The organism is Lysinibacillus sp. FSL P2-0066 (assembly GCF_037969495.1).
In the GTDB taxonomy this organism is placed as follows: domain Bacteria; phylum Bacillota; class Bacilli; order Bacillales_A; family Planococcaceae; genus Lysinibacillus; species Lysinibacillus boronitolerans.
The window spans coordinates 4384830-4608729 of sequence record NZ_CP150202.1; the positions used below are offsets into that span (position 1 = coordinate 4384830).

At 36.9% G+C, this 223900-nt stretch carries 229 protein-coding genes, 1 rRNA gene, 4 pseudogenes, 1 riboswitch and 2 other annotated features (1 of these 237 running past the window's edge); of the genes and pseudogenes, 47 read left to right on the top strand and 187 right to left on the bottom strand.

The genetic code is table 11. The features are described 5' to 3' along the window. Nucleotides 1–792 (bottom strand): 16S ribosomal RNA (locus tag MKZ14_RS21785) (it extends 760 nt beyond the left edge of the window). 271 nt (nucleotides 793–1063) lie between these two features. On the opposite strand from MKZ14_RS21785, the gene MKZ14_RS21790 reads away from it, so the two are divergent. Next, on the top strand, nucleotides 1064–1720 hold the full coding sequence (locus tag MKZ14_RS21790; protein WP_339280499.1) for a hypothetical protein: 657 nt from the start codon (nucleotides 1064–1066) through the stop codon (nucleotides 1718–1720). Nucleotides 1721–1756: 36 nt separating this feature from the next. Here MKZ14_RS21790 and MKZ14_RS21795 read toward each other — a convergent pair whose 3' ends face one another. Continuing rightward, nucleotides 1757–2431, bottom strand: coding sequence for a KinB-signaling pathway activation protein (locus MKZ14_RS21795; RefSeq protein WP_009374014.1), 675 nt, complete (start codon nucleotides 2429–2431; stop codon nucleotides 1757–1759). Nucleotides 2432–2582: 151 nt separating this feature from the next. On the opposite strand from MKZ14_RS21795, the gene gerD reads away from it, so the two are divergent. Next, nucleotides 2583–3191, top strand: a complete 609-nt coding sequence (gene gerD, locus MKZ14_RS21800) for a spore germination lipoprotein GerD (RefSeq protein WP_016994497.1) — start codon at nucleotides 2583–2585, stop codon at nucleotides 3189–3191. Nucleotides 3192–3246: 55 nt separating this feature from the next. Here the strand turns inward: gerD and MKZ14_RS21805 are convergent, their stop codons facing one another. The 3 genes and pseudogenes from MKZ14_RS21805 to MKZ14_RS21815 form a co-directional block, all read right to left on the bottom strand. Next, nucleotides 3247–4302 carry a P-loop NTPase gene (locus tag MKZ14_RS21805; protein ID WP_016994496.1) on the bottom strand — a complete coding sequence of 352 codons (1056 nt, stop codon included), beginning with the start codon at nucleotides 4300–4302 and terminating at the stop codon, nucleotides 3247–3249. Nucleotides 4303–4374: 72 nt separating this feature from the next. After that, on the bottom strand, nucleotides 4375–5088 hold the full coding sequence (locus MKZ14_RS21810; protein ID WP_036077736.1) for an N-acetylmuramoyl-L-alanine amidase: 714 nt from the start codon (nucleotides 5086–5088) through the stop codon (nucleotides 4375–4377). Nucleotides 5089–5212: 124 nt separating this feature from the next. Then, nucleotides 5213–6094 (bottom strand): annotated as a pseudogene (locus MKZ14_RS21815) (DUF4822 domain-containing protein); the annotation flags it as partial. A 520-nt stretch (nucleotides 6095–6614) separates the two neighbouring features. Between MKZ14_RS21815 and MKZ14_RS21820 the strand changes: the two are divergent. After that, nucleotides 6615–7220 carry an ankyrin repeat domain-containing protein gene (locus MKZ14_RS21820; RefSeq protein ID WP_312124170.1) on the top strand — a complete coding sequence of 202 codons (606 nt, stop codon included), beginning with the start codon at nucleotides 6615–6617 and terminating at the stop codon, nucleotides 7218–7220. Nucleotides 7221–7239: 19 nt separating this feature from the next. Then, a complete protein-coding gene (locus tag MKZ14_RS21825) occupies nucleotides 7240–7719 on the top strand; it encodes a nucleoside deaminase (RefSeq protein WP_339280500.1) in 480 nt (159 codons plus the stop codon). A 104-nt stretch (nucleotides 7720–7823) separates the two neighbouring features. Here MKZ14_RS21825 and rpsI read toward each other — a convergent pair whose 3' ends face one another. The 72 genes and pseudogenes from rpsI to MKZ14_RS22185 all read right to left on the bottom strand — a co-directional run bounded on the left by rpsI (nucleotide 7824) and on the right by MKZ14_RS22185 (nucleotide 66826). After that, the gene (rpsI, locus tag MKZ14_RS21830; protein ID WP_004233744.1) at nucleotides 7824–8216 is read right to left on the bottom strand and encodes a 30S ribosomal protein S9; all 393 of its coding nucleotides are present in this window, start codon (nucleotides 8214–8216) and stop codon (nucleotides 7824–7826) included. 25 nt (nucleotides 8217–8241) lie between these two features. Continuing rightward, a complete protein-coding gene (gene rplM, locus MKZ14_RS21835) occupies nucleotides 8242–8679 on the bottom strand; it encodes a 50S ribosomal protein L13 (RefSeq protein ID WP_004233742.1) in 438 nt (145 codons plus the stop codon). A 178-nt stretch (nucleotides 8680–8857) separates the two neighbouring features. Beyond that, nucleotides 8858–9598: a tRNA pseudouridine(38-40) synthase TruA gene (gene truA / locus MKZ14_RS21840; protein ID WP_016994491.1), complete on the bottom strand. Its 741-nt coding sequence runs from the start codon at nucleotides 9596–9598 to the stop codon at nucleotides 8858–8860. A 13-nt stretch (nucleotides 9599–9611) separates the two neighbouring features. Beyond that, the gene (locus MKZ14_RS21845) at nucleotides 9612–10409 is read right to left on the bottom strand and encodes an energy-coupling factor transporter transmembrane protein EcfT (protein ID WP_016994490.1); all 798 of its coding nucleotides are present in this window, start codon (nucleotides 10407–10409) and stop codon (nucleotides 9612–9614) included. Further along, a complete protein-coding gene (locus MKZ14_RS21850) occupies nucleotides 10406–11278 on the bottom strand; it encodes an energy-coupling factor ABC transporter ATP-binding protein (protein WP_016994489.1) in 873 nt (290 codons plus the stop codon). The genes MKZ14_RS21845 and MKZ14_RS21850 overlap by 4 nt, the downstream gene beginning before the upstream one ends. Next, nucleotides 11254–12099 carry an energy-coupling factor ABC transporter ATP-binding protein gene (locus tag MKZ14_RS21855; RefSeq protein WP_016994488.1) on the bottom strand — a complete coding sequence of 282 codons (846 nt, stop codon included), beginning with the start codon at nucleotides 12097–12099 and terminating at the stop codon, nucleotides 11254–11256. The genes MKZ14_RS21850 and MKZ14_RS21855 overlap by 25 nt, the downstream gene beginning before the upstream one ends. 427 nt (nucleotides 12100–12526) lie before the next feature. Then, nucleotides 12527–12907: a 50S ribosomal protein L17 gene (gene rplQ, locus MKZ14_RS21860; RefSeq protein WP_008181938.1), complete on the bottom strand. Its 381-nt coding sequence runs from the start codon at nucleotides 12905–12907 to the stop codon at nucleotides 12527–12529. A gap of 57 nt (nucleotides 12908–12964) precedes the next feature. After that, on the bottom strand, nucleotides 12965–13909 hold the full coding sequence (locus MKZ14_RS21865; RefSeq protein WP_004233733.1) for a DNA-directed RNA polymerase subunit alpha: 945 nt from the start codon (nucleotides 13907–13909) through the stop codon (nucleotides 12965–12967). A 139-nt stretch (nucleotides 13910–14048) separates the two neighbouring features. Then, a complete protein-coding gene (rpsK, locus tag MKZ14_RS21870; protein WP_004233731.1) occupies nucleotides 14049–14438 on the bottom strand; it encodes a 30S ribosomal protein S11 in 390 nt (129 codons plus the stop codon). 25 nt (nucleotides 14439–14463) lie between these two features. Continuing rightward, nucleotides 14464–14829 carry a 30S ribosomal protein S13 gene (rpsM, locus tag MKZ14_RS21875; RefSeq protein ID WP_004233729.1) on the bottom strand — a complete coding sequence of 122 codons (366 nt, stop codon included), beginning with the start codon at nucleotides 14827–14829 and terminating at the stop codon, nucleotides 14464–14466. Nucleotides 14830–14853: 24 nt separating this feature from the next. Further along, nucleotides 14854–14967 (bottom strand): 50S ribosomal protein L36, encoded by a 114-nt coding sequence (gene rpmJ / locus MKZ14_RS21880; RefSeq protein WP_000868344.1) that lies wholly within the window; start codon nucleotides 14965–14967, stop codon nucleotides 14854–14856. A 37-nt stretch (nucleotides 14968–15004) separates the two neighbouring features. Continuing rightward, on the bottom strand, nucleotides 15005–15223 hold the full coding sequence (infA, locus tag MKZ14_RS21885; protein WP_004233690.1) for a translation initiation factor IF-1: 219 nt from the start codon (nucleotides 15221–15223) through the stop codon (nucleotides 15005–15007). An 86-nt stretch (nucleotides 15224–15309) separates the two neighbouring features. Next, a pseudogene (locus MKZ14_RS21890) lies at nucleotides 15310–15387 on the bottom strand (type I methionyl aminopeptidase); the annotation flags it as partial. A gap of 249 nt (nucleotides 15388–15636) precedes the next feature. Continuing rightward, entirely contained in the window at nucleotides 15637–16290 is a 654-nt protein-coding gene (locus MKZ14_RS21895) for an adenylate kinase (protein ID WP_016992655.1), read from the bottom strand. 70 nt (nucleotides 16291–16360) lie between these two features. Further along, nucleotides 16361–17656 carry a preprotein translocase subunit SecY gene (gene secY / locus MKZ14_RS21900; protein ID WP_004233672.1) on the bottom strand — a complete coding sequence of 432 codons (1296 nt, stop codon included), beginning with the start codon at nucleotides 17654–17656 and terminating at the stop codon, nucleotides 16361–16363. After that, complete coding sequence (rplO, locus tag MKZ14_RS21905) at nucleotides 17656–18096, bottom strand: 50S ribosomal protein L15 (protein WP_004233670.1); 441 nt, start codon at nucleotides 18094–18096, stop codon at nucleotides 17656–17658. Before rplO ends, secY begins: the two co-directional genes overlap by 1 nt. Before the next feature lie 34 nt (nucleotides 18097–18130). Further along, a complete protein-coding gene (rpmD, locus tag MKZ14_RS21910) occupies nucleotides 18131–18313 on the bottom strand; it encodes a 50S ribosomal protein L30 (protein WP_004233668.1) in 183 nt (60 codons plus the stop codon). A gap of 13 nt (nucleotides 18314–18326) precedes the next feature. Next, the gene (gene rpsE / locus MKZ14_RS21915) at nucleotides 18327–18830 is read right to left on the bottom strand and encodes a 30S ribosomal protein S5 (RefSeq protein ID WP_016992656.1); all 504 of its coding nucleotides are present in this window, start codon (nucleotides 18828–18830) and stop codon (nucleotides 18327–18329) included. A 21-nt stretch (nucleotides 18831–18851) separates the two neighbouring features. Then, complete coding sequence (gene rplR, locus MKZ14_RS21920) at nucleotides 18852–19211, bottom strand: 50S ribosomal protein L18 (RefSeq protein ID WP_004233662.1); 360 nt, start codon at nucleotides 19209–19211, stop codon at nucleotides 18852–18854. 32 nt (nucleotides 19212–19243) lie between these two features. Continuing rightward, the gene (gene rplF / locus MKZ14_RS21925; protein ID WP_016992658.1) at nucleotides 19244–19783 is read right to left on the bottom strand and encodes a 50S ribosomal protein L6; all 540 of its coding nucleotides are present in this window, start codon (nucleotides 19781–19783) and stop codon (nucleotides 19244–19246) included. A 30-nt stretch (nucleotides 19784–19813) separates the two neighbouring features. After that, on the bottom strand, nucleotides 19814–20212 hold the full coding sequence (rpsH, locus tag MKZ14_RS21930) for a 30S ribosomal protein S8 (protein WP_008181717.1): 399 nt from the start codon (nucleotides 20210–20212) through the stop codon (nucleotides 19814–19816). 29 nt (nucleotides 20213–20241) lie between these two features. After that, on the bottom strand, nucleotides 20242–20427 hold the full coding sequence (locus MKZ14_RS21935) for a type Z 30S ribosomal protein S14 (protein WP_004233656.1): 186 nt from the start codon (nucleotides 20425–20427) through the stop codon (nucleotides 20242–20244). Between the two features lie 21 nt (nucleotides 20428–20448). Further along, nucleotides 20449–20988: a 50S ribosomal protein L5 gene (rplE, locus tag MKZ14_RS21940; protein WP_004233654.1), complete on the bottom strand. Its 540-nt coding sequence runs from the start codon at nucleotides 20986–20988 to the stop codon at nucleotides 20449–20451. A gap of 28 nt (nucleotides 20989–21016) precedes the next feature. Next, on the bottom strand, nucleotides 21017–21325 hold the full coding sequence (rplX, locus tag MKZ14_RS21945) for a 50S ribosomal protein L24 (protein ID WP_004233652.1): 309 nt from the start codon (nucleotides 21323–21325) through the stop codon (nucleotides 21017–21019). Nucleotides 21326–21360: 35 nt separating this feature from the next. Next, nucleotides 21361–21729, bottom strand: a complete 369-nt coding sequence (gene rplN / locus MKZ14_RS21950) for a 50S ribosomal protein L14 (protein WP_004233650.1) — start codon at nucleotides 21727–21729, stop codon at nucleotides 21361–21363. 43 nt (nucleotides 21730–21772) lie between these two features. Further along, a complete protein-coding gene (gene rpsQ / locus MKZ14_RS21955; RefSeq protein WP_004233648.1) occupies nucleotides 21773–22036 on the bottom strand; it encodes a 30S ribosomal protein S17 in 264 nt (87 codons plus the stop codon). Nucleotides 22037–22054: 18 nt separating this feature from the next. Beyond that, nucleotides 22055–22255, bottom strand: coding sequence for a 50S ribosomal protein L29 (gene rpmC, locus MKZ14_RS21960; RefSeq protein ID WP_004233646.1), 201 nt, complete (start codon nucleotides 22253–22255; stop codon nucleotides 22055–22057). Next, nucleotides 22245–22679, bottom strand: coding sequence for a 50S ribosomal protein L16 (gene rplP, locus MKZ14_RS21965; protein WP_004233644.1), 435 nt, complete (start codon nucleotides 22677–22679; stop codon nucleotides 22245–22247). Before rplP ends, rpmC begins: the two co-directional genes overlap by 11 nt. 1 nt (nucleotide 22680) lies before the next feature. Further along, entirely contained in the window at nucleotides 22681–23334 is a 654-nt protein-coding gene (rpsC, locus tag MKZ14_RS21970; protein ID WP_004233642.1) for a 30S ribosomal protein S3, read from the bottom strand. 3 nt (nucleotides 23335–23337) lie between these two features. Further along, entirely contained in the window at nucleotides 23338–23682 is a 345-nt protein-coding gene (gene rplV, locus MKZ14_RS21975) for a 50S ribosomal protein L22 (protein ID WP_004233639.1), read from the bottom strand. Between the two features lie 22 nt (nucleotides 23683–23704). Then, nucleotides 23705–23983: a 30S ribosomal protein S19 gene (gene rpsS, locus MKZ14_RS21980; RefSeq protein ID WP_004233637.1), complete on the bottom strand. Its 279-nt coding sequence runs from the start codon at nucleotides 23981–23983 to the stop codon at nucleotides 23705–23707. A gap of 60 nt (nucleotides 23984–24043) precedes the next feature. Then, a complete protein-coding gene (rplB, locus tag MKZ14_RS21985) occupies nucleotides 24044–24874 on the bottom strand; it encodes a 50S ribosomal protein L2 (protein WP_009373990.1) in 831 nt (276 codons plus the stop codon). A 47-nt stretch (nucleotides 24875–24921) separates the two neighbouring features. Continuing rightward, on the bottom strand, nucleotides 24922–25206 hold the full coding sequence (rplW, locus tag MKZ14_RS21990; RefSeq protein ID WP_004233628.1) for a 50S ribosomal protein L23: 285 nt from the start codon (nucleotides 25204–25206) through the stop codon (nucleotides 24922–24924). Further along, nucleotides 25206–25829 (bottom strand): 50S ribosomal protein L4, encoded by a 624-nt coding sequence (gene rplD / locus MKZ14_RS21995; RefSeq protein ID WP_004233626.1) that lies wholly within the window; start codon nucleotides 25827–25829, stop codon nucleotides 25206–25208. Before rplD ends, rplW begins: the two co-directional genes overlap by 1 nt. 26 nt (nucleotides 25830–25855) lie before the next feature. Continuing rightward, nucleotides 25856–26485 carry a 50S ribosomal protein L3 gene (rplC, locus tag MKZ14_RS22000; RefSeq protein WP_004233625.1) on the bottom strand — a complete coding sequence of 210 codons (630 nt, stop codon included), beginning with the start codon at nucleotides 26483–26485 and terminating at the stop codon, nucleotides 25856–25858. A gap of 45 nt (nucleotides 26486–26530) precedes the next feature. Next, complete coding sequence (gene rpsJ / locus MKZ14_RS22005) at nucleotides 26531–26839, bottom strand: 30S ribosomal protein S10 (protein ID WP_004233624.1); 309 nt, start codon at nucleotides 26837–26839, stop codon at nucleotides 26531–26533. Between the two features lie 354 nt (nucleotides 26840–27193). Next, nucleotides 27194–28504, bottom strand: a complete 1311-nt coding sequence (locus MKZ14_RS22010; protein WP_258859979.1) for a Na+/H+ antiporter NhaC family protein — start codon at nucleotides 28502–28504, stop codon at nucleotides 27194–27196. Nucleotides 28505–28661: 157 nt separating this feature from the next. Next, complete coding sequence (locus MKZ14_RS22015) at nucleotides 28662–30641, bottom strand: ABC transporter permease (RefSeq protein ID WP_274770952.1); 1980 nt, start codon at nucleotides 30639–30641, stop codon at nucleotides 28662–28664. Then, nucleotides 30631–31392, bottom strand: coding sequence for an ABC transporter ATP-binding protein (locus tag MKZ14_RS22020; protein WP_016995265.1), 762 nt, complete (start codon nucleotides 31390–31392; stop codon nucleotides 30631–30633). The genes MKZ14_RS22015 and MKZ14_RS22020 overlap by 11 nt, the downstream gene beginning before the upstream one ends. 96 nt (nucleotides 31393–31488) lie before the next feature. Further along, on the bottom strand, nucleotides 31489–32505 hold the full coding sequence (locus tag MKZ14_RS22025) for a sensor histidine kinase (RefSeq protein ID WP_339280501.1): 1017 nt from the start codon (nucleotides 32503–32505) through the stop codon (nucleotides 31489–31491). A 15-nt stretch (nucleotides 32506–32520) separates the two neighbouring features. Further along, on the bottom strand, nucleotides 32521–33201 hold the full coding sequence (locus MKZ14_RS22030) for a response regulator transcription factor (RefSeq protein WP_339280502.1): 681 nt from the start codon (nucleotides 33199–33201) through the stop codon (nucleotides 32521–32523). 158 nt (nucleotides 33202–33359) lie between these two features. Further along, the gene (tuf, locus tag MKZ14_RS22035; protein WP_004233614.1) at nucleotides 33360–34547 is read right to left on the bottom strand and encodes an elongation factor Tu; all 1188 of its coding nucleotides are present in this window, start codon (nucleotides 34545–34547) and stop codon (nucleotides 33360–33362) included. A 136-nt stretch (nucleotides 34548–34683) separates the two neighbouring features. Next, entirely contained in the window at nucleotides 34684–36762 is a 2079-nt protein-coding gene (fusA, locus tag MKZ14_RS22040) for an elongation factor G (RefSeq protein ID WP_016993310.1), read from the bottom strand. Nucleotides 36763–36804: 42 nt separating this feature from the next. Then, nucleotides 36805–37275: a 30S ribosomal protein S7 gene (gene rpsG, locus MKZ14_RS22045; RefSeq protein ID WP_004233610.1), complete on the bottom strand. Its 471-nt coding sequence runs from the start codon at nucleotides 37273–37275 to the stop codon at nucleotides 36805–36807. 44 nt (nucleotides 37276–37319) lie between these two features. Further along, the gene (gene rpsL, locus MKZ14_RS22050; protein WP_004233609.1) at nucleotides 37320–37739 is read right to left on the bottom strand and encodes a 30S ribosomal protein S12; all 420 of its coding nucleotides are present in this window, start codon (nucleotides 37737–37739) and stop codon (nucleotides 37320–37322) included. Nucleotides 37740–37837: 98 nt separating this feature from the next. Next, nucleotides 37838–38086: a ribosomal L7Ae/L30e/S12e/Gadd45 family protein gene (locus MKZ14_RS22055; RefSeq protein WP_004233607.1), complete on the bottom strand. Its 249-nt coding sequence runs from the start codon at nucleotides 38084–38086 to the stop codon at nucleotides 37838–37840. Between the two features lie 139 nt (nucleotides 38087–38225). Continuing rightward, nucleotides 38226–41909: a DNA-directed RNA polymerase subunit beta' gene (gene rpoC / locus MKZ14_RS22060; RefSeq protein ID WP_036077765.1), complete on the bottom strand. Its 3684-nt coding sequence runs from the start codon at nucleotides 41907–41909 to the stop codon at nucleotides 38226–38228. Between the two features lie 202 nt (nucleotides 41910–42111). Next, nucleotides 42112–45687, bottom strand: coding sequence for a DNA-directed RNA polymerase subunit beta (rpoB, locus tag MKZ14_RS22065; protein ID WP_176408505.1), 3576 nt, complete (start codon nucleotides 45685–45687; stop codon nucleotides 42112–42114). A gap of 242 nt (nucleotides 45688–45929) precedes the next feature. Beyond that, entirely contained in the window at nucleotides 45930–46532 is a 603-nt protein-coding gene (locus MKZ14_RS22070; protein WP_036077767.1) for a class I SAM-dependent methyltransferase, read from the bottom strand. Between the two features lie 76 nt (nucleotides 46533–46608). After that, the gene (rplL, locus tag MKZ14_RS22075) at nucleotides 46609–46968 is read right to left on the bottom strand and encodes a 50S ribosomal protein L7/L12 (protein ID WP_004233598.1); all 360 of its coding nucleotides are present in this window, start codon (nucleotides 46966–46968) and stop codon (nucleotides 46609–46611) included. Nucleotides 46969–47042: 74 nt separating this feature from the next. After that, nucleotides 47043–47543 carry a 50S ribosomal protein L10 gene (rplJ, locus tag MKZ14_RS22080; protein ID WP_004233596.1) on the bottom strand — a complete coding sequence of 167 codons (501 nt, stop codon included), beginning with the start codon at nucleotides 47541–47543 and terminating at the stop codon, nucleotides 47043–47045. Nucleotides 47544–47575: 32 nt separating this feature from the next. Further along, nucleotides 47576–47721 (bottom strand) — a sequence feature (ribosomal protein L10 leader region). A 53-nt stretch (nucleotides 47722–47774) separates the two neighbouring features. Then, nucleotides 47775–48473 (bottom strand): 50S ribosomal protein L1, encoded by a 699-nt coding sequence (gene rplA / locus MKZ14_RS22085; RefSeq protein ID WP_004233594.1) that lies wholly within the window; start codon nucleotides 48471–48473, stop codon nucleotides 47775–47777. 116 nt (nucleotides 48474–48589) lie between these two features. After that, on the bottom strand, nucleotides 48590–49015 hold the full coding sequence (gene rplK, locus MKZ14_RS22090; RefSeq protein WP_004233593.1) for a 50S ribosomal protein L11: 426 nt from the start codon (nucleotides 49013–49015) through the stop codon (nucleotides 48590–48592). 229 nt (nucleotides 49016–49244) lie between these two features. After that, complete coding sequence (gene nusG / locus MKZ14_RS22095) at nucleotides 49245–49778, bottom strand: transcription termination/antitermination protein NusG (protein ID WP_004233590.1); 534 nt, start codon at nucleotides 49776–49778, stop codon at nucleotides 49245–49247. A gap of 354 nt (nucleotides 49779–50132) precedes the next feature. Beyond that, on the bottom strand, nucleotides 50133–50318 hold the full coding sequence (secE, locus tag MKZ14_RS22100) for a preprotein translocase subunit SecE (protein WP_004233589.1): 186 nt from the start codon (nucleotides 50316–50318) through the stop codon (nucleotides 50133–50135). Between the two features lie 48 nt (nucleotides 50319–50366). Further along, nucleotides 50367–50513, bottom strand: coding sequence for a 50S ribosomal protein L33 (rpmG, locus tag MKZ14_RS22105; RefSeq protein WP_004233588.1), 147 nt, complete (start codon nucleotides 50511–50513; stop codon nucleotides 50367–50369). Between the two features lie 77 nt (nucleotides 50514–50590). Then, nucleotides 50591–51238 (bottom strand): RNA polymerase sporulation sigma factor SigH, encoded by a 648-nt coding sequence (gene sigH / locus MKZ14_RS22110; RefSeq protein WP_004233587.1) that lies wholly within the window; start codon nucleotides 51236–51238, stop codon nucleotides 50591–50593. A gap of 68 nt (nucleotides 51239–51306) precedes the next feature. Further along, nucleotides 51307–51819 carry an NYN domain-containing protein gene (locus MKZ14_RS22115; RefSeq protein ID WP_016992137.1) on the bottom strand — a complete coding sequence of 171 codons (513 nt, stop codon included), beginning with the start codon at nucleotides 51817–51819 and terminating at the stop codon, nucleotides 51307–51309. A gap of 2 nt (nucleotides 51820–51821) precedes the next feature. After that, nucleotides 51822–52574 (bottom strand): 23S rRNA (guanosine(2251)-2'-O)-methyltransferase RlmB, encoded by a 753-nt coding sequence (gene rlmB / locus MKZ14_RS22120; protein WP_016992138.1) that lies wholly within the window; start codon nucleotides 52572–52574, stop codon nucleotides 51822–51824. Beyond that, a complete protein-coding gene (locus MKZ14_RS22125) occupies nucleotides 52574–52993 on the bottom strand; it encodes a Mini-ribonuclease 3 (protein ID WP_016992139.1) in 420 nt (139 codons plus the stop codon). The genes rlmB and MKZ14_RS22125 overlap by 1 nt, the downstream gene beginning before the upstream one ends. 5 nt (nucleotides 52994–52998) lie before the next feature. Further along, the gene (cysS, locus tag MKZ14_RS22130; protein WP_016992140.1) at nucleotides 52999–54399 is read right to left on the bottom strand and encodes a cysteine--tRNA ligase; all 1401 of its coding nucleotides are present in this window, start codon (nucleotides 54397–54399) and stop codon (nucleotides 52999–53001) included. Between the two features lie 60 nt (nucleotides 54400–54459). Beyond that, nucleotides 54460–54678 (bottom strand) — a binding site (T-box leader). Between the two features lie 50 nt (nucleotides 54679–54728). After that, entirely contained in the window at nucleotides 54729–56189 is a 1461-nt protein-coding gene (gene gltX, locus MKZ14_RS22135; protein WP_016992141.1) for a glutamate--tRNA ligase, read from the bottom strand. A gap of 90 nt (nucleotides 56190–56279) precedes the next feature. Beyond that, a complete protein-coding gene (gene ispF, locus MKZ14_RS22140; protein WP_004233581.1) occupies nucleotides 56280–56756 on the bottom strand; it encodes a 2-C-methyl-D-erythritol 2,4-cyclodiphosphate synthase in 477 nt (158 codons plus the stop codon). Nucleotides 56757–56897: 141 nt separating this feature from the next. After that, complete coding sequence (gene epsC, locus MKZ14_RS22145; RefSeq protein ID WP_004233580.1) at nucleotides 56898–57839, bottom strand: serine O-acetyltransferase EpsC; 942 nt, start codon at nucleotides 57837–57839, stop codon at nucleotides 56898–56900. Between the two features lie 303 nt (nucleotides 57840–58142). Further along, nucleotides 58143–58838, bottom strand: coding sequence for a 2-C-methyl-D-erythritol 4-phosphate cytidylyltransferase (ispD, locus tag MKZ14_RS22150; RefSeq protein WP_036077773.1), 696 nt, complete (start codon nucleotides 58836–58838; stop codon nucleotides 58143–58145). A gap of 11 nt (nucleotides 58839–58849) precedes the next feature. Further along, complete coding sequence (locus MKZ14_RS22155) at nucleotides 58850–59935, bottom strand: PIN/TRAM domain-containing protein (RefSeq protein ID WP_312124192.1); 1086 nt, start codon at nucleotides 59933–59935, stop codon at nucleotides 58850–58852. Nucleotides 59936–60219: 284 nt separating this feature from the next. After that, a complete protein-coding gene (gene radA, locus MKZ14_RS22160; RefSeq protein ID WP_016992143.1) occupies nucleotides 60220–61596 on the bottom strand; it encodes a DNA repair protein RadA in 1377 nt (458 codons plus the stop codon). 91 nt (nucleotides 61597–61687) lie between these two features. Further along, a complete protein-coding gene (locus MKZ14_RS22165) occupies nucleotides 61688–64132 on the bottom strand; it encodes an ATP-dependent Clp protease ATP-binding subunit (protein ID WP_016992144.1) in 2445 nt (814 codons plus the stop codon). Continuing rightward, complete coding sequence (locus MKZ14_RS22170; RefSeq protein WP_036077777.1) at nucleotides 64122–65231, bottom strand: protein arginine kinase; 1110 nt, start codon at nucleotides 65229–65231, stop codon at nucleotides 64122–64124. Before MKZ14_RS22170 ends, MKZ14_RS22165 begins: the two co-directional genes overlap by 11 nt. After that, the gene (locus MKZ14_RS22175) at nucleotides 65228–65770 is read right to left on the bottom strand and encodes a UvrB/UvrC motif-containing protein (RefSeq protein ID WP_016992146.1); all 543 of its coding nucleotides are present in this window, start codon (nucleotides 65768–65770) and stop codon (nucleotides 65228–65230) included. The genes MKZ14_RS22170 and MKZ14_RS22175 overlap by 4 nt, the downstream gene beginning before the upstream one ends. Nucleotides 65771–65783: 13 nt before the next feature. Beyond that, complete coding sequence (locus tag MKZ14_RS22180) at nucleotides 65784–66254, bottom strand: CtsR family transcriptional regulator (protein WP_004233573.1); 471 nt, start codon at nucleotides 66252–66254, stop codon at nucleotides 65784–65786. A gap of 266 nt (nucleotides 66255–66520) precedes the next feature. Further along, nucleotides 66521–66826, bottom strand: a complete 306-nt coding sequence (locus MKZ14_RS22185; protein WP_016992147.1) for a DUF4870 domain-containing protein — start codon at nucleotides 66824–66826, stop codon at nucleotides 66521–66523. Nucleotides 66827–66950: 124 nt separating this feature from the next. Here MKZ14_RS22185 and MKZ14_RS22190 point away from each other — a divergent pair, with 124 nt between their 5' ends. Together MKZ14_RS22190 and corA are read left to right on the top strand one after the other, a co-directional pair. Then, a complete protein-coding gene (locus MKZ14_RS22190; RefSeq protein WP_333005977.1) occupies nucleotides 66951–67631 on the top strand; it encodes a class I SAM-dependent methyltransferase in 681 nt (226 codons plus the stop codon). A 33-nt stretch (nucleotides 67632–67664) separates the two neighbouring features. Then, nucleotides 67665–68627 carry a magnesium/cobalt transporter CorA gene (gene corA, locus MKZ14_RS22195; protein ID WP_016992149.1) on the top strand — a complete coding sequence of 321 codons (963 nt, stop codon included), beginning with the start codon at nucleotides 67665–67667 and terminating at the stop codon, nucleotides 68625–68627. A 47-nt stretch (nucleotides 68628–68674) separates the two neighbouring features. Here the strand turns inward: corA and MKZ14_RS22200 are convergent, their stop codons facing one another. Continuing rightward, nucleotides 68675–68884, bottom strand: coding sequence for a hypothetical protein (locus tag MKZ14_RS22200; RefSeq protein ID WP_036077781.1), 210 nt, complete (start codon nucleotides 68882–68884; stop codon nucleotides 68675–68677). A gap of 284 nt (nucleotides 68885–69168) precedes the next feature. Here MKZ14_RS22200 and MKZ14_RS22205 point away from each other — a divergent pair, with 284 nt between their 5' ends. Beyond that, the gene (locus tag MKZ14_RS22205; protein ID WP_309484754.1) at nucleotides 69169–70479 is read left to right on the top strand and encodes a globin-coupled sensor protein; all 1311 of its coding nucleotides are present in this window, start codon (nucleotides 69169–69171) and stop codon (nucleotides 70477–70479) included. Nucleotides 70480–70512: 33 nt separating this feature from the next. Here MKZ14_RS22205 and MKZ14_RS22210 read toward each other — a convergent pair whose 3' ends face one another. The 3 genes from MKZ14_RS22210 to MKZ14_RS22220 form a co-directional block, all read right to left on the bottom strand. Beyond that, entirely contained in the window at nucleotides 70513–70992 is a 480-nt protein-coding gene (locus MKZ14_RS22210) for an acyl-CoA thioesterase (RefSeq protein ID WP_016992152.1), read from the bottom strand. Between the two features lie 69 nt (nucleotides 70993–71061). Continuing rightward, complete coding sequence (locus MKZ14_RS22215; RefSeq protein ID WP_258859983.1) at nucleotides 71062–72489, bottom strand: aldehyde dehydrogenase family protein; 1428 nt, start codon at nucleotides 72487–72489, stop codon at nucleotides 71062–71064. A gap of 43 nt (nucleotides 72490–72532) precedes the next feature. Next, the gene (locus MKZ14_RS22220; protein ID WP_258859984.1) at nucleotides 72533–73501 is read right to left on the bottom strand and encodes a DUF4003 domain-containing protein; all 969 of its coding nucleotides are present in this window, start codon (nucleotides 73499–73501) and stop codon (nucleotides 72533–72535) included. 160 nt (nucleotides 73502–73661) lie between these two features. Between MKZ14_RS22220 and MKZ14_RS22225 the strand changes: the two genes are divergently transcribed. Further along, nucleotides 73662–73787: a hypothetical protein gene (locus MKZ14_RS22225; RefSeq protein WP_016992155.1), complete on the top strand. Its 126-nt coding sequence runs from the start codon at nucleotides 73662–73664 to the stop codon at nucleotides 73785–73787. A gap of 125 nt (nucleotides 73788–73912) precedes the next feature. Here MKZ14_RS22225 and MKZ14_RS22230 read toward each other — a convergent pair whose 3' ends face one another. Both MKZ14_RS22230 and adh read right to left on the bottom strand, forming a co-directional pair. Then, nucleotides 73913–74272 carry a DUF779 domain-containing protein gene (locus MKZ14_RS22230; RefSeq protein WP_016992156.1) on the bottom strand — a complete coding sequence of 120 codons (360 nt, stop codon included), beginning with the start codon at nucleotides 74270–74272 and terminating at the stop codon, nucleotides 73913–73915. Nucleotides 74273–74293: 21 nt separating this feature from the next. Continuing rightward, on the bottom strand, nucleotides 74294–75814 hold the full coding sequence (adh, locus tag MKZ14_RS22235) for an aldehyde dehydrogenase (protein ID WP_333005971.1): 1521 nt from the start codon (nucleotides 75812–75814) through the stop codon (nucleotides 74294–74296). Nucleotides 75815–76055: 241 nt separating this feature from the next. Here adh and rluF point away from each other — a divergent pair, with 241 nt between their 5' ends. Continuing rightward, nucleotides 76056–76757 carry a 23S rRNA pseudouridine(2604) synthase RluF gene (rluF, locus tag MKZ14_RS22240; protein WP_312124196.1) on the top strand — a complete coding sequence of 234 codons (702 nt, stop codon included), beginning with the start codon at nucleotides 76056–76058 and terminating at the stop codon, nucleotides 76755–76757. 27 nt (nucleotides 76758–76784) lie between these two features. Next, complete coding sequence (locus MKZ14_RS22245) at nucleotides 76785–77504, top strand: hypothetical protein (RefSeq protein WP_258859985.1); 720 nt, start codon at nucleotides 76785–76787, stop codon at nucleotides 77502–77504. A gap of 42 nt (nucleotides 77505–77546) precedes the next feature. Here MKZ14_RS22245 and MKZ14_RS22250 read toward each other — a convergent pair whose 3' ends face one another. The 13 genes from MKZ14_RS22250 to MKZ14_RS22310 form a co-directional block, all read right to left on the bottom strand. Further along, nucleotides 77547–78044, bottom strand: coding sequence for a cupin domain-containing protein (locus tag MKZ14_RS22250; RefSeq protein ID WP_036077792.1), 498 nt, complete (start codon nucleotides 78042–78044; stop codon nucleotides 77547–77549). A 113-nt stretch (nucleotides 78045–78157) separates the two neighbouring features. Then, a complete protein-coding gene (locus MKZ14_RS22255; RefSeq protein ID WP_004233555.1) occupies nucleotides 78158–78865 on the bottom strand; it encodes an ABC transporter ATP-binding protein in 708 nt (235 codons plus the stop codon). Then, nucleotides 78865–79644 (bottom strand): ABC transporter ATP-binding protein, encoded by a 780-nt coding sequence (locus MKZ14_RS22260; RefSeq protein WP_016992162.1) that lies wholly within the window; start codon nucleotides 79642–79644, stop codon nucleotides 78865–78867. Before MKZ14_RS22260 ends, MKZ14_RS22255 begins: the two co-directional genes overlap by 1 nt. Next, nucleotides 79644–80579 carry a branched-chain amino acid ABC transporter permease gene (locus tag MKZ14_RS22265; RefSeq protein ID WP_016992163.1) on the bottom strand — a complete coding sequence of 312 codons (936 nt, stop codon included), beginning with the start codon at nucleotides 80577–80579 and terminating at the stop codon, nucleotides 79644–79646. The genes MKZ14_RS22260 and MKZ14_RS22265 overlap by 1 nt, the downstream gene beginning before the upstream one ends. A 12-nt stretch (nucleotides 80580–80591) precedes the next feature. Continuing rightward, nucleotides 80592–81467, bottom strand: a complete 876-nt coding sequence (locus tag MKZ14_RS22270; RefSeq protein ID WP_016992164.1) for a branched-chain amino acid ABC transporter permease — start codon at nucleotides 81465–81467, stop codon at nucleotides 80592–80594. 146 nt (nucleotides 81468–81613) lie between these two features. Further along, entirely contained in the window at nucleotides 81614–82834 is a 1221-nt protein-coding gene (locus tag MKZ14_RS22275; RefSeq protein WP_004233542.1) for an ABC transporter substrate-binding protein, read from the bottom strand. 398 nt (nucleotides 82835–83232) lie between these two features. After that, the gene (locus MKZ14_RS22280; RefSeq protein WP_258859986.1) at nucleotides 83233–83835 is read right to left on the bottom strand and encodes a class I SAM-dependent methyltransferase; all 603 of its coding nucleotides are present in this window, start codon (nucleotides 83833–83835) and stop codon (nucleotides 83233–83235) included. An 88-nt stretch (nucleotides 83836–83923) separates the two neighbouring features. Then, the gene (locus tag MKZ14_RS22285; protein ID WP_339281027.1) at nucleotides 83924–85537 is read right to left on the bottom strand and encodes a CotH kinase family protein; all 1614 of its coding nucleotides are present in this window, start codon (nucleotides 85535–85537) and stop codon (nucleotides 83924–83926) included. After that, nucleotides 85482–85694, bottom strand: coding sequence for a hypothetical protein (locus tag MKZ14_RS22290; RefSeq protein ID WP_333005961.1), 213 nt, complete (start codon nucleotides 85692–85694; stop codon nucleotides 85482–85484). Before MKZ14_RS22290 ends, MKZ14_RS22285 begins: the two co-directional genes overlap by 56 nt. Before the next feature lie 42 nt (nucleotides 85695–85736). After that, entirely contained in the window at nucleotides 85737–86420 is a 684-nt protein-coding gene (locus tag MKZ14_RS22295) for a DUF4956 domain-containing protein (RefSeq protein ID WP_258859988.1), read from the bottom strand. Nucleotides 86421–86439: 19 nt separating this feature from the next. Next, nucleotides 86440–87141, bottom strand: a complete 702-nt coding sequence (locus tag MKZ14_RS22300; protein ID WP_258859989.1) for a polyphosphate polymerase domain-containing protein — start codon at nucleotides 87139–87141, stop codon at nucleotides 86440–86442. 208 nt (nucleotides 87142–87349) lie between these two features. Continuing rightward, nucleotides 87350–88765, bottom strand: a complete 1416-nt coding sequence (locus MKZ14_RS22305) for a HAMP domain-containing sensor histidine kinase (protein WP_333005958.1) — start codon at nucleotides 88763–88765, stop codon at nucleotides 87350–87352. Next, a complete protein-coding gene (locus MKZ14_RS22310) occupies nucleotides 88749–89435 on the bottom strand; it encodes a response regulator transcription factor (protein WP_333005957.1) in 687 nt (228 codons plus the stop codon). Before MKZ14_RS22310 ends, MKZ14_RS22305 begins: the two co-directional genes overlap by 17 nt. Before the next feature lie 219 nt (nucleotides 89436–89654). Here MKZ14_RS22310 and MKZ14_RS22315 point away from each other — a divergent pair, with 219 nt between their 5' ends. Next, nucleotides 89655–89987, top strand: coding sequence for a heme oxygenase (locus MKZ14_RS22315; protein ID WP_016992083.1), 333 nt, complete (start codon nucleotides 89655–89657; stop codon nucleotides 89985–89987). Between the two features lie 112 nt (nucleotides 89988–90099). Here MKZ14_RS22315 and MKZ14_RS22320 read toward each other — a convergent pair whose 3' ends face one another. Then, on the bottom strand, nucleotides 90100–91119 hold the full coding sequence (locus tag MKZ14_RS22320; protein ID WP_333005955.1) for a YeiH family protein: 1020 nt from the start codon (nucleotides 91117–91119) through the stop codon (nucleotides 90100–90102). Between the two features lie 113 nt (nucleotides 91120–91232). Here MKZ14_RS22320 and MKZ14_RS22325 point away from each other — a divergent pair, with 113 nt between their 5' ends. Next, on the top strand, nucleotides 91233–92114 hold the full coding sequence (locus tag MKZ14_RS22325; RefSeq protein WP_016992082.1) for a LysR family transcriptional regulator: 882 nt from the start codon (nucleotides 91233–91235) through the stop codon (nucleotides 92112–92114). 17 nt (nucleotides 92115–92131) lie between these two features. On the opposite strand, the gene MKZ14_RS22330 is transcribed toward MKZ14_RS22325, so the two are convergent. Further along, nucleotides 92132–93049, bottom strand: coding sequence for a LysR family transcriptional regulator (locus tag MKZ14_RS22330; RefSeq protein ID WP_016992081.1), 918 nt, complete (start codon nucleotides 93047–93049; stop codon nucleotides 92132–92134). Between the two features lie 122 nt (nucleotides 93050–93171). Between MKZ14_RS22330 and MKZ14_RS22335 the strand changes: the two genes are divergently transcribed. Then, nucleotides 93172–94362: a coenzyme F420-0:L-glutamate ligase gene (locus MKZ14_RS22335; RefSeq protein ID WP_016992080.1), complete on the top strand. Its 1191-nt coding sequence runs from the start codon at nucleotides 93172–93174 to the stop codon at nucleotides 94360–94362. A 185-nt stretch (nucleotides 94363–94547) separates the two neighbouring features. Here the strand turns inward: MKZ14_RS22335 and MKZ14_RS22340 are convergent, their stop codons facing one another. Further along, the gene (locus MKZ14_RS22340) at nucleotides 94548–95186 is read right to left on the bottom strand and encodes an RNA ligase family protein (protein WP_016992079.1); all 639 of its coding nucleotides are present in this window, start codon (nucleotides 95184–95186) and stop codon (nucleotides 94548–94550) included. A 24-nt stretch (nucleotides 95187–95210) separates the two neighbouring features. Then, a complete protein-coding gene (locus tag MKZ14_RS22345) occupies nucleotides 95211–96167 on the bottom strand; it encodes an AAA family ATPase (RefSeq protein ID WP_339280503.1) in 957 nt (318 codons plus the stop codon). 439 nt (nucleotides 96168–96606) lie between these two features. Between MKZ14_RS22345 and helD the strand changes: the two genes are divergently transcribed. Then, the gene (helD, locus tag MKZ14_RS22350; protein ID WP_339280504.1) at nucleotides 96607–98910 is read left to right on the top strand and encodes an RNA polymerase recycling motor HelD; all 2304 of its coding nucleotides are present in this window, start codon (nucleotides 96607–96609) and stop codon (nucleotides 98908–98910) included. 51 nt (nucleotides 98911–98961) lie between these two features. Here the strand turns inward: helD and MKZ14_RS22355 are convergent, their stop codons facing one another. The 5 genes from MKZ14_RS22355 to MKZ14_RS22375 all read right to left on the bottom strand — a co-directional run bounded on the left by MKZ14_RS22355 (nucleotide 98962) and on the right by MKZ14_RS22375 (nucleotide 103291). Continuing rightward, entirely contained in the window at nucleotides 98962–99717 is a 756-nt protein-coding gene (locus MKZ14_RS22355) for an amino acid ABC transporter ATP-binding protein (protein ID WP_048395482.1), read from the bottom strand. 13 nt (nucleotides 99718–99730) lie between these two features. Then, nucleotides 99731–100432 (bottom strand): amino acid ABC transporter permease, encoded by a 702-nt coding sequence (locus tag MKZ14_RS22360; RefSeq protein WP_004233514.1) that lies wholly within the window; start codon nucleotides 100430–100432, stop codon nucleotides 99731–99733. 12 nt (nucleotides 100433–100444) lie between these two features. Further along, nucleotides 100445–101152, bottom strand: a complete 708-nt coding sequence (locus MKZ14_RS22365; protein ID WP_036077828.1) for an amino acid ABC transporter permease — start codon at nucleotides 101150–101152, stop codon at nucleotides 100445–100447. Between the two features lie 82 nt (nucleotides 101153–101234). After that, the gene (locus MKZ14_RS22370) at nucleotides 101235–102098 is read right to left on the bottom strand and encodes a transporter substrate-binding domain-containing protein (protein WP_016992241.1); all 864 of its coding nucleotides are present in this window, start codon (nucleotides 102096–102098) and stop codon (nucleotides 101235–101237) included. A 29-nt stretch (nucleotides 102099–102127) separates the two neighbouring features. Next, nucleotides 102128–103291, bottom strand: a complete 1164-nt coding sequence (locus MKZ14_RS22375) for an acyl-CoA dehydrogenase family protein (protein WP_258859997.1) — start codon at nucleotides 103289–103291, stop codon at nucleotides 102128–102130. 282 nt (nucleotides 103292–103573) lie between these two features. Here MKZ14_RS22375 and MKZ14_RS22380 point away from each other — a divergent pair, with 282 nt between their 5' ends. Further along, nucleotides 103574–104320 (top strand): hypothetical protein, encoded by a 747-nt coding sequence (locus tag MKZ14_RS22380; protein ID WP_339280505.1) that lies wholly within the window; start codon nucleotides 103574–103576, stop codon nucleotides 104318–104320. An 85-nt stretch (nucleotides 104321–104405) separates the two neighbouring features. Here the strand turns inward: MKZ14_RS22380 and MKZ14_RS22385 are convergent, their stop codons facing one another. After that, the gene (locus tag MKZ14_RS22385) at nucleotides 104406–104786 is read right to left on the bottom strand and encodes a VOC family protein (protein ID WP_036077832.1); all 381 of its coding nucleotides are present in this window, start codon (nucleotides 104784–104786) and stop codon (nucleotides 104406–104408) included. A gap of 224 nt (nucleotides 104787–105010) precedes the next feature. Between MKZ14_RS22385 and MKZ14_RS22390 the strand changes: the two genes are divergently transcribed. Further along, nucleotides 105011–106960, top strand: coding sequence for a methyl-accepting chemotaxis protein (locus MKZ14_RS22390; RefSeq protein WP_333005288.1), 1950 nt, complete (start codon nucleotides 105011–105013; stop codon nucleotides 106958–106960). A gap of 279 nt (nucleotides 106961–107239) precedes the next feature. After that, nucleotides 107240–109189 (top strand): methyl-accepting chemotaxis protein, encoded by a 1950-nt coding sequence (locus MKZ14_RS22395; RefSeq protein WP_333005290.1) that lies wholly within the window; start codon nucleotides 107240–107242, stop codon nucleotides 109187–109189. Nucleotides 109190–109251: 62 nt separating this feature from the next. Here MKZ14_RS22395 and MKZ14_RS22400 read toward each other — a convergent pair whose 3' ends face one another. Next, complete coding sequence (locus tag MKZ14_RS22400; protein ID WP_016992246.1) at nucleotides 109252–109671, bottom strand: VOC family protein; 420 nt, start codon at nucleotides 109669–109671, stop codon at nucleotides 109252–109254. A gap of 235 nt (nucleotides 109672–109906) precedes the next feature. On the opposite strand from MKZ14_RS22400, the gene guaC reads away from it, so the two are divergent. Together guaC and MKZ14_RS22410 are read left to right on the top strand one after the other, a co-directional pair. Beyond that, entirely contained in the window at nucleotides 109907–110890 is a 984-nt protein-coding gene (gene guaC / locus MKZ14_RS22405) for a GMP reductase (RefSeq protein ID WP_004233490.1), read from the top strand. Nucleotides 110891–111113: 223 nt separating this feature from the next. Next, nucleotides 111114–112844 (top strand): cache domain-containing protein, encoded by a 1731-nt coding sequence (locus tag MKZ14_RS22410; RefSeq protein WP_333005293.1) that lies wholly within the window; start codon nucleotides 111114–111116, stop codon nucleotides 112842–112844. Between the two features lie 55 nt (nucleotides 112845–112899). Here MKZ14_RS22410 and MKZ14_RS22415 read toward each other — a convergent pair whose 3' ends face one another. Further along, nucleotides 112900–113124, bottom strand: coding sequence for a hypothetical protein (locus MKZ14_RS22415; RefSeq protein WP_016992248.1), 225 nt, complete (start codon nucleotides 113122–113124; stop codon nucleotides 112900–112902). Nucleotides 113125–113330: 206 nt separating this feature from the next. Here MKZ14_RS22415 and psiE point away from each other — a divergent pair, with 206 nt between their 5' ends. Then, on the top strand, nucleotides 113331–113783 hold the full coding sequence (psiE, locus tag MKZ14_RS22420; protein ID WP_054548510.1) for a phosphate-starvation-inducible protein PsiE: 453 nt from the start codon (nucleotides 113331–113333) through the stop codon (nucleotides 113781–113783). 17 nt (nucleotides 113784–113800) lie between these two features. Here psiE and MKZ14_RS22425 read toward each other — a convergent pair whose 3' ends face one another. After that, a complete protein-coding gene (locus MKZ14_RS22425; protein ID WP_333005296.1) occupies nucleotides 113801–115057 on the bottom strand; it encodes a GNAT family N-acetyltransferase in 1257 nt (418 codons plus the stop codon). A 130-nt stretch (nucleotides 115058–115187) separates the two neighbouring features. On the opposite strand from MKZ14_RS22425, the gene MKZ14_RS22430 reads away from it, so the two are divergent. Together MKZ14_RS22430 and MKZ14_RS22435 are read left to right on the top strand one after the other, a co-directional pair. Then, complete coding sequence (locus tag MKZ14_RS22430; protein WP_048395465.1) at nucleotides 115188–116195, top strand: hypothetical protein; 1008 nt, start codon at nucleotides 115188–115190, stop codon at nucleotides 116193–116195. 151 nt (nucleotides 116196–116346) lie between these two features. Continuing rightward, nucleotides 116347–117495: a fused response regulator/phosphatase gene (locus tag MKZ14_RS22435; RefSeq protein WP_333005299.1), complete on the top strand. Its 1149-nt coding sequence runs from the start codon at nucleotides 116347–116349 to the stop codon at nucleotides 117493–117495. 39 nt (nucleotides 117496–117534) lie between these two features. Here MKZ14_RS22435 and MKZ14_RS22440 read toward each other — a convergent pair whose 3' ends face one another. Both MKZ14_RS22440 and MKZ14_RS22445 read right to left on the bottom strand, forming a co-directional pair. Further along, entirely contained in the window at nucleotides 117535–118389 is an 855-nt protein-coding gene (locus tag MKZ14_RS22440; RefSeq protein ID WP_036077852.1) for a protein-glutamate O-methyltransferase CheR, read from the bottom strand. A 5-nt stretch (nucleotides 118390–118394) separates the two neighbouring features. Continuing rightward, the gene (locus MKZ14_RS22445) at nucleotides 118395–121136 is read right to left on the bottom strand and encodes an ATP-binding protein (protein ID WP_333005302.1); all 2742 of its coding nucleotides are present in this window, start codon (nucleotides 121134–121136) and stop codon (nucleotides 118395–118397) included. A 184-nt stretch (nucleotides 121137–121320) separates the two neighbouring features. Here MKZ14_RS22445 and MKZ14_RS22450 point away from each other — a divergent pair, with 184 nt between their 5' ends. The 5 genes from MKZ14_RS22450 to MKZ14_RS22470 all read left to right on the top strand — a co-directional run bounded on the left by MKZ14_RS22450 (nucleotide 121321) and on the right by MKZ14_RS22470 (nucleotide 124499). Further along, nucleotides 121321–122511: a M14 family metallopeptidase gene (locus tag MKZ14_RS22450; RefSeq protein ID WP_016992254.1), complete on the top strand. Its 1191-nt coding sequence runs from the start codon at nucleotides 121321–121323 to the stop codon at nucleotides 122509–122511. A gap of 184 nt (nucleotides 122512–122695) precedes the next feature. Then, nucleotides 122696–123025 (top strand): PadR family transcriptional regulator, encoded by a 330-nt coding sequence (locus tag MKZ14_RS22455; protein WP_004233468.1) that lies wholly within the window; start codon nucleotides 122696–122698, stop codon nucleotides 123023–123025. Further along, nucleotides 123022–123429, top strand: a complete 408-nt coding sequence (locus MKZ14_RS22460; RefSeq protein WP_036077859.1) for a permease prefix domain 1-containing protein — start codon at nucleotides 123022–123024, stop codon at nucleotides 123427–123429. Before MKZ14_RS22455 ends, MKZ14_RS22460 begins: the two co-directional genes overlap by 4 nt. 41 nt (nucleotides 123430–123470) lie before the next feature. Next, nucleotides 123471–124088: a hypothetical protein gene (locus MKZ14_RS22465; protein ID WP_339280506.1), complete on the top strand. Its 618-nt coding sequence runs from the start codon at nucleotides 123471–123473 to the stop codon at nucleotides 124086–124088. 117 nt (nucleotides 124089–124205) lie between these two features. Continuing rightward, complete coding sequence (locus MKZ14_RS22470; RefSeq protein ID WP_333005307.1) at nucleotides 124206–124499, top strand: hypothetical protein; 294 nt, start codon at nucleotides 124206–124208, stop codon at nucleotides 124497–124499. Nucleotides 124500–124592: 93 nt separating this feature from the next. On the opposite strand, the gene MKZ14_RS22475 is transcribed toward MKZ14_RS22470, so the two are convergent. The 6 genes from MKZ14_RS22475 to MKZ14_RS22500 form a co-directional block, all read right to left on the bottom strand. Continuing rightward, nucleotides 124593–125672 (bottom strand): ankyrin repeat domain-containing protein, encoded by a 1080-nt coding sequence (locus MKZ14_RS22475; protein ID WP_312125018.1) that lies wholly within the window; start codon nucleotides 125670–125672, stop codon nucleotides 124593–124595. Nucleotides 125673–125918: 246 nt separating this feature from the next. Then, on the bottom strand, nucleotides 125919–127400 hold the full coding sequence (locus tag MKZ14_RS22480) for a malate:quinone oxidoreductase (protein WP_258860007.1): 1482 nt from the start codon (nucleotides 127398–127400) through the stop codon (nucleotides 125919–125921). Between the two features lie 389 nt (nucleotides 127401–127789). After that, nucleotides 127790–128557, bottom strand: coding sequence for a nucleotidyltransferase domain-containing protein (locus tag MKZ14_RS22485; RefSeq protein ID WP_258860008.1), 768 nt, complete (start codon nucleotides 128555–128557; stop codon nucleotides 127790–127792). A gap of 93 nt (nucleotides 128558–128650) precedes the next feature. Further along, entirely contained in the window at nucleotides 128651–129586 is a 936-nt protein-coding gene (locus MKZ14_RS22490; RefSeq protein WP_339280507.1) for a hypothetical protein, read from the bottom strand. Then, nucleotides 129583–130140 (bottom strand): sigma-70 family RNA polymerase sigma factor, encoded by a 558-nt coding sequence (locus MKZ14_RS22495; protein ID WP_339280508.1) that lies wholly within the window; start codon nucleotides 130138–130140, stop codon nucleotides 129583–129585. The genes MKZ14_RS22490 and MKZ14_RS22495 overlap by 4 nt, the downstream gene beginning before the upstream one ends. A 123-nt stretch (nucleotides 130141–130263) precedes the next feature. After that, entirely contained in the window at nucleotides 130264–130413 is a 150-nt protein-coding gene (locus tag MKZ14_RS22500) for a hypothetical protein (protein WP_339280509.1), read from the bottom strand. 155 nt (nucleotides 130414–130568) lie between these two features. Here MKZ14_RS22500 and MKZ14_RS22505 point away from each other — a divergent pair, with 155 nt between their 5' ends. Beyond that, the gene (locus tag MKZ14_RS22505; protein WP_339280510.1) at nucleotides 130569–131060 is read left to right on the top strand and encodes a hypothetical protein; all 492 of its coding nucleotides are present in this window, start codon (nucleotides 130569–130571) and stop codon (nucleotides 131058–131060) included. A 59-nt stretch (nucleotides 131061–131119) separates the two neighbouring features. Here the strand turns inward: MKZ14_RS22505 and MKZ14_RS22510 are convergent, their stop codons facing one another. Together MKZ14_RS22510 and MKZ14_RS22515 are read right to left on the bottom strand one after the other, a co-directional pair. After that, complete coding sequence (locus MKZ14_RS22510) at nucleotides 131120–131395, bottom strand: hypothetical protein (protein ID WP_016992268.1); 276 nt, start codon at nucleotides 131393–131395, stop codon at nucleotides 131120–131122. A 188-nt stretch (nucleotides 131396–131583) separates the two neighbouring features. Then, nucleotides 131584–131790, bottom strand: a complete 207-nt coding sequence (locus tag MKZ14_RS22515; RefSeq protein WP_016992269.1) for a hypothetical protein — start codon at nucleotides 131788–131790, stop codon at nucleotides 131584–131586. A 235-nt stretch (nucleotides 131791–132025) separates the two neighbouring features. On the opposite strand from MKZ14_RS22515, the gene MKZ14_RS22520 reads away from it, so the two are divergent. From MKZ14_RS22520 to gnd, 4 genes are read left to right on the top strand one after another with little or no spacing between them, the layout of a single operon-like run. Continuing rightward, nucleotides 132026–132757, top strand: a complete 732-nt coding sequence (locus MKZ14_RS22520) for a GntR family transcriptional regulator (protein WP_339280511.1) — start codon at nucleotides 132026–132028, stop codon at nucleotides 132755–132757. After that, complete coding sequence (gntK, locus tag MKZ14_RS22525) at nucleotides 132750–134291, top strand: gluconokinase (RefSeq protein WP_258860012.1); 1542 nt, start codon at nucleotides 132750–132752, stop codon at nucleotides 134289–134291. The genes MKZ14_RS22520 and gntK overlap by 8 nt, the downstream gene beginning before the upstream one ends. A 15-nt stretch (nucleotides 134292–134306) precedes the next feature. After that, nucleotides 134307–135653 carry a GntP family permease gene (locus tag MKZ14_RS22530; protein ID WP_339280512.1) on the top strand — a complete coding sequence of 449 codons (1347 nt, stop codon included), beginning with the start codon at nucleotides 134307–134309 and terminating at the stop codon, nucleotides 135651–135653. A gap of 24 nt (nucleotides 135654–135677) precedes the next feature. After that, entirely contained in the window at nucleotides 135678–137078 is a 1401-nt protein-coding gene (gene gnd / locus MKZ14_RS22535) for a decarboxylating NADP(+)-dependent phosphogluconate dehydrogenase (RefSeq protein ID WP_339280513.1), read from the top strand. Between the two features lie 53 nt (nucleotides 137079–137131). Here the strand turns inward: gnd and MKZ14_RS22540 are convergent, their stop codons facing one another. Further along, complete coding sequence (locus MKZ14_RS22540) at nucleotides 137132–138670, bottom strand: histidine kinase N-terminal 7TM domain-containing protein (RefSeq protein ID WP_339280514.1); 1539 nt, start codon at nucleotides 138668–138670, stop codon at nucleotides 137132–137134. Nucleotides 138671–138781: 111 nt separating this feature from the next. On the opposite strand from MKZ14_RS22540, the gene MKZ14_RS22545 reads away from it, so the two are divergent. Further along, entirely contained in the window at nucleotides 138782–139114 is a 333-nt protein-coding gene (locus MKZ14_RS22545; RefSeq protein WP_036077896.1) for a BRCT domain-containing protein, read from the top strand. Between the two features lie 68 nt (nucleotides 139115–139182). Here MKZ14_RS22545 and MKZ14_RS22550 read toward each other — a convergent pair whose 3' ends face one another. The 3 genes from MKZ14_RS22550 to MKZ14_RS22560 form a co-directional block, all read right to left on the bottom strand. Then, entirely contained in the window at nucleotides 139183–139857 is a 675-nt protein-coding gene (locus MKZ14_RS22550) for a peptidylprolyl isomerase (protein ID WP_016992275.1), read from the bottom strand. Nucleotides 139858–140058: 201 nt separating this feature from the next. After that, entirely contained in the window at nucleotides 140059–141927 is a 1869-nt protein-coding gene (locus MKZ14_RS22555; RefSeq protein WP_339280515.1) for a leucine-rich repeat domain-containing protein, read from the bottom strand. A 130-nt stretch (nucleotides 141928–142057) separates the two neighbouring features. Further along, complete coding sequence (locus MKZ14_RS22560; RefSeq protein ID WP_016992278.1) at nucleotides 142058–143068, bottom strand: GNAT family N-acetyltransferase; 1011 nt, start codon at nucleotides 143066–143068, stop codon at nucleotides 142058–142060. A 172-nt stretch (nucleotides 143069–143240) separates the two neighbouring features. Between MKZ14_RS22560 and MKZ14_RS22565 the strand changes: the two genes are divergently transcribed. Continuing rightward, nucleotides 143241–144218 carry a tRNA-dihydrouridine synthase gene (locus MKZ14_RS22565; protein WP_339280516.1) on the top strand — a complete coding sequence of 326 codons (978 nt, stop codon included), beginning with the start codon at nucleotides 143241–143243 and terminating at the stop codon, nucleotides 144216–144218. 316 nt (nucleotides 144219–144534) lie between these two features. Next, complete coding sequence (locus MKZ14_RS22570) at nucleotides 144535–145725, top strand: MFS transporter (RefSeq protein WP_258860020.1); 1191 nt, start codon at nucleotides 144535–144537, stop codon at nucleotides 145723–145725. A 115-nt stretch (nucleotides 145726–145840) separates the two neighbouring features. On the opposite strand, the gene MKZ14_RS22575 is transcribed toward MKZ14_RS22570, so the two are convergent. The 5 genes from MKZ14_RS22575 to queF form a co-directional block, all read right to left on the bottom strand. Continuing rightward, the gene (locus tag MKZ14_RS22575) at nucleotides 145841–146380 is read right to left on the bottom strand and encodes a VUT family protein (RefSeq protein WP_016992281.1); all 540 of its coding nucleotides are present in this window, start codon (nucleotides 146378–146380) and stop codon (nucleotides 145841–145843) included. Between the two features lie 46 nt (nucleotides 146381–146426). Next, nucleotides 146427–147155, bottom strand: coding sequence for a 7-carboxy-7-deazaguanine synthase QueE (gene queE / locus MKZ14_RS22580; RefSeq protein WP_036077901.1), 729 nt, complete (start codon nucleotides 147153–147155; stop codon nucleotides 146427–146429). Then, nucleotides 147148–147618: a 6-carboxytetrahydropterin synthase QueD gene (gene queD / locus MKZ14_RS22585; protein ID WP_339280517.1), complete on the bottom strand. Its 471-nt coding sequence runs from the start codon at nucleotides 147616–147618 to the stop codon at nucleotides 147148–147150. Before queD ends, queE begins: the two co-directional genes overlap by 8 nt. Before the next feature lie 3 nt (nucleotides 147619–147621). Next, nucleotides 147622–148281 carry a 7-cyano-7-deazaguanine synthase QueC gene (queC, locus tag MKZ14_RS22590; protein ID WP_036077903.1) on the bottom strand — a complete coding sequence of 220 codons (660 nt, stop codon included), beginning with the start codon at nucleotides 148279–148281 and terminating at the stop codon, nucleotides 147622–147624. Nucleotides 148282–148385: 104 nt separating this feature from the next. After that, nucleotides 148386–148886, bottom strand: coding sequence for a preQ(1) synthase (gene queF / locus MKZ14_RS22595; RefSeq protein WP_036077904.1), 501 nt, complete (start codon nucleotides 148884–148886; stop codon nucleotides 148386–148388). Between the two features lie 127 nt (nucleotides 148887–149013). Then, nucleotides 149014–149060, bottom strand: a riboswitch (PreQ1 riboswitch). A 308-nt stretch (nucleotides 149061–149368) separates the two neighbouring features. On the opposite strand from queF, the gene MKZ14_RS22600 reads away from it, so the two are divergent. Beyond that, the gene (locus tag MKZ14_RS22600) at nucleotides 149369–153136 is read left to right on the top strand and encodes a S8 family serine peptidase (protein ID WP_339280518.1); all 3768 of its coding nucleotides are present in this window, start codon (nucleotides 149369–149371) and stop codon (nucleotides 153134–153136) included. A gap of 166 nt (nucleotides 153137–153302) precedes the next feature. On the opposite strand, the gene MKZ14_RS22605 is transcribed toward MKZ14_RS22600, so the two are convergent. The 3 genes from MKZ14_RS22605 to MKZ14_RS22615 are packed head-to-tail and all read right to left on the bottom strand — an operon-like array spanning nucleotide 153303 to nucleotide 155538. Beyond that, nucleotides 153303–154046 (bottom strand): amino acid ABC transporter ATP-binding protein, encoded by a 744-nt coding sequence (locus MKZ14_RS22605; protein WP_036077907.1) that lies wholly within the window; start codon nucleotides 154044–154046, stop codon nucleotides 153303–153305. A 12-nt stretch (nucleotides 154047–154058) separates the two neighbouring features. Beyond that, nucleotides 154059–154724 carry an amino acid ABC transporter permease gene (locus MKZ14_RS22610; protein WP_004233396.1) on the bottom strand — a complete coding sequence of 222 codons (666 nt, stop codon included), beginning with the start codon at nucleotides 154722–154724 and terminating at the stop codon, nucleotides 154059–154061. 31 nt (nucleotides 154725–154755) lie between these two features. Then, a complete protein-coding gene (locus MKZ14_RS22615; RefSeq protein ID WP_054548827.1) occupies nucleotides 154756–155538 on the bottom strand; it encodes a transporter substrate-binding domain-containing protein in 783 nt (260 codons plus the stop codon). A gap of 390 nt (nucleotides 155539–155928) precedes the next feature. Here MKZ14_RS22615 and MKZ14_RS22620 point away from each other — a divergent pair, with 390 nt between their 5' ends. Beyond that, complete coding sequence (locus MKZ14_RS22620; protein ID WP_339280519.1) at nucleotides 155929–157278, top strand: IS1182 family transposase; 1350 nt, start codon at nucleotides 155929–155931, stop codon at nucleotides 157276–157278. A 298-nt stretch (nucleotides 157279–157576) separates the two neighbouring features. Here MKZ14_RS22620 and MKZ14_RS22625 read toward each other — a convergent pair whose 3' ends face one another. The 3 genes from MKZ14_RS22625 to MKZ14_RS22635 form a co-directional block, all read right to left on the bottom strand. Beyond that, nucleotides 157577–158758, bottom strand: coding sequence for a hypothetical protein (locus MKZ14_RS22625; RefSeq protein WP_339280520.1), 1182 nt, complete (start codon nucleotides 158756–158758; stop codon nucleotides 157577–157579). Nucleotides 158759–158932: 174 nt separating this feature from the next. Continuing rightward, on the bottom strand, nucleotides 158933–160225 hold the full coding sequence (locus tag MKZ14_RS22630) for a reverse transcriptase/maturase family protein (protein ID WP_339280521.1): 1293 nt from the start codon (nucleotides 160223–160225) through the stop codon (nucleotides 158933–158935). Between the two features lie 430 nt (nucleotides 160226–160655). After that, entirely contained in the window at nucleotides 160656–161090 is a 435-nt protein-coding gene (locus MKZ14_RS22635; RefSeq protein WP_339280522.1) for a hypothetical protein, read from the bottom strand. 71 nt (nucleotides 161091–161161) lie between these two features. Here MKZ14_RS22635 and MKZ14_RS22640 point away from each other — a divergent pair, with 71 nt between their 5' ends. Further along, complete coding sequence (locus MKZ14_RS22640) at nucleotides 161162–162199, top strand: hypothetical protein (protein ID WP_339280523.1); 1038 nt, start codon at nucleotides 161162–161164, stop codon at nucleotides 162197–162199. Nucleotides 162200–162358: 159 nt separating this feature from the next. Here MKZ14_RS22640 and MKZ14_RS22645 read toward each other — a convergent pair whose 3' ends face one another. The 4 genes from MKZ14_RS22645 to MKZ14_RS22660 form a co-directional block, all read right to left on the bottom strand. Beyond that, nucleotides 162359–163282 carry a hypothetical protein gene (locus MKZ14_RS22645; RefSeq protein ID WP_339280524.1) on the bottom strand — a complete coding sequence of 308 codons (924 nt, stop codon included), beginning with the start codon at nucleotides 163280–163282 and terminating at the stop codon, nucleotides 162359–162361. A 33-nt stretch (nucleotides 163283–163315) separates the two neighbouring features. Next, nucleotides 163316–163585 carry a Mor transcription activator family protein gene (locus MKZ14_RS22650; RefSeq protein WP_339280525.1) on the bottom strand — a complete coding sequence of 90 codons (270 nt, stop codon included), beginning with the start codon at nucleotides 163583–163585 and terminating at the stop codon, nucleotides 163316–163318. Nucleotides 163586–163798: 213 nt separating this feature from the next. Further along, nucleotides 163799–164650 carry a DUF6612 family protein gene (locus tag MKZ14_RS22655; RefSeq protein ID WP_339280526.1) on the bottom strand — a complete coding sequence of 284 codons (852 nt, stop codon included), beginning with the start codon at nucleotides 164648–164650 and terminating at the stop codon, nucleotides 163799–163801. 157 nt (nucleotides 164651–164807) lie between these two features. Further along, nucleotides 164808–165617, bottom strand: a complete 810-nt coding sequence (locus tag MKZ14_RS22660) for a recombinase zinc beta ribbon domain-containing protein (protein ID WP_339281028.1) — start codon at nucleotides 165615–165617, stop codon at nucleotides 164808–164810. A gap of 322 nt (nucleotides 165618–165939) precedes the next feature. Here MKZ14_RS22660 and MKZ14_RS22665 point away from each other — a divergent pair, with 322 nt between their 5' ends. Next, nucleotides 165940–166713 carry a class I SAM-dependent methyltransferase gene (locus MKZ14_RS22665; protein ID WP_339280527.1) on the top strand — a complete coding sequence of 258 codons (774 nt, stop codon included), beginning with the start codon at nucleotides 165940–165942 and terminating at the stop codon, nucleotides 166711–166713. Nucleotides 166714–166902: 189 nt separating this feature from the next. On the opposite strand, the gene MKZ14_RS22670 is transcribed toward MKZ14_RS22665, so the two are convergent. Beyond that, nucleotides 166903–167637: a S24 family peptidase gene (locus MKZ14_RS22670; RefSeq protein WP_339280528.1), complete on the bottom strand. Its 735-nt coding sequence runs from the start codon at nucleotides 167635–167637 to the stop codon at nucleotides 166903–166905. 166 nt (nucleotides 167638–167803) lie between these two features. Between MKZ14_RS22670 and MKZ14_RS22675 the strand changes: the two genes are divergently transcribed. Further along, the gene (locus tag MKZ14_RS22675; protein WP_339280529.1) at nucleotides 167804–168022 is read left to right on the top strand and encodes a hypothetical protein; all 219 of its coding nucleotides are present in this window, start codon (nucleotides 167804–167806) and stop codon (nucleotides 168020–168022) included. Here MKZ14_RS22675 and MKZ14_RS22680 read toward each other — a convergent pair. The 16 genes from MKZ14_RS22680 to MKZ14_RS22755 form a co-directional block, all read right to left on the bottom strand. Beyond that, nucleotides 168011–169699 carry a recombinase family protein gene (locus tag MKZ14_RS22680; protein WP_339280530.1) on the bottom strand — a complete coding sequence of 563 codons (1689 nt, stop codon included), beginning with the start codon at nucleotides 169697–169699 and terminating at the stop codon, nucleotides 168011–168013. The two genes, MKZ14_RS22675 and MKZ14_RS22680, sit on opposite strands and share 12 nt — an antisense overlap. Beyond that, a complete protein-coding gene (locus MKZ14_RS22685; protein ID WP_339280531.1) occupies nucleotides 169653–169793 on the bottom strand; it encodes a hypothetical protein in 141 nt (46 codons plus the stop codon). Before MKZ14_RS22685 ends, MKZ14_RS22680 begins: the two co-directional genes overlap by 47 nt. Nucleotides 169794–169802: 9 nt before the next feature. Further along, nucleotides 169803–170324, bottom strand: a complete 522-nt coding sequence (locus MKZ14_RS22690) for a DUF1643 domain-containing protein (RefSeq protein WP_339280532.1) — start codon at nucleotides 170322–170324, stop codon at nucleotides 169803–169805. A gap of 177 nt (nucleotides 170325–170501) precedes the next feature. After that, nucleotides 170502–171467 carry a hypothetical protein gene (locus tag MKZ14_RS22695; RefSeq protein ID WP_339280533.1) on the bottom strand — a complete coding sequence of 322 codons (966 nt, stop codon included), beginning with the start codon at nucleotides 171465–171467 and terminating at the stop codon, nucleotides 170502–170504. A 191-nt stretch (nucleotides 171468–171658) separates the two neighbouring features. After that, a complete protein-coding gene (locus MKZ14_RS22700; RefSeq protein ID WP_339280534.1) occupies nucleotides 171659–171877 on the bottom strand; it encodes a hypothetical protein in 219 nt (72 codons plus the stop codon). A gap of 120 nt (nucleotides 171878–171997) precedes the next feature. Next, complete coding sequence (locus MKZ14_RS22705; RefSeq protein ID WP_339280535.1) at nucleotides 171998–172543, bottom strand: restriction endonuclease; 546 nt, start codon at nucleotides 172541–172543, stop codon at nucleotides 171998–172000. Between the two features lie 7 nt (nucleotides 172544–172550). After that, nucleotides 172551–173099 carry a restriction endonuclease gene (locus MKZ14_RS22710; RefSeq protein WP_339280536.1) on the bottom strand — a complete coding sequence of 183 codons (549 nt, stop codon included), beginning with the start codon at nucleotides 173097–173099 and terminating at the stop codon, nucleotides 172551–172553. A gap of 308 nt (nucleotides 173100–173407) precedes the next feature. Beyond that, nucleotides 173408–173887, bottom strand: a complete 480-nt coding sequence (rlmH, locus tag MKZ14_RS22715) for a 23S rRNA (pseudouridine(1915)-N(3))-methyltransferase RlmH (RefSeq protein WP_339280537.1) — start codon at nucleotides 173885–173887, stop codon at nucleotides 173408–173410. Nucleotides 173888–173977: 90 nt separating this feature from the next. Beyond that, on the bottom strand, nucleotides 173978–174142 hold the full coding sequence (locus MKZ14_RS22720; protein ID WP_016992306.1) for a CxxH/CxxC protein: 165 nt from the start codon (nucleotides 174140–174142) through the stop codon (nucleotides 173978–173980). Between the two features lie 245 nt (nucleotides 174143–174387). After that, entirely contained in the window at nucleotides 174388–175683 is a 1296-nt protein-coding gene (locus tag MKZ14_RS22725) for a trypsin-like peptidase domain-containing protein (RefSeq protein ID WP_312125063.1), read from the bottom strand. 167 nt (nucleotides 175684–175850) lie between these two features. Next, complete coding sequence (locus tag MKZ14_RS22730) at nucleotides 175851–176639, bottom strand: MBL fold metallo-hydrolase (protein WP_016992308.1); 789 nt, start codon at nucleotides 176637–176639, stop codon at nucleotides 175851–175853. Beyond that, complete coding sequence (gene yycI, locus MKZ14_RS22735) at nucleotides 176639–177463, bottom strand: two-component system regulatory protein YycI (protein WP_258860327.1); 825 nt, start codon at nucleotides 177461–177463, stop codon at nucleotides 176639–176641. Before yycI ends, MKZ14_RS22730 begins: the two co-directional genes overlap by 1 nt. Beyond that, a complete protein-coding gene (yycH, locus tag MKZ14_RS22740; RefSeq protein ID WP_339280538.1) occupies nucleotides 177450–178775 on the bottom strand; it encodes a two-component system activity regulator YycH in 1326 nt (441 codons plus the stop codon). Before yycH ends, yycI begins: the two co-directional genes overlap by 14 nt. Then, nucleotides 178772–180637, bottom strand: coding sequence for a cell wall metabolism sensor histidine kinase WalK (walK, locus tag MKZ14_RS22745; RefSeq protein WP_036077920.1), 1866 nt, complete (start codon nucleotides 180635–180637; stop codon nucleotides 178772–178774). The genes yycH and walK overlap by 4 nt, the downstream gene beginning before the upstream one ends. Nucleotides 180638–180642: 5 nt before the next feature. After that, complete coding sequence (gene yycF / locus MKZ14_RS22750; protein ID WP_036077923.1) at nucleotides 180643–181356, bottom strand: response regulator YycF; 714 nt, start codon at nucleotides 181354–181356, stop codon at nucleotides 180643–180645. A gap of 213 nt (nucleotides 181357–181569) precedes the next feature. Beyond that, complete coding sequence (locus MKZ14_RS22755) at nucleotides 181570–183033, bottom strand: M23 family metallopeptidase (RefSeq protein WP_339280539.1); 1464 nt, start codon at nucleotides 183031–183033, stop codon at nucleotides 181570–181572. Nucleotides 183034–183438: 405 nt separating this feature from the next. Between MKZ14_RS22755 and MKZ14_RS22760 the strand changes: the two genes are divergently transcribed. Beyond that, nucleotides 183439–184278 (top strand): YitT family protein, encoded by an 840-nt coding sequence (locus MKZ14_RS22760; protein WP_244905047.1) that lies wholly within the window; start codon nucleotides 183439–183441, stop codon nucleotides 184276–184278. Between the two features lie 44 nt (nucleotides 184279–184322). Here MKZ14_RS22760 and MKZ14_RS22765 read toward each other — a convergent pair whose 3' ends face one another. The 12 genes from MKZ14_RS22765 to MKZ14_RS22820 form a co-directional block, all read right to left on the bottom strand. Next, the gene (locus MKZ14_RS22765; protein WP_036077927.1) at nucleotides 184323–185612 is read right to left on the bottom strand and encodes an adenylosuccinate synthase; all 1290 of its coding nucleotides are present in this window, start codon (nucleotides 185610–185612) and stop codon (nucleotides 184323–184325) included. Between the two features lie 244 nt (nucleotides 185613–185856). After that, nucleotides 185857–187218, bottom strand: coding sequence for a replicative DNA helicase (gene dnaB / locus MKZ14_RS22770; protein ID WP_004233370.1), 1362 nt, complete (start codon nucleotides 187216–187218; stop codon nucleotides 185857–185859). A gap of 13 nt (nucleotides 187219–187231) precedes the next feature. Further along, nucleotides 187232–187678, bottom strand: a complete 447-nt coding sequence (rplI, locus tag MKZ14_RS22775; RefSeq protein ID WP_016992313.1) for a 50S ribosomal protein L9 — start codon at nucleotides 187676–187678, stop codon at nucleotides 187232–187234. Further along, entirely contained in the window at nucleotides 187675–189648 is a 1974-nt protein-coding gene (locus MKZ14_RS22780; RefSeq protein WP_016992314.1) for a DHH family phosphoesterase, read from the bottom strand. The genes rplI and MKZ14_RS22780 overlap by 4 nt, the downstream gene beginning before the upstream one ends. Nucleotides 189649–189661: 13 nt before the next feature. Beyond that, entirely contained in the window at nucleotides 189662–190603 is a 942-nt protein-coding gene (locus MKZ14_RS22785; protein ID WP_016992315.1) for a YybS family protein, read from the bottom strand. Nucleotides 190604–191079: 476 nt separating this feature from the next. Next, a complete protein-coding gene (locus MKZ14_RS22790) occupies nucleotides 191080–191832 on the bottom strand; it encodes a hypothetical protein (protein WP_333005349.1) in 753 nt (250 codons plus the stop codon). After that, the gene (locus tag MKZ14_RS22795) at nucleotides 191832–192323 is read right to left on the bottom strand and encodes an RNA polymerase sigma factor (RefSeq protein WP_016992318.1); all 492 of its coding nucleotides are present in this window, start codon (nucleotides 192321–192323) and stop codon (nucleotides 191832–191834) included. The genes MKZ14_RS22790 and MKZ14_RS22795 overlap by 1 nt, the downstream gene beginning before the upstream one ends. Nucleotides 192324–192721: 398 nt before the next feature. Further along, on the bottom strand, nucleotides 192722–192958 hold the full coding sequence (gene rpsR / locus MKZ14_RS22800; protein WP_004233359.1) for a 30S ribosomal protein S18: 237 nt from the start codon (nucleotides 192956–192958) through the stop codon (nucleotides 192722–192724). A gap of 165 nt (nucleotides 192959–193123) precedes the next feature. Then, on the bottom strand, nucleotides 193124–193579 hold the full coding sequence (locus MKZ14_RS22805; protein WP_333005357.1) for a DUF6262 family protein: 456 nt from the start codon (nucleotides 193577–193579) through the stop codon (nucleotides 193124–193126). Further along, entirely contained in the window at nucleotides 193572–195203 is a 1632-nt protein-coding gene (locus MKZ14_RS22810; RefSeq protein ID WP_333005358.1) for a site-specific integrase, read from the bottom strand. Before MKZ14_RS22810 ends, MKZ14_RS22805 begins: the two co-directional genes overlap by 8 nt. Continuing rightward, on the bottom strand, nucleotides 195196–196605 hold the full coding sequence (locus tag MKZ14_RS22815) for a tyrosine-type recombinase/integrase (protein ID WP_333005360.1): 1410 nt from the start codon (nucleotides 196603–196605) through the stop codon (nucleotides 195196–195198). Before MKZ14_RS22815 ends, MKZ14_RS22810 begins: the two co-directional genes overlap by 8 nt. A 1-nt stretch (nucleotide 196606) precedes the next feature. Further along, complete coding sequence (locus MKZ14_RS22820) at nucleotides 196607–197698, bottom strand: tyrosine-type recombinase/integrase (protein ID WP_333005361.1); 1092 nt, start codon at nucleotides 197696–197698, stop codon at nucleotides 196607–196609. 415 nt (nucleotides 197699–198113) lie between these two features. Here MKZ14_RS22820 and MKZ14_RS22825 point away from each other — a divergent pair, with 415 nt between their 5' ends. The 4 genes from MKZ14_RS22825 (at nucleotide 198114) to MKZ14_RS22840 (ending at nucleotide 203595) form a co-directional block, all read left to right on the top strand. Continuing rightward, a complete protein-coding gene (locus MKZ14_RS22825) occupies nucleotides 198114–199589 on the top strand; it encodes a spore germination protein (RefSeq protein ID WP_333005362.1) in 1476 nt (491 codons plus the stop codon). A gap of 4 nt (nucleotides 199590–199593) precedes the next feature. Beyond that, entirely contained in the window at nucleotides 199594–200724 is a 1131-nt protein-coding gene (locus MKZ14_RS22830; protein WP_333005363.1) for a GerAB/ArcD/ProY family transporter, read from the top strand. Beyond that, a complete protein-coding gene (locus MKZ14_RS22835; RefSeq protein WP_333005364.1) occupies nucleotides 200711–201799 on the top strand; it encodes a Ger(x)C family spore germination protein in 1089 nt (362 codons plus the stop codon). The genes MKZ14_RS22830 and MKZ14_RS22835 overlap by 14 nt, the downstream gene beginning before the upstream one ends. Before the next feature lie 557 nt (nucleotides 201800–202356). Next, nucleotides 202357–203595 (top strand): IS110 family transposase, encoded by a 1239-nt coding sequence (locus MKZ14_RS22840; RefSeq protein ID WP_333005365.1) that lies wholly within the window; start codon nucleotides 202357–202359, stop codon nucleotides 203593–203595. Nucleotides 203596–203835: 240 nt separating this feature from the next. Here MKZ14_RS22840 and rpsR (MKZ14_RS22845) read toward each other — a convergent pair whose 3' ends face one another. From rpsR (MKZ14_RS22845) to rpsF, 5 genes and pseudogenes are all read right to left on the bottom strand, one after another. Beyond that, entirely contained in the window at nucleotides 203836–204075 is a 240-nt protein-coding gene (gene rpsR / locus MKZ14_RS22845) for a 30S ribosomal protein S18 (RefSeq protein WP_188227411.1), read from the bottom strand. A gap of 298 nt (nucleotides 204076–204373) precedes the next feature. Then, nucleotides 204374–204673, bottom strand: a pseudogene (locus MKZ14_RS22850) (single-stranded DNA-binding protein); the annotation flags it as partial. Nucleotides 204674–204869: 196 nt separating this feature from the next. Then, the gene (locus MKZ14_RS22855) at nucleotides 204870–206681 is read right to left on the bottom strand and encodes a reverse transcriptase domain-containing protein (protein WP_258860847.1); all 1812 of its coding nucleotides are present in this window, start codon (nucleotides 206679–206681) and stop codon (nucleotides 204870–204872) included. Nucleotides 206682–207265: 584 nt separating this feature from the next. Further along, a pseudogene (gene ssb, locus MKZ14_RS22860) lies at nucleotides 207266–207535 on the bottom strand (single-stranded DNA-binding protein); the annotation flags it as partial. Nucleotides 207536–207578: 43 nt separating this feature from the next. Beyond that, nucleotides 207579–207866 (bottom strand): 30S ribosomal protein S6, encoded by a 288-nt coding sequence (gene rpsF / locus MKZ14_RS22865; RefSeq protein WP_016992320.1) that lies wholly within the window; start codon nucleotides 207864–207866, stop codon nucleotides 207579–207581. A 176-nt stretch (nucleotides 207867–208042) separates the two neighbouring features. Here rpsF and MKZ14_RS22870 point away from each other — a divergent pair, with 176 nt between their 5' ends. Then, a complete protein-coding gene (locus MKZ14_RS22870; RefSeq protein WP_333005366.1) occupies nucleotides 208043–208612 on the top strand; it encodes a DUF3267 domain-containing protein in 570 nt (189 codons plus the stop codon). A gap of 64 nt (nucleotides 208613–208676) precedes the next feature. Here the strand turns inward: MKZ14_RS22870 and MKZ14_RS22875 are convergent, their stop codons facing one another. From MKZ14_RS22875 to MKZ14_RS22890, 4 genes are all read right to left on the bottom strand, one after another. Next, a complete protein-coding gene (locus tag MKZ14_RS22875) occupies nucleotides 208677–209717 on the bottom strand; it encodes an acyl-CoA dehydrogenase (RefSeq protein WP_333005367.1) in 1041 nt (346 codons plus the stop codon). Nucleotides 209718–209801: 84 nt separating this feature from the next. After that, nucleotides 209802–210902 (bottom strand): redox-regulated ATPase YchF, encoded by a 1101-nt coding sequence (gene ychF / locus MKZ14_RS22880; RefSeq protein WP_016994923.1) that lies wholly within the window; start codon nucleotides 210900–210902, stop codon nucleotides 209802–209804. 96 nt (nucleotides 210903–210998) lie between these two features. Next, nucleotides 210999–211199, bottom strand: a complete 201-nt coding sequence (locus MKZ14_RS22885) for a DUF951 domain-containing protein (protein WP_004233342.1) — start codon at nucleotides 211197–211199, stop codon at nucleotides 210999–211001. Nucleotide 211200: 1 nt separating this feature from the next. Further along, nucleotides 211201–212073 carry a mechanosensitive ion channel family protein gene (locus MKZ14_RS22890; protein WP_016994925.1) on the bottom strand — a complete coding sequence of 291 codons (873 nt, stop codon included), beginning with the start codon at nucleotides 212071–212073 and terminating at the stop codon, nucleotides 211201–211203. A gap of 91 nt (nucleotides 212074–212164) precedes the next feature. On the opposite strand from MKZ14_RS22890, the gene yyaC reads away from it, so the two are divergent. Then, nucleotides 212165–212797 carry a spore protease YyaC gene (gene yyaC, locus MKZ14_RS22895; RefSeq protein WP_016994926.1) on the top strand — a complete coding sequence of 211 codons (633 nt, stop codon included), beginning with the start codon at nucleotides 212165–212167 and terminating at the stop codon, nucleotides 212795–212797. Here yyaC and MKZ14_RS22900 read toward each other — a convergent pair. The 11 genes from MKZ14_RS22900 to rpmH all read right to left on the bottom strand — a co-directional run bounded on the left by MKZ14_RS22900 (nucleotide 212717) and on the right by rpmH (nucleotide 223320). Continuing rightward, nucleotides 212717–213430: a DUF554 domain-containing protein gene (locus MKZ14_RS22900; protein ID WP_036077938.1), complete on the bottom strand. Its 714-nt coding sequence runs from the start codon at nucleotides 213428–213430 to the stop codon at nucleotides 212717–212719. The genes yyaC and MKZ14_RS22900 overlap by 81 nt on opposite strands. Before the next feature lie 78 nt (nucleotides 213431–213508). After that, nucleotides 213509–214357, bottom strand: coding sequence for a ParB/RepB/Spo0J family partition protein (locus MKZ14_RS22905; protein ID WP_036077940.1), 849 nt, complete (start codon nucleotides 214355–214357; stop codon nucleotides 213509–213511). Next, entirely contained in the window at nucleotides 214350–215111 is a 762-nt protein-coding gene (locus tag MKZ14_RS22910) for an AAA family ATPase (RefSeq protein WP_016994928.1), read from the bottom strand. Before MKZ14_RS22910 ends, MKZ14_RS22905 begins: the two co-directional genes overlap by 8 nt. A gap of 224 nt (nucleotides 215112–215335) precedes the next feature. After that, entirely contained in the window at nucleotides 215336–216235 is a 900-nt protein-coding gene (noc, locus tag MKZ14_RS22915; RefSeq protein ID WP_016994929.1) for a nucleoid occlusion protein, read from the bottom strand. 179 nt (nucleotides 216236–216414) lie between these two features. Beyond that, a complete protein-coding gene (rsmG, locus tag MKZ14_RS22920) occupies nucleotides 216415–217131 on the bottom strand; it encodes a 16S rRNA (guanine(527)-N(7))-methyltransferase RsmG (protein WP_016994930.1) in 717 nt (238 codons plus the stop codon). A gap of 114 nt (nucleotides 217132–217245) precedes the next feature. Beyond that, nucleotides 217246–219138 carry a tRNA uridine-5-carboxymethylaminomethyl(34) synthesis enzyme MnmG gene (mnmG, locus tag MKZ14_RS22925; protein ID WP_036077942.1) on the bottom strand — a complete coding sequence of 631 codons (1893 nt, stop codon included), beginning with the start codon at nucleotides 219136–219138 and terminating at the stop codon, nucleotides 217246–217248. Nucleotides 219139–219165: 27 nt separating this feature from the next. Then, nucleotides 219166–220551, bottom strand: coding sequence for a tRNA uridine-5-carboxymethylaminomethyl(34) synthesis GTPase MnmE (gene mnmE, locus MKZ14_RS22930; RefSeq protein ID WP_016994932.1), 1386 nt, complete (start codon nucleotides 220549–220551; stop codon nucleotides 219166–219168). Between the two features lie 245 nt (nucleotides 220552–220796). Beyond that, nucleotides 220797–221600, bottom strand: a complete 804-nt coding sequence (gene jag, locus MKZ14_RS22935) for an RNA-binding cell elongation regulator Jag/EloR (protein WP_016994933.1) — start codon at nucleotides 221598–221600, stop codon at nucleotides 220797–220799. After that, nucleotides 221597–222367, bottom strand: a complete 771-nt coding sequence (gene yidC, locus MKZ14_RS22940) for a membrane protein insertase YidC (RefSeq protein WP_016994934.1) — start codon at nucleotides 222365–222367, stop codon at nucleotides 221597–221599. The genes jag and yidC overlap by 4 nt, the downstream gene beginning before the upstream one ends. Before the next feature lie 373 nt (nucleotides 222368–222740). Further along, nucleotides 222741–223085, bottom strand: coding sequence for a ribonuclease P protein component (rnpA, locus tag MKZ14_RS22945; protein WP_004233316.1), 345 nt, complete (start codon nucleotides 223083–223085; stop codon nucleotides 222741–222743). Nucleotides 223086–223185: 100 nt separating this feature from the next. Further along, entirely contained in the window at nucleotides 223186–223320 is a 135-nt protein-coding gene (rpmH, locus tag MKZ14_RS22950) for a 50S ribosomal protein L34 (protein WP_004233310.1), read from the bottom strand. Nucleotides 223321–223900: the final 580 nt, after the last annotated feature.

The window sequence follows — 223900 nt, forward strand, 5'->3', positions numbered from 1 at the left end:
TGTTTGCTCCCCACGCTTTCGCGCCTCAGCGTCAGTTACAGACCAGAAAGTCGCCTTCGCCACTGGTGTTCCTCCAAATCTCTACGCATTTCACCGCTACACTTGGAATTCCACTTTCCTCTTCTGCACTCAAGTCCCCCAGTTTCCAATGACCCTCCACGGTTGAGCCGTGGGCTTTCACATCAGACTTAAAGGACCGCCTGCGCGCGCTTTACGCCCAATAATTCCGGACAACGCTTGCCACCTACGTATTACCGCGGCTGCTGGCACGTAGTTAGCCGTGGCTTTCTAATAAGGTACCGTCAAGGTACAGCCAGTTACTACTGTACTTGTTCTTCCCTTACAACAGAGTTTTACGATCCGAAAACCTTCTTCACTCACGCGGCGTTGCTCCATCAGGCTTTCGCCCATTGTGGAAGATTCCCTACTGCTGCCTCCCGTAGGAGTCTGGGCCGTGTCTCAGTCCCAGTGTGGCCGATCACCCTCTCAGGTCGGCTACGCATCGTCGCCTTGGTGAGCCGTTACCTCACCAACTAGCTAATGCGCCGCGGGCCCATCCTATAGCGACAGCCGAAACCGTCTTTCAGTCTCTTGCCATGAAGCAAAAGAGATTATTCGGTATTAGCCCCGGTTTCCCGGAGTTATCCCAAACTATAGGGTAGGTTGCCCACGTGTTACTCACCCGTCCGCCGCTAACGTCAAAGGAGCAAGCTCCTTTTCTGTTCGCTCGACTTGCATGTATTAGGCACGCCGCCAGCGTTCGTCCTGAGCCAGGATCAAACTCTCCATAAAAGAAATTTGATTAGCTCAAATTGTTTTGCTGGCATCATGTTTGATGTCCAAAATTTTGTTTCGTTTACTAACTCAAGGTTAGCTACTAAAAACTTTATTGATTACGTTTTGCTTGTTCAGTTTTCAAGGTTCATGTTTTCTTTATTTCGTTGTCACCTCTTGGCGACTTATACATAATAACATCGATTATTCATGAAAGTCAACACTAAATCATAAGTTTTTTTAAGGAGATTCATTTTTTATTTAATATTTTAGAAACGAGGTTATCATTATGGTCCGTAAAACGTTGATTTCACTGCTTTTAATCGTAACGCTCTTTGCCTTTCTAAAGCCTATAAATTCAACGATGATTTCTGTATTCAATATTGCGAATGCACCAGTAGTGGTCACGAAAGGACATTATGGCATATCTCTGATTGTAGAGATTTCTTTCTCTGATGACTCTCTATTAGAATGGCTACAAACGGTGAAGGAGCCTTACCCACTTCTACTTTTAGATGCCGACTGGATTAAACGGTCACCCGATCATTTAAAAATTATCCAACAACGAAAATTGCCTACAGGATTACTTGGGCCGGATGATTCAGTAGAAGAACCCGTTGATATTGCGCTCATCCAAAAGGATATTGATACTTACGAAAAATATTTAAAAGAAAAACCTTTATGGTTTGCTACCCGAAATCATCAATATTCACAGGATATACAGAAAGCTTTATTCCAACAACAAATGAATTTACTATCTCCTTCTCTTATTTGGCAAGGTGAGAAAACTCCGAAATTACAAAAAGGGGATTTTGTCTTTTTCCCACTACACCAAAAAAATCAAATATCCTTTAAAGAGTTTAACACGCTAATACAACAACATAAGTTTATGTCGATTGAAGAAAATATATTTGGTTATAAAGTTCAAACTAAAAAAGCCCCATAAAAAAATTGCCTCCACTATAGTGGGGCAATTTTTTCCTTATGCGTTTTTAGCCTGTTCACGACGAGCTTTACGGCGTGCTTCTAATTTTTGACGATCCTCATCGGATTTTGCATTATATTTAGGTAATACTAATAATTGATACGCATTAACCGCCAATAACGGGAATAATAAAAGCGCAACATACTCATTAATATTTTCATCTCGACCCATCAATGCAATTGTCCATTCCAACGTTGTAATGACAATCATAAAGAATAGTGCAGAAATCATTACATGTTTTTTCCCTGTTAATTTTACTTTTTGAACAGCTGTTGCTATGGCCCCAAAGATGAGCACAATTAATAGTCCTACATAGAACAACCAGCTTTGCCCATCCTTAACTCCAGGAATAAAGCGGAAGAAAATAATATCGAAAATCGTAATGGCAATTAATAATAGTTGTACCCAATTCCATAATGTCAGTGTTCTAAAAATATTAACACCTACTTGATGAAGTGTTAAATAAGCGAAAAAGCCAGCTTGTGCAATAACACTCATTGTAAACCCTAAGAAAACCATCCATAAAAGTCCTGCGAAAAACTCACCCCATTGACCGTTTGCTATGTATGGTTGGAAGAATTCCCAGCGAATAAATAAACTAAAAACTCCGTTGACTGCACCACCAACGAGCATTGCAAAGAAGAAAAACTTTGCCCAATTTCGTATCGTCACAACTAAAAGTCCCCCAATTTCTCAATATATCTGTCCTTATTTTATCAATGCCTTGTTAAAAAAGCTATTTCTCATCCTAACCAATACATAAAGTCCTCAGAAATGTGAACAATAATTGAAAGAGTCTCTCTAGAGAAAGGACTGATTGCCGATGCGAAAATTCACCTTATTACTGATTCTAATGCTTTTTCTTTCTGCCTGTTCACAAGATAAAACCTCTACCATGTCCTATGATGAAATAAAAAAAATCATGATTGACTCTTTGCAAACAGAGGATGGTAAAAAGGCATTGCGACAGCTTTTGGAGGAGCCAAGTTTCCGTGAGCTCTTGATTTTAGAGCATGATGAAGTGAAAAAGGCTACCGAGGAAACTTTACTTTCCAAGGAAGCAGAAGACTTTTGGAAAAAAACCTTTGAAGATCCAAAGTTTAAAGAAACTGTTGCGAAAAGTATGCAAAAACAGCAACAGGATATTATGAAGAACTTAATAAAAGATCCGACTTTCCAAAAGGATATGGAGGCATTTTTCGGGCAGCCCGATATGCAAAAGCAGTTGGAGACTATCCTTAAATCTTCCAATATGCGCAAGCAAATGGAGGAAGTCGTAAAGGAAACGATCGAAAGCCCTTTAATGCAATCTAAATGGCAGGAACTTATTAAAAAGAGTGGCGAAACAAGTTCATCAGGAAGTGGCAATAAGAAAGAAGCAAGTGGCGATAGCGGTGGTGGATCGGGTAAGGAACAAAAAGGTACCGAGTAACCTTGGTAATGTAAAAACGGATTTCCCCATAAAAGTGGTGGAAATCCGTTTTTTATTATTTATTTAATTTACCGATGATTTTGGTAGCAATATCTAAATAAATTTGTCCTGTTGTATGTTTTTCAGCATATACAGAAGGAGCAAAATCTTCATCTGTCCAATCTGGTTGCCCAAGCGGGATTTGTCCAAGTAGCTCTGTACGTAATTCATCAGCTAGCTTTGGACCTCCTCCTTGCCCAAAGACAAATTCTCGGTCACCTGATTTAGATTCAAACCATGCCATGTTTTCGATAACACCTAAAATTTCATGGTCTGTTTGAAGCGCCATTGCCCCTGCACGTGCCGCAACAAATGCTGCTGTTGGGTGTGGTGTTGTTACAACAATTTCTTTTGATGAAGGTAACATTTGATGGATATCTAATGCAACGTCACCTGTGCCAGGAGGTAAATCTAATAATAGATAATCTAATTCACCCCACTCCACATCACGGAAGAACTGATCTAATACTTTACCCAGCATTGGACCACGCCATACGATCGGTGCGTTATTTTCCACAAAGAACCCCATTGAAATCATTTTTACCCCAAAGCGATCTACTGGGAAAATACGATTATCGACTACTTTAGGCATATCCGTCACACCCATCATATCAGGCACACTAAATCCATAAATATCTGCGTCAATTAAGCCGACTTTCTTTCCTAGTCGAGCTAAAGCAACAGCTAAGTTAACTGATACCGTCGATTTACCTACTCCACCTTTACCAGAAGCAATTGAAATTACTTGTACTGTGCTTAGCGGTGATAAAATATCCTGTGCTTCTGACTCTGTTGCTGTACCACGGAAGCTTTGTAATTTTTCTGTTGAAAGTTCTTCAAAGCGGATACCAACCGTGTTTGCACCCGCTTCTTTCAACACCTCAACAACTTTCATTTGTAGTTGTAATTGTTCAGGTGTATTCAGTTTAGCAATGGCAATTTTTACACTGACATGATTTTTTTCTTCTTTTATTGCTACGTTCGTTATACCATCTGTTTCTGCAAGCGATTTATGTAAAAATGGATCTTGTAGTTGTCCTAGTATTTCTCGTACTTGTTGTTCAGTAATCACGACGAACACTCCCCTTATATTGTCTCAATATTAGTATATCATAATGATTTGATTTACGTTGTAGATGTTGCTCTACTCAATTTTAGCTAATAAATAGTCTTCTATACCTTCAACTATGGCATCTGCCATTTTTTCTTGATACTTTTTATCAACTAATAATGCTCGTTCCTCATCATTACTAATAAAACCAGTCTCTACTAAAGCTGCAGGTACTTCCGCTTTCTTCAATAAATAGATTTGCTTAATAGACAATGCTTCACGGTCTGTATTTTTTAAATTAGTGCGAATGGATTGTTGAATACTCTTGGCAAGAATCTCTCCATCAGCATGTCCTTCCTTATGGTAAAATACCTGTGCGCCACGCCATTTTGTTTCAGGTATGGCATTTGCATGAATAGTTATAAATACATCAGGCTTTTCCTTTTCCACGATATCCTTTCTTAAGAAAATATCTTGCTTTTTCCGTTCTCTCATTGTTCCATATTTTTCTGATGGCGCATGCTCATCTATTACATCCCCATTTTTTGTTCGTGTCATTATAACCGTTGCGCCTTTTTTCTTTAATTGCTTCTCTACATGCTGAGCAATTGCAAGTGTAATATCCTTTTCAATCACTTCGCCCTTTGAAGCTCCTCCATCCTCACCACCATGCCCTGCATCAATGACAATTTTTATGCCACCAAGTGGGTCCGGTAAGAAGAAGTTACGGTCCGAAGCATTTGTTTCATATGCCACGACCACTATACTCATAAGCATAATTACTCCTAGTGCAAGCCAGCGCTTCACCCATATCCACCACCCTTTTACATTTAGTGTACGAAATTAATGGATAAACTATGCCAGAAAGTAAAAAAAACTCCCAAGTCGCAAACTTGAGAGTTTTCTTCTATATTAAGGGAGGAAGAACAACTTATTGTATTGTAAAGGTAGGGTTAAATTCACCTGTATATGGTTCATGCTCTACAAATACAGTTATTTCATTACCCTCTTTGTCTTTACCTGTTCGTTTATACGTGAACTTCTTATCGTTGATTTCTGTAATTTCAAGGGCGACACCATACTTATTATCACCGATAGAAACATGCGCTCTTATTTTATTATCATGAATGACATCAAAGTAACCATAGTCTCCACGACTTTCACCTGTTTCAGGATTGAAGAACTCATATCTATTTGTATTTGCATCATACTTTGCAATGCTAATGAAATTTGAATTGAATTCTGTTACATCATTACCCGCTTCATCTAACACAACAGTTCCATGCCATAATGTATCAGCTAAAATTTTGTCTCCGTCCACGTCTGTAACAATATCACCTGTTGAAGCATCTAACGTTTTATCGGAATCTGTAAATGCCAGTTCCTTTTCTTTATAAGGTATATGTTCCACGAATACTTCCACATCATTTCCTGTAGCATCTTTACCCATTCTTTTATAGGTAAAGATACTATCGTTTAGCTCAGTGATCTCGACAACCGCTTGGTATTTTTTCGATTCTGAAATTAATATTCTTTGTTTCCCATCATTTGTGATAAAGAATGTCCCTTTATCGTCACGGCTTTCACCTGTAGCAGCGTCAAAGAATTCATAATGACCTGTCTGAGCATCATATTTTGCTAACCCAATGAAATTTGCGTTCTCAGCTGTTAAGTCATTATTATCTTTGTCGTAAACTTTTGTACCTTGCCAATTTGTACCACTTAGAATATTAGCCATTTCTTGTCCCTTTGTTAATTGCTCTTTGGCAGTATTTTCTGTTGAAGCGCTTTCTGTTTTGACTTCCTCACTATTCGTTGTATTGCCTTTTGTAGGCGCCTTATCTTGACATGCTGCCAGTAATGCTATTGCTGCAACAGATACTATTAATAATTTTTTCATAACTACTTACCTCCATCGGTTAGTTTATATTTTGAGTTACATCAAACCTATAACGATAATTTTTTAAAATGAAAGGTTTGTTGTACCTTCTGAAACTATATTAAAGTGGAATGTTAAACCCCCCCTAAATAATTTCTTAAAAAAACATAAACTTATACGAAAATATTTTTAATATATATTAAATCTGCACAGAAATAGTGTTGTCTATGTAAAAAGCTAATGATTATTTTCTAGATCTTCTTAATCTCCAGCAAATACCTTCCTATTATTTATTATATGAAAAAACTAAGCACAGCATATTTTTTTCATATTACTCGTACAATTCGTAACGTGTTACCATATTTTTATAAACGAAAAAGTAGGATACAGTTATATACACTAGTCATTTGGCTGTTATATTGCTGGACACCTCCAAAGAAAAGAAGGTGGAAAAATGAATGATCAATTAATACTTTCAGCAGCGAACGGTGATACTGACAAAGTATTAGCACTTCTGCAAAATGGCATCAATATTAATGTAACGGATCAGAATGGAAGAACGGCTGTTTTAGCTGCCACTTATAATAATCAGGTGGATACTGTGAAGGTGCTCATTGAACATGGTGCAGATATTAATATTCGAGATAATAACCTTGAGAACGTACTTTTACATGCAGGTGCATCAGGCTATTTAGAAATCGTTAAACTTGCCATAGTGGCAGGGGCAGATACAAAGCTGACTAATCGCTTTGGTGGAATTGCCATCATCCCTGCAGCAGAACGTGGGCATGTTGAGGTAGTTCGAGAGCTACTTAATCACTCAGACATTGATGTCAATCACATTAATAATTTGCATTGGACTGCTCTATTGGAGGCAGTCATATTAGGCAGTGGCGGGGAAAAGCATCAAGAAATTGTGCAACTATTAGTAGATTATGGTGCTGATATGTCTATCGGAGATCGAGATGGTGTCACGCCATTGCAGCATGCAAAAAAACTAGGCTTTTATGACATTGAGCAAATTTTAAAAGAAGCTGCAGCAAAGCGAAATAATAGTTAACACATAAGGAGGTTTTTTCATGATCCAGGACGTAGATCTAAAGCATCTAGAGAGATGCATCGAGCTTGCCAAAAATGCGCTGGAAGCAGGAGATGAGCCCTTTGGTTCGATACTTGTAAATTCAAATGGCGAGATACTGGCAGAAGAACAAAATCGTGTATCGGGCGGGGATCATACACAGCACCCAGAGTTTGCATTAGCACGCTGGGCAGCACAAAATATGAGTCTCGAGGAAAGAGGCTCAGCAACCGTTTACACTTCTGGAGAACATTGTCCAATGTGTGCTGCAGCCCATGGATGGGTTGGGCTTGGAAGAATTGTTTACGCTAGCTCATCTAAACAGTTAGCGCAATGGCTAAATGAGATGGGTATCATTTCTACATCACGAGTTCGTAATTTATCCATTCATGAAGTCATTCAAGATACTATTATAGATGGCCCCGTTCCTGCATTAGCCGAGCAGGTGCATCAACTTCATCTTCAGTTTCATAAGAAATAGTGTTAAGCAATCTTTGAAGTAACTTCAAAGATTGCTTTTTATGATGGAATGACAAAAGACTCCTTCCACGAAAGTAGAAAGAGTCTTTGTATAGAAAGCAGATATTAACGTTTTGAGAACTGAGGTGCACGACGAGCGCCGCGTAGACCTGGTTTTTTACGTTCTTTCATGCGTGAATCACGAGTAAGTAATCCAGCTGATTTTAATGCAGCACGGAAATCTGGGTCTACTTGAAGTAGAGCACGAGCGATACCGTGACGAACAGCACCAGCTTGACCAGTGTATCCACCACCGTTAACGTTTACGTGGATATCATAGCTTCCTGTAGTTTCAGTAGCTACTAATGGTTGTTTAATTACTTCGCGTAATGCAGCGAATGGTACGTATTCTTCGATTTCACGTTTGTTGATAACAATTTTACCTGTACCTGGTACTAAACGTACGCGAGCTACAGAGCTTTTACGGCGACCAGTGCCGATGTATTGAACTTGTGCCAAAGTAATATCCTCCTCTTAATTTATATTATCCGCGAAGCTCGTATGCTTCTGGTTTTTGTGCAGCATGTGGATGCTCTGTTCCAGTGTAAACATTAAGTTTAGTGAACATTTTACGACCTAAAGAGTTTTTAGGAAGCATTCCTTTAACTGCTAATTCGATCATTCTTGTTGGGTATTTATCTAACATTTCACCAGCAGTACGTGTTTTTAAACCACCCGCAAATTGAGTATGGTGACGGTATAGTTTACCCTCTAATTTGTTACCAGTTAAATGGATTTTGTCAGCGTTGATGATGATTACGTGATCACCTGTATCAACGTTTGGTGTGAATGTTGGTTTATGTTTACCACGTAAGATTGCAGCTACTTCAGAAGCTAAACGTCCAAGAGTTTGGCCTTCTGCATCAACTACTAACCATTTACGGTCTACTTCGTGACCTTTAGCCATGAATGTTGTACGCATGTATATATCCTCCTAATCGATTCGATTACCGTTATTTTTCATTAGACTACACTATAAGTTTCGGGGCTTATTTGTGGTGGTAATGAAAATACCATCTGTTATCATATAATGAATGACTTTTAAAGTCAAGCAATTTCATTAAACACCTGGTGAAGTTGTTCAGAATTGTAGAACGCCACTAATAGAACACTTTTTCTAAGTACAGCCCTTGTGGTGGTGCGGTTTTTCCCGCCTTATCACGATTACCTGAAGCAACTACCTCGGACACATTTTCAATCATACGTCGACCTATGCCAACCTCCCAAAGAGTACCTGCAATAATACGCACCATATTATATAAGAAGCCATTCCCTTCAATCACCATATGTAGCTCTTCACCATGCCATTCAAATTGCAATAATGTTACTGTGCGTACTTTATCTTTCACACTTGTATTCGCCGCGCAAAAACAAGAAAAGTCATGTGTACCAATAATAGCCTTAGCTGCCTCTTGCATCGCCTCTACGTTAGGTTTGACTCCATTTGTCTCTACAGTATAATATCTGCGGAATGGACTTTGGATAGGCTCACAAGACCAAATATAGCGATATCTTTTTCCAGCCACGTCATAACGCGCATGAAAGTCATGAGCCACTTCCTCTACCGATAATACACGAATATCTCGTGGCAGTTGCACATTCAAAGCCTTACTATACTTTTCTACAGGTATGCCAAGTGGTGTGTCGAAATGCAATGTTTGCCCTGTCGCATGTACTTTAGCATCTGTACGACCACTTGCAGTTACCTTAACCGATTCTCCCTTATGCATAATGGCTAGAACACGCTCAAGCTCAGCCTGCACTGTACGTTCCCCTGGCTGTATCTGATAGCCTGAAAAAAGTGTTCCATCATAGCTAATAATTACTTTTAATCGTCGCATATAGCCTACTCCTTTAACTTCTATAGAAGAATAGCAATACGCCTATTGCTACTAATAACACAAGCGCAAATGTGTCCCCCATATCCCATTTTAACCTGCGGTACCTAGTGCGCCCTTCACCACCGCGATAGCCTCTTACTTCCATCGCTGTTGCTAAATCCTCAGCCCGTTTAAATGCACTGACAAAGAGAGGCACAAGCAATGGTACTACTGCCTTTATACGGTCCTTAATTGGCCCAGATGATAAATCAGAGCCCCTTGCCATCTGTGCCTTCATAATTTTATCCGTCTCATCCATTAAGGTTGGAATGAAGCGTAATGAGATGGACATCATTAAAGCCAATTCATGGACGGGTACTTTTATTGCTTTTAAGGGATTCAGCAGAACCTCGATACCGTCTGTTATGGAAATTGGTGATGTTGTAAGGGTTAAGATTGACGTCATAAATACTAATACTAGAAAACGAATTGAGATAAATATCCCCCGCCTAATCCCTTCATCATAAATCGTAATGAATTTTGATTCAAACACAGGGACGCCTTCCTTCGTCATAAAAATATGGAGAAGGAATGTAAAGGCCATTAAAAAGAGCACTGGTTTGAGTCCATTAATTAAAAAATAAAGGCGAATGCGCGATATTAATACAATCAGTAGCGTGAATGCGAGTAACATCGCATACGTCACGGTATTATTGGCTAAAAACACAATAATAATAAAGGCGAACACAAAGATCAGCTTTGACCGTGGATCAAGCTTGTGTACGGGTGAGTCACCAGGTAAGAAGCGACCAAAGATCATTTTTTCCATCATGACTCTGCACGCTCCTCTCTAAGTGCTTGAGCAATTTCAGCAGCAAGCTCTTCCTCTGTTAAGCAAACCTTAGACAAGGAATGACCCATCATGTGTTCAATCTTTTGCTGAAAGCGGACAATACGTGGAGGCTCTAGACGGAATTTCTTTAATGTTTCAACATCTTTAAAAATAATTCGTGGTGTTCCACTTAAGACATTCTTTCCTTCATGCATGATCACAATATTATCTGCGTACCGAGCTGCATCCTCCATACTATGGGTTACTAGAATGGTTGTAAGATGACGTTCTTGATGGAGCTGATAAAACATATCCATAATTTCCTTTTGACCTCGTGGATCAAGACCTGCTGTTGGTTCATCTAAGACAATAACCTCAGGATCCATCGCCAAAACACCTGCAATCGCTACACGACGCATTTGACCACCTGATAAATCGAAAGGTGATTTATCCAAAACACTATCAGGCAAACCGACTAAGCTGACAAGTTCTCTTGCACGAGCTTCCGCCTCCTCCTCTGATATACCAAAGTTCATTGGGCCAAACATAATATCCTTTAACACTGTTTCTTCAAAAAGTTGATGCTCTGGAAATTGAAAGACAATGCCCACCTTTTGTCTTACAGCTTTTAAATCCTTTGCTTTTTTCCCAGCTATAATAAGTCGATCTCCTATATGTACTTCTCCTGAAGTAGGTCTTAGAAGCGCGTTAAAATGCTGCAGAATCGTTGATTTTCCAGAACCCGTATGGCCAATTATCGCTTGATACGTATGAGATGGAATGTCAAAATCTACATCGAATAATGCCCGTTTTTCAAAGGGGGTTCCTTGTGCATAGGCATAGCTTACTTGTTGAAGTTTGATGTCCATAAATCATTCACCAACTCTTCTTCTGTCATATGTTGCCCCATTAATGGAACACCTTCCTTTTGCAATAGCTTTGATAACTTCAAGGCAAATGGCAAATCTAGTCCAAATTCAACTAGCTTGTCTCCAAGTGCAAAGATTTCAGCAGGTGTACCTTCTGCAAATTTCTTACCATCATTCATAAAAAGAACACGATCTGCTAACATTGCCTCTTCTAAATCATGGGTAATAGATAAAACTGTTAATCCTGTTTCTGCACGTAATGTTTGCACCGTTTGTAACACCTCTGCACGACCCTGAGGATCTAACATGGATGTAGCCTCATCTAAAATTAAAAGCTTCGGCTTTAAAGCAAGTGCCCCAGCAATGGCTACACGCTGTTTTTGTCCACCAGATAAATGATGTGGCTCATGGTCTAAAAACTGACTCATTTTTACCTGTTCGAGTGCCGCATGTACACGTTTCACCATTTCTTCAAAAGGGATACCGTTGTTTTCCAAAGCAAATGCTACATCATCCTGTACCGTTGCCCCAACGAATTGATTGTCAGGGTTTTGAAAAACCATTCCCATCAAGGAGCGAGATTCCCAAAGATTTTCTTCATTTAAAGGTTCTCGTAATATTCGTACATCCCCCTGTTGAGGAAACAATAAACCATTCATCAGCTTGGCAATGGTGGACTTACCAGAACCATTATGTCCTACAATAGCAATCCACTCACCTTCATCAACAGCAAAACTAACATTTTCTACAGCATTACGACTGTTTTGAATTTCTGGTGTATATGAAAAAGTCACATTATTTAAAGATAAAATTTCAGGCATATCTAGAACTCCTCTCTCTAAGCTCAGCTCTACTAACTAACTTACACTTTTTTATGTATGAATTCTACTACAATCCGTATGTCGATAAAAGAAAAATACTACAATAGCAACTCAAATTGATAATGGACTAATGGAATTACAAAATAACGCCCATATATTAAAAAAAGCACCACAAATTGGCGCCATCTAATCTAATAAAAAAGCGCGCACCTCATTCGATAGAAATGCGCTAGTCGTTACATTTACAAGAAATATGGGTGCTCAAGCCCTTATTTCTCCTGAATGAGGTGCGGAGAGCTAAACGAGACGCCACACTAATAAGTGTCCGCTCATCATAACGCTCAGCTTAATTATTTGTCGTATAAATCATTTATAAAGAAAGAGGGTGGTGATTCCCACCCTCTTCACCACAAGTTTTCTCTTATGATTAAACTAGTTCAATCACAACAACAGGTGCACCGTCGCCACGACGAGGACCTACTTTAAGAATACGAGTGTAACCACCTTGACGCTCAGCATAACGTGGTGCAACATCATCAAATAACTTTTGAAGTGCAAATGATGTTGATTCGTTACCTTCTGCATCAGTCGTTGTTACTAGTTCACGACGGATGAATGCAGCAGCTTGACGGCGTGCATGTAAATCTCCGCGTTTACCTAAAGTAATCATTTTTTCAACAGCTTTACGTACTTCTTTAGCGCGAGCCTCAGTAGTTTCGATACGCTCGTTGATGATTAAATCAGTAGCTAAGTCACGTAACATCGCTTTACGTTGAGAACTTGTACGACCAAGTTTTCTGTAACCCATGGATGTTTCCCTCCTTTATAGAAAAAAATCTGATCTTGTTAGTTGTGTTTAAATCGCTTAGTCTTCTTTGCGTAATCCTAAACCAAGCTCTTCTAACTTCGCTTTTACTTCTTCTAATGACTTACGTCCAAGGTTACGAACTTTCATCATGTCGTCTTCTGATTTATTCGCAAGTTCTAGTACTGTATTAATACCAGCGCGTTTTAAACAGTTATAAGAACGAACAGAAAGATCAAGTTCTTCAATAGTCATCTCTAAAACTTTTTCTTTTTGATCTTCTTCTTTTTCGACCATGATTTCAGCAGTTTGTGCCTCATCTGTCATGCCAACGAAGATGTTAAGATGCTCGGTTAAAATTTTTGCTCCGAGCGAAATCGCCTCTTTCGGACCGATGCTGCCATCTGTCCACACATCAAGAGAAAGTTTGTCGTAGTCAGAAGACTGACCAACACGAGTATTTTCCACTTGGAAATTGACGCGTGATACTGGAGTGTAAATAGAGTCGATCGGGATCACGCCGATAGGAAGATCCTCACGTTTGTTTTGATCAGCAGGAGTGTAACCACGGCCGCGTTGTGCATACATACGCATACGTAAATGACCGTTTTTAGCGATTGTTGCAATATATAGATCTGGGTTTAAAATTTCTACGTCACTGTCATGTGTAATGTCAGCAGCCGTAACTGTACCATCGCCTTTAACATCAATCTCAATAACTTTTTCTTCGTCAGAGTAGATTTTAAGAGCTAGTTTTTTCACGTTCAAAATGATTGAAGCTACATCTTCTACTACGCCTTCTACAGTTGAGAATTCGTGAAGAACACCATCAATTTGAATTGAAGTGACAGCAGCTCCTGGTAATGAAGACAGAAGGATACGACGTAAAGAATTACCCAAAGTGTTTCCATATCCGCGTTCAAGCGGTTCTACAACAAACTTTCCATATTTGGAATCTTCGCTGATCTCCACCGTTTCAATCTTTGGTTTTTCAATTTCGATCATTTTATTTACCCTCCTTCAAAACATCGAATGTATAGGTTCTTTCCATCATAGATTCGATCGTCAATGACGTATCGTTTATTATCTGCACAAGACAGTCTGTACAAAAAATGATGTTCTCATACAATATGAGACGCACCCATTACACGCGACGACGTTTTGGCGGACGGCAACCATTGTGAGGAACTGGAGTAACGTCTTTAATAGCAGTTACTTCTAAACCAGCAGCTTGAAGTGCACGAATAGCAGCTTCACGACCAGCACCAGGACCTTTAACAGTTACTTCCAACGTTTTCAGACCATGTTCAAGGGATGTTTTAGCAGCAGTTTCTGCAGCCATTTGAGCAGCGAATGGTGTAGATTTACGTGAACCACGGAAACCAAGAGCACCAGCACTTGACCAAGATACAGCGTTACCTTGCATATCTGTAATCGTTACGATTGTATTGTTAAATGTAGAACGAATGTGTGCAATACCAGATTCGATATTCTTTTTCACACGACGTTTACGAGTTTGTTGTTTACGAGCCATGTTAAGAAGGAACCTCCTTTACCAATTATTTTTTCTTGTTCGCAACTGTTTTACGAGGACCTTTACGCGTACGCGCATTGTTCTTCGTATTTTGACCACGAACAGGTAAGCCACGACGGTGACGGATACCACGGAATGAACCGATTTCCATCAGACGTTTAATATTTAATGAAGTTTCGCGACGTAAGTCACCTTCAAGTTTGTAAGAATCTAATTGTTCACGGATTTTGTTTAACTCATCTTCAGTTAAGTCGCGTACGCGTGTATCTTCTGAAATACCTGCATCAGCTAGTACTTTCTGAGCTGTAGTTTTACCAATACCGAAAATGTACGTTAATGAAATTACCACGCGTTTGTCGCGAGGAATATCAACACCAGCAATACGTGCCATGTACGTTGTGCACCTCCTTTAGAATTAACCTTGTTTTTGTTTATGTTTAGGATTTTCACAGATTACCATTACTTTACCGCGTCGGCGAATTACTTTACATTTTTCGCAGATCGGTTTCACAGATGGTCTCACTTTCATCTAACCTAACCTCCTTAGTAGTCCGGAGCGCAAAAGATTATTTAAAACGGTATGTGATACGACCGCGAGTTAAATCATAAGGAGATAACTCAATAGTAACCTTATCTCCAGGTAGAATACGGATAAAGTGCATACGAATCTTACCAGATACGTGTGCTAGAATCACATGTCCATTTTCTAATTCTACCTTAAACATCGCGTTTGGCAAAGTCTCAACAACTGTCCCTTCGACTTCAATTACATCATCTTTCGCCATCTACTCTGTCTCCTCTCTATATGCAAATTAAAGTTCTCATCGTTACATCAAACGGATATCTGCTGCAACTTTAGAAGCAACCTCGTTTCAACATATGTTTGGATTGTATGAGAGATGTTTGAAAGACGCTCGTCTGGTTTCGCTTCACACAATCCACGGAATATACAGAACCAGTAAGGGCACTGAATCTCCCATGTTTACACGAATACCGGAATGTCTTGGATGAGATATTCATACCCGTTACACAGATGCTTCCACGAAACCCATTATACTCCTCCAAAAGGTATGTTGCACTTTTTAGAAGAAATATATACCGGGCACAATATGCTTTTGCAACTCTCAAAAAAATTATGTTTCGTTGTTGCTCCCGCATGCCTCCCGCGGAAGCAGTACTCTGCGCCCGGAGCCGGGTATCAGCTGCGGCTGCCCTGTAATAGAGCATCAAGATCAGCAAACACTTTGTTAATATCTTGCTGTCCATCTATATTAGTTAACACGCCTTTAGCTTGATAGAAATCAAGTAGAGGTTGTGCTTGTTTCATATTTACTTCCAGACGGTTCGCAACCGTTTCAGGATTATCATCTGCACGTGTATAAAGCTCGCCACCATCTTTATCACATTTCCCTTCCTCGGCAGGAGGATTGAAAATTAAATGATAAGATGTCCCACAAGTTTTACAAATACGTCTACCTGAAAGACGAGCAATTAGCTCATCCTTTTCAACTTGAATGTTTAATGTATGCTCAATAGCTTTACCTAGATCAGCAAGAATGCTATCTAAAGCTTCAGCTTGAGGAACAGTACGTGGGAAACCATCTAATAAGAATCCTTTTTCACAATCAGGTTTAGCCAGTCGCTCACGAACAATACCAATCGTTACTTCATCAGGTACAAGTGCACCTTGATCCATAAACGACTTAGCTTGTAAGCCTAGTTCAGTACCTTCTTTAATTGCAGCACGGAACATATCGCCTGTAGAAATATGAGGAATTGCGTACTTCTCAACAATTTTATCTGCCTGAGTACCTTTACCAGCACCTGGCAGACCCATTAAAACGATATTCATTAGGAAATATTCCTCCCACAAAAGGTTTGCTGATTAAAGGAAACGATGGAACGTTCCCTAAAAACCAACATTATTTCATAAAGCCTTTGTAGTGACGTTTAACAAGTTGAGATTCTAGCTGCTTCATCGTTTCGAGCGCTACGCCGACTACGATAATAATACTAGTACCACCGATCTGCACTGAGGCAGGTAGATTCATAAAGTTTATGAATATAACCGGCATTACTGAAATAACAGTTAAGAAAATCGCGCCGACAAATGTCAGACGATATAACACGCTTGTTAAATACGTTTGAGTGTTTTCACCAGGACGAATACCTGGAATATAAGCACCTTGCTTTTTCAAGTTATCTGCCACATTTTCTGGATTCACTTGTACGAATGCATAGAAATATGTGAATGCGATGATTAATGCCACATAAATAATCATTCCAACAGGTTTTGTATGATCAAACGTGTTATTAATGAAGGTTGTAACATTATTTTCACCGAAGAACGGAACTAACGTACGAGGTGTCATCAGAAACGCTGAAGCAAAGATTACTGGAATAACCCCTGCAGCATTTACTTTTAACGGTAAATGAGTTTGTTGACCACCAGTTTGTTGATTTCGCCCAGTAACTCGTTTTGCATATTGAATTGGAATTTTACGTAGTGCTTGTTGCACGTAGATAACTCCAATAACAACAGCAAGCAAGATTAAAACAAGTAGACCAAGGATAATTAGGTTGATAAATAGCTTATCACCAGCACCCTCGATTTGTTGTGCATAGATTTGGTTGATACCTGTAGGTAATGCCGCAACGATACCTGCGAAAATTACAACAGAAATACCATTACCAACGCCATGCGCAGTAATTTGATCAGCAAGCCATACTAGGAATGCTGTACCCGCTGTTAATACAATAGAGATTATAACATATGTTAAAACTCCTTCTTCCTTAATCAAAGAACCGCCGTACATTCTATTAAAACCGAATGACATCGCGAATGATTGAATAAAAGCAAGAATAATAGTAAAGTAGCGTGTAAATTGTGCAAGTTTACGTCTTCCGACTTCACCTTGCTTTGCCCATTCAGCAAACTTCGGTACTACGTCCATTTGCAATAACTGAACAATAATTGAGGCTGTGATGTAAGGCATAATCCCCATCGCAAAGATCGAGAAGTTCTTTAAAGCACCACCGCCAAAAGTATTGAGGAAACCAACGAGGTTAAACTCATCAGTTGCCTTTAATACATTAGCGTCAACGTTAGGTACTGGAATGAAAGTTCCAATACGGAAAACGATTAACATTAAAAGTGTGAAAATGATTTTATTTCTTATATCTCGAACACGCATAAAGTTAGAGATTGTCTGAAACATTAAATCACCTCAGTAGTTCCGCCGGCATTCTCGATTGCTTCTTTCGCTGAAGCTGAGAATTTATGAGCTTTGACAGTAAGCTTTTTATTAAGTGTTCCATTGCCTAGAACTTTAATTCCAGCTTTTTCATTGCTCACTAGACCAGTTTCAAGTAATAATGCAGCAGTTACCTCTGCACCGTCTTCGAAACGGTTTAAAGCATCAAGGTTAACGATAGCGTATTCTTTACGGTTAATGTTCGTAAAGCCACGTTTTGGTAAACGACGGAATAATGGGTTCTGACCGCCTTCAAAGCCTGGGCGTACACCGCCACCAGAACGAGCGTTTTGACCTTTATGACCTTTACCTGCTGTTTTACCGTTACCAGAACCGATACCACGACCAACGCGGTTGCGTTGCTTACGAGAACCTTCTGCTGGTTTTAACTCATGCAGTTTCATAGTGGGTGGCACCTCCTTGTTCAATAATTAGAAATTAAATTTCTTTTACAGTAACTAAGTGAGCTACTTTATCAAGCATACCGCGAGTAGCTGCGTTATCAGCTTTCTCTACAGTTTGGTGTAATTTACGTAAACCTAAAGCTTCAACAGTTTTGCGTTGTGCAGGTTTAGTACCAATCACAGATTTAGTAAGGGTGATTTCTAATTTGTTAGCCATTATCTTTCCCCCCTTATCCTAATATTTCTTCCACTGATTTACCACGTAATTTAGCTACGTCCTCTACGCGTTTTAATTCAGTTAAACCTTGAATTGTTGCACGCACCATGTTAATTGGTGTGTTAGATCCAAGTGATTTTGAAAGAATATCAGTAATACCAGCAAGTTCTAGTACAGCACGTACTGGACCACCAGCGATAACCCCTGTACCAGGAGCAGCAGGTTTGATTAGGATTTCTCCTGCACCAAAGCGACCTTGCACTAAGTGTGGAGTTGTTCCACCTACGCGTGGCACTTCGATTAAGTTTTTCTTCGCGTCTTCAACAGCTTTGCGGATAGCATCTGGCACCTCTTGAGCTTTACCAGTACCGAAACCTACATGACCGTTTCTATCGCCAACTACAACTAATGCTGTGAAGCGGAAGCGACGTCCACCTTTAACAACTTTAGCAACGCGGTTAATAGTAACTACGCGTTCTTCAAGTTCTCCAAGTTTGTTTGCGTCAATACGACTCATGAAATGTGTCCCTCCTTCTTATTAAAATTCTAAACCGTTCTCACGTGCAGCTTCAGCTAAAGCTTTCACACGTCCATGATATAAGTAACCACCACGGTCAAATACTACAGCAGTAATATTTTTTTCCGCAGCGCGTTTTGCGATTGTTTCACCGACTTTAGTTGCTGCGTCAACATTGCTACCTGCACCTTCGAAACCATTTTCTTGAGAAGATGCACTAACAATTGTTACGCCTGCTACGTCATCGATAAGTTGCGCGTAAATGTTCTTGTTAGAACGGAATACGTTTAAGCGTGGACGCTGAGCAGTACCCGAAATTTTAGAACGAACGCGAGCATGACGTTTTTTACGAACCTGATTTTTATCTTGTTTCGTAATCACAAGGGTCACTCCTTTCTAATGCTTAAGCTGCATTATTTACCTGTTTTACCTTCTTTACGACGAACATATTCGCCTTCATAACGAATACCTTTACCTTTATAAGGCTCTGGTGGACGAACGTCACGGATGTTAGATGCAAGAGCACCAACGCGTTCTTTACTAATACCTTTAACGATGATCTTAGTGTTTGAAGGAACTTCAATTTGTAGACCATCTTCAGGTGTGAACTCTACTGGATGAGAGTAACCTACGTTAAGTACAAGTTTATTACCTTGTAATTGCGCACGGTAACCTACACCGATAAGTTCTAAAGCTTTTTCGAAACCTGCAGAAACACCAGTAACCATGTTCGCAAGAAGCGCACGAGTAGTACCGTGGTTTGTGCGGTGTTCTTTTGATTCAGAAGGACGTACTACAGTGATTACGTTACCCTCTTGCTCAATTTTCATATCTTGGTGGAAAGAACGAACAAGTTCGCCTTTAGGACCTTTAACAGTAACAGTGTTGTCAGCTGCAACAGTAACAGTTACGTTAGCTGGTACCTCGATAATTTTTTTACCTACACGAGACATTTAGTTGCACCTCCATTCATTTATTGCTAATTACCAAACGTATGCTAGAACTTCGCCGCCAACTTGTTTAGCGCGAGCTTCTTTATCTGTTAATAAACCTTGTGAAGTTGACACTAAAGCGATACCAAGACCGTTCAATACTTTAGGTACTTCATTTGTTTTAGCATATACACGTAAACCAGGTTTAGAAATACGTTTTAAGCCAGTGATAACGCGCTCGTTATCTTTTCCATATTTTAAGAAAATACGGATGATACCTTGTTTGTTGTCTTCCACGTATTCTACGTCACGTACGAAACCTTCACGCTTTAAAATTTCAGCGATTTCTTTTTTCACGTTGGAAGCTGGTACTTCTAACTTCTCGTGACGAACCATGTTCGCATTACGAATGCGAGTAAGCATATCTGCAATCGGATCAGTCATTGTCATTACATTTACCTCCTTCCCAAATTAGGGGATTACCAGCTGGCTTTTTTAACGCCAGGAATTTGTCCCTTATATGCAAGCTCTCGGAAACAAATACGGCAAAGTTTGAATTTGCGATATACTGAATGTGGACGACCACAGCGTTCACAACGTGTATACTCTTGCACTTTAAACTTTTGCTTACGTTGTTGTTTAACGATCATAGATTTTTTAGCCACGTTTTCGCCCTCCTTGTTTGATTACTTTTGGAACGGCATACCGAATTGTGTCAATAACTCGCGAGCTTCTTCGTCAGAGTTCGCTGTCGTTACGATCACGATGTCCATACCGCGTACTTTTGAAACTTTATCGTAATCGATTTCTGGGAAAATTAATTGTTCTTTAACACCTAAAGTGTAGTTACCGCGACCATCGAATGCTTTTTTAGAAACACCACGGAAGTCACGTACACGAGGTAGTGAGATAGAAATTAATTTGTCCAAGAATTCATACATACGCTCACCGCGTAATGTAACTTTAGCACCGATAGGCATACCTTCACGAAGACGGAAACCTGCGATCGATTTTTTAGCTTTAGTTACTACTGGTTTTTGACCAGTGATAATTGTTAATTCTTCAACAGCTGCATCTAACGCTTTAGAGTTTTGAACTGCATCACCAACACCCATGTTGATAACGATTTTCTCAACTTTCGGTAGTTGCATAACTGATTTATATCCAAATTTGCTCATAAGAGCTGGAGAAACTTCATTTAAATATTTTTCTTTTAGGCGGCTCATGTGTGTACCTCCCTTCTATTTATACTAATTAGTCGATTACTGCACCTGATTTTTTTGCTACACGAACTTTTTTACCGTTTTCGATTTTATAACCTACACGAGTCGGCTCGCCAGATTTAGGATCGATTAGCATTACGTTCGAAACGTGAATTGCAGCCTCTTGGCTAACAATACCACCTTGTGGATTCAATTGGTTAGGTTTAACGTGTTTTTTCACGATGTTCACACCTTCAACAAGAACGCGATCTTGTTTTGGGAAAGCAGCAAGGATTACGCCTTCTTTGCCTTTATCCTTACCAGTGATTACCTTAACCTTGTCACCTTTTTTTACATGCATGCTGTCGCACCTCCTTGATTGGCACTGTCATGAAATTAAAGAACTTCTGGAGCTAGAGAAACGATTTTCATGAAGTTGCTGTCACGTAGTTCACGTGCAACAGGTCCGAAAATACGAGTTCCGCGTGGTGATTTATCATCACGAATAATTACACAAGCATTTTCATCAAATTTGATGTACGTGCCGTCTTTACGACGAACGCCTGATTTAGTACGAACGATAACAGCTTTAACAACGTCACCCTTCTTGACAACGCCACCTGGTGTTGCTTTCTTAACTGTACAAACAACGATATCACCGATGTTAGCAGTTTTACGGCCAGAGCCACCAAGCACTTTAATTGTAAGAACTTCACGTGCACCTGAGTTGTCAGCAACTTTCATACGACTTTCTTGTTGGATCACTTAGGTTACCTCCCTTCGGAAATTGGTTGTTCCGAAATAGTTATTAAATAATAACCGCTTTTTCTACAACTTCTACTAGACGGAAACGTTTAGTAGCTGATAGCGGGCGAGTTTCCATGATACGTACGATATCACCGATTTTCGCTGTGTTTAACTCATCATGAGCTTTAAACTTTTTAGAGTATTTTACACGCTTACCATAAAGCTTGTGCTTTTTGTAAGTTTCAACTAAAACAGTAACAGTTTTGTCCATTTTATCTGAAACAACGCGGCCCGTGTAAACTTTGCGTTGATTGCGCTCAGTCATACTTGAAAACCTCCTTTATCAGTTATTTGCACTGATTTCTCTTTCACGAATAACAGTTTTCATACGCGCGATTGCTTTACGCACTTCACGAATACGAGCTGTGTTTTCTAATTGACCAGTCGCCAATTGGAAGCGAAGGTTGAAAAGCTCTTCTTTCAGTGATTTCACTTTTAATTCTATTTCAGAAGTAGCAAGGTCACGGATTTCATTAGCTTTCATTAGATTCACCACCAGTTTCTTGACGTTTTACGATCTTACATTTAACAGGAAGTTTGTGTGATGCTAAACGAAGTGCTTCACGTGCAACTTCTTCAGATACGCCAGCAATTTCGAACATTACTTTTCCTGGTTTAACTACTGCTACCCAACCTTCAGGAGAACCTTTACCAGAACCCATGCGGACTTCTAGAGGTTTTTTAGTGTAAGGTTTATGTGGGAAGATTTTAATCCAAACTTTACCGCCACGTTTCATGTAACGAGTCATCGCGATACGAGCAGATTCGATTTGACGGTTAGTAATCCAGCTAGCAGTTTGAGCTTGTAAGCCCCATTCGCCGAAAGTTACTTCTTTACCGCCTTTCGCTTCGCCACGCATGTTGCCGCGGTGTTCACGACGGTATTTAACGCGTTTAGGCAATAACATATTATTTGCCTCCTTCCACAGATTTCTTCGTAGGAAGAACTTCACCACGGTAGATCCATACTTTAACGCCTAATTTACCGTAAGTAGTATCAGCTTCTGCGTGTGCATAATCGATGTCAGCACGTAGAGTATGAAGTGGAACAGTTCCTTCACTATAGTGTTCAGCACGCGCGATATCAGCGCCACCTAAACGACCAGATACTTGTGTTTTAATTCCTTTTGCACCAGCGCGGATTGTGCGTTGGATCGCTTGCTTTTGCGCACGACGGAATGATACACGATTTTCTAATTGACGAGCGATGTTTTCAGCTACTAGACGAGCGTCAAGATCTGCACGTTTGATTTCAATGATGTTGATGTGTACACGTTTACCAGTTAAATCGCTAAGGTATTTACGAAGATTTTCAACTTCAGTACCACCTTTACCGATTACCATACCTGGTTTCGCAGTGTGAATTGTAATGTTTACACGGTTTGCAGCACGTTCGATTTCTACTTTAGAAACTGAAGCGTCTTTAAGAGCCGTTTCAATATATTTACGCACTTTGATGTCTTCGTGAAGTAGAGTTGCATAGTCTTTTTCAGCGTACCATTTTGACTCCCAGTCACGAATAATACCAACGCGTAGTCCTATTGGATGTACTTTTTGACCCACGGATTAACCCTCCTTCTTCTCAGATACCACTAGAGTAATGTGGCTTGTGCGTTTGTTAATTGCGCTTGCACGTCCTTGTGCACGTGGACGGAAACGTTTTAAAGTTGGACCTTCGTCAACGAATACTTCAGAAACTACTAAAGAGTTGATGTCAAGATCGTAGTTGTGCTCAGCGTTAGCAACTGCAGATTTTAATACTTTCTCAACGACTGGAGACGCCGCTTTTGGAGTATGACGTAAAATTGCAACTGCTTCACCAACTTGCTTACCTCGGATTAAGTCTACAACTAGACGTACTTTGCGAGGAGCAATGCGTACTGTACGAGCGATAGCTTTAGCTTGTGTCATTAGGATTTACCTCCTCTCAAAATTAGCGTCTTGTTTTCTTGTCGTCTGCACCGTGACCTTTATAAGTACGTGTCGGTGCGAACTCACCAAGTTTATGGCCTACCATATCTTCTGTTACGTATACAGGAACATGTTTACGTCCATCATATACAGCAATCGTTAAACCGATGAAGTTCGGGAAGATTGTAGAACGGCGTGACCAAGTTTTGATAACTTGTTTTTTCTCAGAAGCCTCTTGCGCTTCCACTTTTTTCATTAAGTGGTCATCGACAAAAGGTCCTTTTTTCAAGCTGCGACCCATGTAGGAACCTCCCTCCGTGATTCCACCACGGCTCTCACATAGAACCGTAGTTTAACCACTTTATTTTTTACGACTACGGATGATAAATTTATCCGATTTGTTTTTCTTCTTGCGAGTTTTGTAACCAAGTGCTGGTTTACCCCAAGGAGTCATTGGTGATTTACGTCCGATTGGAGAACGTCCTTCACCACCACCGTGTGGGTGATCGTTAGGGTTCATTACAGAACCACGAACTTCTGGGCGTTTACCTAACCAACGGCTACGACCTGCTTTACCGATGTGTACAAGTTCGTGTTGTTCGTTACCAACTTGACCGATTGTAGCGCGGCAAGTAGCTAAAACTAAACGTACTTCACCAGATTGTAAACGAACGATAACGTACTTATCTTCACGACCAAGTACTTGCGCAGAAGTACCAGCTGAACGTACTAATTGTCCGCCTTTACCAGGTTTTAACTCGATGTTATGGATTGTAGTACCCATTGGAATGTTTGCTAATGGTAAAGTGTTACCTACTTTAATATCAGCATCTGGACCAGAAACGATTGTTTGACCAACCTCTAGACCTTTTGGTGCTAAGATGTAAGCTTTTGCTCCATCAGCGTAGTTGATTAATGCGATATTCGCAGAACGGTTTGGATCATATTCAATAGTAGCAACTTTTGCCGGAATGCCATCTTTAACACGTTTGAAATCGATAACACGGTATTGCTTCTTATGACCACCACCATGATGACGAACAGTGATTTTACCTTGGTTGTTACGACCAGCTTTGCGTTTAGTTGGTTCAAGCAATGATTTCTCAGGCTTGTTAGTTGTAATTTCCGCAAAGTCTAATGACGTCATGTTACGACGACCATTAGAGGTAGGTTTATACTTTTTAATCGCCATTGTGTTTTCCCTCCTTCTTGAGTGTTCAAATCATAAATCCGTTAGGATTACATTTCGAATAATTCAATTTCTTTGCTATCAGCAGTTAGTTTAACGATCGCTTTACGACGTTTGTTAGTGTAACCACCGTAACGGCCTACGCGTTTGAATTTACCTTTGTAGTTAAGAACGTTTACTTTCTCAACTTTTACGCCAAAGATTTCTTCTACAGCGTCTTTTACTTGAGTTTTGTTAGCGCGAGTGTCTACTTCGAAAGTATACTTTTTCTCTGCCATAAGTTCTGAAGAACGCTCAGTAATGACCGGACGTTTTAAAATATCACGTGCTTCCATTATCCAAGCACCTCCTCAACTTTTTCTACTGCAGACTTAGTGAATACAACTTTATCATGACCTAATAGATCAAGAACGTTGATTCCGTTTGCAGTTAAAACTGTTACACCTGGGATGTTACGAGCAGATAATGCTACGTTTTCATCTAGGTCAGCAGTTACGAATAAAGATTTTTTCTCTAAAGAAAGATCTTTAAGGATTTTTGTGAATTCTTTTGTTTTTGGTGCTGCTAGAGTTAGAGCATCAAGAACTAAGAAGTTTTGTTCTACTACTTTAGCTGATAAAGCAGATTTAAGAGCTAAACGACGAACTTTTTTAGGTAATTTATAAGAATAGCTACGTGGAGTAGGACCAAATACGATACCACCGCCGCGCCATTGTGGAGAACGGATAGAACCTTGACGAGCACGACCAGTTCCTTTTTGACGCCATGGTTTACGACCACCACCAGCAACTTCAGAACGGTTTTTAACCTTGTGATTACCTTGACGAAGAGAAGCGCGTTGAGCAACTACTGCGTCGAATAATACTGCTTCATTTGGCTCGATTCCGAAGATCGCATCGTTTAATTCGATTTCACCAACTGAAGCACCTGTTTGACTAAGTACAGATACTTTTGTCATTCCTGTTTCCTCCTTTCCTTAAGTGATTACTTAGCTTTAATTGCAGTTTTTACTGTAACTAGAGCTTTTTTAGAACCAGGAACATTACCTTTAACAAGTAGTAAGTTACGATCTGTGTCAACTTTCACGATTTCTAAGTTTTGGATTGTAACTACATTGCCACCCATTTGACCAGGTAATTTCTTTTGTTTGAATACGCGGTTCGGAGCAACTGGACCCATTGAACCAGGACGACGGTGGTAACGAGAACCGTGGGCCATAGGACCACGAGATTGTCCGTGGCGTTTGATAACACCTTGGAAACCTTTACCTTTAGTAACTCCTGTTACATCGATTACATCGCCTTCTGCGAAAATTTCTACTTTGACTTCTTGACCAACTTCGTATTCTTCCACGTTCACGTTGCGGAATTCACGAATGAAGCGCTTAGGAGCAGTGTTCGCTTTTGCTACGTGACCTTGTTCTGGTTTGTTAGAAAGCTTAACGCGCTTGTCTTCGAAACCAACTTGAATTGCTTCGTAGCCGTCTGTTTCAACAGTTTTCTTTTGAAGAACTACGTTTGGAGTAGCCTCGATAACTGTTACCGGGATTAAATCGCCGTTTTCAGCGAAAACTTGTGTCATACCAATTTTTCTACCTAAGATTCCTTTAGCCATTTGTCACACCTCCTGTAAGTTTTAAAAGTTATATTGTTTTTACCATTAAAGTTTGATTTCGATATCAACGCCAGATGGTAAATCAAGTTTCATTAACGCATCAACAGTTTGTGGTGTTGGGTTAACGATATCGATCAGACGTTTATGCGTACGCATTTCGAATTGTTCACGAGAATCTTTGTACTTGTGAACCGCACGAAGAATTGTGTACACAGACTTCTCAGTTGGAAGTGGAATCGGACCTGATACACTTGCACCTGAACGTTTTGCAGTTTCCACAATTTTCTCAGCAGATTGATCTAAAATACGGTGATCATACGCTTTTAAACGAATACGAATCTTTTGTTTTGCCATTATTTTCCCTCCTTCTCGCCTATTTTCTAGACATTCTCCACGAAAATTTTCCCACACACCGCCATGGCAAAGCGGCCGGGTGTGTCGGCAACCTCTCGCTTCATCGCAGTCAAAGACCAACATTCAACATTATATACAATAAAAAAAGAATAAGCAAGTCTTTTCGCTAAATTCTTTTAAATGTTGCAGATATTCTTAGTACTACTATTTCTACGCTTTATTAAGCCGTTTATTAGTATATAAAATTTCTATTCATATTGCAACACTTAAGGTTGTCATATCAACATTTTCGCACATTTCAAATAACTCTAAAATGAAAAGTAGTTTCTATTTTATATAGAAACTACTTTCTTGTTATAGAAAGAACACACAGGCAATCCAACCAAATAGGATTAGTGGTATGTTAATGAAAATAAATGTCGGAACACAGGTATCCCAAATATGATGATGCTGACCGTCTACATTTAGGCCAGCAGTTGGCCCTAATGTAGAATCAGATGCTGGAGAACCTGCATCTCCTAAAGCGCCAGCTGTACCAACTAAACAAAGTATCGCTAATGGACTCATATCTAAGCCTTGTGCAAGCGGAACAAAGAGTGTAGCAATAATTGGCACCGTTGCGAAGGATGAGCCAATTCCCATCGTCACAACTAATCCTATGACTAACATGATGAAAACAGCAAGACTTCTATTTCCTTCTAATACGGTGAGTGAATTTGCAATTAAGCTGTCCACATCACCTGTTGCATTGATAACCGCCGCGAAACCATTTGCTGCGATCATAACAAAGCCAATAAAGGCCATCATCTTCATTCCTTCAGAAAGAATATCATCGGCTTCTTTCCATTTAAGGGCACCTGTAAAATACATAATCATAATACCTGCAAACGAGCCTACAATCATTGAATCTGTTAATACTTGAGCGCATAGTGCTATCACTAATGCCAGCGCTGTAGAAAACATAATAAACTTGCTGACGTTTACATTTAAAGATTCAGTCTCCACTTCACTATGTTTATAATGCCTTGGCTTGCGGTATACAACAAAGGCGATTACCAATCCAATTAGCATTCCTAATACGGGAATCCCCATTGCTGCAGAGACATCACGTGAAGATACAGCCATTCCTGCCTCTGACACTTGTGTAGCAACGATATCTTGAAAGATTGCTCCAAAACCAGCAGGTACAAAACTATAAGTACCAATTAAGCCTACTGCAATCAACGTTGCAATTATACGTCGGTCGACTTCTAGCATATTTAAAATCTTTAAAATAGGAGGAATTAATAATGGAATGAAGGCAATATGAATAGGAATGACATTTTGAGATAAAATTGACATCACAAAGATAAGGAAGAAAATTAATACCTTGATAAGACCTTTTCTATTACTTTTACCCTTTAATATTTTTAACATCCCAGCTATCATTAATTCGGGTATTCCTGTCTTGGCAATGGCGATTGCAAAACCACCAAGTAAGCCATAACTCAATGCAATGGTTGCTCCTGCTCCTAATCCTTCCGTAAATGATCGGACTGTTGACTCGATGCCCATCCCACTAGTTAGACCACCTACAAATGCTCCTAGAACTAACGAGAGAACGACATTGATGCGAAGCAAGCTTAATATTAACATAACGGCAACAGCCGCAATTACTGCATTCATTGTTACACTCTACTTTCATACACTAAATTACTAACATGTTAAACTTTATTATTCTGATAATTGAAAGTCAAGGGTTTTTGTAATTTCTATATTTCAGCACTAAAAAACAGTGTAATGATAAACACCACACTGTTTCCGAGTTTCTTCTTATTTAATATTACAACGACTGACGTACAACCTTTTTATAATAGCCTACTGACAGAATGGCAAAAACCGTATATAAGGCTATATAACAGCACATTGCAATCCACAAGGGAGCTGTTAACTCTGTTCCGAATAAAAACCACCCTGACTTAACAGCAAAGTAGCTATGCAATAACCCAATAACTAATGGAACACCGAAATTAAAGGCCTGTTTCATATAAATACCCTTCATGATATCTTTTTCAGCAAAGCCAATCTTTCGTAGGATTGTATAGGAATCACGTTCTTCCTCTGCCTCAGACATTTGTTTAAAGTATAGAATACTACCTGTTGTCATTAAGAATGCTAAACCTAAAAATGCTGTTGTAAATATTGTCAGACCTAATGATTCAATATTGTCTTTACGTTTGCCTTCATAGGATGATTGTGTATATTGCTTTGTTTTCCCTTTATCATCAACAGCCGTAATAATGCCTGCATTTGATTGAATATATAATTTTTCTGCTGTCGCGATATCTTCGTTCGACTTTAAAGTAATTGTTGTTTGATGATGCCAAGGATAAAGAGCTGCCTGTGTAGTTAAACTTTTAAACATATCATCTGTCACCACAAAGACAGGTCCACCACCCCCAGCCGTTACAATACCACTTATCACACTTTTATCGTGAACATCAACGACATGAAAAGTTTCTTCCAGTTTTCCTGCAGATACTACTAAATCATGATCTTTCTCTAACGGGAACATCTCAGCCATATAACCACCATAGTTTGTTAAGATAACCTCGTTCCCAGATAGCTTGGCTTCTGGAACACTCTGTTGATAATCTGAAAGCGGAATGGTATAAATTGTACCTTCCATCGTATATAAAGGGTTATCCTGCTGTTTTTTAGACATCAGCTGACCTACAGCAGCGGTTACCCCCTGCAAACGGTAGTCAATTTTATCATAAGCAATGTTATTTTCCTCTAACTTCTCTAAGAAGGCTTTCCCTTGCTCTTCAAGCAATATGAAATCACCTGGTACTTGGCTATATGCAGATGCTGCTGAGGAGTAATAGGCAATATAGGAAAGCGTCGTCACGCCTAGAGAAACGCCTGTTAACACGGTGATTAGCGTTAATGACTTTGCATTGCTTTTCATGCGATGCATTATGGGTGTTAATGCCAATACATCCTTTATGGATAAATGCCCTTTTTTCTTTAGGCGAATCGTATTCATAATAAATGCTACAGAGAAACGGAAAACAAGGAATGTTCCACCAATTGTAGTAGCTAAAATAATGATCATATTAATAAATAAATTACCTGCAGATTCGATATCGAACAGCTTTGTTGATGCATAGTAGCCATATACAATCAGTATAAGACCCAAAAAGCCAATAACCATCTGCAACGCACTAAAACGTCTTACGCGCTCATCTGCTTGTTTTGCTGCACTAAATAATGATAACAATGAAACATGATGAATCATCCAGGCCATCTGTATAAGAACAATGATCAATAAGATGGTAAATACAATCATCGACTGCTGTAAAGCTTGTGTACTAAAAGTCATGGTTACGAGAGCTTCTTTTTCAAGCACACGAAGCAAAATCATTGCAAACACACGAGAGCTAAAGAAGCCTGCCAACATACCTATAATAACGGCTCCAACGAATAAGAGGATGTTTTCAATCGCTAATAAACGCACGATTAGACCCTTAGTCATGCCAATCAGTTGATACAAGCCTATTTCCTTACTACGACGCTTCATAAATAAATGGTTTGCATATAAAACGAAAAACAAAACGATAAAATATAGAATATAAGTTGCTGCCTTAAATCCTGCCGCAGCCGTCCCACTCATTTGAACAGCAGCCCACACTTCCGTATTATTTTGCAAGGTGACAAAAGAAAAATACAATGTAACACTAAAAATAAGTGCAAAAAAATATAAATAGTAGTGTCTCATATTTTTCTTCATACTTCGAAGTACTAGCTTACTAAGACTCATACCCATCACCGCCTAGCACACTTTGTGTATGCATGATTTCTTGGAAAAAGGCCTGCCTTGTTTTATCGCCCTTATAAAGCTCACTATAGATAAGGCCATCCTTTAGAAATAACACACGTGTACAGAAGCTTGCAGCTACTGCGTCGTGTGTAACCATCATGATTGTAGCTTCTTTTGTCTCATTAATATTTTGTAGATTTTGAAGCAAGGCTGTGGCAGATTTAGAATCTAATGCACCAGTGGGCTCGTCTGCAAATACCAATGACGGATTGGTAATAAGTGCGCGTGCAGCAGAGGTACGCTGCTTTTGTCCACCCGATATTTCGTTGGGGTATTTATTTAAAATTTCTGTGATTCCCAGCAAAGAAGTGAGTTCCTTCACTCGACTTTCTGCAACGGCTTTTGGTAACTTACTGATGGCTAATGGTAGAAGAATATTTTCTTTTACTGTCAAGGTATCTAATAAATTATAGTCTTGAAATATAAATCCCAGCTGCTCTCGTCGGAAGTTTGCTAAAGCCTTTTCTTTCATACCACGTAAACTATGACCGTTTATCTCAATAACACCTTCCGTCGCAAAGTCAATTGAGCATAAGACATTTAAAAGCGTTGTTTTACCAGAGCCAGAAGGTCCCATAATACCTACAAATTCACCTTTATTCACTTCTAAATCAATACCCTTTAATACTTCTTGAGCTGTTGATTTTTTTCCATACACTTTCTTTATTTTACGACCGATTAAAACTGTCACTTCATAACGCCCCTTTCTATAGTCCAAGTGTACCCTGACAAACCTAATCATTCGTGCGTTTTACATGACAATATAAAAAGGTAGGTGACATTTTCGTCATCTACCTTTTAGTTTCGCATATTCATTTTGTAAGGGGAAACGTAGTGTAAATAGTGAGCCTTCACCAACTTTAGATTGAACATTAATACGAATACCAATTTTATGGGCTACATTAGATGCTAAATAAAGACCCATACCTGTAGACTGAGAGGATTCCCTTCCCGCTGTTCCTGTATAAGATTTTTGAAAAATCCTAGGTAAATCCTCTAAAGGTATACCCCTACCTATATCTTTAATATGTAGTAATGTAGCACCTGTAGAATCATGTTCTGCAAAGATTGTTATCTCAGAATTCGCTGGGCTATACTTGATGGCATTTGAAAGAATTTGTCGAATAATAAATGCTAGCCACTTGCCATCTGTCAAAACTGTCTCAGTAAGTTCAGCAATTTCAAAGCCAATGCCTCTCTCAAGACACCAGGCTTGCATAGCTCTGATTTCTTTATAAACAATGGGCTTTAGTTCAATCTCATTTAAATAATTATCCTTTTCAATAGAAGATAATCTTGTTTGATGCAGTTGTTGATCAACCAAAAGATGCAGTCTTAGCCATTCATTCTCTAATTTTCGACGTAGCTGTAAATCCTCAATATGTTCAAACATTAAATTAATAGCAGTTAAAGGAGCTTTTACTTCATGAACCCAAGCTAATAGCTCATCTGAATATTCCTGTAGCTGCACTTTGGCTAGATTTAACTCCATATTCTTTTCAAAAAGGATATCTTCCATTTTTCGAAAGTATACTTCTTGAAAAGGAGATAAAGCTAAACTATTTCTATGTGCATCATCAAGATAGCTATCCATATTTCCCAGGAAATCTTTTAATTTCCCAACTTCGATGACATAGCGATACCCCAAAAAGAGTATAAAACTAATAAGCAAACTAATATTCACATACCAAATAGACACTCCATTTAAACCAACGTCAAGAGAGAATAGTACATTTAGTATTATCAAAGTAAAAATAAAAAAAACTATCCAAGCAAAGCGTTCTCTAATAAATAATAATAACAACTTCCCTCACGTCCCTCAGCTTACTGCCATATAACCAAGTCCCTTTTTTGTCAGTATTACTTCATGTAAACCAATATCCTCTAGCTTTGTACGTAACCGATTAACATTGACCGACAAAGTATTATCGTTTACAAAACGTTCGTCATCCCATAGTTTTCTCATTAACTCATCTCTTGAAACTATTTGATTAGCCTGTTCCACTAATATTCTTAAAATGAAAAGTTCATTTTTTGTTAAGGAAGCAATGACACCATTATACATAATTTCACTTCTTGCATAATCGATGATGGCATCGTTAAAACGTGTAACATTCATTTTCTCTTCAACGTAATCATAGGTTCTACGTAAAATAGCCTGTGCTTTTGCGAGTAAAACTTCCATATGAAAAGGCTTTTGAATAAAATCATCTGCTCCCATTTGCATAGCCATTACCATATCCATCGGGTGATCTCGGGAAGAAAGAAATAGGATTGGCACTTTGGATAAATGACGAATTTCACGACACCAATGAAAGCCGTCATAGGCAGGCAATTGAATATCAATTAACACGAGATGTGGCTTCTCCTCTATAAAGTCATCCATCACCTTTTGAAAATTTTTAGGTCCAACAACGTGTAATGACCACTGTTCAAATCGTTCTTGAATCATACTAAAAATAGAAGGATCATCTTCAATCAGCAAAATTTTCATGTCCATAGTCAATTCCCCTTTCCCTTTAATTATTTACCCTAGATGACATGCTTACCGTTATGTACACATACACTAATTAAAACTCTAATTTTTCTTTATTTTAACACAAAAAACCAATCTGTAGGCGTCCCTACAGATTGGTTTAAAATTAACGAGAGTTAAAATTATTTTTGGATAGAAGCAACTACGCCAGCGCCTACAGTACGGCCACCCTCACGGATAGAGAATTTAGTACCTTCTTCAAGAGCGATTGGAGCGATAAGTTCAACTGTCATTTCGATGTTATCACCAGGCATTACCATTTCAACGCCTTCTGGTAAGTTACAGATACCTGTTACGTCAGTTGTACGGAAGTAGAACTGAGGACGGTAGTTAGAGAAGAATGGAGTATGACGGCCACCCTCTTCTTTTGATAAAACGTAAACTTCAGCTTTGAAGTTAGTGTGTGGAGTAATTGAACCTGGTTTAGCTAATACTTGACCACGTTGGATTTCTTCACGAGCAACACCACGTAGTAAAGCACCGATGTTGTCACCAGCTTCAGCATAGTCTAATAATTTACGGAACATTTCTACACCAGTTACAGTAGTAGATTTAGCTTCTTCAGCGATACCGATGATTTCAACTACGTCACCAACTTTAACTTGACCACGTTCAACACGGCCAGTTGCAACTGTACCACGACCAGTAATAGAGAATACGTCCTCTACTGGCATCATGAATGGTTTGTCAGTTTGACGTTCTGGAGTTGGGATGTAAGAATCTACAGCGTCCATTAATTCAACGATTTTTTCTTCCCATTCTGGTTCACCTTCAAGAGCTTTAAGAGCAGAACCTTTAATTACAGGAATATCGTCACCTGGGAAGTCATATTCAGATAGTAGATCACGGATTTCCATTTCTACTAATTCTAATAATTCTTCGTCGTCAACCATATCACATTTGTTCATGAATACTACTAAGTAAGGAACACCTACTTGACGTGATAAAAGGATGTGCTCACGAGTTTGTGGCATTGGGCCGTCAGCAGCAGATACTACTAAGATACCGCCGTCCATTTGAGCAGCACCAGTGATCATGTTTTTAACATAGTCAGCGTGTCCTGGGCAGTCAACGTGTGCATAGTGACGAGTTTCTGTTTCGTATTCTACGTGAGAAGTATTGATTGTGATACCACGTTCTTTTTCTTCTGGAGCGTTATCGATATCAGCGTAAGATTTAGCTGTACCACCCATTTTTTTAGAAAGAACTGTAGCGATTGCAGCAGTTAAAGTAGTTTTACCATGGTCAACGTGTCCGATTGTACCAATGTTAGCATGCGTTTTAGAACGGTCAAATTTTTCTTTAGCCATTAGAGATTGCCTCCTCAAAATTGTATGTTTTAGATTTAAAATTTATAGAATGAATGCTGATAGAGAACGGGCCCATCCCCTATCCTGCAATCATAGCTTACAAATTAGTTATACTTTATGCAAGATGAAATTTCAATTATTCACCTTTATTTTTTTTGATGATATCTTCAGAGATTGATTTTGGTACTTCTTCATAATGATCGAATACCATTGAGAATACACCACGACCTTGCGTTGCAGAACGTAAAGTTGTTGCATATCCAAACATTTCTGAAAGTGGAACCATCGCACGAACAACTTGAGCGTTACCGCGAGCTTCCATACCTTCTACGCGACCACGGCGAGAAGTGATGTTACCCATGATATCACCAAGATATTCTTCAGGGATTACAACTTCAACTTTCATCATAGGCTCTAAAAGAACTGGACTACATTTTGATGCAGCAGCTTTAAGTGCCATAGATGCAGCGATTTTAAATGCCATTTCGTTTGAGTCAACATCATGGTATGAACCATCGAATAATTTCGCTTTGATGTCGATTAATGGGTAACCAGCGATTACACCGCGGTCAAGCGAGTCACGAAGACCTGCTTCTACAGCTGGAATATATTCACGTGGTACTACACCACCAACGATAGCATTTTCGAATTCAAAGCCTTTACCCTCTTCATTTGGAGAGAACTCGATCCATACGTCACCGTATTGACCACGACCACCAGATTGACGAGTGAATTTACCTTGAACTTGAGCAGAGCCACGGAATGTTTCACGGTAAGATACCATTGGAGCACCTACGTTAGCTTCTACTTTAAATTCACGGCGCATACGATCAACTAAGATATCAAGGTGAAGCTCACCCATACCTGAGATAATTGTTTGACCAGTTTCTTGGTCTGTATGTGCACGGAATGTTGGATCTTCTTCTTGTAGTTTTTGTAAAGCTTGACCCATTTTATCTTGGTCAGCTTTTGATTTTGGTTCTACAGAAAGAGAGATAACTGGTTCTGGGAACTCCATAGACTCAAGGATAACAAGGTTTTTCTCTTCACAAAGAGTGTCACCAGTTGTTGTATCTTTAAGACCTACAGCAGCTGCGATATCACCAGCAAATACTTTTGAAATCTCTTCACGGCTGTTTGCGTGCATTTGTAGGATACGACCTACGCGCTCACGTTTACCTTTTGAAGAGTTTTGTACGTATGAACCTGATTCAAGAACACCAGAGTACACACGGAAGAACGTTAATTTACCTACGAATGGGTCAGTCATAACTTTAAATGCTAAAGCTGAGAATGGCGCATCGTCTGATGATGGACGTTCAGTTTCTTCACCATCTGGAGTTGTACCTTTAATAGCAGGTACATCAACTGGAGATGGTAAGTAGTCGATAACCGCGTCAAGCATTTTACGAACACCTTTGTGTTTGAATGCTGTACCGCAGATTACTGGGTAGAATTCTACAGCGATTGTCGCTTTACGGATAGCCGCTTTAAGCTCTTCTTTTGTAATTTCTTCACCAGCAAAGTATTTTTCCATGATTTCTTCGTTAACTTCAGCGATTGCTTCGATTAACTTCTCACGGTATTCTTCAGCTTGCGCTTGGAATTCTTCAGGAATTGGTTGACCTTCACGTAATGCTGTACCTTCTTCGTTATCGTAGTAAGTTACATCCATTTCAACTAGGTCAATAATAGCTTTGAACTCATCTTCCGCACCAATTGGTAATTGGATTGGATGAGCATTTGCTTGTAAACGCTCGTGTAAAGTACCTACAGAATATAGGAAATCTGCACCCATTTTATCCATTTTGTTAATGAATACGATACGTGGTACACCGTAAGTTGTAGCTTGACGCCATACAGTTTCTGTTTGAGGTTCAACACCAGATTGAGCATCAAGTACAGTTACTGCGCCGTCAAGTACACGTAAAGAACGTTCTACTTCTACAGTGAAGTCTACGTGTCCAGGAGTATCGATGATGTTTACGCGGTTGCCTTTCCATTGAGCTGTTGTCGCAGCAGAAGTGATTGTGATACCACGTTCTTGCTCTTGCTCCATCCAGTCCATTTGAGAAGCGCCTTCATGAGTTTCACCGATTTTGTGAATCTTACCTGTGTAATAAAGGATACGCTCAGTTGTTGTTGTTTTACCAGCATCAATGTGAGCCATGATCCCAATATTACGAGTATTCTCTAGTGAGAATTCGCGTTTCATTAGGTATTTCTCCTTCCATATTGGGCTTATGCTATGTTTAGATTACCAACGGTAGTGAGCGAATGCTTTGTTCGCTTCTGCCATTTTGTGCATATCTTCACGTTTCTTAACTGATGCACCAGTGTTGTTAGAAGCATCAAGGATTTCGTTAGCTAAACGCTCTTCCATAGTTTTTTCACCACGAAGACGAGAATAGTTAACTAGGTAACGAAGACCTAAAGTTGTACGACGTTCTGGGCGTACTTCAACTGGTACTTGGTAGTTAGAACCACCAACACGGCGAGCACGTACTTCAAGAACTGGCATTACGTTATTTAGAGCAGCTTCGAATACTTCGATTGGATCTTGACCAGAACGTTCTTTAACTAGTTCGAACGCACCGTATAAAATCTTTTGAGAAGTACCTCTTTTACCATCAATCATCATTTTATTGATTAAACGAGTTACTAGTTTTGAATTATAAATTGGATCTGGTAACACGTCACGTTTGGAAACAGGACCTTTACGAGGCATGTGTTTTCCTCCTTTCATTGAGTAAATATATTGTAGGATTTAAATTATTTTTTTTCTTTAGGGCGTTTTGTACCGTATAAAGAACGTGATTGCATACGACCGTTTACACCAGCAGTATCAAGAGCACCACGAACGATATGGTAACGAACACCCGGTAAGTCTTTTACACGACCGCCACGGATAAGAACAACACTGTGCTCTTGTAAGTTGTGGCCTTCACCAGGAATGTACGCTGTAACCTCGATTTGGTTAGTTAAACGTACACGAGCGTATTTACGTAACGCTGAGTTTGGTTTTTTAGGCGTCATTGTACCTACACGAGTACAAACACCACGTTTTTGTGGAGATTTAACATCAGTTAAAGATTTTTTAAATGAGTTATATCCTTTGTTTAACGCTGGTGAATTTGATTTCGTGATTTTAGATTTACGAGGCTTACGTACCAATTGGTTAATTGTAGGCATCGATTTTTCCTCCCTTCATTCCTTCTTTTTTAATACCACACATCCAGGTGGTTCATTTTTTGGGTAAAAACAAAGTCTTTGTGCATTTTACACAAAAACTACTCTACAGTAATCGCAACTACCGCAGCTCCAACATGGATTCCACAGGCTTTGCCCAGTTCCTTTTTGGACTCGACAAGAATAACTGGTATACCGATTTCTCTCGCGAAAGATATGGCCGAATCGGTTACCCAATTGTCTGCATCAAGTGCCACAAAAAGTTCTTTCACTGAACCAGCTCGCATTGCTTTTACTGCTTGCTTTGTACCTATGATTGTTTGACTAGCCCTTACTTTATCATAAGACATTTGCATATCCTCCGAAGTACAGACAGTTAACTATCAACCTTCAATATATTATCATTACTCATTTACACTGTCAACTAATATCTTGAAAAAGTCCGAAGAGATGATGAAAATATGCATCTCTTCGGCCTAATTTTAATGTTTATTCAGCAGAAACGACTTCTGTGTCAAGCTCATCTTTTTCGATGCGGATTTGACGATAACGTTGCATACCAGTACCTGCAGGAACAAGTTTACCAATAATTACGTTTTCTTTTAATCCAAGAAGCTCGTCACGTTTACCCTTAATTGCTGCATCTGTTAACACACGTGTTGTTTCTTGGAACGATGCTGCAGATAAGAATGATTCTGTTTCAAGAGAAGCTTTTGTAATACCAAGGATAACAGGTCGACAAGTTGCAGGGTTTTTGCCATTCATAACAGCGTCTACGTTTGCCTCTGTGAATTGGTGGATATCTAGTAATGAGCCAGGCAGTAATTCTGTATCTCCAGCTTCAATTACACGAACTTTACGAAGCATTTGGCGAACCATTACCTCGATATGTTTATCCCCAATTTCTACCCCTTGCATACGGTATACTTTTTGAACTTCTTTTAATAAATATTCTTGAACAGTTGAGACGTCTTTGACTTTTAGCAATTGTTTTGGATCGATAGAACCTTCTGTTAAAACTTGACCACGTTCTACATTATCACCTTCGATAACTTTCAAACGTGCGTTATAAGGTGCTTGATACTTACGAGTTTCTACGTCACCTTGAATTGTAATTTCTTTTAAGCCTTCACGAATTTCTGTGATATCTGAAACCGTACCAGCGATTTCTGAAATAACAGATTGACCTTTTGGATTACGTGCTTCAAAGATCTCTTGGATACGTGGAAGACCTTGTGTAATATCATCTCCGGCAACCCCACCTGTATGGAATGTACGCATTGTTAACTGTGTACCTGGTTCACCGATTGATTGAGCAGCAATAATACCAACTGCTTCCCCAACTTCAACCTTCTCACCTGTCGCCAAGTTCATGCCGTAACATTTTTTACAAACGCCGTGTTTTGTATTACATGTAAATGCTGAACGGATTGTCACTTCTTCAATACCAGCATCGATAATTGCACGAGCGATATCTTGATCGATTAAACCGTCTTTTGCAAGAATAACTTCACCAGTTTCAGGGTGGAAGATTGTTTTCTTCGTATGACGACCAACAATACGTTCATCTAGAGCCTCGATTAATTCAGTGCCTTCCATTAATGCACCGATCGTTAAGCCACGGTCAGTACCACAGTCATCTTCACGGACGATAACATCTTGCGCAACGTCAACAAGACGACGCGTTAAGTAACCTGAATCGGCAGTTTTTAGGGCTGTATCGGCAAGACCTTTACGAGCACCGTGTGTCGAGATGAAGTACTCTAATACTGTTAAACCTTCACGGAAGGAAGATTTGATTGGAAGTTCGATAATACGACCAGCCGGGTTGGCCATCAGACCACGCATACCAGCTAACTGAGTAAAGTTAGATGCGTTACCACGGGCACCTGAATCAGACATCATGAAAATTGGGTTTGTTTTCTCAAGTGACTTCATCAGTTTCGCTTGAATTTCATCTTTTGCAGCACTCCAGCTTGAGATTACACGATCATAACGCTCATCCTCAGTAATGAAACCACGACGGAATTGCGCTTGAACTTTATCTACTTTCTCTTGAGCTTCTGCTAAAATTTCACCTTTATCAGGTAATACCACGATATCAGATACACCTACTGTAATACCTGCACGTGTTGAATATTTGAAACCTAGGTTTTTCATACGGTCAAGCATTTTAGATGTTTCAGTAATGTGGAAACGTTTAAATACTTCAGCAATGATATTTCCTAAGAATTTCTTACGGAATGGATTTACAACTGGTACTGATGCAAAGTATTTACGCAATACAGCTGTACGTTGTGCATCAATTTTCCCTTTTTCATCTAAGTTATTATAAGCACTATCTGATTCAAGCTCTTTAAGCGTTTCTTCATCAATTGTTAATTTAGCGAAGTATTTTTCTGGTGTTACTTGCTCTAAGTTGAAATCAGTTGGCTCATTAATATAAGGGAATGATTTTGGCAAGATTTCATTAAAGATTACTTTACCAACAGTTGTTAATAAGAACATATTATTTTGTTCTTCAGTGAATGTTGGATTATTTAATGAGCTTGCTTTAATCGCGATACGTGTATGCAAGTGTACATGTCCAGTATCATATGCAATTAAAACTTCATTTGGACCATAGAAAACAGTACCTTCACCGCGTGCGCCTTCACGTTCAAGTGTTAAGTAGTAGTTTCCTAATACCATATCTTGAGAAGGTGTTACAACAGGTTTACCGTCTTTTGGATTCAGAATGTTTTGTGCAGCAAGCATTAAAAGTCGAGCTTCAGCTTGAGCTTCTGCTGATAATGGTACGTGAACCGCCATTTGGTCACCATCGAAGTCAGCGTTGTAGGCTGTACATACTAATGGGTGAAGACGAATAGCACGACCCTCAACTAGTGTTGGTTCAAATGCTTGAATACCAAGACGGTGAAGCGTTGGTGCACGGTTTAGTAATACTGGATGCTCACGGATAACATCTTCTAAAACGTCCCATACGTCGTTATTTAAACGTTCAATTTTACGTTTAGCAGATTTAATGTTATGAGCAAGGCCGCGCTCTACCAATTCTTTCATAACGAATGGCTTGAATAATTCGATAGCCATTTCTTTTGGTAAACCACATTGGTACATTTTTAAGTTTGGACCTACTACGATAACGGAACGACCAGAATAGTCAACACGTTTACCAAGTAGATTTTGACGGAAACGACCTTGTTTACCTTTCAACATATGTGAAAGTGATTTTAACGGGCGGTTACCAGGACCAGTTACAGGACGTCCGCGACGACCATTATCGATTAATGCGTCAACAGCTTCTTGTAACATACGTTTTTCATTTTGTACGATGATGCTTGGAGCACCTAAGTCTAATAAACGTTTTAAACGGTTATTACGATTAATTACACGACGGTATAAATCGTTTAAATCTGAAGTCGCGAAACGACCACCATCTAATTGCACCATTGGACGAAGCTCTGGTGGAATAACAGGTAGTACATCTAGAATCATCCATTCAGGTGAGTTGCCTGAGTTACGGAAAGATTCAACAACTTCTAGACGTTTAATGGCACGAGTACGTCTTTGACCTTGAGCAGACTTTAACTCTTCTTTTAAAGATTGTGTTTCATCTTCTAGGTCAATTTTACCTAATAATTTTTTGATTGCTTCTGCACCCATTGATGCTTCGAATGTGTTACCGAATTTTTCACGGTATGCACGATACTCTTTTTCAGAAAGTAATTGTTTACTTTCTAAATTAGTAGCACCTGCATCGATCACAACGTATGAAGCGAAATAGATAACTTCTTCAAGGGCACGAGGTGACATATCTAAAATTAGACCCATACGGCTAGGAATACCTTTGAAGTACCAGATATGAGAAACTGGTGCTGCTAATTCGATATGTCCCATACGTTCACGACGAACTTTAGCACGCGTTACTTCAACACCACAGCGATCACAAACTACGCCTTTATAGCGCACGCGTTTATATTTCCCACAATGACACTCCCAGTCCTTAGTTGGACCAAAAATACGCTCACAGAATAAACCATCTTTTTCTGGTTTTAGTGTACGGTAGTTAATTGTTTCAGGTTTTTTAACCTCTCCATATGACCAAGAACGAATCTTGTCAGGTGATGCTAAACCAATTTTCATATATTCAAATTCATTAACGTCTATCAAGGAGCCTACCTCCCTCTAGTATAGGTCTTTATAAAGACTCTTTTACGCAGCTCGATAATCGTTTGCAAAGATTGCCTCTTTGGCAAAGGATTAAAAATAGAATGATTTATTAAAAGAAAAAGCCAGGCAGGGCGTTAAATCCTGCCCGGCTAATTTGAAAAATAAGTTTGACCTTATTCACATTTGTGAATTTGGTTTTCCATTATTCAAAAGACTCTACTGGCTCTTCTTCTGTATCTGGCTGTGGTGCAATGTTAAGTGCATCAGCTGGCTGAAGATCGTCTTCTTCGTCTAAATCGCGAAGCTCTACTTCTTCATCATTAACTGTTAACATCTTAACATCCATACCAAGAGATTGAAGTTCTTTAATCAATACTTTGAATGACTCAGGAACACCTGGCTCTGGTACACTTTCACCTTTAACGATGGCTTCATATGTTTTCACACGACCAACAACGTCATCGGATTTAACCGTTAAGATTTCTTGAAGTGTATACGCAGCACCATATGCTTCAAGTGCCCATACCTCCATCTCACCAAAACGTTGTCCACCAAATTGCGCTTTACCACCAAGTGGTTGTTGCGTAACAAGTGAGTAAGGACCAGTTGAACGTGCATGAAGTTTATCATCAACCATGTGAGCAAGTTTAATCATATACATGATACCAACTGATACACGGTTATCGAATGGTTCACCAGAACGGCCATCATACAGGATTGTTTTACCATCACGGTTCATTCCAGCTTCTTCCATAGTTTCCCAAACGTCTTCTTCATTAGCACCATCAAATACTGGTGTTGCCATGTGAACGCCTAGGTAACGAGAAGCCATACCTAAGTGTAACTCTAAAACTTGTCCGATATTCATACGAGAAGGTACACCAAGTGGATTTAACATGATATCAACAGGCGTGCCATCTGGCATGAATGGCATATCTTCTTCTGGTAAGATACGAGAGATAACCCCTTTGTTACCATGACGTCCGGCCATTTTGTCCCCAACACGAATTTTACGTTTTTGAACAATGTAAGCACGAACTAATTGGTTAACACCTGGTGGTAATTCATCGCCATCTTCACGGTTAAATACTTTAACATCAAGAATGATACCGCCAGCACCGTGTGGTACACGTAATGAAGTATCACGAACCTCACGAGCCTTTTCACCGAAGATTGCATGTAATAAACGCTCTTCAGCAGTTAATTCTGTAACCCCTTTAGGCGTTACTTTCCCTACAAGAATATCACCGTCACGTACTTCCGCACCAATACGGATAATACCACGTTCGTCTAGGTTACGAAGTGCATCTTCTCCGACGTTTGGAATATCACGAGTGATTTCTTCTGGTCCAAGCTTTGTATCACGAGATTCTGATTCATATTCTTCAATATGAACAGATGTATAGACATCGTCTTTTACAAGGCGCTCACTCATAATAACAGCATCCTCATAGTTAAAGCCGTTCCAAGTCATGAATGCAACCAGTACGTTACGTCCAAGAGCTAGTTCGCCTTTTTCCATTGATGGACCATCTGCTAAAATATCACGAGGTTTCACACGTTCGCCTACTTTTACAAGTGGACGTTGGTTATAAGAAGTACCTTGGTTAGAACGAATGAACTTTTGTAATTTATATTTCGTTAAATCGCCTTTAACCTCTTTGCCGTCTACAACTTCAATGCGGCGAACATGGATAGAGCGAGCTTCAACGTGCTCAACAATACCATCATACTTCGCTACTACAGCTGCACCAGAATCACGCGCATCAACATGTTCCATACCAGTACCAACGAATGGTGCTTCTGGGTTAAGAAGTGGAACTGCTTGACGTTGCATGTTGGCACCCATAAGTGCACGGTTCGAGTCATCGTTTTCTAAGAACGGGATACACGCAGTCGCTGCAGAGACAACTTGTTTAGGAGATACGTCCATGTAGTCCATTTGCGCTTTATTGAATACCGTGTTATCCCCACGGAAACGACCTACTACTTCATCATTAGCAAAAGTACCATCTGGATTTAACGGTGAATTTGCTTGTGCTACATAGTAGTTATCTTCTTCATCAGCTGTTAAATAATCAATTTGCTCCGTTACTCGACCTGTTTCGTGGTCAATACGACGATAAGGTGTCTCAATGAAACCAAATTTATTTACTTTGGCAAATGAAGATAATGAGTTGATTAACCCAATGTTTGGACCCTCTGGTGTCTCGATTGGACACATACGACCATAGTGAGAATAGTGAACGTCACGTACTTCGAAACCAGCGCGCTCACGCGTTAAACCACCAGGACCTAATGCAGATAGACGACGTTTATGCGTTAACTCTGCTAATGGGTTTGTTTGGTCCATGAATTGTGATAATTGAGAGCTTCCGAAGAACTCTTTAATTGACGCAATCACTGGACGGATATTGATTAATTGCTGTGGTACGATCGCAGCTGTGTCGTTAATTGACATACGCTCACGTACTACACGTTCCATACGAGACAAACCGATACGGAATTGGTTTTGTAGTAACTCACCAACAGAACGTAGGCGACGGTTACCTAAATGGTCAATATCATCCGTTGCTCCTACTTGGTAAAGTAAGTTGAAGAAATAGCTTACTGAAGATAAAACATCAGCAGGAGTAATATTCTTCACTTCTTCATCAATGTACGCATTACCAATGATATTAATTTCTTTTTGCGCTTCATCTTTTGGAGCATAAATCTTAATAGATTGGATAGTTACATCATCTTCAAGCACTCCACCGACTTGTGATAAAGTGCGATAACCAATACCTTTTGATGAATCTTCTAGGTAAGGTAGAATTTTATCTAAAGTACGACGATCTAGTACTGTACCTTTTTCTACTAAAATTTCGCCTGTTTCTGGATCTACAAGCGTTTCAGCAATCGTTTGGTTGAATAAACGATTTTTAATGTGAAGCTTTTTATTCATTTTGTAGCGACCAACATTCGCTAAATCATAACGTTTAGCATCGAAGAAACGAGAGTATAATAAACTCTTCGCACTTTCTACTGTTGGTGGCTCACCTGGACGTAAACGTTCGTAGATTTCTAAAAGTGCTTTTTCTGTACTTTCAGAGTTATCTTTTTCTAACGTATTACGTAGATACTCGTTATCACCGATAATATCGATAATTTCTTGATCTGAACCGAAACCTAATGCACGCAGTAACACTGTTACTGGTAGCTTACGAGTACGATCAATTCGCACATAAACTACGTCTTTTGCATCAGTTTCATACTCTAACCAAGCACCGCGGTTTGGAATAACTGTAGCTCCAAAACCTTTTTTACCGTTTTTATCAGTTTTATCATGGAAATACACACTTGGTGAACGAACTAATTGTGAAACGATAACACGTTCAGCACCGTTGATAATGAACGTACCTGTTTCTGTCATTAACGGGAAATCACCCATGAAGACATCTTGTTCTTTCACTTCGTCTGTTTCTTTGTTGTAAAGACGTACTTTCACACGTAATGGAGCTGCGTAAGTAACATCTCGCTCTTTACACTCATCAACATCATATTTAGGCTCACCTAATGAATAATCGATGAATTCTAATGAAAGATTACCTGTAAAGTCCTCGATCGGCGAAATGTCACGGAACATTTCACGTAAACCTTCTTCAAGGAACCACTCGTAAGACGCCGTTTGAATCTCAATCAGATTTGGAAGCTCAAGCACCTCTTTAATACGCGCAAAGCTTCTACGCTGGCGGTGTTGTCCGTACTGAACTAGTTGACCTGTCAACTCATTCACCCCTCAATAAAGCGATATTAGGTCTTTGCAAAATCATACAAATAGTGTATGATTTCGAAAGACAAAAAGAAAACGAGTCTTCAAAAAGATCTCATTTTCGGTTAACTAAACTTATCTTGGCAAGTATACCCATATTAAAACATTTCTATACAAAAAGGGCATACGACCTCAAAATAATATTTTTGCATTGTATCATATTATCATAGCCGATTTGTCAAGTCAATAAATTATACATATTTCATTTATTTTTTTGCGCGTACTATCCAGTACCCTTTTTTCTTTTCTACTACATCGACTTCTGAAAACTTTTCTTCTAAGTAACTTACTGTCGATGGCGCTCCTTGTTTCTTCTGAATGACTACCCAGAGTTCACCCGAAGACACTAGCCGATCGTAAGCTCCATCGTAAAAGCGGAAAATCGTTTCCTTCCCCGCACGAATTGGTGGATTCGTTAAGATAGCTGCTGCATCTACATCTTTATCAACCATCGATAGGCCGTCACTCACAAATATTCGCACATTTTGAACACCGTTCACTTGCGCATTTTTTTGCGAAAGCGCAACTGCACGTTCATTTATATCCATCATAAAAACGGTACGGTCTGGATTAGTTTTGGCAATTGATAACCCTATCGGACCATATCCACAACCTACATCAAAAATCGCACCATCAATATCAGGCATTTGAAAAGCGTCTATTAAAACACGGGATCCAAAATCTACTTCGCTTTTACTAAATACACCTGCATCCGTTTCAAATGAAAACGTATGCCCTAGTAACTTGAATGTCCAGTGACGTGGTTTACTTTCAGTTTGAGGCTTACTTGTATAATAGTGATCTGACATTTTCACGCCTCCTCAGAATGAAGAAAAAAGCTCGCCAAAATGACGAGCTTTCCTTTTGTTAAAAAGTAACGCGAGATTACTTAACTTCTACAGATGCGCCAACTTCTTCAAGTTTAGCTTTGATTTCTTCAGCTTCATCTTTAGAAACGCCTTCTTTAAGAGCTTTAGGAGCGTTATCTACTACTTCTTTAGCTTCTTTAAGACCTAAACCAGTGATTTCACGAACCACTTTGATTACTTTGATTTTTTCTGCACCAGCAGATGCTAATACTACGTCAAATTCAGTTTTTTCTTCAGCTGCAGCAGCACCACCAGCAACTACTGCTACTGGAGCAGCAGCTGTTACACCGAATTCTTCTTCGATAGCTTTTACTAAATCGTTTAATTCAAGAACTGTCATAGCTTTGATAGCTTCTAAGATTTGCTCTTTATTCATTATAATTTCCTCCTAATTGGATAATGTTTTATTTTTTTTGCGATCAGGCCGCAGAAGTTTCAGTGCGTACTAAATTACGCGCCTTGTTCTTCTTTTTGTTCTGCAACAGCTTTTGTTGCAAGTGCGAAGTTACGCACTGGAGCTTGAAGTACAGATAAAAGCATAGAAAGTAGACCTTCGCGTGATGGAAGTTCTGCAAGTGCTTTAACATCTTCAACAGAAGAAATAGTACCTTCAATAATACCAGCTTTAATTTCTAAAGCTTCGTTTTTCTTAGCGAACTCGTTGATGATTTTAGCAGGCGCTACAACATCTTCATTTGAGAACGCAATTGCGTTAGGACCAACTAATACGTCGTTGATTCCTTCAAGGCCAGCAGCTTCAGCAGCACGACGAGTTAAAGTGTTTTTGTAAACTTTGAACTCAACGCCAGCTTCACGAAGTTGTTTACGAAGCTCTGTTACTTGTGCAACATTAAGACCACGGTAATCCACAACTACTACAGAAGCAGCGCCTTGGAATTTTTCAGTAATCTCTTGAACTTGTACTTGTTTGTTTTCGATTGCTTTGCTCATGATGACACCTCCTATTAGAATGGGTCATTTATACCGACAAAAGAAAAGCCTCCGAGTCAAATAGACACAGAGGCTGAAAGTCATCATCTTTAAATAAGAATCTGAATTCCGATGTCCTCGGTAGGAACATTAAGTGACAAGTCACTCCTACTGTCTACGGTACAAATGGATAATTCACAACAGCAACTATAGTATCACGTATAGCTGCTATCGTCAATACATATATATAAATTATTTTACTACTACGTTAGAAGCGTCAATTTTAACCGCTGGACCCATTGTAGTTGTAACATTTACAGATTTCATGTAAGTACCTTTAGCTGCAGCAGGTTTTGCTTTTTGAACTACATCAAAAACAGCTAAGAAGTTTTCTACTAATTTTTCTGCTGAGAAAGAAACTTTACCGATAGGAGCGTGGATAATACCAGCTTTATCAGCACGGTATTCTACTTTACCAGCTTTGATTTCTTCAATTGCTTTTGTTACATCAAAAGTAACTGTACCAGTTTTAGGGTTTGGCATTAAACCTTTAGGTCCTAATACACGACCAAGTTTACCAACTTCGCCCATCATGTCAGGAGTTGCTACGATTACATCGAAGTCAAACCAACCTTGTTGGATTTTTTGGATGTATTCTGCATCGCCTACATAGTCAGCACCAGCTGCTTCAGCTTCTTTAAGTTTTTCACCTTTTGCAAATACTAATACGCGTTGAGTTTTACCAGTACCGTTTGGTAGCACTACTGCACCACGGATTTGTTGGTCGTTTTTACGAGTATCAATACCTAAGCGGAAAGCAACTTCTACAGTAGCGTCGAAGTTTACTGTGCTAGTTTTTTGAGCAAGTTCGATTGCTTCTTGTGCAGTGTATAGTGCGTTACGATCAATTAATTTCGCTGCATCTTGCAGTTTTTTACCTTTTTTAGCCATTATATATTTCCTCCTTGATTGTGGTTATAGCGGATTTTACCTCCCACGAATAAAGGTTGCGTGTTCACAAAGAAACTTCGCAACCTTCCAAAAAACAAAACATCAAGTAAATGGGATTAGTCTTCGATAACAATACCCATGCTTCGTGCAGTACCTTCAACCATTAACATAGCAGCTTCTACTGAAGCAGCGTTAAGGTCTGGCATTTTAGTTTCAGCGATTTCGCGAACTTTATCACGTTTAACCGTTGCCACTTTTTTACGGTTTGGTTCACCAGATCCAGATTGGATACCAGCTGCTACTTTAAGTAGAACTGCTGCAGGTGGAGTTTTTGTAATGAAAGTGAAAGAACGATCCTCGAATACTGAAATTTCAACCGGAATAATAAGACCAGCTTGATCAGCAGTACGCGCATTGAATTCTTTACAGAATCCCATGATGTTCACACCCGCTTGACCTAATGCAGGACCAACCGGTGGAGCTGGGTTAGCTTTACCAGCAGGGATTTGAAGTTTTACAACTTTAATAACTTTTTTAGCCACGAGACACACCTCCTTAAGTCCGTGATGTGGTAATTGGGTTGCCCCTCCCACTCAATATCTGTCTGTCAGCTAAGTGCCGATAACATTAAAATTATCATTACAGACGTCAAACAAAAGTATGACAGTCTGACCTATGAAATGATACCACTTTTAATTTTTTTAAGCAAGTAGTAATTAACAAAATCTGCGAAACATCTACCAATTAGCATGTAATATTCTATTGGTAGAACTATAATTTTTGAACTTGTTCGAAATCTAGCTCCATAATTGTTTCGCGACCAAACATATCAACCGTCACTTTAATTTTACCTTTTTCCGTGTCAATTTCTTCAACACGCCCTTGGAAATGAGCAAACGGCCCTTCTAATACTTCTACTGCTTCACCAACAGTAATGTCCACTTCTACAACTTTATCAGTCATACCCATTTGTTGCAGTAAACGATCTGCTTCTTCTGGTAATAACGGTGTTGGTTTTGCTCCTCCACCTGATGAACCGATAAAGCCTGTAACACCAGGCGTATTTCGAACTACATACCAAGAGTCATCTGTCATGATTAACTCTACTAACACATAACCAGGGAAAACTTTACGCATCATTGTACGTTTTTTTCCATCTTTCATTTCTGTTTCTTCATGCTCAGGAACAATCACACGGAAGATTTTATCTTGCATTCCCATTGTTTCTACACGTTTCTCTAGGTTTGCTTTTACACGGTTTTCATACCCTGAATACGTATGAACAACATACCAATTTTTCTCCATAACTACTAGGACTCCTCGTCCGTCCCTCCCTTACAAATAAAAGTGAAAATGAATCGCGATACGCTCAATGCATTTTTACTCTTTTCACAAACATCTCATTAGAAAAATATAGCTTTCGCTAATTGCTTGCGAAAGCTCGATGATATATACCGAAACTAGCATAGTCATCTATCGCTACTATCATACTCTCCTAGTAGTATTTATCATAATGAGGAGATTTTACTGCTTTGCGCTTCACTTCACCCATCTCATCAATCCAACTAGATGGAGTTTTCTGCTGAATGAAGATAAAACAAACGAAAAAACCCGTTATTGCAATGGACGGGCTATTTCAAAAATATGCTATTTACTAAATTATAAATCTAAGTACCAGCGGAATAATGATGAAATACCTAAGTCAACTAACACAAAAAATAAAGCCATAATGACAACAGTTGAAATTACAACGACTGTATATTTCGTCAGTTCTTTACTTTTCGGCCAGCTTGTTTTGCGCATTTCTGACATTACATCGCTGAAAAAGCTTTTGATCTTGCCCATTCTAGCTTAACCTCCGAATCAATCAAATCTGTCTATTTACATATCATTTTATAGCGTTTGTTTATGCATTGTATGTTCATTGCAATGCGAGCAAAATTTCTTTAATTCGAGACGTACAGTTGAACCTTCTTTAGCTGGGAACGTGTAATTTCTCGAACCACATTTCTCACAATTTAGCACGACTTTTTTTGCCATATAATCACCTTTTTCGGCACTTTGTCTTTTTAAGACTAACACCTATATTTGTCAATGTCAATAAAGGCCTATATGGACTAAGACATTTCCTCAAGGACTAAATGACGTTCTAATTTGCGCTTTACCCGCTGCAATGCATTATCGATAGATTTCACATGACGATTTAATTTAGCGGAAATTTCATGATAAGATTGACCGTCTAGATATAAGGCTAAAACTTGAAGCTCTAACTCACTTAAAATCTCACTCATCTTTTCTTCTAAATATCCAAACTCTTCTCTATGAATCATCAATTCTTCTGGATCATCCATAATAGCACCCGTTAGTACATCCATAAGCGTTCGGTCTGACTCTTCGTCGAATATAGGCTTGTCCAAAGAGATATAGGAATTTAGAGGTATATGCTTTTGCCTAGTTGCTGTTTTAATAGCCGTAATAATCTGTCTTGTTATACATAACTCTGCAAAAGCCCTGAATGATGCAAGCTTATCTCCTTTAAAATCACGAATCGCTTTATATAAGCCTATCATGCCCTCCTGTACAATGTCTTCCTTATCTGCTCCGATTAAGAAATAGGATCTTGCCTTCGCTCTTACTAACAAACGGTATTTCGTAATTAAATAATCCAACGCATCTGTATTACCTTGATGCACCATTTCAATAAGCTCTTCATCATTGAATCGTTCAAAATCTTGTGTCACTTGTACAATGCTATTTTTAAACATGGTATCACCTCAGCCACAACAGATAATTAGAAACAGTATAACGGAATTGGAAAATATGCGTCAATCAATCATTTCAACCCACGTCGCCATTTTTCAAAGGCGAGCGCAACATCTGGCTTTAATTCTATACGAGAAGGCGGCTTACTTTCTTGCTTCCGCTTCACATCGTGGGTAATTTTATGTTGGATAATACCAGTATCAATTTCTAGCTCTCTAGCCGATTTCCTTAGGGCGCCATTCCCAAATATAACACTTTGCTCTGCCATATCAGAAGTTGCTACATGAATTTGTACATTTCTAGCCTTTAATTCGTGTGTCATTTTTTCAATGCGTTCATCTGCTGTTTCATTTTTTCGTGTATAAATGACTTCTACATCATTTTCTATATAAGATTGCTCTACTCCTGGTACAAGATGTGCGTCAAAAACAATAATTACGCGCCAACCCATTGCTGCTTTATATTCAGCCATGAGTTCTATCAACCTTCTTCGCGCATCCTCAAAATTCGTATCACGCAATGGCCGCAGCTCTTTCCAAGATCCAATCATATTATAGCCATCAACAAGCAAAATGTTTTTCATTGTTATTCAATCGCTTCTTGACGTTTACGATACACTTCGTACATTAATAAAGCTGCTGCTACTGATGCGTTCAGTGATGTGACATGACCAACCATCGGTAAGTGATATAAAAAATCGCATTTTTCTTTTAATAAACGCCCCATCCCTTTACCCTCACTGCCAATAATGATGGCTAATGGTAATGTTGCATCCATTTTTCGATAATCTGCAGATCCCTTTGCATCTGTACCTGCAATCCATATACCGCGTTCTTTTAATTCATCTATTGTTTGAGCAAGATTGTTTACACGTACAACTGGAACGTGTTCAATCGCTCCTGTAGATGCCTTTGCCACCACTGCTGTTAAACTCACTGATCGGCGCTTAGGGATAATAATACCATGTGCTCCTATAGCATCAGCCGTTCTCATAATAGACCCTAAATTATGAGGATCCTCTAACTCATCTAAGATTAAGAAAAAAGGATCTTCCTGTTTATGAGCTGCAGCTGCAAATAAATCCTCAAGTTCAGCATACTTATAAGCGGCAACAGAAGCAACAATTCCTTGATGATTGGCGCTTGATAATTGATCAACTTTCTTTTTTGGAACAAATTGAACTATGACACCACGTTCACGGGCTAAATCTAGCAATTCATTGACACCAGATTTCTTTACACCTTCTGCAATCCATACTTTATTCATATCGCGGCCTGAACGAAGTGCTTCTAACACTGGGTTTTTACCGGCAATAATTTCACCATTCTGTTCTGCCATTATTTAGACACTCCTTTTGATTCCTCGATTATTTGAATAGCATATGCAATGATTTCGTAGACGCGTTCTAGTTCATTCAATAAATATAAACTACCAAGCACCGCCTCAAAGCCTGAGCTATTACGATAGGTTTGGACATCCGTATTTTTTGGTACAGAGCCGGATTTGGCATTGCGTCCACGGCGGAACACTGCCAATTCCTCCTCTGTTAAATAATTTTCATCCATCATGCGATGAACGATCATAGATTGTGCTTTTGCTGAAACGTAGCGAGTTGCCTCTCGATGCAGTGTGTTTGGTTTAACACGACCAGAGCGTAGCAAATATTCTCGGACCTTTTGTTCCAATACGGCATCACCCATATAGGCTAACGCCAGCGCATTTAATTGTTTAACATCTTCATTGCGAAGTTTATCCAACTTAATTACCCTCGTTTCCATCTAGTTCCTTGTCGTGTATCTTCTAAAATGATACCTTGGGCTTGCAAATGGTCACGGATCTCATCAGAACGAGCAAAATCACGATTTTTACGTGCCTCGACGCGCTCTTGTAGTAATGCTTCAATTTCTTCGTCTAATAGTTCTTCTTCTTTTGCAAATTCAATACCTAAGACGTCACCTAGTACTTCAAAGGTTTCAATAAAGGTTTCTAATACCTTCTTGCAAGTATTGGTTTCATTTAAGTAAATATTAGCAATGCGAGCTATTTCAAATAACACAGAAATAGCGTTGGCTGTATTAAAATCATCATCCATCGCCTCTTCAAAATGCGCTTTTTGTTCCGCAATTTTGTTCAGCCATTCTTCAGAATGATCACCTAAGCTTACTGTAGTAGTAAGGCGATGCTTCACATTGTTGTAAGCTGTACGTATACGCTCTAAACCTGATGCAGCAGCTTCTACTAGGTCCTTCGCAAAGTTAATTGGATGACGATAGTGGACAGATAACATGAAGAAACGTAGTATCTGCGGGTCAATTTGTTTACGGATATCATTCACAAGAATGAAATTCCCAAGTGATTTGGACATCTTTTCATTATCAATATTAATATACCCGTTATGCATCCAATAACGCGCAAATGTTTTATCATTGTGTGCCTCTGATTGAGCAATTTCATTTTCGTGGTGAGGGAAAGTTAAATCCTGCCCACCAGCATGAATATCAATAGTATCTCCTAAATGTTCACGAGCCATTACAGAACACTCAATATGCCACCCTGGACGGCCATCTCCCCATGGGCTTTCCCAGAAAATCTCACCTGGCTTAGCTGCTTTCCATAAAGCGAAATCTAGCGCATCATCTTTTTTCTCGCCTGCTTCAATACGAGCACCGATTTTTAAATCGTCAACGGATTGGTGTGATAATTTACCGTAGCCATCAAATTTACGAGTACGGTAATACACATCTCCAGCAGACTCATAAGCGTAGCCCTTTTCCATTAACACTTGAATAAATTGAATGATATCGTCCATATGCTCTGTCACACGTGGATGAACATCTGCTTTTTTGCATCCTAGTGCCATAACATCCTCAAAATAAGCTGCAATAAAGCGCTCTGTTAATTCATGCACTTCTTCGCCTAGCTCATTTGCCGCTTTTATAATTTTATCGTCTACATCCGTAAAATTGGAAACAAACTTTACATCATAGCCTTTATACTGAAAATAACGACGTACTGTATCATAAACAATTACAGGACGTGAATTCCCAATATGGATATAGTTATAAACTGTAGGACCGCAGACATACATTTTTACCTTGCCTTCTTCTAGCGGTACAAAGGTTTCCTTTTGTCGTGTTAATGAGTTAAAAATTTGAATACCCATTGTATTTCACTCTCCTTTTCTATTGAATAAAAAAGCGCCCCTATCACTCCTAAAAGGAATGACAGAGACGCTCGATTTGCGTGGTTCCACTCTGATTGAAGACAAAAAGCCTTCCACTTTGGACATCCATTAACGGGGATGACTCGATAAAGCCTACTATCGTTCAGCTTTATGCTCAAAGGTGCATTTCAGTTTTGCCTAGGCTCAGACCACTTTCAGCCGGTGATGGTCCTCTCTTAAGAGCATGCGCCACTTACTTCTCCTTATCAACGCTTTTTCAATGTAAATACATTTTACAACGAAAGAATGAATTGTCAATAAATTTATCTTTATTGTGCAAATTTTTCTACACGGTCAATTGCTTTCTCTTTACCAATTAAACAAATGGCGTTCGGCAACTCTGGTCCATGTGTTTCACCTGTTGTCACAACACGGATTGGCATAAACAGATTTTTGCCTTTATGACCAGTTGTCTTTTGTACAGCTTTAATCGCAGCTTTTACCGCATCTGGTGTAAATTCTTCTAGCTCTTCCAATTGTGCTTTAAATGCTGCCATTACTTCAGGTACTTGCTCTCCTGCTAAAACCTCTTTTGCTTCTTCATCATATTCAATATGGTCGTTAAAGAATAGGCTAGATAATTCGACAATTTCTGCGCCAAAACTCATTTGGTCATGATAAAGTGCGATTAAATCCGTCGCCCAAGCACGTTGCTCCGCAGTAAGCTCTTCAGGTAACAAGCCTGCTTTTTGTAGGTGAGGTAAAGATAATGCTACAACTTCTTCTAAAGACAGTTTTTTAATATATTGATTATTCATCCATGTTAGTTTTTGCTTATCAAACATAGATGGTGATTTTGAAAGACGTTTTTCATCAAAAATTTTGATAAATTCTTCTTTTGAGAAAATCTCTTCCTCTCCCTCTGGAGACCAACCAAGTAGGGCAAAGAAGTTAAACATTGCTTCAGGAAGATAACCTAAATCTTTATATTGCGTAACAAATTGAATAATCGATTCATCACGCTTAGATAGTTTTTTACGGTTTTCGTTAATAATTAATGTCATATGACCAAAGCGAGGATATTCCCAACCAAATGCATCAAAAATCATCATTTGCTTTGGTGTATTTGATAAATGCTCCTCACCACGGAATACGTGAGAGATTTCCATAAAGTGATCGTCTAAAACAACTGCATAGTTATATGTTGGAATACCATTTGCTTTTACAAGTACCCAATCACCAATATCTTTAGACTCAAATGTAACTTGTCCACGAACTAAATCTTCAAATTCGTATGTTACATTTTCAGGTACACGCATACGGATTGTGTATGGCTCACCTGCAGCTTCTTTAGCAGCGACTTCATCTGCTGATAAGTGGCGACATGTACCATCATAAGTAGGCGCAGCTACACCTCTTGCTTTTTGTTCTTCTCGAGAAGCTTCAAGCTTTTCAGAAGAACAGAAACACTTGTAGGCTACACCTTGCTCTAATAGTTTTTCAGCATGCTCTTTATAAATATCAAGACGTTCCATTTGACGATAAGGCGCATAAGGTCCACCAATATCAATGGACTCATCATATTCAATACCTAACCATTTTAGGTTATCTAGCTGAGATGCTTCTCCGCCCTCTACATTACGTTCAATATCCGTATCTTCAATACGTACAATGAATTTACCGTTATGATGTTTTGCATATAAATAATTGAATAATGCTGTACGCGCTCCACCGATATGTAAATAACCTGTTGGAGATGGCGCGTAACGAACGCGAACTTCTTTCGTCATAATTAAAAGCCTCCTAAATTTTCGATCAAAAATTGACTTTGTTCATTTTACCACTCTGTTACAGGAAATAAAAGCGGGGTTCATCCACATTTATTTCTTAATCAAAAGAATTGTTGCCATTGCCGCAATACCTTCCTCACGACCTGTAAAACCTAATCGTTCCGTTGTCGTTGCTTTAACATTTACCTGTGAAGGCTCTGCGTGTAATAATTCAGCGATACGCTGTTGCATCTGTCCAATATAGGGTGCCATTTTAGGGCGCTGTGCCATAATGGTACAATCCACATTACCTAGAGAATAGCCCTTATCCTCAACAATTTTCCAAATGTACTCTAATAATTTTGCAGAATCCGCGTCCTTAAATGCAGGGTCTGTATCTGGAAAATGACGGCCAATATCCCCTTCTCCAATTGCTCCTAGAGCTGCATCTGTGACAGTGTGTAAAAGAACATCCGCATCTGAATGTCCTACTAGTCCTTTTTCATGCGGAATGGTAATGCCTCCAATAATTAATGGACGACCTTCTTCAAATGCATGTACGTCAAAACCTTGTCCAATTCGAAACATATTCATCTTCCTTTAATTAATATTTATCATTATCATATCAAAATTTGCCATAGGTTGTTTGAAAAGCGCCTTAATAATTATCCTCCTATAGCAGTAATGGGCAGTTTAGAAAGCTACACTCTCTAGACTGCCCTACATTCATTAAATATGATACTCTATATTTTTCATTTGACTGTTGCTAATATTCGGAGATGGCTGTGAATTATAGACACGTGAATAAGGAGGAACAGAGTGTGTTAGCCAAATATTACTTCCTAAAACGGAATCGTGCCCAATCGTCGTCTCGCCCCCTAAAATAGTGGCACCAGCATAAATGACAACATTGTCAGCAATATTCGGATGACGTTTAATGCCCTTAATTGGATTACCATTTTCATCTAACGGGAAGCTTAGTGCACCTAATGTTACACCTTGATAAATTTTTACATTCTTTCCGATTGTACAAGTTTCACCGATAACGACACCTGTTCCGTGGTCAATAAAGAATGATTCTCCTATTGTAGCCCCTGGATGAATATCGATACCCGTTAATCGGTGCGCATATTCTGACATAATTCGAGGCACAATTTGTACGCCCATTTCGTATAACTCATGTGCAATGCGGTGAATATAAACAGCCACAATAGATGGATAGCTTAGTAAAATTTCTTCTGTGGAGAGAGCTGCTGGGTCACCATTATATGCCGCTTGAATATCTGTTTGTAGCACTTGGCGAATGGCAGGAAATCGATTAATCAAATTCATAACAATTTTGTCTGCTTGTTCACGGCAATACTTCTCGCAATTGGCAGGGTCACTGTCCTCCATATTATAAAATAATACTTTTTCGATAATATCCCGCAAATCTAATGCCGTTTCACGCAGCTTATTACTGCAAACTACGTTCACCCTTGTTTCATCAATCGGTCTTGTCATATAAATGCCAGGAAACAGCACCTCATGGAAATTATCTATTATTTTTATAACCCGATCCCGTCCATCAAAGCCTATTGAGTTGTCAACGTCGATGTACTGTTTATTTATACTAGTTAATGAACCTGTAATTTCTGGAACCTTTTGATTTAACCAATCATTTAATGACACAATAAACACCCCTCACATCTTTTCATCTATTCTATTACCTTATTAATCATATATCCACTATTTCATTTTACACGTAAAACGATCATACACGGATAAAACCACTTTATGTGAGCTTATTCTAACTTTTTATCCTTTTCCTAGCCTTCGTTTCTCATTCGGCTATAAGGATGTCATTATCATACATATATAATGGACATAATTCGCAACCAAGAGGTATTCCTGCACCATGGACTTTTACCCAACCAAAACAAATAAAAAAGACTATCCATCCTCAACAAACTACGAATGAATAGCCTATATTTCTTAATGATTGAATGATCCACGCTTACGCAAGATTGCCTCACCAAATACTAAGTCTTCTTGTGTTGTCATTTTTACATTTTCATAACTACTTTCTACGATGTGTACCTGATGTCCGAGACGCTCCATTAGCATCGCCTCATCTGTCCCAAGAAAACCTACTTTTTCAGCTACGTCCTCTGCTTCCATAATTAATTCAAAACGGAATGCTTGTGGAGTTTGCACCATCCAAAGGCTTTCTCGATCAACCGTTTCCTCTATAATGCCATTCATTGATACTTTTTTCATCGTATCTTTCGCACGAACCCCTGCAATTGCTGCACCGTGATTATGGGCGTTCTGTACAAGCTTTGCAATAATATCATGCGTAATAAACGGGCGTGCTGCGTCATGAACAAGCACAATATCTACCTGTTGCATCTCTTTCATGCACGAATGAACCGAATGCTGTCGCTCAGCACCTCCATCAGGTAAGCCCTTCACTTTGGTAATCTGATAATCCTCTAGCATTTTTTGAATATATGCACGTTCTTCTGGTTTAACGGCCAGCCAAATACCTGTGCAAGAGGGATCTTGTTGAAACACTTCTAGCGTGTGTACCAGAATAGGCTTCTCCAAAAGCTTTAAAAATAATTTATTTTGCCCTGCACCCATACGCTTCCCACTTCCAGCAGCAGGTAGAACCACTTCATATTGCATTTTCCCACATCCTAATCGTCCTTCGGCTTAGCAAAGATCATACGACCTGCTGACGTTTGCAGCACACTAGTAACTGTAACTGTAATTGCCTGTCCAATATAACTACGACCACCTTCAACCACAATCATCGTACCATCATCTAAATAGGCAACTCCTTGGTTATGCTCTTTACCATCTTTTATAACCACAACCTGCATGTCCTCACCTGGTATGACCACAGGCTTCACTGCATTCGCTAAATCATTAATATTTAATACTTTTACATGATGGAGTTCACAGACTTTATTCAGGTTAAAATCATTCGTAACAATTTGTGTGTCGTTACCCATTTTTTTTGCAAGACGTACAAGCTTTAAATCTACCTCTTGTACATCTTCAAAATCCTCGTCTGTAATTTCAACTTTTGTCTTACGTTCATCTTGTAGTTTTTTTAATATATCTAAACCACGCCGACCTCTTGTGCGCTTTAAGGTGTCGGAAGAATCAGCTATATGCTGAAGCTCTGTGAGCACAAATTGAGGTACAACTAAGATACCCTCAATGAAGCCTGTTTCAGAAATATCAGCAATACGACCATCGATAATCACACTTGTATCTAGCAGTTTGTAGCTTCCTCGAACCTCTTGAACTTCAGCACCTTCACTAGCTTTTTTCTTCGTATTGCCACTTCGTAATGTAAAAAGCTGTATGAGCTCATCTCTTTTTCTAAAACCTAGACGGAAACCTAAATACCCTAATACAAATGACAGGATAATAGGGAGTACTTCCGTAATAACAGGGAATTTTACACTATCAATGGCAAAGCCTAAAAAGTAAGCGACAATCAACCCAATTATTAAACCAAACGTACCAAATAATAAATCTCCGATAGGAACCTTAAACAGAACTTCTTCCATCCAGCTAATGAGCCTTACAAAGTAATCGGAAAATGCAAAAGATAGTGTAAACAGTAAAAGTGCGCCTAGAGCTACTGATACATAAGGATTATCTAGCCAAGGATTAGATGATAAATGAAGCAATTCGTATAATGGCGGTAAGAAAACAAGGCCCAATGCTCCTCCAATCAGTAAAAACGCAATTTGAACAAATTTTTTCACAAGCTGTCACCTCCTAATTGTTAGTTAAGATTATACATAGTTTACGGCAGAAAATCTTTCATGAGCTCAATCAAATTCTCATTATTTTTGATGTTGTGAAACAAGGATAAGTTAGTTAGACATAATTTTACAAATTTCTATTTTTGCATCTAATAGATGACAATCCTTTATTCCTACATCAGCTATTATTTAGGACGATGATTCCTTTATTTGAGTTTCCGATATTAGCATTAAAAATGAAGGAAAATGCATGTCAGCATAATATCCAACATGCACAATCTCCTCTATAGCTCTCTAAAGCATGCATTTAAAGCATCCTTTATCGTTTCTACACCAACAATTTCAATTCCCTGTGGAAATTCCCAACCACCGATATTCGAAGCTGGAATGAAAGCTCTTTTGAATCCAAGCTTCGCCGCTTCAATGACTCGCTGTTCTATACGTGACACCCGACGGACCTCACCTGTCAGTCCTACCTCACCAATAAAGCAATCCGTTGCACGCACTGCCTGATCCTTAAAACTAGATACAATGCTTGTCAACACTGCTAAATCTATAGCTGGCTCATCCAGCTTGACACCACCAGCAACTTTAATATATGCATCCTGAGCTTGTAGCATGAGACCCATACGCTTTTCTAGTACAGCCATTAGCAATTGTACTCGGTTTTGATCGACACCTGTGGCCATACGTTTAGGATAGTTAAAGCTTGTAGGTGTAACTAAGGATTGAATTTCAACAAGGATAGGCCTTGTCCCTTCCATTGATGCAACAATAGTTGACCCCGCCGCACCTTGTGAACGCTCCTGTAAAAATAACTCAGAAGGGTTTAGAACTTCCTTTAACCCACCCTGAAGCATTTCAAATATGGCAATTTCATTTGTAGAACCAAAGCGATTTTTTTGGCTTCGTAAAATACGATGATTATGATGTCTTTCCCCTTCAAAATACAGTACAGTATCAACCATGTGTTCTAAAATACGTGGCCCAGCTATTTGCCCCTCTTTTGTTACATGCCCTACTAGAAAAATAGCAATACCTTTAGTTTTAGCGATTCGCATAAGCTCAGCTGTACATTCACGAACCTGTGATACACTACCTGGGGCGCTTGTTACTTCTGGATGAAAGACCGTTTGTATAGAATCCACAATGACAAATTTAGGTTGGACTTCATCAATGGTTTGATTTAAAAACTCTAGGTTTGTTTCGGAATATATGTAAAGCTCTTGAGAAATCACTCCTAAACGCTCTGCTCGTAATTTCGTTTGACGAATGGATTCCTCTCCAGAAATATAAAGTACGCGATGCCCTTTATTTGAGAGTAATGCGGAAACCTGTAATAGTAATGTTGATTTCCCTATTCCGGGATCGCCCCCAATTAATACTAGAGAACCAGGTACAATGCCGCCGCCTAATACACGATTGAGCTCGCCCATTTCTGTTGCTACACGCGATTCCTCAGTTGCTTCCACCTGGATAATCGGGATTGCCTTTTGGGTAACTGTAGCAGAATGTTGAAATGCTCCACGTGGACCTTTAGCAACCATCTCCACTTCTTCGACCATTTTATTCCATTCACCACACCCTGGACATCTTCCCATCCATTTAGCAGATTCATAGCCACAGCCTGAACATACAAATTTCGTTTTTTTCTTTGCCAAAATGCTTTCACCTCGAATATTTGTTCTTATCCTTAATTGTACAGAAAAAAAGACAGCTTGGCACTTAAAGCCTTACTGTCTTTCCTTGAAATTATTTAGAGATGGATACTCCCTCTTTTTTCTTTACAACAAACTCATCGTTTACATAATCAATGACAACCTGATTACCCTTTTCTACATTACCTTTTAGTAATTCTTCCGATAATCGATCCTCTACTTGTTTTTGTAATGCACGACGTAGTGGACGAGCACCATATTGAGGGTCATAGCCTTCTTCAGCAATTTTTTCAAGTGCCGCATCAGTCAGCTCTAACGAAATGTCTTGCTCTTTCAAGCGTTTTGTTAAAGCATTGCCCATCATCGCAATGATTTCTTTTAAGTGCTCTTTTTCTAATGCGTGGAAGACAATCATTTCATCGATACGGTTTAAGAATTCCGGACGGAATGCTTTTTTCAATTCTTCTAACATCGTACCCTTCATGTCTTTATGCTTAGACTCTGCACCACCTACATTGAAACCAAGGCTCTTTTGGTATTTTAATGCATCCGCACCAACGTTTGAAGTCATAATGACCACTGTATTGCGGAAGTCTACTACACGTCCCTTAGAGTCTGTTAAACGACCATCTTCAAGCACTTGCAATAGAATATTGAATACATCAGGATGTGCCTTTTCAATTTCATCTAATAAAACGACTGAATATGGCTTACGGCGAACTTTCTCTGTCAGTTGGCCACCATCATCGAAGCCTACATAGCCTGGAGGTGAACCTACTAAACGAGAAGTCGAATGTTTCTCCATATACTCGGACATATCAACACGAATCATCGCATCCTCATCGCCAAACATTACTTCAGCCAGTGCTCTTGCAAGCTCTGTTTTACCAACACCTGTAGGTCCTAAGAAGATAAATGAACCAATTGGTCGTTTTGGATCTTTTAAGCCTGCTCTTGCACGACGTATTGCACGAGAAATCGCTTCTACCGCTTCACCTTGCCCTACTACACGTTTGTGTAATTCTTCTTCAAGCTGCAGTAACTTCGAAGATTCTTCGGAAGCAATTTTAGCAACTGGGATTCCTGTCCACATTGATACAACTGCTGCTACATCATCCACAGTCACCTTAGATTCGGCTTTACCTTGCTCTTCTTTCCAATTTTTTCGAGTGGCTTCAATTTCATCCTTCAGCTTTTGCTCCGTATCTCTTAGCGCTGCTGCCTTTTCAAATTCTTGACCTGATACGGCTGCATTTTTTTCAGAACGAACATTTTCAAGCTTATCCTCGAGCGCCTTTAAGTTTGGTGGCACTGCGAATGAGCGTAAGCGTACTTTAGAACCTGCTTCATCGATTAAGTCAATCGCTTTATCTGGTAAGAAGCGGTCAGAAATATATCTATCACTCATTTTTGCGGCTGCTTCAATCGCTTCATCTGTAATTTTTACACGGTGATGCGCTTCATAACGATCACGTAAGCCTTGAATAATTAGAATAGCCTCTTCCACTGTCGGCTCATCCACTTGGATTGGTTGGAAACGGCGCTCTAAAGCTGCATCCTTTTCAATGTACTTACGGTACTCATCAAGTGTTGTGGCACCAATACATTGCAGCTCACCACGTGCTAAAGATGGTTTTAAGATATTTGATGCATCAATCGCACCTTCAGCACCACCCGCACCGATTAATGTATGCAATTCGTCAATAAATAAAATGATGTTGCCTGCTTGGCGAATTTCATCCATCACTTTTTTCAAACGATCTTCAAATTCTCCACGATATTTTGTACCTGCAACAACTGTCCCCATATCTAGTGTCATTACACGTTTGTCACGAAGGATTTCTGGCACTTCGTTATTAATAATTTGCTGTGCCAATCCTTCAGCAATCGCTGTTTTACCAACACCTGGCTCACCAATCAATACAGGGTTATTTTTCGTACGACGCGATAAAACTTCAATAACTCGTGTAATTTCCTTGCTTCGGCCAATAACAGGGTCTAATGTACCTTCACGTGCAATTTGTGTTAAATCACGTGCTAGACTATCTAATGTTGGTGTATTGGCAGCTTGAGCTGCTTGTTGGCCAGATTGGGCATTATCATTATTACCTAATAGCAATAATACTTGCTGGCGAGCCTTATTTAAACCAACTCCCGCATTGTTTAAAACGCGAGCTGCCACGCCCTCACCCTCACGTATAAGCGCCAGTAATAAATGCTCTGTGCCAATATAGGAGTGACCTAATTTACGTGACTCATCAACAGATAATTCAATTACTTTCTTAGCTCTTGGCGTATAATGAACGATTGGACCGACATCTTCTTTGCCCTTACCAACTAATTCTTCAATGCCAGCTTCAATCATTTGAGGACTAATATCAATGGCTTCTAACGCTTTCGCAGCAATACCGCCGCCTTCACGTATAAGCCCTAATAGAATATGCTCTGTACCGATAGATTCGTGCTTCCAACGAATAGCCTCTTCCTGAGCAAGCTGTAATACTTTTTGCGCGCGTTGTGTAAAACGATTAAACATCATATAAATCCTCTCCTTTTTCCCCATTTATAGGCTTATTCGCATGTTCTTGAGATAATGTCTCACGAAGCATCTCCGCTCGAACACGATCCCGCTCAGCAGGTGGTAATGCCTCACCTGCATAGTGCTGTAAAAAACCTGGTTGCATACTAACAACACATTCATTTAAGGTCGTTGCTTGTATACCATCAATCAATTGTAAATCTACTCCTAAACGAACATTAGATAGGCAAGTCGCGGCTTCCTCACTTGTTAAAATTCTCGCATGTGTAAGGGTGCCTAAAGCCCGATATACTCGATCTTCTAGCGCAAGCTCTGCCTTTTCCATTAATTTACCTCTTGCATGTCGTTCTTTTTGAATAATCTTTTCAGCGACACTTTGTATGTCTGCTAAAATATCTTCCTCTGTCTTTCCAAGTGTAATTTGGTTAGACACTTGATAAACATTCCCTAAATTTTCGCTTCCTTCACCATATATACCTCTTACAGTCATTCCTAAGCGTGTCATGGCGTTTATAATCTGATTCATTTGCCCTGTTAATGTAAGAGCGGGTAAATGCATCATGACGGACGCTCGTAGACCCGTACCAATATTCGTTGGACAACTTGTTAAATAACCAAAAGTATCTCGAAAAGCATACGGTAATACTTTCTCTAGGATACGATCAATCTTATTTGCTTGTTCATAGGCACTTTGAAGTTGAAAACTTGCTGTCATACATTGAATGCGTAAATGATCCTCTTCATTCACCATAATGCTCACGGATTCATCTTCAGAAAGTAGTATAGAGCCCACTTGCTCTTTTTTAGCCAGTTGTGGGCTAATCAAATGCTTTTCTACAAGAATTTGACGCTGTAAAGGCGATAAATCCTTTATAGCAAAATAAGCATAATCATTTTGAAGCATTGGGCTATCACTTACAGCATGTGTAACAGCCTGTTCTACCTGCAGGGCCTCATTCTCTGAAAACGCTAAAGGAAAACGGTACCCATCTAAATTTCGTGCGAGGCGTATCCGTGTACTAATGACGATATCTGAGTAATCATCTTTGATATGCATCCAAGTTGGTGTCGCACGCTCTAAAAATGATTCAATCATCATGACACATCACCACCTTCAAATTGTAGATGCTTCTCTAGCTCTTTGACTTCATCCCGTAGCTTCGCCGCTTCTTCAAACTGTTCTTCATCTACGGCGGATTTCATACGCTTGCGGATATCTTCTATTTGCTTTTTAATAACATACACATTACTGCGAGCACCAGGCATTTTACCAATGTGTTGTGGACCTGCCTGAATGCGATTAAATAGCTTTGGCAAATGATCACCAAATGTGTCATAACAGCTTGGGCACCCGAATTTTCCTTCTTTTAAAAATTGCTTATACGAAAATCCACATTGTGGGCATGTTTGCTGTTGTGGTTGTACCTGTTGTTTTTCCCCCACCTTTTGCCATGTAGGAGAGCCAAACCAGTTAGACAATAACTGTTGAATAGATACTGGCTCTTGTTTAAACTCTGCATGAAATGGATGGAATTGTGAGGCGCAGACGTCACAATAATGATGCTCTACTTTTTGCCCACTTTGAACTTGTGTTACTGTAACTGTCGCATTACGTTGTTTACAATGTTCGCATATCATTTCCATCACCTCACTATTTTTGTTGTTCATATTTAATTGTTGTCAGCATTGCTCGCAATATTTTTGATCGAATGACATCTCTTAATGGGAGATGCAAGTCGATCGTGGAGCGATCAATTGCTGCTAACATTAATTTCGCTTCTCGCTTGGAAATTACCTGCTCATCAATGAGTCGATAAACCAAATCTTCCGCCATCGTTTGAGATGCTCCACCTTCAATTTGCCGGAGAACATCGTCGATTAAATCAATCTGTGAATTCGCGCGGACACGTAAAATTCGAATGTATCCACCACCACCACGTTTGCTCTCAACAAGGTAACCCCGCTCGGCAGTAAATCTTGTATTAATGACATAATTTATTTGTGATGGTACACATTGAAATTTATCAGCGATTTCACTACGTTTAATTTCAATATGCCCTTCTCCACCTAATTCAAGTACTTGCTTTAAGTAACCCTCTATGATGTCTGATATATTACGCATTTTAGGAATACACCTCGCTTGCTTCACTGACTTTGACTATCTTTGACTTTCTTTGAGTATATTATACAAAACGCCTGAAAAAAATTGCAATGATTTCGCCCATAGAAAAGTGGAAAGTCTTGAAAATGCCCTTTAAGGCAACAAAAAGAGCACTTTTTTAATTATTTGTGTACGGTTAATAATTTCCTCATACATTTAATGTACCCTAGTTAGTCATAGAAAAAACGCAAGCATATGCAACTAGCATATACTTGCGTCTATGAAAATTATACCCAGCGACCAACAATTGGATAGCGCCAAGGTTCATCCGACAATGCTTTTACGATACCAATAATCGGTACCACAAATAGCATAATGCCGAAAATGATTAAAAATGGTAAGCCAATAAGGACAAAGCTTAAAACAACAGAGATAGCAATTAAAACACCCATGACAATTTGGAATAGCAATGCTTGAATAGAAATTGCCTTTACTTCCTCATCAGAACTAATTAAAAAGAAAATAATGGGCACTAACCATGGCGCAAAAAATGCACTTGCGTGTATGATTACTTTAGACCATTTAGTCTCCATATATATCAACCCTTTCTTTGAACTTTATCTATGTTTTATGTACTACTATTTACGGAACTATACCCACAATAGTTTCACATTTAAAAGGATTTTTTAAAATTTTTTTGAAAGGCTGTGAGGAGAGTTGGAATTTAACAACACATTAGCAAATGAATATGAAAAGGGTATTCGCCGTACATTGCCTAGTTATGATGCCATGCTACGTTTAATACAAACTTTTTATCACTCTAGACTACCAGAAAATGCTAACATGTTAATCGTGGGAGCAGGGAGCGGCAATGAAATTATACAGCTGGCAGAAGGAAGGCCACATTGGTCATTCACTGGCATTGATCCATCTGCATCCATGCTTAGCATAGCTAAAGAGCGTTTACTCGCTCTACCAAATAATATGTCATTCCATCAGGCTACAATACTAGATGCTTCGCTGCCCTTCTCACAGTATGATGCAGCAAGCTGTGTTCTCGTCTTGCATTTTATTCAGGAATATAAAGAAAAGCTAGACACAATAAAAGAAATAGCAAAACATTTAAAACCTGGAGCACCATTTGTCCTTGTTTCAAAATATGGTCAGCTAGGCTCTTTAGAAACAGAACTACAATTTGATTTATGGCGTTCCTATTGGCAACAGCATACTAGACTTTCTTTGTCTGAATTAGCAGAGATGGAAAAATCCATTCGTTCTCTTTCTTTTATGAGTGAAGAGGAAATTGTAACACTTTTACAAAGGGCAGGCTTTACTAAACCTTCTAGATTTTTTGCCACTACTTTGTTCGGTGGATGGGTATGCTTTAAAGAGGACTAACTATTTTGTAGTAAATAATTTGAGGTGAAAACCGTGATAAGCACCATTGGCATTACAAAACAACAACATCTGTTAAAAGATTTTCCATTAGAGGAGATCCATCAGCAAGAATTTGAATGGTATTGGGTTGATTTTAATTGTCCTACAGCCGAGGAAGAATCATTGTTGGATACATTTTTTCATTTTCACCCTCTTGCTATTGAAGATTGCTTAATGAGATTACAGCGTCCAAAGCTAGACTTTTATGATGATTTTCATTTCTTTGTCATTCATCGAGTGAATGAAGAGACGTTAGCTGCGGAGGAGGTTAATATATTTGCCTCCAATAAATTTATCGTAACCTTCCATAAAAATCCTGTCCCTGAAATAGATAAGGTGCAGAAGATGCTGGAAAACCAACCGAAGAATTGGGAGCGCGGTACTGTATACTTAACGTATCAAACCATTGATAAAATCGTTGATAGTTATTTTCCACTCGTTTACAAAATTGAAGATCATCTAAATGCTTTAGAAGGTGAACTTACATACCAAAGCAATGTAAATGCCATGAAAATTGTCTTCGAGTTCCGTAGTGACTTACTTGATTTAAGACGTACTATTTTACCAATGCGTGATCTTTTATATCGCGTTCTTAATTCTTACCGTTTCTCATTAAAGAAATCAGAAAGAGCTTATTTTGGAGATATCTACGACCATCTACTTAAGCTAACAGAGATGGTTGAATCCAATCGAGAGCTTACCGCGGATATGCGAGATAGTTATATGGCTATGAGTTCGAGTCGCATGAATGGCATTATGATGACTCTAACAATTGTCTCAACAATCTTTATCCCACTTACCTTCATTGCTGGTGTATATGGAATGAATTTCGATAATATGCCGGAGCTTCATGGACAATATAGCTATTTTATTGTACTTGGAATTATGATAATTATCGTTATCTTTATGCTGGCCATCTTTAAACATAAGGGATGGTTTAAACTATTTAAACCATAAAAAAAGACTGCTCGTTTTGTTGTGAAACGAGCAGTTTTTTTAATTTATTAATACGGTCCTCTATCATCAATTTTATTATCGCCCTGCTGTGGAAATAAAAAATAGGCTAATACCCCTGATCCTAAAGCTGCACATATTGTAATTAATAATTGCTCAACATCTGGTACCTCAGCATAATAGTTTCGTAGCATATAAACAGAACCAATTGCAACAATCACCATGACAGGAATAACAAATTTAAAGCGTTTTTTCTCCATACTATCCCTCCTCCCATTCTTTTTTTCGTACGATTTTTATATTGCTAAACAGTTCGTATTTTACAGGTTTCCTATTTTAAATTCAAATTTACATCGCTTCACCATTTGGACTAACAATAAAGTAAAAAAATAAAGAAATAACCAATTTTTTAACCAAATATTCAGCAAATAATAGTAAAATAGATTTAAGCCCATTTATTTATTAAATTTACAAACCTAACAAATTTCAAAAGTGCTTATTTACTTACAATTTACAATGGATATTAAGAATGGAGCAAATAATAATGAGTTGGTTTTCAAAAAATAGTAGTTCTAGCTACTCAATTACATTAACACCAGAAAATTTTAAGAGCAGTGTACAACTAGATGTATTGAACCACCCCAATCTTCAAAAACAATTACAACTTTTAAATTTAACACTTGAGGATTTAGCTATTATTAAGCAACTACAGCCCTTAGCTAAAGACTTAATTCCTGAAATGGTGGAGAAATTTTATGCAGCCATTAGTTTGAGCCAAGATTTACTTGATATTATTAATAGAACATCACATATTGATCGTTTGAAAATCACGTTACATAAACATTTAAGCGACATTTTTGAAAGTCATATTAATGATGCCTACATTGCTGAACGAAAAGCCATTGCTGAGGCTCACGTTCGAATTGGCTTGCAGTCAAAGTGGTATATTGCCTCATTCCAATCACTCACTACTACTTTTGCAAACTTTGTGAACGAAGTGGATATTTCTAAAACAGATGCTATTCGTGCTATAAACGCTTTTTGTAAAATCATTAATTTTGAGCAACAGCTGGTGATTGAGGCCTATGAAAAAGAGGAAGAGCGTATTCGCTCAGCAGCAGATGCAACAAAAAATTCCCTTGTCACGACGATCCAAAGTACTGCTGAGGAGCTTAATGCCATTAGTGAAGAAACAGCCGCATCATTATTAGTGATCTCCTCACAAACAGATGATATTGCTGTAGCGACTAAGCAAGGATTGAGCTTCGTAGCAGATACACAAGAAAAATCAAGACGTGGTCAACAGCAGTTGAAAGAACAAAATGATTTAATCCAAGTTATTTTGCAAAGTGTCAACGGTCTTGAGGTAACGATGAACCAACTACGTACCTCTTCTCAAAAAATTTCTGAAATCGTTGGGCTAGTTACAGGCATTGCAGATCAAACCAATTTATTAGCATTAAATGCTTCTATTGAGGCAGCACGAGCAGGAGAACATGGGAAAGGTTTTGCGGTGGTTGCTGAGGAAGTTCGTAAACTCGCTGAGGAAACAAAAAACGCCGTCCAAAATGTTTCTCATCTTATTAAGGAAACGGAAAGTAATATTACGACTATGGCTAATTCAGTTATCAATGTTGATCAAAAAATTCAGCATAGCGTCAATACACAAGAAAGTTTATCCAAGTCATTTAATGATATTGCTGATGCAGTTTCTGGTATTCAACAGCAATATGTAAATACATCAAGAGATATTTCAGCCATTTCCAATTTAATTACTGAATTATCGCAGGGCGCTACGCTAGTATCTTCGTCTTCCGACTCGCTCATTAATGTTGTTAATGAGTTAAATATGTAAAAAAAGGGAACTCGTTTAGAGTTCCCTTTTTCCTTAATGCGGCAATGCACGTTTTTGTTTACGGTGCTCTCGTCTTGCTGGCCCAGTTTCAAATAAACGCTTTTCTTCATCTGTTTCAGGGTAAATCGCAGGAACTGGTACTGGTTTCCCTTCCTCATTTACTGCAACCATCGTGACAAATGATTCTGTCGTTAATTTTTCCTCGCCAGTCTCAATATTGCGCGAAACAACGCGAACATAAACCTCCATCGAAGAACGTCCTGTAGACGAAACAATACTCTCGATTTCAAGAATATCTCCTACATGTGCAGCGGATAAAAAATCAACCGAGTCAATAGAAGCTGTCACTACAAGGCCTTTTGCATGTTTCATTGCTGTAATAGCAGCGATTTCATCAATATAAGCTAACACTCTTCCACCGAAAATAGAATTGTGATTATTTGTGTCTGGGGGTAATACGAGACGCGATTGAACCGTACGTGATTGGCTCATTGGTACAGCGTTGTTTGGCATAATTCTTGCAACTTCCCTTCTCATGTTGTTCTTTCGTCATCGTATCGCAGAAAAAGAGCTGATGCAAATTTAGAACGATTTTTTCATCGAAATAAATTTCATGTCAGTCATTTCCTCTAGAGCCCACTTAATTCCTTCACGTCCGTAACCACTCATCTTTACTCCACCATATGGCATGTTATCTACTCGGAATGTCGGAATGTCATTAATAATGACAGCACCAGCCTGTAATTCATCTGCTGCATATAAAGCATCTGACAGTATATTCGTGTAAATACCTGCATTTAGACCAAGGTCCGACTCGTTTACAAGTCGAATTGCGTCGTCTAATGTTTCATATGAAACAATTGAGACGATTGGTGCGAATGTTTCCTGACAGACAATTTTCATATCAGCTGTCACATTCGTCATAACTGTTGGTGTTAAAGTACGTTCAGTAAATACGCCTCCAGTTGCAATTTTAGCCCCCTGTTCCTGTGCCTCCTCAATCCATTCCTTGATGCGTTCCACTTCGTTTGGATTAATCATGGCACTGACATCCGTAGTTTTATCTAATGGATCTCCTACTATAAGCTTTTCTGTTTCTGCAACAAAGGCTTTAGTAAATTCATCAATAATGGAAGAATGCACATAAATACGTTGTAATGAAATGCATACTTGTCCAGCAAAGTTAAAAGCCCCGCTTACACAACGATTGATAATTTTATTTATTGGCGTAGAGGGTTCGACAATTACCGCTGCATTAGAACCTAGCTCTAAAGTAACTTTACGTAAACCTATTTTTTCTTTAATTTTCAAACCAACTTTACCACTACCTGTAAACGTTACTTTTTTGACGTATGGATGTGTGACAAGTGTATCACTAAGCTCGCCTCCACTGCCTGTCACAATTTGCAATGCCCCATCTGGTAATCCTGCCTCACGGAAAATTTCAGCCATAACGATAGCACTTAGTGGCGTTTGTGTTGCTGGCTTTAATACAACTGTATTGCCTACTGCAAATGCTGGACCTAACTTGTGAGCCACTAAATTGAATGGAAAATTAAATGGCGTAATGGCTGATACCACACCTAAAGGTTCTCTTTTTGTCCAGCCTATTCGATCCCCTGCTCCAGGGGCTGCATCCATTGGCACAGTCTCACCTTTTGACTGTTTAGCTCCCTCTGCTGCAAATTGATAGGTGGCGATTGTACGGTCAATTTCAGCTAAACCTGCAACTATAGGTTTTCCAGCCTCTAAGGCTAAAATCTCTGCAAGTTCTTCTTTTCGTTGGCGCATCTTATCAACAACTTTATATAATATTTCGGCACGTTCGTAGGCTGTTGTCTTTTTAAACGATTGGAATGCCTGCTGTGCACCTTCGATAGCTTTCTCTACATCTTGAATAGATGCTTTAGCTACATGAGCAATAACCTCACCGTTATATGGAGAAGCTAGCTCATAGCTTTCCTCTGCATCATGCCACTGGCCATTAATCCACAGTTTTGTTTCCTTCATCCTTCAAATGCACCTCCAAATAATCATGTTCTTCTTTATTCTATCACGAAGAACTTGAACTAGACGCAATGGTAGCTGCACTAACCGCTGCAATCATTGCTGCTTGCTGCGCTTGAATTAATAGCTCAATAGAAGACATAATGGTCATGGACAAAGACTTTTGCACCTTTGCCATATCATAAATAGCGATTTGTACAGCCATAAAGAGCACAAATTCACGATGCCATTTTAATAACTTCATGTCTTTTAATTCATGGTATAAATCAATCAATCCTTGAAGTTGTGTTTTATTCAGATTAAGTATTGCTAAAAAGCCAAGTAAAGGATAATGCATAGCCTTGACTTTAACGCTCTGCTTTTTGAGCACATCACGAAGGGTCACAACATCTGATACTAGCTGACCATCAAATTGGGGTGAAAAAAATGTTAATACCTGCGAAAGCCATTGGAGCTCATTACCAGCATTAAAATTATATGTTCGTAGCTCTTTATAGTATCGATTCATGGTAGCTGCACGCATTTCAACATCATCAGATGGACTACTTAATAATATGGCATAAGGAATGTCCTCATATGAGGTTAAAAATGGGTGATGTTTACGTATAGCATCGAATAAGGCCCTAGCCGCCTGTGCATGCGCCTTTTTATCCTGTTCATCCTCCGTCAAAAACTGCGCCCCGATATAGCTAAAATTACCACTTCTAAATTTAACCTCCTTCAAGATGCTCACATTTGTAAGTAAATTCTTTACTGCATTTTCAGCATCATCTTGCTCCATGAGGTTGGCAGCAATACTATATCCAACTGTTGTTCGTAAAGGAGACATCCATGTAGATTGCTTCTTCATCTCTTGTAAAACATTTTTATACTTCGTTGCATCAAAAGTTTTTCCTGACGCTACAAATGTACTAGCAATAGCTAATACAATTTTACGGTCCACCGTCCAGCCTGCAGCCTTAGAAACATCCTCTACTATATTTGCAAATTCATTTTCAATCATCACATAATCCATATTAAATCCCACTCCTTTACCCGTTTTACGTAACATAATGTGAGAAAGATTCACCCTCTTTGTAACAATTAACATAAAAAGTAAACATAATTTAATGTATGTTACTTACTTTATTTGATTTAATAGAAAATATTAACAACCTACAAAGGAGGTATGGCCGATGTTAGCAAAAACCACAAAGAAACTATTATTTACCATGACTTTAAAGGATCGATTAAATCTATTCCTTTACCTAAGAAATTCATCCAATAATATCGCTTTACATACTCTTTTCCATAAAAATTAATATCGAAACACTTGAACACTCAAAATAAATATTCATCACTAAAGCCTTACTTTCCATACAATAACTTTTCTGTTTCCAGATAAAAAACAGCGGCAGAAAAACTTTGCCGCTGTACAAATCACTTGTTAAATTAACCCTAGCTCTTGCAGTTCTTCAGATGTGAAGGCTCTTGACCTTGTTAGAAAACGTTTGCCTTCTACGCCCTCGAGTGAAAACATGCCGCCTCTGCCATCCACCACATCCAATATAATTTGTGTATGTTTCCAGTAATCATATTGATTTTTGTGCATATAGAAAGGAGCATCACCCACTTCACCAAGGCACACATCCTGATCTCCTATTAACAAATCCCCTTCTGGATAACACATCGGTGAGGAGCCATCACAGCATCCGCCTGATTGATGAAACATAACGGGCCCATGTTTCTCTTTTAATAGATCGATTAGTGCTAGCGCTTCTTCCGTAGCTAATACACGTTCAACCACGCTCATGCACCTCCCTACGAATTAGAAGAAACCAAGTTTGTTTTCGCTATAGCTAACTAATAAGTTCTTCGTTTGTTGGTAATGCGCTAACATCATTTTATGATTTTCACGACCAACACCCGACATTTTGTAGCCACCGAATGCAGCATGTGCAGGATATGCGTGGTAACAGTTTGTCCAAACACGACCAGCTTGAATTTCACGACCGAAGCGATATGCCGTATTAATATCTCTCGTCCAAACACCTGATCCTAAACCATATAATGTATCATTAGCAATTTCTAATGCTTCCTCTTTCGTTTTAAATGTTGTGACAGCAACAACTGGTCCGAAAATTTCTTCTTGGAATATACGCATTTTATTATGCCCTTTGAAAACAGTTGGTTTAATGTAGTAGCCATTTTCGAAGCCTTCACCCACATTATTTTTGTCTCCTCCAATTAGACATTCTGCACCTTCTTGCTTACCAATATCTAAATAAGAAAGAATTTTTTCCATTTGCTCACTAGATGCCTGTGCACCCATCATTGTGTTTGGATCAAGTGGGTTGCCAACTTTAATGGCTTCTACTCGCTGTAATACGCGCTCCATAAATTTATCGTAAATAGATTCTTGGATCAGTGCACGTGAAGGACAAGTACATACTTCCCCTTGATTTAGAGCGAATAGCACAAAGCCCTCAACAGCTTTATCTAAAAAGGCATCATCTTTATCCATAATATCTTCAAAGAAGATGTTTGGCGACTTACCACCCAGTTCTAATGTTACTGGAATAAGGTTTTGAGAAGCGTATTGCATAATTAAACGCCCTGTTGTTGTCTCACCTGTAAAGGCAATCTTACCTATGCGTGGATTTGATGCAAGCGGTTTCCCTGCTTCTAAGCCAAATCCATTCACAACATTAATGACACCTGGTGGTAGTAAGTCTTCTATTAATTCTAAAAGCACCATAATAGATGCTGGTGTTTGTTCTGCAGGTTTTAATACGACACAGTTTCCAGCTGCAAGTGCCGGCGCAAGCTTCCATACAGCCATTAATAATGGGAAGTTCCAAGGTATAATTTGGCCAACTACGCCAATTGGCTCGTGGAAATGATAAGCAACTGTATCGTTATCAATTTGGCTTACTGAGCCCTCTTGAGCACGTAATACCCCAGCAAAATAACGAAAATGATCAATTGCAAGAGGGATGTCTGCATTTAATGTTTCGCGTACCGCTTTACCGTTATCCCATGTTTCAGCAACGGCTAGCTTTTCTAAATTTTGCTCAATACGGTCCGCAATTTTAAGTAAAATGTTTGCGCGTTCTGCTGGTGATGTCTTGCCCCATGCATCCTTAGCAGCATGCGCCGCATCTAATGCATGTTCAATATCCTCAGCTGTGGAACGTGCTACTTGTGTAAAAACTTGTCCAGTAACAGGAGTAACGTTATCAAAATACTGACCCTTCACTGGGGGTGTCCATTCGCCACCGATATAATTATCGTATCTCTCTTTGAATTGAACTACCGATCCTTCAGTGTTTGGAAATGCATAAACCATTTTACTTCTCCCCTTTACACAATTTAATGAGAACTATCTACAAAAAACGTTATTTTATATCGGAATAACAATATTTTCATAGAAACCCTCTCACCTAATATATTGTCAGAAACATAAAATAATTTCAACTTTTTCAAAAATTTTTCCAACTAATTTATTTTTGCTAGAAAAGCTTCTAGCATTCACTGTATGTGTGACGTTAAGGTATACTTAAAAATAATATAAAATATAGGAGAACAATATGCGTATTAATAAATATTTAAGTGAAACAGGCATCATATCTCGTCGTGGGGCTGATAAATGGATAGCAGAAGGGAAGGTAACGATTAACGGGGAACTGGCTACAGTTGGTAGTCAGGTTGAAACAGGAGACATTGTTTGCGTGGATGGAAAAGAGGTAAAGAAAGAACAACAGCTTGTTTACATTGCTCTGAATAAACCTGTTGGGATTACAAGTACAACAGAACGTCATATAAAAGGCAATGTCGTTGATTTTGTCAATCATCCTTTGCGTATTTTTCATATCGGGCGTCTTGATAAGGAATCAGAGGGGCTATTGTTGTTAACGAATGATGGTGATATCGTCAATAAAATTCTACGTGCTGAAAATCATCATGAAAAAGAATACATTGTTCAAGTTGATAAGCCTATAACTGCGCAATTCATCCAAAAAATGGGGGCTGGGGTCGATATTTTAGATACAACAACTTTACCATGTCGTGTGGAAAAGATTTCAGATAAAGTATTTAAAATCATTTTAGAGCAAGGCTTAAACCGCCAAATTCGTCGAATGTGTACTGCACTAGGATATTCCGTTAAGCGTCTTCAACGTATTCGAATTATGAATATTAAGCTTGGTAATTTAAAGGTAGGGCAATGGCGTGATTTAACAGAGAAGGAACGAACAGAACTATTCAAACTACTCAATTACACACCAAAATAAACACATTTAAGGGGAGGGGCGAGGACTATGATATCCATTCAAAGCACAGAACAACTAACAGGGGTAAGAATTAGCGCGGATTATTGGGATTTAGATGAACTAATTAATGCTATTTATAAAGTAACTGGTGACGAAAATAAATACTATGATTATCAGGGTCCTCGACTACGTATTTTAAGCGTTTGCTATAAACTAAGACATGCTATGCTCGGTGAACATCACCTAGAGTTTGTTAGTAATGGACTTAATAAGAGTGTTCTAACACAACATGAGCTCATCTTTCCAAGTAAGAATGTCTATTTTTCAACAGAAATTCTTTGGCCAGAAATTATCTTTAGTGCCATCGCATTAAATGATTTTATTGACCTGCACCAAAAGTTAAACAATGCTTCTATGTGGAATCATGAAATAGCTATTATACGCAAATTTCAAGCGGCTATTGCTGAATGTCTAGAGCAAGAGGTAAGTGAAGAAGATTATGCTGTGTTTTTAAGAATGTTACATGCTAAAAATCCCTTAACTTTCCGTTTTGCAACCCAGTACGTGGATGTTCTAAATCTAGAATATATCGAATTAAGTAAAGAGGAACGTCAGGCTCATTTAGCGGCATTTGCTGTGAGATTAATGGTAGAGGACCATGAATATGTAGCTTTAAAATCCCACCTGATGGAAGCAGCTATAGCAACAAAACAAGCATTACATGATATTCAAATTCAACTAAATTATCCTGAAGAAATATTCTGGTGAACAAACCATGCCGTCTCAACATAATTGAGACGGCTGTTTTTTCTATTCTATTGTTTTGTAGGCCATTTTACGAATAACTTCCTCGTGCTGAGGATAATCTGCTAAAAGCTCTTCCTGTGTGAACAATTCAAAATCCTCAAAGTCAAAGCCTGGCGCCACCATACATCCTACTAAACTAAACGAATCAGATTCCTCCACCGACGAGCCGAAAATTGTATGCTTTGGTACTGCGATTTGAGGGACCTCCCCTGCTTCTACATTCAAGCCAAGCTTCTTCGCTTCATATGTCCCATCTGGGAAAATCATATGCACTGTTAGTGGGCTTCCTGCGTGATAATACCATAGCTCGTCCGATTGTAAACGATGTAAATGTGAAATATCCTGTGAGCGCAGGAGGAAATATATACTAGTATAAATCGGTCTCTGTACATCTCTCACTGCTATATCGTCCGATGCACGAAACGATGAAATGTAATAGCCCCCTTCAGGATGTTCGGCTAACTTTAAATGTTCAATAAAATATTGTGCTGAATACTTCAAAAAGCATCACTCCTTTTTTCAACCTTACCAAAAAGTAAAGTGGAAATGCTACCTCTGATTCTTTCAACATACAAGCCAAAAAGGACATCTCAACATGAGATGTCCTACCATTTTTATAATCCGCCTAAATAAGCTGCCTTTACTTGCTCGCTCTCTTGTAGCTCTTTTGCTGAACCAGATAAAACAATACGCCCTGTTTCAAGTACATATGCACGGTTAGCGACAGATAATGCCATATTAGCATTTTGCTCTACAAGTAAGACGGTTGTTCCTTCTTTATTAACCTGCTCAATAATATTAAAGATATTTTTTACCATCAACGGTGCAAGACCCATTGAAGGTTCATCCATTAATAATAGTTTTGGTTTTGCCATTAAGGCGCGTCCCATCGCCAGCATCTGCTGTTCCCCACCAGACAATGTACCTGACTGCTGTTTTCGGCGCTCTAATAATCGTGGAAATAACTCGAAAACATGATCCATATCTTTTTTAATACCTGCTTTGTCATTTCGCAGATATGCACCAAGCTCTAAGTTTTCCTCAACTGACATATTGGCAAAAACACGGCGTCCTTCTGGAACGTGAGAAATCCCTGATTTAACAATAGTCTGTGCCGCTTTCCCAGCTATCGAAAAGCCTTCATATTCAATAATGCCACCTTTTGGCTTCAATAAACCTGATAATGTCTTTAAGAGCGTGCTCTTTCCAGCACCGTTTGCACCGATTAACGTTACAATCTCACCCTCGTTTACTTCTAAAGAGAGGCCCTTTAATGCTTGGATGTTGCCATAATAAACATCGATATTTTGTACTTTTAGCATTAGCCGATAACCTCCTCACCAAGGTACGCTTCTATTACCTTTGGATTGTTGCGAATTTCTTCTGGTGTCCCATCAGCGATTAATTGTCCATGATCAAGTACGTAAATACGTTCACAAATACCCATAACTAAGCTCATATCATGCTCAATCAGCAATATTGTTAAGCCGAACTCTTTACGAATAAATGCAATTAACTCCATTAAATCATGAGTTTCTTGTGGGTTCATCCCTGCTGCTGGTTCATCCAATAAAAGTAGTTTGGGATTTGCCGCTAACGCACGAGCAATCTCTAAACGACGCTGCATCCCGTAGGGCAAATTCTTTGCTAGCTCATCTTTATAAACATCTAAGCCAAAGATTTTTAAGAACTCAATTGACTGTTGCTCCATTTCAGCCTCACCTTTGAAATGAGTAGGCAAACGAAAAATAGAAGACCACATAGAATGCTTAGCAAGAGAATGGTTGGCTACCTTAACATTGTCTAGTACAGACAGCTCTTTAAATAAGCGAATATTTTGGAACGTACGGCTGATCCCCTTCTGGGTAACCTGATAGGGAGCAAGTCCATTCAATTTCATACCATTAAAAGTAATTGTACCTTCCGTTGGTGTATATACCCCTGTTAACATATTAAAGCTAGTTGTTTTCCCAGCACCGTTTGGCCCAATAAGTCCTACCAATTCGCCTTGGTTAAGGTACATATTAACGCCCTGAACTGCCTTTAAACCACCGAATTGAATACCCATATTTTCAACATTGATAAGAAGGTTTCCAGTCATTATTTAGTACCTCCCTTTTTACCAAACTTAAATAATTGTGTTATCTCTTTCGTTCCCATTAAGCCTGTTGGACGATAGAGCATCACGATAATTAATACTAAACTGTAAATAATCATACGTGTTTCTGGGAAGTTTGCTAGATAAGTAGACACGACTGTTAAGAAAATCGCAGCAATCACTGAACCAGAAAGACTTCCCAAACCACCAAGTACAACGTAAATTAAAATATCAAATGATTTTAAGAAACCGAATGTTGTCGGTTGAATAATGTAAAAGTTATGTGCAAAAATGGCTCCTGCTAGACCTGCGAAGAAAGACCCAATCGCAAATGCAACAACTTTATAGTAAGTCGTGTTAATACCCATCGCATCTGCTGCTATTTCATCTTCTCGAATGGAAATACAAGCACGCCCATGACGAGAATTTGTAAAGTTTGAGATAACTAGAATCGTTAACACTACGCCAAAGAATGCGTATGTCCAGTTCGATAAATATTTAACCTGCATCCCTGCTGCGCCACCAACATAATCCGTATTTAAAAAGATAATACGAATGATCTCTGCAAATCCTAGTGTAGCAATTGCTAAGTAATCCCCTTTTAACCGAAGCGTTGGAATCCCTACGATTAAACCAGCAACTGCTGCTGCTACAGCCCCTAATAGGATGGCCAATGGGAATGGTAACATTAACTTTGTTGTAATAATAGCGGATACATATGCTCCAACTGCAAGGAACCCAGCATGTCCAATCGAGAATTGTCCAGTAACACCAATAACAATATGCAAGCTGACAGCCAGCATAATATTAATACACATTGTGATCAACATATTTTTATAGTACAAATCAATTACTTCTGTTGTAATCAACAATTGTACAACTGCATAGATGACTAGCGCTATTACGGCATAGCCCCAGAAAACTTTAGACTTTTTCATAAAACCGCTCACCTACACTTTCTCACGGGCGTTTTTACCAAAGATACCCGATGGTCTGAAGATTAAGATTAAAATTAAAATAACGAATGCCGCTGCATCACGCCATAACGAGAAGCCAAGTGCACTTACTAAGGACTCTACAACACCTAGTAACATACCACCAACCATAGCGCCAGGGATGATACCAATACCACCAAGAACGGCTGCGATAAATGCTTTAACCCCAGGAATAACACCCATTAGCGGGTCAATTTTTGTATAATAAACACCGAAGATAACACCTGCTGCACCAGCTAAAGCTGAACCAATCGCAAACGTTGCAGAAATTGTATTGTCAACGTTAATACCCATTAAGCGAGCTGCATCTGCATCGTGGGAAACTGCACGCATCGCTTTACCGATCTTTGTTTTATGTACGATGAATTGTAAAAGAATCATCAGTACAACTGCGACTGATAAAATTAAGATGGAAGTACTGCTGATTTGAACGCCAAAAATATCTAGTGATTTATTTTTGAAAACCTCAGGATATGCTGCTGGTTGAGCACCTCTGAAGAAAATCGTTGTATATTCAATTAATAGCGATACACCAATCGCTGTAATTAAAGCTGCGATACGTGTAGCATTTCGTAAACGTTTATAGGCAATACGTTCAATTAATACACCAAAGATTGCACAAACTAACATCGCCAATAATAATGCTGGGAAGAAGCCAAGCTCCCATTTAGCAATAGCGTAAAAGCCAATAAATGACCCAATCATGAAGACATCACCATGAGCAAAGTTAATCAGCTTGATAATACCGTATACCATCGTATACCCTAACGCTATTAACGCGTAGATACTTCCAAGTGAAATACCATTCACAAGTTGCTGTATCCATTCCATGCGCATTCACTCCTTTAAATTTTCTGAAAATTGAAAAATAAATACATAGATCTATACTAAAAGTTATGTTTTGCTCTATGATTCTAGTTATCTAGCACACAAAAAAGGAAGGCGTGTTTACCCGCCTCCCCCTTGCTTACAAAACATTAAGGATTAACTTTAGAGTTGAACACTTGTTTACCGTCTTTAAATTCAAGAACTGTTGCTGTTTTAATTGGGTTATGATTTTCGTCAACTGAGAAAGTACCTGTTACTAAAGAAAGATCTTTTGTTGCAGCTAATTCATTTTTAATTGCTTCCCCATCTGTAGAGCCTGCACGTTTAATCGCATCTGCAATGTAGTAAATTGTGTCATAACCAAGTGCGTTGAATGCGTCAGGCGCTTTGTCACCATTTGCAGCTTTAAATGCCTTTACAAAATCTTGAATTTTTTGATCTGGGTCTTCAGCAGAATAGTGGTTTGTGATGTATGTGTTATTCAATGCATCCGCGCCAGCTAGTTCGATTAAAGTTGGAGAGTCCCAACCGTCAGCCCCCATTAGAGGTACATCAATGCCCATTTCACGTGCTTGTTTAACAATCAAACCAACTTCTTCATAATATCCAGGGATAAAGATAAAGTCTGGATTTGCCGCTTTAATATTTGTTAATTGTGTACGGAAGTCTGTATCCTTCGCTACATAAGCTTCTTCTTTTACAACTTTTCCGCCACTCTTCGTAATCGTTTCTTTAAAGGATTTTGCTAAACCTTTTGCATAGTCTGATGCATTATCTGCGAAAATAGCTACATTTTTCGCATCTAGCTCACCTGAAGCAAAGTTAGCTGCTACAATTCCTTGGAATGGGTCAATAAAGCATGTACGGAAAGCATATTCATTAACACTGCCATCCTCGTTTACTGTGATATTCGGTGCTGTACCAGATCCAGTAACAATAGGAATTTTATTATCATTTGCAATTTGAACAGTTGCTACTGTATTACCTGAAGTTGCAGGTGCTAGCATTGCTACTACTTTATCCTGCGTTGCTAGTTTAATAGCAGCTGAAGTTGCTTCAGAGTTCTCTGATTTATTATCTACTTTAATCAATTCAATTTTCTTACCATCAATACCGCCGGCGTCATTAATTTCTTTTACAGCCAGTTCTGCACCTAGCCCAATAGAGGAACCATAAGATGCTACATTCCCTGAAAGCTCTAAGTTGGCACCGATTTTAATTGTATCGCCATCAGATGAACCTCCGCCTGATGATGAGCCTCCGCCAGAACTTGAATCGTCTCCGTTACCGCAACCAGCAAGAACACCAGCAAGTAATGAAGATGCTACTAAAAGTGAACCGAACTTCTTAAGCTTTTTGCTCTCTCTCATAATTAAATTCCCCCTGAAAATTTCTCAAATATTAGATATTTCTGATAATTATAAACAATTAAATTCATTTACTCAATAGCCAAAATAATTATTTATAACTATCTAAAAACAAAACAAAAATATTATTCATATAAGCCTTTTTCATTGTAAAACATTCTTTATATTTAGTCTAGAGTGATTTTTCAGTATAATTAGTTATTTATGAATTATCTTTTAATTCAAACTATACACTAGTACAAAACTATCAGATGAAATTATTTTTTCACAATAAAGTCTAATTACTTTAAAGAACTCCCAACTATTAAAATTATTTCCCTGAAAATAATCATAAAACTACAAGTAACTACTTGTATCTGTACTTTAAATAGTAAAAAGCTTAGAGTGGGTTTCCCTATACTCTAAGCTTTTTTTAATTCAAACACACAAAGGCGCTCATTAAGATTTGTTTCATTTTCTATTTGCACTTCATGAAGCAATTCAAATGGTGTACCACGATGTAGAAATTGTAAATAATCGTAAGGCGGATAATATAAAATTATATGAATGTCTCGCATTCGCTGCTCATAGGATTTCCAAATATTATGAATGACTGTGCGAAAAATATGGATGGAAAAAGGATTAAAAAAGAAAAACACATTATCACGTGACTTTATTTCATATGCCTCGGCTATTGTATGAATAAACTTAATAGGGGCATGCGCTCTCATTTTTTGAAGATAACTACGTTTGTTTTCTTCAGCCTCAGTATAAAATCCTGCATCCATCTCTATCCCAATGGTTGGTATATGGAACTTATGGTGCACATAAATAGGAACTCGCCCTTTCCCGCATCCCATATCAATAAATACTGGATTGTCAGGCATCTGATACGAAGCGAATAATTGCTCCAACCCGCTGTAGGGCGTTGGCTCGTAACGATGATAATGCGCAAGCTTAGGAAAACCATATTGCTCTCCCACTGTGCTTATATGCAAATGTTTATCAAATTGCTGTTCATTCATATGAAAAGACTCCTCAGAAAAAGAATGCTTTATTTTAACACGATAAAAAGCAAAAACCATACCCAAAGCTATTGGATATGGTTATTTTCTAACGACCTCTACGTTTAAATTTGACAACAAAGAGAAGAGCGATAAGGAGTAGCACTAGACATGTAATGGCCGTAAACACTGTATTTTTATCAATAACAGGCTCCTGATTCGCAGCTTTACTATTTACACCAGGCATTCCCATTGGAGCTCCATTTCCATTAGGAGGTTGCATTTGTTCTCCATTTTGTCCTGCTCTCGGACCCTCGCCATCTAAAGGCGGGCTCTTTGCTGGGTCAAAGTCCTCTGGCAGCTGACTTGGATCAAAATTGTCTGGCATCGAATTCATTTCACCATCTTTATTTGGCATTTGCGTACCCGTATTGCCCTGAGAAAACGTAGATGCTTCCACTACAAGCTCTCCAGACAGTTGCTTTAATATAGATTCTGAGCGCTGTTTAGCAAATGCAGGCAAGCTATTTTCGCCTTCAACTGCTTCTAAAAACTGCTCCGTAGTGGAGAATTTGGTTGGATCTGCCTCAACATAAGTTGTTAATAGCACAGCTAACTTTTTAGTAATAGATTGCACATAATCTTCTGTTAAATAAGTTGTTGCTAGCTCTTCTAAATAACCTTCATATTTGGCACGATATTCCTCATTCGAAAGCAATACATTCAGGAGTGGCCGCTCCTCTAAAGTTGTGCCAGAAACAGGCGTAATCACACTAAAATTAATAGCACTATCATCTAATAGGTTGCCCGACATGCCCATGTTGAAGCCGGCACCTTCTTTTTTCATACCCCCATCAACAGCTTGATCGGATTGTCCATTTTTTTGTGCCAATGGTTTTTCCATATTAGTAGAAGCGTCAGCTAGATTTTCGCCGTTTCCTCCTGCTATTCTACCGCCTCCAGCCCCAAAGCCACCAAAGGACATGTTGTAATCCCAAGGAATAATAGAAAACACACCGTTCTGTTCATATAAATAATAGTTATGTTTCATATTCCCTTGATAACTGTCTAAATTCACAAGTGCTGTATTGACGGCAAAATAACGTAACATTTCATCAACATCAATATATTTTTCTATGTCTCCACCATTATTAATGGCATCTAGCATTTCAACCAACTTGGATTGATCAATATTACCTTCATTTGTTTTTAATCCGATACCTGTATAGTCTTCAATATCGTCGCTAATATATTTTAAATCACTGCCTGTCCCATCTGGCTTAAATAAAAAGCCATCATTAGAGCCGTAATTATTAGCCAGGAATGTCTCATCTACAGCTTCTACCCCTAAAAACAAGCCCCGCTCCTCACCATTCACTGTGACATACATATAGGAGTGTGCTGGTGTTGGTAAACCCATTTGCTCCATCAGTTCATAGGAGATATACTCTCTCATTAATGTAGAGTCACTATAATTATTATTTAAATTTAATTTTTTTAAGCCATATAAGCTTTGTGTATCATCATAATAATCAAAATCGATTTTTAAGCTATAGCGATCTGAATCACTATTAACAACCGATCGTAATGATAGATTGCCCTTTGTACGAATAGCAACATTCTCAATTTTCTTGCCGTTTACAGTAATATCTGCTTGTTTTAATTCTTCAGCAGAAGCATTTTGCCAGCATATCCGCCCAATCTTCCTCGGCGATCTCGATATCTACAGTGGTTACTTTATTGCTATTAAATACTATTTTCTCATAGGAAAACTCAGAATTTTTCGTTTCAATGCCTATATTCGGGAGTACAGCATATATCACGACAAAGAGAAGGAGTAAAATTGCCATGCATAGATAGACAATTCGTGTTTTAATCATAGCCGTCACCTCTCATCGTAGTTCTATTTGTTAATAAGATCATTACGCTGTGAAATTCCCATCATAGCTCAGCATAATGGCTGATTTTACACCAGCTACCTTTGTTAGTTCATCCATCAATTTTGCATCATTTTGTTTTACACGAATTTCATAAGTTGTTTCGATTTCATTCTGTTGCATAATGGATTTCGATTTCAGAGCGAATTTTTTTGTTTGCGCGGCAATAATTCGCTCAATTTCAGCATTAGCCAACTCTTCTTCAAGCTTTACAATCAGTAAATACGGATTTTCTACCGTTATTTTATTAACGAATATTAGCAATACAAGTCCGATTAAAACTGCACCAATAATCACTAATGGAATAAAGCCAGCACCACATAAAATACCTGAAACAATTGCCCAGAAAATATAGACTAAATCCATTGGATCCTTAATAGGTGTACGGAAACGTACAATAGATAATGCACCAACCATACCAAGTGACAGCAGAACATTTGAACTGATTCCCATAATCACTAGTGCTGTTGCCATTGTCATTATAAGTAGTGAGATATTGAATGAATGTGAGTAAATAACTCCATTAAAGGTCTTCTTATAAACAGCATAAATAAAAAGCCCAATAAAAAATGCGACTACTAGACCAATAATTGAATCGATTAATGAAAATGAGGTTGTTTTTTCTAAAAAGTTGGATTTAAAAATATCACTAAATTTAATTGTATCCATTTTTCATTCTCCTTTATTATTAGCCGTACATACGACTAAGTTGATATTTTGAATAGGCCTCAGCACGAGTATCCACTGACTGCAGTAAATACTTGATAATGTCTGGTAAATATTCGTCGTACTTTACCTCTAAAATTACAAGATTCGGCTCAAGCACATCGACCATTGGTAAGTTTTGATTAAACATATCCGTGTTGCGTAGACTCGATTGCACCTTACTATCAAATGTCACACGCACATTGCCAAACGGATAGATATAGGCTTCTCGCTCGTAATCCACTACCGTAGTAGGTCTCAGCTGGCTGTAATTCATCACTTGATATAAATCTCGAATTAGCGCTCGGTCGTCATTCTCCATCCAGGCTATCTCGCCAATACGTAGTTTTTCATATTCAGCTTGAGATATTGAACATTTTGTTTTAAAGGTAACATTGTTACGCTTACTCTTCCGCTCCAGATTAATAACGTCACTAGACTTACCGTATATGCGTACCCGATATTTATCTCGATTAATAAAGCCTTCTTTTTTCTCATTTAACACTTTATTGGCAAAATTATCGAAGTACGTACTACGAATCAAATATTTACCGTCTAAGCCAGCATGCTTATCTCGTTGCATAACATGCTGAAGCTTGGCTTTTAATAACGCATAATCTGGATAGGAGATCGCTTGTTTAATTTCTTGGCGACCATTTGGATTAAATGAAGTAACTATTGGCATTTCATCACTCTCCCTACTCATATTAGTATCAGACTGATAAACCTTTAATGCTGCTCGTCCCTTTGTTCATTGCTCGTCCACATCGTTTACTATAAAGAGCTTTTGTGTCAGGCAGATGTCAGCTTTACAAATTCTTCAACTATCTTTTACAACACAAAGCAGATTTCTGGGAGACAGGTTAAACCAACATTAAAAGGCTACTACGCTCTTATAGCGTAGTAGCCTTTTGCAATACTAATTCAAAATGTGTTCCAGAGGGATTGCTTTCGATTAATCGCAACTCTCCTCCAACAGATTGGGCCATCATTTTACTAAGTGGTAATCCTAAACCCAACCCTCGAACAGTATATTTTTTATTTTCTCCTCTATAAAAACGCTCAAAAATAAATGCCTGATCCTCTAGAGGGATTCCATGTCCTGTGTCCTTCACCATCACCGACAGAGTTTCCCCCTTATCTATCACCGTCAAGGTTATTGTTCCTTTGTCCATCGCCTGTTTAGCGTTGGTTAATAGGTTTGTAATGATTTGTTGGATACGAACAATATCTATCTGTACAAGCAAAGGCTGTTCCAACAAATGTAAATCAACTTTCACATGTTCATCTTCCTGCATTACTTTCCACTGTGCCACTGAATCTTGCAGTAGCTGATTAATATCTACTGACTCTATCTGCACAGGAATAGCATCGACAGCAAAATGGTTAAAGGCAAGTAAGTCACCAACCATTGTTTTCATTTTTGTCGTTTCGACCATAGCCATTTCAATGAATTCCATAGCATCCTGACCCGTTACAACACCACCTCTTACAGCCTGTAATAATCCACTTATAGAGGTGACAGGTGTTTTCAACTCATGGGTGACACCTGCCAGTAATTCCGTTCGAGTTTTCTCCAGCTGCTCTAGTTTATTTGCCATATTTTTAAAGGAGGAAACAAGCTCATAGACCTCTTTTTCCTTACTATCTTGAGGCAAATCAATTGCATAATTGCCTTCCTGTACATGTTTGGCAGCCTCTGCTACTTGTTTAATGGGATTGGCTAAGCGCTTTGACAGAAAGTAAATAGCGATCCAGCCTAATAATGCTAATGCTCCAATTAATATGGCAAGCTGTCCATATGCTTGGTTAACCCTTGTTAAATTCTCCTTCTTCTCCATCACCAGGGCCCAGCCCAATAACTCATTATTATTTTCTATCTTTCTTTTCACTACATATTCAGGCTCAAGTCCATCCTTTATTTCCTTAGTACCTTCTTTTCCATCCAACAAGCCAGCTACATTTTTGGCACTACCAGGTGGTACTGGACGGTTGCTTGTCAGTATATTTCCCTCAGTATCTACAACATACAAAATTGGATCGATCTCTTTCATATTAAAACGCTGACGATCCCCTATGAAACCTGGAATACCATTTATAGGTCCATTATTAGGATTTGTTGCATCCGTTAAACGATAGACCGTCTCGTCTGCTAAAAACTCCATTAATTCTAATCGATTTTCAAATGTTGTATGACGAATCCACGTTGCGGAGATCAAAGAAATAATAGCTAAGCCTATAAAAAGTGTTAGTAAATATCGGCTCGTCCAATATTGAAGTAAGGATATTCGCTTATTTTTTTTGAACACTTAGCTGATACCCCAATCCACGTAGTGTCTTTATTTCCCCTTCCGCCTCATCCCATTCTTTTAAAGCCTTCCTAAGTCTCTTTATAGCTAAATCTACGGCACGATCACTACCCTCATACTCCCATCCCCACACTTGATCAATAAGCTGATCACGGGTAAATGTTTGATTAGGGTGGTCAGCTAAAAACATAAGCACAGATAAATCTCTTGGCGTTAATACAATCTCTTCTCCGCCCAAAAGCACTTTATGCGCTTTACAATCAATCACTAGAGACCCATACTGCTTAATAGTAGATGAATCTGGACTACCTTTAGCACGTCTTAAAACAGCCCTCACTCTTGCAACAACTTCATCTGCGATAAAAGGCTTGGCAATATAATCATCTGCCCCATGATCAAACCCCTCTAGACGGTAATTAACCTCACCTAATGCTGTTAACATGATAACTGGGCACACACTTCGTTCTCTGATTTCCTTTAAAATGGACCAACCATTTTTTTCTGGTAACATAATATCGAGCAACACTAGGTCTGGCTGTGTTTCACAAAACATGACCAAGGCTTGACCACCATTGAAACATTGTGTCACACTATAACCCACCTTTTGTAAATACACCTTTAAAACCTGGCTTATTGCATATTCGTCCTCTATTACTAAAATGTTAGCCAAAGTCGATCACCTCGTTACTAGTTCACTCTTATACTCATTATAGCACCGGATTATGTCAGTTAAATGTCAGCCTATCCATAATCCATAAACTACTAGCACAGATTATATAGAGGACATCTATTGACAATGTCTTCCTAAGCCACTTATCATTGAGTGCGAATGATAATCAATGATAATTCATTCAAAAACCTAGTAAATGAAATTAAGGGGGGTAAAAGCATGATTATTGTAACTAATCGTATTCAAGTAAAACCCGGTTTTGCTGCGAGAATGGCACCAAATTTTACAAAGCCAGGGCCTCTGCAACAGTTTGAAGGCTTTCATAAAGTAGAGGTATTAATTTCAACTGATGATCCTACTTATGATGAAATGAGTGTTAATATGTATTGGGAATCTAAGGAGCATTTCCAAGCATGGCGTAATAGCGATGCATTTGCTGCAGCCCATCAACGCCCAAATTCGGGCTCTGAGGGAGAAAAGGCTGACAGTCCAATTATCGGCAGCAAAATGGTGGTGGCTGAATTAGCTTCTTCTATTGGAGCTTTAAATTAATGAACGACGATTAAATTACTTATACATTATCTTCTGATTCTATCTAAAAAGCCCTGCATGTTGAACAATCATGCAGGGTCTTTTTTTCTTGGTATACGAAACATTAATTAAATCAATATAAAAGAATGACTAATATATAGCCAAGTACGGATAGGCAGACTGAGCCGATTAAACCTGCAATAAATGCCTTTACACCTAGCTCCTTAAACGTTTTTATTTCAACATTTAATCCCAAACCAGCCATTGCCATCGCAATTAAAATATAAGCAATATTTACAAATGCTTGCGATACGTTCGCTGGTATAATCCCTAAAGAGGTGATAGCACTCATCGCTAAAAACCCTAAAATAAACCACGGTATGATGGATAAAGAAAAGGCCTTTTTCTCTTCACTTTTGTCCATTCTTCGATAGAAAATACCAATAACAATCGCTACAGGTACGAGCAGGGCAACACGTGTTAATTTCACAATGACGGCTATATCAATTGCTTCATTTCCACCAGCAGATGCAGCTGCAATTACATGCGCAATTTCATGTAATGTCCCCCCTGCGAAAATACCATACGCAGAAGGTGTTAAATCGATAATCGAATAGAGTACCGTATAAATAAGTGTAAATAGAGTCCCCAATAACGCAACAATCGCTGCCCCTACCGCCGTTTCCTTTTCATTTGCCTTAATTTGAGGTGCAATTGCCACTACTGCAGCAGCTCCACATATTGCAGTCCCACAAGCAGTTAATATCCCTAGCTTCTGATCAACTTTAAATATTTTTGTTAGGCCATACACAACAATTAATGCAAATAGCAAATTAATGACTGCAATTAAAAAAACGTTTGCTCCCGCATGATAAATGTCTGCCAAATTTAAGCGCATACCCAATAAAATAATACCGAATCGTAATAGCTTCTTGCTAGAAAATGAAATACCTACTTGCCATGAATTCTGTACTTTAAATATTGCTCGCCAGCTCATCCCTAATATTATGGCAATAACCAACTGTCCCAATATCGAAAAGAAAGGAAATATGGCAATATATTTCGCTACTAAAGCAATAAGGAGTGTTAACAATATTCCCTTCAAGAAATTTGGATTAAGTGTGGATTTTACTTTATTCTGTCTATTAACCATGATGTTCACTTCTTTCTCCCTTGTTGATTATTACTTTAATAAAGCGTGCACTATTAGTAAAATACATATATATAATTATTATTATTAATATTTCTAATAATAGAGGTGAAAATATGCAATTGGATGCTTTAAAAACATTTATCACACTGGTTGAAGTCAATAATTTTACGAAGACCTCTGAAAAACTTCATATTTCACAACCAAGTGTTAGCTTACACATTAAGAATCTAGAGCAAGAATTACAAACAACCTTATTTATTCGCTCCCCAAAATCGGTGCAAATTACACCAACTGGTGAAATTCTTTATAAACGAGCAAAGCAAATCATGGCGATAGCTGAAGCTGCAAAAGAAGATATCGCTGCCTATCATCAAGAGGTACAAGGTACGCTAGTCATTGGGGCAAGTTTTACAATTGGCGAATATATATTGCCTCCAATCATTGCAAGCTTACAGCAACGATTCCCACAACTTGAACTTCAAATTATTATTGGCAATACAAAGGAAATCATTCAATATACAAAATTACTGCAAGTCGATATTGGTCTAATTGAAGGTCAGGCTCATGATAATGAACTAGTCATTAAGCCATTTATGCAGGATGAGTTATTTATTGTTAGCGACAGTAATCATCCTCTTACAAAGCAACAACCTCTGACTGCTGATAAACTCCAGCAGCAAAGCTGGGTTGCGCGTGAAGAAGGCTCTGGAACACGTTATTATCTGGATCATTTATTCAGAGCAAATGGTTTGCAGATTCATTCGCTTTTGACTATTAGCAGTAATCAGGGCGTGAAGGAGAGTGTAATGCAGGGACTTGGTCTTTCTTTATTGTCTGCCTGTGTGATAGAACGTGAATTAAAAAATGGAGATATGACTATTCTGCGCCTTGAAGGCCAGCACTTTATGCGAACATTTTCTTATCTTTGCTCACCTACCATGAAAAATAAACGCAATGTCGACATATTGATTGATAGCTTAATAAAAAAAGCATAGCGATTTTTTTCTCGTCGCTAAGCTCTTTTTATGGTTCTTCTCGTATTAAAATGTTTATTTTCAATGATTTCAACAAATTTCATTGCTGCTCTAGAAAGGGGTACTGTCTTCAAATAACACATACCAATACTTCTTGTGGGGATACTTTCCATTAAAGTTAATTCATAAAGAAGACCTCGTTGTAGATAGTCCCTTGAAAATTCCTTTGTTACACATGCAATGCCAAGGTTACTACGCGCAAATTCTAGTACCAAGTCATGTGAGCCTAGCTCAAACTCTGGCTCTATGTGAACGCCTCTTGCAAAAAGATAATCTTCCACATACTTCCGTGAATTCGACTTTTTCTCTAAAAAGATAAGTGGAAATTTCAAAAGATCCTCATAGCTTAAACTTTTAGACGAAAGTGTTTTATATTTTTCCCCACAGACAAAAATATCCTGAATATCTGTACATACCGTCAACTTTAATGTTGAATCTTCTATTGGAAAATTACAAAACCCTATATCTACCTCACCTGATTTAATAAAATTACAAATTTCAGAGGTTGTACCATTTAGCATTTGCAATTTAATATTCGGATACATTGTATGGAATGCTTCTAAATAAGGCATTAAAAAGAAGCGTGAGATCGTATCACCTACCCCTATTTTTAATTGCCCAGTTGTTAAATTTTTGAATTCAAGTAACTTTTCTTCACCAGCATCTAAAAGCCCTAAAGCAGAATTAGTATATTCAAAAAGTAGGCTACCCTCTGTTGTTAATGTCACACCTTTAGGGGTTCGATTAAAAAGACGTGTGCCAAGCTCATTTTCTAATTGCATCATTGCCTGACTTACAGCTGGCTGTGTCATATATAAATCTTTTGCTGCACTAGAAAAGCTATTATTTTTTGCTACAACACTAAAAACACGATATAAATCTAATTTCCCTATCATATAAGCACCCCTTATAGCTATTATATGAACTATTAATTTTACTTATATCATTAACGAGCCTTATAGTAAAATCATATGGATTTTATTTCACTTTACGCAAGATAGAATGAGGAGAGATTAAATTGGAACGTGTAATCGGTACAGTTGTAAGAGGTCTTCGTGGTCCTATTATTAACGAAGGCGATAATATTGAGCAAATTGTTGTAGATACAGTGTTAAATGCTGCACAAATTGAAGGATATGCAATCGAGGATCGTGATATTGTGACAGTAACTGAATCTGTCGTGGCACGTGCACAAGGAAACTATGCTACGATTGATGATATTGCCATAGATGTAAAGGCTAAGTTCGGTGATGATACGGTAGGCGTTATTTTCCCCATCTTAAGTCGAAACCGCTTCGCCAATTGTTTACGAGGCATCGCTAAAGGTGTAAAAAAGGTAGTATTAATGCTAAGCTACCCATCTGATGAAGTGGGTAATCACCTTGTAGATATTGATGAGCTCGATGTAAAAGGCATTAACCCATGGACGGATACACTCAATGAGGTTGAATTCCGCGAGCATTTTGGCTATAAAAAACACACATTTACTGGTGTAGATTATATTGAATACTATAAAGAGTTAATCGAAGCAGAAGGGGCTACGTGTGAGGTCATCTTCTCAAATAATCCAAAAACAATTTTAAATTACACAAAGAGTATCTTAACATGTGATATTCATTCACGCTTCCGCACAAAACGTATTCTAACAGCGAACGGTGCAGAAAAAGTTTACAGCCTTGATAATATTTTAGCTGAATCAATTAATGGCTCTGGTTTCAATGCTGAGTATGGTCTACTTGGCTCAAACAAAGCTACAGAGGATAGCGTAAAATTATTCCCGCATACTTGCCAACCGATTGTTGATGGAATCCAAGCAAAAATTAAAGAAGCTACAGGAAAAACAGTAGAAGTTATGATTTATGGCGACGGCGCATTCAAGGACCCTGTAGGTAAAATTTGGGAGCTTGCAGATCCTGTTGTATCCCCAGCATTCACAGCTGGATTACAGGGAACACCGAACGAGGTTAAATTGAAATACTTAGCAGACAATGATTTTGCAGACCTTCGAGGCGAAGAACTAAAGGCTGCTATTTCTGAATACATTCAAAATAAAGATGAAGATTTAACAGGACAAATGGCTGCACAAGGAACAACGCCTCGTCGTTTAACAGATCTTATCGGTTCCCTATCTGACCTTACATCTGGTTCGGGTGACAAAGGAACACCAATGATTTACATTCAAGGCTACTTCGATAATTACACTAAATAAACAAACAAAAATGAACTCTCGTCCTAATGAAGAGAGTTCATTTTTTTATGGTGAGGATAACAGGAATCGAACCCGTACTCCCATTGAATAGGGATATGCACTCCTTGCACCTACCTCGTAATAGAAGATTATTGAATGCTTGCTATAGTATTACATTGTGCTCAGTCCCTTCTCTTCTTAATTGATTAGGATTTTAATTTATTTGGAATAATTTCTTCTCTTAGCCAATGCTCACTTGTTTGAACATGTTGCGGTCTCACAAATTTCCCTAAATTATAACGGAAATCTTCGTAATGGAATGAGCTAGTATTTCTAATGACATACCCCTCTTGTTCCCCTTCAAAGAATGATTTTCCAGTGAATGTACGTTTTATCTGTTCTTCGTCAAAAATCCCTCGGTATAAAACGGGCACTGTTTCTATACCTAACGCTGCTGCAAAGGCCACGGTTTCATCCCAGCTCAAACAAATATTTTCTTCATTCCAAATGCTAAACAAATAGAAATAGCTTGTTAATCCTTGATAATAAATAGAATGCTTGGCATAAACATTTTCACCACATAAGCGCCAGTCCTTTGGAATCCGATACGCAAAATTCGCGTGAAATGTTTTTACCCAATGTCTAGAAGGATGGTTGGCTGAATGAATACTTCTAGCATGCATATAGTCTCTGTAAAGTGTTGTCCCTTCTCCATCTAACTTTTCAGTGACAACAACCTCCTTTCCAATAAAATGATTCACATTTCTAGCAACTTTATCATCATCGGTATAACCCCTGCTCCATGGTAAATGAAAACTTCTTGGGTATTTCATGAATTTCGTCATATTTTCACCTCCCTTTCCCAATGTTTACTTGGCAAATTGATCTGCCTCACGGAAAAAATAAAGCCTTGTTAATAAATCACCATCTAATAAATGATAAATTTGGCTTCCACCTCTATCTCCCCCATACTGGATTAACATATGAAATTGCACTAAATGAACAACCTTTAATACAAAGTCCTTTTCAAAGCCCAACTCTAATAGAAAATGGCAAACCAGTTGAGCAGAGACATTTTCATGCCCAAAATAACCATAATGCTGTTGCAAAGGTTTATATTTTTTACAAGCTGGTTTACCAACATCATGAAACAATGCAGCTATTTGTAGAGCTAATTTATCGCTTTCTGAGTAGTACTCATTGATATACGCGTACACAAAATACGTATGCTGACATAGTAAAAATTGATGGAATGGGTTTTCTTGATCGAATTGATAAATTTCTTTGAAAAGTGGGACTGCTTGAAGTGTTTGAAAAAGCTCTTCATAGGTGGGGTGGCCTTGTATGAGTGAAACAAATTGTTGTCGAGAAAGATCATAGGGACTTGATTCATGAATAATATGCAATTCATTAAACCCTTCTCCTACTGTCGGGAACTCTAAATGCTTTCTCATTTTTTCCATCACGATTAATGGTACATGTCTTTTCCTTTGCTGGTTTCTGGCTACACAGATTGAATAAGGTGTATCAAAGTAATAACATACCTTCTGCACTGTACTTGGTATTTTACGAAGTGCAAACATCCTGCGCTCTCGTTCAATATTGGTTGCATCCACAATGACAGAAAACCCTTCTGCTACTAAGTCATTAAGACGTTCATATAACGTACGAAAGACTATACGTGACTTTTGCTTCGTTGAATCCCCAAATAACTCCTGACGTATAGCGTCGCTTGATAGAACAATTGCATTTTCATTTTTAGCTAGCTGTTTCACAAATGTACTTTTTCCACTCCCGGGCAACCCTACTGTAAAGATCACCTTCATTTTTTCACCTCCCTTCAAGTTTCTATATCGTATGGCATGCCACATTCTTTAGTGTCTTAAGAGCATTTCATCCACTTATTTTTAATAACAATTTATTATAATCAGTCATAATATGAAGCAATATTACATATAAAAAAGACTGCTCCACCTTTTTGTAGAGCAGTCTCTATATATCAATATCTTATTACCTTACACAGTTATTGTATCATAAATTTACAATAATTTCTAGACTATACTTCTTTGCGAAGTAGATGTATGATAAATTTCCTGATTCAATCCACCCTTCTCATGACCAGCGTTAGATACTTTCACTTTATTCAAAGGGATGGTGGGACAACCAGTTAAAAAAGCATCACAATTACGTTCTTCTCACCATCTATTGAGGTGAGGGTTACTGTCAAAGGAAGCAAATAACTATGGAGAGGAATGTGAGTAAACGTTGGAAAATCAAAAAGAATGGCTAGAAGAAAAGCAGCACCTTGAGGATTCTTTAAACATCATTGTTCACAAAATAAAAGAGTTAGAGCATAAAGAAAAAGGCTTCAAAGAAAATGCTGTTGCCTTAAAGAAATCCTTTTGGAACGATGTCAGAGTCAATTTAGATACTGCCGAGGATGTAGACGAAACCTTTTTTGCAATTAAGCAGCAGGCAGAGCTTTTATCTGACTCAGAGCTTGCACAGGAACGTGCAATTCGTAATGTAAAGGTATATGAACGTTTACAACAGTCACCCTATTTTGCTCGTATTGACTTTTTACAAGATGGTCAACAAGACCCTTTAAAAATTTATATCGGTGTAGCCACATTATTGGATAAACAGGATGAAAATATCGTCATTTTTGATTGGCGAGCGCCTATATCAAGTATGTATTATGATTACACACCTGGTGATGCATCCTACGAAACTTTAGGTGAAGAAATTCATGGAGAAATGCTGTTAAAACGGCAATTTATTATTAAAAATGGTCAACTACAATCCATGTTTAATACGGGCCTTACAATTGGTGATGACCTACTGCTCGATATCCTTGCGCAAAATGCAAATGAGCATATTCGTAGTATTGTTGCGACAATCCAAGCAGAGCAAAATAAAATTATTCGCCATGTAAATTCACGCTATCTTATTGTTGAAGGCGTGGCAGGTAGTGGCAAAACAGCTGTAGCCTTACAGCGGGTAGCTTATCTACTTTATCGTTATCGTGATGAAATGACTGCCGATCAAATTCTGCTAATTACACCTAACCAACTTTTTAATCAATATGTTCATTCTGTCTTACCTGATTTAGGTGAAGACAATATGCAGCAGTTAACGTTTATAGAATATGCTGAAAAACGATTAGGTAAACAGTTTCAATTAGAGTATCCTTATGAGCAGCTTGAAGAACTGTTAACAGAAAAGGATGATGCCCAGTATCAAACAAAATTAAGCATTATTTCTTTTAAAGCGAGTCTCGCTTATAAACATTTAATCGATCAATATGCGAGTTATTTATCCGATAAAGGCTTGTTATTTAAAAATATCGTTTTTCGTGGAGAACGAATTATTACTGCACAGGAAATTACCGAATACTTCTATTCTTTCCCTTCTACTATGTCGATACCAGATCGCCTACAATTAGTAAAAGAATGGTTATTGCAGCAACTAACGAAATTGGAAAAGGCTGAGCGTACAAAGGAATGGGTAGAAGAAGCTACTGAGCTATTAGATAAAGAAGATTACTCCAAATCTTATAGTGAACTTTTATATGAGGGTCGCTATACTGAAAACTCATTTGACGATTTTGATCAAGAACGCTATAAATTAGCGAGACAAATTGTCAAAAAACACTTTAAACCATTACGTAACTCTGTGAACAAGTTAAAGTTTGTCCATATGTTGGGTACATATCGACAGCTCTTTGATTTGAATAGTTCTATTAACAGGGATTTACAACACCTTATGCCAGACAATTGGGAGGACATTTGTCTACAAACACTCCCTAATTTAGCAAAGCGTTTGATTGCCTATGAGGATACTGCACCATTTTTATATTTACAGGACAAAATTGAAGGACAACAGACCAATAGGATGATCCGTCATGTGTTAATAGATGAAGCACAGGATTATTCGCCATTTCAACTTACTGTATTACAGCAGTTATTTCCAAAAGCACGTATGACCATTTTAGGTGATGGCCACCAAACGATTCATCCACATACCTTTAATAATCCTTCTCTACTCGACACTCAATTATATGGTGAGCAGGCAGAAAAAATGATATTAACCAAAAGCTATCGTTCGACAAAGCAAATCATACAACTCACTGCCAAACTATTGAAAGATGGTAGTGAAGTAGAAGCATTTAACCGAAATGGCCCTGAACCATCGATTACTATTGTGCCAAATGAATTGGAATTAATGGATCAAATTATTCAAAATATCGACCATTTATCTATTGAATTCGAAACAATTGCTGTCATCTGTAAAACCGCAGCCGAATGCTCTGCCGTTTATAAGCAATTAAACAATCGAGTAGATATTCAATTAATCAACCATAATTCAAAGCAGTTTAAGAAGGGTATTTTATTACTTCCAGCTTACATGGCGAAAGGGATCGAATTTGATGCGGTAATCATCTATAATGCATCTGCCGCTAATTACTCAAGAGAAAGCGAGCGGTACTATTTCTATACGGCGTGTACGAGAGCTATGCATGAGCTTCACATTTACTCCATCAACAAATTAACGTATTTCCTTCAATAATAGGTAACAGGAGAATCTGTAAATAACAGATTCTCCTGTTCTCTTGCTGTTTTATATATAGAACGTATAGTCTTCTGGTATAACACGTTTTAAAAATTTCTTCGTTCGCTCCTCTTTTGGGCTGACGAAAATATCATGAGGGCTACCTTCCTCTACAACCACTCCTCCATCCATGAAAATTACGCGATTGGCAACATCTTTGGCAAAGCCCATTTCGTGTGTTACTACAAGCATTGTTGTACCCTCCGCTGCAATATTTTTCATGACCTGTAGAACCTCACCTACCAACTCAGGGTCAAGTGCGGACGTTGGTTCATCAAATAAAATAATATCAGGATTCAAAGCTACTGCTCGTGCAATACCAACACGTTGCTGTTGACCTCCTGACAACTGACTTGGATAGGCATCATATTTGTCTGATAAACCTACTTTATCAAGTGCCTTTTTACCAATTTCCACAGCCTGTGCTTTAGGAATTTTACGTCCAATGATTAATCCTTCCGTTACATTTTCTAATGCTGTTTTATTAGTGAATAGATTATAGTTTTGAAAGACAAATGCGACACGCTGGCGAATTGCATGCACGTCTTTTTTCTTTACATGTTGAAAATCAACCTGAATATCTCCAAATGTCGCATGGCCTTGATCAGCCTTCTCTAAAAAATTGATACAACGCAATAATGTTGTTTTTCCTGAACCACTGGGACCTAAAATAACAACAACGTCCCCTTTATCAATGGCTAAATCAACACCCTTTAAGATTTCATTGCCACCAAATGATTTATGAATATTTTTAATTTCTAACATGCTAATTCACCCCTTAGACATTTGCCATTTTGTATTTGCTTAAATATTTCTCATAACGCTTAAACAAGTATTCAACCGTACTACATAAAATTAAGTACACAATAAAGATATCCAAATAGGCCTCTACATAATTGTAGCCAACGTTTGCCGCTACTTTTGCCTTCAGTGTAATTTCAGGAAGCGACATTGCGTAGCCTAACGATGTAGCTTTAATAAGATTAACTGTAGCTGTGCAAATATTCGGCAATGCCACTACTAATGCCTGTGGAATGATGATGCGAGTATATGCTTGGAATGTTGACAAACCTACTGAGTGTGCAGCCTCTAGTTGCCCCTTTTCAATGGTACTTAACGCCGATCGAAAGACCTCAATCAAAATGGCTGTTGAGCTGAATGCAAACACAATAAACGCATACCAAATTGGATTGATTTTATAAATATCATACGCAATATGATATTTTTCAAAAATAATTTTTAACATTAACGGTATACTGCTATAGATAATAAAAATTTGTATAATGATCGGCGTTCCTCGAACAAAAGAAACATAAATCTTCGCTAGGTGATGGATAACTGGAATTTTATTGATCCTAGTCAGTGCCAGCAAAAAACCCAATGGCAAAGCTATCACCAACGCAACAACTGTGACAAGAAGTGCAATAGGAACACCAGATAACGCTACGAAAAATGTTTCAAGTAAAAATTGATAATTCACCTTCTCGCCTCCTTAAGTTGTTTCTAAGGTCTTCTTACCTTTACCAAATATTTTTTCTAATATAGTAAATATTTTTTCTATAATAATAGATAACACCCAATAAATAATGGCCAATGCAATATAAATTTCTAAGGCATGAGCATTGATGTTACTTGCAATAATTAAATTTGCCTTACCTACAATATCAATTAGACCAATTGTATAAGCGAGCGCACCTTCCTGTAATAAAGCAATCATGCCATTGCCAAAGTTCGGCAAAGCAACAACCAGTGCCTGCGGAAAAATAATTCGACGATAGGCCTGGAAGGGTGTTAGCCCAACACTAACGGCTGCTTCAAACTGCCCTTTTGGTATGGCTAAATAGGCAGACCGTATCACCTCAGACATTATTGCCGCGAATTGTAAGGTGAATGTTACAACAACAAATATGGCCGTTTCAATAGAATGGAGATTAAGACCAACATTTTCTGCTAATGCTGGGACGCCATAATAGACAAGAAATAACAAAACAATGGATGGGGTACAGCGCATAATCGTTGTATACAGATTGGCAAATTTAGTTAGCCACTTCACTGAAGATAGCTTAGCAGCCGCCAACAATAAGCCGAATAGGGTACCTAAGATAATAGAGGACCCTGCAACTAAGAACGTAATTTTTAAAAATGGCAATAACACTGGGATTGCGTTCCAAATGTAGGTTGCGTCAAAATATTTATCCATTTCCTCACCAACTTTTGTTTTTATGAATAAAGACTGCTGAGCATTACTGACTCAACAGCCTTACTATTCGTTCCGTTTTAAACTAACGATTTACGTTTTCTAGTACTTCAAATAAATCACGGCCATAGAATTTTGTACTTAATTCATTTGTTTTCTTTTGTTCTTTAACCTGAGCTATCGCTTTATCATAAGCGTCAGCAAATTCCTGCTCTTTTTTATTGAACAGTGGCCATGTTTTTATAACAGCAAATTCGTTATAGACAACGTCATCTTTTAGGTTATAATATGGGCCATCTTCTGCCAGTACTTGTTGTTTAAATGGGCCTTCAATCATGACACCGCCATCAACACGACCTTCATTTACCCACTGCACTACATCAACAGTAAAGGCGTCACCAGCCTCAAGTTTTACCTTATTATCTGGATTTGCCGTATTATATTCATCGATAATTGTATATTGAGCATTATTTGCAGCAATTGGTGCTAAAGAATAGCCCTTTTTCGCAAAATCTGCTAATGTTTTCACGCCTTCATCCTCTTTACGTAAAACTAAACCTGCGCTACTTAAACCTAGGAATTCCTTTGGGAAAATAAATTTCTCTGTACGTTCCTGAGTAAAGAATGCGTTTTTAACCCCTACTTGATATTTCCCTTGCTCTACACCAATTAATAAATCATCACTTGTTGTACCTACATACTCAAATTGATAATCAGGTAACAATTCATCTACTAATTTCATTACTTCTACATCATAACCTGTTGGATTTCCATTATCGTCGATGTAACTAATGGGTTTTGACGCTTGATCGTAAGCTACCTTTACTGTACGTACTTTTTCACCATCACTTGAATCTTTATCTGCAGAGTCTCCTGAATTACAGCCTGCTAATAATGCTATAGATGCCAAACCAATTGCAGCAAATTGAAAAACCTTATTCTTCTTCATATGTCATTTCTCCTTATTTTTCACATAATTTATTCAGATAATTTCTGCTGTTCAATAGCGGCAGTCGCTAATTTAATAATCGTCATATCATCCATCGGTGGATTATGAAGTCCTGCACGAACATTGCGATAATAGCGTTGTAATGGATTGGATAGCTGCAAGCTTTTTGCCCCCACCACACGCATCGCTTTATCGACTATATCTATTGCGATGTTTGTTACTGTATGTTTAGCAACAGCCATTTCATTTGTTATTAGTCCACGTCTAGCAGGATCATCGTAAGCCTCAGCCACTCCGTATAAGACAAAACGTGCTTGATGGAGCTTTAATTCAATATCCCCTAAAAGCTGTTGTACATTTGGTAACGTACTAATTGGCGCATTCAGGCTATTCGGTTGATGGTGATTAGCAAAATGAATAGCATAATCACGAGCTGCTTGTGCAATGCCTAAGTAAGTTGCTGGGATATGGAGTATCCAGCCATTTATCTTGCCGCCACTCGGGTGACTTGGTAACTCTACTAAATGCTCTTTTGCCACAAGGACATCCTTTAACACAAGGTCGTGGCTGCTTGTGCCTCGCATTGCAGACATCTCCCAATTCTCCTCAATGGTTATACCAGCTGAATCCTTATGAATGAGGAAGAAACCAACTTGCTGCTTTTCTTCAATCCAAGCAGAGGTAAGGAAATAATCGAGCACAGGAGAAGCAGTCGTAAAAATCTTGCGCCCATTTATCAGCCAACCATCTTTAGTAGAAATGGCATTTGTCCCTGGCCGCCCTCCTCGCGTTGGGCTACCTGTTGCCGCCTCACTAACAGCTCTATTAATCATGGCACCTCTCTTTATTTCTTCAGCAAAAGCTATTAATAGATCATCCGTCCATAGTTTAGTTTCATATATTTCACCGACAACGCCTAATGTCCATCCAAGGGAAAGAGAAGCATTTTCGTCATAGCTTGCTAGCGTCTCTTGTACGAGGACCATATCATAGACAGATAAGCCTTCCCCGCCATATTGTTTCGGTAAAGTAAGTTGAGGATAGCCAATTTGTAAAAGTAATCGATGTGCTTCGAACGGAAAACGAGATTGCTCATCAACCTCAGCAGCCTGTGCTTTGATTGGCTCAGCAATAGCAGCTAGCTGATCTAACCAAAATCGTTGTCGCTCAGTTTTTACAAATAAATTCTTCAAATGAATCTCCTTCTTCCTAATATATATAAATCATATAAATTTACTAAGAATTGATAATGAAAAAAAATCTCTGGCTACATTCATGTAGTGAGATACTATTTGGTACTGAATTTTCTGATTCGTTGACACTTATAATACTTTTCGCATTAGAAAATGTCAATGGGTGAAATTCAAGTTTTTTTGTAAGTTTAATATGTATTACAAAGTTTCATTTTTTATCTTTGAATTATGCACCAAGCTTTTCTTACAACATATGCTAAAACTAATGAAAGAGGTGCATATATGACCAATAATTTAAATTCGCCACTAAACGGTGGAATCATTACCCATTCTGCTCCACAGGTTATTCAAACTAAGTTTGGAGATATTAATGGGGATGGTTTTTTTGAAACCATTTTTTTAATGGGCACTAAACAGCCTGATAGTCCTTTATGGAGAAACCTAACACTGACTATTTTTTATGGGCAAACACGAAAAATGGAGCATATTCCATTGAAACAAAATATGGGCTATAATCCGACTATTTTTTTGGGTGATTTTACTGGTAATCATGTTGAGGATATTCTTGTTGTGTCTGATACAGGAGGTAGCGGTGGAATTGTAAATGGTGAGATTTTTTCCTCCATCAACAATCAAGTTCGTTCCATCTTTGATGCAGAGTCTTTTAATAATAAACTTAAATATAAGGTCAATTATGTAGATCATTATAAGGCTGTTGTTCAGAGTTTTAATCCTGCTATTAAATACACAATTGATTTACAGTATAAAGGAACCGACTACTTAGCTGAAATTTATAACCCAGATGGTACCTTGAAGCAACCGATTGAAGGCTGGGTAGATCCTTTTGGAGGACTATATCCTGTTGATTACGACCGAGATGGAACATATGAAATTTTAGGATATCAAGAAGTTGCAGGTAGATATCATGCTGATGGATTAGGCTATGTAGAAAATATTTTAAAATGGAATGGCCATGAATTTGTAATAGATCGACAAACGGTTGGTATTTTTGGTGAGGATTTATCTTAGACGATAAATCTAGCTATTAAATAAGCTAAAACAGGAATCTGCTCATTTTTTACATAACTAACAAAAAACAAGCAGATTCCGTTATTTACATTTTCTTTTCAACCAAGGCAAAGTAGTTATTTTCAGGGTCAGCAAAGTTAAAAACTCTACCCATTGGCATCATGACTAGATCTCCTACTTTAACGCCCTTTGCCTGAAAATCTTGGTACATCTCTTCAATTTTATCAGCATAAAACATTATGGATGGTGTGCCTAAATTTAGGTCAGGTTGCATTTTAGCAATCATTTCTTTGTTGTGAAGCACAAAGGATGTTTGAGCTTCCTTCGTTGGTGCAATTTCAATCCAGCGCATGCCTGCCTCTTCCTGTTCAGAAATGACAACAAACCCCACTTTTTCTGTCCAAAACTTCACAATTGTATCTTGATCATTAACATATAACATTACTTGTCCAATTTGATGAATCATGAATTTTACCCTCCTCTTTTGAGCTTTAGTATACATCAAAAAGTGGCTTTATATAGCTTCTGACGCAATCAATTTAGGGAAATTTCAAATAATTGATAATGATATACATTACTAAGAAATAATTAATTCAAAGTACTTAACTTTTCTTTTATTTCTGATAGAATGAGTATTATTTACCTTTAGGGGAAAAGTATAGAATAAAATATTATGTGAGGATAATACAATTGAAACAACTAAGTTTAAGAAAAAAGCTTATTTTTTCGTTTTTAGCCATGCTTCTCATCCCAACACTATTGATTGGAATAGTATCTTACCAAAGTGCTGAACAGCAAATTTCAGAGGAACAACGCGCAAGTGCGACTGAAAGTGTGCGCATTCTAAATGCCAATATTACAAACATGATTGAACCCAAATTGAAAGATGTACAATATTTTTCACAAAAATTTAGTGCAACCTACTTTCAGGATGATAGCATTTTAAAACTGAAGTCATTATTAACGGAATATGTCAATATGCACCCTGAAGTAGACCTAATATATATTGGGACTGCTGATGGCAAACTATTTGATCAGCCTGTTCAAGAGTATCCTGATGGCTTCGACCCTCGGACAAGGCCTTGGTATAAGCAGGCTTTAGCTAATAATGGCAAGACCTCAATTACTGCACCTTATGTTACACAATCTACAGGTGACATTGTCATTACAATTACTCAGGCATTACCAGATGGTTCTGGCGTTTTAGGATTAGATCTAAATATTTCTACATTAAGTGACATTACGAATAATATACGTATTGGAGAAACGGGCTTCGCTTCTCTTTTAGATAACAATAAAATTTATATTGCCCAGCCAGAGAAAGAAAGTGGTACAGAGGCTACCGAAAGCTATATTCCAAAAATTTATGAGCAGGAAAGCGGTACAATTATTGAAAAAGACCGTCACTTACAATTTGTTACGAATGAGTTAACAGGTTGGAAGGTAATTGGCACCATGTTTACTGCGGAAGCTGCAAAAGCTGCGGCATCCACATTGAATATTAATTTAATTATCATTGCGGTTTCTATTCTCGTTGGCGTTATTTTTATGCTCTTCATGATAAAGTCTATTGTTAACCCAATTAATCAACTGAAGCAAAGTGCCTTGAAAATTAGTGATGGTAATTTAACGGAGTTTATTGAAATCCATTCTAAAGATGAAATTGGGCAGCTTGGAGAAGCCTTTATCTCTATGAAGGTGAGCTTAAAAAAACTAATTCGTAATGTTGATCAAAGCTCACAACATGTCCAAACAGCCGCTCAAAATTTATCTGCTAATGCAGAACAAAACATCGCTGCCTCAGAGCAAGTTGCTGATGCTATGCAACAAATGGCAATTAGTACAGAAAAACAAACAACAGGTATTGACCAGAACGCCATTTCAGTTGAAGAAATTGCTAAAGGCGTTGTTGAAGTGGCAGACAGTTCCATGCAGGTTTCTGACCTATCTAGCCATGCTATCCAATTGGCAGAAGAAGGTGGACAATCGGTAAAACAAACTGTACAACAAATGAATTCTATCCATAATTCTGTAACGCTATCAGATACAATGATTAAAGCACTCTATGATCGCACGAAAGAAATCGGCTCCATTTTAGAAATGATTAGTGCTATTTCAGATCAAACAAATTTACTAGCGCTTAATGCTGCTATAGAAGCTGCTAGAGCAGGAGAACATGGCAAGGGCTTTGCGGTAGTGGCTGATGAAGTACGCAAATTAGCAGAGCAATCTCATCAATCGGCAGAGCAAATTTCTGCGCTCATTACTACTATTCAACAGGATACGGCAAAATCTGTAGAGACAATGGTCAAAGCATCTACAGATGTTCAAGAGGGCTTACAATTGACAGAAGAAACAAGTAGAAAATTCGCGAGCATTATTGAAAGTCTACGAAACATCGCCCCGAAAATGGAGGATATTTCAGCATCTGCTCAAGAAATGTCTGCCGTTGTAGAAGAAGTATCAGCGACCGCTATTGAACTTTCCGATCACGCAAAATTAAATGCTGCTGCTACGGAAGAAGTTGCCGCTTCCACGGAACAAACTTTATCTTCTATGCAGGATATGGCTTCGTCTGCCAAAACCCTACTTGATATGGCGGATGAATTGCAGGGTTATGTCAATCATTTTAATTATTAATTATTTAACTGCTAGATCTGAGTTCAAGATAGTATTGAACTCAGATTTTTTCTATTCCAAAAAGATAGGAAATTACAAAATAAAATATTTTTCTACAAATAATAGCGTTGCATAACTTTATTTTCCAGATTTTTCAGAAAATTGTGTTGATTATTATTCATTTTCCTCTTAGAATCAGATTAAACATTTGAACGACTTAGGAGACTACTAATGTAATAAAACCAATCACGTAGTTAGTTGTATTAAACTTCAATAATGTCGTTTAAGGAGGAATACCATATGAAACGAATTAGTTTAAGAAAGAAACTCATCTTTGCATTTTTAGTCATACTTCTCATTCCCGCACTTTTAATCGGGTATACCTCCTTTAAAAGTACCAAAAATCAAATACTAGAAGAGCAGCAAGCAAGCGCCAAGGAAAGTGTGCGTATGCTTAATAGTAATATTACCAATACAATTGCTCCTAAAGTTCACGACATCGAATATTTTGCCAAGAAAATAAATCAGTCTTATTTACAAGATGATAAAAAAGCTGAATTAAAAGGTCTTTTTCAGGAATATGTAAATACACACCCAGAAGTGGAACTAGTATATATAGGGACTGCCGATGGGCGAATCATTGATGAACCTGTCCATGACTATGCAAGTGATTATGATCCTCGGAAACGTCCTTGGTATAAAGAAGCCATTGATAATAAAGGGCATGTATCCATCACTTCTCCGTATATCTCACAATCTACAAATAACATTGTTGTGACAGTCATGCAAGCTCTTCCTGATAATTCTGGAGTTATTGCCTTAGATTTAAATATCTCTCTTCTAAGTGCATTGACAGATCAAACACGTATCGGAGAAACGGGCTTTGCCTCTCTATTAGATAATAATAAGCTATATATTGCTCAAAAGGATAAGGAAAGCGGCACAGAGGCAACAGAAGAATATGTTTCAAAAGTTTACGAAAAACAGGAAGGTATTATTACTGAAGGTGACCGTCATTTACGCTTTGAAACAAATGAAATCACAGGCTGGAAGATAATCGGTACAATGTTCATTGCAGAGGCTACTAACGCTGCTACCTCAACCTTTACTATTACATTACTCATTATTGGTATTTCTATTATTGTAGGTATTATCTTTATGCTCTCAATGATTAAATCTATTGTTAACCCGATTAAACAACTACAGCAAAGTGCTCTGAAAATTAGTGAAGGTGATTTGACAGAGTATATTGATATTCATACGAAAGATGAAATAGGACAGCTTGCTGAAGCATTTGTCTCAATGAAAGTTAGCTTAAAAAGGCTGATCCGCAATGTCGATCAAAGCTCACAACATGTTCAAACCTCAGCACAAGGTCTTTCAGCAAATGCTGAGCAAAATATCGCTGCATCTGAGCAAGTGACAGAGGCTATGCAACAGGTAGCGATTAGTACGGAAAAACAAACAACAGGAATCGATCAAAATGCCGTTTCTATTGAGGAGATTGCAAAGGGTGTTGTAGAGGTAGCTGATAGTGCCCTACAAGTTTCAGACCTATCCAGCCAGGCCATCCAATTAGCGGAAGAAGGTAGTCAATCTGTTGAGCACACGGTTAATCAAATGGTATCCATTCATGATTCTGTGACTCAATCCGATACGATGATTAAATCGCTATTTGATCGTACAAAAGAAATTGGCTCCATTATAGAAATTATTAGCGCTATTTCAGACCAAACAAACCTTCTTGCTCTGAATGCTGCTATTGAAGCAGCACGAGCTGGTGAACATGGTAAAGGCTTTGCAGTTGTAGCCGATGAAGTCCGTAAATTAGCGGAGCAATCTCATCAATCAGCAGAGCAAATTTCTACTCTGATTACAGGCATACAACAAGATACAGCTAAATCTGTACAAACGATGACAAAAGCTTCTGCAGACGTTCAAGAAGGATTACAGCTATCTGAGGATACGAAAAAGAAATTTACAAGTATCGTTGGAAGTCTTCGAGAAATTGCTCCAAAAATGGAGGATATATCAGCTTCAGCACAGGAAATGTCTGCCGTTGTTGAGGAGGTATCCGCAACTGCTATTGAACTGTCAGACCATGCAAAGCTAAACGCAGCTGCATCTGAAGAGGTTGCCGCTTCAACGGAACAAACATTATCTTCCATGCAGGAAATCGCAACTTCTGCTAAAACATTACTTGATATGGCAGATGAATTACAAGGCTATGTTGATCGTTTTAATTACTAAATAAGAAAGCACGATGATACTTGGGTTTAGCCCTATCATCGTGCTTTTATCATGCTATATTTTTATTCATTTACCTCATGGCTAAATTGCCATTCAACGCCAAATTTATCTGTAAGTGAGCCATAACATTTGCTCCAAAATGTTTCTTGAAGCTCCATTCTCACGTTACCACCTTCTTTAAGCTTATCAAATGCTTGACGCATTTGCTCTTCATCATCGGATACAACAGCTAATGTGACATTGTTCCCTGTGGAAAATGGCATGCCTGGAAATGTATCTGAGAACATAATTCTACTACCGAATACTATAAGTCGTGTATGCATGACAAGATCTTTTGCTTCTTCTGGTAATGGGTAGTCTGGATTTTGTGGTGTCTCTCCAAACGTCATAATTTCAGCCTTGTCCGTATTAAAAACGTCTTCGTAAAACGCAACTGCCTCTCGACAATTTCCATTAAAATTCAAATAAACCTCTACTGCCATTTTCAACACTCCTTTGTCATTTTTTGAAACAATTCTATTGTACATGGATTACAAAACATAACACAAATTATAACTAGAATATTTCATCTTCAAAGTAAGTTGTCTCCTTTCTTTTTAAATTTTTTATTTATTTTCACAAAAGCTTTGACATTTACTCAAAAATCATGTAAATTACCAAATGGCGAACAATTTAAATTAAATCTTAAAAAATATTCGTATTTTAGGAGTGTATATAATGGATAACGTATTTGACTATGAGGATATTCAACTAATTCCCGCAAAATGTATTGTAGAAAGTCGTTCAGAATGTGATACTTCTGTTACTTTAGGTGGTCACACTTTTAAACTTCCAGTAGTACCTGCAAATATGCAAACAATTATCGATGAAAATCTTGCAAAGAAACTTGCTGAAAACGGTTACTTTTACATCATGCACCGTTTCCAACCAGAAACTCGTCGAAACTTTATTCTAGAAATGCAAGGAAATGGCTTAATTGCTTCTATTAGCGTTGGTGTAAAAGAAGAGGAATATACATTTATTGAAGAATTAGCAGCTGCTAATTTGGTACCTGATTTTATTACAATTGATATTGCACATGGTCATTCAAATGCTGTTATTCGTATGATTCAGCATATTAAAAAGCATTTACCAAAAAGCTTTGTTATCGCAGGTAATGTAGGAACACCTGAAGCGGTGCGTGAGCTTGAGAATGCTGGCGCAGATGCAACAAAAGTTGGGATTGGACCAGGTAAAGTATGTATTACTAAAATCAAAACAGGTTTTGGTACTGGCGGCTGGCAACTAGCTGCACTACGTTGGTGTGCAAAGGCTGCTACAAAACCAATTATTGCTGATGGTGGCATTCGTACACATGGAGATATCGCTAAATCTGTACGTTTTGGTGCTTCAATGGTAATGATCGGTTCATTATTCGCTGGTCATGAAGAGTCACCTGGTGAAACAATCGAAATCGAGGGTAGAACAGTGAAGGAATACTTCGGCTCTGCTTCTGAATTCCAAAAAGGTGAACGTAAAAACGTCGAAGGTAAGAAAATGTACGTTGAACATAAAGGTAGCATCAAAGATACGTTAATCGAGATGCAACAAGATTTACAGTCATCTATTTCTTATGCTGGTGGCACAAAGCTAGAGGCTATTCGCAATGTTGATTATGTAATCGTGAAAAACTCTATTTTCAACGGAGACAAAGTATACTAATCGGTGTAAACCCACTAAATCAAGATTCAATATCACCCCAATTAAGAGCTGACTGTTACTGTTTACTCTTGATTGGGGCGATTTTTTTAGGAACTATTTCTCTTACTTATTCAAAAAATGCTCTAAAATACGGTATTTATTTTCAGAATTTTCTATTTTATTAAAAAACTATATATTATAATAGAACTATATTGAAGTAATGAAGGAACGGGGGTTGTATCCAATGAAATCAGTACGTAATAAACTTGTTAGTCTTGCCATTATAGTTATTCTACTATCAACAGGACTAGTTGGGGCAGTCAATTATATTGTGGTGAAAGGAGAACTCGATCAGGTAGGTCGAGATAGTCTTAAAAATGGCACACTTGGCATACTTGAACTAATTGCACAGTTAGATACTCAAGTTCAAAATGGGAAATTAACGCTAGAAGAAGCTCAGGAAAGTGCTAGAACACAGATCGTTGGTAATAAAATTGAAGATAACAAAAGATCCATTGATAATCCTGTTAAATATGGAGATAATTTTTATTTCTATGCTTTCCAAGATAGTGGTATGGTTGAAACTCATCCATCCCTAGAAGGACAAAATATTTCAGATTTACAAACAGAGGATGGGCGCTATTTTGTACGAGAAATGATTGAAGCAGCAAATGCTGGAGGAGGATATGTACGTTATGATTGGGCCCTTCCCTCAAATCCTGAAATCGTTGCGCCTAAGATAACGTATGTAGAAAAGGACAAGCATTGGGGCTGGATTATAGCAGCTGGTACATACGAAATGGACTTTAATGCAGGTACGAATAACGTTTTATACTACACACTAGGCATGACCATCCTTGCAACGATTATTGGTGTATCACTCTTCTGGTTCTTCTCTGGACGAATGACAACCTATATACGAAAAATTATGGTCATTACATCTGATATTGCTAAAGGCAAGCTAACTGGTGATGACATACCTGTTACTACAGAAGATGAACTAGGTATACTAGCTAGTAACGTGAATAATATGAAACATAGCTTACACGAAATGGTCAACAATACAAAGGATAGTGCGTCCCAAATGCGCGTTTCTTCAGAGATGCTGAGTGCCATTACTGAGGAGACGACTGCTTCTGCTGATGAAATTCATCAAGCCATCAATGATATATCTAAGGGAGCTGTAGTACAAGCTGAGGAAGCAGAAATGGCCATTAGTAAAGTAGAAACACTGTCCTCACTTATCTCAAATGCTACAGATAAATATAGTGAGATTACAGAAAATATGAATATCATTAATCAATCACAAGAAAACGGTAGACAAAAAGTAGATGTATTACTACAAAATTCAAGTGAGTTTACGCAAGTGATTGAGGAATTAAGAACAACTTTCTCAAGTTTGACGAGCCAAATGAAAGAAATTCATCAAGTCGTACAAACAATTACATCCATTTCTGAACAAACAAATCTATTAGCGCTAAATGCAAGTATTGAAGCAGCCCGTGCAGGTGAACATGGCAAAGGGTTTGCTGTCGTAGCTGAGGAAGTCCGTCATTTATCTGAGGATACGAATGAAGCTACTAATCGGGTTAGAAACCTATTACAGCGTATTGAGGTCGATACCGCTAATTCAGATTCAAAAATGATACACACGCTCCAACTGTCACAAAATCAGGCAATGTCGATTACGGAAGTAAAGGGAGCCTTTACTTTCCTAGCAGACTCCATTCATGGCATTACAAAGCACCTTGTTTCTTTAGACAAAGGAATGAATGACATGGCGGAAAATCGAATAGTCGTGATGAACGCCATCAATGAAATAGCAAGTGTCGCTACACAATCTGCCGCAGCTACCGAACAAATTAACGCTTCTATTGACGAACAAAAGTCAGCGGTGACATCTATCATGCACTCCTCTATGGAGCTTCATACAGAGGCAGAGCGCATGTACGACTTGGTAGAACGCTTTACATGATAAAATACTATATAAAAAAGAATGCTACGCATATCCGTAGCATTCCTCTTTTACATTATAGTTTGTTAATTACTGCGTGGATTGTTTCCTTAAGCTCTGCATCGTGATCTGCAAGATCTACAAGGTTCCCTAGACGTTCACGTAATACAGGACGCTCAATTACTAGCTTTTCATCAAGTACTTGTACCAGTAGCTCGATAATAAGTCGATCACGAACATTTAACGCTTCTTCTAAACGTTCTGGTGTAATTTTCGCATCAGTTTTTGCAGATTTTGCCATTTTAAAAACCCCTTTTATATTTTATATTCATGCACATCTATTTTAGCATACCACTAAATTATTTTGAAAACTTTCTTTCATTAAAATATACCAAAACTTTACAAAATAATAAGAAAAGATTTACGACAAATTGTTATATTTATATCATAATACACTACTACTCGACCATATGATGATGTATTTACAAAACCGATTGGAGGAATTGGATGAAGCAAAAAAATACGACTTATTTACAGCTCATTAAAGCTGTGCCAAAATCTCTACAGCTCTTTCTCAATGTTTGCCTTGTACTATTAGCACTGATTCTCTGCTTTTTATTATTTAAGGAGCTAATTGAATTTCTTAAAATATTACTATTCGCTAAGGAAGATGGTGATTATAAACTATTCCTTGCCAATATTCTTATTTTCTTTTTATATTTCGAATTCATCACAATGATCATTAAATATTTTAAGGAGGATTACCATTTTCCACTTCGATATTTTATCTATATAGGTATCACAGCAATGATTCGACTAATTATTGTGGAGCATGATCATCCTCTAAATACGTTAATTTATTCATTAATTATCCTAATACTAATCATAAGCTACTTTATTATTAATATAACGCCACTTGAAAGGCCAACACGTTCTTCCATTCTCATTAAAAAAGATTAAAAGCCCTCACGCCCATTCTAAAATGCAGATATACATGTGGGCTTTTCAAACACATAGAAGAATTGCTGTAAAGCCTGTAAATACTGATTATCACTAATCTGTATTCGACTCAGCATAAATAGCTCTTGGACCGTTACTACGCCCATTACTAGTGATGAAAGCTCAGCTACATCTATCGTTACTTCAACATCATAGCTATCACTTTCTAGCATTTTAATTGTACCGTTAACAGCCTCAACAATAAGTTGCTGATTATTTTTTGCCAGTAACGAATCCATAACATTCAATTTAAAGGTCAAAGTGACACCGTTAAAATTGCGTGTTAGTAGCTCATCAAAAAAGCCCTTCACATTAATTATACGGTACATTAGACCAATTCCTGACACGGCACTTGCGTGATAGACACTTGGAATTAAATGATTTGTGCCATTTCTTACATCCTCTAAAAAGAAATGGACATTTTCTTCTTGTGTATTCCATTCGATTCGGTTTACTTGATCTGCTTGACTGTTTAAAAATGTACTAAGCTCTAACAAAGCCTCCGGAGTTTCATAGATCCACTCCTTAATGACCAAATTATTTAGCATAAAATTACTATCGCTTTGTTTATTAAAAGAAAAGGCAATATAGCCCTGAACTGTACCTTCCTGTTCCATTGCAATCACATAGTTATCTGGATTATTAAAAATAAAAGATAGTTCCGATTGTGTTTTAAGAAACATCCCATGTTTTTTTGCTACTACCCTGTTGTAGCAATCTACTAGCTGTTGTTGATCTTCAACTGTCAAATATTTAAGGTGCTTTTTGGTTGGTCCTTTCGGGAAGCTTGAAGGCTCTACCAAGTATTGATAGATTTTCGGTCCATAGCCAAAACCCATTTTTTTATAAAAATCTGGTCTAAACGGATACAAGGCCAAAAAATGAATATTTTTTTCTAAAAAGATGTTAAAGAAATGTTGGATTAATTCTTTTGCAGCCTTCTCTTTTTTATGTAATAAATCAACTGCAACAAGTCCTACCCCACCAATTGGTAGCATTTTAGAGAACAGATTCATTTGAAAGTCATGTAGTCGCATACCACCAATGAGTTTGTCCTTTTCCCAAAGTCCGTAATAATGAAGAGATTCATCATTGCTCTGATTTTGCATAAAGAGCTTTTTCAGCTGTTCTTTTGTTGTTTGTGTTCCATTCAATCTTCCTGGATACGCTCCTACAACAATATTCACAAAGGCTACAAAATCTTGCTCTTTTAATAATTTCTCTACAACCCTCATCATGTCCCCTCCATTTTCAAATTGTTGCATGTTGTTCACGAATTTTTCATATTAATTTTTATACCCCATAATAACATATATTACCACGACCAATTAATGAGTACTGAAAATGATTAAAGGAGGAAAATGTATGACTTTAATTGATTCATATATTCACGAAGTGACTAAAAGGCTACATAAAAATAAACGTGAGATAATCAAGGTTGAACTAAAGGCTACTATTGAGGATATGTTGCCAGAGCAATATACAGAATCTGAGGTGAAGGAAGTAATTAGGAAGCTTGGAAGCCCTTCAGAAGTTGCTGCACGCTATCAGGATACTCCCCACTTTTTAATTGGTCCAAAGAATTTTGAACAATATACAAGAACCATCAAGCTAATTATTCCTTGGGCAATTCTTATTACGATCATTGTTCAAATAATAGAGAAGATGGTTCTCTATTCTGGAGAAGAAGCACTTCTCACAACCATTATTACAGCATTTGTAGGGATGATTGTTGCAATTATTGCTGTGTTATTTCACGTTTTGTTTTGGGTTACGGTTATTTTTATCATTAAGGACCGTTCTGGGGCTGAAAAGCTTTCGATCCCTTTTCTGAGAGATACCAAGCCATGGTCACCTGATGATTTAATACAAATTAAAAAGATTCCCAAAGATAAAATCATTCCTATAAGTGATACGATTTTTAGCCTTTTAGGAATACTTATTTTTTCTTTTGTTTACTGGAATGCCTATCGTCTTTTAGGTATTTATACAACGAATGACAACGGCAGCTTGAAATTTGTTATGCCTATCTTTAATCAAAATACTTTACAATCGTTTGTTCCCATGGTCTTACTATGTATTATCCTAAGTCTAACTTTAACCTTATTAAAATGGCGTGCAGGACAGTGGACAATGCCTATCGCCATCACTAATGCACTACTTCAAAGTGTAGGAACAATTGTGTTTATTTTAATAGCGATACACCAAGATTTTATTCACAGCGCCTCTATACCTTATATTGCGGCTATTACAGAAACAACCTCAGCTAAAGTTGCCTTCACTATTGATAAAATCCTACTTGTCAGTATGGTTATTGCTGTTTTAGCAAATGTATTTGATATCTACCAAGGATTTAAAAAAGCTAAAATATAACGCCCTTCTACTTCATATACCTAGTAAACCATACATTCAAATCGCCAAAATACCTTTATTCTCTGATGTTTTGTATAATGATAAAGTTGAAAGTATTTTATATATGTGAAAAATAATCTGCACAATTCAATCAGAGTAAGGGGAAAGTACTATGACCATTCTTCTAGTAGATGACAATCAAGTCAATTTATTTGTCATTGAGAAAATACTAAAAAATGCAGGTTATGATAACTGTGTTTCTCTTTCATCTGCTTATGAGCTATTTGATTATTTACAATTAGATGCACCCAATCCGACAGGAAATTCAGTAGATTTAATTTTGTTAGATATTATGATGCCGGAAGTAGATGGTATTGAGGCCTGCAAACGCATTAAGCAAAATGAGAGATTGAAAGATATTCAAATCATTTTTGTTACAGCACTCGAGGATAAAAACAAACTGGCAGAAGCCCTAGACATTGGTGGCGTAGATTATATTACTAAACCAATTAATAAAACAGAGTTGCTTGCCAGAATGCGTGTTGCCTTACGTTTAAAGGCGGAATTAGACTGGCACACACAGCATGAAAAGAAAATACAATATGAACTTGATTTAGCTACCCATGTACAAAGGAGTCTTCTTAGCCCACCGTTAAATGAGAAGGACATCCGTATTGAAGTTTCATATTTACCATCCTCTAATTTAGCAGGGGATATGTATTACTGGTACAAAATAGACGATCATCGTTATGCCATAATATTATTGGATATGATGGGTCACGGTATATCTGCAGCGCTGGTCTGTATGTTTATCTCCTCTGTTCTAAGAGAGGCGGTTAAGCAATTGGTCGAGCCTGAACTTGTCATTCAAGAACTGAACCGTTATATGACCCTATTGCAAGATGGGAAAGAGAATAATCTTTATTACTTTACAGCGATTTATTTAATCATTGACACAGAGCAAAAAACAGTCGAGTACATAAATGCTGGCCATCCTCCTGGATATGCACTAATCGATGAAAAAACATGTATTCCATTAGATCAGGGTAGCTGTGCAGTCGGCTTCTTTGATGAAATTAAAGTGAAAAAGCAATGTATTCAATATGAGCATGATATTCAAATTGTGTTATTTACTGACGGTGTATTAGAGGCGATGGGGCCTTGTGAACTAGAATCAGAAAAGCATTTGCAAACGCTAACATCCTCTAAGTGGGATTATTCGCAATGCCTAATCGATAACCTATTGCCTAAGGATAAACAAGAAAATCAGCCTGATGATATGTGTGTTTTAATGATTCAAGCTAGTTCTAATACTATATAAAAAAGCAGAGGCTATCAGTTAAAGATAGCCTCTTACTCGTTAATATATTTTCTGGTAAATTCTTTCGTTACCAGCAATTTCCCTATATTTTGAAATAACCTCTTCAAATCGTAATGTTTCTTTATCCCCTAAGCATAAAAAACCTTCGTCACTTAAACTTTCATAAAATAATTGATGTACCTGGCTCTGCAACTTAGGCGAAAAATAAATAAGGACATTTCTGCATAGGACAACATGAAATTCATTAAATGAATGATCTGTTACTAAATTATGTTGAGCAAAAATAATATTTTTCAATAATGTTGGATGGAAGTAAGCATATTGATAATCTGTTTGATAGTATTCTGAAAATGCATGGGCACCTCCAGCAAGCATATAGTTTTTTGTATATGCCTGCATCTTATGAATTGGAAAGGCTCCCTTCTTAGCTTTTTCTAATACTTGCTCGTTCATATCCGTGGCATAAATAACAGACCTCTCTATAAGCCCCTCTTCCTGAAGCAAGATGGCCATAGAATATACTTCTTCACCTGTGGCACACCCTGCATGCCAAATACGGATTTCCGGATATTCTCGTAAAACCGGAATGACTGTTTCACGAAAAGCCTTAAAAAAACTAGGGTTACGGAACATCTCCGTTACATTTATCGAAAAATCATTCAATATCTGCTCTAAAAATTCTTTATCATGTATGACCTTTTCTTGTACACGTGAAATCGTTGGGATGTTATTTATCCCCATCCTATTGTAGATTCTACGCGAAATGGAAGAACGATTGTATTGGCGAAAATCATAGCCTGATAAACGATAAATAGCCTCAAGTAACAAATCTATTTCTAAATTTGTCTGCTTATTTAATTGTATATTTTGCTCCAAAGGCTGAAATTGTTCCATGTTCATTAACTCCCCTTAGAAACCAACCATACTCTTAAAACGGATATTAATTGATCTAAATTCAATGGCTTACTAATATAATCAGATGCACCAGCCTGCAGTGATTTATCACGATCATTTTTCATCGCTTTAGCAGTCAATGCAATGATTGGCAAATCGATACGTTTCATTTGCTGACGAATAATAGTCATCGCTTCATAGCCATCCATATTAGGCATCATTATATCCATTAGAACAAGATCGATATCTGGATTAGCCTGCAAGACCTCTAAACATTCTAGCCCATCTTTGGCAACTAGAATGTGCATGCCTCTTTTTTCTAATGCCGTTTTCAACGCATAAATATTACGGTTATCATCATCAACTATTAAAATATTTTTCCCTTGAAACACCTCAACCTCATGTTGAAGGGCTTCTTCCATTGCTAATGGCTGCTCTTTTATTTGTTCCTCTTCCACCGTCGTAACAGCCACTTCGTTCATGGCAAGCTTTTGGCAATGCTCCTCTTCAATTCCATTTGGTAGGCTTGGAAGCGTTAACGTAAAGCTACTACCTTGTCCTTCAGTACTTTGTAATGTAATCCAGCCACCAAGTAATTTTGCAAATTCCTTACAAATAGAAAGGCCTAGACCTGTTCCACCATATTTTCGGACCGTAGCTCCATCTGCTTGCTGGAATGATTCAAAAATCAGCTGGTGTTTGTCTTTTGGAATACCTATTCCTGTATCTGAAACAGTAATTTCTAACCAATCCGTACTTATATCCTGCATATTGTTTGTTAGTTGTTGTGGTGCAAGCTGGTTAATATCTAATGTGACAGATCCCTGCTCAGTAAATTTAAAGGCATTCGATAATAAATTCTTTAAGATTTGCTGGAATCTCTTCTCATCCGTATAGAATACATCCACTACATGATCTGCCTTTGAAATATGGAATGCTAAGTTTTTTTTCATCGCAACTGGTGCAAAGGTATGTTCAATTTGCACAGGTACTTCGCTCATATTCACTTCATTAAAAATAATATCAAGCTTCCCTGCCTCAACTTTAGATAAATCTAATATGTCATTGATTAGAGCAAGTAAGTCCTCTCCAGAGGAATGAATAACCTTAGCAAACTCTGCTTCCTCGTCGGTTAGGTTGTGCTGGCTATTTTCTGCTAGCATCTCCGATAGGATTAGTATGCTATTCAAAGGTGTTCTTAATTCATGTGACATATTCGCTAAAAATTCGGATTTGTAATTGGAGTTAAGGATAAGCTGCTCTGCACTTTCTTCTAATTCCTTCTTCGCTTTCTCTAGCTCTCTTGATTTTGACTCTGCCTCCTTCGTGCGCTCTTCAAGCTGCTCATTAATCATTGTCAGCTCTTCCGTCTGCATTTGTAATTCCTCAGATTGTGTCTGAAGCTCTTCTGATTGAACCTGTAATTCCTCAGTCATTGCTCTCGATTCATTCAATAGACGAACAATTTCCATACGCCCTAAAACGCTATTCACTGTTAGCCCAAAGGTTTCAGTGACCTGTCTCACTAATTCTTGCTGTAACTTACTGAACTTAGCCATTGTCGCTATTTCAACAACCGCTATGACTTCATTTTCAAAAATGACAGGAATCAATAAAATATTTTGTGGTTTAATTTCACCTAATCCAGTTTTGATTAAACGATAATCTCGCGGAATATTATCATAGAATAGTACTCTCTTTTCTAATGCACATTGACCGATTAACCCTTGTCCTATTTTGAAACTCTCCATACCAACACAATCATCCGTATCAGCAAAAGCAGCCTTTTTCACAAACTGTACTTGGTTCTCTGTTACTTCCCGAACATAAAATGCGCCAAGGGATGCTTGGGTTTTCTGTGCGACTTCTGATAGGAAGGTCTCCGCCAATTTGGTAATGGCCGAAATACCTTGATAATTTGTCACGATTTCAGCAACATTGCTTTGTAGCCATTCTCTCTTTTCGACTGACTCTAAGAGTATATTGGTTGCATTAGCAAGTTCATTCACTTCATCGTTTGTATTGACGTGGATTCTTCTCTTGAAATCACCTTTAGTAGCTGCTATTTCTTGAATTGTTTGTGTTACTTCCGTTATCGTTTTTACAATGGAACGGGATATGCCACTTGCAATGGCAATGGCTATTGTAGAAACTAAAATTAAGATCCCAAATAAAGCACTTGTTAATCTACTATTTTGCTTGTCTAACTGTCTTACCTTCGCCTGTGTATAAGCATTTTCAGTGGCGCGGAATGAATCAAATAATTTGCGCATTTTCTCCATATCCTGACGACCATTATCTACTCTAAAAAAATCATTTAATGCTTCTACATTATTATCCTTTTTAAGTTGAATAGTTGGTTCGCCTGAAGTTGCAATCCAATGTTCAATTGTTTCCTCTATCTCCTTTAATTTGTCCTGCTGAGTTGGTTTACCTTCCATTTGCTGATAGAGCTCATTAAAATCTATTTTCCAATTTTCAGCTGCATTATCATAGGGTTCCAGATAACTTTGCTTACCTGTAATGATGAAAGCACGCTGACTCGATTCCATATCCAATATATATTTTTCAATTTCATTCGTTAAAGTTAGAACATTAGAATCATACTTAATAATAAAATTTCTTTCCTTTTGCAAAGATGTAATTTGATTATTTAATATGACAACCGTCGCAAGTAAGCAAAGAATGATTACGATATAACCTAATGTAATCTTTGAGCGTATACCCATTTTTAATCTATTTAACATTTGGTTTTCCTACCCTTACCTTTCTTTTACTTTAATATTATTACTAGTATACATCTAAAAATAACTCATTTTATTGTCTTTTAGATTCTTAATAAAGAAATTTTGCTGATTTTGTATTAATAAGTCTATGCATTTTTCATATACATTTTATATTGAACCATTTCGAATTAAGGAGAGAAAACATGTGGATATTATCGTAAGGCCAGGAAATTCACTTTGGCAATTCAGTGAGGTATTTAAAATTCCTCTTCAACTCATTTTAGATTCTAATGAAAATATAAATCCCCAATTTTTAAGAGTTGGACAACGGGTCCGTATACCTGGTTTTGTGACCAACAACTATCAAATTAAACAAGGAGATTCTTTTTGGCAGATTGCCCAGAGCCGAAACCTTCCCTTAGTCGCCCTATTGCTTGTTAATCCTGATCTCAATCCAAATCGATTACAAATCGGTCAAATGATTCGCATACCCCAACGTATCACATGGCGTTTAGTTGAAGGTAAGCAAAATTACACGTATACCCATATGATGAACGATCTCAGAAAGCTCCTTGACGCATATCCTTTTCTTCATAGCTCTAACATTGGCAACTCCGTTTTAGGGAAAGAGCTACCTGAGCTGTCAATTGGCCATGGTGCAAAACGTGTACACTATAATGGCTCCTTCCATGCGAACGAATGGATTACTACACCTATTATTCTAACATTTTTAAATGACTATTTGCTCGCCCTCACCAATCAAAGTAGTATTCGTGGAATTTCTCCATTTTCTCTTTATCAGCAAACATTCCTTTCTATTGTACCTATGGTAAATCCTGATGGAGTAGATTTAGTAATACAAGGCCCACCAAATGATGAAGCATTAAGAAATCAACTAATTGCATGGAATAATGATAGCGCTGATTTTTCTGGCTGGAAAGCAAACATTCATGGAATTGATTTAAATGACCAATTCCCTGCCAAATGGGAGCTTGAAAGTGCCCGTAATCCAAAAACCCCAGGGCCAAGAGATTATGGTGGGGAAAGACCATTATCAGAACCTGAAGCCATTGCAATGGCTGATTTGACCAAGCAACGTGATTTTTCAAGAGTATTAGCCTTTCATACACAGGGACGCGTTATCTATTGGGGCTTTGAAAATCTAGAGCCCCCCGAATCAGAGGTTCTTGTAAATGAATTTAGTAGAGTAAGTGGCTATGAGCCCATTCAATCTGCTGGAAGCTATGCTGGTTATAAGGATTGGTTTATTCAGGATTGGCGTAGACCAGGCTTCACCGTTGAATTAGGAAGTGGTACAAATCCTTTGCCAATCAGTCAGTTCGATGACATTTACGAGGAGTCTTTAGGGATTTTCCTTGCTGCATTGTATATGTAAAAAGAATAGACGAACTCCATTCGCTAAGAAATTGTCCTTATGGGCTTTTTAGCGAATGGAGTTTTTTTTATAGGAAGGTCTCATCATCATTGTAAAAAAAGGGGAATAAATTACTTTGACAGGTAGAGTAATGTTTGCTATTATTACTCTGACAGATAGAGCAATAAAATAAAGTAGGTGACTTATGGTTCGCAGTGATATTATCCGAGGACATTTGGATTCGATTATTTTACGGTTAATTTCAGAAAAAGACCGTTATGGCTACGAAATTTCTCAGGAAATAAGTCTCCGTACAAACAATCGGTTTCAAATAAAGGAAGCAACTTTGTATGCTGTTTTTCAACGTCTCGAAAAAAAGGAAATTATTGAAGCCTATTATGGAGATGTCTCACATGGAGGCAAAAGAAAGTATTACCGTATTACCTCATTAGGTAAGGCCTATTTAAATGAGCTAGTGAAAGAATGGTCGGAAGTAAAGGAAATAATCGATTTATTTATGGAGGGCTTAGAATGAAAAGAATAAAAAACCATATTGATGAGCTTTTTAAAGACATTCCTCGAAATAACGAAACGGAAATGGTTAAACAAGAAATCATTGAAAATCTTGAAGAAAAGGTATTTTACTTGATGGACCAAGGTAAAGAACAAGAGGATGCCATTAATAAAGCCATCGTAGAATTCGGAGATATTGAAGACTTAAAGCACGAATTGGGTGTTAAAGAGCCAGCAAAGAAAAACATGGCCAAATTAAACTTAGAGTTCTCGATTTGGGGTAGTGCCTTAATCATTGCATTTTTTATTTTTATTAATCTTTATTACACACCACACACTATTTGGGCGATCTATCCGATTTTCGCAATACTTTGGTGGCCTTTATCAATGTACTTTGTGTGGTCCCGTAAGAAATGGGGTGAATGAACATGAGGAACTTTATTAACTTTTCTATAGCAGGGAGCTTGATGACAATGGTTTTTTTAGGAATTGTTAATTATACGACATCTCCTCAAACAATGTGGTTTGTATATCCATGCTTATTGCTACTACTTTGGCCCATTACTTTATTCTTTATGGCTAAAAAATTGTATAAACAATACTCCATTGTTTGTAGTGCCTTGATTATTGCGTTTCTAATAATTGAAAATTATATTTACGCACCCAATCATTTATGGTTTGTCTACGCTATTTATCCAATTATCTGGTGGCCCATCCTTATGTATTTAGATGAAAAGGCTAAAACGTTAAAAACAGCACTAATTGGGTGTGCTTCTACAATCATCTATTACACTATACTGAATATAATTGTATCTCCTCAATACCCTTGGGCAATCTATCCTGCCTTTTTAGTGATATGGTGGCCTCTAGCTTTATATCACGCGCAACGAAAAACCTTTGTAGCATTCTCCGTTACAGCTACGATACTAATTAGTATCTTTTTCATTACCGTAAATGTTGTTTCTTCACCAAGCGTTATATGGGCGATCTACCCTATTTTTATTACACTATGGTGGCCTCTAAGTATGTATTTTTATGTGTATAAAAGAAGAATGTATCATGCTACCTTTGCGAAACGCATGTAAGAAGGTTTAGTATGTAAAACAATAAAAAATTCATTTAATAAAATAATTCTACACTTGGTACCATTCATTTAATTGCTATATAATTTAATTATTAAATATTTTAGCGGACGTGATTATATGGCAGAAAACCTAGACAATGTAGAAATTATTATGAAAGAAATGCTAGAAATACAGCAGAAATCGAAAATGTTTGTTGATCTTTTATCTGAAGGAGAAGCGTTATCACAAAAACTCGCTGGCTTTCTACGAACATTTGGAGTCGATCAAATTAAAATGGGTATTTGGTATGGCGTAGACCTTCCTGTTATGTTTAGCATCCCCTTTGCCCTGTTAGTCGCACTACTGTTGTTCTTTTGTGCCACATATATTAAACGTTCTATTGTTTTTTGTTTGTCAATTATTCGTATATAGAGCAATAAAAAGTAAGCATATTTTCTGGATAGAATATGCTTACTCTCATCGACTTTTAAATTGAATAGCAGGAAGCTCATTTAATAAGTATCGCTAAAGCTCTCCTTCAAGAAAACGGATAAGGTATATTTCAGGTCTAGCAATAAATTCTTTAAAACTACATAAATTAGTATACTCCTCATGCTCCACATCATAGCACCCTATTTGGCCCTCTCCTTTTGGGTTCCAGGCTATATGCAAATCAGAGTAATTGTCGATATTTGCGGAAAGAAGGAGGAGCTTTCTATGACCTAGCTTCATCTCAATTGTATCGGTTAGTTGGAAAAAATCGATATAGTGAATGTTGTAATCATTTGGTGCAAGCTCTAGATGCAATCGATCTCCTGTCAGAAAATTAACCAATTCATCTGGTAACTTGTATTTTTTCAATCTCTCTTTTTTGTTTTCAATAGTATGAAGTTCTATAGGTTCTAGAGCCTTTAAATAATTTGCTAGTTCCCTATTTTTCATACGTACTGCAATTGTATAAGCTCTCTCACCATCTTTCTCTGCTAAAGTGAGATTTGCCCCTCGTTCAATCAAATATTTCACCATAGCTATATTACCCATTCGTGCTGCAACTGTTAATGGAGTTGCTCCATAGGGATAGACCATATCAGGCTGTTGGTAATTAATATCTACTCCGTGATCAAGTAAAAAAGTGACTGTTTTCATGTCGAAATTCGACACAGCCTGACGCAATACAGCACCTCCATGCTGCTTTATATCAAGCCCAAGTTCTTGAATAAGAGGGATATTTCTTTTATTGCCAAAGTAAGCCTGAGAATAGGCCCCAGATCCAACTTGATTATAGCCATCTAATTTCGCTCCTTGTTCAACAAGGTAACGTACTATTTCCTCATTACAATATCGAACAGCTCTTAAAAATGCAGGATTTTTTTCAACATTTAAATTGACCCCATCTTCAACTAATAATTTTACTACATCAAATCTTTGTGTAATCAATGCTAAATCCAACGGGCTTAATGATGTATGCTGACTTAAACATATCTTTTCTTCAATATTCCAGCCTTTATCCCTCGCAGCCTGCAAAGCATTGACATTACCAGTATAGATATACATTGCAAGCTCTGGTAGTTCTGGAAATGTTCCAATACCTTGTAGCTTAATCATCTATAGATTTGCTCCCTTCTTATTTTTATACAAAGTATAGAAAACTACCGTTTATATAACAATGGTACATAGAGCTATAGTGTTATAAAATACAGGGCAAGATTTATATTAAATTTGTTGGTTCTTTTATTAAAAAGAAGGCAATTGGATTTAAAATTTCCCAGGAAAGAATTTATTCAAATTAAAAAGAGCTCTCAATCAGAATAGATTGAGAGCTCTTTCTTAAACGCTTACCATGACTTATTTTTATTTTAAGCCAAGTGCTTTATCTGTTGTTGCATTTATTTCTTTTAGAAGCTCAGGGTTTTCTGCTAATGATAGACCATAAGATGGAATCATTTCTTTAATTTTCGGTTCCCACTCCTTGATATGTTGAGGGAAACATTTATTAAGAACCTCAAGCATAACATGTACAGCCGTAGATGCACCTGGTGAAGCTCCTAGTAAAGCTGCAATCGAGCCATCAGAAGCACTTACAACTTCTGTACCGAATTGAAGTGTTCCTTTACCACCAGCTTCTGTATCTTTAATTACTTGTACACGTTGACCAGCTACGATAATATCCCAATCATCACTTTTTGCATTTGGAATGAACTCACGTAACTCTTCCATACGTTGTTCTTTTGAAAGCATAAGCTGTTGAATTAAATACTTTGTTAAGCCCATCTCTTTCACGCCCGCAGCTAATAAAGTTGTGATATTATGCGGTTTTACAGAAGCAAATAAATCCATATTTGAGCCTGTTTTTAAGAACTTAGGTGAAAAACCTGCGAATGGTCCAAATAGTAGTGATTTTTTATTATCAATATAACGTGTATCAAGATGCGGTACTGACATTGGTGGAGCACCAACTTTTGCTTTTCCATACACTTTTGCATGATGCTTTTCAGCTACTTCTGGATTATTACATTGTAAGAATAGACCACTAATTGGGAATCCACCAATATGTTTTCCTTCAGGAATACCAGATTTTTGTAGTAATTCTAGGCTTCCTCCACCAGCTCCAAGGAAGACAAATTTTGCTGAATGATATTCCATTTTACAGCCGTCTAAATCGTGCACGCGTACTTCCCATGTACCATCACTAGCTTGTTTTAAACTTTCAACACTATGATTGTAGTTAACATCTACATCTTTTGCTTTTAAGTGATCAATTAACATACGTGTTAAAGCACCAAAGTTAACATCTGTACCAGTGTCAATTTTCGTTGCAGCAATGTCTTCACCTGCAGGACGATTTTCCATGATAAGTGGAATCCATTTTTTTAGAGTTTCAGGGTCATTAGAAAATTCCATTCCTTCAAATAAAGGATTTTTTGTCATCGTTTCATGACGTTTCTTTAGAAACTCAACATTTTCTTTCCCCTGTACTAAACTCATATGTGGTAAAGGCATAATGAAGTCTTGTGGATTATTGATCAGCTTATTGTTTACAAGATACGACCAAAACTGTCTTGAAACATGGAACTGTTCATTAACATTAATCGCTTTTTTGATATCGATTGATCCGTCTTTTTTCTCTGATGTGTAGTTCAGCTCACATAATGCAGCATGTCCAGTTCCCGCATTGTTTAATTCGTGAGAACTTTCTTCGCCTGCTTTTTCAAGCTTTTCAAACACTGTAATTTTCCAATCTGGTGCTAATTCTTTGAGTAATGTTCCCAAAGTTGCACTCATGATTCCGGCACCAATTAAGATAACATCTGATTTAATTTGTCTGTTACTCATTTTTACCTTCCTTATATATTAAGATTTGCAGAAAGGATGTAAGCACTCCCGCTTTAGAAGTACTGTAGCCATGGAGCAACCTCGGAGCACACCATTTCTGTATCAATTATTACCTTATTGCAGTTTATCACAATTAGTTCAAGAATAAAATATCAACTATTTATATGAGAGTTATCAGCTTTTTTCGAGCCTTTCCAATCATAATTCAAGCAAAAAAATGACTATTTGTTCTAGATAAAATTTGAATTATTTAAGCTTATTGGAATAATCGGCCTAAAAATGGTTGACATTTTCATAAAAAATAGGTTCTTTTTATTATTATATCTGTATAATAACATACAAATATGAAGCTCGTCTTGTATTTGAACTAACTTTCCTTTCCCCAAAGATTAACTATCGATTGGGGATTTTATATGCCAGCCATCTATATGAAAACCGCCCATTTGTATGAACACATACTCCACTACTGCTTCATATAACGCCATCATCTTTTCAGCATTGTCCTCTTGCATTGCTCTCATAAAAATTTCTCTAAAGTCCTCATCTGGAAATGCTGACTTACTATATTTTTGTAGGTAAATTGGATCTTCAAGATAGGCATAGATTTGATAAAAGGGTATCGTTTCTAGATTTAAAAACTGACAGTATGCCAAAAATAAATTGGCTAATGAGTTATGGTAGGTAAAGGAAAAGTCCATTCTATCATGCTCATAACAATCCTTTAAATTATCTAGTGCATCCCATAATTCATATTTTTTTAATTCTAAGACCGTTTTATTCATTGTGTTATATTTTTCTTTTAGCCATTCCCCTGCTTCAAATTTTAAATCTTTTACTATTCCAGTATAATCAAATATAATTCTACCTGTTTTAAATTGGACCATCGACATGGTTCTTCTTTTTTTAAAATCATCTTGGAAATACCCACGAATTTGACTTGGTGGATTCGCAAAGTATTCAATTAAAAAACCATCAATAACACGATTCCCTCTTTCCCTCCACCCCACATTATCCGCCAAAATAATATGGACATCGATATCAGAGCGCTTGGAAGGATTTCCAGTAATATAGCTCCCACATACGAGTGCTCCTACAACTTCCTCTTTATCTTGCCATTCTTTTAGGAATATTTCTAAGGCTATTTTCCATTTTGCCATTGATCGTTCACTCCCTTTTTAATTGATTTATTTCTACAATACTATTGAAAAAACAGAAAACCTTTAATACATTTTCTGTTTTTTATCTACTTCTTATTTAATTTCTTTAACAGTTAATTTCTTTTGGCTAACTTCATAAGTTACTACTACATTTTTGATAATCGCCGTATCATCATAGGAGAGACTAGCTTCAAATTCTATTGTAGCATCACCCTTCCATCTAAGATGATCCACATAGCTATAGTTTTCATGATCTGTTCGAATCCAAGTATCCATCCCTTGCTCAGCACCATATTTAACCCTTGAAGATTCTACTAACTCTGGGCTTACCATTCGCTCTTCCACATTGATGACTTCAACAAATTCACTTTTATTAGAATTCGTAACAATAGCAATTAATTTATAATCAGGTGAAGGGATAATTTCTTTTATATACATTGATGGACTGGAGAAGCTAGAATATGCCTCTAGCACATCGTCTTTTATCCGCCAAAGAACATTTTGACTGCCGTAATCAGAATAATTATTGAATAAAGTAAAGAAGACGCTCCCATCTGCTAATTTATATACATCCTGACTTTCAAAGCTCCCTGATAAAATATCTACTGCAAAAATAGCCGCATTTGCAATTTTTTCGTTATCACTTTGTATAAATGGCTGAATAGCCTTTAACGCCTTATTTCTCAACTTTTCATCATTATAGCTCTCTACTAGTCTATTTATGGCAATATAGATATACTCCTCTTTGTCACTATCTAGAGCTTTTAGAAATTTATCTGCATCATATTGTGGAGCTGGCATTAATTCCATATCCTCTGTTGATAAATAACGAATATAAAGCTCATTATTTTGATGTTTATAGTAAGCTGCTGCTATTGTGGCAGTAGAAATTGAGCTTACGATCATCATACCTATTACCACAGCGAGCCATTTTTTAGAAAAACTTTTTTTCTTTTCTCCATAGTTGGCTGCTTCAATTAACTCCTCCTCTATTAAACCAATTTCACGATACAACTCCTCTTTTTTCATATATATAACCCCTCGCTTTTCAAATAAAATCTTAGTTTATTACGTGTTCTAAATAAGTTCGACTTTACTTTACTACTACTCATTTGAAAGTGTAAGGAAATATCTTTTATTGAAGAGGAGTACCAATATCGCTGAATAAATATATTTCTAGTTTGTTCATCTAAGGTATATAAAAATTGGCTAATGCATTGAGCAAGTTCACCCGCTTCAAAGATTGTTTCTACCGTATGAGAAGAAGCTAGACATTCTTCCAGCTCTGTGAGAATGAACTCAAACTCATTATTTCTCTTTTTGGCTGTATTATAGCTATGCTTATCAAGTGCAATATTTCGTATGATTCTCCCTAAAAAAATAGATAGTTTTCTTGGTATTTGTGGAGGGATTGTGTTCCATGCAGCTAGGTAGGCATCATTTTCACATTCTTCAACATCCCTCAAATTTGCCAAGATTCTTCTTGCTATTACTCTACAGTATGCTCCATATTTTTTTCTGGTTTCCAAAATAGCCTGCTGTGAGCGTTGTATATATAAAGCAACTATTTTTTCATCGTCCATTTGCATTTTCTCCTTTTATGTACTCTTACTTATAAAGTAGATAATCCAAACAATTGGTTGCATGTTATGGCAAAAATTCTGCTAATGAAAAAACCGCACTCTTTAGGTACGGTTCTCCACATTTCAAAATAAATTAGATAAAAATGTTTGTATTGATGTAGGTAATAGCTGAAAGAATAATCCCTCATATTTAATATCCAGTATACCAGCGACGACAATAACAACGAAAATTAACAATAGAAAGATTTTCTTATTTTTAGCAATCCAATTCAATAGCTGCCACTCCTCTGACATAATAGTAAGCATGTTAAGTATAAGTTGATTGCTATCAAATAGCATCCTATTAATTGTCTGTCACCTTATTTTACAATGCTACATAAATTAAAATGATACGCTAAAAACGAGAAATATGTAAGAAGGGAATGGCTATGGTCAATTTTAAATCTTTTCGAGGTGTCATTACTCAGATCAGTGATTTTCCTGTTGGGCAAAACGGAGATAAGAACGGTTGTTATAAAATGATGACCTTAGAAGATGGTGCTGGAGGGGTCGTCAATTTTATTATTTCTCCCTCCACCTATTTTGTTAATCGTGAAATTGTAACAACTGGTGAATGGGTAACAGGATATTATGATGGAGATGCGCCTGTTCCAATGATTTACCCGCCACAATATCGTGCTTTAATTATTGTCAAAGAAAGCAATTATCAAAATGTAAAGGTAGATTTCTTTAATCAACAATTACTGAGTAGTGATGGACAATTACAATTAAACCTTTCTCCTACTACGATTATCTCACTTAAAAATGGGCCGCCTTTTTCCAATAGTCCTGCCAATCGAAACCTCATTGTTGTTTATGGCCCTACCACTAGGAGTATTCCTTCTCAAACCACTCCCTATGAAATCATTGTTTGGTGTTAATTTAATCAAAACAACGGCTTAAGCCTCACTACGTGAATTTAAGCCGTTGTTGACTGTTATTATTTATTCATATCATTTTTCATTTCATGTAATTGTTGTTTAATTTGCTCTAGATTTTCTTTATTTTGCTGAACAGTATCCAAATGTTCACCATATTGTTCTGCATTGAAACGTGCATTTTCAGCATGCTTAATCTGATTAAATGCATGTTCTATTGCTATTTCCTCTGGATGTGACTTTGCATGCTTTAATAGTCGATCCGCCTTTTGCACAGAGTTACTAAACAATGTGCTAGGATGGTCCTGCTTCCAACTTGTATCGGAGTGCTTAGCCAATGTATATATCTCCCTTCATAAAAAAGTTTTCATTGTTCTAGATGTAGTATTAAGAAATGCTTTGAAAATATGTATGGAAGAAAATAACGTGAAGTTGCTAAACACAATATTTCCCAGGCTATAATCAAAGAACTAAGGCTCCTGCCTTAGTCCTCCTCTCAATGTAATGAATAGTTGTCAAATATAAATTAGTGCCATGCAGTCCTCTCACTGACTGGTTGCTTGATATCTGTTTTTCCTTGTGTTTCAGCAAAGTTATTGATTTGTGCTGAAGATGAATCAAGCTCAAATTCAGTACCAAACTCCTCACGATGAAGTGTCTGACGCTGTTGATTTGTTTTATTTGCACTTTTCGTATCATTTGATTTGTTACGATTTGTATTCATATTTGACATAACCATCCTTCATCGATTATTTGAAAAGCTTTAAAACCTTGTATATGTTTTATAAACTTTTCATTCTAAAGTTTGTCCAAGGAGGAAAAAAGAATGTGCATTAATTATTTTATTTAGCTAAGTATAAAGTTGAGGCTTTTTCAATTTTTGATTGTTAGTAAGTCGCTTGCAATCTTATTTTCTTTCTGACTATAATACTTGTATACAAGTATACTTAAATAAAAAAGGTGATAGTATGAGCGAATATAATGATTATTTATATCCACAAAAGTGGCTTTCTAAGGCTTCAACAGGCGATCGCGTAGCATATGAACTTAGAATGCGTATTATTTCAGGTTTAATTGAAAGCGGTACCATTCTTTCAGAAAATAAACTAGCTGCTGATTTTGAAGTAAGTCGTTCACCCATTCGTGAAGCCTTAAGAACTTTAGCTTCTGAAAATATCATTCGATTAGAAAAAATGGGTGCTGTTGTCATCGGTTTATCGGAAAAAGAAATAGAGGAAATTTATGATGTTCGTTTGCTAATTGAAACATTCGTATTTGAACGTCTGATTAAAATGGATACAACGAACTTAGCACTGGAGCTTAGCAAAACGTTAGAAATGATGAAAGTTGCCTTTAAATACAATGATGCGGATGAATTTTCCTATCAGGATGTTATGTTCCACGAGACTATTATTCGCTCTATTGGGCATTCCTATATCACCATGATTTGGAATAATTTAAAGCCAGTAATGGAAGGCTTGATTTTGCTATCTATGCGTATGCGCTTCAAAGAAAAATATGAGGATTTTACTCGCATTGTGAAAAATCACGAACTATATATTGATGCTATTAGAGCAAAAGACCGAGAGCTCATGATTAAATCCCTTCATGAAAATTTTGATGATGTTCAAGGCAAAGTAGAAGATTTATGGCGGTCACAGCAAATGCTATCTAAAGGGGTTGAGCCACAAAATGACTAACTATATGTTAGGTGTTGATATAGGGACTACTAGCACAAAAGCAGTGTTATTTAGTGAACATGGGAAGGTTATTCAACAAGAAAATATCGGGTATCCATTATATACACCGGATATTTCGACAGCAGAACAAAATCCAGAAGAAATCTTTCAAGCTGTACTGCAAGCCATTTCTAACATTATGAAAGTCCATTCAGATAAATCATTATTATTTGTGTCCTTTAGTAGTGCTATGCATAGTGTAATCGCCATAGACGAAAATGATCTACCGTTAACACCCGTTATTACATGGGCTGATAATCGTAGTGAAGCATGGGCACATAAAATTAAAGATGACTGGAATGGTCATGAAATTTATAAAAGAACAGGTACACCTATTCATCCAATGTCACCACTAAGCAAAATTACTTGGCTTGTGCATGAACATCCTGAAATCGCCCGCAAAACAAAGAAATATATCGGTATTAAAGAATACATTTTTAAAAAGTTTTTTGATCAATATGTCGTCGATTATTCATTAGCTTCGTGTATGGGTATGATGAATCTCCACACATTAGATTGGGACGAAGAAGCTTTAGCTGTTGCAGGTATTACAAAAGCACAATTATCAACACTCGTACCAACAACTCAACTATTTTTGAATTGTAATGACCTTTTAGCTAAACAAATTGGTATTGACCCACACACACCTTTTGTCATTGGTGCAAGTGATGGCGTGCTCTCTAATCTAGGTGTGAACGCCATTCGTGAAGGTGAAATTGCTGTCACTATTGGGACAAGCGGAGCTATTCGCACTATTATTGATAAGCCTAAAACTGATGTGAAAGGTAGAATTTTCTGCTATGCCTTAACAGAGAATCATTGGGTTATTGGTGGACCCGTAAACAATGGCGGTATGGTGCTTCGCTGGATTCGAGATGAATTTGCTTCATCCGAAATTGAAACAGCCAAGAGACTAGGGATTGATCCATATGAAGTATTGACCAAAATTGCGGAACGTGTAAGACCGGGTGCTGATGGACTGCTATTCCATCCTTATTTATCAGGTGAACGTGCACCTTTATGGAATCCAGATGTGCGCGGTTCATTTTTTGGTTTAACCATGTCTCATAAAAAAGAACATATGATACGAGCGGCACTGGAAGGGGTTATCTACAATTTATATACGGTCTATTTAGCATTATTGGAATGCATGGAAAGCCCCGTCACTCGTATTCAAGCAACAGGTGGTTTTTCACGCTCTGAGATTTGGAGACAAATGATGGCGGATATTTTTGAATCCGAAGTGGTAGTTCCTGAAAGCTATGAAAGCTCCTGTCTTGGCGCTTGTATTTTAGGCTTATATGCTATGGGAAAAATCGATTCCTTTGACGTGGTCGCTGACATGGTTGGTGACACTTATAAACATACGCCAATTGAAGAGGCGGCCAAAGAATATAGACAGCTGCTCCCAATTTTCATTCGTTTATCTAGAGTATTAGCAGACGACTATGCGTCAATTGCTCAGTATCAAAGGAGCTTAATTAAGCCCGACTAAAGAGGAGGAGAATACATGCCATTAGTTATTGTAGGTATTGGTATTATTGCGCTGTTAATTTTAATAATGGGCTTTAAATTAAATACGTTTATTTCATTAATTATTGTTTCATTCGGTGTGGCATTAGCTCTTGGGATGCCTTTAGATGTCATCGTAAAAACGATTGAAGCAGGGTTAGGCGGAACATTAGGCCACTTGGCATTAATATTTGGTCTTGGTGCGATGCTAGGAAAATTAATTGCCGATTCTGGGGGTGCACAGCGTATTGCCATGACCCTTGTGAATAAATTTGGAGAAAAGAACATTCAATGGGCAGTTGTAGCAGCATCCTTTATTATCGGTATCGCCCTTTTCTTTGAAGTAGGTCTTGTGCTATTAATTCCAATTGTCTTCGCTATTTCAAGACAATTAAAGGTTTCTATTTTATATTTAGGAATTCCAATGACCGCAGCATTATCTGTCACACATGGATTTTTGCCACCACACCCAGGACCAACCGTTATCGCTGGTGAATTTGGGGCAAATATTGGTGAGGTGCTGCTTTATGGCTTTATCATCGCCATTCCAACTGTTATTTTAGCAGGGCCTTTATTTACAAAAGTAGCGAAAAAATTAGTGCCTGAATCATTCAACAAAACTGGAAACATTGCCTCTCTAGGTGAACAAAAAACATTTGAACTAGAGGACACACCGAGTTTTGGAATAAGTGTTTTCACTGCACTATTACCCGTTATTTTAATGTCCATTGCTACTATTATTACACTGTTGCAAAAAACAATTGGCTTTGATGATAATGGCTTCTTAGCAGGTATCCGCTTCATCGGTGAAGCTGGTACATCCATGTTAATTTCCCTAATAGTTGCCGTCTATACAATGGGTATCGCAAGGAAAATCCCTATTAAGCAAGTAATGGAATCATGTACGACAGCAATCTCACATATCGGTATGATGCTCTTAATTATTGGGGGCGGTGGCGCCTTCAAACAAGTTTTAATCGATGGTGGTGTCGGTGATTATGTAGCTGAACTCTTCCATGGAACTACCTTATCGCCAATTTTACTAGCATGGATTATTGCCGCTATCTTACGTATTTCATTAGGGTCAGCTACAGTTGCTGCTTTAACAACAGCTGGGCTAGTCATCCCAATGTTAGGTCAGAGTGATGTGAATCTTGCTTTAGTCGTACTGGCAACAGGTGCAGGAAGCTTAATTGCTTCACATGTCAATGATGCTGGTTTCTGGATGTTTAAGGAGTATTTTGGGTTAAGCATGAAGGAAACATTTGCTACATGGACCTTGCTAGAAACAATTGTATCTGTAGCTGGTTTAGGATTTATTTTATTACTAAGTTTATTTGTTTAAAAAAGTTAAAAAGGAGCTAGCACAATGTTAAATACAATTGGCGTTATCGGATTAGGCGTTATGGGAAGTAATATCGCTTTAAACATGGCTAATAAGGGCGAGCATGTAGCTGTTTATAATTACACACGAGATTTAACCGACAAACTTCTACAAAAAGTCGAAGGACAAGCGCTTACTCCCTACTATGAAATAGAAGAGTTTGTACAAGCTTTAGAAAAACCAAGAAAGATCTTTTTGATGGTGACAGCTGGTAATGCCATAGATTCAGTTATTCAATCAGTAGTGCCCTTCCTTGAAAAGGGCGATGTCATTATGGATGGCGGTAATTCTCACTATAAAGATACAGAACGTAGATATGATGAACTTAAAGCTTCAGGAATTGGATATTTAGGGATTGGGATTTCCGGTGGTGAAGTAGGAGCATTGACAGGGCCATCTATCATGCCTGGTGGCGATCAAGAGGTCTATGACAAAGTTGCACCTATACTGACAAAGATTGCAGCACAAGTGAAGGATACACCATGCTGTACGTATATAGGTCCTAAGGGTGCAGGTCACTTCGTCAAAATGGTCCACAATGGAATTGAGTATGCGGATATGCAACTCATTGCGGAAGCCTATACGTTTTTAAGAAAAAATATAGGATTATCCGTTGATGAAATTGCTACTATTTTTGAAACATGGAATCAAGGTGAATTGAAAAGCTATTTAATTGAAATAACAGCTGAAATTTTAAGGAAAAAAGATGAGGTAACAGGATTACCACTAATTGATATGATTCTAGATAAAGCTGGTCAAAAAGGGACTGGGAAATGGACAAGCCTACAATCGATAGATAATGGTATTCCTACATCAATTATTACGGAGGCTTTATTCGCTCGTTATATTTCATCATTAAAAGAAGAACGAATTAGAGCAGAGGCAATACTGACTGGACCAAATTACAATCAGCAAAATCTAGAGAAGGATGTCTGGATTGAATACGTTCGCCAAGCCCTATATATGGGGAAAATCTGTGCTTATGCGCAAGGATTTACACAATATAAAATGACATCTGAGCTTTATAAATGGCATTTACCATTAAAAGATATTGCATTAATTTTCCGTAGTGGTTGTATTATTCGAGCGGAATTTTTAAATGTTATTAGTGAAGCCTATCAAAAGCAACCTTCACTAGATAATTTATTAATTGATCCATACTTTGCAGAAAAGACGAAGGACTATCAAAATGGCTTAAGAAAAATAGTTTGTGAAGGCATCCAAGCAGGAAATGCATTCCCATGCTTAAGTGCTTCTCTCACATATTACGATAGTTATCGAACAGGTTCATCTAATGCAAATATGTTACAGGCACAACGCGATTATTTCGGTGCACATACGTATGAACGAGTTGATGCAGAAGGTGTTTTCCATACAAATTGGTAAGTAAAAAGCTAAAATATACATCATTCCCTCAATGATTGTATATTTTAGCTTTTTTATTCTTGATAAGCATGTACTCGATTACGTCCTGCTTGTTTTGCCGCATACAGTGCTTTATCCGCATTATTTAAAAGCTGATACAGTGTCTCTTGTGTACCTTCAGCTACACCACAGCTAATGGTAGCTCGAATTGCTCCCTCAGCCGTCATAAGTGGCTGGGATTCTACGCTATTACAAAGCAAATCAGCTAAGGCTTGCCCCTCTAATAATGTAGAGCCCTTGAGTGCGAGAACAAATTCCTCACCGCCATATCGGGCAATCAGTTCTCCTTTTTTCAATACACTCTGACAAACCTTGACGACATGAACTAGTAATTGATCGCCGATAGCATGCCCATACGTATCATTGACGGTTTTAAAATGATCGATGTCCATTAAAATGACAGTAAAAGCTGATGATGATTCTCTTGCCTCACTGTAAGCCTGATTACATTGTTGAAAAAAAGCTCGACGATTATAAATTTGTGTAAGCTCATCATAAAAGGCCAGTTGCTCTAACTGTCTTTGTAGCTCCTTTAGCTCTGTTATATCAGTAAAAATAAGTAATAGCCCCTTACCATGATTAACATGTTGCAGCTCTGTAACGCGCACTTGATAAGTATGATGCGAAAGCACAATCTCGATGTCTTGTGTATTCATCGCTGCCTCTAATGTAAATGGCATCGTTTGCCCAGTTACTTCAAGCCATGCTTTCCTAATATCCCTACCAATCATGGATCTGGTTAGCTGAGGAAGCACCTTGCTGCAGGCTTGGTTAAATTCTATTAATCGTGCAGATTCATCTAACACAATAACCCCATCATTGATACTATGAAATATTGCATCCTTGGCAACAGGCATCACCCTAAATAACCGTGAGGAATTAATAGACCATAAATACAAAAATGACGAAGCCCATAATACCATGGGAACAGGATCAACCCCTTGAGGTGTTAAGCCCAATAAATAGATGAATGCCGTTATCATTGGAATAAGTTGACCACACATTAAGGCAATTAATTGTTGCCGATAGGTCTTAGTAGTCTCTTTCCAATGGATTAATACTAATAAAAAAGATACGAACATACAGCCAAACGTAAATATGCCATGAATGATATACCATATGCCAATTTCCTGATGCACATAGGGTGCCCCTAATACAGGATCTATTTCAAATACTCTATAATGAAAATGGTGTATATCATTTGTAGCAACCATGATTAAGCTAATAAAAGGAATGGCAAGAAGAGCCATTATCTTTTTCCTTGTGAGATGAAAGCCCAAGTATTGCATGATAAACAATAATCCGAGAGGCGTTGAAAAAGCCATACCTACATAAAGGATGGCTGTCCAAACCTTGATAGCGCTCAATGTTGTAGCAATTAAACCAAAAGCAGCGGCAAAACAATATACAGCAATTAGTCCGGTATAACTAATAAACAATTGAGCAATTTTTGTATAATTGTAGCGTTTTAGAAATACGTATAAACATAAATACAAATTTAGTACACCTGATGTACAGCTAAGAGTAATGAAAGCAGTCAATTGTGAATTCATGTCTATGTACCTCTTTAAATTTTTAATTTTAATGTAGCATACATATAAAATTTTGTGGATTTATTTATTGATTAAATTGCATCAAAAAGTGAATTTAAAGGAGTAACGAATATGATCAATAAGGATAACTCAGAAATCATTTTCTTTTCCGATCCAGCAGAAAATCGAACCCACCCCTTTTATAACAAACAAATTGTATTTACAGGCGCCCTTTCTACCATGACACGATCCGAAGCCGCCAAACAAGTAAAAGCCTATGGAGGGTATTTACAGGGAGCTGTTACACAGCAAACGGATTTCGTCGTTCTTGGTGATAAACGTCGCGGTATAAGCGCCAAGCAGTATAAAGCTGAGCAGCTAATTAACCAGGGACAAGATATTCAAATATTAATAGAAGATGATTTTTTATGGCTTATTTCAATACCAAAGGAAATGGACAAGTAAAAAGAGTATGTAAGGTTGTCCTTCTTACATACTCTTTTAAAACAATATTCATGTGTTTAACACATTAACTATTTATTGACCTTAGGTGCTGGATAATCAAAGCCCTTTGTATCCACCTCTACCTTTTTCATTTGCTGATCTTCTAGTGGTTTATTTGTAGCATCTCGCTCTGCTCCAACAATGGCATCAACTGTTTCCATTCCCTCGATTACCTTGCCAAAAGCAGCATATTCCCCATCAAGATGTGATGCTTCCTTTACCATAATGAAAAATTGTGAGCCTGCTGAGTTTGGATCATCTGAACGAGCCATCGAAATAACACCACGTTCATGCTTCATATTATTTTCAAATCCATTTGAAGAAAACTCACCATCAATTGAATAATCAGGCCCTCCAGTACCGTTCCCCTTAGGATCTCCACCCTGAATCATAAAATCAGGAATAACACGGTGGAAAATAAGACCATCGTAAAATCCATCTTTCGCCAAAGCAATAAAGTTGGCTACTGTATTCGGTGCTACAGTAGGCTCCAATTCAATAACTATTTTTTCATCATTGCTCATCGTAATCGTCACAATTGGATTTTCCTTCACTTTTGACGCGTAATCCACTGCTTCTTGCGTTTCCTTAGTCGTGTTACTCTCTGTTTTCTCACTATCCTTTGCTGTACCACAGCCTGTCAAAACAACCATAATGGCTAGCAGTGATAGCATAAAATACATACCTTTGTTACGTGCAAACATATCCTTTTCATCTCCTCTTGTTATGCATTTCATTATAAAACTATCCAATCTTTAGGACAAATCCAAGAGAGACAATGACAAGATATTCATGTCATCGTCTCTACTTTTTATTTCTATAATATTAAGTCTTATGCTACAAAATCAAATATTCCCTGACCGACTATACATTGGAGTTTAGTTGTTTTATTAATTCACAGGATCTCAATAAATCATAACCGCCTTGTCTAGAACAGATTGATTTTGTACTTGATTCCCTAAAATATATAGTTTTTTTAAGTTAGGCAAATTCACTAAGGGTTCCACATTCGAAATGGCATTATTTTCTAAATGGAGCACCTCTATTTGTTGCCAATTTCCCAAGAAATTTAACGATTGTAGTGAACTATCTTGTAAAGTGAATGAACGTAAATTTGTAAAGCCAGCAAAGTAAGGCATGATCTTATCAACTTCTTGCACCCATTCCCCATTACCAATTTGAATGGAAACATCATTTAAAGTTAAATGCTCCAGCACGTTGTTCGTAAATGGCTTGCTATTCACCTGAAAATTACATTCATTACAGTTTAACATTTTTACATGCTGCAAATTGAATAAGTCATTGGTTTCATAAAAGAGGGTCTCATTTAAATTGATTGTTTGCAAATGAGGTAGGTCATTTAATGAACGAATACCTGTAAGAGTTCCATACTCCATGACTGTAAGCTGTTCTAGCTGTGGGTATTTCAGTAGTTCTGCACCATTCAATTGCGAATCCGATCCACTTATAGAAACCGTCAAATCTCTTAAAGCGGGTGCCTCTAGCTTTGGTAAAAATGAACTCTTCAACTCTGCTTTTTTCAAATGGGGCGCTACAATCGATGAAATATCACCATGATAACCAGTTAACGATAACTCCGTCAATGACGTTAGACTGTTTACCATATCCAACAATTCCACTTGACCAGGAGAAGCTAAACGTAGCTTTGTTAAAGATGACATATTTCTAAGTCTATCTAAATTGATTATATTCATGTTTTCAAGATCTAAAGATTGTAGTTTAGGCATGTTTTGTATAAAATCAAGCGTTTTTAAATTTCTTACTGAGGTAAGTTTTAATTCTTGTAATTGAGTCAATGCGTATAGTGGGCTAAAATCTGTAGCTTCACTAATGTCTATTGCTAACGACTCTAAATTAGTGAATGTAGACAGCCACTTTAAATCATTGATCGATTTTAAGGACAGTGATTTTAGCGATAATTTATTTAGAATCTGGAAATCTGTCACCTCTTCAGCCACATAAGATAGTTCAAGCGATTGAAGATTGGGGAACTCTAATAATAAAGCAAGTTCATCATTACTTCTAATTTGGATAGAGAGCTCTTTAACATTTGACTTATCACTAAAATATCCTGCGATTTTACTAAATGATTCATTAAAGCTACCTGTATAACTTTTTAAGTTTTTAAGATGGTGAAAGCTTACTTTTTCACTTTGTGATATTTCATAATCATTCATGAGCTTTAAAACCGTTAATCCAGTAAAGGCCTCAAAGTCCTTTTGTTCGATTTCTTGCGTATTTAATAACTTATCCATAATGATATAAGTTGAAATTTTAGCTTCCTTATTTGTAAAAGGATCTTCTAAGCTATAATCAAAATGCCATTGATTGTCAGAATAGTAGGCAGCCAAATATCGAATACTTGCAATCTCTTCTTTTGTTGGCATCGCCCCACCTTTATCAAAAATATCTTTTAAAAAGAACAGAAGAACTTCACTTTCAGGCATTATCCGAACGGATAGCTCTTCACGGTTTCCATCCTCTGTTTGATTACTACTTAAAAGGGAATACCCAAGGAATACACACATCATGACAATGGGTATCAGAAGGAGCAGCTTTAAATTTGTTTTTGGACGGGATATTGTATTAGGAGAAGCTGTTCCATAATAATTATTAATCGTTTGATCTACATAATAAACTTTATTCTCTTTCAACATGATTTCAGTATCACAAAAAGGACATTTGAATGTTTGCTCTTCTTTATATTCAATTTTCCCATTACAATTTGGACAATTTAATTTAATAAATTCCACTGGCAGCCCCCCAGCACTATTTTCCATTAAGCTTAGTTGTCTAAAAAATAAATGTCAATATTTACGAAGTATAGGTAAGCAATCTAAAACTATATTTGAAGTGCCTAGCCAGATAAATACTTAACTAAATTTACAATAACTCTATACTCGGGTTATTAAAGTTTGCCCATGCTATATCACTGTTAATGTATCTAACCATTCTATAGGCTACTGGCTTAAAACCGCACTTAGGCCAAAAAGTCGATGCAGCAAGATTCGTTATTCTCCAATCTGTAATGATATTCTCATAGCCCGCCTCTTTCATCCTTCTACAGCCTTCATTCATCAGCTCTTTTCCCACACCTCTTCCCATTTGAGAAGAGTAAGTACCTGCAATCGTTAGCTCTATTGCATGCTCAGGTGTCATCAAATCTGAATTTATAGGGTAATATTTTTGAAATCCTAATTCCTGCCCATCCTTTATTGCAACGAGACATGTATCATCATTATCCTCTACTATACTTTTATATGAGGCTTTTATGCTCATGACAACTTCAGGGAATACGGGCTCAAATGTAGGTGCGGCATTTTGATACGATTGAATGATCCTAGACATTTTCCCCATCATTTCACTATCCATTTTATTAGCAACCCTAATCTCTGCATTACATACATTTTCAAATGGTTTGTAATCCCCTATGTTCATTACGCCATGTACTTGCTGTATAGAAAAGCTTAATCGTAGGTAGGCATCATAATAAGCCTGATTTCCAAGTGGGATTATCGTGTAATGCATAAAGCACCCCTGCTCTAGCCACGCCACTGAAACCTCTGTATAGAGATTCCTTATAAGCTCAGAGGATTGATCCTTTCTGATTGCCATTCCCTCATAGGGTACCCATATATGTCTGCCTCTTACCGTGTCAATCTTAACGACTCCGATTATATACCCTACTAGGTCATCTTTAATAAATGCCCCCACCCCATTGACATTATTATGAACAAATAAATTTTCAAGCATATTCGTTATATGTTCAGTATTAAGATAGTTGTTGTTTAAAAATGGATATACCTCCCCTTCGAAGCTCTGTCTATTAATGAGTAACTTAGCCATTGCGGGTATATCATTCATACTGATTGTTTTATACTCACATTTTCCCATTTCAACTCTCCCCCTAAATTTTCACTTTATATTACCTATTCTATCATTATGGATAAGACAGGATTTTGTTGGAAATTTCCATCCTTAAGCTAAGCCAATTAACTATGTAGAAATAAAGTAAATATGATATCTTTTTGCAAGATAGTATTTTGGAAAGAGAGGGTATTTATCAATGAATCAAAATAATTTCTGGCTTGATTTACCAAGGCCGTTTTTCATTTTAGCTCCTATGGAGGATGTGACAGATGTTGTATTTCGTCATGTCATTCAGGAGGCAGGGCGACCCGATGTATTTTTTACTGAATTCACCAACACGACGAGCTATTGTCATCCAGATGGCTTAGATAATGTACGTAGCCGCTTAGCTTTCACAGAAGATGAGCAGCCCATTGTTGCACATATTTGGGGGGACAACCCTGAACATTTTCGTCAAATGAGTATTGGTATGAAGGAATTAGGCTTTAAGGGAATTGATATTAATATGGGCTGCCCAGTTGATAATGTAGCAGAAAGAGGTAAAGGCGCTGGCTTAATTCTCCATCCTGAACTAGCCGCAGATATTATTCAAGCAGCCAAAGCAGGAGGCTTACCAGTTAGTGTCAAAACAAGACTTGGCTTTACGGATGTAGCAGAATGGCGTGAGTGGCTTACCCATATTTTAAAACAGGATATCGCCAATCTTTCTATTCATCTCCGTACACGGGAAGAAATGAGTAAGGTTGCTGCACATTGGGAATTAATTGCAGATATCAAAAAACTACGTGATGAAATTGCTCCCCAAACATTACTGACAATCAACGGTGATATTCCTGATCGTTTAACAGGTCTACAACTAGTTGAACAATATGGTATTGATGGTGTAATGATTGGACGCGGCGTGTTTTCAAATCCATTTGCCTTTGAAAAGGATCCTATAGAGCATAGCGCCAAAGAATATCTTAACTTGCTATACCTACACCTGGATCTGCATGACCACTATTCCAAGGAATTCGAAACACGTTCATTTAAAGCATTACAACGTTTCTTTAAAATATATGTACGTGGCTTCAAAGGAGCTAGTCAATTGAGAGTTCAATTACTGAACGCAAATTCTACAGATGAAGTCCGTGAATTATTAGCTACGTATATTGCCGACAAACTAACGGAGTAAACCATTAATATAAGTTGCGACATAAAAGAGGAGACTGGCTATCGCCAATCTCCCTTTTACTTGTAATCATTTATTGGGCCATTACCCATTAGAACTTCTACCGTATTAGAAGATCCCATGTTAAAAAGAAATGCCGTTAACGAAATATATCAATAGAAAATTCGGGTACTATCCTTCTGAAGGGAATCCTTGGAAACAAATACTGACAGCATATAAGGAAAACCAATCTAATTTCTCATAAAAACATTTTATGCTATGATATTTAAATTGTGTCTACTAAGTAACACAGTTACATTCATCTAAGAAAGAGGTATTTATGCATCATACACAGTTATCCAAGCGACATTGGTTACTTATCTTAACACTTGCATTATTAACATTTGTTCTTGGGACAAGCGAATTTGTTATTGTCGGGATCTTAACTGATATTTCTTCAAGCCTTCATATGACTAATGCAAAAGCAGGTACACTCGTTTCTGCGTTCGCTCTTACATTTGCCATCGCCACACCACTCGTGATGTCAGCAACAAGCCATTTTCCAAAGCGTAAATGGATGCTGTTTTTGATAGGTTTCTTCATTGCATTAAATGCTCTGTGCGTAATTTCAACGAGCTATATTATGCTCCTTGTCCTTCGGGTTATGACAGCGATTGTGACAGGCGTATTGATCTCTCTAGCCATGATTGTTGCGAGCGAAACCATGCCGACTAACAAACGCGGTCTTGCTATATCATTCGTTTTCGGTGGTTTTACACTGGCAAATGTAGTTGGCGTTCCCATTGGAATTGTTATCGCCGAATGGTACGGCTGGAATGCCACATTCATGTTAACCACTCTTCTCGGAGGGTTGGCGTTTGCGGCATCTTTTTTTGTCTTACCTACTCGGCTCAGCCAAGTACGAAGCTCCATACGCGATCAATTTTCTTTACTAATCCAGCCACGAATTTTAATTGCCTTTTTCATTCCTGCTCTCGGGTTTGGTGCAACCTATGCAGTCTTTACGTACCTTGTTCCTATTTTAAAGGGGATGGGTGCACCAAATAGTTCTATAAGTCTAATCTTATTCGGTTACGGGTTTCTTTCGATTTTCAGCAACATTCTTGCCAATAAAATCGCCAGTCACAATGCCATTGGTCGACTTCGGTTTGTTTTTCTCGTCCAAGCAATTGTACTGACAACTTTATTTTGGACGACAAATCATTTTATTTTAGGACTAGCAAACATTGGATTAATGTCACTAATGGCCATCCTCTTAACAACATCTACTCAGCTTTATTTAATAGATTTGGCCGAAATTTATAAACCAGAAGCTAAAGGACTCGCAGCTTCTCTTATGCCAGTGGCAAGTAACGTAGGCATCGCTTTTGGGTCTGCATTAGGCGGAATTGTGTATCATCAAGGAAATTTGATGAATGTCACATGGGTCGGTGGTATAGTTGCCATTTGTGCAAGTCTGCTAACTTTCTTTAGTTATCATCTAGACCATAATCAAAAGAAAATGGCATAAAACAATAGGTACTTTAGTAAAAATATAAATTAAACAGACCCATGCGCATAATGCGAATGGGCCTGTTTTTACTTTTGATACTTATCTTCATAATAAGGAAGGCTATTTCAAAGAATTATCCTGAAATAAGATGTTTTTCTTTCATTGGTCCTACTTTATTTAAAATGATTGCACCAACCATTTGAATAATCGTCTTCACAATAATTTGTCCTATAATGGCGGCAGGTACCGCTTCCCATGGCAATATATTGGCACCAAGTGGACTTAGGCCGATTACGACAAAAATTGCAGAATCTAGAAATCCTCCAACAATGCCACTGTAGAACACACGCCAAGCCATTGGTAATTTTAATCGAGTATAGATTTCTGTATCAGCTGTTTCAGCGACAACAAATGATAGTGCTGAGGCTACCACAATCAAAAGTGTATCACCCAGTAGGAATGACACCACAGCTGATAAAATTAAAGCTGTAATAATAAATAAATACGTCTTTTTTCTACCATATTTATTTTGTACTAGATCCCGAAAAATAAAGGTTGCTCCAATTAAAAGCGTTCCCATTGGGACAATAAACATGCCAAAATGTAATGGTGCAAATGCTGCCGTTACTACATTAGCGATGACAATAGATAATAAATAAAATAAAATTCTCATACTTTTACTCCTCAAGTAAATTTAAAGACATTTTTGCAGCGGCTCACTATACACCTCTTTTATTTCCCCAAACGAAGGCATGTAACTGTGGCAGTACTTTAACATCTCTTAAATCCTCATCCTTCATTACTCTATCAATCAGCGCATGATATTTATCTAATAAATGCATCATTAATTGTGAATTATCAGTTGTCGCGAGATCATCATTACCAACTTGAAGATAAAAAGGAATCATGGGATATCGATGGTGAATTTGTTTAGCATAATCGTAATCCTCTTGATTAAAAACGACTATTTTGAGGGATACATGGTGATTGTTGTTTCGATCTTTAAGTTTTTCGAAGATATAAGAGAGCACCGAGTAGTCTGTGGTCATCCCAGAACTAGGTGGCTTTGGTGAAATCGTCAGTTCATCAATCTCATACATCCATTTTTGCCACCTACTCCCCTGTGTTTCTACCCCGATTTTTATGCCATTTTCTTTTAATATGGCAATGAGCTCTGCTAAATTCGGATTGAGTGCAGGATTGCCGCCTGAAATCGTAACAAATGAAAAACCATTGCCTCCCAGCTGCTTGAGCTCAGCCCAAATCTCTTCCGCTGTCATTTGGACAATAAGATGCTTTCCACTGCCATCCCACGTAAACGCTGAATCACACCAAGAACAGGAGTAATCACAGCCTGCGGTTCTCACAAACATTGTCTTCTGGCCAACGACCATTCCCTCACCTTGAATTGTTGGTCCAAAGATTTCAATTACAGGTATTTTACTCAACTTCCATCCACTCCCGTCTCGCTTCTACATAGCTTGTCGGAGTTTCATAAAGTTTAATAAACTCTACACGCGCACCGTTATATCCTTCATCAAGCAAGGCCTCAGTCAACTTTTCGTATATCCACACAACAATGTTCTCTGCTGTCGTATTCATGGGCGGAAGTGTTTCATTTAAATAACGGTGATCTAAATGAATCTCTATTTTTCGTTTCCATATTTCTTTTATATCGCCAAAATCAATTATCAAACCACGTTCATCTGTGTAGCCACTCAGCCCTAATATAACTCGATAGGTATGACCGTGCAGATTTTTACATTTCCCCTCATAATGGTGCAGATGATGAGCAGCATCGAAGGTAAATTCTTTGCTGATGAGGACACGCTTTGCATGGTATTTCAATTGATTTCTTTGAATATCCACATCCATTTTCTGAAGTCTCTCAACGATTTTAAAATCTGACATGTCTTAAGACTCCTTCCTATAACTTAAATACTCATCAAGCCCTTTATTTCGCAATTTACATGCTGGGCATTCACCACAGCCATCTGCTATGACACCGTTATAGCAAGTCAACGTTCTTTCTCGTACAAACTCAAGTGCCCCAAGCTGATCAGCTAATTCCCATGTCTGTGCCTTATTCAGCCACATCAACGGAGTATCAATCACAAAGGAATCATCCATCGATAAATTTAATGTTACATTCAAGGATTTAATAAAGACATCACGGCAATCCGGATAGCCACTAAAATCAGTTTCACAAACACCTGTTACAATATGCTTCGCTCCTACTTGGCTCGCTAAAACGCCCGCAAATGAAAGAAAAAGGAGATTGCGACCAGGCACAAAAGTCGATGGGAGCTCACCATTTTCTCCGTCCTTCACCTTTATGTCTTGTCGTGTCAATGCATTCGGAGCAAGCTGGTTCAGAAGTGACATATCAAGAATATGATGCTTGATACCAAGCTCCTCTGTTATCGCCTTCGCACAGTCAATTTCAAGACGGTGCCTTTGACCATAATCGAAAGTTACTGCCTCAATCTCTTCAAAGCGTTCTTTTGCCCAGAACAAACAAGTTGTGCTGTCCTGACCTCCACTAAATACTACAATTGCTTTTTCCTTTTTCATCTATAAAGACTCCCTTATATCGAAAAAACAGCACTCTAAGAAAAAGTGCTGCTTTCTTCTTAGTTTTTTTAAGAGGGTAGCTAAAAACCTCTTTCTTGCTTCATTTATCGATTATCAATTTTTTCTGGATTAAGATCGTGGTTCATTAAACGATAATTGGCGATTTCTTCGTATTTCGTTCCTGGCTTCCCATAGTTACACCATGGATCAATCGAGATACCCCCACGTGGAGTAAATTTTCCCCAAACCTCTATATATCTTGGATCAAGTAGTGTAATTAAATCATTCATAATGATATTTACGCAATCTTCATGGAAATCGCCATGATTTCTAAAACTGAATAAATACAACTTTAGTGATTTACTTTCAACAATTTTTTTATCTGGAATATACGAAATGTACATCGTAGCAAAATCCGGCTGATTTGTAAGCGGACATAAACTAGTAAACTCTGGGCAATTAAACTTAACAAAATAATCTCGATTAGCATGAAGATTATCCACTGCCTCTAATACCTCAGGTGCATAATCATAGGAATACTTTGTACCTTGATTACCTAATAGGGTCAAATCCTTTAATCCTTCTTCATGACTTCTGCCAGACATAAAAAAAACCTCCTTGTAAAATGTTTCCCAACACTTTTCAAGAGAGGCATCACCAATTCAGTCTATTAAAACATAAGTAAAAACATAAAAAAAGCCACGTCCGATATGGACATGGCATATTTGTCATGTTTCCATAGTTTTTTATAGAGGGTATCAGCTATGAACCTCTCCCGTTTTAGTCCGGGCATTCTTTTCTTCCATATCGTACAAAAAATAATACAGAACGTCAAATAGATTTTTTACAAAACTCTTAAATGATAAAAAGGATGATTACTGTAAGTCATTTATCATTTAAAAGTTCTACTTTTTTATTAAATTACTAGGAAAATAGAATTAATTCATTTTTGACAAAGTCATACTAATTATCAATATTTTGAGATTTTTTAATATTCCGATATTCGAATTATCTCACCTGTGATAAATTGGAATTATCGCACTAAACTGAAAAGTGTGATAATTAAGAGTGGAGGGAGAAATGAGATTTGAAAAAGTTTAAGTTTACGAAGTTTTTAAGTAGTATGATAGCTTTCGTTATGGTGCTTTTTCTATTGGTTCCATTATCGAGTGCTAATGCTGAAGAATCGAAACCATTCAAGCAGGATAGTCAAAGTGAAAGCACACTTCAACTAAAGGCGGCTATCGCTGAACAGCTAAGCTTGTCTAAAGATGGTCCAACTCTTCACGAAAGCTTACAAAATGTATCAGGCAATCAAGAAGTTGCTGTCATCGTACATTTATCTGAAAAGCCTGTGGCACTAGAGCAAGGAATAAGCCAAGTGAAAGGCCAAAAGTTCTCTAATGCGCGAGCAAATGAAGTTCGTTCAAATGTAAAATCTCAACAAGCACAAGTAAAAAAAGAATTAGCTACTAAAAATGTTCAAATGACTCAAGGCTACACATTTGATACTGTTTTAAACGGCTTTGCAGCAACTGTGAAAGCAAATGACCTCCCGAAGCTGCTTTCAATAGAAGGAATTACATTAATCGAGCCTGATGCGATTGTTTACGCATCAGAAGACAATACAATGAAATCATCAGAACTTATTAAGGAAGATCAATTAGAGGCTCAAATGAATACAAGTATTTCTTTCCTCGGCATCGAACAGCTTTGGAAGGAAGGAATTGAAGGACAAGGTATAAAGGTGGCAGTATTAGATACTGGTATTGACGCAGATCACCCCGAGTTTGCTGGAATTTACAAGGGCGGGAAAAACTTCATTCCAAATTCATCAACTTACACAAAGCCTCGGGCAGATGACGATGCATCGGAAACATTGCCTTCTGAGCGTCCTGCCGGAACACCTGAATTTAATGAAAAAGGAAGCTCGTTCTATACTTCTCACGGTACCCATGTTGCTGGAACCATTGCAGCAATTGGAGCTAACAATTTCGGCATTAAAGGAATTGCTCCAAAAGTAGACCTTTATGCTTACCGTGTTCTTGGTGCATATGGAAGTGGGGCTACATCTGGTATTGTTAAAGCAATTGAAACGGCCGTAACAGAAAAAATGGACATAATCAACCTTTCTCTTGGTGGGGGGGCTAACTCTGAAACGGATGCTGGTTCATTTGCTATTAATAATGCAATGATGGCTGGAACAATCGGAGTAATTGCAACAGGGAACTCTGGCCCAAATCGAGGAACAATGGGCACGCCTGCAACTGCTCGTTTAGGCATTGCTGTCGGTAACACAACAAATCCTGAAACAATGTATAACGGTGAAGTGAATGTTACAGTTGGTGACTACAACTTAACAAAACAGCTCCCATTAATGGGAACAACTTTTGGAAGGGATTTAGCAACACAGCTTCAAGGAGAATTTGACCTAGTCGCTATTCCTGGAAACGGAGAAGTAAAAGACTATGAGGGAATCGATGTAGAAGGTAAAGTGGCATTGATCTCTCGTGGCAGTATCGCATTTGTTGATAAAATTGCAAATGCAAAGGCAAATGGGGCAGTCGCCACAATTATTCATAACTTTGCTGGGGGAACAAATGCACCTAATATTTCAGGTACATTCCTGGGTGATTCCTTTGCTTTTCTACCAACATTTGATATGTCCCAAACGGAAGGCAATGCAATTCGTGCTGCATTAGCCGGTGGAACTGGAAAAGTTAGCTTTAGTCAATTTACTTCCACAAAGACACTGGGAGATGAAGTAAACGATTCAAGTTCCCGTGGACCATCTACACCAAACTTTGACATTAAACCAGATGTAAGTGCACCTGGAACAAACATTATGTCAACGATTCCAATGTATAAAAAGGATTTCCCTGATGCAGATTATGCAGAGGCATATGATCGTAAAACAGGAACTTCTATGGCAACACCGCATATTACAGGTATTGTTGCATTACTTAAACAAGCAAATCCTGATTGGAATGCGTTCGACATAAAAGTGGCGCTTTCTAATACAGCAAAGGTTTTAGATAAAACAAAATACGATGTGTTCTCTCAAGGTGCAGGTCGTGTAAATGCTTATGCTGCAGCACATCCAGAAATTCTTGCCTATGCATTGGATAGTGCAATTTTAGATGGAACAGGAGCTGTTTCAGAAAACTTAAAAGGGACAGTTACTTTTGGTCCACAATCACTTAAAGACCAGGATATTTCCGTAACGAAACAAGTTTTAGTAAAAGATATAAAGGGGAACGGCGGTAATTATAACGTATCAATTGATGTGACAAAATCATTTGGTGATGCAACTGTTACAGTCGACCAGCCAACATTTAATCTAGTTGGTGAGCAAGTGTTAAATCTTACATTAACTGCTTCACAAGCTACAGCTCCAAACGGCTCGGAAATACTGGGGTATATTCACATCAGCGGTGGTGCTACAGAAATTTCATTGCCGTTCGCAGCTGACTTTGGAAGCGAGGCAGTAACTGAAATTAAAGATTTAAAGATTACAGAAACAGATCTATCCTTTAATGGAGATGGCGTGAAAGATTCAGCTGTACTTTCATTTACATTAACTGGCGATGTAACAACTAACTATATCGAGCTTTGGGATATTATGAATCCTCAGGGTGGAGAATATGGTGATGGCTACATCGGTTATCTACATGCAGGTACTGCACTAGGAAAAGGCTCTTATACGCTGAATATCGCTGGGCAATACAAACCATGGGGAACAGAACCTGCCACAACAATTCCAGATGGTCTCTATACTATTGACTTTACTGGTCTTGCGGCATCAGGGGTAGTTTCAGATTATGTTGGGCCAATTATCGTGAAAACGACTAAGCCAGAAATTACTGGTTCAGTAGCTGAAGGTGTCGCTACAGGACAGGTAACAGATAAGTATATCGACTACAATGAAGAGTTATATTTATATGGTTTAAACTACAATTTAAATGATAAATTAAAAGCTTCCTATATTTCGACTGTGAATGGCGAAGTACAAGCGCCAGTTCCTTTTGAATTAAATCAAGATGGTAGCTTCACATTCCCAGTAACATCAGAAACGAATGCTGTATCCGTAAAAATTGAAGACGCTGCTGGAAATGTTGGTGAAGCATTAATATTTGAAAAAGATGTAGTTGAACCAAAAGTGACACTTTCCGTCAATCCAACTGAGCTAGACCTAACAGTTGGAAAATCTGCACAACTTACAGTAACAGAGACGTCTACTCCTCCAGAAGGTGAAGCAACAGAGAAAGATGTAACTTCACAAGCGACTTATGTTGTGGGAGATGAAAATGTTGCAACAATAGCAAATGGATTAGTAACTGCTGTAGGTGAGGGCACGACTACGATTACTATTTCATACGGTGATCATGAGGTTATGGTAAATGTTACAGTTAAAGCACCTGTTGTAGAAACACCAATCGTAACACTAGAAATTGACCAAGCTCAGGTTGAAACTAGAATAGGTAAAGAGGTTACGGTTAAGATTACTGAAGTAACTACTTTTGAGGGTAAAACAACAAAAAAAGATGTTACTACGCTTGCAACCTACGAAGTAGCAAATGATAAAATAACTACTGTAAAAGCAGGAGCTGTAAAAGGAAAAGGTCAAGGTACTACGACAATTACGGTAACATACGGTGACCACACGTTAACATTCGGTGTGTTGGTTGAAAAGCCTGGTAATGGTAACGGCAATGGCAACGGCAACGGCAACGGCAACGGTAATGGCAATGGCAATGGCAACGGCAACGGTAATGGTAATGGTAATGGCAATGGCAATGGCAACGGCAACGGTAATGGCAAAGGTAATAATGAAGTTACCGAGGTTGAGTTATAATTAAATAAGTACAGTTCAGCAAAAAGAGAAATTGCGCTTTGCAATTTCTCCTTTTGCTATTTAAATTTCACTTACTTATGATAAGGTTGGCTGTAACTAGTCTAAGTGCAGTTTTTCTGTAGAAGCTTTATCTAGTAATCGAGAGACCGTTCAGGACCTTTTAGTTTTATTTAAGCATTGTTGCAGTTAAAAATTCTCGTGTTCTCTCCTCTTTCGGTTGGTTGAAAAATTGTTCAGGTGTGCCGCGTTCAATAATTTTTCCATCATGCATATAGACAATCCAATCAGCTACCTCTTTTGCGAATCCCATTTCGTGGGTTACAACAACCATTGTCATTCCTTCTTCAGCCAAGTCTTTCATGGTTGTTAAAACCTCTCCCACAAGCTCGGGATCGAGTGCCGATGTTGGCTCATCAAAAAGCATAATGTCTGGTTCCATCGCAAGTGCTCTAGCAATCGCCACCCGTTGCTTTTGCCCCCCTGATAGTTTACTAGGATAGACATCCGACTTATCCTCCAAACCTACTTTTTTCAGTAATTGTTTTGCTTTGATGATGGCTTTCTCTTTGTCTACACCCTTTACCATAACAGGTGCTTCAATAATATTTTCTAAAACCGTTTTGTGTGGGAATAAGTTGAAATTTTGAAACACCATCCCAACCTTTTCTCTAATTTTGTTAAGATCATCTGTCCGAGGATTGACTTCATTTCCCTCAATTATAATATTGCCACTATCTTTTCTTTCTAAAAAGTTCAAACAGCGAAGGAGGGTGCTTTTCCCTGACCCGCTCGATCCTATTAGACAAACAACATCGCTCTCGTAGACTGTCATGTCGATATTTTTCAATACATGTAAGTCTCCAAACGATTTATTCAATTGACTTATTTTAATCATTTCCTTGGTGTTCAATCTTTTCAGCTCCTATCTGTCGCTAACTGCTAATTTTAGTTCAGTTCGATTCACTACAAATGTCATCAACGCTACCAGCAATAAATAGTAGACTGCTACAATGAGTAAGTAGGTCATTTCATCAAAATTATTCGACCCAAGTGTTGTCGCCACATTAAACAGCTCATTCATGGAGATAAATGCGGCTAACGAAGAATCTTTTAAACTGATGATAAATTGATTGCCTAAAGGCGGCAACGCTCTACGGAATGCCTGTGGGAGAATAATCCTTCTTAATGTCAGTGTCTTTGTCATCCCCAAAGAGCGTCCTGCTTCAAATTGACCATTATCGACTGATTGAATTGCTCCCCGAAGGATTTCAGAAATATAAGCTCCATTATGTAGCGCTAGAGCAAGTGAAGCAGCCCAAAAATCAGGAAGAAGGAAAATCCCGCTAATTCCGAAGTAAAGGATAAATATTTGAACAATCAGTGGTGTTCCTCGCACCAAATAGACATATATATCTGAAATAAGTTCTAAAATTTTTATATTAGAAATTTTTAATAAAGCAAAGACTAGTCCGATGATGATTCCCAGTAAGATAGAAACCACCGTCAGCTCTAATGTTAAAAGCATAGCTTTAAAGAATACACCTTTTGTTTCCATTAGTATTTGAAAAAAATGCGAAAAACTTGGCAAAGTACTACTTCCTTTCTTTTATAGCATTGGTTTATTCTGATTTTTTGGTAATGTCCTCACCAAAATATTTGATACTAATTTGAGTCAATGTTCCATTTTCCCGAAGTTGTTCCAAAGATTCATTAACTCGCTTCACTAGCTTTGGATTATCCTGAGGCAAAACAATCGCTTGTTCACTGCGATTAATTAATTGTTGTCCTTTAATCTTAAAACCTTCCTTTTCAGCAGTTTTTCCTGTAACAAAATCTGTAATTACTGCATCATGACGCCCACTGCTTAATGCCTTTAATGCTGTAATGTCGCTGTCATATGTTTTGATGTTGTCTGTATACTTGGAAGCTGTATCGGCATATGTTGATCCTTTTGCAACAGCTACTTCCTTTCCCTCTAAATCTTCGACAGTCCTAATTTTACTATCTGGTCTGGTGAAAATTTTCGGTCCTGAATAATAATAGGGGGTAGAGAAAGAAACATGTTTACTCCGCTGCGGGTTAATCGTGTGACTTGCAACGGCTGCATCCGCTCTTCCCGTTTTCACCCCTTCAACAATCCCTTTGAACTTGATTCGTTTCTGAACCGGCTCAAGGCCCATTTCCTTTGCAATCGCTTCACCAACCTCAATATCAAAGCCCGACATTGTAAGATCGTCATTTATATAACTAAATGGCTTAAATTCCCCAGAAGTAGCAAAAACAAATTGATTTTTATTGATCAGTTCAGATCCATCTTCAAGCTTCTGCTTCTCTCCACAACCAGACAACATGCAGGCTACGATTGTACTTAAGACCAATAAAAACTTTTTACTCAACAACATGTTGGCTATAACTCCTTTCTCTTTCGATTATTCCTACAATCCTTTCTTGCTATATAACTTGCTTATGATAGTTAATACCCAATCTACTCCCGATAAAACAAAAAGTATCAGGCACTTTTAATAGTGCCTGATACTTTCAGACTGTAGACAAACTCAATGAATTTTGAGTTTGCCTACAGTCTTTTTTCTTTTACAATAAAATAAAGTAAAGCCGTTGATTTCCACTACGGGCGGACGCTTTCCGCGGGCGGGGTCGAGCTGCTTCCCTCGCTTCGCTCAGTCCAGGATCTCGACTTTCCCGCTTTTCCCGCAGGAGTCGCCACCCTTCGTTCCAATCAACTTCTACATAAAGAATTATTGATAAAAAGTACACTTTCGAGGTGATCAACCATGATGACGAAAAATCAAATCAATGAACGTGAACAATTAGAAATGCTAACGATTGATCAATTAGTTCCCCAAGATCATTTAGTACGAAAACTAGAGGCGGCTATTGATTTTTCATTTATCTATCCTTTAGTAGAAAACCTCTACTCTGCTAAAGGACGCCCTAGTATTGATCCTGTTGTTCTCTTTAAAATGACGTTTATTCAGTACGTTTTTGGTATACGGTCCATGCGTCAAACCATCAAAGAAATTGAAACGAATATGGCGTATCGTTGGTTTTTAGGATTTGGCTTCCATACAGAAGTCCCGCATTTCTCTACCTTCGGTAAAAATTATGTCCGTCGCTTTCAAGACACTGATATATTTGAGCAGATATTCTATCGTATATTAAAAGAGATTATGCATCAAGGACTCCTCCATGCAGACCATTTATTTATCGATTCTACGCATGTGAAAGCGAGTGCGAATAAACGAAAGTATGATAAAAAAGTTGTGCGAAAAGAAACACGGGCTTATGAAGAGAAACTTCAATTAGAGTTAAATATTGATCGTGAGGAACACGGAAAAAAGCCCTTTTCCCCGGAGAAATTTGAAAAAGAAGAATGGAAAGAAATAAAGGAAAGCACGACAGATCCTGAAAGTGGGTATTACGTGAAGGATGAACGTACGAAACAGTTTGCGTATTCTTTTCATGCAGCGACAGATGAAAAGGGCTTTGTCTTAGGTGCCATTGTGACTCCGGGAAATGTGCACGATAGCCATGTATTGCAGCCACTTGTTGAAAGAGTCATTCAAAACGTTCAAAAACCAATCGCTGTTGCGGCAGATGCAGCCTATAAAACACCAGCGATTACGAACTTTTTATTAGAGAATCAAATGTTGCCTGTTCTTCCGTATACACGTCCTAAAACGAAAGATGGATTCTTCCGAAAGCACGAGTATATATATGACGAGCACTATAATTGTTATCTTTGCCCACAAGGGCAGATATTGAAGTATGCAACAACGACGAAAGAAGGATATCGGCAATATAAATCGAATCCTTTGATTTGTGCGAAGTGTCCAAGCCTTTCCCAGTGTACAGAAAGTAAGCATCATCAAAAACTCATTCAACGCCATATCTGGGAGTCGTATGTGGAGGAAGCTGAACATTTACGCCATTCCTATGACATCAAACAAATCTATGCAAAGCGCAAAGAAACGATTGAGCGTGTCTTTGCCGATGCAAAAGAAAAGCATGGTATGCGATGGACAACCTTAAGAGGTCTGAAAAAATTGTCCATGCAGGCGATGCTTACTTTTGCTGCCATGAATTTAAAGAAACTGGCTACTTGGACGTGGCAAGTAGCTTAAGAGAGCAACTATGCTCGAAGCGTATGTTGGATTTGGTAATGTATGACCAAATATCAAGACGACATAGGAAGAAAAATGATAAAAGCCCTTGAGAGTGAACTTCTCGAGGGCTTTTGTCTACAGTCTGAAAGTATCAGGCACTTTTAATAGTGCCTGATACTTTTTCTACAAATTTCGCATTATATAATTATCTTTCAGGTATTCTCTTTACCCTAAAATGCTGCTTTTTGAATGTATAAAACTTAGAAAACCGCACTTACTTATGATACGGTTCTCCGTATTGTCACTAAATGAGGTTTTACATAATATTTATTTTCATCATTTTTGCTTGAGCTATTGGCTCCAACTCTCCACTATTAATAAGCTCACATACGTCAGAATCTAACTGAAATATAGCTTTCAATTTCCCCGTATTATCAAGATATTCTATTACGTTATTTTTAGCTTTAGTAAATTGCCATAGTTTAAATAAAAATTGTGATGAATGAATCATTCTTTGTTCTTCAATATCACTCAAAATATCCTGCAGAATTAATTTGCTTTCTATACTGTTTTCTACAAAATCAACAATCTCAAATCCTTGAGATTGTATTCCTAAAAAAGTATTAGTAATTAACTGCTCTACTCTTAAAGCTATTATATCTGGGTTATACTTATTTATCTCTTCAACATTATCAACGAAAAATATAGTATACGCTAACTTTATTGACCCCAGTGTATAATATACATCTCTATAAGCCTCTTTAAGTTGTTCTAAAGTTATACTAAATGAATCTATTACTTCATTCTTTTTTTTAATAAAACAATTAATAATTTCTCCATTAAATTCATAATTTTCATGTGCTACTATATTTCTTAGCTGGTTTAACTTTATTTGTTTTATTCCAATCGTAGTATTTAATTGTATTTTAAAAAGTTCGCCTAACATATTAGTTTGTATTATTTCTTCAAAGAATGTTCCTAAATCTTTATTTTTAAATGTAGAAACCTTTTCCTTCTTGTTTTTAATTATATATATATTATTTAATATATTAAATGAATAAGATTTTATCACGCCTTCTATTAGTTTGCCAATATTTTTGAATGTAACTTCTACATATTCCTCCAAAGTTAATGTTTCTATTACTCTATCTAAATTGTATATAGTCCAATATTTATTTATTGCTTTATTAATATCTAAAGACCAATTAGCAAATGCTTTAAAGCATTCTTCACTATCAGTATCCATACTGCATTTAAACATATCTATACACATAATGAATTCTTGGTAATACCTTGAATATTGTTTTAACTTAGTCTTGTTAACTAACTCTGGCAATAAAATTTCGATTGCATTTCTTTGTAATACTTCCTTATTTGCAAAAAACTCACTAAACTCTTCTATTACCATTTGTTTAATCTCTGCTGGTGAGTATCCCCCTTCAATCATATCTAAGTATATTCTGTTATATATATCAGTTACTACTCTTCTTTTTTCCATAAATATCCTCACAAAACTTCTATTAATTATAACTATTTGTAAATATAAGGATTAAAACCACCATTTCTGATAAATCATTTTATGCTAAGATACAGCGTGATGGGATAAAGTGGGGCTTTATTCTATTAAAAAGACAAGCTGAATATCTACTAAAGATACACAAGCTTGTCTTTATTACTCTGGCTTTTCTAACCGTGATTGAATGTTTTTCCAGTGATTCTTCACTTGCTTTTCCATGAGGTTCACAGTTTTTGAATCCTCATCAAATATTTTCTGTGCTCTTTCGACATAACTAAGAAAATTCCCATGCCCTTTCTTATTTTTACCTAAGTGTGAGTAGTTCTTATACAACTCTCTCCTATACGATTTACGACTGAATTCTTTTGATTTACGATTAGCTATCCTTATTTTACGGTATGTTCTCGTGTAATATTTAAAAAGACTTTTTTCTCTAATTCGAACTTCTTCACCATTAAAACTGAATCCCAAATAATCTAATTCTGTACTTTCAAATTCTAAATCTGTAATTTTATCATTAGAATAAAAATAATTACCTGTTTTTTCAGGTTGAATTTCTAAATTTGGAATCTGCCTTCTTACATCCTCCACAAACTTTTGGTGAATCTTATAATTATAGTCTTTGATATCTCCCTCAATAGGAATAACTATAATTAAATCATCACAATACCTTCTATATAGTCCATTTTGTTCATTAGTATATTTTTGAATTTTTTCATCAAAATCTAACAAATAAATATTAGAGCAAACTGAACTAATACCTGCTCCTTGAGGAATTCCATAACTTTTAGAGTTCTTATATATATTTTTATGCTTAAAGGCTCTAAACTCCTCTTCCGTGAAATATTTATAGCTATCCTTAATTTCACTTTCTGTATATTTGGTCTTCAATTCTGCTTCTATCGTATCTTTAATAAAATAACTAAATTTTGTTATATTCTTAAAGACGTTATAATAATCGTCAGGTAATGTATCCTTTTTCAGAACATAACGGATTTTTTCTTTAAGATACTTGTGGTCTAAAGTATCAAAGAAATTAGTGAAATCCGCAACAAAAATATATGCGTTTTTTTGAACTTTTATAAAATCAATAACTTCTTTAGCGAAATCAATATTACTTTTTCCAGATAAATTATTTCTATATGCAGTTGAAACTTCATTAATGCTCATTTCGTGAGCAATAGAATTATAGTAATTATTTAACTCATCTCCATAATATTTGTATATGAAGCTATCAATGTGAGATGCGTAAAATATTTTACGCACCTTCTCTTTTGGTCGTTTTTCTTTTCTACTATATTTTTGAAATTTAATTTCAAAATGCATAAACGGGTAGAACCCATGTTTAGCAACCCATTGAGGATTCTGAATTTTATCCTTAACTTTTTCAATTGATTTTTTACTATCGAGGTGCTTATACCCCTTTACACGATACTTTTTTTTATTCATTTTTGGCAGAGCTTACAAGGGGATATAATCGTAGCCTATTACTCTATCAAAGAATCCCTTGTAAGCATACTCTCCTTTCAAATTATAGACTATTGCTAACCTATAAAGAGGCTACTTAAATGCACTGATTGCGTATACTATAACTAGTATATTGAATTGGTTGACTATGACGATTGGAGGTATCCAAGTGCCAATTTATTCAGAAGCAGTATCTATTGCTATTAGCTGGGTTAGCCTTGCGATAACAATTGAGATAAAGCTTGACAGAAATTCACCATTTTCCCCCATAACTACTTTTATAGGGCGTTAACTATGATAATTTTACCATTCTACTATTTTAATAGTCAAAAATATCTGATTAGTTTTTTGCATTTACACACTATATTATAAATTGTCTACCAAAAACAGATTTAACTATATCCAAAATATCCTATAAATTCTCGAAGTATTCTTTCGTAAACATAGGGTCTAATAAATGATAGAATTTTATAGCTAAATCTAATTTTTTATTTAAAGATGGGTTATTATCAATATTATCCCAGAGAGTTTTATCTCCAGAGAACATTGCTCTTACAATGGCATTAAAATCATTCTCTAAGCTAGTTGTTGCATACTCTGTGAGAAAACCTTGCTCAAAATAAAGCTTGTCTTTAGAAGAATCATATTTAGAATTTATTGATTCGAGGTACTCACTACCATCGCCACTGTATTTAAAACCTTTAGGATTTAGCGCTTGCCACGCTTTACTATTAAATTTCTTTTGATTCTTATGATAAAGGATACTTAAAAATTCAGCATGGAATAGCTTCTCAAAGCTTGTAAAAGTTATGCAATACTTTTCCTTTTCTAATGATTGTAGTATCATAAAAGAACAAAAGTTCTTATTTTTATGATATTTCAAAACTGCTATTTTACTAAAATAAAGGGGGTAATACTATGAGTTTCTTATTACTAGAGGACAATGAACCACAAATGATTTGGGATGCTTTAAACAATGCTCAAATAGTCTTCCATCCGAATTATGGATCAACTGGTCAGATAAATTACGCTGAACTCCAAGCTGTGAAGAGAGAAAAAGAAGTTATATTATTTTTAGATAGAAATCTTTTGAGTAGTTTAATGTCTCTTACGAAGAATGGTGATTTAAAAGATGAAATGGAAAAGAGAATGATTGCTCTTCTAATGTTGTGGTCTCAGATGAATCAACTTCCAGTCAGTGCTGGGCTAGCAATAATGGAAAATGCCTCAAAAGGTGATGATTCTTTAAACGCTAAAATTGAATTAAAGAACTTTAATGAAATTTTTGATTTTTACCCAACACAAATTTGGTTATATTTAGCCGATGGTAGAGTAGATACAATTCCAAAATGCAATTTTTCCAATACTCCTTATGAAAATACTGTTATCTATCATAAAAGTAGTGATCATTTCCTGATGAATTATGCTAGTATGTTACACTTAGTTAACTTATATCGAAATTCTGATTTGAATCCAGTAGAAAAAGTAATAGCCTTTTTAAAATGGAATTTTGATAATTTGCTTATCTCCCAATATATTAACACATATTTGATTTTGTTATTTTCAGATCAAAATGGTATCAAGGCACCTAAACACGCTAAAAGTAATGTGTTTGAAAGAGTAGACAAAGGTTGTATAAATCAAGCTTGGGATTTAACCTATCTATCAAATTGGAGCACATTTTATTGGGATGAGTCAAAAATGAATGAGGTTTTTCTTTTTGCTACTGCTGATATTATGTTAAAACAAATTTTTATCAACACTCACAATGGTGGAGACTTATTTAACTTGATTGATTCTGTATTTCCTAGAAAAGATGCCGATAGAATTATTCAATTTTATACTGAAAAAATGACGAATAGACAGAAACCTGATTTTGGAGAACATCCTAAGCGATATTTCCAATCACTAATAGATAAAGAAAAAACTCAATTGAAGCAATCAATGGGTGATTAATCTTTTTCATAATACTTGATTTATACAAACAAAATTACTATAAGTAATCGTTTTCTTATTAATAAAATATGGGTTAAGGATGCTCCCTAACCCATTAATACATTAAGTAAACTCATAAATAGCAAATTAGGCACCAAGTAATCTTAAATCCTATATAGGTTATTTATTAATCCATGCCTTCCATTGCTTTTCAATTTCTTTAATATCGCCATAGGTTGCTAAAAATGCCTCTTTCTTTGAAATTGTATCACTTTCAAACAAAACAAATTCAAAGTAAGTATCTTCTCCATAAGTTTCAATTAAAAACGCATTGAAAAGAGTTGCCACATTCGTACTATATTTAAAGTCAAAATCTCCATTGTTGAATACTAGCAATTTATTATTCTTTTTCACTTCATTCTTCCAATACTTAGCATAATCTTTGTAGGTATTAGAGGCTAAACGAGATTTATAATTAACAAAACCTGTGGCAAATTCACCTGCACCAGATGAACTGTACCAACTTGGTTTAGAATTCATATTTTCATTAAATATGACACTTCCAAGATTTAATCCTGAAGCAATATATAAATTTTTAACATAAGCTGTATCATATTTAAACTTCCCATCATAAGAACAACATTGTCCTTTATATAAAGAAGCTACTAAAATCTTGATTTCTGTCTCCAATACCCCTGTTTTCTTATTGTGACTCGCACCTCCATTTACATAAGTAAATTCATAAGGTTCATCCGATTTATTCTTTAAATAAATATTAGTAGGAAAATCTGTTTGATTTGATAATATCGCTTCTAAATCAGGAACTTTGCTAGAATAAATTTCAAATGCAAGTTCTATCCCTTTATTAAAATTAGTGATAGCAAAATTAATATCATCTTTCTTTGTATCCTTTGGTGCATGAAGCGTGTAATACTTACTTTTATAAACATATTCATTACCTACAAACTTGGCTTTTGAGGCATAATCTGTTTGATTCTTGGTACTGCTTTGCTTGTTATCTTTCTGAACAGCTATAGTATCAGCAAGCACCCCTGTTGAGAATAAACTCATCACCACTACTAACATTAAAACCTTCTTCCACATATATCTTCCTCCTATAAATAAAACCATCGTAGATTATTTGTTACAATGTTCCCGTTTCAATATCTTCATCACCCAACTATATGAATAGCCATATTTTTTCGCTAAAGCCTTCGCATTTGTTCCATCATATTCAATGACGATGGCTTCATATAAATATTGTTCTGATAAGAATTTCTTAGGAAATGTTACATATTGACCAGCAAAATGATTATACACTAGCAAAGTATTTTTGTATCCAATTAATTCAATAAATTCCTTATATGATCCATTAAAACAGGAACTATCTAACTTGCTATAATCCATCTTTATCTCCTTCCGCCTTTATTGTTTTAAATATGCCATTTTCCTATGTGAAAAACACTTCGCTTAAATAATGGATTATCCTAATAAAAATTCATTTTAAAATTTACAATTGCAGCTATCAAAACCTAAAAAGAAGCAGGGAAATCATGCAAGATGATTCTCCTACTCCTAATTAACATATCATTCATTCCGTTAAGAAAATATATGATTCACCTATTCTAAATTTGGTAAAGTAATCATTTCTACTTCATTGAAATTAGAATATCTCTTAATTGTTTCCACATCCATTTTCATTGTATGACCTTCAACTTCAAAGCTAAATCTCAGATGGATGTATGTTGATAATAAATTTATATTCTCCTTATCAATTGTCATTTGAAGCTCATCCTCAAAGACGATTAAATTTTCTATTTTAAAAGATGATGCTTCTTTATCCACATCTCCGAAAAAGGTTTGATTCACCATATTTAATACATACGATTCAGGCATATTTCCTTCTATTAAATAATAGTCCTTTTCATCTGCTTTTTTAGATTCATAAGCTCCTACAGAAATATCACCTTGAGCAATTAAATCATCTATTTCTGGCTCATTGGTAAATTCAGAACTTGCCAATACCCCTGTTTTTTCACCTGCCAGTATGGTAGATTCATCTAAGCTAACATAATTAAATTTCCCGCCATCTATAGATTGGTAAATATCTGAACCCACCTTTATTTCCGCAATAGTAGTTGTCTCATCATTTTTAACCAAATTCCCTGTTATTTTATATGAATCATTCAATGTATGATAATCTACATTAAATATTTCTTTTGTTTGTACAGATTCGCTAGCAATAAACTTAGAAATATCCCCCTTTGTGTTAGATTCAGAATACATATGATAACTCTCATAAGCTCTCAAATTACTAAAAGCTTCCGCTACCAACTCCTTGGCATCCAACTCTTCAACATGGCTAAACGTTTCATTTCCCTTTTCCTCAAAGTAGACGAATATCATTGCAATAGCTGATATAATCAACATAAACCAAAAACAGATTTTCATAGCTTTCCAAATACAACCCATACGCTTCTCCCCTCAATAGATTATTTCTTAGGAAATGTTACATATTAACCCACATGATATTTTTTATATCTGATTAAATATGCCATTTTCCTATACGAAAAACACTTCGCTTTGATAATGAATTATCCTAATAAAAAGCCACTTTTGATACTTACGATTAGATAGCTATTAAAACAGAAAAAGGAGCAGAAGATTCATCCGAAGATGATTCCCCTACTCCTAGTTGTAATGCCTCTAGCACCTCATTATTTAATTTAAGTTGAATGCTCTCGATTTTCCGTTCTTCATCAATTGTAATTTGATGAATGAGCAAATGTAACAAGCGTTTTCTCTGCTCCCTTGTAAGTGATTGCTGAAAAGCTTTTTGAAAGTTTTGTAGGACATTCTTAATCTGTTCAAAGGTCACTTCACTAGAAACGGTTGAACCTAGTTGTTCCTTTAATGGTGTCAGTAATCCATTTAATGAGGAAATTTGTTCTTCGATACTTCTAACCTTCATTTGGTAGATGCCTTTGGAAATCGTTTCTTCCATATAAGAATCTAACAGATTCGATTGCTTTTTTTCTAAGATAGCTAAGTCATTAACATATTGCTGGTATTCTTGTTGAATCGGAGCAATCAAGGATTCTTGCTTATAATTGATACTATTAACTAACTGCTGAATCATTTTATCACTTGTCATCAGCTCTTCAATTTTATTTAATACGTAAGGGTCAGCATAATCAGTACGTACAGCATAAGAATTGCAAGCAACTGTCCCTTTATTCTTCCATGCGCCACATACATAATACTCTAATACCTTTTTTGTACCATCTTTTAGCTTGTTTGTCGTACGTCCAATTACCATACCTGCATTACATTTAGGGCAACACATAATGCCCGTTAAAGGAAACTCACCAAATTCACAGGTTGCATTTTTGCTTTTATCGCTTCCTTTGAATTTCTTTAAGGTAAATAATGGATCTATTTTCTGAAGCCACTTGTACTCCGCCTCATTTGCTTGTTATAAGGTTTGTCATGATGAAGCTACATGAAGATTTTTAGCATTCATTTATCTTTACCTTGCTAAAACTTTTAATGCCTCCAAGGAACTCTGATGATGTAAATTTTGTAAAGGGTTATCTTATTATTTTTAAGAAAATTTGGCCTAAATAACTACGGAAAGATCATTTATATCAACATTGCAATTAGATGCAACTTGAAGGATAAATAAGGATATTTGTCGAAATGGTTTAAATGCAATTCAAATTAGACTGCTTTAATTTAATAGAAGGGTTGTTGATTTTATAATGAAAAGGACTGAAATTTTGAGAATGAATAAGGAAGGCTGGGAAAAATCCGCAGAACGTTTTTATGGCAGAACAGCACTTCCAGAATACGGACCATTTTCTTTAAGTGAAGAACAGCTTCATTTATTTGGACCTATTACAGGTAAAAAAATTTTAGATATCGGATGTGGCAGCGGACATTCATTACAATATATGGGGAATGGAGGCGCTCAAGAGTTGTGGGGGGTAGACCTTTCAACTAAGCAAATCGAAACAGCTAAAAAACTATTGCATTCTCAAGAAAGTAAAGTAACCTTGTTCGAATCGCCTATGGAAGAAAATCCAGGATTGCCCCTTGAATACTTTGATATAGTGTATTCTATTTATGCATTAGGATGGACCGTTGATTTACAAAAGACATTGTCACATATCCATAGCTATTTAAAGCCTGGTGGCATATTTATATTTAGTTGGGAGCACCCTATTCATGATCGATTGACCTATGAAAATTCATCATTTACCTTAAAAAAATCCTACAACATAGAAGGACCCGAATACAATGAAGCGTGGCACAGTAATGTTGTCATCCACCATAGAAAATTAAGTACATATATCAATACGCTAATAGAGGCTAATTTCATCATCGAGAAAGTAATTGATGATGTTGTCTTACCAGCTACCATTACAGAAGACCCGTCAAAATGGTACTCCACTCAAAAGGCAACTCTTGTTCCAGCTACATTTATAGTCAAAGCAACAAAGCGGGATATTAGCCACTGTTTAATAAACACCTAATTTTCGGACACGCCTTATAAAACAAACAACCACAACTCCTGTTATGCGAATCCCTGCCTTTGCATTTTTATACTTACTTGGACAGGAATATGCAAATCAAAAAATAAAGTAAGACCATTTAGAGTGCTGTCATTTTAGCATTCTAAATGGCCTCCTCACTTACTTATGATAAGGTTCTCCGAAACTAATCTAAATGCGGTTTATCTTCATTTTTAGTACTGATTGAATATAAATTTTATCTTCTACATGTTCCTTAAGCACCAAGTCATAGTATTCTTTATTTTTACTATCTGGGCTTAGGACTATGACTTCATTTACTTCTCTAATTTTTCTAATATCAAACACATCTTTATATTTATATAAAATTATATCGTTATCCTTCACATCCTTCACATCTGAAATGGACTTCATCAGTAATATATCACCAATATTAAATTGATTACTCATACTATCATTAAAAACTTCAATAAAGTGATACTGATTTCCTTGAACGCTATTATCCAGTAAAATTTTTGGTACTTTTATTTCATAAGTAGGATTTCCATATTTTTGTGTTTCAATTTTAAAATGTTTTTGATTATAAAACATCAATTTTACATATTCATCTAATTCAAAAATGCCGTTATTATCATCAATCCAATTATCTTCCTCTTCCTCAAATATACCTTCTTTTGCATTAATATCTTGAGCATTAATTAACATATGTTCTGATTTACGCTTATATATTTCATATGCATTGGGTATTAATTCGAGGATAGATACTTCTAATGCATTTGCAATGTTTAGAGCGTTAGACAAGCTAGTTTTTTCAATACCTCTCTCAAATATTCCATACAATGTAGTTACCGGTATGGATATTTTCATTGCAAATTCTTTCATAGTCATATCAGGATATTTCCTCTTTATTTTTTCTTTTAGTGTCATCGTTTAATCACCCCGTTGTTTTATTTACTTATTATAACTTAAAAAATCTCTTGCAAATAAAAAATGATAGTGGTAGGATTAGCTCAACAAGATAGTACCGCAGAATTATTATATAATTCTATCGTAGAAATAATTATAAATTCTTTAGAATATTAGGAGTGATTTTATGAAAAACTATGATTGGTTTACTTTAGATTCGTTAACCATTAATGACTTTCCAGTAGGAACACAGTTAAATGCTCTTAGAACTAAACATCAGAATACTAAGTTAATAGGAGTTGTAACGGTACTGGAATATTACCCTAAATTTATTTTAATTCAACATAAAAATTATCGAGAATGCTATTTGTATGGATCTAACGATTTAATATTTTCACAAATTTAATATAACTAAAAAAGGAGCAGATAAGTCATCTGCTAATGACCTATCTGCTCCATGCTCTGTTAAATAATCTAACACCGTATTATTAAATTGAATTTGAATGCTATCAACCTCACGCTTATCATTCAGTGTTATATCTTTAATGATTAACGTAACCAAATGCTTCTGCTGTTCTTGTGTCATTGCACTTTTGAAGGCTTTCTGAAAATTAACCATGACCTCTTGAATAGTAGATTCATCGATTGTATGAACCTTTAGTGATTGCAGTTGTAGTATGATTGGCTGAAGTCGTAGCTCTAGTTGCTCTATCTGCTCGTTTACCTTGATGAGCCTTTGTTGCAAGTCCACTTTAGTAATGATGTCCTCCTCATACAACTCCATCGCTTTATCTTTTTTACGTTTAGCTTGCTCCAGCTCTTTTAGGAGTGCTTGGTGCTCTTGTTGTAGTGGTTCATCATGGTTAGATCGCTTGTTGTTTACTCGGTCTGCGACTTCTTTTATGAGCTGTTTATTTGTTGCTAGTGCTTGTAGTCGCTCATAGATGTAGCTTTCGGCTTTATCTGCTCTGATGGTGTTCGAACGACAAACAGACGTGCCTTGGTTTTTCCACGCTCCACAAGCGTAGTATTCGAGTGTTTTACGTGTACCATCCTTTAACTTATTGACCGTCCGCATAACGACCATTCCTGAACCGCATTGAGGACATTTCATTACACCAGTAAAAGGAAATGTTCCTCCATGCACTCGATTTGGCTTACTCGATCTATTCTTTAGTATTTGTTGCGCCTTCTCCCAATCTAGCAGCGAGATGATTGGCTTATGCTCCCCTTGTTGCAAAATTGGTGTTGGATTAATATCTCCTCTACGTTTATCAGTCCCGTTTCTACGAACATCATATCGAATCATGCCAACGTAAACAGGATTCTCTAGGATTGTTTTGATTGTACTAATGGAGAAAGGCTTACCACGTTTGCCCAAATGTCCTTCTTTATTAACACGATTAGCAATCGCCTTATACCCATTACCTGCAATGTACAACTCAAAAATACGCTTAACTGTTCTAGCCTCTTTTTCATTAATTACTAGTTTAGTATGCTTACGCTTATCACCTTGATTGGAAAAATCTTCAAGGTCATAACCTAATACAATACCACCATTCCACTTGCCTTTTCTAGCACGAGCTAACATCCCCATCTTTACATTTTCCGAAATGGTATTACGCTCAAATTCAGCAATAGCAGCTAACATGTGAAATTGAAGCTTACCTTGTGAAGTTTCAGTTTCATGATTTTCAGTATATGACCTAAAGCTAATGTATTTTTGATCGAATACCTCAACAATTTTTAATAAATCTAAAATGTTACGAGCTAATCGATTTGTTTTCCATACTAAAACAACATCAAATTGCTTATTTTTAGCATCCTCTAAAAGTTTCACTAATGCCGGACGTTTTTTTACCGACTTACCACTAATACCACGATCAGCGTAAACCTCATGCACAATGTATCCATTTCGCTCACACCATTCCGTTAGTAATCGTTGCTGCTCATCAATTGAATAGCCTTCTTCAGCTTGTTCAGTTGTTGATACACGAGCATAAATTGCTACTCGCTTAATTGCTTTTGTTGTATTGCTAAATGTCTGTTGGTTCAATTGTTGTTGCTGTATCGTTGCACTCATTTGTCTGTTCCTCCGTATCCAATGTTTGTATTAAATAGTTTTCACACATCTCTGCTAGTAACGCTATTAACATAATATATGTCCATATTTTCATTTGAAACGCTTAATCTATTTGCTCTACTGGTGGCACTTCATACGGTGCTAACTTCCAGCCGTTTTTCACCGCTGGATAAAGCGGATGGAAGCCCATTCTTCCTTTTGGGCATTCGATTTGAAGAATCGTTGCTTTCTTATCAAGCAAAATAGCCACAATCATATGCAATCGCTTTTGTGCCTCTTTGCTCGTTTCAATACCTGTTCCAACTGCAATAATGACATCATCTACCTTCGTCATTTCCTCTTGAATACATTTCAAATTTTCAGTAGCTGATTCATTTGTATCTTTGCTTTCAAGAGATGGGAATAAATTCATAATAATCACTGACCCATAGTCTAATTTGGCAAGATTATTCAAAACATACATTGTTGTTTGGTCTTGGACAACCTCATCCGTCTGACCTGCATTTTTCATCAAGATGAGGGCTTTCCTTTTGGCTTTGTCCCATTCCTTCTTCACAATGTACTTATTTTTCATTTCGTCATCGTATGTGATTTCTGTTTTTAAAATGCTTTTTATTATTTTCATTGTTTTACTCTCCTTTAAGACAAATAAAAGCCTAAGTATCATAAACAATACTTAGACTTCAAATTTCTATATTTTATTTTTAATTATGGTTGAACTCGTAAACCTCTTCTTGCGCTTCTTTTCCAATATTTGTTCTATTGAAGTTCTATTACAATCAATTAAATCTAAAATGATTTTTTATAAATATTTAAAAAAAGCTTTAGTATCTTTTGCCTGTTCTAAAGTATTATTTAAGTATTCTATATAACTTTCATTCTTTATATATTCTCTTACCTTTTCAGTTTCATCAGTTTCTTTTGCCTGCATAGAAATTAAATCAGTATAATCCTCTGGATACCATGTATATCTGAGAGGAATTTTGTTTAGCAGTTCTTCCGGAAAAACCGTCCCATCTGCTATTTCCCTTCTTTCTTTTAAATCATACCCATTAATAAAAATACCTAACTTTGAACAGATATAAAATATAGCTTTTATTTGATATCTACTTCTCCAATATCCCCACCGCCAATAAGTATTAACTGGAATATATCTATACACTTCTTTAGAATTAATTTTTCCTATAGGATATCTAATTAATAAAATTACATCTTGATTTTCATCATCCCTATGTAGTTCACCTTGTTTAAAAGCATATACTTCCACAACTTTTTCGTCCTTATTTAATTCACAAATATCACGAATAAAAGCCTCAATTTGCTTATAGTAATCAATATTTCCATATATTATATTACTTGTACCATCTACCCAATCTCTTTTAACGCCAAATTTTTTACAAGTCCATTCAATTAAATCATTATCTAAAACTTGTAGTATACTCTCATTATTTTTAAAATCCTTTAATTCTAATCTAAACTTACTATCAATAAAATTAGGTATTTGATTTTGCTGAATACCATGTGCCTCATATATTTTTATAAATCTATCAATAACTAAATCTACCTTTGTTTTTTCATTTTCCTGAGTTTCTAATTTCAATTCTAAATCTTTAGTGGTATCTTTCAATAAGTTTATATTCAAAGTTCTTGGTTCTTCGTATTTTTTAGGGGATTTTAGAGATTTTATTATTGTAGTTACAATAACAACCCCAACACCAGAAAATAACCATTCTTTATTTTTTAGGAAAAAGTGAATTAAATCATTCATTTTTTATACTCCTCATCATATTTCTATATCCCCTTTTAAATAAACAAAGTGAATTAAACATACCCATACTAAATTATACTATTTGTACAATATAAAACACAAAGAAGAGCTACCTTATGATTAACTAAGGTAACTCTCTTGTGGTATGGTTGTTCATAACTAATATAAGTGCGATTCTATATAAACTATATTTAATCTTTATTATTTTTAATCATAACATCTGACCATTTTATTAAATCATTATTTAAACTTTTATTTTCACTATTTCTCTTTTCTTTCAAAAGATTTAAGACATTAATTTCAAATGTTTCGATTTGTTCTAATGAAGAATTATTAATATAAGTTTTTATTTTTGAAATTTTATCCTCTTTTTTTAACTTACTAATATTAATACCGAAAGTATTTTCCAATCATTTCAATCCTAATATAGCAAAAAACTAATATCTTTTTTCATAAGAACACTCTGTAGCCACAGTAACCATCCTTTATATATTTTAATTATTAAATACAGAAAGATATTTCTTTATATACTATGAAATTGAAGTAATAAATTCATATAAATAATTTGTTCTGATTGCATCTGAATATCCTTTAGTAAATTCATTAATCTTGTATTGCGCAATTGCTGTATATTTAGGAAAATTTAATGGATAAGAAATTTCAACGGGATCTTTACTCCTAACCTGATATGTTAATTTACCATCTATAATTTGTACTAACGCTATTCCGTGAGACGAAGCATATTCGATTGCCCCAGATTGAAAATATGATGTGGATACCAAGATACCTTTTTGTGCCCCTGTTGCACGTAACTTATCAAATAAAATTTGCACCTTTTCTCTAGATATAGGGTTCCTATACATCTTGCACTCAACTAATGTTAAATATTTTACACCCATTACTTCAAATCTAATCGTGCCATCTATCTGATAATTTCCTTCACTTGTCCTTATTATTTCGTTATGTTGAAAAAGAATATTATCATCAAAGCTAATACTTTCTGTAAATAATTTCATTACAAACTGCTCAAATTCTTGTGCAGTCATATCCGTAAAAATTTCATTAGTTCTCAACAATTTGGGTTCACTCCTTATATACTTTTAACAATAAGTCTCTTAACCGTTCTGTACGGCCTTCATAAACAAATCCTGATGGACATTGTAAATCCAAATTATACATAGCAAAAGAATATTTAGGTGGACAAAAATTAAGTATCACCTTTGATGGTAGTGAGTTTTGTATCGTCATCATAAATCCATCTACTATTTGTAATAACGTAATTCCATGAGTTCTAGCATACTCCATTGCCCCTTCTTGAAAACTAGAAGTTGATATAAAAATACCTTTGTTAGCACCTACTTTTTGTACTGTATCGTACAGAATTTGAATTTGAGAACGTTTAATTTTATTTTTATATTTTTTACATTCAACTACAGCTTTATAATTTATCCCTAAATGAGTAAATTCTATTAGACCATCAAGTTGATAATTACCATCATAAGTTTTAATAATTTGATTATGAGTAATCTTGCAGTTTTCAAACGCATTACTTGTAGACTTTAATAAATTTAAACAATACACTTCAAATTCTTCTGGAGATAATTCTGTAACTATATTTTCTAATATATTCAATTCTCAAATCCCCCCTAACCTCTTAATAAAATATAATTAACAAATAAAAACATGACGTCTATTAAATTAGTGTCATGCTCTAGATGCTATGTTTATTTCTTAAAGTGTAAAATTAAAAATACGCAATTTTATTCTTTACTACTATTGTATCATTCCCAAAAATAAAAGTTGCATAATTAGGATAGAGGAGATAGGCTTCCTCTTACACAAGGAAAAGAACATAAGTATGAAAACAATGATAATTAAAATTTAAATCACCTAAAATGCTAAAAAATCAACATTCTAGGTGATCTTTTTATAAACCTCACTTACTTATGATAAGGTTCACCCTTCATAATCCTAAAACTACGGTAAATCTGCTCAACTAGTACAAGCTTCATGAGCTGGTGGGGAAGGGTCATCTTACCAAAAGATTGCTGCTCATCTGCACGCTTTAACACATCATCATGCAGACCAAGGGAGCCGCCGATGACGAAGGCGATTTTGCTTTTGCCGTAGGTCATGAGGGATTCAATGTCGGCAGCCATTTGTTCGGAGGTTTTCATTTTGCCGTTGATGGCTAAGGCAATGACGTAAGCATCTGGGCTAATTTTCGCTAGGATGCGTTCGCCCTCTTTTTTCTTGACGATATCCATTTCAGCTTCACTTAGTTGTTCAGGTGCCTTTTCGTCTGGCACTTCAACCAAATCCATTTTTGCATAGCCGCTAAGACGTTTTACGTACTCATCGATCCCCATTTTTAAGTACTTTTCTTTTAGTTTGCCGACTGATACAATCGTTATATTCACACGTTATCCACCTTTACAATTCATTTACAAACAAATTATCCACAAAAGTTATCAACATATCCACAAGCACTCTCTATATATTGTGTAAAGTTATTTACTTGATACAATATATTCTGCTGGCTGTTCACAGTAGCTACACTTTGTGGATAACTTTTTATCCTCTTCGATTTTATCCATAATTGGGAACACTTTTTGCTCTGCTACAAACATGTCTAAAGCGTGATCTATATGGCTTTCACAGCTGTACTTTTCCATTTTTTGATGTCTCCTTATTTTCCGAAATTTCCACAAACTTATTCACAAATCAGTCTATGTTATCCACAATCTATTGTAACAAAGTAATAGCATGTATGGAAGAAGTGCCTTTTACTCCCGATTTGCTGTGCGGAATTAGTATTCACAATTTTCTAGTTATCCACAATATTTCATAAAAGTATTTTCTCCATCCTCATAAAAAAAGCGATGGAGATTGATTAGATCTCCATCGCTTTTCATCTTCTTTACAATGTATTACCGTTTGTTAATGTTAGTGATAGCTCGACTAATTTACCTTGACGGTACACTTTTAATGTTAGTTTATCACCAATTTTTTTGTCATTATATAAATGCTTGCGTAAATCAATGGTTGTTTCAATTTTTTGACCATCCATCTCTACAATAACATCGTATTGTTGAACCCCTGCTTTTGAGGCTGGTGAGTTATTCATGACATCTGTTACAACAACACCTGTTGTCACCTCTGCAGGTAATTTTAATGTTTGTTGTTGATAGAATGATGGCACATCTGTTAAATCTGCAAGTGAAACTCCCATTGTTGGACGTTTCATTTCTCCATTTTTCTCTAGTTCCTCGATAATTGGAATAGCTGAATTAATTGGAATAGAGAACCCTAAACCTTCCACTGAGGATTCAGCAATTTTCATGGAGTTAATTCCTACTAATTCTCCAGCTAAGTTCACAAGTGCTCCACCACTATTCCCTGGGTTAATCGCGGCATCTGTTTGCAATACTTCTTGTTGCCAATCTTCTGTGCCATCGCCATTTAAGTCTACTGGTACAGAACGGTCTTTACCAGAAACAACACCAGTTGTCACAGAACCATAGAAGTCTAAACCAAGTGGGTTACCAATGGCAATCACTGTTTCACCTTGTTTTAATACATCTGAATTCCCGAATGTCGCAACTGTTTTAACATTTTTAGAGTTAATAGAAATAACTGCAAGGTCCGTCCAAACATCGTGACCCACTAATTGAGCTGGCTCTTTTGTTCCGTCTGGCATTGTGACCTCTAACTGCTTTGCCCCTTCAATAACATGGTTATTTGTGATGATAAAGGCTTTATCACCTTCAATTTTATAAACAACACCTGAACCGCTTCCGGCTTCTTTTGTTGTCGTTGATGGTGGGCTCCAAAAGCCTCCGCTTGTTACTTCTTGAATATTTGTGATACCAACAACTGCTTGTGAGGCTTTTTCAACTGCTGTTGTCACATCTGTCGTTACTTCTGTAGCTACCTGATTAATTGTTGTGTTATTTTTTCCTGTATTACTTGTTGTTGTTCCAGGCATTTGATTGACAAGTCCTGGTAGCATAAGCCACACAAGTAAAGCACCTATAATGACACCGACCAGACCACTAAAGAAATAGCCGCCTTTACCTCCGCCACCTTTCTTTTTCATGCGCTTAGTCTGCATTTCTTGTTCCTCGCGCTCTAGTCTTTCTTGAAGAGGTGATTTCGGTACTTCATCATTTTTTAGGAAATCACTGTTTTTATCATCATCTTGGAAATAGCTCATGTTCGTCATCCTTTCCTTTGAGTGCTATCTAATTAGTTGTTACCCTAATCTTACGATTCAAACATTAAAATCAGATGAAAAACAAATAAAATAGGCATAAAAATAGCTGTTCAATGCATTTTTTTAATGCGTTGAACAGCTTCAAGTTTTGCCTAAATAGCCTTTGATTAAACCGTCACCAATTTTGTTGGTTCTTCTGCATCCGTATCAAATAGATGAACATGCTCACCAACAAGGATGCCACAAGATTGTAAGGTTTGTGCGACACTCATACGTGCTAGCTCTTTCATATTATTATCCTTACTCAAATGTGAAAGATAAATATTCGTCGTCTTATCAAATACAACCTCACTCATTGCAATTGCTGCATCCTCATTAGACACATGTCCTACATCACTTAAAATGCGACGTTTAATAGACCAAGGATAACGTCCCATTTGCAGCATATTGACATCATGATTACTTTCAAAGACAAAAGAATCAGCGCCTCGAATAATCCCTTTCATACGATCACTGACATAGCCTGTATCTGTAATAATAACAAGCTTGCGATCATTTTCATGAAAAGTATAGAACATTGGATCTGCAGCATCGTGGGAAACAGCAAAGGATTCCACAGCTAAAGAACCAAAATGCTTCACTGTATCCATTTCAAATTCAAAACGTTGCTCAATAGGAATGTCTCCAATTAGCCCGTCCATTGCCTGCCACGTTTTGGCGTTTGCGTAAATTGGTACATTATATTTCCGTGCCAGTACACCAATTCCTTTAATGTGATCACTATGCTCATGTGTAACAAAGATACCACTGAGCTGTTTCATATTACGGTCGATTTTTGTAAATAACTGCTCCATCTTTTTCCCACTAAGACCCGCATCGACGATAAAAGCATGATCGTCATTCTCTACATAAATCGAATTCCCTGTACTGCCACTTGCTAAAACACTAAATCGCATTATTCAACTCCCCAGTCTTCTTCTTCGCTCTCTTGCTTGTCCTCCTGGATTTCGATGACTTTACCTTCTACTGCATTCACAAAGTACTCCTCTTTTGTCCCATCAGATAATTTCACTTGAACTTCCCATGTTGGCACCAATACCTGAGTACGTGTCAATTTAACAAGCGTTGAGTAACCTAGTTTCATTTGTGTAATGCGCGAGTCTGGTTTGAGCGGTCCTTTTGCATACAAAGTTTGAATAATTTGAAGTGGTGGAATAACTGTTTCCTGCTGTTCCATTTCTTCAATGTTATCAATCATTGTTTGTTCATACATTGTTACTTCGTTATTAGCATTCCATTTTATTTTTAATGAACCGCTATAATAGAACATTCGATTGTTTGTCTTTTGGAAAAAAATTGCGACTCGTTCTTCGCGGTCTACTTTCCATAAAGCATAAGATGAACCTTCAATGATGTTTGCCAGGGCAAAATCTGTAAAGCTTGCATCATCACTTACATTACGTAATTTAACAGGCCTCATAAAAATAACACGGGCCTTCGTATTATTATCATCCTTAAATTTAACTTGCTGGTTACTATTACTAAATTCGGCTGGTGTGAATTTATGCACTTGAGCTGTCATATACGAAGCAGATTCAATATTATTTGGTAATGTGCCATACGTAATATTATCATCTTTTAAACGAGCCTCTATCGTTCTTTCACCTGGTACCTCAATATCTTTCGCTTCATTGTAGCGATTGACATAAAGTGAATACAAGAAGATGTTCAGTATTAAAAAAACGAATATAAAAATAGATTTTGTTCTATTCCAATCCATTTTTAACACCTCCTAATACTTCAGGAGTCAGTTTAGTCCAGGTACCATTACGAATAACAAACCAACAAGGTTCAAATATAAATATATTCTGTTCTTGATTTTGTGTTAAATAATAGCCCAAGACAATTTCATCAATTTCAGACAAAGGAATACTATTAGCGTTCTTTAATCTCTCTGCAATCTCTGCGCCAGATGCTAATTCTTTAATTTCTTTCTCTAAAGATATATCCATATCCAATGAGAAGTATGGACGCTTGTAATGGAAAATTCGACTATCTCCCCAAATCGTTGTCATTCGTGTAATAACATGATTGCTATAGACAGGGAAGCCTTGCAAATACATTTGATAATCTATTTGATTTTTATTGGTATTGGATGAAGCATAGCGGAAATCTGCCGTAAATCCTCCATGCTCATTAATAAATTCAAAGCTATCCTTTAAAAGCTTCGATGGCTCGACTCTAATACTACTTTCTGCAGCTGGATAAACATAGTTTAATGATTTAAGATTTGTTTCTAAGGTCATTAATGACATACCATCTGTATATTTTTCAGAGGATGCGCTTTCGACATTCCGCTGTACAATATTTGGATCAGGGAATAACACATTTTTAAATAATTCTGGTGTAATATCCTCAATAAAGTACGTATATTTTACAGATTCAATATTACTGTTCGCCAGATAAAGAGATGTATAGCCTTCTCTCTCTACTTCTTTGAAAACCTCATATTTTTTTGCAGGCTCAATGACTTCCTGTATAAATTGATTCATGTTTGGCACACTGACACGTGAGCGGAATAATGATTGGTTATTACCACTAATGTAATACAACATTAATTCTTTGCTATTGTAATTACTCCAATCTATAATCATTCGATTGAACGTTGTTTCTGGTAATTCCTTATCAGTGAACTGAAAGGTTGTGTTAAAAGCTGAAAATGGAATCTCTCCCGTAAAAAAGATTGTCATTCGATGATCTGCGCCAATAATTTGATTCACATAGTTTGCAGAAAGATTATTGTTTACAGGCACCAAATCTAAAACATTCCAGCCTTTAAACACTTTCATCATATCTTTCATAGCTGCATTAGAAACTGTGCCTGTAAACTCTTCTTCAGAACGGAAAATAGCCTTGTATGGTCGAATAATATCCTCCATATCCTTTTGAGGCTTAATTAAAATTTCCTCTCCCTCTGTTTTTTCAATATATTTATAATCAGGTGTATAGGTCCAAATTAAAAAAGTTAAAATCACGCTCAGCATGACAAGTAGAAATAATACAACAGATTTAACTGGCTCTATATATTTCATTCCCACTCACCTGCCTCACCAAATTCATCTGCATCATATGGTAATGTGAAGAAAATTGTTGTACCCTGTCCTTCTTCACTTTCAGCCCAAATCTTACCGCCATGCGCTTCAATCATTTCCCGCGCAATAGCTAATCCCAAGCCTGTTCCTCCCATAGAGCGAGCGCGTGCACGGTCCACACGATAGAAGCGATCAAAAATTCGGCCAACGTTTTCTTTAGGAATACCCATGCCATCATCTGAAATCATGACCTTCAGCATGTCTTCCTGTCCAGTAAAGCCAAAGCGAATATTGCCGCCATCTGGAGAATATTTAATAGCATTGGAAATGATATTATCAATAACTTGTGTGATTTTATCCGTATCAATTTCTACATAAAAGGATGTTTCAGGGAATAAACGTTCAAATTGTACCTTGTCAGACTTAGACATTTCAAATCGGTCAATAATGCGATTAAAGAACGAATTAAATAAGACAATATCTTTATTCAACTCGTAATCTGAGCTATCCATTCTTGATAACTGCAATAAATCATTCACTAGACGAATCATACGCTCTGTTTCGGTTTGTGTCACATTTAAAAACGTAGGAGCAATATTTTCGTCTTTCCATGCACCATCTGCAAGTGCCTCTAAATAACTGCGCATTGTTGTTAATGGCGTTCTTAACTCATGTGATACATTCGATACAAATTCCCTACGATCCATTTCAATCTTTTCTTGCTCTGTTATATCGTGCAAAACAGTAATCAGCCCATTAATAAAGCCCGTTTCTTTTTGAATAACAGAGAAATTAGCGCGAAGTATATAGGGCGCATCAGCTGTACTAAAGTTTAAATTCACGGCATCATTCATATGAATTAAGTCTTCAAAGCTATATTCCTGATCAATGCCCAATACAGAGGCGATAGGACGCCCTAATGTAATATCTCTTGAAATATGCAGTAATTCTAGTGCGGGGTCATTGATGAGAATAATACGTCCCTTGCGATCTGTTGCAATAACGCCATCTGTCATATTACTCAGCACTGAATCTAGCTTTCGACGTTCAGCTTCTGTGGTCGATTGTGCTTCCTGCAAACGGTTGGTTAGATGATTAAAGGTGATGGCTAGCTGTCCGATTTCATCCGTACCATATACACGTACCTTGCGAGAATAGTTCCCCTTCGCCATTGCCTGTGCCTGCTTTCGCATATCAGCAATAGGCTGTGTAATCGTTCGAGCCACAAGAATACCTAAGAAGATGGTAATGACCAAGGACATTGCCGTACCACCAAGGAAAATCTGATTAATATCATTCATTTGTTCAAAAACAGATTCAATATTGGCTTCAATATAGAGTACACCAATGATTTCGTCGTCTGGTCCTGCACCCGCACGAATGGGGTTCGCTAAGACCCACACACGATTTCTCGTTTTATTGTCGAGCTTAATAATATCAAACAGTGTTTCGGCAGATATTGCTCGACGTACAAGGTCAGTATTAGAGCGTTGACCTATTAAATTCTGATTTTCAAGCTCAGATGTTGCAAGTATTCTTTGTCTATCATCAATGACACGAATTTCTAAAATATCACCATTTGAAACATCCCTTAAACCAGTAGAAAACTCCATGACAATTGATTTTAGGCTTTCCTCTAGTTTAGGCATGCTTTCATCGCGTTCTTTTAAAATTTCCTCACGAAGACTATATTGCATCAGGTCAACTCGCTGAAAAATGGAATCTTGGAAGTTGCTCTTCAAATTTCTTTCTAATTCACGAGCGAAATAGATACCGATAATTTGTAAAGCAAGCAAGATTAATAAAATGTAAATCAGCACTAGTTTGACATGAATGGATTTAAAGAAGCTCACTTTCTGCATTCCTATTACTCCTGTTCAGGATTTCGTAAATAATAACCTACACCACGTCGTGTGACAATCCAAGCTGGATGACTAGGATTATCCTCAATTTTTTCACGTAAACGGCGAATTGTTACATCAACAGTTCGTACATCACCAAAGTAATCATAGCCCCATACTGTTTGTAGTAAGTGCTCTCGTGTCATTACTTGTCCAATATGTTTCCCTAAATAATGAAGTAACTCAAATTCACGATGTGTCAGTTCAATTGCCTCATCACGCTTCATTACTAAATAAGCATCTGGTTGAATAACAAGAGATCCTACAACAATCTCATTCGACTCTTCCTCAGCCTCTTCTGCTGCTGGAGCGACTACTTGTAAACGGCGCATATTGGCCTTCACACGTGCAATCAGCTCTCGTGTACTAAATGGCTTTGTGACATAATCATCTGCACCCATCTCTAATCCTAATACTTTATCAATCTCAGAGCCTTTAGCTGTTAGCATAATAATGGGGAAATCATATTTTTTTCGTACCTCTCTACAAACTTCCATGCCATCACGCTTTGGCAGCATAATATCTAAAAGCATTAAATCTGGTTGCTCTTCCTCTACTTTCTTTAATGCCTCATCACCATCATACGCACAAATAACTTTATAGCCTTCTTTTATTAGATTAAATTGCAAAATATCTGCGATTGGTTTCTCATCATCAACAACTAAAATTGTTTTATTCATTCATTCTCTCCCTTTCGCTTCTTATCTATTTTTAAACAATGTGTATTTGTAAATTCACTACTCTTAACTCTATCATGCTTTCGGATTCTATGCATTAATCGATATTCGATCCATCTAATACTGTGACAAAAAGTGATGTATTTCAACAATTATTTCTCGGGAAATAATTGAAAAAGACAGTCCATAATTCGGACTGCCTTCTATTCAACATGTTTATCGGCCTACATAAGATAACGGATTTTCTAATGAACCGTTCTTTTCAACTTCAAAGTGCAAATGTGTACCTGTCGAATTGCCAGTGGAACCCATAATACCAATCACAGAACCCTTTTCTACTACTTGTCCCACTTCAACATTAATTGAAGATAAATGTCCATAAAGTGTTGTAAAACCATTATTGTGATTAATCACTATGCGATTACCATAGGTGCCAGAAGTGCCAGCTGCAACAACTACACCATTATCAGCAGCTAAAATATTATAGTTACTTGGTCGAGCGATATCAATACCACGATGGAAGGCTCCCCAACGTTCACCCATACCACTTGAAATATAGCCCCCGACTGCTGGCCATGCAAATTCACCAGTTCCACGTGAAGAAATAACCTTTGTACCGACTACTTCAATTTCATCTACAGGTTGTTGAAGGATTTTTTCCTCTAAGGCAACTTTTGATGTCTGTTTACCATTTTCAGATGTTAAAACATAAGTTGTTTCCTTTTTCCCATCTACACCTTCTTGCTTGATGACCTTTTCACCTTTATACATTGTAGGATCTTCTTCGATTACTTTTTTAAACGGAATGACATCCGCTACTTTCTTTTCCTTTTTTACTTCAAGTGTCACAAATGGCTTTGCCACAGTAACATTTAATTCTTGTCCAATTTGTAAAACCGTATCCACTGTAATATCGGGATTTAGAGCTAGTAGTTCGCTTGTTGTTAAATTATGTTTTTTAGCAACGGACCCTAACACATCTCCTGATTGAATTTTATATGTCTCTTGCTCAACATAGCCTGTCATTAAATACTTTACGGCTTGCTCAGGTGATAATATATCAGTTGGTGTAACTTTTTGTGATAACCCTGAAACTCCTTGTTTAAATGAAACATCTAGAAGTCGAGACTCACCATTTTGTAATTCTGGTAAATTATTGCTAGCTTGTTGGTTTTTAGATAAGTTATCTAATTCTTGCTGAGAAACATATTGTAACTTTAACATTTGAACAGTTTTCTCATAAGCTTCTGTATTCTTTAATGATACTACTGGTTTGTGATTTACTAATAATGTAAAGGCATCAGATTTAGCTACTAAAGATTGCTGAAGTTTTGATAATGTTTCTGCATCTTTTGTTTCATTTGTAAATACTTGTTCCGGGATTATTTTAACAGCTGAGCTAGCATCAATGGATAAACCTTTGAATTGCTGACTTGCTACTTTTTCTTTTGATGCAATTATTTCTTGAATTGCTTTCTCATCAGATACTGCACCAATATATTCATTCCCCACATAAACGTGGTAAATTTTATTTAAGTTTTCTTTGTTATATTCCTTAGCAAATCCCATATTAAACGTTAGACTTGTCATTAAAACAACAATGATTGAAGCCTTTTTAAAAGAAGAAAAATTGTAGGTGAATCTATTGTTTTCTTCTTTTCTATTCCAAAACGAATTCATCAATAAAGCCCCTTCCAACTTTACCCTACTGTAGGATGATTTACCCACAAGGATTTTTTGCACCCCTATAATGTACCATAAAGAAAATGACGTTTGAACGATTTCACTCTTTTGTAATGTAAATGTATTATTTATCTACTTTTTGTTACATAGAATATATTTTATATAGTTTATAAATACTGTATTTTTATTCATATACTGGTTCTTAAAATTCAATTTAAAAATTTATCATTGGTAGGCTATTCTCAATATTTTTCAAGTGAATTTCGACTTAATACTTTTTACTTTTTTAATATTCCGATAAAATATATATAGAAGGTACACTATTTGATTGGAGCGATTAAATTGAGTGATTCACAAACCTCTGAGATCACAACTAAAGTGTTGAGACCTCAGAAAAGTAGCATGCGTAAAGTTATTGCAAGAATTATTATGGTGTCGCTAGGGGCGATAATAATGGCATTAGGCTTGGAACTGTTTTTAGTACCTAACCACATTATGGATGGTGGAATCGTAGGTGTTTCCATTATCACATCTCATCTATTAAATTTACCCCTTGGTATTTTCATCTTCATTTTAAACTTACCTTTTATTTTTTTAGGCTACAAACAAATTGGTAAAACCTTTGCACTGTCTACAGGCCTAGGTATTACCGTACTCTCTTTTGCAACACTTACCTTACATAATATCCATCCATTTACGGAAGACACATTATTGGCAACAGTCTTTGGAGGAATGATTTTAGGTGTTGGCGTTGGTATTGTCATTCGTTATGGAGGTTCATTAGATGGAACTGAAATATTAGCTATTTTATTTAATAGCAAGACACCTTTTTCAGTTGGAGAAATCATTATGTTTTTCAATATCATTATTTTTACGGTGGCAGGATTTATTTTTAATTGGGAACAAGCCATGTACTCCATCATTGCCTACTATATTGCCTATAAAATGATTGATATTGTTATTCAAGGCTTGGAAGAATCTAAATCTGTTTATATCATAAGTGATGACATTGATGAAATTGGACAAACTATCATGGATCGACTTGGTCGTGGCGTTACTTTCCTTCACGGAGAAGGAGCTTATACAGGGAATGACAAAAAAGTCATATTTACCGTTATTACCCGTTTAGAAGAATCTAAATTGAAAACAATCGTCGCTGAAATAGATGACAATGCATTTCTAGCCATTGGTAATATCGCTGAGGTAAAAGGTGGTCGCTTTAAGAAGAAAGATATTCACTAAAAAAGGGCATGCCGCATTTGGCACGCCCTTTTTATTTTATTTCATTATGCTTCCCAAACATCCACTAACACATTTGTTTGCTCACGTGCAGGTCCAACAGAGAAAGTAGCAATTTGAATGCCCGTTAGTTCGCTAATACGCTCCACATAGCGGCGTGCATTTTCAGGTAGCTCTTCTAAAGTTCTACAGCTTGTTACATCCTCTGACCAGCCTGGTAGCTCCTCATAAATCGGCTCACATTGTTCAATAATATGAAGATTTGCTGGATATTCTGTAATTGTTTCACCTTTATAGTTATATGCTGTACAAATTTTTACTGTCTCTAAGCCCGATAAAACATCGATAGAGTTAAGAGCAAGATGAGTAATGCCACTTACACGGCGTGAGTGACGAACAACCACTGTGTCAAACCAGCCTACACGACGTGGACGACCTGTTGTTGTTCCGTATTCGCGACCAACCTCACGAATTTGTTGACCTACTTCATCGAACAACTCGGTTGGGAATGGTCCATCTCCTACACGAGATGTATAGGCCTTAGATACACCAATAACACTTGTTACGCGTGATGGACCAACACCAGCACCAATCGCTACTCCTCCAGCTACAGGATTTGAAGATGTTACATATGGATACGTACCTTGATCGACATCAAGTAAAATTCCTTGTGCACCTTCGAATAGCACTTTACCGCCTTCATCAAGGACATCGTTCAAAATTTTAGATGTGTCCGTAACATACTTAGCAATTTCTTGCCCGTAACCATAGTATTCCTCAAAAATTTCTTCGAATGTTACGCCTTCAACTTCATAGAATTTCTCAAATAATTTATTTTTAATGGCTAAATTATGACGTAGTTTTTCCTCAAAGATTTCCTTATCAAGTAAGTCAGCCATACGAATCCCAATACGTGCTACTTTATCTTGATAACAAGGCCCAATTCCTTTACAAGTTGTGCCGATTTTATTGTCTCCACGACTTTCTTCATCAGCAATATCTTGTTTAATATGATAAGGCAAAATCACATGTGCACGATTAGAAATACGTAGATTATCTGTATTAATACCACGCTCTTGTAACCCTTTAAGCTCTGTTACTAATGATTTTGGATTCACAACTAATCCATTACCAATTACTGAAGTTTTTTCTTTATAAAAGATCCCGGATGGAATTAAATGTAATTTGTAAGTTTCACCATCAATTTTAATGGTATGTCCTGCATTATCTCCACCGGCAAAACGAGCGATGGCATCGGCTTTGTGCGAAAGGAAATCTGTAATTTTACCTTTTCCTTCGTCTCCCCACTGTGTTCCTACAACTACTACTGATGTCATAATCAGCACCTCCGTTAGATACCTTTGTATCTCAATTTTTAAGCCTCAATCATTGTAACAATGATAGAAACAACTCGTCAATAAAAAATAGTGAAAAAACACGAACATAAAATCAAAAAATCTGATTCAACGTTCGTGTTTAATAACAGAATGGTATGAATATTATCGAATATTCAGATTAATTCATTCTAAGGGTACTATTTCATTACGAATAGGCAACTTATCTGAATGACGAGTAACATGACTAATCACGTGGCGGTGGTGGTGGCATTTGTGACCAATCCACATTAATGAATTTATTGAATTCCTTTTTAAAGGCCAATGTAACGGTTCCTGTTGGACCATTACGTTGTTTCGCAATGATAATTTCGATCATATTTTTATTCTCGGATTCTTTATCGTAATAATCATCACGGTATAAAAACGCAACAATATCAGCATCTTGCTCAATACTTCCCGATTCACGTAAGTCACTCATCATTGGCCGTTTATCTTGTCGTTGCTCAACACCACGAGATAACTGTGATAACGCGATAACAGGTACCTTTAATTCACGGGCTAATCCCTTTAAGGATCGTGAAATCTCTGACACCTCTTGTTGACGGTTTTCTCCTGGCTTGCCACTCCCCTGAATCAACTGTAAATAATCGATTAAGATCATTCCTAGTCCATTCTCCTGGGCTAAACGACGGCATTTTGCGCGGATTTCATTGATACGTACACCTGGAGTATCATCAATAAAAATTCCTGAATTCGATAAACTACCCATTGCCATAGTTAGTTTACCCCAATCTTCTGTAGTTAAAGCACCTGTACGTAAAACTTGTGCATCTATATTTCCTTCTGCACAAAGCATACGCATGACCAGTTGCTCTGCACCCATCTCTAAAGAAAAGATTGCAACATTTTCGCGGGCTTGTACGGCAACACTTTGTGCAACATTCAATGCAAAGGCCGTTTTCCCTACAGATGGACGGGCAGCGACAATGATTAAGTCGTTGCGTTGAAAGCCAGCTGTAATGTTATCTAAATCACGGAAGCCAGTCGGGATACCCGTTACTTCCCCCTTTTGTGATTGTAGTTGCTCAATATTATCGAAAGTTTCCACTAGCACATCTTTAACATGCTTAAAGTCGCCTGCATTCTTTCGATTGGCAACCTCCATCATTTTCTTCTCTGCCTCACCTAATAATGCCTCTACTTCGTCTTCTCTCGTATAGCCGTCCTCGACGATTTTCGTAGCCACTCGAATCAATCGACGTAAAAGGGCCTTTTCCTCAACGATTTTGGCATAATGGGCGACATTGGCAGCTGTAGGGACAGCATTGGCGAGCTCTAGTAAATAAGAAAGCCCGCCAACGTCCTCAATCTCTTTTTTAGCTGATAATTCTTCTGTAACTGTTACAACATCTATCGCTTTTCCTTGATCACTCAAGCGCAACATCGTCTCGAAAATTTTCTTATGGGCATTTAAATAAAAATCATCTGCCAATAAAATTTCTGACGCTGTTATTAATGCCTGTGGCTCAAGGAAGATAGCACCGATAACCGATTGCTCCGCCTCCCGGTTATGCGGTGGAACGCGGTCCATCATCGGTTCACTCATGGATTGTCGCTCCTTATTCTTCCGTTACATGTACTTTTAACGTTGCTGATACTTCATGATGTAGTTTTACAGGAACATTTGTAAAGCCAAGTGAACGAATTCCCTCAGGTAAAGTCATTTTACGTTTATCAATTTTAATGCCGTGCACTTTTTGTAATGCATCAGCAATTTGCTTTGTAGATACTGAGCCAAATAAGCGGCCACCATCACCTGATTTTGCTTTTAGCTCAACTGTGAGTGCTTCTACTTTTTCCTTTAATGCTTGTGCTTCAGCTAATTCGGCAGCAGCATTTTTAGCCTCTAATTTCTTTTGCCCCTCTATTTGGCTTAAAGCTTGCGCATTTGCTTCCGCTGCATAGCCATTCTTAATTAAGAAATTTTGTGCATAGCCATCCGCTACGTTTTTAATTTCACCTTTTTTTCCTTTTCCTTTAACGTCTTTTAAAAATACTACTTTCATACGTCAGAACTCCCTTCAAAGACCTCATTTATGGCTTCTTCTAAATGTTTTTTCACACCATCGATGGATTTAGCATCTATTTGGCAGGCAGCATTCGTTAAATGTCCACCGCCGCCAAGCCTCTCCATAATTAGCTGTACATTGACCTCGCCAAGTGATCGTGCACTTATACCAATTTTTCCATCTGCTCGATGTGCAATGACAAAGGATGCACTAACATCCTTCATCGTTAATAAAATATCTGCTGTTTGCGCAATTAAGACGGAGTCATACACTTTTGATTCCTCACCTACAGCAACAGCTACTCCTGGTTTTACGAACTTCACTGTTTGGACAATTTTGGAGCGCTCTATATAGGTGTCCACATCCTCCTTCAAGAGACGTTGGACCAATACTGTATCGGCACCATTCGTTCGTAAATAAGAAGCTGCTTCAAATGTACGTGCTCCTGTTCGAAGTGTAAAGCTTTTGGTATCAACGATAATACCTGCTAGTAATGCAGTAGCTTCTAGCATATTAATTTTTGCACGCTTCGGCTGATATTCTAGTAACTCTGTCACTAGCTCAGCAGTGGACGACGCATATGGCTCCATATAAACGAGTGTAGGATTTTCGATAAAGTCCTCACTTCGACGATGATGATCGATTACAACCACCTTTTCAGCCAATTTCAATAGGTGTGCATCAATTACTAAATTTGGCTTATGTGTATCAACAATAACGAGTAACGATTTCTCAGTCATTTTACCAGCGGCTTCCTCTGGTGTAAGGAAATTTTCATAGAAATCTGATTTACTCTCTATTTCATTCATTAATCGTGTAACGCTACCATTTAATTCATCAAAATTGATAATGACATAACCCTTTACATCATTCATTTGTGCCATTTTCCGTACACCTACAGACGCACCAATGGAGTCCATATCAGGATTTTTATGTCCCATAACAAACACTTGGTCACTGTCCTGAATTAAATCGCGTAATGCATGTGAAATAACGCGCGCTCTAACACGTGTACGTTTTTCGACTGGATTTGTTTTTCCACCATAGAATTTAAGTTTACCAGTAGGTTGCTTTATCGCCACTTGGTCTCCACCCCGTCCTAATACAAGATCAAGACTCGATTGTGCCAACTCGCCAAGCTCCACTAATGAGGATGATCCAGCTCCTACCCCAATACTTAATGTTAACGATAAATTCTTTTGAGCTGTTTTTTCACGAATGGTATCTAATATCGCAAATTTTTTCTTTTCTAGCTCCGTTAAAATGGATTCATTCAATACTGCTAAGAAACGATCGGATGAAATCCGTTTGACAAACACACCATGCTCCGCAGCCCATTCATTGACAATTGACGTAACCATTGTATTGGTTAAACTACGTGGTTGATCGTCCATGGCTTGCGTGATTTCATCGTAATTATCAACAAACAAAATCGCAATTACTGTACGGTCTGCATAGTATTGCTTTTCTATGGCAATCTGCTCAGTTATATCAAAGAAATACAGTAGTCGTTCCTCTTTTTTATAATAAACACGATATTTCCGATCACGTAGTGTAATCGTAGCCTCATTTGTTTCCTCGGTCTTCATTAATACATAGATGTCATCAGATATATTAACAATACCTTCTCCAACTAATGATTCCATATTTAAAATGCCCTGCATATATGGATTAGACCATTCGATTTCATATTGCTCATTAACCAGAAGTATTCCAATTGGCATTTCAAGCAATGCCTCTTCTCCTACTTTTTTCATGCGGAAGGAAATAGATTCAATATGCTTTTCTGTTTCCTCAAAAGCTATTTTCTCTACCTTCCATGTGTAGGCCATCAGTAAAACAAAACCTACACCATAACCGATACCTATCCCGATATTCCAAATACATAGAAGCACGAACGTCACAGTTCCAAATATGGAAAGAACAAAAAGCGGATAGCGAATTGGTCGTTTTCTAAAAGTCCCCATTACAATCAGCCCCTTATTCTTTAGTCTTCCCCTTTACAAGTGAACGTACGTCAAAACCTAAATCAACAATACCGAGTAAGATCATAAACGATGATAGCGGAATCGCTAACAAAGTAGCTACCCATTTAACTCCGTTTGGCATCCCTTTTCTCGAGATAAAATAATGGATAAAAGATATTCCCTGTAGAATGAGTAACAACCATAAAATATAAGAAATATTTAATACAATGATATCTAGCGTAGAACCAGCTTCTGGACGCATGAATAAATTAATGCATAACACAATCATGTAATACCATAAAATAGAGCGTGGTAATCTCATATTTTGGAACGGAGCAAATTTTGGAACATCTACCCCTAGTCGTTTTAGAGCTGGTAAATTTACTGTAATGATAATAAATGCAGCAAAAAATGCTGAAATTGTTATCGTTGCAGGCATAGTCAGTTCAATTGTTTTAAACATTGCCTCAAGCTGTTCTGGATTTATGGCTACTTGACCTGTTACATTCTTCGCAAATTCATTAGATTGCTCATAATTTTTACGTGCCATCTCTAAACTCATGCTAATGAAGTCAATTCCTGAAAGCTTTACATAGGCAATATAAACGATTGCCATCGAGATGAGATTAGCAATCCCCGTGGACATAAATAAATAAAGCTTACTCTTCTTCAAATAAATGGCGTTACCCATAACGACACCTAATAACCCTAAAATAAAGGCAAATGGCAGCATGGATATTCCACTCGTTATAGTGGTTAGGATACAGCCTACTATTGCTACGAGTATTGATGTGGAACGCTTGTAATTTGCGCTATACCAAGCAATCGGTAGTGGAGCGAATAATAAAGCTACTATAAAGATGAATGGTACATATGCAGAAATTAACATTAAAATTGTAAACAGTGCAACCATCATTGAGCCTTGTACAAGCGCTTTTGTTTGATTATTCGGCATTGAAAACCTTCCTTTTTTTCAGTCAAACTTACTACCCTTTATTGTACCATTTTTTCATAGCATTGAACAAAAATCACTTAGATCACTAAGTACATTGTCATTATTTTTTCAATTTTAATTCAGGCGTTTACCAAAGTAGCTGGTAATTCCCTTTTAACCATAACAAAAAACCAGCATACCCGATACGAATATCGTAATATGCTGGTATTCAAAATTGATGTAAGGTATGTTACCTTAACGTCATCAATCTTATTTATCTTCAGCAACGAATGGAAGTATTCCCATGATACGAGATACTTTAATAGCTGAAGTTAATTTACGTTGGTAGATCTAGCCTAGTTAAAAGTATAACTAAAGAGCCTAAACCTTTCCAAACATAGAAGTTTGAAAGGTTATTTGGCATGCCCAATTTAGTATAGAATGAACTATTTTTGGATGGTTTAGCTTTGTACAGGAGTATTATCATCTCGATTATTTTAATTAAGCTTTAATGAAATAGAATTTGATTTTATAGAATTTGATTCTTGAGTTACAACAATATCTTGTTGTTCAGAGCTTCCATCTGTATATTTTACAATTACTTTGATTATTATATCGTCATCTATTACCAAATTGCCATCATGAGGAATTGCAATAGAATATTTATATTTATCCTGTTCATTATACTTAACTGTATAGGTATTTCCAATTTCCTTTGTACCATGGTATATATCTGAACCAGGCGAATTTCCAATCATAAATATCTTTTCTGATAATAACCAGTCTTTGTCTGCTTCTTCTTTAGCTGTAAGTGTAACATCCTCTATAAACTTGCCTTTACTAATGGTATAAGTGATTGAGTCGATATGTTCTCCACTTATATTTAACATAAGCTTTGTAAAAATAAAATTAGCTGCATCTCCAGTTATATCAGTTGTACTACCTCTAGCTTCAGTTGATAATTCAAAAGTAGCTTTATCTGATGAAAGTTTGGTATTTGGCTGATTCCCATCATCACTCAATGCATAAGCTGTGATTGTAAAATTTGCGACTTGAAAGTTTCCATTATTATTGAAAAACGGAATACCTATCATAATTAACAATAGGAATCCAAATGCACAAGCTACAGAAATCCGCCTTTTAAAATTTTTTTTCTTTTCTATAATATTGCAATTCTTTTTCACACGATTTTTCATAGTTTTTGGCATTTCAATAGTATTAACAGCTTCTTTAAGCTTATCAAAGTTCATCATTCATTCTCCTTTCGATATTTTTCTCGAATAAGCTCTCTTCCACGTTGTAATCGCTTTTTAACTGCTGAAGTAGTAATGCCAAGTATTTTTGCTATTTCATCTACTTTATAGCCCTCTACATAATAAAGTAACAAGACAATCTTATGTTTATTTGGCAATCTCATAAGATGTTCAATTAAACCATAGTTTTCATCATCCTTACAATATAGTTGTAAATCATTGATATCCATATGTTTACGAATAATATTGTACCTTCTCATATTCTTGCAACGATTTGTAGCAATAGTAATCAACCATGCTTTCTCATGTTCTGAATCGTTAAATGGTGGAGATTTAGTTAGATAGGTAATAAAAGTGTCTTGTACGACATCCTCTGCATCATTCTCATTGCATAGAATAACAAGACACATTCTAAAAAGCATATTTCCATATTTATCAACAATTCGTTCTATATCTAGTTCGTTCGACCAAACTAATTGTTGCAACATCCATCAACTCCTTTCACTTATAACACACATGAAGATACCATTTGGTGACATTTTATATAAAATAATTTTAGAAAATTGAAAAAATATTTTCCAATAGTCTTATATCAGAATCTAACCTTATTAAATTGTGTAATTCGTTTGCAATAGTAGATAAGAATGTCGGTACCTATCGTTGATACTCTGCCCTATCTATCGTTCTCCATAAATAAAACAAGCCCACCAAATAGGTGAGCTTGAAATAATTTTACCTTTGAAAGTAAATTCAACCCAAGCAGAAACTGTTCCCCTGTAATATCATCTCCAAGTGCCATTTTACAATATTCGGGAAAATAGTATAAATAAAAAAAGCACAACAAAGGTTATGAAAACCTCGTTGTGCTTTTATTAATAAATAAATTTTATTTATCTTCTGCTACGAATGGAAGTAATCCCATGATACGAGATACTTTGATAGCTGAAGTTAATTTACGTTGGTACTTTGCACTTGTGCCAGTTACGCGACGTGGTAAAATTTTACCGCGCTCAGAGATGAATTTTTTTAATAAATCTACATCTTTGTAGTCGATATGCGTAATATTGTTTGAAGTGAAGTAGCAAACTTTACGGCGTTTGCGGCCTCCGCGACGTGGTGCCATAGTGTGTCTCCTCCTTTTCTTTTTTTATCATTTGGAAGTATTAGAATGGAAGTTATGTTTACCGTTCTATGTGTAATCTTTATCCTTATTGTGTTTCTTCAAGTATTATACACCTAACTGTATAATCTGTAAATAAAGTCTCATATTTCCAAGAGGTTTTACATTTTACGAATCTTTATTTTTGAGCTGCGTAATTTTCGATCCTTGAATCTGTTCAATATATCGTTCAAGATCATAAATCCGTCGCTTAAAATTTTGATTCTCTGTTGTTAGTTTTGCGTTTTCGGTTAGTAAAGATTTTTTATCCTCTTTAAGCTGTTTATTTTCAGCTCTTAGCTTTTCGATTCTCTCGGCTTGTAATGTACCATTTTGTCTTTTAGAGCGTTTAGCTGGCATCTCAGGAACTTTTAAATCACTTTGTAATGATATTGCTTCTTCAACCATCGCTTTTAAATCTGGACGATTATAAAGTGTTTTGCGAGATATGTTGGCTTCTTTAGCTACTCTTGCTAATGAAATAGGCTTGCCAGCCTTTTTAAGTGCTTTTAAAGCTTCCTCAACCTTCATCGTAGATTTTGCTCTATTAAATTCGGCTAACGACATCTTTTTTCCCTCAGTCATTATCATTTACCTCTTTCATTGCGATTTTTAGCTGTAAGTCACTAATGTACTTAACCAGCTTTCCTTGTTGATAGTGTAGTTTTGTTGAATAGACGCTATCGGCAGGGGAATCTCTTAACTCTTTTTCCACTTTTTCTAACCGTTTTTCATACACCGGCAGGTGGTCTGCTGAAGCTATAAATTCGTTACATCCTAAACATACGCCATCTTGCGCACAAGGTTCGCCCCGCATTGGATGATGTAAACATAATCCGTGTGGTAGGAGTTCAATTTTCAATGCTCTACGCATTTTCTCGACTTGTTCGACTGTCTTGCCTTTAAATGGGTTTTCATCGCCTTCAATTGATTCTAAGACAATTCGGTTCGTTGATGAAATTGGTATTTCGCCAGTTAAAATCTTTTCAATCACTTTTTGCTTCTGACCTTTTGTATGGTCATAAGTTTCCGTCATCATAATTGACTCGTGATTTAACATTTCTGCTACATCGTGAAGCTTCATACCACTTCTTAAAGCGTATGTCGCAAATATATGTCTGAAGTAATGTGAAGTTAATTTTAAGTAGTTTCCTTTTTCATCCCGAATATTATATTTCTCAATAAATTTCTCTAAATTGTCTCGCGTCCAATTACTGTGATCAGCTAGAAGGACTGGTTTTTCTTTAGATATTCGGTCATTGTATCTTGATAAATATAGAAATAAATATGGCATTCCAGAAACATCCCGTAAGGGCTTTGAATACTCTTCTAGCTTCCGAATCGCCTCCACGACTAATTCATTAGCTGGTTTAGTGACTTCAATGGTCTCTTTTTTGGTTTTCCTCGTTTTATAGACGATTTGGTATTCGCCGTTGATTACTTTCAAACAGCCAGATTTAATTGTTAAACACTCACTTAACCTGATGCCTAATTGAGTCATAAGAATAATACTTATCGCTGTTAAGTATTCCCTTGTTTTAGAATACTTGTATGTCGCTAAATTATCAGACTCAAACTCGTCGTAATTCTGTGATATGTGTTCATTAGCTGTGTTGATAAGCGAATTAATTATTTTATTTTCAGGTAAAACTTTCTTTGTTATACCAAATTTTGTGTCATCTTTAATTTGATTGTTTTTAAGAATCAATTCTTCATACAAACGTTCAATACCTACGGTATCTACAACGCTGTCCCAACCACGCATAGAACCTCTTAGTAAAAGTTCCTTCATTACTTGACCCATCTTCTTTTTCGTTATGCCTGATAAGGGTAAATCTACCACGAAATCGAGGTACACTTTAAACTCATTTGCAGTGAAATCTTTAAACGACTTTATATGCTCATTTTGATTTAAAAAAGTATGTAAGTGAGAGAATGCAGATAACTTTCTCTTAACTGAATTAAATGAAACAAGAGTTAACTCACTTAAAATGTAATGTTTAATAACTTTTTGAATTCTAGGGTAGGGCGCAAACTCACTAAAGTTAAGTTTTAATTTGCTCCCTTTAAGATGTTCAAAGTCTTTTGCTATTACATCTGTGAAATCCCAAAGATCGTCGGAAAATGTGTTATTCCCAATTTTGAAATCATCTTCTATGCTATTTTTAATTGGTCCTTGCTGAGTAATCAGAAGTTTTAATTCAGCCAACAATCTCACCACCTTCCAAAGCCTTCAAACGATTTATGATCGTTTCTAAAGCTTTTTCCGTTTGGTTTAAGATGTGCTCATTACCAAAAAGGTCTTCTGCCATATATTTTTCTTTATCAGCTCTTATACGCTTTAAATGGTCTTCGTGAACAGTCAAATACTCCGGTGTTGTAATGAATTTTCGGCAAAATAGACAAGCATTAGGTTTTTTACAATTAGGAACTTCTTTTTCAAGTGGTTTCCCACAAGCCCCATCTGGTAGTTGAATAACCATTTTTGTTTGTTGATTTAAATTTTCCCCTGTGGAATCTTTTAAATCTTGGATGGACTCCTTGATTAATCCTATAAAACCTAACTTCTTATATTCAGCCGTTAATTTATCGTTTCGGACTTTAGCGTATAACCTCGTCGAATGCATCGATTCGTGGCCTAGATATTGCATTACTTCGAAAGGAGACATCCCATTGTTCAATAATTCTGTTCCCAATGTGTGTCTAAATCTATGGAAAGTAATTGCTGGATCTAGTTGATGCATTGAAAGCCAAATTATTAGCTTACTTCGAGCATCTGATTGCTTTAATTCAGCCACTTTGCTTGCTCTATTTCGATAAGAAAACAAAGTTTTTGCTGACTCGCTTATCCCACGCTTCTCTTGTTCATCTAGTAAATACTGAACAGCAGCTTTAACTTTATTGTTAACGGGGATATAACGTTCAGTTAAATTCTTTGTACTTATAACTTCTAAAAGGTTTTTCCCTAGAATATCCGATTGAAGACAATCTTTTTTTAGTTTTAAGGCCTCTGAAATCCTAATACCTGTATGCCTTATTATCATAACTAAAGGCGGTATTAAATAACCTATTTTTTCATTACCGTGAGGTGGGAAGCCCTGTTCTTCAAAAGGGAGTTTGAGTATATTATCAATTTTCTCAAGCTCATCATCTTCAATAATCATTGATTTAAGAGTATCTTGCGTTTGTAACAGTCTAAATTCAGTTCCATCAAAAACTGTATGCCTTGGGAAACCTGGAGCTTTAAAAAATACACCATAATCTAAAATGTTTTTAATGGCTGCTACACATACAGCTCTCGTACTTGCTGCTATTCCATTCTCTAATAAATGGAATACAAATAGCTCAGCTAGTTCGTAATTAATATCCTCAAATGTCTTTATTTCAACTTTTAATCCTTCTAGGAAGTTGAAAAAATGCTTTAGAGAATAGGTATAGCGATGTAGTGTTCCAACAGTTGTGTTACCGATAGTAAGGATTTTATAAGTAATTTCCTTTATTGTTTTTCGAAAATACCCATCGGGTATGAAATCAAAGGAGAAATTATATTTTGTACCCGAACTATCAATTTGCCAATAATCCGTTTTGATATCAATTAAATAGGTGACCACCTTACTCTTGCCCCCTTTGCGCTAAAAATCTTTCATAGGATAGCGAGAGGGTTTTTACAGATGGTTTAGCATATTTAGCTGATGTTTCAATGCTGCCGTGGCCCAATCTTTCTTTGATAACGTTAATATTGACGCCCATATCCTGTAGTTCAGATGCGTGAGTATGTCGCAGTGAATGTGCTGTTAACTTTACGCCTTTGATACCTACAGCAGCATCTAATTCACTAAAGAAATTAATTATAGTTTGTCTCGTAATAGGTTTCCCTAAGTAGTTTATTGAATGCGAAACAAAGATATATTCAACACCCGTTTTGTTAGGTCTGTGATATAGAATGTAATCATCAATCTCTTGTAACAATTCATTAGATACAGGCACTGTACGTTCTCCTGTTTTCAATTGCCTATCTTCTAGTTCATTATCCCGTTCTATCAGATATAAGTTTCCGACCTTTTTATCCGGATCTGGATAGTCAAAGTCATCCATTCTTAAATGCAACAGTTCAGATGTTCTAAAACCTGTTTCGTATAAGAGTTTAAAGATTAATTTATTTCTAATTAATAAATCTTCATTACCACCATATAAAGAGCTAATCGCCTCGTAGTACCTAGAAGCACTATCGTCGTATAGTCTTTTCTTGTTGGTTTTTTTAGGGTTTTTCCTCTTATAATAATTTTGGAAATTACCCCATTTAGGAGCTATATGCTTTAAGAATCCATATCTTCTATTGTTGTTACTATCTACCTTTACAACAGGAGACTCTTCAATATATCCACCAATAACTTCTAAGTGTCTATAAAAAGAACCAAGTGTTGCTAAATAACGGTTCCAACTAGCAGGAGATATTTTCTTATCTTTCCTAGCATCTAGAAACTCCACAAAACCAAGTAATTCTGATGGCTGAACATTATAGAATTTTAATCCTTCTTTTTCTAACCAGATATAATAAAGCTTTAAATCATCCAAATAGCTTTTAATTGTATTTGGAGATGAGCCTTTTTTCTCTAATGTATTCGTAAAATCTAAAACCTCTGGAAGTATCCTCATATTAGAATCAACTAATACATACGAGGTTAAAGTTCTTTCAATTCTCAAAAAGCATCCCCCCTATACACAACATTCTGATTACACACTAAATTATACCATCTAGAACATTACCATATAAAGTTTGAAAAAGGATTACACACATCAATTAATCGATGTGCATACATAAAAAAAGCTCTTTTCTCAAAGATTGTTGCTAATAAAAAAGAAAAGTGTCCTTATTCAACAATCGCGCCCGATTGTTGAGTACCAACTAGAGGAAAAACGGCAATCCATAATAGATAAGGCCTTCTTCACCTTAAAGGTTTTTATAAAGTGTCAAAAGCTAACTGTATCTTTGGATGCACTTTTTTGTCCTGTTATGCTCCTCTACGTTTAATGTATATTTTAATATTAAATTGCAAATAATGTGTATGAATAAAGTATTTAAGTACGATGTTTTCTCAATAAGAGGGATGGGATGTACATGTTTTGGAAAAAAAAACAAATTGAAAGTAAGCTTGTTACTGAATCAATAGCTGAATCAGAATTATCGATAGAAGCTCTGAAAAAAATCCTCGTTCAAATGGATGATGCAGAATTTGTGGAAATTGACATTTCCGATATTCGAAAAATTCATCTTGTTTACATACGAACTCTCATTGATCAAGAAAAATTAAATGAAAGCATTATAAAACCTTTAACTAAATGTTCCAAACCGTCTATTCAAGATTGTATTACGAATTCCTCAATTATTCACATTCCTAATTTTATAGAGGCAAAAAAACAGTTGTTTTCAGGTTCCATTTTGTTATTTGATTCTTCGCAAAACCTTTGGTTAGCTGTGCCATTAAAAAATCCTATTGGACGTGCCATTGAAACTTCCGAAACAGAAACCATCCTGTTCGGAGCAAAGGACAGCTTTAGTGAACAAGTAGAACAAAATATTACGCTTATTCGAAGACGACTCCCCATACATGAACTGAAAGCAGAGAAGTTTACTGTCGGTTCTATGAGTGAGACAAGTGTTGTTTTAATGTACATAGAGGGGCTGACTAATCCAGAATTTGTTTCAACAGTCAAAGAGAAGATTTCTGAAATTAATTTTGATCTCTTCTTTGAATCCTCTCAGATTGCGGCATTCATGGAGGAACATCAAAACAGTATTTTTCCTCAGTTTCAGCAAACTGACCGGCCTGATGTAGTTGCTTATTCTCTGGGATTAGGAAAGATCACCCTTCTGGTAGACAATACACCATTTGCTCTTGTTGCACCCATTACTTTTTTCCATTTATTCCAATCACCCGAGGACTATATTAATCGATGGGTAGTTGCCAGTTTTTTGCGCATCATCCGATATGCCAGTTTTGTTCTGTCAATCACATTGATTCCTTTCTATGTGGCATTGACAACTCATCACTATCAAATGATTCCTATACAAACCCTTCTGGTCTTGGTCGACTCAAGGAGCAAGCTTCCTTTCACTCCTTTTTGGGAAGCGTTTATCATGTTAATTTTTATTGATATCATAAGAGAAGCAAGTTTAAGGATGCCTACAAAAACAGGTCAAACACTTGGGGTTATTGGTGGTATTGTGATTGGCCAAGCGGCTGTTGAGGCTGGATTCGCTAGCAACGTATTAATTGTCATGGTTGGGATCTCGACGATAGCTTCCTTTCTTATCCCCAACTACCTTATGACAAAAGCAAATTCATTAATGCAATTGATGCTTCTTGTTTTTTCTTCTTTACTTGGAATAATTGGGATTGCACTAGGAATCATTGCTATTTTAGCTCATCTTAATAGCTTGTCTTCAATCAAGCAACCCTATTTTTCACCAGTTTCCCCTTTCTTTAGAAAGGATTGGATAGACTTATTCATTCGAGGGCCATTAGCCAAGATGTTGGAGCGTCCAGAGCATCTTAAACCTCTAAAACTGAAGAGATATAAAACTAGGAGATGACTTGATGGGAACTTACCAATTATTTAAAAAGAATGAAACCTATAATGGGCTCTATGCCATGTTGTTGGTAAATCGCCTCCAAATGCTTTACTTTTTTCTGATAATGCCAAATATCTTGATCCATCCATATATGATTTGGGTGCTTATAGCTATCGGGATATTATCCCAACTAAACCTTCTTCTTTTATCGAAGTGGCTTTTAACCCGTTTATCTAGCAATGGATATAATGGATTTGTCCAATTGTTTGGAAAAAAATTGGTACGATTTCTCTCTTTCATCGGGTTGTTCTTTATTCTACTTAAACTTTCCGTCATAACCTTAGGGTTCAGCGAAATTGTTCAAACATTTATGCTTCCATCAACAGATACAAATTTTCTTGTCTTTTTTATTTTGTTGTTCTGTTTTTATGTCGCAGGTAAGGGCGTTGAGCATACCGTTCGTTTTGTGTTGATTTCTTTTTTCTGTACATTTTGGATGATCACATTTTTCTTTTGTTTCTTCTTTCCCCCAATAGCTCAACTCAGTGATTTGTATCCACTTATTCCAATGGAGTGGAAAGTAGAAAATTGGAAAGCTTTTTTTTTAATTTTGTCTTCCTATTCTGGTCCAGAATTTCTAGTATTTTTGGGGCCATGGCTTAAAACAAATAATAAAACCTTTCGCTATTTGTCTTACGGCAACGCTATCACCGTTGCAGAGTATGTATTCCTATTTATAGCATCCCTACTTTATTTCGGTTCCAATTATTTAAGTAAAAGTCAATATCCAATTATTAATATGGCCCGTTATTTTCAAAACCCAGTGTTTGAACGAATTGACATGATCATGCTTTCCTTTGAATTATTTAACCTAGTTTTTGCAGTTTCTCTATTTCTACTATTGTTTTATGGAGCATCTAAAATAGCATTTGGTAAAATGAGCAAGCCAACCAGTGGAAAAGGTTTATTATCCAATGTTTCCCTTATCTTTATCGGAATGGTTCTTATGAATGAATTATTTTGGAAGTCTGAGGAGAAGCAGAACTTTTTACTTAATCTTCAAATTATAGCTGGAAGCATAAGCTATTTTCTTGTTCCACTTGTTATTGTTTTAGTAATGAAAAAAAGGGGGATTAAAAAAAATGCGTCTACATAAAAAGATATGTAATAGATTAATACTTCTTTTTATGACTATTTGTTTATCTGGCTGTGCCCCTTTTACCGAAAATAACCTTATTGAAGAAATTTCTCCCATTACCTTTTTGGCAATTAGTAAGGGGGATAAAGGGAAATTAAAAGTCAGTACAATTTTGCCTCCTCTAAGTAAAGAAAATAAGAATGTTATGTCGCAAGAAGTCAGCTTATTAAAGGAGGGAGTACAGAAGTACGATTTAAACTTCTACCAGGAAATTAAATCCGGACAAATGCGGATGCTAGTAATTAGTGAAGAACTTGGAAGAGACGGGATTATGTCCATTATAAATGTATTATTGACTGATCCGGATATTTCTCCGAGAATCTATTTAGTTATCGTAAAAGGCAATTTTGATGAATACTTGGAAAGTCAATTGGACAAAGATGAAAACTTTGATTACTCGTTTTACCGGATGCTGAAGCATTATGAGGAAAAAAACCAAGGAGAATTAACCGTCGTTAATCTTCATGAATTTAAAAATTTGCTCTATACTCCTTATTCAGATCCTTTCTTGCCTGTATTCAAATTAGAAGAGGATGGGGTCAACTATGAAGGTACAGCCCTGTTTCAAGATGACAAGCTAGTTGAAACTATTTCATCTTTAGATGATCGTATCTTCCAGCTGATAAACAACGATCACTACCTAGACGTTCTACCAATTCCAAAATTTGAAGTTGTACTGGGTCATGTTAGATCTAAAATAATAGTAGACATCGATAGCAGCTATTCTACAATGACCTATACCGTGAATATGGACACTAGGATTGAGGAATACCGGGGAGAGAAACAATTATTTGACCCAAAGGAATTAGAAAATATGAAAAAAGATATCGAATCTCATCTTAAAAAACAAACACATGAACTGTTTAAAAAGATGCAAGAATTGAAAGTGGATCCATTACAGCTAGGCATACAAACTAAAAGACCATTCTCAAAACCAATGGAAGAAAAAAAATGGATTGAAATGTTTGAGAAGATGGATATTAAAATAAAATACAATATTAATATTGATCCTTTGACGGATGCAAATTCATAAAGGCAAAACCTTTAATTTTTCCTATTGGACAACTTATAAAGTAAACAAAATGCCCTAGAATCGTTGGATTCTAGGGAATTTTGTTTACTTGTAACACATGTAGCAGATTTAGCTGTAAATAACACCACTACACAAATCATATATCCCATTAGATTTTTTATGTTTATTGCAATTCTTCTTTAACTATGCTGTCTTTGAACTTAACAAAGTCTCCTCATCTTTTATTAAAATACTACCATCAAAAGATCCCTAAGCTACGTTTTATAACATTTCATAAAAAATTTTATTCTACAATATGGCCCGATCGTAATATAAGGTTAGCCAGATTTTTCTGGTTGACCATTTTCTTATAGGTCTTATTATTACGGTAGTCGGGGTAGAACGTCTGGCCCGTGGGACTTGATCCCGTCCGCAAAACTGTTCACCCCCTACTTGTATAAACATGTTTCGAGCTGGTTGGGACAAGGATCCCGTTTAACAAGCGAACCTATGATATTACAAGCAGCTTTAGGGGTTACCGACTAATTTAGTATTTTCTTAGAGGAGGAGATTTCGATATGAATCCAGTCGTTGGTCTGGATGTTTCTAAAGGAGAAAGTCAGGTTCAAGCTTTTTTGGATAAAAGTCAGCCCTACCGTAAGAGCTTTAGTGTTAAACATACTCTAGATGGTTTAGGAGGTTTATTAGAATTTCTAAAAGAGGTTGAGAGACTGGCTGATGGAAAGCAACCTTCGGTTATTTTAGAATCTACAGGCCAGTATCATATCCCTGTCATTCAATTTTTGGAGGAACAACAGTATGTCTATATTATTGTTAACCCACTTGTCTCTCATCGAGCTAGAAGTACAAATTTACGAAAGGTAAAGACAGATGCCATCGATGCCTATCATCTATGTGAGTTGTATTATAAGGAAGAATTAGAACCATACAAAAAAAGAGGAATTCAACTCTTAAATCTTCGTAATCTCACGAGACAACAAGAAACGATATCAAGCACAGCTGCACAAACGAAATTACAGCTACAATCGATTTTAGATCAGGTATTTCCTGAATATAGAGGTGTCTTTGGGAATCTCTATTCAAAAATCTCGTTACAGATTCTATCACTCTTTCCAACTTCAGAAGAGGTTCTAAATGTCAGTAAATGTGATCTTACTGATAAAATCGCAGAATTATGTACAACTCGTTCAGAAAAATGGGCAAAAGAAAAAGCTCAGAAATTGAGAGAAGCTGCATTACGTAATCCGTTTCAAAACAACTTGTACCAGAGCCATATCTTTAACCTAAAAATGTTTATCAATATTGTACTTCAATATCAAGAGCATCTATCAAAGTTAGCGGCAGAAATAGATGCCCTCGCTAAAGAAATTGAAGAATATGATATTATCCAGTCTATCCCTGGTATTGGAGAGAAGATTGCAGCAACAATCATCTCTGAAATTGGAGAGATAGAGCGGTTTAACCATCCTAAAAAGCTAGTGGCATTCGCCGGGATAGATCCTAGCGTTTACTCTTCTGGTAGGTTTACTGCTTCCATAAATCGCATAACCAAAAGAGGTTCTAGCAGGTTAAGGCAAGCATTGTTTATGGCTGTACAATGCGGTATAAGAGATGCACGTAAGCAAAAAACAAGTGATGAAATACTCCCTAGAAATAAGAAATTAAGAGAGTTCTACGATAAAAAACGCGAAGAAGGAAAACCTTTTAGAGTAGCAATAATTGCTTGTGCTAATAAGCTTTTACATTGGATTTATGCTCTACTAAAAAGGAAAGTAGCCTTCCAAAATGGGGATTAAAAAGTATATCTAAACACATTAAACAAAACCTTCCAATTCTAAAGAGGAAGGCTTATTTGGTGTACCCTTTTTTAGTATAGCATGTAGTTTTTAATATTTTTATTGAAAAATCTTGACAACTATTAGCTGGTTTTGTGGAATAACATTCTTTACCTAAAGCAACAATTTATACGAAAACAGCCATAAAAAAACACAACAAAGTTATGAAAACCTTGTTGTGCTTTTATTAATAAATAAATATTATTTATCTTCAGCAACGAATGGTAATAATGCCATAATACGTGAAACTTTGATTGCAGAAGTAAGTTTACGTTGGTATTTAGCAGAAGTACCTGTTACGCGACGTGGTAAGATTTTACCGCGTTCAGAGATGAATTTCTTTAAAAGATCTACATCTTTGTAATCGATGTGCGTAATGTTGTTTGAAGTGAAGTAGCAAACTTTACGGCGTTTGCGGCCTCCGCGACGTGGTGCCATTATCGTTTTCCTCCTTTAACTATTTTTTAATCGGATGTCGAGTATTAGAACGTATCTGAATTACCTCATCAAACTCTTAATATTCCCCCTATACACAGCAACCGGATTACACACTAAGGTATATTATCCGAACATTGCTATATAAAGGTTTTAAAAAGGATTACACACATCAATTAAACGATGTGCATAATCTTCTTTTATATGTTTGTTGAGTAGACAGTAATTACACACTGAAAATGTAAATAAACTTTGGTATATCAATGTTTTTACACATTACACACTTTGGTTTATTTCAAGGTTTTCAAAATGGAAGATCATCCTCAGATACTTCTATTGGCCCTTTGCTATTAGCAAATGGATCCTCATCTACACGTGTATAATTTGGCTGATTCATAGGTGGTTGATTTTGCTGATAAGAATCGCCGCCATAGGAACCCTGCCCTGGCATAGCGCCACCAAACTGTTGTTGTGGTTGACCACCGCCATATGACGGTTGGTTATTACCGTAAGTTTGTCCACCACCATATTGAGGAGCAGGAGCACCGCTACCATTACGGGGTTCTAAAAACTGTACGCTATCCGCCACGACATCTGTTGTGTAGTGGGATAAGAACCCGACGCCTTTCTAAAATTCCATTATTTTTCCGTTCATACAGTCAATTGCTCTCTACGAACTGAAATTACTGTCTTAATGTCTTTTAGTAGGTTTTCAAGAACTCTCCCCCAAACCGTACGTACATCTCTCGATGTATACGGCTTTCCACTTATACCATTCTAAACTTTATTAGTTACGCATTTTAGTCTAATTTCCCGTTGTGTAAATCATTATGGCAGTCATGACATAGGGCTATTGTTTTACGATTTCTTTCAATCATAAATCTTTCCCATTTTGTCTTTCCTTTTAGGTCTTTTAGCTTTCTGATGTGGTGTATTTCCAGGGGTACGCCTTTTGTTTTACACCATTCACATTTGTTTGCTTCTAACCTATCTATAAGGTTTGTTCTGCCTTTATACTTTATAGTATTAGGGATTTCATCTACTTTGTAACTTTCAATTTCGGATGATTTTACTAATGGGTCATCATAGAAATAAATGGTTCTTTCTATTCCTTTTTTGTTTGTATAACTTATTCCAAATCTTCCGTTTTTGTTGAATTTTTTTGCAATGTCTTTAGCATTGGTTTTATATTTATTGGCATATGTTTTTAACATACTCCATTTCATCCAATATCTAAAATCATTCAACATATGAACATCACTGGCTAACTTGTAGTAGTTATACAGACCTCTGATTTCCGCATTATATGTTAGTAAAATTTCAAGGTCGTCATTGTTGAGTAATGAAGCTCTATGCATTGCTCTGAATTGCGTGTTGTCTTTTGTGTAGACAATCGCTTTTAATTCAAACAATTTTCCTATCCATGCTTCTTTTGGCATTGTGAGATTGACTGCATTATTGTATCTTCTCTTTGATACGCCGTTGGCGTCCTTACTTCTGTTGTCGTTTTTTCCTATTCGTATTTCATATCCAAGGAATTTAGCAAAATTACTTGCGTGAGTAATTAAAGTTTTCTCTGCTGAGAGATTTAGGTTCAATTTTTCCCTTAAGAAATTTGTAAGGTCTTGCTTGATATTTTCAGCGTCTTGCTTACTTCCGATTACCCCTATAAGGAAATCATCTGCGTACCTTACATATTGTATTCTCTTAAAGCTTTCATCAAATGGGTCAGTATTTGGCACTCTGTATTGTTCAGCACGCAATTCCTTTATCCTTTTGATGCATTGTTCCTTTTCCTCTTGTGATAGAGTGTCCTTTAATTCCTCGTATTTCTTTCTGGCTCTGTAAACTCTTTGGTCTGCTAATTTATATTCTTTGTTCTTTCTACGTTGTTTTCCTCTGTCGAATTTGAGTTTGTATTCCTCAATGTATCTGTCGAGTTTATCCAAGTAGATATTTGCGAGAATAGGACTGATTATTCCACCTTGAGGAGTTCCACTAATTGTTTTGTGATATTTCCATTCTTCAAGGTATCCTGCTCTTAAGAATTTATAAATTAGTCTGATGAATTTTTCATCCTTGATTTTTTCTCTAAGGATGTTTATGAGAGTGTGATGGTCAATATTGTCGAAGAAACCTTCTATATCGCCTTCTATCCACCACTTAGCACCAGTTCCAAGGCTTTTGAATTGTTTTAGGGCTGTGTGACAACTTCTGTTTGGTCTGAAACCATGTGACCTATCAGAGAATTTATTATCATAAATACTTTCTAAAATTAGTCTTACCACTTCTTGAACTAACTTGTCGTCAATTGACGGAATGCCTAAAGGTCTTTTCTTCCCATTTTTCTTGGGAATATAGACTCTTTTTGCTGGTTGTGGTTGGTAAGATTCATCTTTTAGAGTGTCTATGATTTTGTCAATTCTTGCCATACTCATTCCATCTATTGTGTTTTCATCGCTCCCCTTGGTCATGTTTCCTTCTTTAGCATATATATTGTTATATGCCATTAAGAAAAATTCCCTATTGAATAGGTTACGATACAATCTATGGTAGACGTATTTTTCATCCTTATCGTTTAGACTGTCCAATACCGAAAGTGGATTTCTCATAGTGCCTCACGCACCCTTCCATATTCTTATTATTGAACTTATAAGCTGTTCCCCTTCGCCATGTAATAGGCTTTCCCTATCTCGGACTACTACGAGAACTCCGTTACCGTATTGGATATTCAGACACAGATTGTCATAGCCCTTTTTTGAGCATTCCAACTTAGGTAATCCCCATTAAATACAATGAATACAGCGATTCGTATGATGTCGGTTGCACCTTTCATCCTTTTATATCTATGATATATAGCTGACGTTCCTTCACAGCGTAATACAACCGAGTCTAATTTGTATTACTGAACGTCACATGACATGTTCAGCCATCTTTTGTCATGGGTGGCATTGTTCCGCTTCAGATTAGTGTTCAAGCAGTATAGCCTTCAACCTCGTTCACACTACTTCTTTCGTCTTGCGATTCAGTTTTGGAATGATGACTTTCCAACTTATCACTTTACAACCATGCTACACTCCCCGTTTGGTTTCCGTCTCGGATAAGGTTGTTGACGAACAGGCGTACTTTCGTACATTGTGAATTTCCTGTATGCTTACGCTACAAGCATTTTATTCATTGCACCTGATGGGCGCACTACTCGCTTACCGTCTTGTCCTTCATAACTGCCTGTCTGGATACGACCTTCTACCCCAATTAAACTTCCTTTTCGCATGAAGTTCGCTAGGTTTTCAGCCTGTTTTCGCCAAGCAACACAGCTAATGAAATCAGCTTCGCGTTCACCTTGTTGATTTGAGAATGCACGATTTACAGCTACTGTAAATCTTGTAGACGCAACTCCATTCGGTGTATAACGTAGCTCAGGATCTTTTGTTAGTCTTCCAACTAATACGACACGGTTTATCATCAGAATACAACCTCCTTTTCAGCGTTTTGTAAAAAATTAATAATTAAGCTTCTTCGCGAACTGCAATGTGGCGAATGATGTCTTCGCTGATGTTAGCAAGACGTGTATACTCGTTGATTGCATCTGAAGTAGCGTTTACTTTTACGATTTGGTAGTAACCTTCGCGGAAGTCTTGAATTTCATAAGCTAAGCGGCGTTTGCCCCACTCTTTTGATTCGATGACTTCTGCACCGTTAGAAGTTAACATTTCGTTGAAACGTTCAACTAAAGCTTTCTTCGCTTCGTCTTCAATGTTCGGACGTACGATGTACATTAATTCGTATTTTCTCATCTGTTTACACCTCCTTATGGACTTAGGCTCTCCTAATTAAGGGAGCAAGGAGCAAGTAATTAATTATTACTCACATCAATGAATTGTAACATATAGGTACTTGTCTTTCAAGTCACAAACTAATAATTCGTTATATAATGACAGTATATTTCATTCTCTATGAAAGGAGTGCCTTCATGTTATCCAACGATCAGGAGCCAATCGTTATCGAATTAGATTTAAAAAAGTTAATGATCGACAATTTTGTGATTACAAGTGGTCTTGTCATATTATTTGTTGCCATCCAATATATTTGCTTTAAAGATTTCCATTTTTCTTTTTGGAACATGATTGGTGGCACAGCACTATTTGTGGTACTGTATATATTTTTTATTATCCTACACGAGGCTTTTCATTTAATTGGTTTTATGATTTTTGGCAGAGTCCCCTTTAAAGCTTTGAAATATGGTGTAAATTTAGAGCAGGGTGTTGCCTATGCAACTACTGAGCGTCCTCTTCCCAACCATGCTATGAAAAAAGCTCTATTACTGCCCTTCTGGACGACTGGTGTACTCCCAACCATCGTTGGGTTTTATCTTAACAGTACCGTTTTAATCTTGATTGGAGCGGTATTAATAGCTGGAGCTGTAGGCGATTTTGCTATGTATAAAGAGCTACGGAAATATCCTCGTCATGCTATCGTTCAGGATGACCCTAAATTACCAAAACTGTATGTTTATCTATCGCAGGAAAAGGATGATCAATAAACTAAGACTACATAATTAAATAGAATCTGTAGATTAAAAATGAACTACAGATTCTATTTATATTTTAAGGAGTTAAAAATCCATGCTGAGCTGCTGTATATAAATTTCTCCAAATACGATTAATCGTTGATGTTTCTGTAATAGCATCCATACCGAGATTGCGTATTAAATTATTCGCTATTTCTAAGCAAGCAGCTGCTATATCCTTAGCCATTTGTGTAAATTGTGATAATTCCACTTCTGTTAATTGTTCACCCTTTTGATGCTGTTGCCAATAGACAGATAATGTTGCATAAAACTGTTCCTCGCATTGCTTGAAACGTTTGTGCTGCTGCATCCATAAAAATTGAAAGGCTCCAATTCGTTCAGTTCTGCTTCCATCATGATTTCGTTGCTTCATTAAAGCAAAAGCTTCTTCTAAAAAATTTTCTGTAAGCCCAAGACAAACCCCTAAAAAGGAAGCCTCCGCAAAGGTGGTGAATGGAAAGCTATGTACTGAATTACTATAATCATTTCTAATGATCCCTAATTGAAAAGTAGCTTCCTGTGGCACCCAAACGTTGTTTACACGAATTGTATGACTAGCTGTTGCCTTCAAGCCCATTGCAGACCAATCGTTCAAAATCTCAACATCATGTGGATTTACTGAGCAGCTAATAATTTTATCTGTTTTGATACCATCCTCTTCAATAAAGCAATTCATCGTAAATGTTGAAGCATAATTAGAGCCACTACAATACTTCCATTGCCCTGTTACATAATAGCCGCCATTTGTTTTTACAGCTATCCCCGTTGGATATCCACTACCTGCTATAACCGCTTCTTTAGGAGAGTAGATTTTTTCACAAACTTTCTTACTGAATGTTGGAATAAATGCGTTTCCACCTGTACCAATAGTAATGAGCCATCCGAAATTGCCATCAAGCGCAGACATCTGCTGGAATACCTTTACACCTTCTACAAAATCTAAATCCTTACCACCTAAATCTCTTGAAGTGAACAATTTGAATAATTGCTGTTCATAAATATAATCTAAAACATCTTGTGGTAGCATTCCCAGCTGTTCAAACTCTAAACCACGTTCCTTAATGTGCATAGCATTCATTCATAAGTCGCCTCCATACACTAAAAATTCTGATAACTACACAATCGAAAAAGGGCAACCATTTTAGATTGCCCTTGTTAGTTTTTATACATTAAAGCGGAATAACATAATATCGCCATCTTGTACTTCATATTCTTTACCTTCAAGACGTACTTTACCAGCTTCCTTAGCTGCTGCTTGAGAACCTGCCTCTAGAAGATCATCATATGCCACTGTTTCTGCACGAATAAAGCCGCGCTCGAAGTCAGTATGAATAATACCTGCACATTGTGGTGCCTTCATTCCTTTACGGAACGTCCATGCACGTACCTCTTGTACACCTGCAGTGAAGTAAGTAGCTAGTCCTAATAAATCATAAGAAGTACGAATTAGTTGATCTAAACCAGATTCTTTTATTCCTAATTCTTCTAAGAACATAGCTTTTTCTTCATCATCAAGCTCAGAAATTTCTTCTTCAATCTTTGCACAAATAGTAATAACTTGAGCACCTTCAGCTGAAGCATACTCACGTACTTTTTTCACATATTCGTTGTTATCAGCATCTGCTACTTCATCTTCTGAAACATTTGCTACATAAAGCATTGGTTTAATTGTTAGCAAATGAAGACCTTTAATTACCTTCAATTCATCATCTGATAGCTCAGCCGCACGAGCTGGTTTACCGTTTTCTAGTTGCTCTTTAATTTTTAGAAGTACTGGCTCTTCTATCATAGCCTCTTTATCTTTTTGTTTCGCCATTTTGCTAACGCGTTGTAGACGTTTATCCACAGATTCTAAGTCAGCTAATGCAAGCTCTAGATTAATCACTTCAATATCATCAATTGGATCTACTGCTCCGGAAACGTGAGTAATGTTTTCGTCTACAAAACAACGTACTACCTGACAAATTGCATCTACTTCACGAATATGAGCTAGGAACTTATTTCCTAATCCTTCACCCTTAGAAGCACCTTTAACAATTCCAGCGATATCTGTAAATTCAAATGCAGTTGGCACAGTTTTTTTCGGTACCACTAATTCTGTTAATTTATCTAAACGTGCATCCGGTACTTCAACTATACCAACGTTTGGATCGATCGTTGCGAATGGATAGTTTGCAGCCAATGCACCCGCTTTTGTTATTGCGTTAAATAATGTTGATTTTCCAACGTTAGGTAAACCAACGATTCCAGCTGTTAATGCCATGAATGGACACAACCTTTCTATACTCAGTTCAAATTTTCTCTTCTATAACCTTATCTATTATATTGATTCACTCAGAAAAAGTCTAATATGCCTGGTTTACGACTCATCGGCAGAGAATAAAACCTTTTTCATTTTTTTCTCAAATTCACGACGTGGAATCATGACACTATGCTGACATCCTTCGCATTTGATACGTACATCCGCCCCCATACGAATAATTTTCCACTTATTGGTACCGCATGGATGTTGTTTTTTCATTTCAACAATATCATTTAAACCAAATTTTTTTGCTTCCATCTTACTCACTTCTCCCCTCATCTTTGCCATAGAACATCATTTTTGGATAGACCATTGGTATATTATTTTCTTCAAAGAGTTTCGTAATATCACGACGTATGGTACGTGCTACTCCATATTGTTGCTGCGGTAATGTTTCAGCGGCTATACGAATGGTTACTTCTGTCCCCTTAACATTTTGTACACCTAAAAATACTGGAGCTGCAATTAATTCTTTATGCATTTTAGGTAATGTCTCTAAATATTTATTAATAACCCCTTCTGCTTTTTCAAAATCAGCATCTGTGGACATTTGTAAATCTATAAAAATTTTGGAGTTGTTAACAGAATAATTGACGACCTCGCCTATAGCTCCATTGGGAATAATGAACTGTTCACCTGTACCACCATTAATTTTTGTTGTACGTAAGCCAATTTCTACAACCGTACCTTCTGCAGCATTTATTTTTATATAATCTCCTACACCAAACTGGTCTTCAAAAATAATAAAGAATCCCGTAATAACATCCTTTACTAAGCTTTGAGCACCAAAGCCTATTGCTAAACCAACGATTCCTGCACCCGCTAATAAACCTGCTACCTTTATATTTAAGGAAGAAAGAATACCAATAATTGCAGAGAAATAAACGACATAGGAAATCACGCTTTGTAATAATCTTGAAATTGTTCGTTGACGTCGCTCTGAGTGGCTTAATGGTGAACGCATTCGGATTAAAAACACTTTTTTAATAAATTTTTTACCTAATCTTACAGCTATCCACGATACTAATAGAATAAGCAAAATTTCTATAGATGCATCAATCACTTGCTCCCAAAGTTCCTCAGATGTGAGCTTGTCCCAGTATTTCTCCATTAACTTTTTATTCTTTTCCATCATTACCACCTCTTGAATAACTTGCTAAAAATTTGCGTATACTGCATAAAAATTGAGCACTTCTAAAAATAAAAAGAAAGTGAGTTTTTTTATGAATACTATACCAAATTTGTTACTACCTTATTCCCTTCATCACGAAAGTAAAAATGCTGTTTGGCAATTAAGTACATTATTTTTAGAACATATACCGTTTCATCATGAAAGACTAATTTTTTGTTGTATTGGCAGTGATCGTTGTACGGGTGATACACTTGGGCCATTAACTGGTAGCTTTTTAAAAAAATCTGTTAGTTTTCCTTATGAAATTGTAGGTTCCTTAGAAGACCCTTTACATGCTCTAAACTTAGATTCTACAATGCAACAGCTACACAATCATACTACAAAACCATTCATTATTGCGATTGATGCCTGTCTTGGCAGTGAGCAAAATGTTGGTCATATTTCAGTTCAAAGTGGCCCTATCTTCCCTGGAAAAGCTGTAAAAAAAGAATTACCCCCAATTGGAGACATTTCCGTGAAAGGAATCGTCAATATTGGAGGATTTATGGAGATGCTTGTTTTACAAAATACAAGACTTCATATTTCTTATGCAATGGCTGAAAAGCTTTCAAGAGCATTATTACTGGCTGCTCATCGTTATTCACTAAAAAATGTAGAAGATAGCCACCATAATACCAACAATGACGATACCTGGCAGCAGGTTAGCAGCTTTGATCTTAGCTAAGCCCGCAATATTTAACCCTATTGCCATAATCATAACCCCGCCAACTGCCGTCATTTCTGTAATGAACATTTGTAATGCGGCATCAGGGATAAAGGAACTTATAACACCTGCAAAAAGAGCTATTAATCCTTGATAAACAAAGACAGGTACAGCGGATAGCAGTACACCTATACCTAATGTGGATGCTAAAATAATGGATGTAAATCCATCTATTAATCCTTTTGTAATGAGGACATTATGGTCATTACGAAGACCACTATCGAGTGCCCCAATAACAGCCATTGATCCTACAACAAAAATTAGTGAGGCAGTGACAAAGCCCTCTGCTATGCTAATTTGATTTTGGTCATCCCGTTTCGTATGAAATAAACTCTCTACCCATTTACCAAGACGATTCATTTGTTTATCTAAATCTAACCACTCACCTATTACTGTACCTACCACTAAACTTACTACCAAGATAATAAAATTATCACTTTCAAAGCCCATTTTTATCCCTAATAATGTGACGGCTAAACCAATAATAGATAGGACCGTAGATTTCATAGATTCAGGGATATTTTTAAAAATCCGCCCTACTAATGCTCCTGCTATAATTAACAAAGCATTTATCAATGCTCCTAGTAATACCACACTTAAGCCTTCTTTCTCTCTAAAAAATAGAGAGCGCCTGTTTGCTTGGCGCTCTGATTAAGTTATAGGAATATTATTTTATTCTTCCTGTATGTTTAATATTTCCAATATACGTTCTAAATCATCTTCAGAATAAAATTCAATTTCAATTTTCCCTTTATTATTTGTTTTTTTAATTTGAACATTTGTTCCAAAGTAATCTCGTAATTGTGACTCCTTTGCAGTTACAAAAATATCTTTTTTCTTAGGTGGGATTGTTTCACGTGAAACTTCTTCATTTAAGTTTTGCACTAATAATTCAACTTGACGTACATTCAATCCTAGATTTATTACCTTATTGGCCACTTCTGATATTCTTCTTTTATTTTTTAAGCCGAGTAATGCTCGTCCCTGCCCCATCGATAATGTTCCATCATTCATCAATTTACGTACATCTTCTGGTAAGGCTAGTAGCCGAACATGATTGGCAATATGTGGTCTACTTTTCCCTAATCGCTTCGATAACTCTTCCTGTGTTAAATGTAAGTTTTCCATTAAACTCTGATAGGCTTCAGCTTCTTCAATTACAGTTAAATCCTCACGTTGGAGGTTTTCTAAAATAGCGAGCTCCATCATTTGTGCATCTGATAGCTCTTTTATAATGACAGGAATAACCTCGAGGCCAGCTAATAGGCAAGCTCTGTAACGACGCTCTCCCGCAACAATTTCAAACTTGCGTGCTTTTTTACGCACGGCAATTGGCTGCAAAATCCCATGTTCTTTAATAGAATCAGCTAATTCTTGTAAACTTTCTTCATCGAAAATTTTACGAGGCTGAAATGGGTTCGCAACAATTAAATCTAATTGGATTTCTTCCACTTGCCCACTGTGTTCTAAAGACTCTCCTGGAAATAATGCACCAATACCCTTCCCTAGACCTTTAGCCATTTTTAATCACTTCCCTCGCCATCTCTAAATAAACTTCTGCACCTCTAGATTTTGCGTCATAAGTGATAATTGGTTGACCATGACTTGGTGCCTCACTTAATCGCACATTACGAGGAATTATTGTTTTATATACTTTATCTTGGAAATATTTTTTCACTTCATCAATAACTTGCAAGCCTAAGTTTGTGCGTGCATCTAGCATTGTTAATAAAACGCCATCGATGTAAAGCTGTTGATTCAAATGCTTTTGAACGAGGCGAACTGTTGATAATAATTGACTTAACCCTTCCAATGCATAATATTCACATTGTACAGGGATAATGAGCGCATCTGAAGCTGTTAACGCGTTGATTGTTAAAAGCCCTAAAGATGGTGGACAGTCAATAATTATATAATCGAAATCTTCTTTCACATTTTGTAGAGCATGTTTTAAACGTACTTCTCTTGAAATAGTGGAAACCAATTCAATTTCTGCGCCTGCAAGCGAGATTGTTGCCGGCACGATAGATAAATTTTCTACCTTTGTTTTTTGAATGACATTTTGAACATCTTCATCATCAATGAGCACATCATAAATGCAACCCTGTATCTCTCCTTTATTAATACCAAGTCCACTTGTTGTATTCCCCTGCGGATCAGTATCAATTAAAAGCACCTTCTTACCTAAGTATGCTAGGCAAGCGCTCAAATTGACCGAAGTTGTTGTTTTACCTACGCCACCCTTTTGATTGGCGATTGCTATAATTCTACCCATTTAAAAGCACCTGCTTTCATCTATCAAAGTTTACTTTGACAAATCATTTGTAAAATCACTATTTAATCCGCTATCTAACTTTCATTCTATCAAAAAAAATGAAGAGAGTTGTATAAAATATTAAGAATATATACAAAAAAGGAGACATCTCAATTAACCTTCTGAGATATCTCCCCTGTACAGTGATGAATTTGATCCATATATTACTTTTCTAAAATAATTTACTATACTTTTTTCTTTTTAGGAATTTTCACTGTAATTTGATAGTATTCTTCTGTATCTTCTTCTTCAGTTTTCACCGTAATCCCGCTTTTTGTTACCATCGTTAACGACTGTTTGATGGTATTCAAAGCAATACGCACATCCTTACTTATGGCCTTACGTTTTGGCTTCGCTTTTTTTGGGATTGTTTCTTCCTGCTCGTCAGCTACAGGATGTAATATACCCTGAATGTGCTCCTCTAGCTGTCGCACATTCCAATCATTATCAATTGCTAGCTGTAAAATTTCTAATTGCAATGGTTGATCTTTAATAGCAATTAATGCACGTGCATGTCGTTCAGATATTTGTCGCTTCAAAATAGCTTGCTGTACTTCATCTGGCAGCCTTAATAAACGTAATTTGTTGGCTACAGTGGATTGTCCTTTTCCAAGTCTTTGGGCAAGAGCTTCCTGTGTTAGCTCATGAAGCTCTAATAATTTTTGATAGGCTACCGCTTCTTCAATTGCAGTTAACTCCTCACGCTGCAAGTTCTCTATTAACGCAATAGAAGCTGTTTCCTTATCTGTTAAATTACGTACAATAGCAGGGACTTCTGTCCATTGTAGCTTTTTCATCGCTCGATAACGACGCTCACCAGCGATGATTTCATATTGATTTTCTGATGTTTTACGTACAACAATTGGCTGAATCACACCATGTGTATGAATGGTTCTTGATAATTCTTCAATTTTTTCATCATCAAAAATAGTACGTGGCTGAAAACGGTTAGGTACAATTTGATCAATAGGCAACTTTATGACTTCTTCCGCTGCATGAACCGCCTCTGCTTGTTCTACTTCATTTTTCACAATAGGCTCTGTTTTACTGCCGCCTCCAAAAAAACGTGAAAAAGGACTTTTCATCCAAGTGGCACCACCTTTAAGTAACTATCTTGCTCTGTGTCATTCTATTATTATTTATTATATTTCTTTAAATGTATATAGTTCATAGATGTCTTTTGCGTGAACCATCCATAACTAGTATGTATGCTCAAAATAGAAAAAATATTTTCCACTTTGAGAAGTTTCACATGAAACACTAATTATTGAATCGGTGTTTTATTTGGTACACCTGGCTTACGCGGATATTTTTTCGGTGTTCCTTTTATTTTATCAAATATATATAAAATGCGGTCACTTTCTTCAACAGGTAGCTTGAAAGAAAATTCCTCTCTCAGTTTAACACCTAAAGTTGTTAAAGCTTTTTTAGCATCCTTTAATTCTTCTGCTCCAGCTGCAGCTTTTAAAGCAACAAAATATCCATCTTGTTTTGCTAAAGGTACGCATAGCTCTGCTAGAACTGATAAACGAGCTACAGCACGTGCCGTTACCACATCAAATTGTTCACGGTATTTTAAATTTTGGCCAAACTCTTCCGCTCGAGCATGTACAAAATGCATATTCTCTAATTGTAACTCATCACTTAAATGATTTAAAAAGGTAATTCTTTTATTTAATGAGTCGACAATTGTAACTTGTAAATGTGGGAAGCAGATTTTAATTGGGATACTTGGAAAACCAGCTCCTGCCCCAACATCGCAAACAGTTACTACTTTTGAAAAGTCAAAGTAAAATGAAGGACTAATTGAATCGAAGAAATGCTTTAAATATACGCCTTCTAAATCTGTTATAGCGGTTAAGTTCATCTTTTCATTCCACTCAACAAGTAATTCAAAATACTTTTTAAATTGAGCAATTTGCATATCAGAAAGTTCGATACCTTTCTCTTTCAGAGCCTCAATAAATTGTTGTTCGTTCATGGAAAGTCTCCTTTGTTATCTAGCTATACAACTCCAACTAATAGTATAGCCTTAAAAATAGGAAGCGGGCACAATGGTATGCCCGCCTCTTATTCACTTTACTGTTGTTAATGATCAGCTGCTTACTTTCGCAATTTTACCTTGTTCAATATAAACAAGCAGAATTGAAATATCAGCTGGATTAACACCAGAAATACGAGAGGCTTGCGCAATAGACAGTGGTGTAACTTGTTTTAATTTTTGACGCGCTTCTGTTGCTAAACCTGAAATAGCATCATAATCAATATTCTCAGGGATTTTTTTGTTTTCCATTTTATGGAGTTTCTCTACCTGCTGCAATGCTTTTTCGATATAGCCTTCATATTTAAGCTGAATTTCAATTTGTTCTTTCACTTCATCCGTCAATTCAATTTCTGCAGGAATTAAAGAAGAAATTAACTCATAATGCATTTCAGGGCGTTTCAATAAATCTGCGCCACGAATACCGTCTTTTAATTCACTACCACCAACAGAACGAATAACAGATTGTGTCGCTTCATTTGGCTTAATAATGACTTCACGAAGACGTGCAATTTCATTTTCAATCAGCTCTTTTTTCTCATTGAAACTAGCATATCTTTCTTGTGGAATCATCCCCATTTTATAAGCTAGCTCTACTAAACGTAGATCTGCATTATCGTGACGTAATAGTAAACGATATTCTGCACGAGATGTTAATAAGCGATATGGCTCATTTGTTCCTTTAGTCACTAGGTCATCGATTAAAACGCCAATATAAGCATCCGAACGGCTTAAAATCAATTCCTCTTTACCTAGTACATTAGCAGCAGCATTCATTCCCGCCATTAAGCCTTGTGCGGCAGCCTCTTCATAGCCAGATGTACCGTTAATTTGACCAGCTGTATATAAGCCTTTAATACGTTTGGTTTCTAATGTTGGCCATAATTGTGTTGGCACAATTGAATCGTACTCAATAGCATAACCAGCACGCATCATTTCAGCATTCTCTAAGCCAGGTATAGATTTTAGTAAACGTGTTTGAACATGCTCTGGTAGGCTTGTTGACAACCCTTGAACATATACCTCGCGCGTATTACGGCCTTCTGGCTCTAAGAAAATTTGGTGTCGCGGCTTATCATTAAAACGCACTACTTTATCTTCAATAGATGGGCAGTAACGTGGACCTGTTCCTTTAATCATTCCTGAATACATCGGTGAAAGGTGTAAATTTGCTTCAATTATTTCATGTGTTTCAGGGCTTGTATATGTTAACCAGCAAGGTAGTTGATCCATGATGAATTCAGTTGTTTCAAAACTAAATGCACGTGGAACATCATCTCCTGGTTGAATCTCTGTTTTGTCATAATTAATTGTACGATTATTCACACGTGGTGGTGTACCTGTTTTAAATCGAACTAGATCAAAACCAAGCTCTTTTAAATTATCAGCTAAGCGAATTGATGGTTGCTGGTTATTAGGTCCACTTGAATATTTAATATCACCGATAATAATTTCACCACGTAGGAAAGTACCTGTTGTCACGACGACTGTTTTAGCACGGTAAACGGCACCAATTTGTGTAATGACTCCTTTAACTTCTCCATCCTCAATAATCAGCTCTTCAACCATTCCTTGATGGATTGTTAAGTTTTCAGTTTCCTCCAACACACGTTTCATCTCTTGTTGGTATAAAACTTTATCCGCTTGTGCACGTAATGCACGTACTGCCGGACCTTTTCCTGTATTCAACATTCTCATTTGTATATGTGTTTTATCTATCACTTTTCCCATGACGCCACCTAAAGCGTCAATCTCACGTACGACGATTCCTTTGGCAGGGCCACCGATCGATGGATTACATGGCATAAATGCAATCATATCTAAATTGATTGTTAGCATTAATGTGTTAGCGCCCATTTTAGCTGCGGCATGTGCAGCTTCTGAGCCTGCATGACCTGCGCCAATCACGATCACATCAAACGTGCCTGCCTCATATTTTGTTGGCATGCTCGTACCGTCCTTTCTTTCTGAAAATTATTTTCCTAAACAGAACTGAGAAAATAGTTGATTGATGAGGCTTTCTTGAACAGTATCACCAATGATTTCACCAAGTATTTCCCATGTTCTTGTTACATCAATTTGTACCATATCGACTGGTACACCACCCTGTGCAGCTGCTATTGCATCTTCGACCGTTGCTTGCGCTTGGTGCAGAAGGGCAATATGTCTTGCATTTGAAACATATGTTAAATCGCCCGCTTCGATTTGTCCCTCAAAGAATAGGGCAGCAATGGCTTCTTCTAGCTCTGTAATACCTTCCTCTTGTAGCAGAGATGTTGTTACAATGCGATGCTCACCAGCTAATTCCTTGACACGTGCTAAATCAATTTTTTGCGGTAAATCTGTTTTATTGATAATGACGATGTAATCCATCGCTTCAATTGTTTCGAATAGACGCTCATCTTCAGCAGTTAACTCATCTGCATAGTTTAATACAAACAGAATTAAATCAGCTCCACGAAGAGCTTCCCGCGAGCGTTCTACTCCAATTCGTTCAACAATATCTTCTGTTTCCCGAATACCCGCTGTATCCACTAAACGAAGTGGAACACCTCGGACATTGACGTACTCCTCTATAATATCACGAGTAGTCCCTGCAATATCTGTCACTATGGCCTTATTTTCTTGTACTAAGCTATTTAAAAGTGAAGATTTCCCTACATTCGGACGACCTAAAATAACTGTTGATAATCCCTCACGCAAAATTTTTCCTTGAGAAGATGTTTGCAAAAGTTTTATAATTTCATTTTTTACCCATGTACATTTCTCTACTAATACAGGTACAGTCATTTCTTCTACATCATCATACTCTGGATAATCTATATTAACCTCTACTTGGGCTAATGTCTCTAGTAAAGCTTGGCGCAAATCACCAATAAGTCTCGATAATTTTCCATCCATTTGACCCAAAGCAACATTCATCGCACGATCTGTTTTAGCTCTTATCAAATCCATTACTGCTTCAGCCTGTGATAAATCAATACGTCCATTTAAAAAGGCACGTTTTGTGAATTCACCTGGCTCAGCTAATCTTGCTCCATTTGTTAAAGCAAGTTGCAACACGCGCTTGACTGAAACTAATCCACCATGACAGTTTATTTCCACTACATCCTCACGCGTGAATGTTTTGGGGCCACGCATCAATGATAGCATTACTTCCTCTACTACCTCATTAGTTTTAGGATCGACTAAATGTCCATAATGAATAGTGTGCGAATCTTTTGTTGTTAAACTTTTTCCCCCAGGTGATTTGAATATTTTATCTGCAATCGTCACAGCCTCGTCTCCACTTAAACGAACGATGGCTATGGCACCTTCACCCATCGGTGTGGATATCGCAGCAATTGTATCGAACTCCATTTAATGACCTCCTCAACGTTATCCACATGTGGATAATCAAAACCGACCAATACTTACTAACACCTTAGACTAACATATTTTCAGCAAAATCTAAAGTAAGGATCATTTCCAAATGTGGATAAAAGCAATTTTTCGCTAATCATATTTTCGACAAAATTTGCTATGTTTCATTAAAAAAGGCCATTTTATCCTAAAGATAAAATGACCTTTCAAAATATATTGTCTGTATGATTATAAGAAACAATCTAATTATTTTTTACTGGTTCAATTACTAAATAACGATTAGGCTCTGTACCTTCTGAATACGTTTCAAGATCTAGACGATTTGCTAATTGATTATGAATTATCTTTCGTTCGTAAGACGGCATAGGTTCAAATGCCACACGTTGATTTAAGCGTAATGCTTTATCCGCCATTCGATCCGCAAGTAATTCTAAAGCTACTTGTCGACGCTCGCGATAGTTTTCTACATCCAGTTTCACCATTAAGAACTGCTTTGCGCTTTTATTTAATACGAGTTGCGTTAATTGCTGTAAGGAATTTAATGTTTGACCTCGTTTCCCTATAAGCAGTGCAGCTTTTTCACTTTTCAGTTGAAATAATACATATTTCCCTTCGCGTGTCGTAGCAATCTCAAGATCATGAATAGCCAATTGTTCAGCAATACTAATTAAATAATCCTTTGCCTCTTCAATTGGGTTTGATGCGTCAGCATCCTCATCTTGTCCTTTAACGACTTGTTGAACTTCTTCCATTTCACTTGGTTGTTCAGAAACTTGTGAACTTAGTGTTTCAACATCATCTACTACTATTGGTTCATTTAATTGAGTTTCTACCTGCGATTCAGCACTGTCGCCTTCAATTGTCGGAACCTGAACTTCTTTTACTGTTACACGTACCTCTGCAGAACGTGCACCAAAACCGAAAAATCCTTTTTTACCTTCTTGTAAAACTTCAACATCTACTTGTTCACGGGTTTTGCCAAGTTTCTGTAACGCCAATGAGATCGCTTCTTGTGTTGTTGCGCCTATTTGCGTAAGTTGTTTCACTTTTTAGCCCCTCCATTTTGAGCAGGTTGTGTTTTATCTTTATTCCAAGGTTTATAAATAAACAGGTTTTGGAGAATCGAAATAATATTCCCGATTACCCAATATAGTGATAATGCAGCTGGTAAGGCCATACCAAAACCAATAATCATGAATGGCATAATATACATCATGATTTTCATTTGAGGATTATCCATTGCTGGTCCTGTACGTAAAACGATAAATTGCATTAAGCCTGCTGTAATAGCTAATGCTGGTGCAGGATCTGCTAACGGGAAGATAAAGAAATTCCCTAAATCAAATGTTGATGTAGCATTCATACGATTTATTGCGTGATAGAAACCAATTAAAATTGGCATTTGAATGATTACTGGTAAACATCCTGCAAGTGGATTTACTCCAGATTCACTCATTAACTTCATCATTTCTTGCTGATATTGTTGTTGTGTCTGAGCATCCTTAGAAGCATACTTCTTTTGCAGTTCCTTCAATTTTGGTTGAATTTCTTGCATCTTTTTAGAACTCTTTGTTTGTTTGATCATCAACGGCAAGATTGCTAAACGAATAATAATCGTTACGGCAATGATCCCCCATGCATACGTACCTAGCAGATCAGCAAAGTATTTTATCGCTGATACCAACGGCCAAACAATGAATTCATTCCAGAAGCCTGTGCTATCTTTGGAAATTGGTTCATTGAATTCTGTACAACCAGAAAGTAGTAAGGCTACTGCTACTAGTGACAAAATTACCCAATGTTGTTTTTTCAACCTTCTTCCCCCTACAATTACTATTCACTTTTTCTTATTCTATATGCTTCTTTTTGTACTGACAGTTTCCTATCACATAATCGTTTAACCGTCAGTAGCCTTATCTTAATTTCAGTCCACTTTTGAGAGTCCTCGATGAAGATAAAGTTATCAGTTATTTTATCATGCCTATAACATTCACTCTACTAAATATTCTAACTACACACATTTATTCCTAAGTTAAGTTATGAATTTTACATATTTTTAAGCGAAAACTCCCGCTACAAATACCCCTGTGCGTATAATTCCCTTGCTTATAATTGTAAACAAAATCACATATTTTCTATTCTATTGCTAACAGTACAGGCGGAATTTCACCACTTGGTTGCATACATTACACTTTTTTCATTACCTTTGCGATTCGTAGTACATGCTGCAAACTTTGTTTCACTTCATGAAAATCCATAGTGGCCGCCGGATGTCTGGCGATAATAACATAATCCATATTCGGCTTTAGATCATCTTTTAATTCATGAATACTTTGTCGAATATAGCGTTTTACTTGGTTGCGTGTTACCGCATTGCCAAGCTTCTTACTAACTGATAAACCTACACGAAATTCCGTTTGTCCCTCTTTTACTAAAAAATAAACAACAAACTGACGATTAGCGAAAGATTTACCCTTTTTAAACACCTTTTGAAAATCATCATTCTTCTTCACTCGTTGGCGTTTTTTCATTTCTTTCACCTGCTATTAGATAATATCTTTTGATCCTCATTTCTAGGTTTACCAAAAATAAAGAAAAAAAAGACCACTGATGTGGCTCAGTGGACTTATTTTATGCTGATAAAACTTTTCTTCCTTTACGACGACGAGCAGCAAGAACTTTGCGACCGTTTTTCGTGCTCATACGTGCGCGGAAACCGTGTACTTTGCTGTGCTTACGTTTTTTTGGTTGGTAAGTACGTTTCATTTATATAGACACCTCCTGATATGAGTTGAATTTTTCAACATACAGACTCGAATATTATATAAAGTATCTAGTTATTTTGTCAATGAATTTCACAAATTTCTTTTAAACAGTCGAACTTTCTATTTATTCTATCTCAATTTTCTAGTGTTCGGATCTATGTTTTATTCATAAACATAAAAAATATTTATCCACAGAGTACTTGTTTTTTTTACACAGAGTTGTGTATAGTATTTTTTGCATTATTTTTTATCCACAACAATTATCTACAGGTTTCTCACATAAGCAGTGCTTGTGGACAACTCTAAAGTGCATAACTGTAAGCTATGTGGATAAGTTTCACAAACTATTGAAATAGCTTTGTTTTTCTGATACGATTACTGTGCTTCACTTTGTTGAAAACTAAAACGAACATTTTAATTATCCACAACTGTTAATATGCTGTGGATAATTTTTATCACAGCCTTTGGTTAACTTTTATCCACAACTTGTGATTATGTGGACGAGTTATAAAATGAACGTATTTACAATTCTATAAATGCGATTTTTTTTTGTATTGAACACTGTAAAGGAGATTAGCAGC

Excerpts from the sequence above, each read along its gene's own strand:
- tuf (WP_004233614.1), bottom strand. The coding sequence starts at position 34,547 with ATGGCTAAAGAAAAATTTGACCGTTCTAAAACGCATGCTAACATTGGT.
- MKZ14_RS22220 (WP_258859984.1), bottom strand. The coding sequence starts at position 73,501 with ATGGATTATGTGATGATTGAAAATGAATTTGCAAATATAGTAGAGGAT.
- gnd (WP_339280513.1), top strand. The coding sequence starts at position 135,678 with ATGTTAAATACAATTGGCGTTATCGGATTAGGCGTTATGGGAAGTAAT.
- MKZ14_RS22645 (WP_339280524.1), bottom strand. The coding sequence starts at position 163,282 with ATGTGGAAGAAGGTTTTAATGTTAGTAGTGGTGATGAGTTTATTCTCA.
- MKZ14_RS22550 (WP_016992275.1), bottom strand. The coding sequence starts at position 139,857 with ATGTTTGCACGTAACAAAGGTATGTATTTTATGCTATCACTGCTAGCC.
- truA (WP_016994491.1), bottom strand. The coding sequence starts at position 9,598 with ATGCGACGATTAAAAGTAATTATTAGCTATGATGGAACACTTTTTTCA.
- noc (WP_016994929.1), bottom strand. The coding sequence starts at position 216,235 with ATGAAAAGTCCTTTTTCACGTTTTTTTGGAGGCGGCAGTAAAACAGAG.
- MKZ14_RS22315 (WP_016992083.1), top strand. The coding sequence starts at position 89,655 with ATGATTATTGTAACTAATCGTATTCAAGTAAAACCCGGTTTTGCTGCG.
- MKZ14_RS22475 (WP_312125018.1), bottom strand. The coding sequence starts at position 125,672 with ATGATTAAGCTACAAGGTATTGGAACATTTCCAGAACTACCAGAGCTT.
- MKZ14_RS22540 (WP_339280514.1), bottom strand. The coding sequence starts at position 138,670 with ATGAATTCACAATTGACTGCTTTCATTACTCTTAGCTGTACATCAGGT.
- infA (WP_004233690.1), bottom strand. The coding sequence starts at position 15,223 with ATGGCGAAAGATGATGTAATTGAAGTCGAAGGGACAGTTGTTGAGACT.
- MKZ14_RS22445 (WP_333005302.1), bottom strand. The coding sequence starts at position 121,136 with ATGTTAAATAGATTAAAAATGGGTATACGCTCAAAGATTACATTAGGT.
- MKZ14_RS22875 (WP_333005367.1), bottom strand. The coding sequence starts at position 209,717 with ATGAATGCTATGCACATTAAGGAACGTGGTTTAGAGTTTGAACAGCTG.
- MKZ14_RS22225 (WP_016992155.1), top strand. The coding sequence starts at position 73,662 with ATGTTAGCAAAAACCACAAAGAAACTATTATTTACCATGACTTTAAAG.
- rpmH (WP_004233310.1), bottom strand. The coding sequence starts at position 223,320 with ATGAAACGTACTTACCAACCAAAAAAACGTAAGCACAGCAAAGTACAC.
- MKZ14_RS22630 (WP_339280521.1), bottom strand. The coding sequence starts at position 160,225 with ATGAATAAAAAAAAGTATCGTGTAAAGGGGTATAAGCACCTCGATAGT.
- MKZ14_RS22840 (WP_333005365.1), top strand. The coding sequence starts at position 202,357 with ATGAATCCAGTCGTTGGTCTGGATGTTTCTAAAGGAGAAAGTCAGGTT.
- queD (WP_339280517.1), bottom strand. The coding sequence starts at position 147,618 with ATGTCAGATTTTAAAATCGTTGAGAGACTTCAGAAAATGGATGTGGAT.
- rplQ (WP_008181938.1), bottom strand. The coding sequence starts at position 12,907 with ATGGGTTACAGAAAACTTGGTCGTACAAGTTCTCAACGTAAAGCGATG.
- MKZ14_RS22165 (WP_016992144.1), bottom strand. The coding sequence starts at position 64,132 with ATGATGTTTAATCGTTTTACACAACGCGCGCAAAAAGTATTACAGCTT.
- queC (WP_036077903.1), bottom strand. The coding sequence starts at position 148,281 with ATGAAAAAGGAAAAAGCAATTGTAGTATTTAGTGGAGGTCAGGACAGC.
- secE (WP_004233589.1), bottom strand. The coding sequence starts at position 50,318 with ATGGGCAAGATCAAAAGCTTTTTCAGCGATGTAATGTCAGAAATGCGC.
- MKZ14_RS22720 (WP_016992306.1), bottom strand. The coding sequence starts at position 174,142 with ATGGAAAAGTACAGCTGTGAAAGCCATATAGATCACGCTTTAGACATG.
- MKZ14_RS22215 (WP_258859983.1), bottom strand. The coding sequence starts at position 72,489 with ATGAAGGAAACAAAACTGTGGATTAATGGCCAGTGGCATGATGCAGAG.
- MKZ14_RS21845 (WP_016994490.1), bottom strand. The coding sequence starts at position 10,409 with ATGATGGAAAAAATGATCTTTGGTCGCTTCTTACCTGGTGACTCACCC.
- MKZ14_RS22480 (WP_258860007.1), bottom strand. The coding sequence starts at position 127,400 with ATGAGTAACAGACAAATTAAATCAGATGTTATCTTAATTGGTGCCGGA.
- ispF (WP_004233581.1), bottom strand. The coding sequence starts at position 56,756 with ATGTTTCGAATTGGACAAGGTTTTGACGTACATGCATTTGAAGAAGGT.
- MKZ14_RS21820 (WP_312124170.1), top strand. The coding sequence starts at position 6,615 with ATGAATGATCAATTAATACTTTCAGCAGCGAACGGTGATACTGACAAA.
- MKZ14_RS22490 (WP_339280507.1), bottom strand. The coding sequence starts at position 129,586 with ATGAAAAAAGAGGAGTTGTATCGTGAAATTGGTTTAATAGAGGAGGAG.
- rpsF (WP_016992320.1), bottom strand. The coding sequence starts at position 207,866 with ATGAGAAAATACGAATTAATGTACATCGTACGTCCGAACATTGAAGAC.
- MKZ14_RS22180 (WP_004233573.1), bottom strand. The coding sequence starts at position 66,254 with ATGCGTAATATATCAGACATCATAGAGGGTTACTTAAAGCAAGTACTT.
- MKZ14_RS22470 (WP_333005307.1), top strand. The coding sequence starts at position 124,206 with ATGGCAGAAAACCTAGACAATGTAGAAATTATTATGAAAGAAATGCTA.
- rplM (WP_004233742.1), bottom strand. The coding sequence starts at position 8,679 with ATGCGTACAACATTCATGGCTAAAGGTCACGAAGTAGACCGTAAATGG.
- yycI (WP_258860327.1), bottom strand. The coding sequence starts at position 177,463 with ATGGATTGGAATAGAACAAAATCTATTTTTATATTCGTTTTTTTAATA.
- MKZ14_RS21850 (WP_016994489.1), bottom strand. The coding sequence starts at position 11,278 with ATGGACATCAAACTTCAACAAGTAAGCTATGCCTATGCACAAGGAACC.
- rplW (WP_004233628.1), bottom strand. The coding sequence starts at position 25,206 with ATGGAAGCACGTGATATTTTAAAACGTCCGGTCATTACTGAGCGTTCT.
- MKZ14_RS22730 (WP_016992308.1), bottom strand. The coding sequence starts at position 176,639 with ATGCGATTTAGTGTTTTAGCAAGTGGCAGTACAGGGAATTCGATTTAT.
- rpsL (WP_004233609.1), bottom strand. The coding sequence starts at position 37,739 with ATGCCTACAATTAACCAATTGGTACGTAAGCCTCGTAAATCTAAAATC.
- MKZ14_RS21855 (WP_016994488.1), bottom strand. The coding sequence starts at position 12,099 with ATGCCTGAAATTTTATCTTTAAATAATGTGACTTTTTCATATACACCA.
- MKZ14_RS22570 (WP_258860020.1), top strand. The coding sequence starts at position 144,535 with ATGCATCATACACAGTTATCCAAGCGACATTGGTTACTTATCTTAACA.
- MKZ14_RS22320 (WP_333005955.1), bottom strand. The coding sequence starts at position 91,119 with ATGGTTAATAGACAGAATAAAGTAAAATCCACACTTAATCCAAATTTC.
- MKZ14_RS22245 (WP_258859985.1), top strand. The coding sequence starts at position 76,785 with ATGATATCCATTCAAAGCACAGAACAACTAACAGGGGTAAGAATTAGC.
- MKZ14_RS22055 (WP_004233607.1), bottom strand. The coding sequence starts at position 38,086 with ATGTCTTATGATAAAGTAAGGGCTAGTCAAACAATCATAGGTACAAAG.
- MKZ14_RS22795 (WP_016992318.1), bottom strand. The coding sequence starts at position 192,323 with ATGTTGCAACAATTAGTTTGGTCGAACGAACTAGATATAGAACGAATT.
- MKZ14_RS22115 (WP_016992137.1), bottom strand. The coding sequence starts at position 51,819 with ATGAAAAACATTTTGCTTGTTGATGGCTATAATATGATTGGATCTTGG.
- MKZ14_RS22410 (WP_333005293.1), top strand. The coding sequence starts at position 111,114 with ATGAAATCAGTACGTAATAAACTTGTTAGTCTTGCCATTATAGTTATT.
- rpsG (WP_004233610.1), bottom strand. The coding sequence starts at position 37,275 with ATGCCTCGTAAAGGTCCTGTTTCCAAACGTGACGTGTTACCAGATCCA.
- rpmG (WP_004233588.1), bottom strand. The coding sequence starts at position 50,513 with ATGGCAAAAAAAGTCGTGCTAAATTGTGAGAAATGTGGTTCGAGAAAT.
- MKZ14_RS22870 (WP_333005366.1), top strand. The coding sequence starts at position 208,043 with ATGTTATCCAACGATCAGGAGCCAATCGTTATCGAATTAGATTTAAAA.
- MKZ14_RS22010 (WP_258859979.1), bottom strand. The coding sequence starts at position 28,504 with ATGAATGCAGTAATTGCGGCTGTTGCCGTTATGTTAATATTAAGCTTG.
- MKZ14_RS22760 (WP_244905047.1), top strand. The coding sequence starts at position 183,439 with ATGCGTAAAGTTATTGCAAGAATTATTATGGTGTCGCTAGGGGCGATA.
- MKZ14_RS22260 (WP_016992162.1), bottom strand. The coding sequence starts at position 79,644 with ATGACTGGAAACCTTCTTATCAATGTTGAAAATATGGGTATTCAATTC.
- rnpA (WP_004233316.1), bottom strand. The coding sequence starts at position 223,085 with ATGAAAAAACGCCAACGAGTGAAGAAGAATGATGATTTTCAAAAGGTG.
- MKZ14_RS22725 (WP_312125063.1), bottom strand. The coding sequence starts at position 175,683 with ATGAGCTATTTCCAAGATGATGATAAAAACAGTGATTTCCTAAAAAAT.
- rpsJ (WP_004233624.1), bottom strand. The coding sequence starts at position 26,839 with ATGGCAAAACAAAAGATTCGTATTCGTTTAAAAGCGTATGATCACCGT.
- rpsM (WP_004233729.1), bottom strand. The coding sequence starts at position 14,829 with ATGGCACGTATTGCTGGTGTTGATATTCCTCGCGACAAACGCGTGGTA.
- rplC (WP_004233625.1), bottom strand. The coding sequence starts at position 26,485 with ATGGCTAAAGGAATCTTAGGTAGAAAAATTGGTATGACACAAGTTTTC.
- rpsE (WP_016992656.1), bottom strand. The coding sequence starts at position 18,830 with ATGAGTCGTATTGACGCAAACAAACTTGGAGAACTTGAAGAACGCGTA.
- MKZ14_RS22855 (WP_258860847.1), bottom strand. The coding sequence starts at position 206,681 with ATGAGAAATCCACTTTCGGTATTGGACAGTCTAAACGATAAGGATGAA.
- MKZ14_RS22690 (WP_339280532.1), bottom strand. The coding sequence starts at position 170,324 with ATGAAAATAATAAAAAGCATTTTAAAAACAGAAATCACATACGATGAC.
- psiE (WP_054548510.1), top strand. The coding sequence starts at position 113,331 with ATGAAGCAAAAAAATACGACTTATTTACAGCTCATTAAAGCTGTGCCA.
- sigH (WP_004233587.1), bottom strand. The coding sequence starts at position 51,238 with ATGTTTAAAAATAGCATTGTACAAGTGACACAAGATTTTGAACGATTC.
- MKZ14_RS22885 (WP_004233342.1), bottom strand. The coding sequence starts at position 211,199 with ATGGAAGCAAAAAAATTTGGTTTAAATGATATTGTTGAAATGAAAAAA.
- MKZ14_RS22615 (WP_054548827.1), bottom strand. The coding sequence starts at position 155,538 with ATGTTGTTGAGTAAAAAGTTTTTATTGGTCTTAAGTACAATCGTAGCC.
- queF (WP_036077904.1), bottom strand. The coding sequence starts at position 148,886 with ATGTCTGGCAGAAGTCATGAAGAAGGATTAAAGGATTTGACCCTATTA.
- fusA (WP_016993310.1), bottom strand. The coding sequence starts at position 36,762 with ATGAAACGCGAATTCTCACTAGAGAATACTCGTAATATTGGGATCATG.
- MKZ14_RS21865 (WP_004233733.1), bottom strand. The coding sequence starts at position 13,909 with ATGATCGAAATTGAAAAACCAAAGATTGAAACGGTGGAGATCAGCGAA.
- MKZ14_RS22780 (WP_016992314.1), bottom strand. The coding sequence starts at position 189,648 with ATGGGGACTTTTAGAAAACGACCAATTCGCTATCCGCTTTTTGTTCTT.
- MKZ14_RS22785 (WP_016992315.1), bottom strand. The coding sequence starts at position 190,603 with ATGCCGAATAATCAAACAAAAGCGCTTGTACAAGGCTCAATGATGGTT.
- rpmJ (WP_000868344.1), bottom strand. The coding sequence starts at position 14,967 with ATGAAAGTGAGACCATCTGTGAAACCGATCTGCGAAAAATGTAAAGTA.
- MKZ14_RS22330 (WP_016992081.1), bottom strand. The coding sequence starts at position 93,049 with ATGATAGGGAAATTAGATTTATATCGTGTTTTTAGTGTTGTAGCAAAA.
- rplI (WP_016992313.1), bottom strand. The coding sequence starts at position 187,678 with ATGAAAGTAGTATTTTTAAAAGACGTTAAAGGAAAAGGAAAAAAAGGT.
- walK (WP_036077920.1), bottom strand. The coding sequence starts at position 180,637 with ATGCAGAAAGTGAGCTTCTTTAAATCCATTCATGTCAAACTAGTGCTG.
- rplF (WP_016992658.1), bottom strand. The coding sequence starts at position 19,783 with ATGTCTCGTGTAGGTAAAAAAATTATCGAGGTACCAGCTAACGTAACT.
- rplD (WP_004233626.1), bottom strand. The coding sequence starts at position 25,829 with ATGACAAAAGTATCTGTACTTAGTCAAACAGGTGCTTCAGTTGGTGAA.
- MKZ14_RS22465 (WP_339280506.1), top strand. The coding sequence starts at position 123,471 with ATGACAATGGTTTTTTTAGGAATTGTTAATTATACGACATCTCCTCAA.
- cysS (WP_016992140.1), bottom strand. The coding sequence starts at position 54,399 with ATGGGTATTCAAATTTTTAACTCATTAACACGACAAAAGGAAACCTTT.
- MKZ14_RS22655 (WP_339280526.1), bottom strand. The coding sequence starts at position 164,650 with ATGGGTTGTATTTGGAAAGCTATGAAAATCTGTTTTTGGTTTATGTTG.
- MKZ14_RS22205 (WP_309484754.1), top strand. The coding sequence starts at position 69,169 with ATGAGTTGGTTTTCAAAAAATAGTAGTTCTAGCTACTCAATTACATTA.
- MKZ14_RS22385 (WP_036077832.1), bottom strand. The coding sequence starts at position 104,786 with ATGATTCATCAAATTGGACAAGTAATGTTATATGTTAATGATCAAGAT.
- MKZ14_RS22830 (WP_333005363.1), top strand. The coding sequence starts at position 199,594 with ATGGGAACTTACCAATTATTTAAAAAGAATGAAACCTATAATGGGCTC.
- MKZ14_RS22395 (WP_333005290.1), top strand. The coding sequence starts at position 107,240 with ATGAAACGAATTAGTTTAAGAAAGAAACTCATCTTTGCATTTTTAGTC.
- rlmB (WP_016992138.1), bottom strand. The coding sequence starts at position 52,574 with ATGGCAGAACAGAATGGTGAAATTATTGCCGGTAAAAACCCAGTGTTA.
- MKZ14_RS22835 (WP_333005364.1), top strand. The coding sequence starts at position 200,711 with ATGCGTCTACATAAAAAGATATGTAATAGATTAATACTTCTTTTTATG.
- MKZ14_RS22430 (WP_048395465.1), top strand. The coding sequence starts at position 115,188 with ATGACTTTAATTGATTCATATATTCACGAAGTGACTAAAAGGCTACAT.
- yycH (WP_339280538.1), bottom strand. The coding sequence starts at position 178,775 with ATGAAATATATAGAGCCAGTTAAATCTGTTGTATTATTTCTACTTGTC.
- gntK (WP_258860012.1), top strand. The coding sequence starts at position 132,750 with ATGACTAACTATATGTTAGGTGTTGATATAGGGACTACTAGCACAAAA.
- rpmC (WP_004233646.1), bottom strand. The coding sequence starts at position 22,255 with ATGAAAGCTAATGAAATCCGTGACCTTGCTACTTCTGAAATAGAATTA.
- MKZ14_RS22295 (WP_258859988.1), bottom strand. The coding sequence starts at position 86,420 with ATGGATACAATTAAATTTAGTGATATTTTTAAATCCAACTTTTTAGAA.
- rpsR (WP_004233359.1), bottom strand. The coding sequence starts at position 192,958 with ATGGCACCACGTCGCGGAGGCCGCAAACGCCGTAAAGTTTGCTACTTC.
- dnaB (WP_004233370.1), bottom strand. The coding sequence starts at position 187,218 with ATGAGTGAACCGATGATGGACCGCGTTCCACCGCATAACCGGGAGGCG.
- MKZ14_RS22685 (WP_339280531.1), bottom strand. The coding sequence starts at position 169,793 with ATGAAAATATGGACATATATTATGTTAATAGCGTTACTAGCAGAGATG.
- mnmE (WP_016994932.1), bottom strand. The coding sequence starts at position 220,551 with ATGGAGTTCGATACAATTGCTGCGATATCCACACCGATGGGTGAAGGT.
- rpmD (WP_004233668.1), bottom strand. The coding sequence starts at position 18,313 with ATGGCTAACAAATTAGAAATCACCCTTACTAAATCTGTGATTGGTACT.
- rplO (WP_004233670.1), bottom strand. The coding sequence starts at position 18,096 with ATGAAACTGCATGAGTTAAAACCAGCAGAAGGTTCTCGTAAGCAACGC.
- MKZ14_RS21895 (WP_016992655.1), bottom strand. The coding sequence starts at position 16,290 with ATGAATATCGTTTTAATGGGTCTGCCAGGTGCTGGTAAAGGTACTCAG.
- MKZ14_RS22325 (WP_016992082.1), top strand. The coding sequence starts at position 91,233 with ATGCAATTGGATGCTTTAAAAACATTTATCACACTGGTTGAAGTCAAT.
- adh (WP_333005971.1), bottom strand. The coding sequence starts at position 75,814 with ATGGTTTATGCATTTCCAAACACTGAAGGATCGGTAGTTCAATTCAAA.
- MKZ14_RS21790 (WP_339280499.1), top strand. The coding sequence starts at position 1,064 with ATGGTCCGTAAAACGTTGATTTCACTGCTTTTAATCGTAACGCTCTTT.
- MKZ14_RS21825 (WP_339280500.1), top strand. The coding sequence starts at position 7,240 with ATGATCCAGGACGTAGATCTAAAGCATCTAGAGAGATGCATCGAGCTT.
- MKZ14_RS22545 (WP_036077896.1), top strand. The coding sequence starts at position 138,782 with ATGATCAATAAGGATAACTCAGAAATCATTTTCTTTTCCGATCCAGCA.
- MKZ14_RS22515 (WP_016992269.1), bottom strand. The coding sequence starts at position 131,790 with ATGTCAAATATGAATACAAATCGTAACAAATCAAATGATACGAAAAGT.
- gerD (WP_016994497.1), top strand. The coding sequence starts at position 2,583 with ATGCGAAAATTCACCTTATTACTGATTCTAATGCTTTTTCTTTCTGCC.
- MKZ14_RS22675 (WP_339280529.1), top strand. The coding sequence starts at position 167,804 with ATGAAAAACTATGATTGGTTTACTTTAGATTCGTTAACCATTAATGAC.
- MKZ14_RS22270 (WP_016992164.1), bottom strand. The coding sequence starts at position 81,467 with ATGGAATGGATACAGCAACTTGTGAATGGTATTTCACTTGGAAGTATC.
- MKZ14_RS22625 (WP_339280520.1), bottom strand. The coding sequence starts at position 158,758 with ATGGAAAAAAGAAGAGTAGTAACTGATATATATAACAGAATATACTTA.
- MKZ14_RS22015 (WP_274770952.1), bottom strand. The coding sequence starts at position 30,641 with ATGAGTCTTAGTAAGCTAGTACTTCGAAGTATGAAGAAAAATATGAGA.
- MKZ14_RS22665 (WP_339280527.1), top strand. The coding sequence starts at position 165,940 with ATGAAAAGGACTGAAATTTTGAGAATGAATAAGGAAGGCTGGGAAAAA.
- ychF (WP_016994923.1), bottom strand. The coding sequence starts at position 210,902 with ATGGCATTAACAGCTGGAATCGTTGGTTTACCTAACGTTGGAAAATCA.
- MKZ14_RS22460 (WP_036077859.1), top strand. The coding sequence starts at position 123,022 with ATGAAAAGAATAAAAAACCATATTGATGAGCTTTTTAAAGACATTCCT.
- MKZ14_RS22560 (WP_016992278.1), bottom strand. The coding sequence starts at position 143,068 with ATGGGAAAATGTGAGTATAAAACAATCAGTATGAATGATATACCCGCA.
- rplL (WP_004233598.1), bottom strand. The coding sequence starts at position 46,968 with ATGAATAAAGAGCAAATCTTAGAAGCTATCAAAGCTATGACAGTTCTT.
- MKZ14_RS22905 (WP_036077940.1), bottom strand. The coding sequence starts at position 214,357 with ATGGCTAAAGGTCTAGGGAAGGGTATTGGTGCATTATTTCCAGGAGAG.
- rpsQ (WP_004233648.1), bottom strand. The coding sequence starts at position 22,036 with ATGACTGAGCGCAATCAACGCAAAGTTTACACGGGCCGCGTTGTTTCA.
- MKZ14_RS22290 (WP_333005961.1), bottom strand. The coding sequence starts at position 85,694 with ATGATTAAAACACGAATTGTCTATCTATGCATGGCAATTTTACTCCTT.
- MKZ14_RS22400 (WP_016992246.1), bottom strand. The coding sequence starts at position 109,671 with ATGGCAGTAGAGGTTTATTTGAATTTTAATGGAAATTGTCGAGAGGCA.
- yycF (WP_036077923.1), bottom strand. The coding sequence starts at position 181,356 with ATGAATAAAACAATTTTAGTTGTTGATGATGAGAAACCAATCGCAGAT.
- yyaC (WP_016994926.1), top strand. The coding sequence starts at position 212,165 with ATGAATACTATACCAAATTTGTTACTACCTTATTCCCTTCATCACGAA.
- rsmG (WP_016994930.1), bottom strand. The coding sequence starts at position 217,131 with ATGAACGAACAACAATTTATTGAGGCTCTGAAAGAGAAAGGTATCGAA.
- rluF (WP_312124196.1), top strand. The coding sequence starts at position 76,056 with ATGCGTATTAATAAATATTTAAGTGAAACAGGCATCATATCTCGTCGT.
- MKZ14_RS22495 (WP_339280508.1), bottom strand. The coding sequence starts at position 130,140 with ATGGACGATGAAAAAATAGTTGCTTTATATATACAACGCTCACAGCAG.
- MKZ14_RS22345 (WP_339280503.1), bottom strand. The coding sequence starts at position 96,167 with ATGAAGGTGATCTTTACAGTAGGGTTGCCCGGGAGTGGAAAAAGTACA.
- MKZ14_RS22255 (WP_004233555.1), bottom strand. The coding sequence starts at position 78,865 with ATGCTAAAAGTACAAAATATCGATGTTTATTATGGCAACATCCAAGCA.
- MKZ14_RS22170 (WP_036077777.1), bottom strand. The coding sequence starts at position 65,231 with ATGATGATTGAATCATTTTTAGAGCGTGCGACACCAACTTGGATGCAT.
- MKZ14_RS22695 (WP_339280533.1), bottom strand. The coding sequence starts at position 171,467 with ATGAATGATTTAATTCACTTTTTCCTAAAAAATAAAGAATGGTTATTT.
- rplP (WP_004233644.1), bottom strand. The coding sequence starts at position 22,679 with ATGTTATTGCCTAAACGCGTTAAATACCGTCGTGAACACCGCGGCAAC.
- MKZ14_RS22380 (WP_339280505.1), top strand. The coding sequence starts at position 103,574 with ATGACCAATAATTTAAATTCGCCACTAAACGGTGGAATCATTACCCAT.
- MKZ14_RS22200 (WP_036077781.1), bottom strand. The coding sequence starts at position 68,884 with ATGGAGAAAAAACGCTTTAAATTTGTTATTCCTGTCATGGTGATTGTT.
- MKZ14_RS22640 (WP_339280523.1), top strand. The coding sequence starts at position 161,162 with ATGAGTTTCTTATTACTAGAGGACAATGAACCACAAATGATTTGGGAT.
- MKZ14_RS22415 (WP_016992248.1), bottom strand. The coding sequence starts at position 113,124 with ATGGCAAAATCTGCAAAAACTGATGCGAAAATTACACCAGAACGTTTA.
- MKZ14_RS22455 (WP_004233468.1), top strand. The coding sequence starts at position 122,696 with ATGGTTCGCAGTGATATTATCCGAGGACATTTGGATTCGATTATTTTA.
- MKZ14_RS22790 (WP_333005349.1), bottom strand. The coding sequence starts at position 191,832 with ATGAACTTTGATAAGCTTAAAGAAGCTGTTAATACTATTGAAATGCCA.
- MKZ14_RS22425 (WP_333005296.1), bottom strand. The coding sequence starts at position 115,057 with ATGAGGGTTGTAGAGAAATTATTAAAAGAGCAAGATTTTGTAGCCTTT.
- MKZ14_RS22505 (WP_339280510.1), top strand. The coding sequence starts at position 130,569 with ATGGTCAATTTTAAATCTTTTCGAGGTGTCATTACTCAGATCAGTGAT.
- MKZ14_RS22030 (WP_339280502.1), bottom strand. The coding sequence starts at position 33,201 with ATGGACATGAAAATTTTGCTGATTGAAGATGATCCTTCTATTTTTAGT.
- rplV (WP_004233639.1), bottom strand. The coding sequence starts at position 23,682 with ATGACACAAGCTAAAGCTATCGCTCGTACAGTACGCATTGCTCCTCGC.
- MKZ14_RS22805 (WP_333005357.1), bottom strand. The coding sequence starts at position 193,579 with ATGACTGAGGGAAAAAAGATGTCGTTAGCCGAATTTAATAGAGCAAAA.
- MKZ14_RS22485 (WP_258860008.1), bottom strand. The coding sequence starts at position 128,557 with ATGGCAAAATGGAAAATAGCCTTAGAAATATTCCTAAAAGAATGGCAA.
- rpsS (WP_004233637.1), bottom strand. The coding sequence starts at position 23,983 with ATGGGTCGCAGCTTGAAAAAAGGACCTTTTGTCGATGACCACTTAATG.
- MKZ14_RS22070 (WP_036077767.1), bottom strand. The coding sequence starts at position 46,532 with ATGTCAGATCACTATTATACAAGTAAGCCTCAAACTGAAAGTAAACCA.
- MKZ14_RS22365 (WP_036077828.1), bottom strand. The coding sequence starts at position 101,152 with ATGGATAAATATTTTGACGCAACCTACATTTGGAACGCAATCCCAGTG.
- gltX (WP_016992141.1), bottom strand. The coding sequence starts at position 56,189 with ATGACGAAAGAAGTTCGCGTTCGTTACGCGCCATCTCCAACAGGTTAT.
- ispD (WP_036077773.1), bottom strand. The coding sequence starts at position 58,838 with ATGCAATATGAAGTGGTTCTACCTGCTGCTGGAAGTGGGAAGCGTATG.
- rplX (WP_004233652.1), bottom strand. The coding sequence starts at position 21,325 with ATGCATGTAAAAAAAGGTGACAAGGTTAAGGTAATCACTGGTAAGGAT.
- MKZ14_RS22620 (WP_339280519.1), top strand. The coding sequence starts at position 155,929 with ATGATGACGAAAAATCAAATCAATGAACGTGAACAATTAGAAATGCTA.
- rplA (WP_004233594.1), bottom strand. The coding sequence starts at position 48,473 with ATGGCTAAAAAAGGTAAAAAACTGCAAGATGCAGCGAAATTAATTGAT.
- MKZ14_RS22275 (WP_004233542.1), bottom strand. The coding sequence starts at position 82,834 with ATGAGAGAGAGCAAAAAGCTTAAGAAGTTCGGTTCACTTTTAGTAGCA.
- nusG (WP_004233590.1), bottom strand. The coding sequence starts at position 49,778 with ATGGAGAAAAATTGGTATGTTGTTCATACGTATTCAGGGTATGAAAAC.
- secY (WP_004233672.1), bottom strand. The coding sequence starts at position 17,656 with ATGTTTCAGACAATCTCTAACTTTATGCGTGTTCGAGATATAAGAAAT.
- MKZ14_RS22175 (WP_016992146.1), bottom strand. The coding sequence starts at position 65,770 with ATGATATGCGAACATTGTAAACAACGTAATGCGACAGTTACAGTAACA.
- MKZ14_RS22575 (WP_016992281.1), bottom strand. The coding sequence starts at position 146,380 with ATGAGAATTTTATTTTATTTATTATCTATTGTCATCGCTAATGTAGTA.
- mnmG (WP_036077942.1), bottom strand. The coding sequence starts at position 219,138 with ATGCCAACAAAATATGAGGCAGGCACGTTTGATGTGATCGTGATTGGC.
- MKZ14_RS22300 (WP_258859989.1), bottom strand. The coding sequence starts at position 87,141 with ATGCCAATAGTTACTTCATTTAATCCAAATGGTCGCCAAGAAATTAAA.
- MKZ14_RS22355 (WP_048395482.1), bottom strand. The coding sequence starts at position 99,717 with ATGTTAGAAATTAAAAATATTCATAAATCATTTGGTGGCAATGAAATC.
- MKZ14_RS22670 (WP_339280528.1), bottom strand. The coding sequence starts at position 167,637 with ATGACACTAAAAGAAAAAATAAAGAGGAAATATCCTGATATGACTATG.
- MKZ14_RS22185 (WP_016992147.1), bottom strand. The coding sequence starts at position 66,826 with ATGGAGACTAAATGGTCTAAAGTAATCATACACGCAAGTGCATTTTTT.
- rplB (WP_009373990.1), bottom strand. The coding sequence starts at position 24,874 with ATGGCGATTAAAAAGTATAAACCTACCTCTAATGGTCGTCGTAACATG.
- MKZ14_RS22340 (WP_016992079.1), bottom strand. The coding sequence starts at position 95,186 with ATGACGAAATTCATGAAATACCCAAGAAGTTTTCATTTACCATGGAGC.
- rpsH (WP_008181717.1), bottom strand. The coding sequence starts at position 20,212 with ATGACAATGACTGATCCGATTGCAGATATGCTTACTCGCATTCGTAAT.
- MKZ14_RS22635 (WP_339280522.1), bottom strand. The coding sequence starts at position 161,090 with ATGATACTACAATCATTAGAAAAGGAAAAGTATTGCATAACTTTTACA.
- MKZ14_RS22280 (WP_258859986.1), bottom strand. The coding sequence starts at position 83,835 with ATGAATGAACAGCAATTTGATAAACATTTGCATATAAGCACAGTGGGA.
- MKZ14_RS22890 (WP_016994925.1), bottom strand. The coding sequence starts at position 212,073 with ATGGAAAAGAATAAAAAGTTAATGGAGAAATACTGGGACAAGCTCACA.
- MKZ14_RS22440 (WP_036077852.1), bottom strand. The coding sequence starts at position 118,389 with ATGGAACAATTTCAGCCTTTGGAGCAAAATATACAATTAAATAAGCAG.
- MKZ14_RS22435 (WP_333005299.1), top strand. The coding sequence starts at position 116,347 with ATGACCATTCTTCTAGTAGATGACAATCAAGTCAATTTATTTGTCATT.
- rplJ (WP_004233596.1), bottom strand. The coding sequence starts at position 47,543 with ATGAGCAAAGCAATCGAAAACAAACAAGTACAAGTTCAAGAGATTACT.
- MKZ14_RS22265 (WP_016992163.1), bottom strand. The coding sequence starts at position 80,579 with ATGAAAAAGTCTAAAGTTTTCTGGGGCTATGCCGTAATAGCGCTAGTC.
- MKZ14_RS22530 (WP_339280512.1), top strand. The coding sequence starts at position 134,307 with ATGCCATTAGTTATTGTAGGTATTGGTATTATTGCGCTGTTAATTTTA.
- MKZ14_RS22680 (WP_339280530.1), bottom strand. The coding sequence starts at position 169,699 with ATGAGTGCAACGATACAGCAACAACAATTGAACCAACAGACATTTAGC.
- guaC (WP_004233490.1), top strand. The coding sequence starts at position 109,907 with ATGGATAACGTATTTGACTATGAGGATATTCAACTAATTCCCGCAAAA.
- MKZ14_RS22650 (WP_339280525.1), bottom strand. The coding sequence starts at position 163,585 with ATGGATTATAGCAAGTTAGATAGTTCCTGTTTTAATGGATCATATAAG.
- rplE (WP_004233654.1), bottom strand. The coding sequence starts at position 20,988 with ATGAGCCGCCTAAAAGAAAAATATTTAAATGAAGTTTCTCCAGCTCTT.
- MKZ14_RS22210 (WP_016992152.1), bottom strand. The coding sequence starts at position 70,992 with ATGCCAAACAACGCTGTACCAATGAGCCAATCACGTACGGTTCAATCG.
- MKZ14_RS22370 (WP_016992241.1), bottom strand. The coding sequence starts at position 102,098 with ATGAAGAAGAATAAGGTTTTTCAATTTGCTGCAATTGGTTTGGCATCT.
- MKZ14_RS22825 (WP_333005362.1), top strand. The coding sequence starts at position 198,114 with ATGTTTTGGAAAAAAAAACAAATTGAAAGTAAGCTTGTTACTGAATCA.
- MKZ14_RS22765 (WP_036077927.1), bottom strand. The coding sequence starts at position 185,612 with ATGACATCAGTAGTAGTTGTAGGAACACAGTGGGGAGACGAAGGAAAA.
- MKZ14_RS22910 (WP_016994928.1), bottom strand. The coding sequence starts at position 215,111 with ATGGGTAGAATTATAGCAATCGCCAATCAAAAGGGTGGCGTAGGTAAA.
- rpsK (WP_004233731.1), bottom strand. The coding sequence starts at position 14,438 with ATGGCTCGTAAACAACAAACTCGTAAACGTCGTGTGAAAAAGAATATC.
- MKZ14_RS22565 (WP_339280516.1), top strand. The coding sequence starts at position 143,241 with ATGAATCAAAATAATTTCTGGCTTGATTTACCAAGGCCGTTTTTCATT.
- MKZ14_RS22755 (WP_339280539.1), bottom strand. The coding sequence starts at position 183,033 with ATGAATTCGTTTTGGAATAGAAAAGAAGAAAACAATAGATTCACCTAC.
- MKZ14_RS22520 (WP_339280511.1), top strand. The coding sequence starts at position 132,026 with ATGAGCGAATATAATGATTATTTATATCCACAAAAGTGGCTTTCTAAG.